Here is a 222,246-nt window from a genome sequence, read left to right as displayed (position 1 = left end):
GCCCCCGCAACCAATATTTTCCATCTTCCATAGACGTCCACTGACAGCCAAGAACGTCTACTCCTCCCGACCCATTTATCGCAATAACGCATGGAAAATCGCCTCAGTAGCGTCCATGGAAGTCTTTTTAAATCCACTGACAGCCACAATTTTTGTTGGTATCTTTCCAAAGAAATACCATTATAAATCAATCGTATAGTGGAATCATGGGATTTGAACCCGCAACCGCTGAAAATGTGGGAAATCACCAAGCCGCAGTGGATGTTATTGGCTGCGGCTGGAGCCTGGCGGAAGATCTGACCGGCGACTGATCTGATGGATTCGAGATAATCCAGTGCATCTTCGGCCCGGCGTTCCGCACCCAGTTGCCGGATCGTTTTACCGCAAAAAGCCGGGAGCAGTGTGTCTCTGCTCAGGGAGATCGTCAGCTTCCTGTCAGGCTGTATGAGAGTAGTTACGGAGAGTACGCGCAGCAAATCATGCAAGACAGCTTGCAGCTTCGGCGGCAATGCGGGTAACGTCACGGAACGCCCTATCTATTTGATAAGCCAACCTTATCCATCATTATAATGGAAAGACCGGCTGTGCGGTTTGTGTCACAATCTATAGCATAAACCGCGCATCCATTATAGGATGGCGGTCATGGATTCGCCCGTCGCCTCGCCCGGTTCCGCCCCGACGTTCACCCTATACCTATGTCACGACCAAACAGTTTCTCAACGCCTTCGGCATGGAGACGTTGCGCGATCTGCCCGACATCGAGGCGCTGGAGGATGCGGGGCTGCTTAGCCGGGATGCGGCTCAGAACGAAGTCGCCGCCTCGGAAGGCGTTGAAAGCGAAACGGACGTGGAGACATTACCTATCGAATGAAGCGGCGGTCAGGCGCATTGTCATCGGCATCGGGCTGACGAGTGTAGTCGAACGCCGTGAGTGATCGTAGCCGGTTGCAATGCACAGCCAGTTGTCGCTGGCGGCGACAGTTTGTTAAAGAGTTATATCGTAGAGCCTTTAGGCGAGAGTCGGAGTTAGGTTAGGCGTGGTATTCGAACGGGTCATCCATATCTCCAGCAGGCTGAGCGCGCCGTGATGAATTTTGTGAACGTCCATTCCGCTATGGACACGCAGGCAGGCGAGCCAGTCGCCTTCGATGAGACTAATGCAGTACGGGGGTTGGAAGAACGTCGCCAACTCGGGGCATTCTACACGCCGCAACGGCTTAGCGGGATGCTATCGGATTGGGCAATCCGGCGCGCTAGTGATCTTGTCCTCGAGCCCAGCTTCGGCGGTTGCGGATTCCTTGCTTCCGCTTTATCGACGCTGGCGCGCAAGGGGGCAGCTGAACCTGCGAAAAGAGTGTTTGGCTGCGATATCGACTCTTTGGCGTTTACCCATCTCTCAAAACTGTTCGACGGCCATCGCGACCTGGATGGATTCGTGCAGGGCGATTTCCTCGACTGTTTTGAAGTTGACGCTTGGCCGAGCAAATTCACGGCGGTGATTGGGAACCCTCCATATATCCCCCATCAACGCATTGGGAAGGAAAGGGTACGAGAGCTCTCCTCGCGCGTGTGGCCAGTAACAGGTGTTGGTGGTCGGAGTAGCCTTTGGGCCTATTTCATTTGGCATAGTCTAAGATTCATCGAAGTTGGCGGACGTATGGCTTGGGTTCTGCCCGGTGCGTTCATGCAGGCCGACTACGCAAAAGCGCTGAGGGATTATTTGCCGCGGCGCTTCGAACGCATCGCTGCATTCGTGGTACGTGATCGACTCTTCATTTCGGAAGGAACTGACGAGGAAACGGTGGTCTTGCTTGCCGATGGTTTCTTGGAGTCCGAGACAGATGGAAGGATGGCTGTCGGGATAGCTGCAGATCTTGAGGAACTCGAGAAGACGATCGCGCGATGGACTGAAGGCCTCTGGACTGGCGACTTAAGCGGCCCCAGCGCGGCTATCCTCAGCCTGACGTCAGCTGAGACAAAGCTGTTTTCGGCGGTGGCTTCTCACGAGAGCGTACTGATGTTTGGCAAGCTCGCCAAAGTCCAGATCGGGGTTGTTACCGGCGCAAACCATTTTTTCGTCTTAAGTCGCTCGGGCTTGGAAGCAGCCGGGATTCCCGAGTCGGTTTGCATCAAAGTGCTTTCGAAATTCAAGGCATCAGCGAGCATCGCTCTTGTTGACGAGGATTTCCAGAACTACGCTGCGGAAGGGGGTAAGACGTTTTTGATTTCCCTTGGGAAAGAAGACCAGTCTGCGCCGATCGAGAGATACCTATCGACCTTTGATACCAAGCGGCGCGAGGACAACAGCACCTTTCGCAAACGCGCTCATTGGTCTGAGACATATGATGGCAGACGTCCAGACGCTTTCTTTCCGGTGATGCATCACGATGGCCCGCGACTTGTGCTCAACGCGACCGATGGGACATCGACGAACACGATCCATCGCGTGTTCTTTCATGCTGCGGCAGCGTCAGCCAAAACGCGCAAGTTGGCCGCTGTCAGCATCTTGACGTCATTCAGTCAGATGTCGGCCGAGATCGTGGGGCGAAGATACGGATCTGGCGTTTTGAAACATGAGCCACGTGACGCCGAGCGGCTGCAGCTACTGATGCCTAAAGTTGGGACAGCCGAGTTGAATTCGGTGTTCAAAGAACTCGACCAATTGCTTCGGCGCGGAAGCCGAGTCGAAGCAGCCATGCGAGCTGACACCTTCATATATGAGGCTGCCGGCCTGACCTGGGCGAAGAAAATTTCCAGTGACCTTATTCAGGCTCTTGCAGTGGTGCGCCAGCGCCGCCGCCCTTGATCTCTATTTTTTCGGCTTTCGCACCCAACGATCACCCCACATTGAGCCCAGCGCCGTCGACTGACCGACGCGTAGGCAATCCGCGAGTATTTTTGCGTAGGCTTCGAAGCAGAGCTGTTGGAAGAGCTGAATCGATTTGCACCATGCGGGATCGTCGCGAAGGTGTTTTTTCCAAAGCGCCTCGAAGAAATTTGCGGAGATAACTTCGCAGAGTAGGGCGATTTCCATTGGTGGATGACACCAACGTGGTTCCTGGACGGGAAAATCCGTTGAGCGATGTCCCCGCGCATGACCGCCGAACTGCAAGTGGTAGGTCGGGCCACTCTGCCCCGCATTCGCCCGATCTACATGCCATCTTCCGATTGGATCACCGGCACGGTCAAACATCTCCAATGCGATATCGAGAGATTCAAATGGCGGATGTTGTTCGTCGATCTGAGCGACTTTAATTTTCGAAATGAGGTTGAGTTGTATGTCGTTACCGTCTTTGTCCTTAGCGCGAGCAAAAGAAATTGGCCGCGCGGGCTTAATTTCTAGAGACCAGGACTTTGACCTCTTCTGCTTGATTATATTCTTGCTTTCATCGGAAAGCGCCGAGCGACCTTCTTGAGTAAGTATACCGGCCAAGTGCAGCTTTTCCGCAATAACACTAAGAGCTTTTCCAGCTTCTTCCGCCCTGAAATCAGTCATTTTCCACCGTCGGCACAGCGCGTTCCATTCGCTGAACGTCGGCTACAAGGTCTTCATCTGTTTCATCTACTTCCAAAGGTGAGTTTAGATGCTTATAGATGTCTTTCTGAATGCAATCCCAGCAGATTCGCCTACGGGTTGCATATCGCGGGGCGCGAGGATCATAAGCAGCAAGCGAATGCCGAAGTTCCGCCGGACGACCGCATGAAGCACAGGCGAATACCGGATATTCGTCGACACTATCGTTCCAGGGGGACGCATTCGGCCTGATCGCCTTTCCTAGTGCATCGCTCAGTTTCGTTGCACGTTCAGCGGAGGTAAGGCCCGACGACCGATCCTCAAAGATCCTCTCGCTGAAGTCCTCGAGCCGTCCTGACCACCATCTGCGCCATCCATCTCCCAGAAGTCCAGTGTATGCGACGCCTTCGGCTTCCAGCACGGGCGCTATCAAATGAAAGTCTTCCGGATGAATACCGAGCATAGCACATGCCCAATGGTCGTCGATCAGAATGGCGGGCCTTTCGATCATGTTCCGAAGTAACTGGCGAACGATAAGATGCGGGGCCGCCGCGCTCTCGAATGAACGACGGAGTTCCTGACTGTCGAGCTGCTGGGTATCGAGGTCGTTTGAGCCGAGGATCGTCGAGATGTCGAACTTGCCGTCCATCTTTCGAAGGGTCTCGTATGCACGGGCAAGAGCGTTCAGTTCTTTTCTGACGCGATCCCGGTTTTCATTGACCTCTTCTTTCGAGTACACCTTATCGAATAGATCGTGGGCTGTCTTATCGGGATCGTATGCCGCCTTGAGCTTGGTTTCGTTGGAGACCAGCACGAGACTGAAATCGCCGGCGGGATTCGTGATAGCCACATCCCGGAGAAGCTGAGCTAGTCCGCTGCCTTTGTAGGTATGCCCAGCCTCAATACCCGCATCGACTTCGTCAAGCCTATAGTCAAGGGCAACCACATCCGGGTTACGTTCGCGGATAGCTAGGGCCTGGGCGGTCAAAGGACATACCTTTAGGAATTCGAATTCCAGTTCACCCGCCGTGCTCATGACCCCAGCGTAAGCCTCGTCTGCGTCGTCGACAAAAACGCCCTTATACATTGATTGCTGAAGTCCTATTTTGAGAGAATGCGAAATTCGATTTTGAAATTGTACCCTTGGCTTGGCGTGGCGACCGTGACGGATCCACCGTAACTCTCGGCGATATCTGATACGATTTTGAGCCCTAAGCCCGTGCCGGGTCCCGCGATTCCGTCCTCTTCCATGCTGGCGCTGGTCGTAAAGAACGGATCAAATATGCGATCCTTGATTCCTGGTTCCAACCCTGTGCCGTTGTCTTCGAATGCGAGCACTATGTCTTGGTCGATTTTCCGCGCAGATATCCTGATTTTCTTAGGATGGGCCTTGGCGCGTTTCATCGATTTTACGGCGTTAGTCAAGAAGTTAAGCAGTACAGCGTCGAACTCGGCCGAGTGCATCGCGGTAGTGCGGAGAGAGGGCGGCGAAATGTCGAGAAGGAATTCGACACCCTGCTTGGTCATGTAGTTCTTGAATTGTGCCACGAAACGTTGGACGGCCCCCCCTACCGATAGCTCATGCAATTCTCGGCTCTCGGTCTGCGAAAGCAATCCGGCGATGTATCCCCCGATATCGAAGACGCGACTTACTGCCTTCTGCAGCTCTGAGTGCTGATCCAAAAGCTTGGACTTCAAAACAGGATCTTTAGCCTCGGCAACGAGATCGTTCAGTAGGTGCAGGTTTGACACCAGCGCACCCTGTGAACCTTTGATCTCGTGACCAAAGACGCCAATCGAGATTCCGAGCGATGCTAGTATCCGTAGCATCTCCTCATATTCAATAGAGGCCGCTCGCTGTTGCTCAACGACCCGCTCGTATTCGACGATGAGCTGTTCAGCCTCGGCAAAGCTTTCCTTAACGTCTTCATCGACGTTTTTGTCTGGCTGCCCGGTAATAAGGCGCTCTCGGAAATCTCTAAGGACTTCTGAAGGCTTTTTCTGCTCGGGTACGAAGTTGCGCTCGCTCGCCTTCGTTTTTCGCTTGCGGACCGAGGCGATCCTCAGAGCGGCCCACTCCACCGCCCAGCGAGTAAATTCTCGTAGTTCGATAAATGCTTCGTTTTCAATCAAACCTTCTCGGCTGCTCGTCTCTTCGAAGAGCGATTCTGCCAAAGGTGGTATGCTAACCTGACCAAAAAAGTTTGAATTGTTGGCTGGGACAAGAATATTTCTGCGTGAGGTGTCGCCCGCTAGCTGGAGCCAGTCGTCGGCCGGATCGCCATACGGCTGCACGCGAAAACCATTTCTGTAAATTCTAATTCCACCAAATTCACGGCCCATCCGAGTCGCTTGCGGCGCGGACATCCCGGATAAGCTCGCGGAATTATAAATGAAATAGCGTGCTTCCAGCTTTACCGGACCCGTCAAGAGAAGTTTTTCGTCATACTCAGCCGTCTCGTCTAGCTGCAGTTTTTCCGATGTAACTCGCAGTGTCGCGAGTCCAGTCTCGTCAATTCTAGCCTGAATTGTCGCGAGTGCTTGGGAGAGAAAGGACTTCTCGATCGAAAACAGCTCTCGTTGGGCTTCCTGAGTAACGTCATTTATCTCCACCTTGAAACCGGGATCTGCTCTGTAGTTACCAATCAGGAGAGCGTGGGTATCGTCGGTTCCAACGGGGAAAGGAGGCTGGAGCAGCACTACTGCCCGCCATACCTTTTCGATATCCGCGGCTGACCACCGCTCGCGTAGGTCGTCGATTTGTAGTCGCGTGCCTTGATCTTCAGTGGGCTTTGCAAAGCGCTCTATCGAACTGAACACGTCCTGAAGCGAGGCACCCGCAATGAAGTCGCGGTCCCAGTCGAACTGAACCCGATAGCCAAACTCTTCACCCGCTGGCTTGGACACGAAAGTGAGGCGCTTTCCTAAGCGCTGCACAGAGAAGCGTCCAATACCCTTTTTACCAGCGCGAGCACGACCGAACACTGGGGAGGTGGGCTGGGTGTCTTTCGCGTTCGTTGATATCCGCATCCACGAGGACCGAATGACTTCCTCGGTCATCCCCACGCCATCGTCTTCGATGACGAGACTGCCGCCTATTTTATCCTGATTGCTGAATGTAAGCGTGACCTTGGTTGCGTCTGCATCGTAGGCGTTCTTGATGAGTTCGGAGAGCGCGGTTTCCTGCTTGCTGACAAGCTGCTCGCCGAGCCTTTGGATATGGGCCGCATCGACAGAGAATCGCACTCTGTCGGGATCGTCATCAACAAACTCCCGGCTGGCCGCTTCTATAAGCCGCCAATTCGGGATTTTCTTACTGATCTCAGCTTCGACGATCTTTCTCGGGTCAATATTGATCCCGTGATCCAGATCGCCGTCGTATTCTGTAGGGTGCTCAGCATGCGAGACTTGAAAGCTCAGGACGCCTTCCCGGTTTGTATCGACGTAGACGCCGTGGACGACAGTAAGCATGCCCGTGGATATTCCAGCGAAGACGCTAGCTGCGGTGATCAGCTCGACCAGTTCGTCTGCATTCCAAGCTTTTCGTATGTACCAAGTACCGCCCAAGCGAAAAGGGTAGCCAATGATCTCGTCTTCGGTCATTTTATTCACGTGAGCGTCGATCCTTGTTAGACCGTGTGCTTGAAGGCAGAGGTAGGAGGCCACGTTGATTAAGTGCGTTGAACCGGGCGTCCTATAGCAAGCTGTCATTTCGAAATTGCGATGCAGCTATTACTCCCCTCTGCGTTGCAAGCACGTTAAGGCTGTTGCCTCGGTATTTCAACCTTGGGCATCCACCAAACGCCAGCCTGAGTAGAGAAATACTGAAGTGGCTAAACTGTATCGCCTCGCCAAGTTCAAGAGTGATGTGCAAAATCGCCCTTTTGGCCGAGGAGGTAGATGCTCGGAAAAGGTTTAATTCGAGGCGGCAACAACTTAATGCTATGGTTGTTTAAGCTCCTCCAAAACGCGCGTATCATGCAGCAACGCAGCAGGACGTTGAGGTTGCGCGATAATCAGGGTGACAAGTACTACTCCCAGCATGGCTAAACCAGCCGCATAGAATATTGTGAGCCGTCGTTCGGAATTCGTTTTCCAGCAGAGGATTTTTACATCACCGCTCATTTGTGAGATCGTTGTGCCGAGGCCTATTCCCGGAATTCGGTCGGCGAACTCTTTTTCGATCGTGCTGGCGTGTTTAACCGCTCCTCGGAGGAAGATGTGGTACCAATATCGATCCATAAAAAAGAAGGCTAGCCAAGCGAAGCCGGCTGCGAGGACAAGCCCCACGCCCGCTGAAATCCTGACACCAAAAACATCCGCCTGAAGGCCCTGCTGATAGGTGAAACCCACCGAAGCGATCAGCGCGCCCACTACCGTTATCGCGAAATTCCTTATGCGCATTTCGAGATCATTAAAATGCTGCTGGACGTCGACGGTCTTCTTCCAGGTTTCAAGGGCAAATTGGGTTGCGGTTTTGTCATCAACGATTGCACTTGGCTTGAGATCGAAGGACTCGAAGTCGCAGTGAATAAAGATTTCAGCGAAGGAATCGTTCAGTACCGCGCTTGGCTCGAAGTCGTGGCCCTTTTCAACGATAGCCTTTTCACGCTGCACATCTTCCTCGGTCCAATGGGATACTTGCCTTAAAAGGTCGTATTCAGGGCGGCGCTGACTCTCGCCGTATTTCGCGTGAATGTCGAAGACACCGACATCGCGCGCCATCGCAACATCTTTGAAAAGGCTGTCTCCGACGTAGGCGCAACGATCGATCGTTGCGCCTACCGCTTTGATGATATCTAGCAACACGCGGGGATTTGGCTTGAGTTCACCCGGCGGAGTGTGGCGTGATTCAGTCACTTGCAATTCATAGAATTCCTCTGGAAGTCTTCGCATGCTGTCGACCGACACGCCGCTTGGCATATCGTGGTCCTCAGGACTGAACATTACATCTATTACACCGTCCAAGCCAAAACGCTTCAGACGGTACGCGCTATAAAACGCCATCGACTCGGTGTAAGCGACGATCTTGGTACCTTGGTCTTTGATCCGCCACAGGGATCTGAAAACGCTCGGGTAGAGTTTGAGGTTGAGATCCCGACCTTGCCGCGATAGTTCGATCGACTCTCGAAACTCTGCTCGGATGTCCCCGCGTTGACGCAAATCGGTAAGTGCTTCGATTTCCTCGAGAAGGAATGTGTATTCCGAGGTGCGACGTGTCCGATGCACGTTTCGAATGTCAGCCTGGATCTCGGCCTCAGCGCGGTTGGTCTTTTTTAGTATCTCACTATAGATCGGCGCAAAGGATGCGTACCAAACCGCGAACCAATCAAAAAGAGTGTTGTCCAGATCAAGGATGAGGGTATCGACGACTTTGCGCGGCACGAGATGCCTTTCAAAATTTATGGTGGCGCGGTTAGGAGCCAGAGCTAAGCACATTTGAGTGCGCCGGGTCGCAGCGCAACACCTCAGGACAATAACGTTGTCTGTCTGCTGATCATAGACCTACGTCGAACGAGCCGCTACGGAAGTAGGCCACTGCCATGCGCGGCAGTAAATGTAGGTCAAAGCGGCGAAGAACTGGCTGCAAACGATTTCTTCTACGCCCGGGGTTACGTTGGAGGTCGGGCTCCGTTTGACACGCATGCTCAGAATCCCGATTTGCCACGATGCTTGCAGCGCGGCCGATCCGCATCCGATCCCGTTTGGATGTTCATCTAGGCTAAGCTCCTGCCTTATCTGACGAATCCTGGAAGTGTGATCACGGGCCGTGTGTTCGAATCCCTTCAAGAGCATCGAATATCGGAGACTTAAGATTTGGCTTATTTGTAGGGCGAATGTTAAAGCTGCCGGGAAATATCCGCCATTTATAGGTGGTGTTGGAGTTTCTTATCTCCCGTCCCTTTGTCCTCCGTCCGCGGACGGAGGACAAAGGGAAATTGTCGGCGGGATTACCCGTTTCTGCGGCACGTCATTGACAGACCAGCAAGCGATATGATGAGGTGTCCTTTGTCCGAGGACGGAGGACATGGGAGTTTCAATGATGAAGAGCCAGGATGTGGTCGTCTTGCTCAAGCTGGCAAGCTTGGAGGACGGCGAGCAAGAGAACGGTCAGCAACCTGTACGCCAGGGAGTCGCTATGGGCGAGGATCCCTATTCCGTGCGGGGCCTCGAAACAGCCCTCGGTATCAGCAAGACCGAAGTCAGCGCCTCGATCAAACGAAGCCTCAACTCCGGCATTGCGGTGAAGGATAGAAAGACGGGCCGGCCGAAGGCGAACCGGCGTCAGGTTCTCGAATTCATCGTTCATGGACTAAAGTATGTCTTTCCGGCGAAGCCGGGTGCCATGCAGCGTGGGCTGGCGACGGCATTTGCTGCGCCTGTTCTCCGAGAATCCTTGCACAGCGCCGGCAGCCTTATCAGCGTCTGGCCCTATGCGCGTGGTCGGGAGATGGGCCAATCGATCGAGCCGCTCTTCAAAACCGTGCCGGAAGCTGCGGAAAAGGACGAGCGTCTCTATGCCTACCTCGCACTCGTAGATGCCATCCGTCTCGGCAATTCGCGCGAGGCCAATCTGGCTACTAGCCTGCTGACCGAGAGGCTGGCATGACCATTCAAGGTCAGTTGAAGGAAATGTTGAAAGCTGTCGCCTTGGCTCTCGGTGGCGAGCTTCGAGCACGCCTCGTCTTTGTCGGCGGCTGCACGACCGCGCTCTACATCACTGACCCGATCACCCTGGAAGGCGTCAGGGCGACCGACGACATCGACCTCATCGTCGATCTCGCTGGATTCGCGGAATGGGCGGACTTGATGGCTCGGCTGCGTGAGCGTGGCTTCACTGAGGCGGCTGACGACAATGTCATCTGCCGTATGAAGCTTGGTGAGCTGAAGGTCGACTTCATGCCGGACGACGAGGCGATTCTCGGCTTCAGCAATCGCTGGTACGCCAGGGGCATCGAGACGGCCGTCCTGGCGGTACTGGAGGAGGGGCTGGAGATCCGGCACCTTACGTCTCCTCTTTTCGTTGCGACCAAGCTTGAAGCGTATCTTGGACGTGGTGGGGACGACCTCATCGGTAGCCGTGATGCCGAGGACATTCTCCTGCTCGTCGATGGACGGGAGGAACTCATGGAGGAGATCGCCGCGGCCGAGCCCGACATCCGGGCCTATATTGCCGAGCAGATAACCGCGGTGCTGGAAGATCCAAACTTCGATCATTTCCTCGAAGGAAATGTTCGCGGCCCGACAGGCCGCACCGACATCGTCTACGATCGCCTGATCGCGATAAGCCGATTGGAAGGCCGTTGACATGGCCTTTGCGATCCAATGGCATTGTCAGCAGGGAACGAGAACAGCCGATAATCGTGATCATGCCGGCGTTGGTATTCGTGGTGATTCAATCCTGGCAATCGTTCTCGACGGGTCGACCTCGGGGCCGGCGAGCGGGCTGTTCGCGCAAGAGATCGCGCAACGGCTGGTCGATTGGTTTGTGACGACAACCGCCGACACCACAGCCGCGACCATTACGGAACAGCTTCGTCTGACGCATGCGGCCCTCGCTGGGGACTTTCGAAGAGACTCAGCAAGCTATGTCCTGTTTTGCGCAGACACAGCACGACGGGCCATCGCATTGCACGCCGGTGATTGCCTTCTCGGCCATCGCGACGGCAAAGGGCAGATATCGTGGCTTATACAGCCACATACGCTTGCAAACGCGCTATCCGCCGTTCCGCATGCCATTCTCGCCAAGTTAGACGCAAGACATGTCCTCACCCGTAGCTTCCGATCGAAGAACTTCGTTGCTCCTGATCTGACATTGGTCGACCTGCAGGATCAGGTACTGTTTATCGGGACAGATGGCTTCTGGGCAATGGACCCGGACGTGCAGAATGCTTTTGCCGAAGGGCGGTTTCCGGCCAACGAGGCCAAGCATGATGATCGCGGCCTTCTTTCGATCTCGCGAACCGCGACAGGGGCTGTGACGGAAATCTCCGGCACCCACGCGACGGCGAGCATCTACGTCAGAAGGGCATGATCCCGCGCTCGATGAGCACAGTCCGGGCGATTTGATGGTGAGCCGCGCAGCAAGACATTGACACAAATCCTCGGATCGTCGGATATATTGTCCGAGGATTTGTATCGCCATTCATAGCTTGGAAACACTCTTATAGGCGTGATGACCGTTGGCGGTTTTGGCTTGTTTCAGATCCTTCATCCGAGCATTTGCAACCCATGCTTCTGGACAATCGACAGAAGCTTCAGCGCAGGTCCGCTCGGTCGCTTGGCGCCGGTTTCCCATTTCTGAACTGTAGACTCGCTGGTATTCAGATAACGTGCGAACACCGGCTGGCTGACATGATTATTCTCGCGGAGCGCCTTGATCTCGCCAGGTGTCAGTTCCTGTGGAACCGCGAGGCAATCCGCATCAAAGGTCCGCATGGTTTCCTTGTTGACGGTCCCGGCTTCATACATGCCTGTGACCGCGCTGTGGATCGCTTCAAAGGCATCGCTCTTGAACTTGCGCTTAGTCGTCATGGTCTATCTCCAGCAGGGCGCCGATCCCGATTTCCGCTTCAAGATCGGCCTGCGTCTTACGCCGGTAAAGTTCGGCAAGCTTCCGGAAGGCCAGAAGCTCGTCGTCATCGATATTGGCCCGGTCCTTCTTGGCGAACAGATAAGCGAACACCCAGAACTCGCCGGCTTTTGCCAGAACGATCGAACGATGCATGTTGTCGTTAAGCCGCTTCTTGAAGACGCCGCCGCCGAGATCATCAGCTTGTCCGACGGCCACCTGCTGGATCGCCTTCGACAGGGCTTTGTCGGAAATCCGTGCCTTCTTCGCCGCCTTGGCGAACCATGCCGTTTTAAACACGCGTTCTGTCATCAGATTATATAGCACTTGGTGCTATACTTTGCAAGTTTAGGGGGAAGATCGTCATGCCGCCTCCCAAACCTGATTGAGAATGCGCGCAGCAAGGGCGGCCTTGTCCTGCGGCAGGAAGCGGCCGTAGTGGTTGGCGACCATCTCGGGCGTATCCTGGATCGCATAGCTTGCCTGCTCGTAGGAGCCGGTCTGTTTCAGAATATGGGTGGCAAGCACATCCCGGACATTGTGCGGTCCGTGGGGAAGCAACCCCTTGATGGCTCCGCGGCCGGTATAGGGATTGTAGATGCCATAGCGCTGGATGATGAGCCGCCACGCTTCGTAAAAGGTCGTCTGGTTGTAGGCCGCGTCCTTGCTGATCACCTTGACCGTCTTGACGAACAGCGTGCCCGGATCCTCGGCGCCGGCGAGAAGCATGCGCCGGTGTCGATCGATATAGGCGTTCAGGTATTTATAGAGGTCCTGCAGGTCGGGCAGGATCAGCCGGAACGGCTTGGACCCGAAGAACGACGAATTGGCGTTCTTGAATGCGTTGGAAGGGATCAGCACTTCCCAGCCATGATCGCGTTCGCTCCAGCGGATTTCGCCACGTTTCATATCTTCCAGCCGACGTTCGGATGTCGGGAAATGCCCGCGCGGGCAGACGAGTAATTGCCGCAGGTTCTTCTGACGGAGGCCCAGATGGAGACCGAGGCGCAGCATCAGGAAGGAGCGAACCGCTTCCGCCGCCGCACGAGGGTAGCGATCTTCATCCGGCATGTGTTTGACGATCTCGTCGGTGATCTTGCGGTATTCGGCAAGCGGGCTCTCGGCTTCGAGCACGCACATGATCGGCTCAAAGGGGGTCGCGGTGCACCCGCATGACACGCTGAATCTCCTTTGAGCGGTGCGCGGCATGTTTGAGCATGTGTCGCAGGCAACATGCCAATCCTTCTGCGCGGCCTATATTTTTGCCGCGGATACCAGGCCAGGGATCGGCATTATATTCCGCGCAAGTTCCGGATGCTGCCAGAGCCAGCCGGTTTCCGCGCGCGACAGATTTGGAGAGAACGCTCAGCATGTCCTCTTCCCATCGGGTATAGAAAAGCCCCGAAAACCGAAAGGTCTCGGGGCTTTTGGCGCTCTCCAGGGCCCTAAAGTATCCAATGCGTCAGAGCGATATCCAGCACCGCTAGCCATTCGGGGCGAAGGCCCTGCCAGACCCCTTCAGCCGGCAGTCTTCACCGCCATCGCCGTCACCTCGACGCGCATGCCTTCGATGGCGAGGGCGCTGATGCCGACGGCGCAGCGGACCGGGTAGGGTTTCTTGAAGAAGCGGCAATAGACTTCGTTGAAGCCGGGGCGGTCGGCCATGTCGGTCAGGTAGATCGTGAGATGCAGCACATCCTCGAGGCGGCTTCCGGCCTTTTCGAGGGAGGCCTTGAGGCTGGCGAGCGTGCATTCGCTTTGCGCGGTGATGTCGCCGAGCTCGATCGAGCCGTCCGGGCGCAGGGGGATCTGCGTCGTCACGAGCAGGTTTCCGATGCCGGATACATCCGAGGAGATGGATTCCTCGTCGCTGTCGGGGATGAAGAAGGGGGCTGTGGTCTGGGTCATCTTGGTGTCTCCTTGAGGGTGGGGAAGGGGCAGCGCCGGGGCGATAAGGCCTGAAGCAGGGCGGGCTCGGCGGTTCCGGCCATCATCTCGGCGACGACGGTGCCCGTCGCCGGGCCGAGGCTGAGGCCGAGCATGTTGTGGCCGGCGGCGATGAAGGTGCGTTCCCGGCCGGGCACCTTGCCGATGAAGGGGGCGCCGTCGGGAGTCATCGGGCGCGGGCCGACCCATTCGTCCTCGCTCGCCTCCCAGTCGATGCCCTGGAAATAGGGGGCCGCGGCGGCCTTGATCGCCGTGATGCGGCGGGGGTTGAAACGGTCGTAAGTGCCGTCGAATTCCATCGTCCCGGCGAACCGCAGACGACCTTCGCCGAGCGGCGTGGCGCCGGCATGGGCGTCGCCAAGGGCAATCGCCCTTTGCGGCACGGCGGCGGGCCGGACGGTGAAGCTGTAGCCCTTGCCGGGCACGAGGGGGAGATCAAGGCCGATCCGCCGCGCGAGGTCGCGCGACCAGGCGCCGGCGGCAAGCAGGCATTTGTCCGCTTTCACCTCGCGCGCTCCGGCAATCACCCGCACGGTGCGCCCATCCTCCACGATATCGGTGACGGCCGCGTCCTCGAGGATTTCCACGCCCTTGGCACGCACGGCGGCGATGAGCTCGTCCACCGTGACGGAAGGATTGGTGAAGGCTTCGCCCTGCTGCACGAAGCCCGCGCGGGCGGCGCCCGCCAGAGCCGGCTCGAAAGTCTTGAGCTCGCCGTCTTCCATCAATGGGCCCGGCGGCGGGCCGAGGCCGCGGCCGGCGAGGTCCGCAAGAAGGGCCCGGTCGGCGAGCGCCGCTTCCTTCGAGGCGAAGACCCTGAGGATGCCGATCGGCGCGATGCGGGTCCCGACGCCTTTTTCCTTGAGGTCCCGGTAGAGCGTCTCTGTCCGGCGGTTCAGGAAATCGAGCCGAGCGAGGTTCTCGCGGAACGCCCGTTCGGAGCATTGCCGTGCAAAGCCGTACAGGAAGCCGGCATTCTCCAGCAATGAGGACGGTTTGACGAAGAACGGGCTGGTGCGGGAGAACAGCGTGCGCAGCGTATGGCCGAGCACGCCGGGACCGGCGAGCGGCGTGCACTCCGTCCAGACGATGAGCCCGCCATTGCCGCGCGCCGCGCCGGATCCCGGCCGCTTGCGCTCCACGATGACGACGCTTGCGCCGCGCTCGGCCAGATAATAAGCGCTGAAGAGGCCGATGAGGCCACCGCCGACAATGGCGATCCGTTGACCGTCGAGAATATCTGCCATTCAGATGCTCTTTCCAAGGAAAGCGGCGGTGCGCGGGTCGGACGGGGTGTCCAGCACGGTGCGCGGTGCGCCTTGCTCGATGATGCGGCCGCCCGCCAGCACGACGACGCGGTCGGCGACGTCCCGGGCGAAGGCCATTTCGTGGGTGACGACGATCATCGTCATACCGGTATCGGCAAGCTCGCGCATGACGCCGAGGACCTCGCCGACAAGCTGCGGGTCGAGCGCGGATGTCGGCTCGTCGAAGAGCATCAGCTTCGGCTTCATGGCAAGGGCCCGGGCAATCGCCACGCGCTGCTGCTGGCCGCCGGAAAGCTGGCGCGGATAGCTCGGACCGCGCCCCTTGAGGCCGACCCGCTCCAGAAGGGCCTCCGCCTCCGCCGCGGCCGTGGCGGCATTCACGCCGAGAACCCGGCGCGGACCGAGCATGATGTTTTCCGCCGCCGTCAGGTGCGGGAAGAGGTTGAAGCTCTGGAAGACCATGCCGGTCTGCTGGCGGCCCGCGCTGATCGCGGCTTCCTTCAGCTCGTGCAGCCGGCCGTTGCGCTCCTCGTAGCCGACGAGCTTGCCGTCGACATGGATGCGCCCGGCGTCGATGCGTTCGAGATGGTTGATGCAGCGCAGGAAGGTCGACTTGCCCGAGCCGGACGGGCCGAGCAGGCAGACGACCTCGCCCTTTTCCACCGTGAGCGAGATGTCGTGCAGCACTTCGAGGCTGCCATAGGTCTTGTGGACATGTTCGGCGCGCAGGAGGCTCATTGGTGCGCTCCCCCGCCCATCCGGCGGCCGGCCCGGCCGAAGAGGGCACGAAGCAGGGGCGCGATGCCGGCGCGCGCGGGGCGGCGCGCGCCGCGGTCGAAGAACCGTTCGAGATAGCCCTGGGCCACGGTGGCGATGGTGGTCATGACGAGATACCAGATGCTCGCGACGATGAGCAGCTCGATAGTCAGGAAGTTCATGGCGTAGATCTGCTGGACGGAGGTGAGCAGCTCCTGCGCCGAGATGACGGAGACCAGCGAGGTGTTCTTGAGCATGCCGATCAGTTCGTTGCCGGTCGGCGGGATGATGGTGCGCACGGCCTGCGGCAGGATGACGTAGCGCATCGACTGGCCATGGGTGAGGCCGATGGCGGCCGCGGCTTCCGACTGGCCGCGGTCGATGGAGATGATGCCGGCCCGCACGATTTCCGACATATAGGCGGCCTCGTTCAGCCCCAGCGCGATGACGGCGGCGATCAGCGGCGTGATGACCACGTTGGTCTCCACCTTGATGCCGATGTCGGTCCAGGGAATGCCGAGGAAGATATCCGGGAAAATGAGGCCGATGTTGAACCAGAAGATGATCTGGATGAGGGCCGGCGTGCCTCGAAACAGCCAGATATAGGCGCCCGCGACGGATTTCAGCACGGGATTGGGCGAGATGGTCATCGTGGCGAGGATGATCCCGCCGACGATGCCGATCGCCTGCGCGGCGAAGGTGAGGACGATGGTCAGCCAGAGGCCGTTCAGCACCGCCTCGGCGGTGAGATATTCCGCCACCGCCGGCCATTGGATATGCGGGGATTCGACGAAGGCGCGGGCCAGGAGGGCGACGAGGACGAGGCAGACGATCGCGCTCGCCCAGCGTCCCGGATAGCGGGCCGGAACGGCCTCCACCGACAGAAGTGGGATGGAAGGAAGCGGCGTGCCGCTTCCTTCTTCCTGCCCATGCCCTGCCGCGCCGGGGCTCATTGCGCGTCCTGCTTGCCGCCGGCATTGACGGTGATGGCGGCCAGCGCCTCGCCGCCCACGCCATACTTGTCCAGGATGGCCTTGTAGGCGCCGTCGGCGATCATGTCGGAGAGTACCAGCGCGACGGCGTCGGTCAGCGGCTTGTTGCGCTTGGCGACGACCATGCCGTAGAGCGCCTTGGTCGGGGCGAAGTCCGGCAGGACGTTCCGGTAATGGGTCTTGCCCTGCTCGGTCGAGGCTTCGTAGGCGGCCGAGATCGAGTCCATCGCGTGGGCGTCGACGCGCTTGCTGCGCAGGGCGAGCAGCCCGGCATTGTCGTCGGGGAACGGGTTGACCGTCGTGCCGGCCGTGCCCTTGGCGGTGCATTCCTTCGCCAGTTCGCTGGCGATGCGCGAGGCGTCGGTGCCCTTGGCCGCGCTCAGCCGCTTGCCGCACAGGTCGAGATTGGTCCGGTAGTCGGCCGTGTCCGTATTGGCGACGACGACGGAAACGCCGGTCGTCATGTAGTCGACGAAGTCCGCCTGCTTCTGGCGCTCGGGGAAGTCGCCGACCGATGCGGCGATCATCTCGAAGCGGCCGCTGTTGAGCGCCGGAATGAGGCCGTCCCAGTTCATGTTGACGAATTCGACCTTGAGGCCGATGCGGATCGCGATCTCGCTCGCAAGGTCGACGTCCACGCCGGTCGGCGTCTTGCCGTCGTCGGCGAAGAATTCCATCGGCGGGTAGGGCAGGTTGGTCCCGACCCGCAGGACGCCCCGTTCCTTTATCTCTGCCGGCACCTGCGCGGCGGCTTCGGCATTGACGCTGGCGGCGGCCGCGATGGTGGCCGGCGCAAGGCCGATGACGAGGGCCGTGGCGCTGGCCGCCAGGGTCATGCGGATCGTTCGTTTCATCATGCTCTCCTCCCGATGATTGAACTTCTCACGGCTCGGCGGGCCCGGCGAGACTGTGCCGCTCGCTCCAGGACTTGCCGATATTGACGATGGTGGACCGCAGGTGCCCGCGCAGCGCTGCCGCGCTCGCCGCGGGATCGCGCCGGGTGATGGCGGCGGCGATATCGCTGTGCTGCGACAGGGTGCCGGCCCGATCCGGCCGGCGGCGCGAGGAGATGAACCGCGCCCGCCAGAGCCGGGCGTTGTATTGCCGGTGCGTCTCCATCAGCGGCGCATTGCGGCTCGCCTCGACGATGGTGCGATGAAAGGCCATGTCGGTGCGGAAGAAGTCGAGCGGCTCCATCGTGTCGCTTCCGGCGAGCATGGTCTCGTTGAGGTCGTTGATGCGCGCGATCTCCGCATTCGTCGCGTGGATGCAGGCAAGTTCGCCGCACAGGCCCTCCAGCGCGCCAAGCACGGTCAGGTGCTGCTCCAGCTCATCGAGCGAGGGATCGGCGACGCGCACGCGGCGCGTGGCGGTGAACTCCACCAGCCCCTCGATCTCGAGCAGCCGCAGGGCCTCGCGCATGGGCGTGCGGCTGATCCCGAGCGCGTCGGAAAGCTCCCGCTCGGGGATTGCGGCGCCGGCGCCGATCTTTTCAAGGAGGATCAGCTCGCGCAGCCTGTCGGCGGCCTCCTTGGCGAGGCTGTCGCGCTTCGGCAAGGGTGCGATCTCATCGGACCAATCGTTCTGCTGTTCGATCTGGCTATTCATCGGCCGGCCTCCTGCGGTTTGTCCGGGGAGAGTTATGCCGCACCGTGGCGGTGCGGCAAAATCCGGCGCCGGTGAATATCCGTATGCGCGTCATTCGGCGACCTCGAAATGCGCGCGGTGCTCGTCGCTGATCTCGATGCCGAGGCCCGGGCGGGTCTCGTCGAGATCGAGGAAGCCGTCCTTCGCCGCGGGGTCGCCCTTGAAGATATAGTAGAAGAGCTCGTTTCCGACCTCGACGTCATGGACCGGGAAATGTTCGGCGATCGGGCAGTTCGCGTTGGCCATGGTCAGGTGATAGTTGTGCATCTGCCCGGCATGCGGCACGACGGGCACCTGATGGGCTTCCGCGAGCGCGTTGATCTTCTGCGCCGCCGTTATGCCGCCGACGCGGTTCGTATCGTACTGCACGACGGAAACCGCCTTCATGTCGAGAAGCTGACGGAAGCCGAAGAGCGTGAACTCGTGCTCGCCGCCCGAAATGGGGATCGGTCCCCGGTTGAGCTCGGCATAGCCGTGAAGGTCGTCGGCGATGATCGGCTCCTCCAGCCAGCGCGGCTCCAGCCGTTCGAGCTTGGGCAGCATGCGGCGCGTATAGTCGAGGTTCCAGCCCATGTAGCATTCCAGCATCAGGTCGCGGTTCCAGCCGATCACCTCGCGAACCGCTTCGGCCCGCTTCAGGTTCTCGCGCATGCCGGCCATGCCGTCCTTCGGGCCGAAGCCGAAGCGGGATTTGACGGCGCTGTAGCCAGCATCCACGGCGGCCTGCGCCTCGCGCTGCATCGCCTCGATGCCGTCGGCATAGAGCTTGGAATAATAGACCGGGATCTTTTCCTTGGTGCGCCCGCCGAGCAGCTTGAAGACCGGCTTTCCAGTCAGCTTGCCCATGAGGTCCCAGATCGCGATGTCGACGGCGCTGATCGCCGTCATGCCGACGCCCTTGCGGCCCCAGGCAAGCGAGCGGCGATACATCTTCTCCCACAGATAGGCGTAGTCGAACGGATCCTCGCCGATGATGAGCGGCGCATAGTAGCCGTCGATCGCCTTCTTGACCAAGTCTGGCACCAGGGCCGCATTGCCGATGCCGATCTCGCCCGTATCGGCCTCCACCTCGCAGGTCAGCCATTGATGGAAGCGAAAGCTCCCCATGGCATCGCCGCGCTCGTAGAGGACGTCGCTGGCATTGGTGCAGAAATGCGGCTGCGGCGGCACGACCGGCCCCTTCCAGCTCCAAACTCTTGTTCTGACGCGTACGATCCTGGTCACGGCCTGCTCGTGCTTTTATTGAATTCAGAATTTGGTATACCAAATTATTTGAGAGATCAAGAGGGGCTTGGATCGGTCGAATGCCAGCGCACACTGAGCCCCGAATTTCAGGGCCGCATCAGAACATCACGGCGGGGATCAGGGTCTCGAACCGTGCCGGCTTGTGGTGCCAGTGGAGTCAGGCCATCGAAGCCCGCGAGCGAGCAGGCCTGAACCTGCCAGGGAATTTCCCCGCTCTGTGATGCGCGGCGGCATGATCGCCACTACGAGCGAGCATCGATATGTCTGGCGGCATTTTCCTGCATCAGGGGACTCGGACATGTCCGACAGAAGCCGAGCGACGGAATGAGGTAGCGGGCGCAGCAGACACGGCGCTTGCGGATGGTTCGCGCGTCGTCGAGATAGAGGATGGGGCGGTATAGCGGGTTGCGCGTCCCATCCTCCAGATGGCTGGCCTCCATGAGGGCCCTGGCGTCGCGGATGCCGGCGAAACCTTCCGGGGCAACGGCCTCCAATCGTCGCGCAACGCCTTCGAAGAGGTTGCCGGCATTGCTCCAAAGGACATGGCGGGAAAGCCCGCTGGCCTGGCTGATCGCATCCACGACGAAGGGCAGATGCGCCCGGGTCAGGAACGAGAAACGGTCGGTGCCGGAGGAGGGGGCGACAGCCTTGCCGTAGGACGAAACGCGAAGGGCCGTGATCGCGCCTTCGGCATCCATGTCCAGCGCCGTCGCCTCCAGGGGAAGCGGCAGCCGCCAGTCGATGAGGATCGCCGCGGCGAGAACGGGCGTCACGACCTGCAGGAAATAATGCTTCGACCATTGCGTGGCGACGGCGCGGCGTTCCTGCCCCTGCCCATAGCGCCGGCCGTATCTGCCGAGCATTTCCGCAAGACAGTCCCTTTCCAGAAGGGCGGACAAGGGCAGGCTGTCATCGGCGAGCGGGAGGAGCACCGTCTGCACGCCGAAGGCGGACATCTTCGCGAGGAAGGCCTTCAAGGCATCCGGCTGCTGCATCGGCTACCGCTTTCTCAGGCAAGCTTTCCGGCGATGGTTTCCATCATCCGGGCAAGGGCCGCGACGGAACCGAAGGGCCAGTTCGCAGCGCCCGCCGTGATGACCTTGCCGGCGGTGACGACCGGCAGCATCGGCCAGAGCGCGGATTCCGCCAGTTCCTCTGGAACGCTGTCGGAAAGCAGGACCAGCATCGTCTCCCCGTCGAGCGCGGCGAGGCCCTCCAGGTCGATCGCGGTGAAGCCGAAGGGCTGCGGCGGCAGGGAAAGGCCTGGCGGAAAGCCGATCCTGTCGAGAAGCTGCGCGATGGCGGCGTTGGACGAGAAGACGCGAAGGCGAGGGGTGCCCGGTAGGGGCTGCGCGACGACGAGCTTCCGGCCGGCATTGCCGGCGCGCACCTTGTCCTTCAACGCGGCCACGCGTTCATCGAACCCGGAAAGAAGCGCCGCCGCGGCATCCTCGCGGCCGAGCGCCTTGCCGGCCTGGCGCACGCCGGCATAGACAGCCGCCAGCATGTCGCCGTCCGCCGGCTGGTCGTCGAGGAGTTCCGTCGGTGCAAGTGCGGCGAGCTTTTCCCGCAGGGCCTGATGCCGGAAGCGGGAGGAGAGGATGAGATCGGGCGAAAGCTTGCGGATCGCCTCCAGGCTCGGCTGCTGGCGCCGGCCGACATCCACCGCATCCGCCAGCCCCTCGTTCTCCACGGCGACCCAGTTGCGATAGGCGTCGAGCTCCGCGACGCCGACGGGACGCAGCCCGAGCGAAAGCGCGATCTCCGTCGCCGTCCATTCGAGCGTGACGACCCTTGACGCCTTGGCCGCACTGGCCAGACGCGGCGCGGCGAGCAGCGCCGCCACGCCGGCGAGGAAGGCCCTGCGGCTCGTGCCGATCACCATTTGACGCTTACCGTGCCCACGACGGTCAGTCCCTGTCCATAGTAGCATTGCGTGGTCGTGGCGCATCCCGCGACATATTTCTTGTCGCCGAGATTATAGCCGTTGAGCTGGAAAGCGAAGCGGTCGTGCTCGTAGCGGGCGAAGGCGTCGACCAGTGCGTAGCCCGGCACGAAGAAGCTGTTGGCGGTGTCGCCCGCCGTCTTGCCGATGTGGCGCACGCCGCCGCCGACGGTGAGCTTGCCGTCCCAGCTGTCGGGCGTCGGGACCTCGTAGCTGAGGAACAGCGATTGCTGCTGCTTCGGCACCGTGAAGGGCATCTTGCCGACCTGCGAGGCCGTCTGGCTGCGGGTGATCTCCGGGTCCTGCACGCTGGCAGCGGCGATGACGTTCAGCCCGTCCCACAGATTGGCCGTGGCTTCGAGCTCGACGCCGCGCGCGCGAACCTCGTCCGTCTGGTAATAGACCCCGCTGACGCGCTGAACGACGTTCTGCTGGGTCGCCTCGAAGCCGGAGAGCGTGACGGAGAAGTCCTCGTCCGGCGACATGTACTTGACGCCGACTTCCTTCAGTTCGCCGGTCGTCGGCTTGAGTTGCGGAGCCGTCAGCGTCAGTACGGGAAGGAATGACCTTGAGTAGAGCGCATAAGGCACGAAACCGTTGTCAAAGACATAGGCCGCGCCGACGCGACCGGTGAAGGCGCTGGGGTCTTGCGAATAGGACGTCGTTATACCGCTCGACAGTTTGGTGTTGTCGGAATCGATGCTGACATAGTCCTGCCGGCCGCTGACCGTCAGGCGGAAATTGCCCAGTTCCATCTGATCCTGGACATAGATGCCGGCCTGGCGCTGGACCTGGTCGAGATGGTCGGTGATCGCCGCGGGCGCGACGCCGAGGCCGTAGACAGGGTTGAATATATCCAGCGTCGGCCCTACGAGCGAGCCGGTATCGTTGGCGAGCTTCTGCCATTGCAGGTCGAGACCGCCGAGAACGGTGTGCTGCACCGGCCCGGTGTCGAAGCGGTATTCCAGGCTGGTGTCGAGCGCCAGCGCATTGAGCGTCGGCTGGGCATTGTAGACCGTCCGGGTGATCGTCTGCTGCGAGCCGAGGACCCAGCCGCTGGTGAAGAGGTTCTGGTAGTTGGTGTCCAGATAGGAATAGCGGAAGTTCTGCCGCAGGGTCAGGTCTTCGTTCAGTGCATGCTCGAAACGGTAGCCGATATAGGCCGTTTCCTTGTCATAGATGGCGAGCGAGGGATCGCCGTCGGAGAAATTCCGCGGGATGGTGAGGCCGAGGCTGTTGGGAAGCACGCTGCCGACGGCGGGGATGATCGCGCCCGTCTGGCCCGCGTCGTCCTTCATATAGGCGCCGTAGACCGTCAGGCTCGTGTCCTCGTCCGGCGACCACCGGATCGTCGGGCTGATGGCGAAGCGGTCGTTCTTGCCGAAATCGACCTGCGTATCGCTGTCGCGATAGATGCCCTCGACCCGGTAGCTCATGCCCGTGCCTTCGCCGAGCGGCCCGGTCGTGTCGAAGCCGACCTCCTTCAGGTTGAAGCTGCCGAGGCGGCCGTAGACCTCCGTGCCGGGCGTCTCGGACGGATCCTTGCTGACCATGTTGATGACGCCGCCGACATTCGTCTGGCCGAACAGGGCCGAACTCGGGCCGCGCAGCACATCCACGCGATTGAGGAAATAGGGATCGACCCGGAAGCCTGCATAGCCGCCCGGCTGGTTGGCGATCTGCGGAATGCGCAGTCCGTCGAGATAGAGGTCGGCCGGAAAGCCGCGGACGGTGAAATATTCCGAGCGCGTATCGTTGCCGTAGCGCTGCCCGTTGACGTTGGCGCTGTAGACGAGGCTGTCGGAAACCGTCTGCACGGCACGGTCCGTCATCGCGCCCCGCGTGATGACGGATATGGACTGCGGCGTTTCCTTGACCGGTGTCGCGGTCTTGGTGGCCGATGCGCTGTCACGTGCCACATAGCCGCGCTGTTCCAGGCGCGCGCCCTTCTTTGCATTCCCGCCCTCGACGGTGACGGCCTGCAGCTGCGTCACGCCGGCGCTGTCCTGCGCGAGCGCGCCCGAGCCGGAAAGCGTCAGCAGCGCGACGCCCGAAACCAGGGCGGCATATCTTGCCCTGCCACGATGCGGGGTGAGGATATCGCGGGGGAAGGAGACGGAATTCATCATTGGGCAGACCTGTCGTTTCATGAAGGCATGCGGCGGGAGCGGTGCAAGCCGGTGCCGGTTTTCCAGCATTCCCACCGATTTTCACGATTTAACTAGACTTTTTTACTCAATATTGTCAGGTCAATTTTGGGCGCGAACGGGCCACGTTCCGGCCCGTTCGCATCCTCTTCCCATTTCCGCCGAAAACGGGCCAATCCATGTTTTTGAAAAACCGTCTCGTTCAGACTATGGCTCCCGCCGTGGAAGGCGGCAGCGCCCCTTCCGCGGGGGAAACGAAGCGTCCCGCACAACATGGAGATGGCATGAGGCGGCCGCAAGCAATCGATCTTCAGAACGTCCCGCGTCCCGTGGCCGCGATGGCGCGCGTCTATCAGGGCAGCGTCGATTCCGGCTGGCACAGCCATCGCCGCGGGCAGCTCCTGCTGATCACGGACGGCTTCATGACGGCCCGCATCCCTTCCGCCTCCTTCATCATCCCGAGCGGCTACGGCCTGCTGATCGCGCCCAACGTGCCCCATGCCGTCACCGCGCATGGGCGCGTCGCTATGCAGTCGCTCTATATCGAGGCGAACGACACGCCGCACGTCGATTGGGAGCCCATCCGGGTCATTCCGATGTCGGCGTTGCTCTCCGCCACCATTTCGGCCCTCCTCGCCGAGCCCGTCCTCTATGACGTGGAGGGGCGCGGCGGCCATCTCGTCGCGCTGATCCTCGAGGAGATCGCCAGCGCCGAGGAAAGTCCCTTCGCCCTGCCCATGCCGACCGACAAGCGGCTCCAGAAACTGTGCAACGACCTTTCCGACACGCCCTCCATCGACCTCGACATCGACCATTGGGCCGACAGGCTCGGCATGAGCCGCCGCACCATGACCCGGCGTTTCCGCACGGAGACGGGCATGAGCTTTTCCGAATGGCGCCGCCGCGTGCGCATGGCCCATGTCATGCGCCGGCGGGCGGAGGGCGCGCGGCTCGACGAGGCTGCCGTCGATGTCGGCTACCGCAGTCTTTCGGCGCTGCGCAAGGCGATGCGCGAGGTTCTTTCATGAGCATGGCTCCTGTTGCCGAGGCGCGGGGCGTCAGCATGGTTTTCGAGGGGGCCCATGCGCTTCGCGACGTCAGCGTCCCGGTGCGTCCCGGCCGCATCACCGCCATCTGCGGCGCGAACGGTTCCGGCAAGAGCACGCTGCTGAAGTGCCTCGCCGGCCTGGAAACGCCGACGAGCGGCGTCGTGACGCTGGCCGGCCGGCCCCTCGCCGATCTTTCCCGCCGCGATATCGCACGACAGCTTGCCGTGCTCAGCCAGAATCCCGAAACCCCGGCCGGGCTCAATGTCGAGGAACTGGTCGAACAGGGCCGCTATCCGCACCGCCCCTGGCTCGGGCGCCTGACCGCGCGGGACCGCGGGGCCATCGAGGCCGCCATCCAGCGGGTCGATCTCGGCGCGATGCGGGAGCGCCAGATCGCCACGCTTTCCGGCGGGGAACGCCAGCGCGCCTGGGTGGCCATGGCGCTCGCGCAGGAGCCGAAACTGCTTTTCCTCGACGAGCCGACGAGCTTTCTCGACATTCGCCACCAGGCCGAATTGCTGACATTGCTGCGCCGCCTCAACAGGCGGGAGGGCCTGACGATCGTGGCCGTTCTCCACGACCTCAACCAGGTCATGGACCTGGCCGACGACGTCGTGCTGATGCGCAAGGGCGAGGTGCTGTCCATCGGCACGCCGGCCAAAACCCTGACGCCGGCGCTCCTCTCGGAGGCCTTCGGCTGCAAGGTCGACGTGGTGCCCCATCCGCGCGACGGCCGGCCCTTCTGCCTGGTCGACTGGATCGACGACAGCCGGGACGCGCGATGACGGATGCAAGGCTGCCCATATCCAGGGCTATGTCTGTGGCCATCTCCGGCAATGGCCTGTGGCTCGCCGGCCTCTTCCTGCTGCTCGTCCTGGCGCTGCTGGACCTCCGGCTCGGCAGCAGCCTCGTCAGTTGGCCCGATGTCCTGGCTTTCCCGCATCGCCCGGCGACCCTGCCGCAAGCCATATTGGAAACGGTCCGCTTCCCGCGTGTCGCCGCCGCGATGCTGATCGGCGCGGCGCTGGCGGTCGCCGGCGCGGTGATGCAGACCACGCTGCGCAACCCGCTTGCCGCTCCCGATATCCTCTCCGTCACCAGCGGCGCGCATCTCGCCCTCGTCGTCGCTACGCTGCTCCTGCCCTTTCAGATGCCGTCGCTTGCGGCCACCGTCGTCGGCGGTACGCTCGGCGCGGCCGCCTGCCTGACGCTGGGTGGCGGATTTCGCGCCCCGCCGGTCCGCCTGGCGCTGGCCGGCGTCGCGATCTCTCTCAGTTTTTCCGCGCTCGCTTCGGCGATCGTGCTGATGGCCGACGATCGCGCCTCCGGACTGGTCCTCTGGTCGTCCGGCATCCTCGATCAGACGGGCTGGGGGAAGGTCCTGACCGCCGGCCCGGCGATCCTGGCGGCGCTGGCCCTCCTGCTGGGAACGACCCGCGCGCTCGATCTGCTCGCGCTCGGGGACGATGCCGCAAGAAGCCTCGGCATGACCCGGGTAACGACCCTGCTCGGCCTTGCGGCAAGCGTCGTCCTGTCGGGCGCGGCGGTCGCGCTTGCCGGCCCCGTCGGCTTCGTCGGGCTTGCCATACCCAATCTCCTGCGCGCACTGGGCCTGACGCGCCATCGCCGCCTCCTGCCTCTGTCGGCGCTATGGGGAGCCAACGCGGTCCTGCTTGCGGACGTGACGGTCCAGCTTCTCTCCACCAGCGGAACGATCCTGCCGACGGGAACGGTCATCGCCTGTTTCGGCGCGCCCGCCATGCTGGTCGTCCTGCGGGTCGCCCGCACGGGCGCGGAGCGACGGCACCGCGATCCCGGCCTGTCGACGCGGCTCGGCGGTCTTTATCTTGCCGGCGGCATCGCCATCGCGCTTCCCGCGATCCTGCTCGCCGGTCTCGCCTTCGGCGATGGCCTCTCGCTTTCCCCCGGCGAGGTGCTCGCGAATCTCGATCTCAGGGCGCCCCGCCTCCTGATCGCGCTCGGGGCGGGCGCGTTTCTCGCCGCCGCCGGCGTCCTGCTCCAGGCCGTGACCCGCAACCCGCTCTGCGGCCCGGAAACGCTCGGCCTGACGCAGGGCGCGGCGCTCTTCAGCCTGCTCGCCCTGCTTGCCGGACTTGCGCCCGGCTCGCTGCCTTTCCAGATGGTGACGGCCGGCGGCGCCTTCGCCGCGCTTCTCCTGGTCCTGCCCTTCGGCCTGCGCCGCTCGCCCGAAAAGCTGGTGCTCGCCGGGGTGGCGACGGCGGCGAGCCTCGGCGCGGCCGGAACGCTTGTCGTGGTCGAGGCGCGGCTGCAGACGGCCGAGGCACTGTCATGGCTTGCCGGCTCCACCCATGGCCGCGGCTACGAGGATGCCCTCATGCTGATGCCCTGGCTTGCCCTCCTGCTTTTCGCCGCCGTCGCGGCCGCGCGCCATCTCGACACGCTCGCCCTCGGCGACGAGACGGCCCGAGCCCTCGGCCTCGCCTCGAAAAGAATGCGCATGGTGACGATCGCCTGCGCGGGCCTCTGCGTTTCCGTCGCCGTCTCGTCCATGGGCGCCGTCGGCTTCATCGGCCTGCTCGCCCCGCACGCCGCCCGCCTGCTCACCGGCCCGAGGCACGCCCGCCTCCTGCCCGTCGCGATGATCCTCGGTGCGCTCCTGCTGGCAATGGCCGACATCGTCGGACGCAGCCTGATCGCCCCCGACGAACTCCCCGCCGGCCTCGTCACCGCCCTCATCGGTGCCCCGCTCTTCACGCTCCTCCTGCGGCCGCGGCCAAACGGGCGGGCATCGATTGGGTGAGCTTTGCGGGCCGGGGAAGATCCTTGGATGCGCCGCGTTCGGGCGGCTCATTCCGCCAAGACTGCGGATATCAAAGGCCTCAGATGTTCTTCGAAGGATCGAGGTCGAAGGGTAGGAAAGTATGGTCGGGCAGCTATGCGCTTGGCGTGACCTGATAGCGGCCAGTCCGCAGCAAACGGGCACGATTAGCGCTGCAAGCAGCGTCCCGATCCGGTTCCAGCCTCCCTGTCCCTACTTCCCCCGAGCGGCATCGCCGGCAAAGCCGTGGCGCCAGTAGGCGACGGCGAGGTGTTCTTCGCGTTTGAGGTTGCGGTCTTGGCGCAGGTGCCGGCGGATCGTGCGGAAATCCTCGAACTCGCAGCCGGCCCAGGCGAAGACCGTCCGGCCGTCGTCGGGCCATTCGATTTCGGCGAGCGTATCGGAGAGGCGGGTGGGTATCGCCCCGTTTTCGTGCTTTAGCGTGCGGTAGAGCCAGCGCAGGTCGAGCCGCGCCTCGGTCGGCAGCGGCTGGCGTTCGGCCTCGTCGGCGATCTGCACGCGCACGACGGCCGTGGTCGTCGCGGGCAGTTCGGTGAGGATGCGGGCGATTGCCGGCAGCGCGGTCTCGTCGCCGAGCAGCAGGACCCAGTCCGCCTGCGGCGCCGTGCCGCCGCCGGGGCCTGTCATGCCGACGCGGTCTCCGGGCTGCGCGCTGCCGGCGAATCGGGCGCCCGGCGTCTGCGCGCCGTCGTGCAGGACGAAATCGATGTCGACCTCGCCGGCCCGGACATCGACGCGCCGCAGCGTATAGATGCGAATGTCGGGCCGGTCTTCGCCGGCCGGCCAGAGCGGGCGGCCGTCCTCGCCCATCACCGGCCAGGATGGGGCCGTGTCGCCCGGCTTGGGGATCAGCAGCCGCACGTGATAGCCGCCATGCGCGAAGCGCTGCAGGTCGTTGCCCGCAAGCGTCAGCCGGCGCATGTGCGGCGTGAGGTTCACGGCATTCTTTACCCGCATCTCGCGGAAATAGGGCAGGGGCGCGCCGGCCATGCCGTCGCCCTCCCAGACGATCGACGGCTGCGCGTCGGCCAGCTTGAGAAGGTGCTCGGCCATCGCCAGCTTGACATAGGCGAGCGCGACCTCGTCCGCGCCGGCGGCGCAGATCTTCAGGCAATGGCCGCAATCCTCGACATCGGCCACGCCGAAACCCGTCTCGATCCGGCGGCAGCGCCCGCGCCCCGATACCTCGCCGAACTCGCTGAAGCGCTTGCAGAGCCGGCGCATCATCACGTCGGGCGAGGGCAGGACGATTTCGGCGGTCGCCTTGAAGACACGTGGCATGTCAGCCATGGCGCTCGGTTCCCCTTGCCAGAAGATAGATCAGATAAGGCCCGCCCAGCAGCGCTGCGAACAGGCCGATGGGCAATTGATAGGGGAAAGCCGCCATGCGCGCCAGCCAGTCGGACAGCGCCATCAGCGCGGCGCCGATCAGCAGCGCGCCGGCAAGTTGCTGCCATGCCTTGCCGAGGCCGAGCAGGCGCGCCAGATGCGGCGCGATCAGGCCGATGAAGCTGAGGGGACCGACGAAGAGCGCTGCCAGCGCTGTCAGCAGCGCGGCGCAGGCGACCAGCATGAAGCGCGCCCGGCCGACTGCCAGCCCGAGGGCCTGCGCGGCGGCGGGCCCGAGCGGAAAGAGGTCGAGCCAGCGCGCGGCGAGGAAGAGCGGCGGCGCGAGGATGCAGAGGCCGGCAAGGCCCGTCAGCGCTTCCATGGCTCCGACCCGGCCGGTCGAGCCGCTCAGCCATTGCAGCAGCATGTAGGACTGCTGGTTGCCGAGCGCGATGATCGCCGTCAGCACGGCGCTGCACAGCGCATTGGCGGCGATGCCGGCGAACAGCAGTCGTTCCGGCCCGAGGCCGCCCCGCGCGCCGAGCGCGAGGATCGAGAGCAGCACGGCCATGGCACCCAGCGCCGAGCCGCCCATCTGCCAGCCGAGGCCCGCCGTGGCGCTGAGCAGCAGCACGGCGGCAAGGCCGGCCCCGGCCCCCATGCCGACGCCGAGGATTTCAGGACCCGCGAGCGGATTGCCGGTGATGCGCTGGATGACGACGCCGGCAACGCCCAGCATCGCCCCGGCGCTCGCCGCCGCGACGAGGCGGGGGATGCGCAGATCGGCAAGATCGGCCAGAAGCTGGCCCGTGGCCGGCACCCAGCCATCCGGCCCGCGCCCGAGAATGGCGGCCACGGCGAAGACGAGGCAGGCGAGCGCCGCCAGCACGGCGAGCAGCAGGAGCGGGCGCGCAGCCCGCCGGACCTGCGCGGCTCCGCCCGCAAGGCTCGGCCATTCGAACAGCTTCAGGCGCGGCAGCAGCCAGATGAGCAGCGGCCCGCCGATGAGCGCCGTCGCCGCGCCGGTCGGCACGCGCTCGCCGCCCGATCCCGCCAGGACCTGCACAAGCCCGTCGGTGAGCCAGAGCAGGATGGCGCCGATGAGCGGGGCCAGCACCAGGCGCTGCTTCAGGCTGCGCGCGCCCGACAGCGTCGCCAGCGCAGGGGCCGCGAGCCCGATGAAGCCGATGACGCCGACCTCAGCGGCCACCGTCGTCGCCATCCACACGGCGACGCCGATCACCAGGAAGCGGCTGGCATTGACGGCGGCGCCGAGGCTGCGCGCCGCCGCGTCGTCGAGGCCGAGCAGCGCCAGCGGCCGCAGCAGCAGCGCCGAGGCGGCAAGACCCGCAAGCAGGGCGAAGCCCAGCGTCAGTGCCGGGCCCCAGCTTTGCTGTGTCAGCGAGCCGCCGCCCCAGATGAAGAGCGAGAACAGATATTCGCCATTGGCGAGGATCAGCGCCGCGCTTGCCGCATTGGCGGTGAGCGCCGTCATCATGCCGGCCAGCACGACGGAAACGGGCTCCAGCCCGCGCCGCCAGGTCAGCGCCAGCACCAGCGCCACCGTCGCCAACCCGCCGGCAAAGGCGACGAGGCCGACCGAGAAGGCCATCAGGGCCGGCGCATGGATCGTCGCGGCGGCCATGGCGAGCTGCGCGCCCGCCGAGACCCCGAGCGTGGAGGGCTCCGCCAGCGGATTGCGCAGCACGCGTTGCAGCAGGAGGCCCGAAAGGCCGAGCGTCGCGCCGGCGAGCAGGGCCGTCGCGGCGCGCGGGGCGGTACCATAGATCAGGATGATCTCCTGCAGGCGCCGCTCGACCCCGCTGCCCTGCGGCCAGCCGGCGATCAGCTCGTGGCAGAACAGGAGGGCCGCGGCGAGCGCCGCCAGGCTCCAGAACAGGGCCGGGGAGGGGCGTATGCTAACCGGCATCGGCTTGGCTCCCGAAGACGCGGTCAAGTTCGCGGGCGAAGCGCAGGGCCGACGGCAAGGCCCCGAAATGGTTGATCGGCGCCAGTTCTTTGGCCCGACTTTGCGCAACGGCGGGCAGAGCATTCCACAGCGCGTTCCCGGCCAATGTCCGCTGCACCTCCGGCGGCGTCGGCCCGATCACGGCTATGGAGGCCTCGGGAATGCGCGCCAGCGCCTCCAGCCCGACCGGCGCGGCGGCGCTGTAGCTGGTGGCGTCGGTCCAGGCGTTCCTTAACCCGAGCCGGGCGATCACGTCGCCGAACATCGAATCCGCGCCAAAGGCGCGGAAATGCCGGGAGTCGCCGAGGCTGATCACGAAGATGGGGTGCCGCGCCAGTTGCCCGAGGCGCTGGCCGATGGCTTCGATCTCGGCGCGTGCGGCGGCCATGTAGGCCCGCGCTTCCGCCTCGCGGCCGAGCAGCTTGCCGATGGCCGCCGTCGATTGCTCCGCCAGCGCGTAAGGCGGCGTGCCGCTCTGATAGACCGGCAGGTTGACGACGGGCGAGATGCGCTCCAGCAGCGGCCGCTGGTACTCGTAGAAGTCCGAGATGAGGATCGTGCCCGGCGCGATCATCCGTAATAATTCGATATTGGGCGAGCCGCGCAGGCCGAGATCGGCCACCTCCGGCGGCGGGACCGGCTCCACCGCGATCGCGCGGAACTGCCTGAGTTCCGTCGCGGCGGCCGGGACGATGCCGAGCGCGAGGCAGGTTTCCAGGTGCCCCCAGTCGATGGCGGCGACCGTCCTTTCCGATGCGCGCGCCCCCGATGCGCGCGCCATGAGCGGGGCCAAGGCGGCGAGGGTCCAGGCGGCGAGCAGGGTGCGGCGGGTGAGCATGCGCGTCGTCACGGCACGTAGCTGACCGGCAGGCCGGCGGTCGGGAGGATGCCCATTTCCAGCCCGTAGATGCGCTTCAGCACGGCGGCGTCGAGGATGCCGGCGGGTGCGTCCTCCGCCACCACCTCGCCCTGGCGCAATGCCACGATGCGGTCGCAAAAGCGCGCCGCCATGTTGATGTCGTGGATGACGATCACCACGCCGACGTCGCCTTCCCGGCTGAGCTTGCGCACCAGCGTCAGCATCTCGACCTGGTGGGCGATGTCGAGTGCCGAGGTCGGCTCGTCGAGCAGCAGGCAGCGGGCGTCCTGCGCCACCATCATGGCGAGCCAGGCGCGCTGGCGCTCGCCGCCGGAAAGGCTATCCACCATGCGGTCGGACATGCCGGAAAGGTCGGTCTGTTCGAGCGCGGCCTCGACCTTGGCCGCGTCCTCGGCGCTGAAGCGGCCGAGCGCGCCGTGCCAGGGGAAGCGCCCGAGCCCGACGAGCTCGCGCACCGTCATGCCCTCGGCCGGCGGCGTGAACTGCGGCATATAGGCGACTTGCCGCGCGAATTCGCGGTCGCTCATCCCCGCGATGGGGCGCCCGAGCAGCTCGGCCACACCGCCGGAAGGGCGAAGCTGCCGCGCCATCATCTTGACGAGCGTGCTCTTGCCCGATCCGTTCGGCCCGACCAGCGCCAGCACCTGCCGCGGCGGGACGGCAAGGTCGACCGGGCGGACGATGACGCGCCCGCCGGCCCGGAAGGTGAGCCCGCTCAGCCGGTAGAGCGGCGCGGTTTCTGTAGTAGACGCAGAGATGGGGGTGGTTCCGCCGCCCCCATTCTGCTGATCCTTATGGGCTCCTGTTCTTGTCACCAGCTCGTATACGCCTTGAGTTTGAACGACCGGCCTTCGCCATAGCTGCAAGCCTGGCCGTAGATGTTGATCTGGCAGGCCGAGACATAAGACTTGTCGAACAGGTTTGTCACGTTGAGGTCGACGCCCCAATTGCCCTTCTTGTAGCCGATCTTGGCGTCGACCAGGGTGACGGCAGGGACCTTGAGGGTATTCTCGTTGTTGCCCCACGAACTTCCGATATGGCGCACGCCGCCGCCGATGGTGAGGCCGTCATACCAGCTATCGCCGCGGAAGGTGTAGTCCGCCGAGATGGACGCCATGATTTCCGGCGTGATAAAGGGCGTGTGGCCGGTCCAGTCCTGGCCGTCGCGCAGGTCGTCCTTGGTTATGTCGACATCCATGGCGGTGAACGCCGCGGTGACCTTGAGGTCCTCGGTGACATTCACCTTAGCCTCGACCTCGATGCCGCGCGATCTGATCTCGCCGGTTTGCGTCTGGGTGTAGGCGGTCACGTAGGAGGCCACGTTCTGCCGGGTAAGATCGAACAGCGCCACCGTGAACAGGCCGTCGATGAAGCTGGGCTCGTACTTCAAGCCAACCTCGTATTGAACGCCTTCCTCTGGCTTGAAGAGTTCGCCGGTATACGCATCCGTGCCGATCGTCGGATTGAAGAACGTCGCCACGCTGGCATAGGGCGTCAGGCCGTTGGCGAATTCATATGCCACGCCGACGCGTCCCGACCAGTTTCCGTCGCTGCGCGAGAGATCGACGACCGGCGAACCCCACGTTGCGGTATAGTAGTCCGGGCGGCTGTCGCGATCGAGCCAGCTCCAGTCGTAGCGCCCGTTCAGGGTGACGAGCCACCCGTCGCCGAAGCGGATCTGGTCCTGCGCGTAGAGGCCGAACTGCTGCGCGGTATATTCCTGATTCACGCCCAGGATACGCGCCGCGAGCGGCCCGCCATAGACTGGATGCCACGGATCGATCGGGTTGGCGGCGGGATCGAAAAGGTTGTTATATTGCTTTTGGTCGATGTTGTAGGAGCGGTAGTCTAGGCCGCCGAGAAGCGTGTGCTCAAACGCGCCGGTGTTGACCGTGCCTTCGATCTGGTTGTCGATCAGGAAGCTCTTGGCCTTGGTGTCGTGCGCGAAATTGATGCGCGACAGCTCGTTGGCGCTGGCCCAGCCGTTCGGATAGACGTTGACCTCGTTGATGTCAGCGGCCATGTATCGTGCATTGGAGCGGACGGTCCACTGGCTGTCGAATGTATGTTCGAACTCGTAACCGATCGACCCCTGCTTGCGGTCATAGGCGTCGATCGCCTTCTCGGTCGCATTAAAGTCGGTCGGAATGCGTCCGTAGTTCACGCCCCCGACGACCCGGTCGACCACCGTGCCCTCATAGGGAAGGAAGCTGCCGCCGCCATGGCGCTCGTCGATGTGCGAGTAGTTCGCCAGCAGTGTTAGGCTCGTCTGCTCGTCCGCCTTCCATGTGATGCTTGGCGAGATAAAGCCGCGCCAGCCGGACTGGAAATCGCTGTAGCCGTGGCCTCCGGCGACGCGGCCGTTGATGCGGTAGCTGACGGTGTCATCGGCGACATCGCCGATGTCGAAGCCCAGATAGGCGTTGCCTGCGTCGTTGACACCGGTTTCGACATAGCGCTTGCGCTCGAACGTCGGACGCTTGCTGACATAGTTGACGATGCCGCCGGGATTGGCGCCGCCATAGAGAACGGAAGCTGGGCCCTTGAGGACTTCCACGCGCTCCAAGCCGAATGAATCGATATAGAAGCCGCCGAATGCGTAGCTGTAGAGCTGCAAGCCGTCCATATAGGCGCCGTCCGCCGTCGCCTGGAAACCGCGAATGAACATCCAATTGGTGTCCGAGTCGGAGCCGAACGGCTGAGTGAACACGCCGGGCACGTAGCGCAATGCCTCGTCAGCTTTCTGCACGCCCTGGTCATCCATCTCCTCGCGGCCCACCACCGAGACGGATTGCGGGATGTCCTTGATCTCGGTCGCGGTCTTGGAGCCGGTGCGCGACGTCTTGGCGACCACGCCCTTGACCTTGCCGACGCCGCTTTTGTCTTCCGCGCCGCCCGTCTGGCCGCCCTCGACCACGATGGGCGACAGCTCGGTCTCGGCCGCCTGCTGGGCGAAAGCCGGCTGGAACATCGCCAGGGCAAGGCCTGAGGCCGTGCCGGCCAGCAGAAGATGATGTGCTTTCAAACGCAGCATTCGTCGATCCCCGATCCGTGGCGGCCCCTCGCCGCCGTCAATACTTGACCTCCTATATCAAGTTCAGAATGTCGCCTTGCATGATCCTGCCGGCAATTGTCTCATCTTGGCTTCGCGGCGTGGCGGAGCGGGCATGATGCAGATTTGCAACACTTGCCCGTCACCCACGCGGACGCGGCGCGCTGCGCCGCCATTCCGAGGGCGTGACGCCGACCACCTTCTTGAAGGAGCGCGTCAGGTGAGCCTGGTCGGCAAAGCCGGTCATCGCCGAAATGTCGGTCAGGGTCAGGTCGTCCCGCAGCAAGAGGTCCTTGACCTTGCCGACGCGCGTCTCCATCTGCCAGCGCAGCGGCGGCACGCCGGTCGATGCCTTGAACGCATGGCTGAAATGGCTCTCGGAAAGGCCGAGCAGGCTGGCGAGGCCGTGCAGGCGGATCGGCTCGAAGCAGTGCCGCTCGATATAATCGAGGCTCTGGTCGAGCTGGATGCGCGACAGGGTCGGCCTTGCCTTCGGGGTGCGGCTGCCCACCGTAAACAGAATGGCGATGAGCGCGTCGATCAGGCCGGCGCCGCAACGGTCGTTCAGCGGCTGCCGGCTCTCGCATTCCTCGGCCAGCATGCCGGCAAGCGCCGCCAGCCGCGCGTCGTGGAAATTCAGGCGCGCCTCGGCGAGCTTCTCGTGCGCGATCATGCCGCCGAACTTGCGCATCAGCGCCGTCCCCGGCAGATGGAGATCGAGGTGGCGAAGGCCGGTCACGCCCAGGGCCCTGCTTTCGACCGGCATCTGCGTGGGAATATAGGACATGGAAAACGGCCGTTCATGGCAGCCGACGGCGCCGATGCCGGGCGCCGACAATTCCAGCCGGCCACCCTCGTTGATGTCGAGCAGCACGAACAGCCGCGGATAGGGCGCGACATAGGCCCCGCGGGCCGAGGGATGGCATTCGACATCCCATACGTCGGCGACAATCCCGTCCCAGGCACGCCAAACAGGCCCGCCCTTGACGACGAAGCCGTGGATGTCGCTTTGCATGCAGGGCGGCGAAACAGTCTCGTTCATGTTCGATCTGGCGCGCTGGGCGGAAGCTGGCCGATGCTTTCTGAAAATGCGCGGATTGGTGTTGGCGACCGTGGGACAGCTCGTGTTGGCGATTGAGCTATAAAATATGAATTAATTAGTCAAGAAATTTTGGCGGAAGCGACCGGCCTTTGCGAATGCCGCAAAACGGAACGGGCCGCTTGCCCGGCAACCGCCCTTGTAATTAGTTTGCATGTCATCTATTTAGTTTGCATACAAACTAAATGAGCTGGCACAATGACGTCGAATCCAATGCTTCCCCTTTCCAGCAACCGCCTCGGCACGCTCGTCAGCCTGGTCTCCCGCCAGTGGCGCAAGGCCGTCGATGCGCGGCTTCAGGCGTTCGGCCTGTCGGAGGCGACATGGCTGCCGCTGTTGCGGCTGGCGCAGGCCGGCAAGCCCATGCGGCAGAAGGATCTGGCGGCCGTGCTGATGCTCGATACGTCCTCGGTCGTTCGCATCCTCGCCAATCTGGATGCGGCCGGCCTGATCGAGCAGCATCCCGACGGGGAGGACCGCCGGGCCAAGGCGATCACCGTCACCGAGGCGGGCAGGGCGCTGGTGCAGCAGGTGGAAAGCGTGTCGCAAGGCATCGAGGACGAGGTCCTTGCCGAGATCGCGCAAGGCGACCTGGCGATCTCCCGCCGTGTCTTGGAGCAGGTTTGCGGACGACTGCTGGCCATGAACGAAAGCGACAGAAAATCATGACGATCCTTTCCGGCCGGCCGGAGGCCATGGTGCCCGCCGCGCCCGTCCGCACGCCCCTGTGGCTGCTGGCGCTGATCACGCTCAGCGGAACGCTGGCCATGCACATCTTCGTGCCGGCGCTTCCATTGGCCGCCAAGGCGCTCGGCGCGACGACCCATGCCACGCAGCTGACGCTCAGCACCTATATTGCCGGCCTTGCCGTCGGGCAGCTCGTCTATGGGCCGGTGTCCGACCGCTATGGCCGGCGGCCGGTGCTGATCGCCGGCATGCTGGTTTATACGGCGGCGAGCCTTGCGGCCTTCTTCGCGCCGACCATCGGGGTGCTGATCGTCGCGCGCCTGTTCCAGGCGCTCGGCGGCTGTTCGGGCCTCGTGCTCGGCCGGGCGCTCGTGCGCGATGGCGCATCCGGCGCCGAGGCTGCCCGCAAGCTCTCGCTGATGAACCTGATGACGATGGCCGGCCCCGGGCTTTCGCCGCTGATCGGAAGCGCGCTCGCCGAGACGGCGGGCTGGCGGTCGATCTTCGTCGCGCTCACCCTGCTGGGCCTTGCCAATCTCGCGCTCATCCATGCCCTGCTTCGCGATCGCCCGGCGGCCGATGGCAAGGACGTGCGGCAGGTCATGCGCAATTATCTGGCGCTGCTGCGCTCGCGGGCCTTTCTCGGCTATACGATCGGCGGCGGCTGCGCCACCACCGCGCTTTATGCCTATATCGGCGCGGCGCCCTTCATCTTCGTCAACCAGCTTCACCGGCCGACCTACGAGGTCGGCGTCTATCTGGCGATCAATGTGCTCGGCATATGGTTCGGAAGCCTCGCGGCGAGCCGCGCCGTCTCGCGCATGCCGACCGCGCGCCTGATGATCCTTGGCAACCTGGTAAGCTGCATCGCCGCGACCCTGTTCCTCGCCGCAGCCCTTTCCGGCTGGCTGAACGTGGCGCTCGCCGTCGTGCCCATGCTGGTCTTCAGCTTCGGCGCGGGGCTGGCCTCCCCGGCGGCATTGACGGAGGCGCTCGGCGTCAATCCGCAGGCCGCCGGCTCCGCGTCGGGCCTCTACGGCGCGGCGCAGATGGCGATCGGCGCGGCCTGCACGGCCCTTGGCGGCCTCGGCGGCAATCCGATGCTCGCCGCCGGCTCGGTCCTCTTCGGCGCGGGCATCCTCGCCCAGCTCGCCTTCTGGCTCGCCAACCGGGCACGTGCCTGACGGCGGGCCGCTCGCCGGACACCGGCCGCCACGGAGAGCGTACCGGCCGGATATCCGGGATGCTCCGCCCGCTCAGTAGATGTCGAAATCGAAATACTTCGCGACGATGGTCTTGTAGGTGCCGTTCGCGACGATGGCGTCCATCGCGGCGTCGAATTTCTGCTTCAGCGCCTTGTCCTCCTTGCGCAGGCCGACGCCGATCTCGGTCTGGCCCTCGGCAAGGTCGCCGACGAGCTTGCAGCAGCCGTTGCCGTTGGTTTTCATCCAGGCGGCGAGATAGAATTTGTCGGCGACGATCCCGTCCAGCCGGCCGTTCACGAGGTCCATGTCGGCCTCGTCCTGCGACGGGTAGAGCTTCACCGTGGCGCCATGCTTGCCGAACAGCGCTTCGGCCTGCTCGGCCTGCGGCGTGGAGGACTGGGCGCCGATCGTCTTGCCCTCGAAGCTTTCCGGCCTGATGTCCTCTATCCCGCTGTCGGCCTTGGTCATGACGGAGAGCTTGGAGCTGTAGTATTTCCTGGAGAAGTCGATTTCCTTCAGCCGCTCCTCCGTGATCGACATGGAGGCGACGATGGCGTCGAATTTCCTCGCCTTCAGCCCGGGGATGATGCCGTCCCAGTCCTGCGCGACGATGGTGCATGTCGCCTTCATCTCGGCGCAGAGCGCATTGGCGATGTCGACGTCGAGGCCCTGGAGCTTGCCGGCGGCATCGACGAAGTTGAAGGGCGGATAGGCGCCTTCCGTCGCGATATGGATCTCCTTCCAGTCGGAATCCTGCGCGGCGGCCGGCCCGGCGGCCTGAAGGCCGATGGCCAGCGCGGCGGAAACGAGGGCGGCAGTGAGTGTCTTCATTTTCATTCCCCTTTTTTCACTGTGGATTCCTGGCGAGGCGCGCCTCGTTCCTGCCCGCGCCGCCGCTAGCGGCCGTTCGCCGCGCGGCTGCCGGCGATGGCGGCGTCGAGCCATCCCGCGTCCATTTGCGGCACCGCGGAGAGGAGCTGGCGCGTATAGGGATGATCGGGGGCGGACATGACCGAGGCCTTCGGCCCCTGCTGCACGATCCGGCCCCGGTGCATCACCACGACATGGTCCGCGATGGCGTTCACGGTGGCGATGTCGTGGGTGATGAAGAGGTAGGACTTGTTCATCTCCTTCTGGAGCTTGAGGATCAGCTTGAGGATCTGCTCCTGCACGAGCTGGTCGAGCGCCGAGGTGATCTCGTCACAGATGAACACGTCGGGATCGGCCGCGATCGCCCGGGCGATGGAGACGCGCTGCTTCTGCCCGCCCGAAAGCTCGGAGGGAAAGCTGACGATATGGCGGTCGGACAATTCGACCATGTCGAGCAGCTCGGCGACGCGAAGGTCCCGGGCGCGCCCGCGCAGGCCGAGGTGGAACGCCAGCGGCCGGCCGACGAGGTCGAGCACGGTCTGCCGCGGATTGAGCGAGGTATCGGCCGACTGGTAGATCATCTGGATGCGGCGCAACTGGTCGCGGCTGCGCTGCTTGAGGGAGGGCGCAAGCGCGGTTCCGTTCAGGCTCACGCTGCCCGCGGTCTGCGGGAGCAGGCCCGCGATGACGCGGGCGAGCGTTGATTTCCCCGAGCCCGATTCCCCGACCACGGCGACGGTCCGGCCGGCCGGCAGCGTGACGGAGATGTCGTCGAGCACCTTGAACGTGCCGTAATGGGCCTCGATGCCGGAGATCTCCAGCATCGGCGCGGCGGGCGGCTCGGCCTGCTTCTCCATGGTGCGCACGGCCCAGAGCGAGCGCGTATAGGGCTGCTTCGGCGCCGAGAGCATGGTTTGCGTATCCGCCTCTTCCACCAGCTCGCCATGGCGAAGCACCATGATCCGGTGCGCCATCTGCGCCACCACGGCAAGGTCGTGGGTGATGTAGAGGGCGGCCGTGTGGTGCTCCTCGACGATCCGGCGGATCGAGGCGAGGACCTCCACCTGCGTCGTCACGTCGAGCGCCGTCGTCGGCTCGTCGAAGACGATGAGGTCCGGCCGACAGGTCATCGCCATGGCGGTCATCGCGCGCTGCAGCTGGCCGCCGGAAACCTGGTGCGGGAAGCGCGCGCCGATGCTGTCCGGGTCCGGAAGCTGCATCTGCGCATAGAGGTCCTTCGCATTGCCGATGGCGGCGGCGCGCGAGGTCAGCCCCTCCCGCATCGCGCATTCGATCGTCTGGTCGATCAGCCTGTGCGCCGGGTTGAAGGAGGCGGCCGCGCTTTGCGCGACATAGGCGATCCGGTTGCCGCGAAGCTGCCGGCGGTATTCCTCGCTCTCCTTGAGGAGGTCGCGCCCGTCGAAGACGACGCTGCCGGCAGAAAAGCGGCAGCCGGCCCGCGCGAAGCCGAGGGCGGAGAGCCCGAGCGTCGATTTCCCGGCGCCCGATTCCCCGATGATGCCGAGCACCTCGCCGCGCTTGAGGGTGAGGCTGATGTCGCGGACGATCGGCTGCCATGCCCCGTCGCGCTCGGCCTCTATGGTGAGGTTGCGGATATCCAGCAGGGTCTCGCCGCTGCGGCGGCCGTCGGCGGCGGGGCTATTGGTCATTGCGCAGTCCGCTTGCGATGTCGAGGAACCAGTCGACGACGAAATTGATGCTGATCGTCAGGAGGGCGATGGCCGCGGCCGGCAGGAGCGGCGTGATGTCGCCGTAGCTGATGAAGGTCGCGCTTTCCCGGACCATCGTGCCCCAGTCGGCCGAGGGCGGCTGGATGCCGAGGCCGAGGAAGGAAAGCGCCGAGATGGTGAGAAAGACGAAGCAGAAGCGAAGCCCGAATTCGGCGATCAGCATGGGAAGGATGTTCGGCAGGATCTCGCGGACGATGACCCAGGCCGTCCCTTCGCCGCGAAGGCTGGCGACCTCGATGAACTCCATGGCCGCGACGTTGCGGGCCGAGGAGCGCGCGAGGCGGAAGATCTGCGTGGCGTTCAGGACGGCGATGATCAGCATGATGCTCGGGATGGACGAGCCGAACAGCGCCAGCAGGATGAGCGCGAAGATGAGCTGCGGAATGGCCATCAGCGTATCGGCAAGGCCCGACAGGAGATGATCGAGCCAGGCCGGCGATATGGCGGACAGGATGCCGAGCGTCCCGCCGAGCAGGAAGGCGATGGCGGTGGTGACGAAGGCGATGCCGACGGAGTTGCGCGCGCCGTAGATGAGGCGGCTCAGCACGTCGCGGCCGAGCTGGTCGGTGCCGAGCGGAAACGCCAGGCTCCAGGCCGAAAACGGCTCGTTCGACACGACGTCCGCCTCGCCATAGGGCGCAAGCAGCGGCGCGAAGATCGCAAGGACGGCATAGAGCAGGATGACGGCAAGGCCGAGCCAGGTGGTCCAGGATGCCTTTCTCAGCCCGGCGCGCAGCCATTCCATGCGGGAGCGCCGGTAACGGACGATGCGGACGGGCGGGGACGTTTGGCTTGTCTGCATCGGGTCCCTCATCGCGGATGCGCCAGCCGGGGATTGGTCGCGATCGCGATGATGTCGGCCAGGAGGTTGAGCAGGATGTAGGAGGCCGCGAAGATCAGGGCGCAGCCCTGCACCACGGGGATGTCGCGCGTGCGCACGGCATCGACCATCGCCTGGCCGATGCCGGGATAGACGAAGACGACCTCGACCACGACGACGCCGACGATGAGATAGGCGAGGTTGAACGCCACGACCGCCGCGATCGGCGCCCAGGCGTTGGGCAGCGCGTGCCGCAGGACGATGCGCCACGGCGGAACGCCCTTGAGCTTCGCCATCTCGATATAGGGATGGGCGAGCAGGCCGATGATGGCGGCCCGCGTCATGCGCATCATGTGGGCGATGATGCCGAAGCTGAGCGTGAAGACCGGCAGCGCGATGCGCTGGAATATCTCGACCGCGCCCATGTCGGGCGTGATGCGGGCGAGCGAATAGAAGACGGGGATCTTGACGGCCAGAAGCAGCATCAGGACATAGGCGACGAAGAATTCCGGAAAGGAGATGCTGGCGAGCGTCGCCGCGTTGAGCGCCTTGTCCAGCCAGCTGTTGCGCCGGATGGCCGCGACGATGCCGAGCGTCAGCGCGATGGGCACGGCGAAGAGCGCGGTGGTGCCGGCGAGGAACAGGGTGTTTTCCAGGCGCGGGCCGATGATGCCCGTCACGGTGCGCGGCGTTCCGCTTCCCGAGGAGAACGACAGGCCGAGATCGCCGGTGACCGCCCCGCCGATCCACGTCGCGTAGCGCTGGATGGCCGGCTGGTCGAGCCCCAGCGCCTTCTGGAAATTCGCGACCGTTTCCGGTGTCGCCGCGCGCCCGAGCGTCGTCTTCGCGAAATCGCCGGGCAGGACGGCGATGGCGGCGAAAATGATGAGCGACACGACGAACAGGGTCACGAAACCCGAACCCAGGCGGGCGAGGATCGTTCTGAATAGCGGTTTTGACAGGATGCCTGGATGCAATGGACGACCTTCCGGTGAAGCTGCGCGTCACCGCCTCCGAAGGGGCGGCGACCGACGATGGTCAGGGCATGCCGGACGGCCTCAGGCCAGCCACCACCTTTCGGCCATCCGGAAGTTGTCGCATTGCAGCATGTTGCCGATCGGCCCGTGGCCGATCTTCTTCGACATGGCGTCGATGAACAGCGCATAGGCGATGACGAGCGCGCCGCCGTCGTCGTGCAGCAATTGCTGCATCTCGGCATAGATCGCCTGGCGCTTGGCCGTGTCCGGCTCGGCCCGTCCGAGCACCAGAAGCTCGTCGAAGCGCGCGTTCTTCCAGGCCGTGTCGTTCCACGGCGCGTTGCTGGCATAGGTGGTCGTGAAGAGGGAATCGCAGGTCGGCTTGCCCAGCCAGTCCACGCCGACGAAGGGCTTGTGCTGCCAGACATTGTCCCAGTAGCCGTCGTCGGCCTCGCGGATGACATTGATCTCGATGCCGGCCTTGGCCGCGTGCTCCTTGAAGAGGAGGGCGGCGTCGATGGCATTGGGAAACGCCGTCTCGGCGACGGAGAGGTCGAGCGCGAGGCTGGTCAGGCCGGCCTTCGCCAGATGCTCCTTGGCCTTCTCGATATCGTAGCTGTGCACCGGCTCCGGATTGACGGCGAAGGCGATCTGCGGGGCGACGGGATTGTCGTTCGCCACCTTGGCATTGCCGAGGAAGGCCTTGTTGACGATGTCCTCGCGGTCGATCGCGTATTTGATCGCCATCCGCACGTCGGGATTGTCGAAGGGGGCGACCGAGGTGTTCATGCTGAAGCTGAAGTGCCTGAGGCCGCTGACCTTCGAGATCTCGATCTCCGCGTTGCGCTCCAGAAGCTTCAGCGTCTTGATGTCGGCGTCGACCATGTAGTCGATCTCGCCCGTCAGGAGGGCATTGGTGCGCGCCGCGACATCGATGATGTTGACGAATTCGACGGTGTCGAAATAGGGCTGGCCGGGCTTGTGGTAGTTCGGGTTGCGTTTCATCCGGACGCTGACGCCCGGCTGGGAATCCTCGATGATGTAGGGCCCCGTCGCGACGCCGCGCGCCCAGTCCAGCCCGCCGCCGTCCTTGGCCGGCAGCACGACGAGGTGGCAGTCGGAGACGAGATAGGGGAAATCCGCATTCCCGCCGGTGAGGGTGAAGACGATCGTGTCGTCGCCGCCGTCCTTGATGTCGGCGATCCCCTCGACGAGCGCCTTCGCCGCCGAGCTCGACGACGGCCCCATGTGATGGCGGAAGGACTCGATCACGTCGTTCGCCGTGACCGGCTTGCCGTCGTGGAACTGCAGGTTCTGCCGCAGCTTGAAGGTCCAGACCTTGAGGTCGTCGGATGCCGAGAAGCTCTCCGCGAGGTCGGGTGTCGCCGTTCCGTCGGCGGCAAGCTCGGTCAGCGCGTTGCAAAGCGTGCCGCCGAAGACGACCTGCGTGAAGGAGCTCTGCCAGGTGGCCGGATCGAGCGAGTCCGTCTGCGCGCCGTCGTTGATGGCAAAGCGCACCGATCCGCCCTGCTTCGGCGCGGCATGGGCGGCGCGCATGCCGACCGGCAGCAACGATGCGCCGAGGACCAGGGCGCCGACCCCGCCGATGAATTGACGGCGCGTGGCCGGCGGAAAGCCGGCCTGCTGCGGAAAGTCTTTCTTGTCCTGCATCTCGTTCCCCTTTTTCTGACGATAAGCCTGATGCGGCAATGCGGCGGACGACCTCGATGCGAGGCATCGGGCGCCGGTATTTTTCGGCCGGGGCCGGGGGAGCTTCCGATGCCGCCAATCTCCGCACTCCCTTGCGAAGGAAACGCCGGCTGACCGCTCCATCCGGGGCCACTATTATTGCACTAGATTGATTGGTCAATAAGATTTTGATCGATCAATCAATTTTTTGATTCAAAAAACCATTTGACGACAGTCGGTTAGGTCATTAAGAAAAAATACATGGCGAAAAAAATAAAAGAGATATCAAGTCAAAGTTCGGTGCGGCGCCAGCAGCTTCTGGATGCGGCGCTCAGTGTCGTGGCGCGCCGGGGGCTCTCGGGCATCACGGTCAACGACATCGCCGACGAGGCCGGATGCAGCTACGGGGTGATCGCGTTTCACTTCAAGACGAAGGAGCGCCTTCTCCTTGCCGTGCTGGACCTGCTGGCCAGCAACTACGAGAAGATCTGGCTCGACGCGATGGCCTCCGCGGCGGCCTCGCCGGCCGAAAGGCTGCGTCTCCTCATCGACGTGGATTTCGATCCGCGCGTCGCCAAGACCAAGCATCTTGCCGTCTGGATGGCGTTCTGGGCGGAGGCGCCCCGCGTTCCCGCCTACAAGAAGCGGTGCAGCGAGCTGAAATACCGCTCGCTCGACACGATGGTGACCCTGGTCACCGAGCTTGCCGCCGAGCGCGCGGTCACGGTCGATGCGATGGCGATCGCCCGGGGGCTCTATGCCATTACGGACGGCTGCTGGATCTTCAGCCACGTGACCGGCGAGAACAGCCCGCAGATGCGCGAGCGCTCGCGCCAGGTCTGCCTCACCTTCCTTTCAGCATTCTTCCCGTCCGACTTCGCCGAGGCCGGGCAGGCCGTTCCGGCCTAGGCGCGCCGCGCCGGGGCACGACGACAAGCAAAGACGAAGCCAGCGGCCGCGCACCACCATGCCGGCCCGAACTATCGAATAGGAAAACATCATGTATGCCGAGACCGGATCGCAGTGGAACGTCGCCGAACTCGAAGATGCGGCGCATCGTCATCTGATCAGTCCCGCCGAGGAGATGTCGAAGCTGGGCACCTCCGGCGGTCGGCCGCTCTTCACCTCGGCCGACGGCATCTATATCCGCGACAGCCATGGCCGCACGCTGATCGACGGCCCCGGCGGCATGTGGTGCACGCAGGTCGGCTACAACAGCCAGCCGATCGCCGATGCGATCGCCGCCCAGGCCCTGCGCATCTGCTACAATTCCCCCTGGTATTCGATCAACGGCCCGGCATCGGAGCTCGCGCGGCGGATCGCCGCCTTCGCGCCGGGCGATCTCGACCATGTGTTCTTCACCACCGGCGGCTCGTCGGCGGTGGATTCGGCCCTGCGCTTCATGCAGTTCTACAACAACGTGCTCGGCCGCCCGGACAAGAAGGCCATCATCTGCCGCATCGACGGCTATCACGGCAGCACGCACCTGACGGCGGCCTGCTCCGGCCGGGCCGGCAACCGGCCGAACTTCGACCTCGCGCTCGACAACGTCTCCTTCATCTCCGCGCCCAACGTCTTCCGCCGTCCGCGCGGCATGAGCGAGGAGGCCTTCCTCGACATGCTGGTGGCAGAATTCGAGGAGCGGGTCGAGACGCTCGGCCCGGAAAATGTCGGCGCGTTCCTGGCCGAACCGCTGCTGGCGTCCGGCGGCATCCTCATCCCGCCGAAGGGCTACCACCGCCGCATCCTCGAGATCTGCCGCCGGCACGACATCCTCTACATCTCGGACGAGGTGGTGACGGGCTTCGGCCGGTGCGGCCACTGGTTCGCCTCCGAGGAGGTGTTCGACATCGTGCCCGATATCATCACCTTCGCGAAGGGCGTCACGTCGGGCTATGTCCCGCTCGGCGGCTTCGTCATCTCCGACGCCGTGCTCGCCCGCGTCAGCGGCGAGAACGCCAGGGGCAGCTTCTACACCAACGGCTACACCTATAGCGGCCATCCGGTGAGCTGCGCGGCGGCGCTGGCCAATATCGACATCATCGAGGAGAAGGGCCTTCTCGCCCATGTCCGCGAGATCGCGCCCTATTTCCAGGAAGAGATCCGCAAGCTCGGCGAGCTTCCCCTGATCGGCGATGCCCGCGGTACGGGCCTCGTCGCCTGCGTCGAATGCGTCACGGATCCCGATGCGGAGGAGGCGACGGACTTCGACAAGGAGGTGGCGCTGCGCGTCGACCGCTACTGCTACGAAGGCGGCCTCATCGTCCGGCCCATCGGCAGCATGTGCGTCCTGTCGCCGGCGCTGATCATCACGCGAGAGCAGATCGACGACATGATGGCCATCCTGCGCGGCAGCATCGTCCGCGTGCAGGACGAGCTCAAGGCGGAAGGGCGCTGGTAGGGCGCCCGCCGCATGCAGTCGCGCCGGGTGCCCGCCCGGCGCCCTCGTTCCTTCTCGGGGATATTCCGATGGCCGCAACCCACGCCTCGCCCGCCGCCGCAGCCGCTACCGCCAGCAAGGATCCGCTGCTCCAGCCGCTGCGCATCAAGGGGCTCACCCTGCGCAACCGCATCATGAGCACCAGCCACGCGTCCTTCCTCGACGACGGCGGAATGCCGATGGAGCGCTACCAGCGCTACCATGAGGAAAAGGCCAAGGGCGGGCTTGCGCTGACCAGCTTCGGCGGCTCCTCGATGGTGGACGTGGATTCGAGCTGGGGCAATGGCGGCCAGCTCAACCTCGCGACGGACGCGGTGATCCCCCACCTCCAGGCGTTCTCGCAGCGCATCCACGCGCATGGCGCGGCGCTGATGTGCCAGATCTCGCATCTCGGCCGCCGGGCGGATGCCACCACCCTCAACTGGCTGCCGGCGCTCGCCCCCTCCCGCTCGCGCGAGACGCAGCACCGGGCATTCTCGCGCGAGATGGACGAGCACGACATCCGGCGGATCGTCAAGGCCTATGGTGCGGCCGCCGAGCGATGCCGCGAGGGCGGCCTCGACGGCGTCGAGACGCTGACCGGCGGCCACCTCATCGGCCAGTTCTTTTCCCCGCGCACCAATTTCCGCTCCGACCGCTTCGGCGGCTCGGTGGAAAACCGGGTGCGCTTCGGCCTCATGGTCCACGAAGAGATTCGGCGCCGGCTCGGCGACGAGATGATCGTCAGCATGCGCTTCGTCATCGACGAGGCGAGCGAGGACGGCCTTGGCTTCGAGGACTGTCTGGAGATCGCGGCGATCTTCGAGCGCGAGGGGCTGGTGGACGTCTTCAACTGCATCTTCGGCCGGATGGATACCGTCATCGCGCTCGCCGAGCATAACATGCCGGGCATGTCCCAGCCGCTGGCGCCGTTCCTGTCGCGGGTCGGCGCCTTCCGCCGGCATACGAAGCTGCCGGTTTTCCACGCCGCCCGCATCACGGATATCGCCACCGCGCGCCACGCGATCCGCGACGGCCTGCTCGACATGGTGGCGATGACCCGCGCGCACATGGCCGATCCCCAGATCGTCAACAAGATCATGCGCGGCGAGGAGGACCGGATACGGCCCTGCGTCGGCGCGTCCTATTGCATGCACAAGAAGGTGAACTGCATCCACAATCCCGCCTCCGGGCGGGAGACCACGATGCCGCAGATCATCGCTCCCGCCGCGCGAAAGCGCCGGGTTGTGGTCGTCGGCGGCGGGCCGGCGGGGCTGGAGGCGGCGCGCGTCTCGGCCGAGCGCGGCCACGAGGTCCTGCTGTTCGAGGCCGGAAGCCAGCCGGGCGGGCAATTGCTCCTCGCCTGCCGCGCCCGCCAGCGCCGCGACCTCATCGGCATCATCGACTGGCGGACCGCCGAACTCGCCCGGCTCGGCGTGGAGATGCGCTGCGACACCTATGCGACCGCGGAGGACGTGCTCGCCGAAAACCCCGATGTCGTCATCGTCGCGACGGGCGGCCTGCCGGATGTCGACTGGCTCGACGGCGCGGAGCATTGCCAGACCGTCTGGGACGTCCTCAGCGCGACGACCGAGCGCTCGGGCGACATCATCGTCTATGACGGCACCGGCCGGCACGAGGGCATTTCCACGACGCTGCACCTGAAGGAACAGGGCTGCAACGTGCATCTCGTGACCATCGACGACAGCCTGGCGCAGGAGGTCGAATATTCGACGCGCGCCGTCTATCGCAAGCAGTTCCACGAGAGCGGCATCACCGCGACGATGGATCATCACCTCGTCAGGGTGAGCCGCAACGGCGCCAATGCGCTGACCGCCACCTTCCGCCACGAACTGACGGGCGATCTTCTCGACATGACCGCCTCGCAGGTGGTCGTCGAGCGGGGCACCATGCCGCTCGACGAGGTGTTCCACGACCTCAAGGATCGATCGGTCAACGAAGGCGTGACGGACCTCGAAGCGTTGCTCGCCGGCACGCCGCAGCCCCGGCAGGGCGGCGCCGGCACCTTCGAGCTGCACCGGATCGGTGACGCCGTCGCCAGCCGGAACGTCCATGCCTCGATCTACGACGCGATGCGTCTGTGCATGGTGCTGTGATGGGCGGGCCGCAAGCCGTGCCGTTCGACGTCGCGGTCATCGGCGGCGGCATCACCGGGGCGAGCGCCGTAAACCATCTCGCCGCCGCGGGCTTCTCCACGGTCCTGCTCGAACGCGCGGATTTCGCCGGGGGAACGTCGAGCCGTTCCAGCCGGCTCCAGCATTGCGGGCTGACCTATTTCTCGCCGGGACGGTCGATCTGGAATTTCCTGCGAAACCCCCGAATGGCCATCGAGCATATGGAGCTGGCGCGGCGCGCGATGCGCGACCGCTCCGGCTTCGTCAGGGCGACGCCCGCGCGGGCGAGGGCGATCGGCTTCTACATGCCGCTCTACCGGCGCGAGGGCATTCCGCTCTGGAAGGCCCGTCTCGGCTTCGCCCTGCTGCGCGCGCTCGATCCCGGCGGGGTGCCGCTCGATTTCAAGCCGATGTCGGCGCGGGAGATCGCGGCGATGCCGGCCCTGTCGCATCTGCGCGACCGGAAGGACCTTTCCGGCGTCATCCGTTTCACCGAATACCAGTTCGACTGGCCCGAGCGCATCTGCGTCGATACCGTGCTGAATGCCCGCGACCTCGGCGCCGTCACCCGCAACTATACCGAGGTCACGTCCGTTCGCCGCCAGCCGGACGGCCGCTGGCGGCTGGAGCTTCTGGACAGGCGGACGCAGGCCCGCGAGACGCTGGAGGCGCGCGCCGTCGTCAACGCCGCCGGGGCCTGGGTCGATGGCATCGCCGCGGCCTCTGGCCTGCCGGTGCCGAAAATCAACCAGGGCCTCAAGGGAACGAATGTCGTCGTCCGCCTGCCGCCGGAATTCCGCGGCATCGCCATCGAGACGGCATTGCCGAACGGCGATCCCTTCTATGTCATTCCCTGGCGGGACCTCCATTATTTCGGCCCGCGCGACGAGCCACACGAGCCAGAAGCTTCCGGCTTCAGGGCCGACGAGGCGACCATCCGGGGGCTCCTCGGCGATTTCAACTCGATCTTCCCGGATATCGCGCTGAGCCGCAAGGACGTGCTCTACAGCTGGGCCGGGGTGCGCCCGCGCACGGCCCGCGCCGGCCACCCGGACGGCTGCGAGGCGGTGCTGCTGCACGACATGGCGCAGCACGGCGCGCCCGGTTATTTCGTCTATACCGGCGGGCTCATCATGACGCACCGCCATGCCGGCGCGAGCATCGCGAAGGCGCTCTCCGGCCGGATGGCGCCGAGCGGCCCCGCGCGGGCGATCTCCCATGCCGCCCGGCAGTTCCCGCAGGCGGCCGGCGACGGCATCTCCACAGACGGAGAGGCGATCCCGCTGGATCATCTGCGGTTTTCCGCCGCGCACGAACAGGTCGTCAATCTCGACGACCTGATGTTCCGCCGCTTTCCCATCGGCTGGTCGGAGGGCATGGGGCTCGACGTTGCCGAGGCGGTGGCCGAGGGCGTCAGCGACATCATGGGCTGGTCGCCCGCAGAGGTCGGCGCGCAGGTCCGGCGCTACCGCGCGCAGGTCGCGCATGATTTCGGAGTGGGGGAGCCATGCGCCTAGTCGACGGTCACGACGTTCATCGCCTTCTCGATTATCCGTCGCTCGTCGCGGCGCTTCGCAAGGCCCATCGCGGCGCCATGCCCGATGCCGGCGAGCTCTATATGGGCGAGCCCGGCGCGCCGGACGGCGGCCGCGGGCTTATCCTGCTGCCGGCCTGGAGCCGCGGGGAGATGCTAGGGGCCAAGCTCGTCAGCATCTTCCCCGGCAATCCGCAGGCGACGCCGCCGCATCCCGCCAACCAGGGCCTCTATGTCGCCTTCGACGGCGTGACCGGCGCGCCGGCCCTGGTCGCCGACGGAACCGCGCTGACGCTGCGCAAGACCGCCGCCGATTCCGCCCTCGGGGTGGACCTCCTCGCAAGGCCGGACGCCGCCACGCTGCTTGTCTTCGGCGCGGGCGCGCTCGCTCCCCATGTCGTCGAAGCCATTGTCAGCGTGCGCCCGGCGATCCGGCACGTCTGGATCTGGAACCGCACCGTTGACAAGGCCCGGCAGGTCGCGGCCGGCATGCACATGGGCGGCGTGCGGATAGAGGCCGTGGACGATCCCGATGCCGTCCTGCCGCTGGCCGACATCGTCTCGAGCGCCACCATGGCGACGACGCCGCTCGTCAAGGGCGCGCTCCTGAAGGAGGGATGCCATGTCGACCTCATCGGCGGCTGGCGGCCCGACATGCGCGAATCCGATGACGACGTCATTCGCCGCGCCGCGCTCTTTGCCGATACGCGCGGTCTCTGCCGCGATTGCGGCGACTTCCTCCAGCCGGTCGAAAAGGGCCTGATGACCTGGGCGAGCATCCGGGCGGACCTGTTCGACCTGTGCCGCGGCTCGGGCGAGGGGAGGCGGTCCGCCGGCGAGATCACGCTGTTCAAGAATGCGGGCGGCGCCCATCTCGACCTCTTCACCGCGCAGGAACTCCTGCGTAGGGTGCGGTCGGAACCCGAATATTGATGCCACACGAAGGACCAAGGCCATGATCGACAGGACGGATTTCTACATCGACGGCAAATGGGTCGCGCCCGAGGCGGCAAGGCCACTGCCGGTGATCAACCCCGCGACGGAGGAAGCCTATGCCACGATCTCGGCCGGCTCCGCCGCTGATATCGACAAGGCGGTCGCGGCGGCCCGCAGGGCCTTCGAGACCTGGAGCCGCACGACGCGGGAGGAGCGCCTTTCCGCGATCGAGAGGATCGTCTCGATCTACCGGGCACGCAGCGAGGAAATGGCCGAGACAATCTCGAAGGAGATGGGCGCCCCGATCCGGCTGGCGCGTGATGCGCAGGCGGCGGCCGGCCTCTTCCACATGGAGGCGTTCGTCAGGACGCTGCGGTCCTTCGCCTTCGAACATCCGCTCGACGAGGCGAACCCGCAGGAAAGGATCGTCTACGAGCCCATCGGCGTCTGCGGGCTGATCACGCCCTGGAACTGGCCGATGAACCAGATCGCCCTGAAGGTGATCCCGGCGATCGCCGCCGGCTGCACCGTCGTCCTGAAGCCGTCGGAGATCGCCCCGATGTCGGCGATGCTGTTCGCGCAGATCGTCGACGAGGCGGGGCTGCCGCCCGGCGTCTTCAACCTCGTGAACGGCGAGGGCCATGTCGTCGGCGAGGCGCTTTCCGCTCATCCCGGCGTGGACATGATGTCGTTCACCGGCTCGACGCGCGCCGGCATGGCCGTGTCGCGGGCAGCGGCGGCGAACATCAAGCGGGTCTCGCTGGAGCTCGGCGGCAAGTCCCCCAACCTCGTCTTCGCCGATGCCGACCTCGAGGACGCCATCGGCCGCGGCCTTGCCCATTGCTTCCAGAACACCGGCCAGTCCTGCAACGCGCCGACGCGCATGCTCGTGGAGCGCCCGGTCTATGACGAGGCGGTGAAGCTCGCGGCCGGGATCGCCGAAGGCTATGCCGTCGACGATCCCGCGAAGGACGGCAGCCATATCGGCCCGCTCGTCTCCGAGGCGCAGTTCCACAAGGTGCAGACGCTGATCGAGGCCGGCATCGCCGAGGGCGCGAGGCTCGTGGCCGGCGGCCCCGGCCGGCCGGAGGGGTTGGAGCGCGGCTATTTCGTCCGCCCGACGGTCTTCGCCGATGTCCATAACGGGATGACGATCGCCCAGGAGGAGATCTTCGGGCCGGTGCTGGTCATGATCCCCTTCGACAGCGAGGACGAGGCCATCGGCATCGCCAACGACACGCCCTATGGCCTGTCCGGCTACGTCCAGACGGGCGACCCGGAGAAGGCCCGGCGCGTCGCCCGCCGCATCCGCGCCGGCATGGTGCAGATCAACGGCAGGAGCCGCCCCGCCGGAAGCCCCTTCGGCGGCTTCAAGCAGTCCGGCAATGGCCGGGAAGGCGGCAAATGGGGACTGGAGGACTTCCTGGAGGTCAAGGCGATCAGCGGCTAGGGGCCGCCCCGACCGGCGTTTCACCGCCGGTCGATCATCGACAGCCCCCGCACCGTTTCGCACGGTGCGGGGGAAGCGAAATTCGGCAGGGAAGGCGTTAAGGCCTTTCGCCCCTTGCCATGCGCGCCTCGATCTCCTCGATGATCGGCGGCAGGTCGGCGACCGTGTCGATGATGTAGTGGGGGCGGTGGCGGCCGAGGGCGGCGCTCGCCTTTTCGCGCAGCGCCTTGCGCTCCGCTTCCGGGAGGGCGGCGAGTTCGTCCGCGGTGACGCCGGCCTCGTTGCCGGAGAGCGCGAGGCCCACCGTCCAGGTGCCGGCTTCCCGGCCCTCGTCGATGCCGACGCCGGTATCGTCCACCTTCACGACGGCAGAGGCCGGCCAGACGTCGAGGTCGAGGAAGCACCTGTACATGTTCATCGGCGTCGGGCGGCCATGCGGCAGGTCGCCGGCGCAGACGAGGTTGTCGGGGGCGTAGCCCTGCTTTTCGGCGAGCGGCAGCACGCGGGCCATGATCGAGCGCGTATAGCCGGTGGTGGAGCCGATCTTCAGGCCCCGCCCGCGCAGCGCCGCGACGGTCTCGACCGTGCCGGGCACGAGGTCGCAATAGTCGCTGACGACCTCCTCGTTGAGCGGCACGAAGACGTCGTAGACGGCCTGGATGTCCTCGGTCGCCGGTGCGCGGCCGTGCTCTTCCGTCCAGGCGGCGCGGATGCGCGGCTGGGCGAGCATCGCCTCGATATGGTCCCATTTCGGCCGGCCCATCGGCTCGCGGGCCTCCGCGATGGAAACCTCGACGCCGAAGCGGCGGAAGGCCTCCACGAAAACGCCCATCGGCGCGAAGGACCCGAAGTCGATGACCGTGCCGGCCCAATCGAAGACGACAGCCTTGAGATGGCTCATGATGTTCTCCTAAGCATAGATATCGGAAATGACCTCCTCGCCGAGCGCAAAGCCCGTCGAGGCGCCGGTGCCGCCCGTGACCATGACGAGGCGGATATTGTCGGCGGGCCTGTCGACGAGGACGGTGCGGTCGCTGGCCGAGGCATAGGTGCCGACCCAGCGCGCCGTGACGCGCCGGCCCGGCATGTCGAAGATCTCGTCGAAGCCCTTGAGGATCAGGTCGTCGATGCGCTCCTCGGCGAAGGGCTGCGGGGCGTTACCGTAGACATGGCTGTCGCCGACGACCAGCGAGCCGTCCGAGGACTGCACGGCGATGACATGGATGCCGGCGGCGCGCATCTCGGCGCAGTCGGCATCGAGCCGGGCGGCGAGCGCTCGGCCTTCCGGCAGGTCGGCGAAGCCCTCGTAGCGGCCGAAGCTGAGGTCCGACATGACGGCGGCGCCGAAGCGGACGGGCGTCGCCGGGGCGATGCGCAGCATCTGCAAGGTGCAGACCTTCAGGCCGTAGGGCGCGATGCGCCCGGGAAAGAGCGTCGAGAAGTCGTCGCCCGGGCAGACGGCGACCGCCCCGGCATTCAGCATGCCGCGGCTCGTCTCGATGCGCTCGCCGTCGATGCCGGTGACGGCGGTGCTCCAGTGGAAGGAAACGCCGTGCTTCTCTTCCAGCCAGGCGGCGAGCTTCGGGATGGCGTCCTTCGATTCCACCCGCAATTCGTGCGGGCTGTAGAGGGCGCTGCGCATGCCATTTTCGCGAAGCGCCGGCACGTAGCCGAGCGCGTCGCCCGGCGTCAGGCGGCGGCAATCGGCGCCCATCGGGGTTTCGAGGAAGGCGTCGAGCACGTCCGCGGCTTCCCTGCGATAGGCCGGCATGACGAGGCCGCGATGCACCACCTCGATGCCGGCCTGCCCGACGATCTCCGCCCAGACATCGCGGGCGCGGCGGGCCCTTGCCCAATGCTCGCCGGTCTTCTGGCCGGAAACGGTGACGAAGCCGAAATTGCGGATCGAGGCGCCGACGGCCCTTGCGTTGCGCTCGACGACGGTGACCCTCTTGCCCTTGCGGGCCGCGGCGAGCGCCGTGCCGAGCCCGACGATGCCGGCGCCGACGACGACGAGATCGAATCCCTGATTGCTGCGCATGGTGGTTTCCCGGTTCAGCGCGTGCGCCAGGTCTGGAGGCGGCGCACCACGGCATCCGCGCCCCAGCCGTGCAGCACCCGGACGACGACATTGGTGTAGAAGATCATCATGCCCATGGCGGCGGCCGGCGCGATGTCGCCGGCATCGTCCATGTTGAGCACGGCGATGGAGGAGAGAGTGGTGGTGGAGGAATAGATGAAGACCACCGCCGAGACCGTCGTCATGGCATTGACGAAGAGGTAGATCCACACCTCCGCCATGGCGGGGAAGCAGACCGGTATGCTGACGCGGCCGAGCGTGCGCCAGAAGGGCTGCTTCAGCGACATGGAGACCGCCTCGAACTCGCCGTCGAGCTGCTTCAGCGCCGTCGCCGCCGTCAGGTGCGGCACGGTATAGAGATGGCTGATCGTGCAGACGACGAGGATCGCCATCGTGCCGTAGATGAAGTTCAGCGGATTGGAAGGGTTGTTGAAGAAGAAGATATAGGCAAGGCCGAGCACCATGCCGGGCACCGCCATGGGGATCATGGCGAGCATCTGCATGATGAGGCGCGGCGTCTCGAAATTGCGCGTCTTCTCGACCAGGTAGGCGCCGAGGAAGACGATGCCCGCGCCGATGGTCGCGACCAGCACGGCGAGCTGCAGCGAATTGGCATAGGAGCGCCAGCCGCCGCCGTCCATGCGGTTGAAGTCGTAGTGCTGCAGGCCGGGCGTCAGGTCGTAGGGCCAGAACCTGGCGAGCGCGGCGAGCTGGCACATGCCGATGATCGAGAGCAGGAACAGCGAGACAACCGCGCAGAAGGCGAAGAAGACGCGGTCGCGGCGCTTGTCCTCCTTCGGCGTATAGGGCATGGCGCGCGCCGTCATCTGCGCCACCTGGCGGCGGCTGACCATGCGGTCGACGACGAAGGCGACGATGGCGGGCAGGAGCAGGACGAGCGAGACGACCGCGCCCATCTGGAAGTTCTGCTGGCCGATCACCTGCTTGTAGATGTCGAGCGCCAGCATCGGGAAATCGCCGCCGATCACCTTCGGCACGCCGAAATCGGTGACGACGAGCGTGAAGACCACGAAGAAGGCGGAGATCAGGCCGTAGCGCGCGCCGGGCAGCGTGACGGTGCGGAAGATGCGCAACGGCGAGGCGCGCAGCACCTCTGCCGCCTCGTAGAGCCGCTGGTCGCTGGCCGAGAGCGCGACGGTCATGATGACGAGCGCATGCGGCAGGGTAAAGAAGACCGATGCGAGCACGATGCCGAGCGGCCCGTAGATCGGCACGCCGAGGAGGATCGGCGTCAGCACGCCCTGCTTGCCGAAGAGATAGACGAGGCCGATGGCCGGCAGCAGCGAGGGTACGAGCACCGGAATGGAGGCGATGAGGCGGAAGACGCCCTTGCCGCGCATATGGGTGCGCATCAGCCCGTAGGCGAAGGCGAAGGAGAGCGGCGTGACGATGCCGGCGACGAGCATGGCGACGATCAGCGAGTTGAAGATCGACTGGCGAAGGCTCGCCGTGCGGAAGTAGAAGGCGAAGTTGTCGAGCCCGTAGGCCATGGCCGGCTTCATCTGCACGGCGCCGAAATCGGCCTTCGCCACCTCTACGGCCTTGCCGAACGTCGGCTTGCCGCCGATGACGATGAGGCCGCCGGCGGGCGAGGTGTCGCTGAGGCGCACGGCCTCGATGTCGCGGCGCTCGCGCTTGGGAATGATGGCGGCGGGTTCGATGCGGCTGCGCTCGCCCGGCATAAGGTCGGGGTTCTGCACGAAGCCGGATTTCAGCGCCCAGTCGGCCAGCGTGCCCTGCGGCGTCCAGACGCCGTCCTTGCGGAACTCGACGCTCACCTGCTGCAGCGGGAAATGGAAGGTCTGCAGGGCCTTCATGCCGACCAGCGACAGCGGCAGCACCAGCGCGACGACGAGATAGAGCATGACGAGGCCGAGGAGGCCCCGCTGGATCAGCTCGTCGCCGGCGAGCTTCGGCCGGATGCGGGTGCGGCGATAGGCGGGGGGAATGACGATGCCGCGGGCGGCTGCGATATCCGGCATAGGTTTCTCTCTGTTCTGGCGCAGTTCCGGACGGAAAACCGCTTCGCACTTTTCCTGGGGCTGCTAGACCGCCTGCGCATAGACGCGGATGCGCTCGCGCGGGATCGCGACGGGCATTTCCTCGCCGGGGCGGAGCTTCAGGTTGCGGATGTCGTGCATGGCGACGTCGGCGCGCAGGCTGTTCTCGCCGAGGTCGCCGCCGCCGAAGCGGGCGCGGAAGAAGGAGCCGAGGAACTCGCCCTCCTCGATGCGGGCGCGAAAACTGTTCGGCCGGCCGTCGGCGGTGCTGACGACGACATCCTCCGGGCGCACGGCCGCAAGGACGGAACGCTCGTGCTGGCCGGACGTGTCGGCGTCGAATTCGATGCGGCCGATGCGCACGCGGTTGTCGGCGACGATCTCGGCGGGGATGAAGTTCATCTCGCCGACGAAATCGGCGACGAAGGCGCTGGCCGGGTTCTGGTAGATCTCCTCGGGCGTGCCGACCTGCTCGATCTGGCCGCCGCTCATGACGACGATGCGGTCGGCCATGGTCAGCGCCTCGTGCTGGTCGTGCGTGACCATGATGGTGGTGACGCCGAGATTGCGCTGGAGGTCCTTCATCTCGCGGCGCAGGTGGTTGCGCACCTTGGCGTCGAGCGCGGAAAGCGGCTCGTCGAGGAGCAGGAGCTTCGGCTCGGTCGCCAGCGCCCGGGCGAGCGCCACGCGCTGCTGCTGGCCGCCGGAAAGCTTCGTCGGATGCTTCCTGCCCTGGTCGGGCAGGCCGACGGTGTCGAGCAGCGCGGCGACGCGCCTGTCCATCTCGGCGCGCTTCAGGCCGCGCCCGACGAGGCCATAGGCGACGTTCTGGTTGACCGTGAGGTTGGGGAACAGCGCATAGGACTGGAAGACGATGCCGAAATCGCGCTGCGAGGGCGGCAGGGCCGAGACGTCGCGGCCGTTCATGAAGATCTGCCCCTCGCTCTGGATGTCGAGGCCGGCAATGGCGCGCAAAAGCGTGGTCTTGCCGCAGCCGGACGGGCCGAGGAAGCAGATGAACTCGCCCGGCCAGATATCGAGCGAGACGTCCCGCAGCGCGGAGAAATCGCCGAAGGATTTCGTGACGTGGTCGATCCGCACATGCGGCTGGTGTTTCAGGTTGTCGGTCTGCATGAGTTGCCTCTGCCTGTGGAAATGGAAATGCGGGGAAAGACCCCCTCTGCCTGCCGGCATCTCCCCCACAAGGGGGGGAGAAGGATAGAGGCTTGCTCACTGCTCGAAATCGAATGCAAACGGAGCGGCGAGGTAAGCCCCTCCCCCTTGTGGGGAAGGGTTGGGGAGGGGTTTCGCGATCAGCCCTTCGGCTCGTTCTTGCTGCCGTAGCGCTTTTCCCATTCGGTCAGGATGCGCTCGCGGTTGGAGGCCGACCATTGGAAGTCGTTCTTGATCATCTTCTTGTCGACGTCGGCCGGGAAGTTCTCGACCGGCTGGGCGATGCCCGGAACGGCGAGGATCGCGTAGTTCTGGTTGTAGAGCTTCATCGCGTCCTCGGAGATCGAGAAGTCGAGGAGCTTCCTGGCCGCGTCCAGCTTGTCCGTGTCGGCGATGATGGCGGCGGCTTCCGCATCCCAGCCGATGCCTTCTTCCGGAACCACCACCTCGACCGGTGCGCCGCGGGTCTTTTCCTGCGCGCCGCGGAAGTCGAAGGAGATGCCGATGGTCACTTCACCGCGGGCGGCGTCCTTGCAGGGCTTGGAGCCGGAATGCATGTAGCTGGAGATGTTGGCGTCGAGCGAGTCCATGTAGGACCAGCCCTTCTCCTCGCCCATCATCTGCAGCCAGGCGGCGACATCGAGGAAGCCGGTGCCGGAGGAGGCCGGGTTCGGCATGGCGATCATGCCCTTGTATTCCGGCTTGGTGAGGTCGGCCCAGCTCTTCGGCATGGCGGCGCCGGCCTTTTCGAGCTCGACGGTGTTCACGCAGAGCGCCGCAGACCAGGCATCGAGGCCGACCCAGGCCGGCGGATTGGCGTCGTCCCGGAAGCGCGGGTCCAGCTTGTCGGCGCCGGCCGGGGCATAGGTCTCCAGCATGCCTTCCTGCTTGAGCAGCAGCAGCGAGGTGGCGGCAAGGCCCCAGACCACGTCGGCCTGCGGGTTTTCCTTCTCGGCGAGCAGCTTGGCGGTGACGACGCCGGTGGAATCGCGGATCCAGTCGATCTTGATGTCCGGGTTCGCCTTCTCGAAGGCGACCTTGTAGGCCTCGAGCTGCTCGGCCTCGAAGGCGGTGTAGACGGTCAGCCTCGTCTCGGCGAAAGCCGAGCCGGCGGCAAGCGCGGCCAGCGAAAGCGTGGCGGCGAAAAGGTGGTTCTTCATCTGGAGCCCTCTCGAACGTGGGGATTGAGTTCGAGCGAACAGCTAGTCCTGTTATATGACAGGCATATGAAACACGCTAAATCATAGATTTTGTCTATGATCGATTGATCCGTCCCCGGGAACCGGGCCGCCGGCCAGCCCGTAATGGGCGCGGGCGATGCCGAAAAAGGCCTCGACGGCGGCATGTTCGCGGCATTCCGGCAGGCAGACGAGATAGTGGCCGATGGAAAGTTCCGGATCGGCAAGCGGCACGACGTCGATATTGCTGTCCGCCTGCACCTCGCCCTCGATGGCGCAGCCGAGCCCGATGCCGGCGGCCGCCGACGCATAGGCGACGTCGAGCGTGGCGACCTCCAGCACGCAGTTGAGCGTGACGCCCGCCTGCCGCGCGGCAAGGTCGAGCGTCGAGCGCGTGCCGGACATCCGGTTCCACAGGACGAGCTTTTCGGGGGCGAGCTGTTGCAGCGTCAGCGCGCTGCCCTGCAGCGCCGGGTGTCCCTTGGGCCCGTAGATGACGATGCGGCTGCGCAGGATCTCCTCGCAGAACAGCCGCTCGTCGGCGAGCGGCATGGAGACGGCGGCAAGGTCGAGATCGCCGTTCAGCACGTCGCCGAGCAGGGAGAGCGAGGGCCCCCCTTGCGTGTTGATATGGATTGCCGGATAGCGCCGCACGAAGGCGGTGAGCGCCGGCATGATCAGGCGATGGGCGGAAAAGCCGACGCCGAGCGTGCCGCGCTCCATGCGCGCTTCGGAATAGAGCGCCTCGTTGACGTCGGCGAGGCATTTCAGCGTGACGCGGATCTTCGCGATCAGCTCCTGCGCCCCGGCCGCGACCTTCACCGTATGCCCCTTGCGCTGGAAGATGCGCCGCTTGCAGAGCTGCTCGAAGGCCTGCACCTGCGAGGAGACGGTCGGCTGGCTGATGCCCAGTTCCTCGGCCGCGGCGGAAAACTTCCCCGTGCGCGACAGCGCCTCCACGGCCTTCATCTGGGCAAGGGTGACACTCATGCTGCTGCTCCTGCGAATGCGTCGATCACAATCGCATCGCTCTAGCACCGCTCTGTGACGATTGACTGATGCCGGTTCAGCCCTTGCCGCCCGGCGATGGCGTCTCCTTGGAAAGCATGTCCCGCGAGATCGGCGCGATCGCCATGGAATCCTCGCCGCGGTGGAAGGCGATGGCGAGGCGGAAGGAATGGGCGATGCGCAGCGCCCGGTCGAGGAAGAGATCGGCGACCTCCGGCGGGCAGAGCCGCTCGACCGTCGCCCGGAAGAGCGTGAGCCAGCGGCGGAAATGCGTCTCCTGAAGCTCCGGCATGGCAAGGTGCGGCGGCAGCGGCCGGCCCTCGTAGCGGTCGGTGCGCAGGAGCGTCGCCGACCAGAAATCGCACATCCTGGCAAGGTGCGCCGGCCAGTCATCCGGCGCGATGTGGCCGTTGAAGATCGGGCCGAGCAGGTCGTCCCTGCGGATCTCGTCGTAGAAGCCGTGGACGACGGCATGGACCATCGCCTCGTCCAGCACCTCCGGCAGCGGCTTGCCGTCGATGACGACGGTGCGCTGCGGCGCGGGCCGGCCCCTCATCGGATCGCCCTGTAGCTGTGCCAGGTGCCGTGGCCGAGCAGCGGGAAGATGACGATGAGGCCGAGGAAGCCCGTGGCGATGCCGAGCGCGGTGAGGACGAGCACGATGGCGCCCCAGGCGAGCATGACCGGCAGGTTGCGGAAGACCAGCGAGATGCTGGTGCCCATGGCCGTGAAGGCATCCGTCTTCTCGGCGAGCAGCATGGGGATGGCGAAGGTGCTGATGGCGAAGGAGAAAGCGGCGAAGAGCCCGCCCACCGCCGTGCCGACGACGAGCATGCCGAGCCCCTCGGGCGTCGAGAACAGCATGGCGACGACACCGTCGAGGCCGGGGAAGGGGCGAAGCCCCACGAAGAGCGCGTAGATGATGACGGCGGCGCGCATCCAGACCACCATCAGCAGGCAGAGGATCGCGCCGGTATACCAGACCTGTCCGCCTGAAGTGGCCTTGACGAAGATCATGCGCGACAGGCTGGGCGCGATGCCGTCCTCCAGGTCCCGGCTCTTGCGGTAGAGGCCGATCGCCACCAGCGGGCCGACCACCATGAAGCCGGCGAGCGCCGGGAAGAGGATATAGTCCAGCTCCCAGCGGAAGAGGCACCAGACCACCGCGACGGAGAGGAGGAAGACGGCAAGCCCGTAGAGGAGGCTCGGCAGCGGTGTGCGCCAGAGGTCGCGCCAGCCGGCGGAAAGCCAGCCGAGGGCGGCGCTGGCGGGAAGGCGGCGGCGGCGCTGCTCGGCGAGCGGTAGGGCGGCGTTGCCGGTCTTTTCGGTCGTTCCCATGGGGTCTCCTCCGTTCAGCAGGCCGGGCCGGCGGCGCGGTAAGCGCCGTCCCGGCCTTGCGTCTTCAGGTGCTCCACGCAGTCGGGCTGCGAGGAGAGGGCGACATGGACGAGATGCGCATTGGCGCCGATGAAGACCAGCACGCCCGCTCCGACGATCAGGAGGGAGACGAGCCGCCAGTTGCGGCGCGGCCTGTCCGTAAGCGTGTTCATCGGGCAACCTCCCCGAGCGTGCCGACATAGAGCGCCAGGATCTTGATGTCGACCGGCGAGAGCCGGCCTTCCCAATGCGGCATGTGGCCCTGCCGCCCGGAATAGACCGTGGTGAAGACGGCCTGCGCGTCGCTGCCGTAGATCCATGTCGCGTCGGTAAGGTTCGGCGCACCGACATCCGTGCTGCCATGGCCGTCCTCGCCGTGGCAGGCGACGCAATTGTCGGCGAAGACCTGCCTGCCGTCCTCGACCAGCGCCTTGTCGCTTGCCCCCATCGGCAGGTCCGAGAGCGAGCGCACATAGGCGGCGACCGCGCGCACCTGCCTGTCGTCGAGCACGCCGTCGCGGCCGAAGGCCATCATCTGCGAGACGCGCGTGTCCTCGTTGGTGGAGTTGATGCCGATGCGGATCGTCTCGGCGATGGTGTCCGGCTCGCCACCCCAGAGCCAGGCCCTGGCGGCAAGGTTGGGGAAGCCGGGCCCGCCGGTGCCGCGCGTGCCGTGGCAGGCGGCGCAATTGTCGATGAAGAGCGTGCGGCCCGTCTCGCGCACATGGTTCATCAGGTCGGGATCGGCGGCGATGTCCTCAAGGCTCGCCTCGGCGATGCGGCCGGTCCAGACCGCGCGGGTCGCGGCGGCGTCCTCGACCTGCTTCGTCACGACGGCGCGCTGGTCGATGCCGAGCAGGCCCTTCGTATAGGTGACGCCGAGCGGCCAGGCCGGCATCAGGATCCAGTAGCCGATGGCGAACAGCGTGGTGACCGTCAGGAAGAAGATGACGACGCGCGGGATCGGCGTCTCCAGCTCCTCGATGCCGTTCCATTCATGCCCGGTGGTCGCCCGCCCGGTGGCGGGATCGTGTCTTTCCGTTGCCATCGTCTAGTCCCCCGGCCGGTCGTCTTTGTCGAGAATGCTCTTCTTCGCGCGGTTGAAGCGCTTTCGGTTGCCCGGCCAGAGGGCGTAGATCAGCACGCCCACGGCCATCGCGATGAGGTAGAACAGGCCCCAGCTCTTGGCGAAGGCGACGATGGTGCCGTGATCCGCGTCCATGTCATTCCTCCTTCACTGCTGCTTCCTGGTGGGCGGCCCCGGTGAGCTGGCCGACGATCTGGAGATAGGCGACGAGCGCGTCCATCTCCGTCAGCAGGCCCGGATTGCCGTCGAAGGCGCGCACGTTCGTCTTCTCGCCGTAGCGCTCGCTGACGCCGGCGGCCTCGTTGCCGTCCGGGTTCGCCTGGCCGCGAGCGTCCGCCACCGCATGTTCGATCATCTCGTCCGTATAGGGAACGCCGACCGTGCGCTGGGCGGAAAGGTGCTCGCCGAGATCGTCGATCCTCAGCGCGTTGGCCTTCAGCCAGCCGTAGCGCGGCATCACCGATTCCGGCACCACGTCGCGCGGGTTCATCAGGTGGGCGACGTGCCAGGCGTCGGAATACTTACCGCCGAGGCGGGCAAGGTCCGGCCCGGTGCGCTTCGAGCCCCAGAGCATCGGGTGGTCGTATTTCGATTCCACGGCGAGCGAATAGGGGCCGTAGCGCTCCACCTCGTCGCGCAGCGTGCGGATCATCTGCGAATGACAGGCGTAACAGCCCTCGCGGATGTAGATGTTGCGGCCGGCCAGCTCCAGCGGCGTGTAGAGCCGCATGTCCGGCGCGTCCTCCACCGTCTCGTGGATGGTGAAGAGCGGGGCGATCTCGACGAGGCCGCCGATGGAGGCGACGCCGACGATGGCGAGCACGAAGCCGATGGCGTTGCGCTCGATCTTGCGGTGGAAGAATTCCTTCATGGTCATTCTCCCGCCGGTGCGAGGACGGGAACGTCGCCGCCCGCCCCGGTCTTCAGCGCATGGCGCGCCATGCGGATCGTCATGCCGACATTGATGCAGCAGACCACCGCGCCGGCAAGGAAGAGCAGACCGCCGAAGGCGCGGGCGATATAGTAGGGATGCATGGCGACCAGGCTGTCGATGAAGGAATAGGCGAGCGTGCCGCTGTCATTGTAGGTGCGCCACATCAGGCCCTGGATGATGCCCGAATTCCACATGGCGAAGACGTAGACGACGGTGCCGGCCAGCGCGAGCCAGAAGTGGACCTCGATCAGCCTCGGCGAATACATGCGCTCCGTCTTCCACATCCACGGCACGAGGGCGTAGAGCGAGCCGAAGGTGATCATCGCCACCCAGCCGAGCGCGCCGGCATGGACATGGCCGACGGTCCAGTCGGTATAGTGCGACAGCGAGTTGACGGCGCGGATCGCCATGAACGAGCCCTCGAAGGTCGAGAGGCCGTAGAAGACGGCGGCGACCATCATGAAGCGCAGCGTCGCGTCGTCGCGCACCTTGTGCCAGGCGCCGTTGAGCGTGGCGAGCGCGTTGCCGGCAGACGCCCAGGAAGGCACCAGCAGCACGATGGAGAAGGTCATGCCGAGCGTCTGCACCCATTGCGGCAGGGCGGTGTAATGCAGGTGGTGGGCGCCCGCCCACATATACATGAAGGTGATGCCCCAGAAGCTGATGATGGAGAGCCGGTAGGAGAAGATCGGCCGCTCCGCGCGCTTGGGCAGGTAGTAGTACATCATGCCGAGGAAGCCGGAGGTCAGGAAGAAGGCGACGGCATTGTGGCCGTACCACCATTGCGTCATGGCGTCCTGCACGCCGGAAAACAGCGAATAGCTTTTCGCATGGCCGAAGGAGACGGGCACGGCGAGGTTGTTGACGATGTGCAGCACCGCGACGACCAGGATGAAGGCCATATAGTACCAGTTCGCCACGTAGATATGCGGCTCCTTGCGGCGCTGGAGCGTGCGGATGTAGATCAGGAAATAGACGACCCAGACGATCACCAGCCAGATGTCGGCATACCATTCCGGCTCGGCATATTCCTTCGACTGGGTGAGGCCCATCAGGTAGCCGGTCGCGGCGACAAGACAGAAGAGGTTGTAGCCGATCAGCACGAACCACGGGCTGAATTGGTCGGGCAGCCGCGCGCGACAGGTGCGCTGGAGGACATGGAAGGAGGTGGCGATCAGCGCATTGCCGCCGAAGCCGAAGATGACGCCGGACGTGTGCACCGGCCGCAGCCGCCCGAAACTCGCCCAGGCCGAATCCACGAAGGTTAGCTCCGGCCATGCCAAGAGCGCGGCCACCCAGACGCCGACGAACATGCCGGCGACCGCCCAGGCGAGCGACAGGATGATGCCGACCCGCGTCGGGTCGTCGTAATATTCCGAAAGCCGGCTTTCCGGCGGCTCGGGCGCGAAGAGGACGGACAGGACCGCAAAGCCGAAGGCGAGACTGAAGGCGAGCACGATATAGCCGTGCACGGCGAGCGGATCGCCCTGGCCGGCCACCGCCATGGCAAGCCCCACCAGCGCCAGCGCGCCGAGCACGAAGAGCGCGGCATGGCGCTCCGAAACCGTCAATCCGGATAGCATTGCGTTCCCCTTTCCTTCACGCCGCCGCGAGATCGATGCCGAGCAGCGGGCCGAGCGAGGCCCTGTCGCGTACGATATCCGCAAGCGTGTATTTGTCGAGCACGGACAGGAAGGCGCCGAGCGCTTCGTGCAGCATGCCCTTCAGCCGGCAGGCGGGCGAGATGGCGCAGGCGCGCCCCCCGGCCTGCATGCATTCGGCCAGCGAGAATTCCTCTTCCGTCGCCCTGACCAGCGCCCCGATGCCGATCTCGCGCGGCGCCCGCGCAAGGCGGATGCCGCCGGCCCGGCCGCGCGTCGTCTCGACGAGGCCGAGATCGCGCAGCGTCTGCGCGACTTTCAGGAGATGGTTGCGCGAAAGCCCGTAGGCCTCGGCGACGTCGTTCACCGTGCACGCCCCGTCCCGCCGCGTGGCGACGTAGATCAGCATGCGCAGGGCATAGTCCGTATGAAGCGTCATCCGCATCCGTGATATCCGGCCACCGGTGGATAAAAGGTATTGTGGATACCACTTTTAGCGTAAGGATTCCCGCGATGGAAGCGCAATAGCGTCGCAGGGGAAAGCGCGCGCCCCTTCGGTATCGGGACGCGCGCCGGATCAGGATTTCCGCCCCGGAATTACTTCCAGCTCTGGTAGTCCGCGGCCGTGCATCCGAAGGGGGCGAGGCCGTCGCCGAAGCGGGCCTTGAGCTGGTCGCAGCCCCATCGGTTGAGCGCTTCCGGCATCATGTCGTTGATGTCCATGCCCGGCGAATTGTACTGCGAGGGCGCGCTGGTCACGTACCAGAGCCAGTAGCCGAAAATGCCGCCGACGATGAGCAGCACGACAAGGAGCGCAAGCCCCAGCCGCCGCGCGAGCGACAGGCCCTTCCTTGCCGGCGCGGGGGCGAGGGCGGCTGCCGCTGTCCCGTGGCCGGCCGCGGCCGCCGATGCGTAAAGCGGCTCCAGCGCCTCTCTGCGCTCCTCGGGCGTCATCTCGATCCGTTCCAGCCGGTCGTCGATGAGGACGGGCAGCGACGTGGCGCCGTGCCACACGGCAAGGGCGACCGGATGGCTGCCGGCATCGCCGACGATGATCGGCTCGTGCCCGCTCTCGAAATGGGTATGGGCGACCCGCTTGGTCTTCCGCTCGCTCAGCCGGTCCGCATAGGTGACAGCAAGGCGGCCGCGCTTGGTCTCCATGCCGGTGATCTCGACGGGGATGACGGTGAGGGGTGCCGGGTGCCGCAACTGGGCGCGGGCGCGGACGATGCGAAGGGCGAAGAAGATCATCGCAAGGCCGCCGCCGCCGAGAAGGAGGGTGAAGACCGCCAGCGTGATGATCCGGTTCCAGAGCATGTCCAGCCCGAGCGTGATCGTGGCGAGCTCGGGGTGATCGGCCGAAACGACGAGGCCCGTCTCGTAGTCGCCGCTGTGGAGGTCGACGAACATGACCTCGACATTCTTGTCGTAGCGCTGGCCGTTCTGCTCGTAGGAAAGGTCCACCTCGCAGGTGGTGAAGAAGGCTTTCCGCGTCCTGCAGCTCCCGTCGATATCGCCTTCGACGATGAGCGGATTCTGGCTGATCGTGTAGTCGCGCAGGATGCCGGGCCCTTCCATCACCATCATGAAGACGGCGATCGCCAGCAGGACCGGCGTGGAAAAGTAATAGGCGAGCGGGATGGAGATCGCCCCGCGCTGCAGGGCGAGGGGACGGGCGGGAAGCTTGATGGTGGGAAAGGTCATGGTCTGCCTGAAAATGAATTGGCCTGAAGGTATCGACGTATCGGAAACGGCACAGGGCACCGGTTCATTCGGATTGAAATGCTTTGGCAACGGCATCATCGAAAATGCGGCCCACGCCATTGCGATCCGAGGCCTTGCAAAGCAAGTTCGGGGCAAATGCAGGAGATTTTCATGAGTCGGCAATGGGTTCGCACATTTTCCCTGGTTGGTTTTCTTCTCGGCGCGGTGGCCCCGGCCCATGCGGTGGAGCTGGCGAAGGTCGCCGGCCACACGGTCGAGATCAGGGAAAAGGACTTCGAGAAGGTGCTCGTCGTCGACGGCCGCGAGCTGCACACGAACCAGATCGTCTTCCTCGATGACGTCTATGCCTTCGGCGATACCGTCGCGCTCGTCGGCACCAGTTCGGGCGGCGGCAATGCCTGCGACGGCGCGCCGTTCGTCCTGTCCTTTCCCGGCCGCGGCGCGCCGCGGATAGACGGGCCCATCGACAGTTGCGTCTCCGTATCCTGGGCCGTCGAGGGCGCGGGCCTCGTCTTTTCGACGGTGAGCGTCCCCGGCCGCGAAACGGAGCGCTGGCAATGGACCGCCGAGCGCGGCATCGCGCCGCTCGCTCCCGTCGCCTTCCAGGCGGATGCGGCGAGCGGCTGGGCCAATCTGCGCGAGCGCACCTTCACCCATCCCTCGGAAGCCTTCGGCAACGGCGAGATTGCCGCAAGCCTCAAGATGGTGCTCGGCTCGGATTTCGAGCATTTCCAGACGCTGATGACCGGGGTGGGAAGCGGCGAATTCAAGGGCGACGACTTCGTCGGCACGGCCTGCCGGCCGCATGCCTGCCTCGACGAGGCGGGGTTGATCTTCCTCTCCTCCGGCGAGCACCGCGTCTACGCGGCCTGGAAGCCGGACGGCGGAAAGATCGCGGTCTTTCCCGCGCCCGTGAAGGACTGGCCGGAAAAGGCCAGGGCGGAATTGCGCGAATGGGCCAGGCAATGGCCGTGACGCCTCTATGGGCGAGGAGTAGACCCTCGCCGGCATCTGGGCGGCAATCGGCAACTATTCGTTTTCGTTTGATATAGCGCAACGATCATTCCGCGCGAACATTCCAAAGCTCCGGCAATGGTTTGCTGGAACGCCCTGGAATGAAATTCATCCGTCTCGTCCTTCTGCTCTGCATCGGCCTGTGCCTCGCCGTTCCCGCCCATGCGGCCTCGGTGCTGCAGCAGTACCTGCCCGCCGCGACGGCCTCCGACCTGGTTCCCGGTGCGGAAGGCTTCGGGCCGATCCGCGAGGATCTGGCGGTGGCGCCGGTGCTCAAGGGCGGCGAGACGGTGGCCTGGGTCTTCATGACCTCGGATTTCGTCGGCACCACCGGCTATTCCGGCAAGCCGATCCACACGCTCGTCGCCGTCGGCAAGGATGCGAAGATCGTCGGCGTGCAGCTCGTCAAGCATTCCGAGCCCATCGTCCTCATCGGCATTCCCGAGGCCAAGGTGAAGGCGCTGGTCGCGAGCTATGCCGGCCTCGACCTCGTCGCCGAGGCGAAATCCGGCGGAACGGCGCATGAGGTGGACATCATCTCCGGCGCGACCGTGACGGTGATGGTGATCGACGATTCCATCGTCCGCTCGGGGCTGAAGGTCGCCCGCGCGCTCGGCCTCGGCGGCCTTGCCCCGGAAACCGAGGGCGCCGGCCCCCGTTTCGAGATCGATCCCGACGCCGCCGCGCCGGCCGACTGGATCGAGGCGGAAGGGGACGGCACGCTGCGCCGGCTGTCGCTCGACGTGGCGCAGGTCAACGCCGCCTTCGCCGAACATCCGGACGTGCGCGCCCGCGACCGGGCGCTGACCGAGGCGCCGCAGACCACCTTCATCGACATGCAGGCGGCGCTGGTCTCCGTGCCGGCCATCGGCAAGGCGCTGCTCGGCCCGGCCGGGGAAGCCAATCTGAAAGGCTGGCTGAAGGAGGGCGAGAACGCCATCGCGGTCGTGGGTCGCGGCCTCTATTCCTTCAAGGGCTCGGGCTATGTGCGCGGCGGCATCTTCGACCGCATCGTGCTGATCCAGGACGACGTCTCGGTGCGCTTCCGCGACCGCGACCATCGCCGCCTCGGCGCCATCGCGCTTTCCGGCGCGCCGGAATTTTCCGAGATGGACCTGTTCCGCATCCCGGCCGGCGTCGGCTTCGATCCCGCAAGGCCCTTCCGCATCCAGCTTCTGGCGCAGCGCGAGGTCGGGCCGATCGAGAAGGTCTTCCACACCTTCGATCTCGGCTACCAGTTGCCGCAGAAATACCTGCGCGCCGTCGCGCCGCCCGCAAAGGAGGTCGCCGCCGTCACCCCGCAGGAGGAAGGCTCGGCACAGGCCGACCTCTGGAAGCGCATCTGGCGCGATTCCAGGCTGAAGATCGTCGCGCTTTCCGGCATGCTGGCGGTGCTGACCGGCGTGTTCTTCTTCCAGACCTATGCGGTCAGGAACGCCCGCGGCTTCTATATCTTCCGCATCGTCTTTCTGACCGTGACACTGGTCTTCCTCGGCTGGTACGCCAATGCACAGCTCTCGGTGGTCAACCTGATGGCGCTGTTCGGCAGCCTCGTCAGCGGCTTCAGCTGGCAGGCCTTTCTGCTCGATCCGCTGACCTTCATCTTGTGGTTCGCCGTCGCCGCCGCGCTGCTCTTCTGGGGGCGGGGGGCCTATTGCGGCTGGCTCTGCCCCTTCGGCGCGCTGCAGGAACTGACCAACCAGATCGCGCGCAAGCTCCGCATCCCGCAATGGACCCTGCCATGGGGCCTGCACGAGCGGCTCTGGCCGGTGAAATACATGATCTTCCTCGGCCTTTTCGGCGTCTCGCTGATGAGCGTCGAGCAGGCCGAGCACCTCGCCGAGATCGAGCCGTTCAAGACCGCGATCATCCTGAAGTTCATCCGCGCCTGGCCGTTCGTCGCCTATGCCGTCGCGCTTCTCGTCGCTGGGCTCTTCGTCGAGCGGTTCTACTGCCGCTATCTCTGCCCGCTCGGCGCGGCGCTGGCCATCCCCGCGCGCATGCGCATGTTCGACTGGCTGAAGCGCTACCACGAATGCGGAAATCCCTGCCAGACCTGCGCCATCCAGTGTCCGGTGCAGGCGATCCACAAGACCGGCGAGATCAACCCGAACGAGTGCATCAACTGCCTGCACTGCCAGGTCCTCTACCAGTCCGAAACCGTGTGCCCCGTCGTGATCAAGAAGATGAAGTCGCGCGCGAAGCTCGCGGCAAGTCCCGGCGGCGCGCCGATCCACCAACCCGCAGCCAAGGTTTAACCGAAGAAGGAAACCCACCATGGAAACGAAGGAAAACAAGGGACTGAGCCGCCGCGCGCTGTTCAGCGCGACCGCGGGCTCGGCGGTCCTCGCCGGCACGATGGGGCCGGCCGCGCTCGGCCTCGGCGCCGCAAGCCTTGCGACCCCGGCCCGTGCCGCCGCCGGGGCCGACGGCTCCGTCGCGCCCGGCAAGCTCGACGATTATTACGGCTTCTGGTCCTCTGGCCAGTCGGGCGAGATGCGCATCCTCGGCATTCCCTCGATGCGCGAACTGATGCGCGTTCCGGTGTTCAACCGCTGCTCGGCCACCGGCTGGGGCCAGACGAACGAATCCATCCGCATCCACCAGCGCACGATGTCGGAGAAGACGAAGAAGCAGCTTGCCGCCAACGGCAAGAAGATCCACGACAACGGCGACCTGCACCACGTCCACATGTCCTTCACCGAGGGCAAGTATGACGGCCGCTACCTCTTCATGAACGACAAGGCCAATACCCGCGTCGCCCGCGTGCGCTGCGACGTGATGAAGACCGACGCGATCCTGGAAATCCCCAACGCCAAGGGCATCCATGGCCTGCGCCCGCAGAAATGGCCGCGCTCCAACTACGTCTTCTGCAACGGCGAGGACGAGGCGCCTCTGGTCAACGACGGCTCGACCATGAAGGACGTCTCGACCTATGTGAACATCTTCACCGCGGTCGATGCCGACAAGTGGGAGGTCGCCTGGCAGGTGCAGGTCTCCGGCAACCTCGACAACTGCGACGCCGACTACGAGGGCAAGTGGGCCTTCTCGACCAGCTACAATTCCGAAATGGGCACGACGCTGGAAGAGATGACCAAGTCCGAGATGGACCACGTCGTCGTCTTCAACCTCGCCGAGATCGAGAAGGCCGTCGCCGCCGGCAAGTTCGAGGAGATCAACGGCGTCAAGGTGCTGGACGGCCGCAAGGAGGCGAAATCCCTCTTCACCCGCTACATCCCCATCGCCAACAACCCGCACGGCTGCAACATGGCGCCGGACAAGAAGCACCTGTGCATCAACGGCAAGCTCTCGCCGACCGTGACCGTGCTCGACGTCACGAAGTTCGACGCGATCTTCTATGACAATGCCGAGCCGCGCAGCGCCGTGGTGGCCGAGCCGGAACTCGGCCTCGGCCCGCTCCACACCGCCTTCGACGGCCGCGGCAACGCCTATACCTCGCTCTTCCTCGACAGCCAGGTGGTCAAGTGGAACATCGAGGAGGCCATCCGTGCCTATGCCGGCGAGAAGATCGACCCGATCAAGGACAAGCTCGACGTCCAGTACCAGCCCGGTCACCTGAAGACCGTGATGGGCGAGACGCTGGACGCCACCAACGACTGGCTGGTGTGCCTGTGCAAGTTCTCCAAGGACCGCTTCCTCAATGTCGGTCCGCTGAAGCCGGAGAACGACCAGCTCATCGACATTTCCGGCGACAAGATGAAGCTGGTGCACGACGGCCCGAACTTCGCAGAGCCGCATGACGCCATCGCGGTCTCCCCCTCGATCCTGCCGAACATCAAGTCGGTCTGGGACCGCCAGGATCCGCTGTGGTCGGAAACGCGCAAGCAGGCCGAGGCCGACGGCGTCAATATCGACGAATGGACCGACGCCGTCATCCGCGACGGCAACAAGGTGCGCGTCTACATGACCTCCGTCGCGCCGAGCTACAGCCAGGAAAGCTTCACGGTGAAGGAAGGCGACGAGGTCACGGTCATCGTCACCAATCTCGACGAGATCGACGACCTGACGCACGGCTTCACCATGGGCAACCATGGCGTGGCCATGGAAGTCGGGCCGCAGCAGACGAGCTCCGTCACCTTCGTCGCCGCCAATCCGGGCGTCTACTGGTACTATTGCCAGTGGTTCTGCCATGCCCTGCACATGGAAATGCGCGGCCGCATGTTCGTGGAACCGAAGGACGCCTGAGAAATGCGGCTGCCCGTCCTCCTGATCGGCCTTCTGCTCGCCTCGCCGCTCGCCGCGGCGGAGCGCGCCGTCGCGCCGGGCGCGGGCAGCCTCGCGGCGGCCATTGCCGGGGCGGCGCCCGGCGATGTGCTGCGGCTTTCCGACGGGGCCTATCCAGGCCCCGTCACCGTCGATAGACCCCTCATCATTACCGGCCCGCGCGGGGCGGTGGTGGACGGGCTCGGCGAGGGCAGCGTCATGACGATCGCCGCGCCCGACGTGACGCTGACGGGCTTCACCGTCACCGGCTCGGGCCGGGTGAACCAGGACCTCGACGCCGGCGTGAAGATCCTCAAGGGCGCCGACCGCGCCCGCATCGAAAAGCTGCTGGTCACCGGCAACATGCACGGCATCGACGTGCATGGCGGCCGCAACGCGACCGTCGCCGGCAACGAGATCGTCGGCACGGACAGCCCGCGCATGAACGAGCGCGGCAACGGCATCTATGTCTGGAACAGCCCCGGCACGCTCCTGGAGAACAACGCCATTCGCTACGGGCGCGACGGCATCTTCTCCAATGCCAGCGCCGACAGCATCTACCGCGGCAACGTGATGCGCGACCTGCGTTTCGCCGTGCATTTCATGTACACCCGCAACACCGAGGTTTCCGGCAACGTCTCCATCGGCAACCATCTCGGCTTCGCCATCATGTTCTCCGACAGGGCGAAGATCCTCAACAATCTCAGCCTCGGCGACCGCGAGCACGGGCTGATGCTGAACTATGCCAACAATGCCGACGTCACGGGCAACCTGGTGCGCGGCGGCACGAGGAAGTGCCTCTTCATCTACAACGCCCACAAGAACCTCATCTGGAACAACCGCTTCGAGGGCTGCGGCATCGGCATCCATTTCACCGCCGGCTCGGAGAAGAACGTGCTCACCGGCAACGCCTTCGTCGGCAACCGCGAGCAGGTGAGATATGTCGGCACGCGCAACATGGAATGGAGCCATGAGGGCAGGGGCAATTTCTGGTCCGACCACCCGGCCTTCGACCTCAACGGTGACGGCATCGCCGACAGTTTCTATCGGCCCAACGACCTGATGGACCAGATCCTCTGGTCGCAGCCGGCGGCAAGCCTCCTCATCGGCTCGCCCGCCGTGCAGCTCGTGCGCTGGAGCCAGCGGGACTTTCCCGCGACGCTGCCCGGCGGCGTGCGCGACAGCGCGCCGCTGATGCGGCCCCTCACCATATCCGTCCCGCCCGACATTCTCGGCTACGAGGCCGAGGCCGCCGGCCGCTGGGCCGAAGGAAATGACGATGACACCGACCCTGACAATCTCCCGGCTCACTAAGCGCTTCGGCGACGTCGAGGCGCTGAAGGCTGTTTCGCTGACGCTGGAGGCGGGCAGGCGCGCGGCCCTGCTCGGCCATAACGGCGCGGGCAAGTCGACGATGATGAAGATCATCCTCGGCCTCATTCCCTATGACGGCGGCGAGGTCTCGGTCTGCGGCTCCTCGCCCGGCTCGTCCTCCGCCCGCGCCGCGGTCGCCTACCTGCCCGAGAACGTCGCCTTCCATCCGGCGCTGACGGGCGAGGAGCAGCTTCGCTATTATCTCTCGCTGCGCGGCGAAAGCCCGCGACAGGCGATGGAGCTCCTGTCGCGCGTCGGCCTCGCCCATGCCGCGCGGCGGCGCATCGGCACCTATTCCAAGGGCATGCGCCAGCGCGTCGGCCTCGCCCAGACGCTGATCGGCAAGCCGCGCCTGCTCGTCCTCGACGAGCCGACCTCCGGCCTCGACCCCGTCTCGCGCCGCGACTTCTACGACCTGCTCGACGGCCTTTCCGCCGAGGGCACGGCGATCCTGCTCTCCTCGCATGTGCTGACCGAGGTGGAGGCGCGCGCCGACCGCATCCTCATCCTTTCCGGCGGGGCGCTGGTGGCGGAAGGCACGCTTGCCGACCTGCGCGCCCGTGCCGCGTTGCCCGTCGCCCTGCTGGTGCGGCCCGCGCCCGGCCGCGCGCCGGCGCTTGTCTCGGCCTTTCCCGAGGCATCCGCCGGCGGCGACGGCCTGCTGCGCCTTTCCTGCGCGCAGGCGGAGAAGCTGCCGCTGCTCGCCCGCATATCGGCGCTCGGCGGCGAGGTCGCCGATCTCGACGTGATCCCGCCGAGCCTCGAGGACATCTACAGCCATTTCAGCCGGAGGGACGGGCAATGAACCGCATCCTCGCCACGGCGGTCTCGGAATTCCGCATCGCCTTCCGCAATCGCTGGGTCTCCATCGCAACGGGCATGATGGTGCTGTTCGCGCTGGTGCTCGCCGCCGCCGGCGCCGCGCCGACCGGCGATGTCGGCGTCGACCGGCTGTCGGTGACGGTCGCCTCGCTCACCTCGCTCGCCGTCTATCTGGTACCGCTGCTGGCGCTCCTCATGAGCTTCGACGCGGTGGCGGGCGAGGTGGAGCGCGGCACGCTGCCGCTGCTTCTCACCTATCCGGTCTCGCGCCTTGAGATCCTGCTCGGCAAGCTCCTGGCGCATCTGGCGATCCTCGCGCTCGCGGTCACGCTCGGCTATGGCGCGGCGGCGCTGGTCGCCGTCTGGTCGGATCCCGGCGCGGTGGCGGGTCTCGCCTCGCTCTGGCGGCTGGTCTGGACGTCCGTCGCGCTCGGCGCGACCTTCCTCGGCGCGGGCTATGCGCTCTCGGCCCTGGCGCGCCGGCCCTCGGGGGCGGCAGGCCTTGCCATCGCGCTCTGGCTGGCGGCCGTGGTGCTCTACGACCTTGCCCTTCTGGCGCTGATCGTCACGGACAGCGGCGGGGCCTTCACCACCCATGCGCTGCCCGTCGCGCTGCTCGCCAATCCCGCCGACGCCTTCCGCGTCTTCAATCTCTCGGCGGCCGAGGCGGTCGCCGCGGCCGGCGGCATCGGCGGGGCGGCGCGGGCGATCCCGCTCTGGCAGTCGGCCGCCTCGCTCCTCGTCTGGCCGCTCGCGGCCATCGCCCTTGCGGCCGCAGCCTTCCGAAAGGTGACGCCATGAAGAACCGTCTCCGCCCCGCCGTGCTCCTGGCGGCGCTCCTCCTTCTTTCCGCCTGCAAGGAGGACGTCGCCCAGGCCATCGTGCCGCAGGAAATGACGCCCGAGACGCTCGGCCATTACTGCCAGATGAACCTTCTGGAGCATCCCGGCCCCAAGGCGCAGGTCTTCCTCGAAGGCAATGCCGCCCCGCTCTTCTTCAGCCAGGTGCGCGACGCCATCGCCTATGCCCGCGGTCCCGAGCAGGTCGCGCCCATCGTCGCGGTCTATGTCAACGACATGGGCGCGGCGGGGGCGACCTGGGACGAGCCCGGCAAGGGCAACTGGATCGCCGCCGACAAGGCCTTCTATGTCGTCGGCTCGGCCCGGCGGGGCGGCATGGGCGCGCCGGAGACCGTGCCCTTTTCCAGCCGGGAGCGCGCCGCCGCCTTCGCGATCGCGGAGGGCGGCCGGGTGCTCGCCCTTGCCGACGTCACCGACGCCATGGTCCTGACGCCGGTGGAGACCGGCGGCCGGCCCGATACCGACGACGCCGACTATCGCGACCGCTTGAACGCCCTTACCCCGTCCACCGGAGGCTGAACCCATGCTGATGACCCGCCGCCGCCTCATTGCCATTTCCGCGGCCTTCGCCGCCCTGCCGGCCGCCGCCCGCGCCGATGGAGGAACCGCGCGCCTGTGGACCGGGCAGGCGCTGGGCGCGCGCGCCTCGATCCGCCTCGACCACCCGGACGGCGAGGCCATCGCCGCCCGCGTCATGGCCGAGATCGGCCGGCTGGAGGATATCCTCAGCCTCTACCGGCCGGAGAGCGCCCTGTCGCGGCTGAACCGCGAGGGGCATCTTGCCGCCCCGCCCTTCGAGCTTCTGGAATGCCTGTCGTTGGCCGGCGCGGTGCACCAGGCGAGCGGCGGGCGGTTCGATCCGACGGTGCAGCCGCTCTGGGCGCTCTGGGCCGAAGCGGCCGCGAAGGGCGGGCGGCCCGATGCGAAAAGCCTCGAAGGCGTGCTGCGGAAGACCGGCTGGGAGAGGGTGGAGCTCGATGCGGCGGCGATCACGATGCGGCCCGGCACGGCGCTGACGCTGAACGGCATCGGCCAGGGCTATGTCGCCGACCGGGTGGCCGTGCTGCTGGAGGCCGAGGGCCTCACCGACATCCTGATCGACACCGGCGAGTTCCGCGCCCTCGGTGGCCGGCCTCACGGCGGGGAATGGCCGCTGCGGCTTGAAACGGGCGAGCGCGTGGCGCTACGCCAGCGCGCGCTGGCGACCTCCGCCCCGCTCGGCACGACCTTCGACCAGGCCGGCCGGGACGGCCATATCCTCGATCCCGAAACGGGCATGCCCGCGCCGGCGCAATGGCGGTCGGTCTCGATCTCCGCCCCCTCGGCGGCGATTGCCGACGCCCTCGCGACGGCCGCCTGCCTGATGCTCGACAGGGAAGCGGTCCTTGCCATGATCGGCCGCTTCGACGGCGCGCGGCTGGAAGCCGGGGTGACGGTCTAAGGGAGCGGTTCCCCGAGCGGAGCGACGGTTCAACGCGGGTGCGTTACACCTGCCTCACGTTACGTAAGATACACGCTGCGTTGCATCGGGTATATTGGTTTTCCCTGGTATTGATTGGTATTATCCGCACCGATAAGTAATACTTACGATATAAATTCGAACGGAATTTGTTCTTCGTCAATTTTTGGCGAAGTATCGGCCTCCGATTTACAGTGTTTGTTTACTGTCCCCTGCGAAAAATCGCTACAGACCGAAGGCTGGAGTCCTGATTCGGGACTTGCGTCATTCGCCAACCCAACTGCAGAGGATTTGCCGATGTCGGCGCAGGATGCCAAGACCCAGCAACTGAACGAGCGTCTCCAGTTCGTCGAGTTCGACGCCGGCCAGCGCGCGGCGCTGAAAAGGGCGCTGCCCACCATTTCCGCCTCGCTCGACGGCGCGCTGGACATCTTCTACGGCAAGGCCCGCGCCACGCCCGAGACCGCCCGTTTCTTTTCCAACGAGGCGCATATCCAGAGCGCCAAGGGCCGGCAGGTCAAGCATTGGGAAGTGATCGGCTCGGCGAAGTTCGACGCGCACTATGTCGATGCCGTCACCACGATCGGCAGGACCCATGCCCGCCTCGGCCTGGAGCCGCGCTGGTATATCGGCGGTTATGCGCTGATCCTGGAGGCCATCGTCGAGAGCGTCGTCCGCAAGCATCTCGAAGGTTTCCTCTACCGCAGGAAGGCCGATGCGCTGAGCGAGGAGATCACCGCCATCGTCAAGGCCGCGCTGGTCGACATGGACTATGCGATCTCGGTCTATCTCGACGCCCTCCAGGAGGAGCGCGAGAAATCCGAGGCCGCGCGCCAAGCGCTGAACGCCGAGCAGGAAGAGGCGCTCGGCGCGATCGACACCTCGCTCAACCGCCTTGCCGGCGGCGACCTCACCGCCGCCATCGCCACGCCGCTCGCCCCGCAGTTCGAGCGCCTGCGCTCCAATTTCAACGCGGCGATCGAGAAGTTGGACGACACGCTCGGCGCCATCGTGACGGCGGCGGACGACGCGGCCGGCAATTCCGGCGAGCTGGTCCACGCCACCGACGACATGGCCAAGCGCACCGAGCAGCAGGCGGCCTCGCTGGAAGAGACCGCCGCCGCCGTCGAGGAGATCACCACCATTTCCCGCGAGGCAGCGCAGCGCGCCGAGGAGGCCCGCCGCGTCGTCGGCAGCGCGACGGAGGAGGCCAGGCGCTCCGGCGCCATCGTCGAGCAGGCGGTCACCGCCATGAGCGCCATCCAGGAATCCTCCGGCAAGATCACCCAGATCATCGGCGTCATCGACCAGATCTCCTTCCAGACCAACCTGCTTGCCCTCAATGCCGGCGTCGAGGCGGCGCGGGCGGGCGAGGCGGGCAAGGGCTTCGCGGTCGTCGCGCAGGAGGTGCGCGAGCTCGCGCAGAAATCCGCCGAGGCCGCCAAGGAGATCAAGGCGCTGATCGACAAGTCCTTCGAGGACGTGCAGCTCGGCGTGTCGCTGGTCAACCGGACGGGCGAGGCGCTGCATCACATCGGCGAGCAGGTCGTCAATATCAACGGCCATATCGACGCCATCGCCAGCTCCGCCCGCGAACAGTCGGCGGGCATCGCCGAGATCAACACGGCCGTCGGCAGCATGGACCAGATGACCCAGCAGAACGCCGCGATGGTCGAGGAGACCAACGCCGCCACGCACAATCTCATGCAGATCAGCACGACGCTGAAAGGGCTGGTGGACAGCTTCACGGTCTCGGCCGAGCGCAGCCAGCGGGCGGCAAGGGCGGCGCAGCGGCGATACGGCTGACAGAGGCCGGGCGGGCGCTGCTCAGAAACGCAGCGTCAGGCCCAGCACGGGGCCGCTGAGGCGCGTGTCGAAGACATGGCCGCCACGGTCGTAATCGACATCGAGCACCTTGTAGCCGGCGGAGACGGAAAGGTGGTCGGTGAAGGTATAATTGATCGTGGCGAGAGCCGACCAGGTGATGTCGGACCCCGCGCCGAAGCCGCCGACATCCGCCTGCGCCTGAACCGACAGCTTGTCCGTCAGGGGAAGGAAGGCGCGCAGGCCGATCACCGGATCGACCCAGCCGAAGCTTTCGCGGTAGCTATACGGTCCTGGCGTACTGATCGTCACGTCGTTCGAGATGTGCCAGAAGCGCGCGCCGGCAAGGGCATCCAGCGTGAAGTCGGGCGTGTCGACGACGCGGTAGCCCCCTTGCAGCGTGGCCATGAACTGCTTGCTGTCGACGCTTCCGCTGATGATGACGCCGGGTGGTATCGGCGGCGGCAGCGCGCCGAAGGCATGGCTGTCCGTGGTGTCGACATACATCATGTCGCCTGACAGGACGAAGCGGTCGTAGCGCGCCCAGACATTCACGAAGCCGCCGAAGTTGAGGTCGTCCATGACGTCGGAGAAGGATTTCTCCACGCCGATGGTCGGCGCGCGCCGGAACGGCGAGATGTCGCCCTTGAGGCCCGCGGCCCACATGTAGGGCGTGATCTGCAGGGCCCAGCCGGGGCCCGCATCCGTGACGGCGGCGGGCTCTTCGGACGGTCCGGCGAAGGCATCGGCGGCTGAGGCCGTCTGCGCGGTGCAGGCGGCGGCGAGGGTGAGCAGGGCGGCGTATCGGATCACGAGACTGTCCTTCAGGCTGAAAGCGTGTTCTTGTGAATGCGCCCATCCTTCATGATGAGCTTCATCGTGCGTTCCGGATCGGCGATCAGGGCGATATCCTGCAGCGGATTGCCGTCGACGACGAGAATGTCCGCATAGGCGCCGGCCTCGATGCGCCCGAGCTTGCCCGGATAGGGATTGCGCGCGCCGGAAAGGCCGGCAAGCTCCGCATTGCCGCTGGTCAGGAGACGCAGGACATCCGCGGGCTCGTACCATCGGGCGAACTTCGCGAGCTGCTTGCCCTGCGTCGCCGTGCCCCTGGGGCTGAACAGGATATCCGTGCCGAGCGCCATGCGCACCTTGTGCTTGCGCCCCAGCTCGACCGCCCGGCCGGTGCCCTCGGCGATGGCCTGCTGCTGCATGCGCTGTTCCGGCGACGGATAGGTGTTGGAATCCTCGTCGGCGAGGAAGGGCTGGATGCTCCACCACGCCCCCGCATCCGCCATCCGCCGCACGGTCTCCTCGTCGGCGAGCTGGCCGTGCTCGATGGATTTCACGCCGCAGGCAAGGGCGCGCTGCACGCCGGCCGACGTATAGGTGTGGACGCAGACATAGGTGCCCCAGTCGGCGGCGGCGGAGACCGCGGCCTTCATCTCCGCCTCGGAATATTGCAGCGCGTCGATCGGGTCATAGGCCGAGGCGACACCGCCGCCGCCCATGATCTTGATCTGGCTGGCGCCCAGCATGAGCTGCTCGCGCACCCGGCGCAGCACCTCGGCCTCGCCATCCGCGATGGCCGATATGCCGGCCCGTTCGGCGACGCTGAGGTCGCCCTGCGCCGTGCGGGGCAGGTCGGTGCGCATGCGGAAGTCGCCGTGCCCCGAGGTCTGCGAGATCATGGCGCCGGACGGATAGATGCGCGGCCCCGCGACATGTCCCTCGTCGATGGCGCGCTTCAGCGCGAAAGAAGGGCCGCCGACATCGCGCACCGTCGTGAAGCCGCGCAGCACGGTGCGCTCGGCTTCCTCGGCGGCGAGCAGGTGGACATAGGGGATATCGGCGGTCATCGCCGTGAGCTGGGAAATGCCGGCGAGGATCGAATGCCAGTGGGCATCGATCATGCCGGGCATCAGCGTGCGCCCGCCGCAATCGATGGCATCGGCATCGGCGACCGTCTCCCCGGCCGCCACCAGCGCCTTGATGAGCCGGCCCTCGACCAGCACGTCCCGGCCCTCGGCAAGCGTGGCGTTCTCCCCGTCGAAAATCCGGACATTCGTGAGCCGCACGGTCCTTGCGGGCGCCTGCGCGAAGGCGGCGCCGCCAAGGGCGGGGGCGGCGAGGCTCGCCGCGATGGCCTTGAGGACCGAGCGGCGGGAAAGGCCCGCATCGATGCGGGAGAACAGATCCCGGGCGAGGGGGCTGTGGCACGCGCAATCCCCGTCATGCGTGAGATGCCGGTATCTCTGGCCAAGACGAAACGACAAGGCGCCCCTCCCTCTGCTCGAAGACCGACTTATGCCCAGCGGCGGAAACTTAATCAACCGGTGGCGGCGAAATGTCCCTGCCGGCAATCGACCGTTCCCGGCACGGGATCGGAAAATCCCGACACACTTGTCACTCCCGGCAGTCGGTCCTTCCGGCCTAGTCTCGGCTTTGCAACGACAAAAGCACGGGAGAGGAAAATGGCAATGCCGGTGACAGTCGAGAGGCCGCTTCCAGGATGCGCGCACGGTCCGGCGGACTGGCTCTGCCTTGCCGCATCGCCCGTCTTCGCCCTCATGGCATGGACAAGCGCCGGCGACCCGATGGCCTTCTGCGCCTCGGGCCCGCTGCCGATGGACGGCATGACCGCGATGTACCTGCTGATGGCTCTTTTCCATCTGCCGCCCTGGCTGAGGCTCGTTTCCCGCCGGGCGTGGCGCTTCCCGCCCGACACATCAACCGAAGGAGAATGACAATGCAGCACCCCATCGTTTCGCGCGAGGACTGGCTTGCGGCCCGCAAGGCGCTCTTCGAGAAGGAGCGCGCCATGACCCACCAGCTCGACGCCCTGCGCGCCGAGCGCCGGCAATTGCCCTGGGTCAGGGTCGAGAAACCCTATATCTTCGATGGTCCCGACGGCGACGTCACGCTCGGCGACCTCTTCGGCGGTCGCAGCCAGCTTGCCGTCTACCACTTCATGCTGACGCCCGGCTCGGACCACATCTGCCCCGGCTGTTCCTTCACGATGGATCATGCGGATGCGGCGCGCCGGCACTTCGAACAGGCGGACCTCGCCTTCGCCGCGGTCTCGCGCGCGCCGGTCCGGCGGATCGAGGCGGTCAGGAAGCGGATGGGCTGGACTTTCCCCTGGGTCTCCTCGGACGACCGCGACTTCAACTACGATTTCGGCGTGTCGTTCAGGCCGGAGGACCGCGCCGCCGGCCGCGCGCTCTACAATTACGGCCTGACGACGATCCGCAACGCGCCGGACATGTTCGGCCTCAGCGTCTTCGCGAAGGATGAGGAGGGCGGCATCTACCACACCTACTCGACCTATCATCGCGGCACGGAACTGCTGATCGGCGCGCTCAACTGGCTCGACCTCGTCCCCAGGGGCCGCAACGAGAACGGCACGATGAGCTGGGTGAAGCTGCACGACGAATATTGAGGCAGGGGCTCACGAAAACAGGCCCCCGGCGCGGCGCGCGCGGGGGCCTGCCGGCGGGGACAGGGAGAGGGTCACGCCGCCTTGGTCTTGCGGGCGCCACGCGCCCATTCGGGGATCCAGTCGCGATGGGCGTCGAGAAGGTCGTCGACCAGCGACCAGATCTGCTCGAGGTCGAGCTCGGCGGCCGTGTGCGGGTCCATCATCGCGGCGTGATAGAGATGCTCGCGGTTCTCCGTCATCAGCGCCGCGACGGTCAGCTCCTGCACGTTGATATTGGTGCGCATCAGCGCCGTGAGCTGCGGCGGCAGGGCGCCGACATGGGTCGGCTGGATGCCGGACGCATCGACGAGGCAGGGCACCTCGGCGGCGCAATTGTCCGGCAGCGAGGTGATGCAGCCGTTGTTGCGCAGGTTGCCGTAGATGACCGATGGCTCGCCCGTCCAGACCGAGTTCATGATCGAGGAGGCGTATTCGTGGCTCGCCTTCACCTCGATCGTCTCGGCCTCGCGATAGGCCGCCGCCTGGCTCTTCCAGCGCTCGACCTGCTCGATGCAGCGCTTGGGATATTCGTCGAGCGGGATGCCGAATTTCTCGATGAGGTCGGCGCGCCCCTCCTTGATGAAATAGGGCGTGTATTCGGCGAAATGCTCCGAGCTTTCGGTGACGAAATAGCCGAGCCGCGTCAGCATCTCGTAGCGCACCTTGTTCGGGCAGCGCGGGTTCCAGTGGCTCGGCTTGGGGAAGCGGCCCTCGCGGTAGCCGGCCAGAAGATCCGGGTAGAGGTCGCGGTAGCTGCCGTCCGGCTGGCGGTGCTCGAAGGAGAGGTAGAAGGCCATGTGGTTGATGCCGGCGGCGCGGTAGCGGATCTCCTCGACGGGGATGTCGAGGTCGCGCGCCAGCTCGAAGGCGGTGCCCTGCACGGAATGGCAAAGCCCGACCTGCCGGATCGCCGGGAACTTCTCGGCGATCGCCCAGGTGTTGATCGCCATCGGGTTGACATATTGCAACAGGATCGCCTCAGGGCAGACCTCCAGCATGTCGGCGCAGATCGACCAGAGATGCGGTACGGTCCTCAGCCCCCGCATGATGCCGCCGACGCCGAGCGTGTCGGCGATGGTCTGGCGCAGGCCGTATTTCTTCGGCACCTCGAAATCCGTGACCGTGCAGGGCTCGTAGCCGCCGATCTGGAAGGCGACGACGACGAAATCCGCGCCCTCCAGCGCCTTGCGCTGGCTGGAATGGGTCTCGACCTTCGCACCGGCGCCGAGCGTGCGCGCCAGCTTGCCGGCGACGATCTCGCTTTCGGCGAGCCGTTCCGGGTTGATGTCCATCAGCGCGATCGTCGCGCCGGAGAGCGCCGGGCGCTGCAGCACGTCGCCGATGATGTTCTTCATGAAGACGGTGGAGCCGGCGCCGATGAAGGTGATCTTGGGATGTCTCATGGGATTGCCTTTGTATCCTGGGTTAGGCGGCCACATCGAAGGCGGCCCGCACGAGCCGTTCGGTGTAGGGAGTTCTGGGGCGGGTGAGCACGTCTTCGACGGGGCCTTCCTCGACGATCCGCCCGTGCTGCATGACGACGACGCGGTGGCAGAGCGCCCGCACCACCTTCAGGTCGTGCGAGATGAAGAGGTAGCTGAGGCCCCGCTCGTCCTGCAGCTTGCGCAGGAGATCGATGATCTGCGCCTGGACGGACAGGTCGAGCGCCGAGGTCGGCTCGTCGAGAAGGATGAATTCCGGCTCCAGCGCGACGGCGCGGGCAATGGCGATGCGCTGGCGCTGGCCGCCGGAGAATTCATGCGGGAAACGCGACAGGATGTCGGTCGGCAGCCCCGCGGCGGACAGCGCCTCGCGCACCCGGTCGATCCGCTCGCGGCGGGTCTCGCCGAGGCCGTTGACGACCAGCCCCTCCTCGATGATCTGCCCGACGGACATGCGCGGGTTGAGCGAGGAGAACGGGTCCTGGAAGACGATCTGCATGCGCGAGCGCAGCGGACGCATCTCTGCCCTGCTGCGGTTCTGGATCGGCTCGCCGTCGAAGCTGATCTCGCCGGCATCGGCGTCGATCAGCCGGATCAGCGCCTGGCCGAAGGTGGTCTTGCCCGAGCCGCTCTCGCCGACGAGGCCGAGTGTCTCGTGGCGGCGCAGCGAGATCGACAGGTCGTTGACGGCAAGGAGCTGGCTGTATTCCGGCTTGAAGAAGCCGCCCTTGCGCAGGGTGAAGCCGACGCGCACATCCTTGCCCGCGAGGATAACCGGGGAATCGGCCGGCAGCGGATTGGCCGCCCCGCGCGGCTCGGAGGCGAGCAGCCGGCGCGTATAGGGATGCACCGGATCGGCGAACAGCGCTTCCGTCGTGTTGTGCTCCTTCACCTCGCCCTGGCTCATCACATAGACATAGTCGGAGAACTGGCGCACGACGGTGAGGTCGTGGGTGATGAGGATCACCGCCATGCCCATTTCCTGCTGGAGCGCGCGGATGAGGTTGAGGATCTGCGCCTGCACGGTGACGTCGAGCGCGGTGGTCGGCTCGTCGGCGATCAGCACGTCCGGCTTGTTGGCGAGCGCCATGGCGATCATCACGCGCTGGCGCTGGCCGCCGGAAAGCTGGTGGGGATACTGGTTGAGCCGCGCCTCCGGATCGGGGATGCGGACATGGCGCAAGAGCTCCAGCGCCTCGGCCATCGCCGCCCTGCGGCCGATGCGCCGGTGCACGCGGATCGCCTCGACGATCTGGCTGCCGACCGTATAGACCGGGTTGAGCGAGCTCATCGGCTCCTGGAAGATCATCGAGATACGGTCGCCGCGCAGCTTGCGGCGGCGGCGCTCGGCAAAGGCGAGCACGTTCTCGCCGTCATAGTCGATGCGCGACTGCGGGCTCGTCTTCGCCCGCTTTGAGAGGAGGCCCATGATCGTGCGCGCGGTCACGGACTTGCCCGAGCCGCTCTCGCCGACGATGGCGACCGTCTCGCCGCGATAGAGCTGGAAGGAGACGTCCCGCACGGCGCGGACCGTGCCGCCCTCCACCTTGAAATCGACCGCGACGTTGCGCGCGTCGATGATCGGCCGGTCGCTGCGCCCTTCGAGGTCGCGCCGCTCTGCGGGGGCCGTGACGATGCTGTCGGTTGGCGTCATGTCCGGTCTCCTCAATAGGGATCGATGGCGTCGCGCAGCCCGTCGCCGAGCGCGTTGAAGGCGAAGACGGTGACCAGCACGAAGCCCACCGGCGCGAGCAGCCAGGGATAGGAGCCGATCACCGAGTAATTGGCCGTGTCCTGCAGCATCAGGCCCCAAGAGATCAGCGGCGGCTTGACGGCGAAGCCGAGGAACCCGAGGAAGGATTCCAGCAGCACGACGCTCGGGATCGCCAGCGTGACGGCGACGATGACATGGCTCATCACATTGGGCAGGATGTGCTGGAAGAGGATGCGCCGGTCCGTCGCGCCGATGGCCATGGCGGCGCGCACATAGTCGATGCGGGCGAGCGCCAGCGTCTTGCCGCGCACCTCGCGCGACATCTGCGCCCAGCCGAGCGCCGACATGACGATGATGACGAAGGCGAGGAAGACTTTGGTCGGCGCCGTTACCGGTATCAGCGAGGTGAGGGCCAGGTAGAGCGGCAGTTGCGGGAAGGCGAGCACCAGCTCGACGAAGCGCTGCGTCCAGGTGTCGAAGCGCCCGCCGAAATAGCCGGACATCATGCCGACCGTGGTGCCGACCACCGTCACGACGAAGACGACGATGAGCGCGATCATCAGCGAGATGCGCGAGCCGTGCAGCGCCCGCGAGAGCACGTCCCGGCCGAACTTGTCGGTGCCGAGCAGATGGACCGGCGAACCGTCGACCGCGCCGAAGAAATGGCGCTCGGCGGGAATGAGGCCGAAGAGGCGATAGGGCGCGCCCTTGACGAAGAAGCCGAGATATTGCGGGTTGTCGTAGTCCGGCCCGACGACGGGCTGGAAGGTCACGGGGTCGAGCTCCGCCGTCTCGCGCACCGGATAGGCGCGCGGCGTGAAGGCGAAATTGCCGTCCTTGTCGGTGAAGCGGATCGCCTGCGGCGGCGTGAAGGCGACGTCCGTCGCCTTGGGATCGGCGGGCGAGAGGAATTCGGCAAAGAGCACGATGATGGCGAGCAGGCAGACGAGGGCAAGCCCCAGCATGCCGGTGACGGAGCGCTTCAGCCGCCGCCAGACGAGCGCGGAATAGCTTTCGCCATGCTGGTTGCGGGCGGCCGCGGCGTCGGCCTTCGGCGCGGATCGGGTCTCGGCGGTCATGCGGGTCCTCCCGAAAGGCGCACGCGCGGATCGAGCATGGCCAGAAGCAGGTCGGCGATGATGTTGCCGACGATGAGCGTGACGGAGAGCACGAGCATGAAGGTGGCGGTGACATAGACGTCGCCGACCTGCATGGACCCGACGATGGCCGGGCCGACGGTCGGCAGCGCGAAGATGATCGCCGTCTCGATCTCGCCGGTCAGCATGTAGGGCAGCACGACGCCTTGGTACATGACGAGCGGATGCAGCGCGTTGGGCACGGCATGGCGCATGACGACCGCGCGCTCGCTGAGCCCCTTGGCCCGCGCCGTCTCGACATATTGCGCGTTCAGCGTGTCGAGCAGGTTCCCGCGCATGACGCGCATGTTGTAGGCAAGGCCCCCGAAGGTGGCGATGGCGACGACCGGCCAGACATGCTTCACGAGGTCGACGAACTTGCCCCAGGACCACGGTGCCCCGCCGTAGCGGGCGGAATGGAAGCTGTTGATCTCGCTGACGTTGAAATGGAAGACCAGCACATAGACGATGATCAGCGCCATCAGGAAGCGCGGCACCGTCATGCCGAGGAAGGAAATGCCCGACAGCAGCGTGTCGACCCAGGAATACTGCTTCGTGGCGGCGAGGATGCCGAAGAGGATGCCGATGCACGAGGCGAGGATGTGGCAGACCAGCGCAAGGGCCAGCGTGCGCGGCAGGCGCTCGCCCACCACCTCGGAAACCGGCTTGTTGTAGTAGAGGCTGTGGCCGAAATCGCCGCGGGTGACGATGCCGGTGATCCAGTTGACATATTGGACGGGCAGCGGCCGGTCGAGGCCGTGTTCCTTGCGGTAGGCCTCGGCCTGGGCGTTCGCCTCGTCGAAGGAGGCGCCGCCCTGGTTGATGAGCTGTGAGCGGATATAGTCCGCATAGTCGCCCGGCGGGGCCTGGATGATGGCGAAGGTCACCACGCTGAGCACGAAGAGCAGCGGTATGGCCGCGGCGATCCGCATCATCAGGAAGCGAAGGATGTGCATCGTCGTTTCCCTTGTTTCGCCGCCGGCCGGCCCGCGCGGGGTTCCGGCGCCGGCGGCGCGCGAGAGGGGCGCCCGGCCATGGGGCCGGCCGGGCGCGGATGGGGCTGCTTACTCGACCGGGCCGCCTTCGCCCGGCTTGCCCGGCAACTGCTCGGGATAGAGCTCGTAGTCGCCCTGCTTGTCGGCGGCGACGAAGAGCCGCTCGCGCATGATCGAATCCTCCGCCCAGTTGAACATGAAGATCGGCGTGCCCTGCGGGATGTTCGAGAAGCGCTTGTTGACGATGAGCGCGCCCGGATATTCGGTGAGCCCGATCGAATCCAGGTTGGTGGTCGCCACCTTCTGGTACTGCTTCATGAGCTCCGCCCGCTCGGCGCTGTCGTTGCTGGCGATGAACTTGTTGACGATGTCGACGAGCTCCTGCTCGAAGGGCATGAGATCGAGCGTGCCGTCCGTGCCGGCGCGGTGGTGCCAGCTCGTGCGCGGGCCCGTGGCGGCGAGCTGCGGCGTGTTCTGCACGACCGAGGTGAGGTCCTGCTCGTTGCGGCGGATCGACCAGTCGAAGCGCCCGCCATAATGCGCCGCGTCGCGCTTGGGGCCGTCCAGCGTGTTGAGCACGACCTTCAGGCCGAGCCGTTCCATCTGGCCGACGATGCCCTCGCCGAGATTGCGGTCGGTGCCGTATTCGCCGGTGATCAGCAGGACGACCTGCACGTCGCCGCCGCCGGCCGTACCGGCCGGGAAGTTCACGAAGCCGTTGCCGTCCGTGTCGGTGAGCCCGGCCTTCTCCAGGAGCGCCTTGGCCGCGTCGAGGTCGTAGGGATAGTACATGGTGGACTGGCGGTCGTAGAAGCTGGTGCCGGAGGAGAGGCCGCCCGGATAGATCGCCGTGAACGGCCCCTTGACCAGCGCCTCGCCGAGCTTCTGCCGGTCGATCGCCATGGTGACGGCCTTGCGGAAATCGAGGTTGCGGTTGAGCTCGCGCACTGCCTCGCCGCGCTCGTCCGGCTCGCCCCAGCCATTGGCCGAGAAGTTGAGATGCAGGTTGTAGCCGATGACGCGCGGGCCGAAGGCGAGGCGGGCGGGCGCGGTGTCCTGCGCGGCGCGCTTCAGCGCCTCCACGAAGTTCTCGGGCTGCTCGAGGTTGGAGATGTCGCCCGAGCCGGCGATCGCCTGCACGTCGCGGTCCGCCCAGGTGGAGAGCTTGTAATGCGCCTCGTCGAGATAGGGGAGCTGGCGGCCCTCTTCGTCGACCTTCCAGTAATAGGGATTGCGGCGCAGGACGACGATGTCGTCGGAGCGGTAGGCCACCGGCACCCAGGCGCCCATGACCGGGAAGTTCAGGTATTCCGGCGGGAAGGCGTTCTTGTACTGGTCATAGGTCGTGCCCGCATATTTCGGATGCTTGGTCTTGAGGATATGCGAGGGGCCGGGGCAGAAGGTGCCATAGGCCATGGCGAAGAGATACTGGCGCGGGAAGGCTTCCTTGAAGGTCCATTCGATCGTGTAGGGATCGAGCGCCTTCAGCGTCGTGCCCGCGCCGAAGGTCTCGGGCGTCGCGCCGTTCAGCGGCGTGACGTTCTGGTCGAGGACGTTGTCCTCCCAGTAGAACATCACGTCCTCGGCGTCGAAGGGGTCGCCGTCGGACCACCTGGCGCCCTCGATCAGCTTCATCGTCAGCTTGTGGCCGTCCTCGGACCATTCCCAGCTTTTCGCAAGGTTCGGCAGCGGCTCCATGTCCTCGGCTTCCACCTGGAAGAGCGGCGCGGTGCGCGTCAGGCACTCGAACATGCCGATGTCGATGCCGCCCCAGCCCTGCGACTGGCCGGCGCTGTAGTTCCAGCCCTCCGGCCGCCCGCCGATGACGTGGCGGATCGTGTCGCCGTAGACGCCGGTGCCGTCGGGCATGTTGCCGGTCTTGTAGACCAGCGGCTCCTTCGGAAGGCGCTCGCCCACCGGCGGCAGCTTGCCGGCCTTGACGAACTTCTCCGTCATCCAGTCCGGCTCCTGGTAGGCGGAGAGCGCCTTGTATTCCAGGATCGAGGCCCGGGGGACATAGGTGATCTTGCCCTGGGCCGGAAAGGCCGGCTGCTCCGGCACGACCTCGGGATCGGCGGCGCCCGCCGGCATGGCGAGCGCCGAGACGCCCAGCATGAGCACGGCGCTCCGCAAGGAACGGATGAATGTCATTGTCGCTGTTCTCCCTCTTGTTCCCGGCCGCCCCTCCACGGGCAGCCGGCTCCTCCTGAATTCCTGGTGCCGGCGGCTCCTCAGCCGGCCGCGCGCAGCTTCATCGCGTCGCGCTCGGCGCGCACCTCGTCGACGGAGCGGACCGCGCGGCTCGCCGCGCCCTTCCATTCGCGCGTCTTCACGGTGCTACGGGCAAGGCGCTCCTTCGCGCCGGCGACGGCATGGGCATATTGCGGCAGCCAGGCGGCCTGCGCGACCACCATCTCGTCCACCATCTGCCAGACCTCCTCCGGCGTGCAGATCGCGCCGACCAGCGGGTCGTGCAGCACGGCGAGCTTGAGCAGGTCGAGATCGCCGGAGATCGCCGCATGCACTGACATGCGCTGCACGTTGATCGAGGAGATGCAGGTCGCCGCGCAGGCCTCCGGCAGCGTGATGCCCGCCACCATGTTGATGCCGAAGCGGTCGACGAAGCCGGGCGATTCGATGATCGCGTCGGCCGGCAGGTTGGTGATGACGCCGTTGTTCTTGACGTTGAAATGCCCGCGATAGACGCGGCCCGTCTCCAGCGCCTCCAGGATGTGGCTCGCATGCTCGTTGGAGCGGCGGGCCGGGTCGATCGGCTTGCCGGCGGCCTTCAGCAGCTCGGGATAGTCGGTCTCGAACCAGTTGCGGGTCTCGGTGGAGTAGCGCAGGTACCCGCCGGTCTCGCCGTGGATCCAGTCCGACATGTCGATCCAGCGCTTCGTCTCCTCCGGCCGCTTGCGGTACCAGGGCAGGTATTCGGAAAGATGCCCGTTGCTCTCGGTGGAATAGACGCCGAAGCGCTTGAGAACGTCGATGCGCAGCTTCTCCTGCTGCGAGAAGACCGGATGGGCCTCGAAGGCGGCGACGAGCTCGTCCTTGCCGATCTTGCGGCCCTTCAGGCGCAGGTCGACGAACCATGTCTGGTGGTTGATGCCCGAGCAGATATAGTCGAGCTCGCCGTCGCCCGCGCCGAGGATTTCGGCGATCTGCTCGCCGCCGTGCTGGACGCCGTGGCACAGGCCCACCGCATCCACCTTGCCGTATTCGATGGCCGCCCAGGTGTTCATGGCCATGGGATTGGCATAGTTGAGGAATTTCGCGCCCGGCTCGGCGACCTCGCGAATGTCCTTGCAGAAGTCGAGGATGACCGGGATGTTGCGCTGGCCGTAAAGGATGCCGCCGGCGCAGATCGTATCGCCGACGCACTGGTCGACGCCGTATTTCAGCGGAATGCGGATGTCGTCGGCATAGGCTTCCAGCCCTCCGACGCGCACGCAGCTGATGATGTAGCGCGCGCCCTCCAGCGCCTGGCGGCGGTCCGTCGTGGCGGTGATGCGCGTCGGCAGGCCGTTCGCCTCGACGATCCTTTCCAGGATCGTGCGGATCATCGTCAGGTTATGCTCGCTGAGGTCGGTGAGGGCGACCTCGATATCGGCGAATTCCGGCACGGACAGGATGTCCGTGAAGAGCTTCTTGGTGAAGCCGACGCTGCCCGCGCCGATGATGGCGATCTTGAACCTGCTCATGCTGTCCTCGTCAGAATGGTCTGCAATGGGTAAAATCGAGCGACTTCGCCGTTTATCCTTGGAACAGGCCGGTTGTGCGGCCGTTCGCGAATTCCCCTTGAAATCACGAAAAACTTCCTCTCAACTCGACATTATGCGGATCGCCGGATCAGATCATAGAGAGGGATTGTGCTTTCATGGGTAATTCTGTGCTGCAAAACCTGATTGCCGGCGGGCCGGTGATGAAGACGGTGTCGCTGCCGCGCGGCCGCCACCGTCTGCATACGATGCCGACCAGCACGGGCTACGAGGTGCGCAACGACACGAGCTACGACTGGGACGGCCGCAAGCGCGGCCAGACGCCGTTCACCGTCGTCCAGCACACGCTGAGCGGCGCGGGGAACCTGCGCTACGAGAACCGGACCTACCGCGTGCGCCCCGACGACACGCTGCTGCTGCTGGTCCCCCACAACCATCGCTACTGGCTGGAGGAGGGCGACCACTGGGAGTTCTTCTGGATCTCGATGAACGGCGAGGAGGCCCTGCGCATCCATCGTGCCATCCTGTCGATGACGGGGCCCGTCCTCAAGCTCCAGCCGGAGACGGTGGAGCATCTGGCCGATTGCAGCCTGCGTCTCGTGTCCGGCGGCGGCGAGACGCCGGGCCAGGCCTCGGCCATCGCCTACGAGGCGGCGATGGCGCTCTATGACGACGTCTTCGGCTCGCATCCGACGGTGGGCGAGGAATATCGCGCCATGCAGCAGGTCATCAGCCATATCGACGCCAATCTCGACAAGCCGCTGCCGGTGGAGGAGCTGGCGCGCGTTTCCGGCCTCAGCCGCTCGCATTTCTCCCGCGTCTTCGCGGCGCACGAGGGCATGCCGCCGGCCGAATTCGTGCTGCACAAGCGGCTGCAGCGCGCCACCAAGCTGCTCGCAAGGACCGCCAACCTTTCCGTCAAGGAGGTCTCCAGCATGGCCGGCTTCGAGGACCCCAACTATTTCGCCAAGGTCTTCCGCCGTCATTTCGGCGCGAGCCCGACGGAATTCCGCACCACCGGCATGTACGCAAGCCCGCCGCCCGGCGACCGGCCGTGAACCCTCTCCCGGCCGGCGCCGGGAGGCGGCGTTTTTACTGTTGTAAAAATGAAAATACATCTGTATCAATTTCCACGCGGGCTTTGGGTTTTGGGAGCGAGCCCACGCAAAGCCCTCGTTCCATCACTCAGGCGGGAGGGATTTTCGCCTGCTCCAAGGGAGGTCATCATGAAGAAACTCGTCACGTTGCTGGCATGCGCCGCCGCGTTCGCGCTGCCGGTCGTCGCCTCGGCTGAGGATGCCGCCGGCACCACCAAGAAGGACAGCTACCGCTTCGTCGTCGTGCCGAAGGTCGTCCATCCCTGGTTCGACAAGGTAAACGACGGCGCGCAGGCCGCCGCCGCCGCGATCAAGGCGCAGACCGGCTCCAGCGTCGAGGTCATCTATTCGGCGCCGCAGTCCGCCGACGTCGTCCAGCAGAACCAGATCATCGACAGCGCGCTGGCGACCCAGCCGGACGGCCTGGCGCTCGACCTGCTCGATCCTTCGGGCAACCGCGCCTCGCTCGAGGAAGCGCAGAACCAGAAGATCCCGCTGGTGATCTTCGATTCCGTGCCGCCGGAAGGCATGGCGATCCCCTATATCGGCTCGGACTTCTGCGAGCAGGCCAAGATCGCGGCCCGCCGCCTCGTCGAGGTTCTCGGCGGCGAGGGCGAGGTCGCCATCATGCAGGGCGTTCCGACCGCGCCGAACCATTCGATCCGCGCCGAGTGCCACCGCCAGGTCTTCGCCGAGCATCCGGGCATCAAGGTCGTCGCCGAAGGCATCGACAATGACAGCATCGAGACGGCGCAGCAGCAGGCGGCCGCCATCATGCAGGCGAACCCCAACCTCAAGGGCTGGGTCGCGTCCGACGCCGCCGGCCCGATCGGCATCGGCCAGGCCATCGTCGAAGCCGGCAAGCAGGGCAAGGTCACGCTCGTCGGTCTCGACAACCTCCCGGAAATGCTCGACATGATCCGCGAGGGCGTCGCCGACAGCTCCTCGGCCTCGCAGCCGGAGCTTCAGGGCTACTGGTCGGTCATGCTGCTGTGGGCGCAGGCGACGGGCGCCAAGGTGCCGGGCTACCTCGACACCGGCAACGCCTTCCTCACCAAGGAAAACGTGGGCGGCTGATCCGGCGCGACCGGATTGCCGTAAGGCGCGGGGATCTTTCCCGCGCCTCTTCATCTCATCGTGACGCGAGGTGCCCCATGGCCTATCTCGAAACCCACGGCCTTGGCCGGGACTTTCCCGGCGTGACCGCTCTCGACAAGGTCGACCTGTCGATCGAACTCGGCCGCACGCATATTCTCGCCGGCGAGAACGGTGCCGGCAAATCCACCCTCGTCAAGATCCTCACCGGCACCGACCGGGCTTCGCGCGGCAAGGTGCTGATCGACGGCCGCGACCCGGCGGAGGACCCGGGCCTCTACAAGAACGTCGCCTATGTCCCGCAGGAGCTCAACCTCTTCCCGCAGATGAGCGTCGCCGAGAACCTCTTCATGCCGTTCAGCCGAACGGGGCATGGCGGCCTCCTCGTCGATCGCGGCGCCCTCGTCGAGGAGGCGCGGACCTATCTCGAGCGCTTCGGCATCGAGGCCGATCCGCGCGAGCTGGTTGCCAATATCTCGGTTTCCGACCAGCAATTGCTCCAGATCGCCCGCGCCTGCACCAATGCCAGCATGAAGGTCCTCATCCTCGACGAGCCGACGTCGTCGCTGACGCGCGTCGAGGTGGACCGCGTCTTCAAGGTCATCCGCGGCCTTCTCGACCGCGACCACGCCATCGTCTTCATCAGCCACAAGATGGACGAGGTCTTCGCCATCGGCGATGACTACACGGTGCTGCGCAACGGCGAGAAGGTCGAGAGCGGCCGGATCGCGGATATCACCGAGGCCGACCTGATCCGCGCCATGTCCGGCCGCGATGTCGCCTTCGAAGAGCATTTCCGCCCGAAAGGCCCCGTCACCGACACCATCATGGAGGTGCGCGGCCTTTCCGGCCCCCGCTTCCAGGATGTCGGCTTCGAGCTGCGCCGCGGCGAGATCCTCGGCTTCGCCGGCCTCGTCGGCGCCGGCCGTTCGGAGGTCATGCAGACGATCTTCGGCTTCCTGAAGGCCAAGGCCGGCACGGTTAAGGTCGATGGCAAGCCGTGGACGCTCAACGACACCGCCGCCTCGGTCGACGGCGGCATGCTGTACCTTTCCGAGGAGCGCAAGCACCACGGCATCTTCCCGCTCCTGTCGCTGCGCGAGAATATCGGCATCTCCATCCTCTCGTTGACGAAAGGGGCCTTCGGCATCAGCAGCGGGCGCGAGCGCGAGGCGGTGCAGAAGATCATCGACGACTACGGCATCCGCACCTCGGGCATGGGCAAGCGCATCTCGCAGCTTTCCGGCGGCAACCAGCAGAAGGCCATCATCGGCCGGGCGATGGCGACGCGACCGCGCGTGCTGATCTTCGACGAGCCCACCAAGGGCATCGACATCCGCACCAAGACCGAGATCTACCGGATCATGAAGGGCCTTGCCGAGGAAGGCGTCGGCGTCATCCTCGTCTCCTCGGAGCTCGACGAACTGAAGAAATGCGCGAGCCGCATCGTCACGATGCACCACGGCCGCATCACCGGCGCGTTCGATACCGCCGAAACCAGCAATGAAACACTCGTAGGCGCCATCTTCGGCACGGAGGCGAAAGCCGATGCAAAGTAAATCCCTCGCGCTCCTGACGCGCAGCCCCCTTGCCGGCGTTTTCGTCGCGCTCGCCGTCATCTTCGTGCTGTCGGCGCTGATCTCCCCCTATTTCCTCACGCCCTACAACCTCTCGGTCATCGCGCGCGGGCTTGCCTTCGTCGGCCTCATCACCATCGCGCAGTCCATGCTGATGGTGCTCGGCGAGCTCGACCTCTCGCTCGGCGTCATCGGGGGCCTGTGCGGCGTCATCTCCGGCATCCTGATGGTCCGGCTCGGCCTGGAGCCCTATTCGGCCATGCTGCTCGCCATCCTGCTCGGCGCCGGCCTCGGCCTCCTCAACGGCCTGCTGGTGACGGTGCTCAGGCTCCATTCGCTGGTGCTGACCATCGGCACGGCCGGCATCTTCGGCGGCGCCAACCTCGTGCTGACGCGCGGCGTCGCCATCACCGGCATCCCGCGCGAGGTGCAGTATCTCGGCCGTGGCGATGTCCTCGGCATGCCGGTGCCCTTCGTCATCATGCTGGTCGCGCTCGCCGTCGCCACCTTCGTCATGCTGAAGACGCCCTTCGGCCGCTACATGTACGCCATCGGCAACAACCAGGCCGGCGCCCGCATGCTGGGCATCAAGGTCGACAAGATCCGCCTTCTCGTCTTCGTCGCCGCCGGCGCCATCGCTGCGCTCGCGGGCGTCCTGATGGTCGCCCGCCTCGGCACTGCCCAGCCGTCGATCGGCGAGACCTGGGTGCTGGCGCCCATCGCCGCCTCGGTCATCGGCGGCGTCGCCACGACGGGCGGCATGGGCAGCCCCATCGGCGCGATCTTCGGTGCCGGCATCATCGCCATCATCGAGAACATCATCGTGCTCTTCGGCGTCTCGCCCTACTGGCAGGGCATCGTCTCGGGCGCCATCGTCGTGCTCGCCATCTCCTTCGACGCCGTATCCCGCCGTTATCTGCGCCGCGACGCCTGACGGCCGGCCGCATCGATCTGACGAAAGACAAGAGAATGAACCAGGAAGTCAAAACCAAGAAGCTGATCAACGCGCCGGAGAACATCATCTCGGAGATGATCGAGGGCATGGTGGGCGCCCATCCCGACATGCTGCGCGTGGAAGGGGAGACGGGGCGGGCGGTCGTCGCCGTGGACGGCCCGCGCGACGGCAAGGTCGGCATCGTCGTCGGCGGCGGCTCGGGCCACGAGCCGGCCTTTGCCGGCTATGTGGGGCGCGGCCTTGCCGATGCGGCGGCCGTCGGCAACGTCTTCGCCTCGCCCTCGCCGGCGCATATCGCCGAGGCGGCCCGCGCCGCCGATGGTGGCGTCGGCGTGCTGATGCTCTACGGCAACTATACCGGCGACGTGCTGAACTTCACCATGGCGGCCGAGGAGCTGGAGCAGGCGGGCATTGCCGTGCGCCACGTCGCCGTCGCCGATGATGTCGCCTCCGCGCCCATCGAGCGCAAGTCCGAGCGCCGCGGCATTGCCGGCGACTTCTTCGTCTTCAAGGTCGCGGGCGCTGCCGCCGATCTCGGCGAGCCGCTTGCGCGGGTCGAGGCGCTTGCCCTTGCCGCGAACGAGGCGACCCGCTCCATAGGCGTCGCGCTCAGCCCCTGCTCGCTGCCGCAGACCGGCAAGCCGAACTTCACCATCGGCGACGAGGACATGGAAATCGGTATGGGCCTGCACGGCGAGCCCGGCATTCGCCGCCAGAAGCTCGCCCCCGCCGACGCAGTGACCGACGAACTGATGGACGCCGTGCTCGGCGAGCTCGACCTCAAGGCGGGCTCCCGCGTCGCCGTCCTCGTCAACGGCCTCGGCGCCACCTCGCAGATCGAGCTCTACGTCATCTTCCGCCGCGTCAAACAGCGGCTGGATGCGCTCGGCATCGATATCCACGCCTCCTGGGTCGGCGAATATGCGACCTCGCTTGAAATGGCCGGCGCATCGGTGACGCTGATGAAGCTCGACGACACGCTGCAGGCCCTGCTGGACCACCCCTGCCGCACGCCGGCCCTCGTCGTCGGCGCCTTCGAGAAGAGCGACGTTTCCGCCCGCAGCCGCAAGGCCGTCAAGGCCGCCGAAAGCACGGCGGCCGCGCCGGAAAAGCCGCGCGAGCTCCTCACCGAGGGCGACGTGACGCCGGCGATCTTCAGGGCGATGATGCACGCGGTCGGCGAAGAGATCATCGCGGAGAAGAACTGGCTTTCCGAACTCGACGGCGTGATCGGCGACGGCGACCACGGCGTGACGATGGAAATCGGCTGGAAGGCCGTCCAGCACGCGCTGGAGGACACGCAGGAGGATGAGACGATCGAGGGGATCTGCAAGCGCATGGCGAAGGCGTTCCTCGATGCCGTCGGCGCCTCCTCGGGCCCGCTCTATGCCACGGCGTTCCTGCGCGCCGGCACGGCCGTCAGCCACAGGCTCAACCTCGACGGCGCCGGCATGGCCGAATGGCTGGGCGCCGCCTGCCAGGGCATCCGCGACCGCGGCCGGGCCGAGCCGGGCGACAAGACGATGATCGACGCCTGGGTGCCGGCGGTCGAAGCGGCGCAGGAGAGCGCCAAGGGCGGCGGCTCGGCCATCGACGTGCTGCTTGCCGCCCGCGACGGCGGCGAGGCGGGCATGAAGGCGACGGCGGCGCTGGAATCGCGCCGTGGCCGCTCGGCCAAGCTCGGCGCGCGCTCCGTCGGCCATATCGATCCCGGCGCGGCCTCGACCTATGTCACGCTGCGCGCGATGGCTGCCGCCTTGCGGAAGGCGCTTGCCTGACCGGCCTCAGCGCGGGCCCTGCAAAAGGGCCCGCGCCACGCCTTCATTGGTGACCAGCCGGTTGACATAGCCGGCGCGCAGGATCGCCCGGATGATCGGGATCTTGCGGATGCCGCCGGAGACGAGCACCGAAATCGGCTTGAGCTTCAGCTTGTCCGGCGGCAGCGCGATGATCGAATCGTTGAGGAAATGGTCGATCGTCTGGCCGCGCGCGTCGAGGAACCACCCCATGAACTCGCCGACCGCGCCGCGCTTCAGCACCGTGTCGAGATTGTCCTTCACCACGCGGATCTGCGTCAGCGACGTCTCCTGCGCGAGCGCCCCGCAGGAGACGATGCCGATATCGGCGATCTCCGTGCGCGCCAGCACGTCCGTCAGCTCGTCGTTGAGGAGCAGCGCGTTGCGGCTTTCCGGATTGGCGCAGTAGATCGGCGCCGTCAGGTAGTGACATTCCACGCCGAGCGCCCGGGCGAAGGCCGTGGCGACCTCGAACGTGTTGGTGGCCGAGCCGCTGGTGACGCCGCCGGTGAGGCCAACCACCCAGCTTTGCGAGCGCGGCCGCGCCCGCAGGCTGCGCACGGCAAAGCTCAGGGTACGGCCCGAGCCGATCCCCACCCCCATGTCGCGCCCCTCGATCAGGTCGCTGGCAAGCGACCCTGCCGCCTCGCCGATCACGCGCTTCTGCTCGATATAGTCGTCGAGATCCGGCACCACCACGGCGTCGACCAGCCCGTAGCGGGCGGAGACCTTCTCGGCGAGCTCGATGCAGTCGGTGAGCGGCAGGCTGACCTTGACCTGCACGCTGCCGGAATCGCGCACCTGGCCGATGATCTTGTTGACCTTCAGCCGGGTGATGTTCATGCGCTGGGCGATTTCCTGCTGGGTCTGCCCGCCGATGAAATAGAGCCACGCGACGCGCGCGCGCTCCAGCTCCTCATCGAAATGTCCCCATTCTTCGCTCATGCAACATGTTCTCCCGGCGTGCGCGTCCTCGATACGTCAATTCGCCTGTCGGGAGCAACTGCTGCCGTCCGCCGCCGTTCAGTATCCGGCGAGCAGCTCGATCCTGGAGCCGTCGACGAAGCGTTCGAGCCGGAATTCGCGCGGGTCCACGACCGGATTGCGGCCCAGCACGAGATCGGCCATCAGCCGGCCCGCGCCGGGGCCGATGCCGAAGCCGTGGCCGGAAAAGCCGGTCGCGATGAAGAAGCCGGGGATTTTCGCCACGCCCGAAATCACCGGGATGGCATCCGGCGTGGCGTCGATATAGCCGGCCCAGCGCTGCGCCACCTTTGCCGAGGCCAGCGCCGGGAAGGCCTTCTGCGCCGAGGCCATGGCCATGTCGGCCAGCTTGCGGCTCGGCTTGGGATCGAGCACGCGGCAATATTCGAACGGGCTCGGCTCGTCGAGGCTCCAGCGGCGCGGCATGCGCGCCTCGTCGAGGAAGCGCCAGCCGGCGCGCAGCATCAGCGCGCGCCACTCGGCCTTCAGCGCCGGCACGAAATCGAGCGCATAGCGGAAGGAGGCCGGCACGATGTCGACGACGTTGCCGATGCCCGAGGCGATGGTGTAGCCGCCGTCCTGCCGCTTGCGGATGGCGAAATCGCCCGCCCACATCGCCTGGCCGGGGCCGCCGTCATGCGGTTCGGTGCGAAGGACCGAGTTCTTCACCTTCAGTTGCGGCAGGTGGATGCCGGCATCGAGGCTGCGGGTGAACATTTCCGACCACGCCCCGCCCGCCAGCACCGCCGCGCGGCAGCGGATCGTGCCGCGCTCGGTCACGACCGCCGAGATCGCCCCGCCGGAGGTCTCGATCCCGCGCACGGCGCATTCCGTCAGGATATGCGCGCCGCATTCGCGGGCGCGCTCGGCAATGGCGGGTGCCGCCTTCTGCGGCTCGGCCCGTCCGTCGTCGGCGCAGTAGAGCGCGGCGGGCGGGCGAAGGCGCGATTGCGGGAACATGGCCGAGAATTCCGCGCCCGAGAGCATCCGGCAATCGACGCCGAGCCCGTCGAGATGCTTCAGCCAGGTCTCGTAGCCGGCGCCTTCCCGCTCGTCTTCCGCGTTGAAGAGGATGCCGGCCTGCGTGAAGCCGGTGTCGCGCCCGGTCCGCGCGTTCAGCCCGCGCCAGATGCGCTGGGCTTCCAGCACCAGCGGGATTTCCCGCGGGTCGCGCTTGGCGACCCGCACCCAGCCCCAGTTGCGGCTGGACTGCTCGTGGCCGATGCCGCCCTTCTCGCAGAGTGCGATACGCTGGCCGGCCTCGGCCAGCTCCAGCGCCGTCGAGACGCCGATGATGCCGCCGCCGATGACGACGACATCGACCTCCGCCGGCAGCTCGGCATCGCCATGGACGGGTACGACAAAGGGACCGGGCATCGGAAACGTTCCTCGATTGGGTTCATGGCGGACATCCGCCGCGCTGGAGGCAGGCCGGGCGGCTTACCCGCCGGTGCCTTCCTCGATCCTCGGGAGAAACCATGCGAGCAGCCCCGCCAGCGGCAGGAAGGAGCAGAGATGGTAGACCGTCTCCACGCCGTAGCTGTCGGCAAGGATGCCGAGAAGGGCGGCGGCGATGCCGCCGAGGCCGAAGTTGAGGCCGTAGAACAGCCCGCCGATCAGGCCGATGCGGTTCGGCAGAAGCTCGATGGCATAGATCAGGATCGAGGCGAAGGCGCTTGCCATGATCAGGTTGATCATGACCGTCAACACGCCGGTCCAGAAGAGATCGGCATAGGGCAGGATCAGCGTCAGGGGAAGCGGGCCGAGAACCGAGATCCAGATGATCCGGTAGCGGCCGATCCGGTCGCCGACGATGCCGCCGATCAGCGCGCCCGCCGCCGAGGCCAGGAGGAAGATGAACAGCATCATCTGCGCCGAGGGAATGGAGAGGCCGAACTTCTCCATGAGATAGAAGGTGTAGAACGAGCGGAAGCTCTCGCCATAGGCATTCTTGGTGAACATCAGCAGCGTCAGCACCACCAGCCCCGCGCCGATCGTCGCGGGGGCATGACGCACGGTGCCGGTCGCGGTCTTGGCCTTGGCCCGCATTGCCGAGAATTCGGCGCTGATCTGGCGCTGCTTGCTGCCGATCCAGACGAGGAGCCCCATCGCCATCAGCGCCAGCACGGCGAACCAGGCAAGGCTCGGCTGGCCCCAGGGAACGATGATCAGCGCGGCGAAGACCGGTCCGAGCGCGCCGCCGGCCTGCCCGCCGACCTGGAAGAGCCCCTGCGCCAGCCCCTGCCGCCCGCCGGCGGCATAGCGCGCCATGCGCGTCGCCTCGGGGTGGAAGATCGACGAGCCGATGCCGATCAGGGCCACCGAGACGAGGATCACCGCATAGCTGTGGGCGAAGGCGAGGCTGACCAGTCCCGACAGCGTGAACATCATGCCGACGACCGGGGAATAGGGCGCGGGATGCTTGTCCGTCACCATGCCGATGGCCGGCTGCAGCAGCGACCCAGCGATCTGGAAGGTCATGGTGATCATGCCGATCTGCACGAAGTCGAGCGCATAGGCATCCTTCAGGATCGGATAGGCCGCCGGGATCAGCGATTGCATCAGGTCGTTGAGAAGATGGCTGAAACCCAGGACGACGAGGACCGCAAGATAGGTCTTCGGCTGCGTGGTGGTGCGGATGGCGACTGTCATATCGGGTTCCATGAGCAGCCGGATGCGGCGATGGGTCTGCGGCTGCAGCCACATCCCCGCATGGCCGTTCTCGAATGAGAGCATTTCCGGCAAGAGCGCGAAGCGGTTTGCGTTCGAAAATGCGGAGAAGCAAAGAGCTGGAGCGTTTTCGCGATTCGGGGAAAAGCGGAAATGCTCCAGGTCTTCTCAGAGCGTGCTGACGTTCTCGGCCTTGGACTTTCCGGTCTTGCGGTCCTGGCCGATGTCATAGCTGACCTTCGTGCCTTCCTGCAGAAGCCCGCCCGGCTGCACGGCCGATACGTGGACGAACACGTCCGGCCCGCCATTGTCTGGAACGATGAAGCCGAAGCCCTTGTCCTGGTTGAAAAACTTAACAGTTCCGGTTGCCATGATATCCTCGTGTGCGAAAAGCCGTCTTTCGGCCGCCGGAGCTTATGCATCGACGCTGCGTGCGGCAACAGCTTATTCGCGCCATATCGGCGGCAATAAGGGTCAGGCGTCGGTTTCCAGCTCTTCCGTGAGGCGCGCGAGCATCGCGTCGCAACGTTCGAGCTGCCCGGCCGCGATAAATTCGTCCGGCTTGTGGCCCTGCTCCATCGAGCCGGGGCCGCAGATCGCCGTGGAGAGGCCGAGCGTCTGGTCGAAGAGGCCGCCCTCGGTGCCGAACGCCACCTTCAGCGTGGTCTCGTCGCCGAGCAGGCGGGCGAGGAGGCGGGCGGCGGGCGCGTCGGGCCGGGTCGCAAGGCCCGGATAGCCGGAAACCTCCTCGATCTCGATGCAGGCCATGGGGAAGCGGCCGCGATAGGGCGCCGCGATGGCCTTCGCATCGGCGGCGATGCCGGCGAGGATGTCGGCGGGATCGTCCCCGGCGATGTTACGGATCTCGAAATCGATCTCGCAGCGGCCCGGCACGATGTTGAGCGCGGTGCCGCCGCGCATCATGCCGGCATGGATGGTGGAATAGGGGATGTCGTAGTCGGCATCGCGCGCGCCGTGCGCCGCCAGCGCCTCCTGCCGCGCCTCAAGGGCCTGGATGAAGGCCGCGCCGAGATGGAGGGCGTTGAGGGCCTTCGGGGCGAGGGCGGAATGGCCCTCCTGGCCGTGGCAGCAGGCCCGCAGCGCCCGCTTGCCCTTGTGGCCGGTGGCGATGCGCATCTCCGTCGGCTCGCCGACGATGCACAGCGCCGGCCGCTCCGTCCGCGCCGCCAGCGGCTCGATCATGCCGCGCACGCCGATGCAACCGATCTCCTCGTCATAGGAAAGGGCAAGATGCAGGGGCCGCTTCAGCGGCCGGGCGGCGGCGAGCAGCGCCGCGCGCAGGCTCGCCGCGACGAAGCCCTTCATGTCCGCCGTGCCGCGCCCGTAGAAACGGCCGCCGCGCTCGGTGAGCGTGAAGGGATCGCTGCTCCAGGCCTGCCCCTCGACCGGCACGACATCCGTATGGCCCGACAGGACCACGCCGCCGGCCCCTTCCGGCCCGATGGTCGCGAAGAGATTGGCGCGGCTGCCGTCCGGGTGGGAAAATCGCTCGATGCGCGCGCCGGCAGGGCGCAGCAGACTTTCCACATAGCCGAGCAACGCGAGGTTGGACGTGCGCGAGACGGTGGGCTCGGCGATGAGGCGGGCGAGGATTTCGGGCGTGGAGGGGATCATGGGGGTGCGGTCGTTTGGTTCGGGGGACGTTGGTGCTTCGGGCGTATTGGAGGGTATCACCTTTGCCTTGGGATGGCGCTTGCCCCTCATCCGGCCTGCCGGCCACCTTCTCCTTGGCTGCGGGGAGAAGGGGATATGCCGGACCGGTTTCCCCAACCAATAACCGTGCGTGTGACACGTCCCCTCTCCCCGCTTGCGGGGAGAGGGCTAGGGTGAGGGGCAGCCCCGGGCGCGGCGCAGATTAAATCACCCCTCACAAATCCCCCGGCACGCCATAGCTCGGCGCACCGGACGGATCGAGCGCGCGGGTGACATAGGCATCCATCTCGCCGCGCCAGCGCTCCCAGAGCGCGGCGCATTCCTCGATCGGATCGCCCTCGGTCCAGTCGACGCGCAGATCCGCGACGTTCCAGGAGACCTTGTCGACCATGACGAGGCCCATGGAATGGACCGGCCCTTCCTCGCCGCCCGCCGCGAGCGCCGCGCGCATGGCGGCGATCAGCCGGTCGCCGAGATGCCTGCCGGCGGCAGCCTCGAAAGCCTCGACCATCTTCTGCGGGATTGCGGTGCCGGTCAGCATGTTGCCGGCGGCGACGACATTCTGGCCGCATGCCGTCGCATGGGTGCCGAGGGTCTTCGCGCCGGAATAGGCGGCGGTGCGGCCTTCGGCATCGACGAGGGCGAGCTGGCGGTATTCGATATGCGGGGCTTCAGTGACGAGCCGTTCCAGCGCCGCTTCCGCCGAAAGCCCGCCCGCCATCAGGTCCAGTCCCTTCGGGCCGAGGCGCGGGTCGGTGACGTTCTGCGTTGAGACCGCGCCGATACCGGCGCGCGCATGGGCGCAGCGCGCCGCCACGCTCGGCGAGGAGGAGGAGACGGCGACGCCGAACATGCCGGTATCGGGGCAGCGGGCGGAGACGGAAAAGGTCATGCCGGCCTCCTTCAGGCTTCGTCGGGAATGACGGCGGTCGCCTCGATCTCGACCAGCCATTCCGGCCGGGCGAGCGCCGAGACGACGAGGCCGGTGGAGACCGGGAAGACGCCCTGGAGATACTTGCCCATCTCGGTATAGACGGCCTCGCGGTAGCGGATGTCTATGAGGTAGACGACGACGCGGCAGATATGGCTGAGGTCGGAGCCGGCCTCCTCCAGCAGCATCTTGATGTTCTCCATCGCCTTGCGGGCCTGTGCGCCGGCATCGCCGACATGCAGGCTCTCGCGCGTGTCGAGGTCCTGCGCGATCTGCCCGCGCACGAACACCGTCGTCCCGCGCGCCACCACGGCCTGGCAGAGATCGTTGTTCAGCTTTTGCTCGGGATAGGTCTCCTTCGTGTTGAAGGGGCGGATGCGGGTGTGCACGGGCATGTCTGTCTCCTTGGGGCGATGGGAAAGCGCCGCGGTTTCCCGCGGCGCGAAGGCGGAACTACTGGAGGAGCTGCGTCCAGACGCGGGTCACCAGATCCTGCGCGGCGGCCGAGCAGGTGCGCGAGAAGGTGATCGGCACGTCCGGATAGAGCTCCGGCGCCGTCTCCTTCGTGTTGACGACCTTGTCCTGGATGACCTTCATCGGTGAGGAATGGGAGTAGAAGTTCATCTGCTCCGTGGCGTTCTCCGCCGTCGACATGAACTCGATGAACTTCACCGCATTGTCGCGGTTCGGCGCATCCTTCGGGATGACATAGCTGTCCATCCAGCCGACGAGGCCTTCCTTGGTCATGGCGAGCTTGACCGGCGAGCCGGTCTTGCGGGCGCGCAGCGAATCGCCGTCCCACCAGAAATGCGCCGAGACCTCGCCGGAGGCGAGGCGGCTTGCGATATTGTCGGAGGAATAGACCGCGACAGACGGCTTCTGCGCCATCAGGAGGTCCAGCACCTTCTTCATCTCCGCCTGGTCCTCCGAGCAGAAGGGCACGCCGAGATAGAGCTGGGCCGCGCCGATCACCTCGTCGGGATAGGAGAGGAGGGCGATCTTGCCCTTGAGCTCGCCTTCCGGCTCGAAGAAATACTTGAAGCTGTCGGTCGGGCCCTTGTACTGGTCGGTGTTCACCACGAAGCCGGCGGTGCCGTAGGCGAGGGGGATGGAATACTCCTGCTTCTCGTCCCACCACTGGTTGCGCCACTTCTCCTCGATGTTCTCGTAGGCCTTCAGCGTGTTGGCCGCGAAATTCTCGATGAGGCCCTGGTCGATCATCACGCGCAGGAAGTGCTGCGACGGGGTGGCGATGTCGTAGCCGGAGGAGCCGGCCTGAAGCTTGGTCAGCAGGTCCTCGTTGGAGGTGAAGCTGTCGACATTCACCTTGACGTCGTTCTCCTTGGAGAACCTGTCGATGAGGTCCGGCGAGATGGATTCCGCCCAGGCATAGATGTTCAGCTCGCCGGCGGCATGCGCGCTGGTGGCGAGGCAGAGGGCAAGGGCGGTGGCTGCAAGGTATTTCTTCATGACTGTTCCTCTCTTTGTTTATGGTTCTGCATTTTCACGCGCACCGCGCGCGGCAACGAGAAGCGCGGCGGTGGCAAGGACGAGCGAGGCCAGGATCAGCAGCGTCGCGATGGCGTTCAGCTCCGGCGAGGTGCCGGCGCGGATCAGCGAGAAGATGTAGACGGGCAGCGTCGTCGAACCGCCGGTGGAGAGCAGGTTCGAGGTGATGAAGTCGTCCATCGAGATGAGGAAGGCGAGCATCGCGCCGGAAAAGACGCCGGGGAAGATCAGCGGCAGCGTCACCCGGCGGAAGGTCGTCCAGCGGTCGGCATAGAGGTCGGCGCTCGCCTCCTCGAAGTCCAGCGACATGCCCTGCAGGCGGGCGCGGATCGGCAGGAAGGCGAAGGGCGTGCAGAAGGCGGAATGGGCGATGTTGAGCCGCAGCATGCCGTTCTGGATGTCGAGCAGCGAGAAGAGCAGCAGCGTCGCGACGGCGAGCACGATCTCCGGCAGCAACAGCGGCAGGTTGACGACGGTCTCCGAGAGCTTGCGGAAGCGCAGGTTCCTGCCGCGAATGATGGCGAGCGCGGCGGAAAGCGCGATCAGCGTGGAGACGACGGTGGCGACGGCGGCGACCGTCAGCGAGACCTTCAGCGCGTTCATCAGCGCGGCATTGTTGAGCGCCGAGCCGTACCATTTCAGCGAAAAGCCCGTCCACACGCCGGCAACGCGGTTGGCGTTGAAGGAATAGACGACGATGACCGCGAGCGGCGCGTAGAGATAGAGGAAGAAGACGACGGTGAGGGGGGTGAGGCCCGGATAGCGCTTGACGTCGTGGCGGATGCTCATGGCGCCAACTCCCGCCGGGCGGCGCGCAGCGCGGTGACGATCAGGAAGACCATGACGAGCGCCATCAGCGTCATGGCGATGGCCGCGCCGAAGGGCCAGTTGCGGCCGCCGCCGAACTGGAGCTGGATCAGCGAGCCCATCATCATCTGCTTGCCGCCGCCCATCAGCGTCGGCTCCAGCACCGCGCCGAGCGCCGGCACGAAGACGAGGATGGCCCCGGCGGTGAGGCCCGGCGCCGTCAGCGGCAGGATCACCCGGCGCAGCGTCACCCAGCGGTCGCCGTAAAGGTCGTGCGAGGCCTCGATCAGCGTGCCGTCGAGCTTCTCGATGGAGGCGAAGACCGGCAGCACCATCAGCGGCATCGCGGTATAGACCATGGCCGTCAGCGTCGCGCCGTCGTTGAACATGAAGCTCATGCCGGCGGGAAGGCCGAGCGTTTCGAGCAGCTTCGGCAAGGTGCCGTCCTTGCCGAGGATGATCATCCAGGCATAGACGCGCAGGATCATCGAGACCCAGAAGGGCAGCGTCACCAGATAGACGAGCGCCGCCTTCAGGCCCGGCGGCTGGCGCGAGATGAAATAGGCGACCGGCACGGCGAAGAGGAGGCAGATCAGCGTCGTCGCGCCGGCAAGCAGGAAGGTGCGGCCGATGATGAGGAGATATTGCGGGGTGAATTCCAGCTCCCCGGTCCAGCCCTCGTTGAAGAGGATCTGGCTGTAGCCGGAAAGGTTGAAGTCCCAGGTGAAGCCGCCATAGGCGCCGCGCGTCGCGACCGACACGGCGGCGATGATGAAGATCGGCAGGATCAGCGCGAAGCCCATCAGCAGCCGCGAGGGCAGCAGGCCCCAGAAGGAAAGGTCGTGCCAGAAACGGGCGCGGGGCGCGCGCACCGCCTCGGCGGGGATATGGAGGGCGCTGTCGGTCATGCCGCCAGCACCCGCGCCGAGCCCGCGACGAAGCCGACGGGAACCGTCGCGCCGAGCGGGATCGTGTCGCCCTCGCGGGACGCGTTGCGGCGCGAGGCGCGCAGCTCCGTGCCGGAGACGTCGAGTGTGTAATGGGTGTAGCCGCCCATGTAGTTCTTGTTGGTGATGCGGCCCTCGAAGGTGATGCCTTCGACCTGGTTGCCGAGATTGATCTTTTCCGGGCGCACCGAGAGCGTCGCGCGGCCCTTCACCGTCGGGCCGGTCGCCGGCACGGTGATGGCAAGGCCGAAGGGCGTGCGGACGGTCGCCTCGCCGCCGGCGGCCTCCAGCACCTCCACGTCGAGGAAATTCGTCTCGCCGACGAAATCGGCGACGAAGCGGTTGACCGGCTCCTCGTAAATCTCCGCGGGCGTGCCGATCTGCTGCACCTCGCCGCCGCCGAGCACGGCGATGCGGTCCGACATGTCGAGCGCCTCTTCCTGGTCGTGCGTGACGAAGACAAAGGTGATGCCGGTGTCGCGCTGGAGCGTGCGCAGCTCGTCGCGCATCGCCTGGCGCAGCTTCAGGTCGAGGGCGGAGAGCGGCTCGTCGAGCAGCAGCACTTCCGGCTCGGGCGCCAGCGCCCGGGCAAGGGCGATGCGCTGGCGCTGGCCGCCGGAGAGCTGGGCGGGCTTGCGCCTGGCCATCGCGCCCATATGCACCCGCTCCAGCATCTCGCCGACGCGGGCCCTGATGCGCGCCTGCTCCCAGCCGAGGTTTTCGAGGCCGTAGGCGACGTTCTGCTCCAGCGTCATGTGCGGGAAGAGCGCGTAGCTCTGGAAGACCGTGTTGACGCGTCTTTTGTGCGGCGGGATGGCGACGACCTCGCTGCCGCCCAGCAGGATCGAGCCCGTGTCCGGACTCTCGAAGCCGGCGAGCATGCGCAGAAGCGTGGTCTTGCCGCAGCCGGAGGGCCCGAGCATCGTGAAGAACTCGTTACTGCCGATATGGAAGCTGACCGATTTCAGCGCCTGATAGGCCCCGAAGCTCTTGGAGACCGACTGCACTTCGATGGCCTTCTCGTCTCCGGTAGAATGGGGCTCAGTCATGCTTTGGTCCTCACGCCGGTTCGAGCTGGGTGACTTCGCGGCGGAAGGGCAGGGCATCGCCGATATCGGGCGTGTCCAGTTCCCGCGCATAGCGATGGCCGGCATAGGTCGCCCAGGCGATGGGGGCGGGGGCGCTGGCGTCGCCGATGATCTTGACCGATCTGATGCCGGCATCCGCCCAGTCCGCCTGCCGGGCGAGAAGGTCGTTGTAGAGCGCGTCCTCGGCAAGGCGCGAGGCGACCATGACGACGGCGTCGCAGCCGATGGCGGCCTTGCGGCCGGTATAGGTGCAATTGGTCTCGACCTCGCCGGCCCGGATGGCGGTGACGCCGCGGTTGAGGCGGATGTCGACGCCGAGATCGTCGAGGCGCACATGGATCGCGCCCTGCTCCAGCGTATTGCGCGTCCAGTCGGAGACATAGGCCGAGGGCGTGACGAGGATGACATTCGCGCCGGCCTTGGCCATCACCTCGGCCATCACGCCGCCCATGTAATAGTGGTCGTCGTCATAGACGACGACGGTCTTGCCGGTAAGGTTTTCCGGATGGACCTTCGCCATGACGTCGTCGGGCGTCCAGACGGTCATGGCCGGATCGACCGGCATCGGCACGACGTGCTGGCGGGCGACGCCGTCGCGCCGCCAGTGCGCGCCGGTGGCGATGGCGACATGCTCGAAGCCGAAGCCCAGCACGTCCTCGGCCGTCAGGCGGCTGTCGAAATAGGTCTCGACATTGGTGCGCTGGGAAATCTGGTACTGGCGATAGTCGACGACGCGGCCCCAGGCGGAAAGGCCGGGCAGCAGCCGCTCGCGGGCGACACGGCCGCCGAGCGTCGTGGTGGCCTCGGCGAGCGTCACGTCATAGCCGCGCAGCGAGAGGGCGCGCGTGGCTTCGAGGCCGGCGGGGCCGGCGCCGACGACGAGCACCGTCTGGCTCTCGCCCTTTTCGTTCATGCGCTCGGGGTGCCAGCCCTTGCGCCATTCCTCCATGAAGGTGGGGTTCTGCGTGCAGCGGCTGATCGACATGGTCATGTCGCCGGTGATGCACATGTTGCAGCCGATGCATTCGCGGATGTCCTCGATGCGGCCCTCCTCGATCTTCCTCGGCAGGAAGGGATCGGCGATGGAGGGACGGGCGCAGCCGATGAAATCGAGCACGCCCTGGCGGATCATCCGCGCCATCACGTCCGGCGAGGTGAAGCGGCCGACGCCGACGACGGGTTTCGAGGAGAGTTCCCGGATACCCTTGACCAGCAGCTCCTGCGCGCCTTCCTCCTTGAAGCGCGAGGGGCCGGAACAGTCCTCCCAGGCGCCGTGCGCGAGGTCCCAGAGATCGGGCAGGTCGGCGTTCATCTCGACGAATTCGCGCACCTCGGTATTGGAGAAGCCGAGCTCGCCGATCGTCTCGTCAAGGCTGACGCGCATGGTGATCGCGGTCGTGTCGCCGACGGCATCGCGGATATCGGCGACGACCTCGCGGGCGAAGCGCGAGCGGTTTTCGAGGCTTCCGCCATATTCGTCGGTCCGCTGGTTGGTGGCGCGCGACAGGAAGTGCTGGAAGATGCCGAAGCCGTGCGCGCCGTAAAGACAGATGAGGTCGAAGCCGGCGACCCTGGAGCGCTTCGCCGCGTTGACGAACCAGCGCCGCAGGTCCCGGATGTCGGACCTGTCCAGCGCGCGGGCCTGCACCGGATCGTTGGTGAAGGTGCGGATCGGCAGGGCGGAGGGGGCGAGCGGTACCTCCTTGGTGTAGAAGTTCGGGCCGTTAATGCCGGAATAGGCGAGCTGGATGCCGGCGAGCGCGCCATGTACCTTCATGGCGTCGGACATGCGGCGAAGGCCGGGAATGTCCTTGTCCTCCCAGAGCCTGAGCTCGATGAAGGGCGTGATCTCCGAGGTGTGGTGCATCTCGGTCTGCTCGGTGAAGATGACGCCCCAGCCGCCTTCCGACTTGATGCCGCGCATCGCCGCGGCCGCCGAGGGGTCGCGATAGCCGCCGCCATTGCAATGCGGCACCTGGTAGAACCGGTTCTTCGCGACATGCGGGCCGATCGCGAGGGGTTCGAACAGGATATCGTATTTGGCGTCACGCATGGCGGTCCCCGGGTTTTGTGAGGCTATTGGATTGGGCGAAGTGCCTCCGGTAAATGATGCGTTCCGGAAGCATGGATTAGGTTCAGGCTAATCGAGATGCGCGGTGTGAAGGCCGCGCCTTTTCAATTTTCGCGCGAATAAACGGTGTCTTGCAAAATATCTTTTGATTTCAGTCAATTATGAAGACGGCGGCGCCGGCTTCGGCTTGCGGGAAAAAGCGCAAGCCGGAGCCGGCGCGGCCGATGATCGAAATACGGGCCGGCGCGTGCCGCCGGCCCAGGCAGATGCCTAGTATTTCACCCACACGGTTTTGAGCGCGCAATACTTGTCGAAGCTGTGGATGGAGAGGTCGCGGCCGAAACCGGACTGCTTGACCCCGCCGAAGGGCGTCATGGCGGAGAGCGCATCGACCGTGTTGACGGAGACCGTGCCGGCATTCAGCCGGTCGGAAACCGAGAGCGCGCGCGAAAGGTCCTTCGTCCAGACGGAGGCGGCAAGGCCGTATTCGCTGTCATTGGCGATGCGCAGCGCCTCCTCGTCGCTGTCGAAGGGCGTGATGGCGAGGACGGGGCCGAAGATCTCCTCCCGCGCGATGCGGGCGTCCGGCGCGACCTCGTTGAAGATGGTCGGCTGGATGTAGCAGTCCGAGCCGTCGCGCGTCTCGCGCGTGCCGCCATGGGCAAGGCGCGCCTCCCTGCGGCCGATGTCGATATAGGAGGCGACGCGGTCGGCATGGCTCTTCTCGACCAGCGGGCCCATGCGCGTGGCAAGGTCGAGCGGGTCGCCGAGCGGCCATGCGGCCGTCGCGGCGATCAGCTTCTGCGTGAATTCCTCCTGCACGGAGCGGTGCACGAGGAGGCGGGAATTGGCTGAGCACACCTCGCCGGAATTGAACAGGATGCCGAAGGCCGCCATCTCGGCCGCCCTGTCGAGGTCGGCATCGGCGAAGACGAGGTTCGGTGACTTGCCGCCCGTCTCCAGCCAGACCTGCTTCATGTTGCTTGTCCCCGCATAGGTCATGAAGAGTTTGCCGACCTTGGTCGAGCCGGTGAAGACGAGGGCGTCGACATCCGGGTGGAGGCCGAGCGCGCGGCCGGCATCCTCGCCGAAGCCGGGCACGACGTTGAGCACGCCGTCCGGCAGGCCCGCCTCGGAGGCAAGCTCGGCCAGCATGAGGGCGGAGAGCGGCGATTGCTCGGCCGGTTTCAGCACGACGGAATTGCCGGTGGCGAGCGCCGGCGCGAGCTTCCACGTCGCCATGTCGAGCGGGAAGTTCCACGGCACGACGGCGCCGATGACGCCGAGCGGCACGCGGCGGATCATGGCAAGGTCGCCGCGCCCGGTGGGGGCGATCTCGTCATAGAGCTTGTCGATGGCCTCGGCGTGCCATTCGAAGAAGTGGGCGGAGCCGGGCGCGTCGATGGTCGAGCTGTCGCCGATCGGCTTGCCCATGTCGAGCGTGTCGAGGAGGGCAAGCTCCGGCACGTTCTCGCGGATGAGGGCGGCAAGGCGCAGCAGCACCGCCTTGCGCTCGGCCGGCGACTTGCCGGACCAGCGGCCGTCTTCGAAGGCGCGGCGGGCGGCGGCGACGGCGGCGTCGATATCCTCGGCGGTGCCGCGTGCGACGGCGGTCAGCACCTGCGCATTGGCGGGGTTGACGGTCTCGAACCGGCCGCCCTTCGCGGCATCGCGGAAGCGTCCGTCGATATAGAGGCCGTTGCGGAATTTCAGGCTCGCCGCGCGGGCGCGCCAGTCGATGGTCGTCGTCATGAACTGCCTTTCTTTGCGGGTGGGGTTGCGGCGGAAACCGGCAGGTCCATGCCCATGCCGCGGATCGTCTCGCCGCAGAAGTCGATGAAGCGCCGCACGGTGAGGGCCGGATTGGCATCGGCCATCGAGAGAATGCCCATGCGCATGGGGCGCAGGTTCCCGGTCAGCGGCACGAAGGCGAGGCGGCTGCCGTCCGGCGCATAGGTGGAGACCGGGCGGATATTGGCGATGGAATAGCCGAAGCGATTGGCGACCATGGCGCGCATGACGGACATGTCGCGCGTGCGCTCCGCCACATGGGGCGTCAGGCCGGCGTCGCGGAAGAGCGAGAGGAAATAGGCCGAGGAATGCGGCAGGTCGAGCAGGATCATCGGATGCGGCGCAAGGTCCTCCACCGTCACCTCGCGGCGGCCGGCGAGCGGATGGTCCTCGTCGAGCACCGCATAGGGCGGCAGCACGGCGAGCTCGTGGAAGGTCATGTCGGCGGGAATGTCGAGATCGTAGCTGAGCGCGATGTCGAAGCGCGCCATGCGCAGCCCTTCGAGGATGCGCGCCTGGTCGCGCTCGTACTGAAAGAAATCGACATCCGGATAGGTGTCGGAGAAGGCGCGGCGCAGCGGCGGGATGACGGCCTGCGCGAAGGTGACGAGACAGGCGACATGCAGCGGCCCGCGCACCTGGCCGGTCAGCTCGTTGGAAAGCGCGTTGAGCTTTGCCGCTTCCGAGAGGATCTGCCGCGCCTGCGCGACGAAGCCGTGGCCGGCCTGCGTCAGCGAAAGGCCGTGCGCGTGGCGGCGCACGAAGAGGTTGATGCCGAATTCCTTCTCGAGCTGCGAGATCGCCGCCGAGACGGACGGCGCCGAAACGTTCACCCGTTCGGCCGCCTCCGTGACGGAGCCGAATTCCCCGACCGCGACGAGATACTCCAGTTGCCGGAGCGTGAAGCGCAAGGCCATGTCTGTTCCCCTGTTGAGGCCCCAATTAAGGAACAGATTCGCCCGCGCGGAAAGGGTGCGTTCCGTCAGGCTGTGGACGGCGCGCTCGCGCCTTGGGGCGGGGGGACGGTTCATGGCATGCTCGCTTCCTCCTCGCTGGCGGCCGGTGCCTGGCCTTTCAGGAGGCCACGGCGGCGACGCCGGTGTCCTTTCCGCTGCGGTGCTCGGCGATGTAGCCGGCGAGATAATCCGCGTCGTGCCAGCAGCCCCAGATGAAGGAGGAGGCGCGGCGCGACAGCCACGGCAGGCCGACGAAGAAGAGGCCGGGCACCTTCGAGACGCCGCGCTCGTGGACGGGGCGGCCCTTCTCGTCGAGCGCGTCGAGCTTCAGCCAGCCGTAGTCCACCGCATAGCCCGTCGCCCAGACGATGGAGGTGATGCCGGCCTCCTTGAGGTCCAGCGCGAGGATCGGATCGGTCACGCAGGCCGGGTCCGGTTCCCTGTGGCGCGCCTCGGGGTCCTCGGGCAGGTCGAGGCCATGCTCCGCCGCATAGGCATCGGCGCGGTCGAGCAGGGAGAGATGGTTGGCATCGCCCCGCGCGATGTTCTCCGCGAGGTCGGGCGCGACATGCAGCACGCCGTCCCTGTAGGATTCGGCGCGGCCGAGCAGCGTCATGCCGCGATTGCCGAGGCGGCGGAAGTCGACCGTCTGCCCGCCATAGGCGCCGCTGACGGCGATGGTGACATGCTCGGTGTTCGGCGCCGGCACCTTGAGGTCCCAGATGCCCAGCACCCCGAGCCACCAGCAGAAATCCTTGCCGCGATAGCGGCGCGGCGGCCTGTCGTGCGGGCCGATGGAAAGGTAGACGCGCCGGCCGGCGCGCAAGAGCTCGTCGGCGATCTGCGTGCCGGAGGATCCGGCGCCGATCACCAGCACCGCGCCCTCGGGCAACTGGCCGGGATTGCGATAGGCGTTGGAATGGATCTGCGTCAGGCCCTTCTCTTGCGGCACCAGCGCCGGCATGACGGGGCGCTGGAAGGCGCCGGTGGCCGAGACGACGTTCCGCGCCTCGATCACGCCGTCGGAGGTCTCGACGCGGAAGGTCTCGCCCTCCTTGCCGACCGACCGGACCTCCACGCCGCAACGGATCGGCGCCTTGATCTTTTCCGCATAGGTCACGAAATAATCCGCCACCTGCTCCTTGGGGGCGAAGGCCTCGCCGTCGAGACCGGGGAAGGTCATGCCGGGAAAGCGGTCGTGCCAGGCGGGGCCGTTGGCGACGAGGCTGTCCCAGCGGGCGGTGCGCCAGTTCTCGGCGATGCGGGCCTTTTCCAGGACGAGATGGGAAATGCCGCGCCTGCCGAGATGCTCGCTCATCGCGACGCCCGCCTGGCCGGCGCCGATGACGAGCGTGTCCACTTTTTCCACTGCCATGCCGCTTTCCTTTCCTTCCCGGAGCGCCACCTCTGTGACCGGTCCTGCCGATGTGTAAGGGAAGGGAAAAAAAGCGGACATGAGTGTTTAATTCAGCGATGCTTAGGCGGTCGCTAAGCCATGGAATCGCCGTCGTCTGTCGGATGACGGCCATGGAAGATGGCATGGCAATACAAACGAGGCGAGGGCGGGATGGACATGCCTGACGGGGAGATGCCGGCGGACGAGGGGCGCTACGACTTCATCGTGGTCGGCGCCGGCTCGGCCGGATGCGTGCTGGCGAACCGGCTCTCCGCCGACCCCGGGAACCGCGTCCTGCTGCTGGAGGCCGGCGGGTCGGACCGCTACCACTGGGTCCATGTGCCGATCGGCTATCTCTACTGCATGGGCAATCCGCGCACCGACTGGATGATGAAGACGGCGGCGGAGGCCGGGCTCAACGGCCGCGCGCTCGACTATCCGCGCGGCAAGGTGCTGGGCGGCTGCTCCTCGATCAACGGCATGATCTACATGCGCGGGCAGGCGGCCGACTACGACGGCTGGCGGCAGGCGGGCAATGCCGGCTGGGGCTGGGACGACGTGCTGCCCTATTTCCTGAAGTCGGAGGACAATTATCGCGGCTCGTCCGCCATCCACGGCGCCGGCGGCGAGTGGCGCGTCGAGCGCCAGCGCCTTTCCTGGCCGATCCTTGACGCCTTCCGCGACGCCGCCGAGGAGCTTGGTATCCCCAAGACCGACGACTTCAACGGCGGGGACAACGAGGGCTCGGGGTATTTCGAGGTCAACCAGCGCGGCGGCGTGCGGTGGAACACGACCAAGGCGTTCCTGCGCCCGGCGATGAAGCGCCCGAACCTGCGTGTCCTCACCGGGGCGGAGACGGAACGCCTGGAATTCGACGGCAAACGGGCGAGCGGCGTGCGCTTCCGGCTGAACGGCCGGCCCGCCGTCGCGCGCGCCTCCCGCGCGGTCATACTGTCGGCGGGCGCGATCAACTCGCCAAAACTCCTCGAACTGTCGGGCATCGGCCGGCCGGACGTGCTCTCGGCCCTCGGCATTCCGGTGCGCCATGCGCTCGCCGGTGTCGGCGAGAACCTGCAGGACCATCTCCAGATCCGCACGGTGTTCCGCATCGAAGGCGCAAGGACGCTGAACCAGCTCTACCACAACCTCCTGAGCCGAGCCGGCATGGGCCTGCAATATGCATTGCGCCGCTCCGGCCCGCTCTCCATGGCGCCGAGCCAGCTCGGTATTTTCGCCAGGAGCGATCCGGCGGTCGCCACGGCCGATCTCGAATATCACGTCCAGCCGCTCAGCACCGACCGGCTCGGCGAGCCGCTGCACCGCTATCCGGCCGTGACGGTCTCCGTCTGCAATCTCCGGCCGGAAAGCCGCGGCACGGTGCATGTGACGGCGGACGATGCGGCGCTCGCCCCGGAGATCCGGCCGAACTATCTGTCGACGCCGGGCGATCGGCTGCTGGCGGCCAGATCCATCCGCCATGCCCGCAGCCTCATGGAGACGCGGGCGATCGCCCGCTTCCGGCCGCAGGAAATGCTGCCGGGCACGGAATACCAGAGCGACGAGGACCTCATCCGGCGCGCCGGCGATATCGCGACGACCATCTTCCACCCCGTCGGCACCTGCCGGATGGGCGGCGATCCGATGGCGGTGGTGGATGCCAGGCTGCGGGTGCACGGTTTCGAGGGGCTGCGCGTCGTCGATGCTTCCGTCATGCCGACCATCGTTTCGGGCAACACCAACTCGCCGGTGATCATGATCGCGGAAAAGGCGGCGGATGCCATTTTGGAGCGCGCGTGATCGGCAAGGTTGGGCTAGATTCGGATTCGCCCTGAAGCCATCGAAGGACGCCGCACCGTGAGCAAGCCGAACTACCGCGACATCGCCCGCCATGCCGGCGTGGGGACGGCGACGGTCGAGCGGGTGCTGAACGGGCGCGGCGGCGTGCGGCCGGATCTCGTCGCCAGGGTGGTGATCGCCGCGCGCGCCCTCAAATATCCGCGCACGCTGCCCGATACCCATCGCGGCCTGCTGCGCATCGAGGTGCTGATGGTGCGGCCGGAGACGACGTTCTACCGGCGGCTTTCCCGGGCCTTCGAGCGCATCGCCGCGACGCTCGATCCGCTGGTGGTCGTCCAGCGCAGCTTTACCGAGGAGATGAAGCCGGAGGCGATCGCAAGGCGCATCCTCTCCACCGAGACGCCGCGCGCGGCCCTCATCCTCGCCGTCCCCAACAGCCCGCTGATCAGCGCGGCGGTGGAGGCGGTGGTCGCCCGGGGCATTCCGGTCGTCCATGTCGTCACGCGCGCCTCGGGCCATATGGGCGAGTTCGTCGGCATCGACAATCAAGCAGCGGGCCGCACGGCCGCCTTCTTCATCGCGCGCATGGCGCGGGCGCAAGGGCCGGTCGTCGCCCTCTGTCATCCCATCTACCAGGTGCATCGCGATCGCATCCGCGGCTTTTCCGATTATTTCCTCAAGCATCCCGGCCCCATCGCCTTCGAATGGCTCGGCTTCACCCGCGACGAGGAGCATTTCAGCGCGGAAACGCTGGCGATGGTGCTCGAAAGGCACCCCGATCTCGTCGGCCTCTACAATGCGGGCGGGGCGAATGCGGCGCTGATCAGCGTGCTGCAGCGCCACCCGCGCGGGCGCGACATCCTCTTCGTCGGCCATGAGCTGACGGACTATACCCGTGCGGCGCTCGGCGAGGGCATCATGGACGTGGTGCTGGACCAGGCGCCCGAGGCGCAGGCCCAGCGCGCCCTCGATCTCGTCCTGCGCCGGATCGGCCTGACCGACATCGAGCCGGACCGCAATCCCATCCGCTTCATCACCATCACGGCCGAGGGGCTTTGATCTGATTTGATCAAGGAAGCCTTCGGCGCGCCGCCCTGTTCCTGATATTTTTCAAGTCAGGAGGAGGGCCGGCGGTGCTCTCCCGTCATCCGGCAATTGTGCGGGCGAAAGCCCGAAGGAGAGCGCAATGGACGATCTGAAATACGGCAAGCGCAACAAGCGCGGCGACTGGGCGCCGAACGATCCGGTAGAGACCGCGCCGCTGTTCGCCTTCCCGCCGAAGCTCATGGCGATCCTCAAGTGGTTGCCGCACTATTTCTTCCCCTGGAACGCCATCTTCGCGCTCTCGGCGGTGGCCTACTGGGCCTGGGTGATCCCCCCGGTGGAGACGATGAAGACGCTCGCCATCGGCTGGGCGCTCTGGCTCTATGCGGTGAACGCGGTCTGCGTCTTCCTGTTCTACGGCGCCTTCGAGCTTCACCTCTACGTGCTGAAGCGGCAGGAGAACCGCTTCAAGTACAATGGCAGGTTTCCCTCCGACCAGAAGAACAACGTCTTCTGGTTCGACCGCCAGAACGTCGACAACATGCTGCGCACGTTCCTGTCGGGCGTGACGGTCTGGACGGCCATCGAGGTCGCCATGCTCTGGGCCCATGCCAACGGCTATGCGCCCTGGCTGACCTTCGCGGAGAACCCCTGGACGCTGGCGCTGGTCGCGCTCGTCGTGCCGATCATCCACGAATTCCACTTCTTCTGCATCCACCGGCTCATCCACGTGCCCTTCCTCTACAAGTGGGTGCATTCGGTCCACCACAATTCGGTGAACCCGTCGCCGTGGTCGTCGCTGTCCATGCATCCGGTCGAGCATTTCCTCTATCTCGGCACGGCCTTCTATCACCTGATCCTGCCGTCCAACCCGGTGCTGATGCTCTACCAGCTCCACTATGCCGGCTTCGGCGCCATTCCCGGCCATGTCGGCTTCGACAAGGTGGAGGTCGGCGAGGACAGGCTGGTCGATAGCCACGCCTATGCGCATTACCTGCACCACAAATATTTCGAGGTGAACTACGGCGACGCCCTGATCCCGCTCGATAAGTGGTTCGGCACCTGGCACGACGGCTCGCCGGAAGGCGAGGCCCGCATGCAGGAGCGCTACCGCAGGCGCAAGGAAAAGCTCGCCGCCCGCAAGGCCCGCGCCGAAGTCCAGGGGGCCGCCGAATGACCTGGGTATCTGCTTGCAGGATCGACGATATCGAGCAGGAGGGCGCCGTGCGCTTCGACCATGGCGGGCGCACCTATGCGATCTACCGCGGCCCGGACGACAGCGTCTATTGCACGGCGGGCCTGTGCACCCATGAGGCGATCCATCTTGCCGACGGGCTCGTCATGGATTTCGAGGTGGAATGTCCCAAGCATTCCGGCGCCTTCGACTATCGCACCGGCGAGGCCCTCCGCCTTCCCGCCTGCGAGAACCTGAAGACCTATCCCGCCGAGGTGATCGACGGCGAGGTGCGCGTGGCGCTTTCCTGAAGGCCACGCATCATCGATCGGGCCCTTCGGGCCTCCGGTGTGCGAGCGGGTGAACCGGCACCCATTGGGAGGAATGACATGAAATCTCTATGCCTGGCGGCCGTTCTGGCCGCCTTGATGGGAAGCGCTGCTTCGGCCGAGACGATCGGCGTCTCGATGCAGAGCTTCGACAACAACTTCCAGACGCTGCTGCGCGAGGGCATCGGCGCCCGCGCCGCCGAGGTGAACGGCGTCAACGTGCAGGTCGAGGACGCGCAGACCGACATCTCCAAGCAGCTCAACCAGGTGAACAACTTCATCGCCGCCGGTGTCGATGCGATCATCATGACGCTGACGGACACCTCCGCCGCTCCCGGCGTCAGCGAGGCGGCGTCCAAGGCCGGCATTCCGCTCGTGTTCCTCAATCTTGAGCCGGAAAACCTCGCCAGTCTTCCCGAAAAGCAGGCCTATGTCGGCTCGAAGGAGACGGATGCCGGGCGGCTTGCCGGGGAGGCGGCCTGTTCGCTGCTGAAGGAGAAGGGCAAGGCGTCGGATGCGCAGGTCTATATCCTCATGGGCGACCTTGCCCATCAGGCATCGCGCGACCGCACCTCCTCCTTCAAGGACGCCCTGGCGGGCGGCGACTGCAAGGCCGTGACGATCGCCGACGAGCAGTCCGCCGCCTGGACGCGCACCAATGCGATGGACCTGACGACGAACTGGATCACCGCCGGCCAGCCCATCGACGTGGTCTTCGCCAACAACGACGAAATGGCCATCGGCGCCATCCAGGCGCTGAAGGCGGCGGGCGTCTCCATGGACGACGTGATCGTCATCGGCATCGACGCCACGCAGGACGGCCTTGCCGCCATGGCGGCGGGCGATCTCGACGCGACCGTGTTCCAGAACGCCAAAGGCCAGTCCGGCAGCGCGCTGGACGCCGCCGTGGCGCTCGCCCGCGGCGAGGCCGTCGACAGGCAGGTCTGGGTGCCCTTCGAGCTCGTCACGCCGAAGAACATGGCGGACTATTCCTCGCGGAACTGATCCTCCCCGCCGGTGCGTTTCCGAACGCGCCGGCAACATTTTCCATGGAGAGCCTCATGAACGGGATCGTCATCATCGGCGCGGGCGAAGCGGGCACCCGCGCGGCCTTCGCGCTCCGCGAGGCCGGGTTTTCCGGTCCGGTCACGCTGGCCGGCACGGAGCCGCATCTTCCCTATGAGCGCCCGCCGCTCTCCAAGCCGCTGGACGGTGCCGTCCAGATGAAACCGATCTGCTCGGCCGAGGCTCTCGAAGCCGCCGGCATCGACTATCTTCCCGGCATGCCGGTAGTGCAGATCGACACCGCCCGTCGCCACCTTCTCCTCGGCGACGGGCGGACGCTTGCCTATGACAGGCTGCTCCTTGCGACCGGCGCGCGCCCCCGCCGGCTCGCCTGCCCGGGCGCCGAACGGGCGCTCGACTTCCGCACCTTCGCGGATGCGGCGGCGATCTTCTCCCGCGTTGAAGCGGCGGCAAGCGTCGCGATCGTCGGCGGCGGGCTGATCGGCATGGAGCTTGCGGCGGTGCTGCGCGGCAAGGGCATTGCCGTCAGCGTCGTCGAGGCGGCGGCCAGGCCCCTCGGCCGCGCCGTGCCCACGCGCTTTGCCGCGCGGCTGCATGCGCGCCATGCCGAAGAGGGCGTGCGGTTCCATCTCGGGCAGGGGATCGCCGAAATCACGCCCGATGCGGTCTTGCTGGCCGATGGGACGAGGGTTCCGGCCGATATCGTCGTCTCGGCCATCGGCGTCGTGCCGGATACCGGCCTTGCCGAGGCGGCGGGCCTTGCGACCGGCAACGGCATCCTGACGGATGCCTTCCTGCGCACCAGCGATCCGCATGTCTTCGCGGCGGGCGACTGCGCGGCCGTATTCGTGGCCGGCGGCGGCTATGTCCGCTTCGAAAGCTGGCGCAACGCGCGCAGCCAGGCCGAAACCGCCGCGCGCAACATGGCGGGCGCGAGCGAAGCCTTCGCCGCAATTCCCTGGTTCTGGTCCGACCAGTACGATCTCGGCTTGCAGGTCGCGGGCCTGCCCCAGCCGGGGCATGACTGCATCCTGAGGCCGGCCGGGGAGGGCGAGCTGGAATTCTATCTCGATGGCGGGCGTCTCGTGGCCGCCGCCGGCCTCGGTCCGGGCAACAGCCTTGCGAAGGACATCAAGCTCGCCGAGATGCTGATCACCGCCGGCATCAGCCCGGATCCCGCCGCGCTTTCGGACCCCGCCGTGAACCTCAAGGCCCTCCTCAAGAGCGCGCGGGCGGCGTGATGCAGAAGCTGCTGTTCTTCCAGTCGCTCTGGGCCATGGAGCGCCGGCATACGGACGGGCACGAGCGCAGCCTTGCGGAAAATATCGCGATGATCGCGGAGGCGGGCTTCGACGGCGTCAGTGCGCATTACACGAAGCGCGCGGACGTCAGGACGCTGGACGAGGCGCTGCGGGGAACGGGTCTCGGGATCGAGGGCGTCTGCTTCCCGCGCACCGTCGAGGACCTGCGCCTGCCGCTGGAACTGGCCACCGACTATCCGGTGAGTCACATCAACCTCCAGCCCGATATCCGCCTGCGCCGGGTGGAGGATTGCCTGCCGCTGCTCGACGGCTGGATGGCGCTTGCCGAGCGGGCCGGCATTCCGGTCTTCATCGAGACGCACCGCGACCGCATGACGACGGACCTGTTCTTCACGCTCGATCTTCTCGACCGCCGCCCCGATCTGCCGCTTCTCGCCGATCTCTCGCATTTCCTCGTCGGCCGGGAATTCGCCTTTCCGGTCGAGGAGGAGAACCACGCCCTCATCCGGCGCATCCTGGAAAATGCCAAAGCCTTCCACGGCCGCGTCGCCTCGCGCGAGCAGGTGCAGGTCGAGATCTCCTTCCCGCATCACCGCCCCTGGCTCGACCTCTTCCTGAACTGGTGGGACGACGGCTTCCGCCACTGGCGCGCAAACGCGGCCGAGGATGCCGAACTGGTCTTCACCTGCGAGCTCGGCCCCAAGCCCTATGCCATCACCGGAAGGGACGGCAACGACACGACGGACCGCTGGGCGGAGGCCTTGATGCTGCGGGAGGAAGTGCGCGCGCTCTGGAAGTGAGGGGAGGCGGCGAGGCCGCCGCCGCTCACGCCTGCTCGGAGGCCCGTTCCAGCGCCTTCAGCATGGTGCGCTCGGCAAGGTTCAGATAGGTCTCCATCTGCGCCGCCGCCTCGTGCGGCCGGTTCTCTTCGAGAAGGGTCACGATGGCGTCGTTCATGTCGACGAAGGGCGCGTGCAGGTGCTCCGGGTCGTTGAGCAGCCCGAAGCAGAGGCGCAGCTCCGCCGAGATGCGTTCGTAGAACTCGTTGAGCCGCACGCTGTCGGAAAGGTCGATGATGGCGGTGTGGAAGATCATGTTGGCGCTGCCGACGCCGAGCCAGTCGCCCTTCTGGCGTTCCTGCTGCGCCCGGCCGACGGCCTCGCGCATCACGCGGATCGCCGGATGCTGGTGCCATGCCTGGCGCAGCGCGCCGCATTCCAGCATGCGCCGCACGCGGTAGATGTCGATGATCGAGGCCATGGAGGGCACGGCGACGAAGACACCGCGATTGGCCTCGTGCCGCAGCAGACCGTCCTTGGTGAGCAGGCGGAACGCCTCGCGCAGCGAATTGCGCGAGACGTCGAAACGCTCGCTGAAGGCCGCCTCCGAAAGGCGCTGGCCGGGCGAGAGCTCGCCCGAGATCAGCAGCGTGCGAATGCGCCGCGCCAGCCGGTCCGCCAGCGGCAGGCCATCACCATCCTCGCTCATGCCATCCTCCCCCGCCCGGGCTTTCAACCGCTGGAGCGTGCCCTAATTCCAAGGTCGCCTTAGCACGAATGCAGGACGGGCGGTGCGAAATTCGTCGCCAATCGCACGCTATCTGATTGGTAAAAAGGTATAAATAAGGAACGATATGGAATTATTGTTCAACAATATTGACATTTTTGTGTAGCAAGGCATGATTATTCCACGCAGCGGCCGCAATGCCGGGCGCTTCCAGGGAGAGTTCCATGCAGCAGAATGATCTTGCCAGCGCCCCCGCCGGTGCCGTGGCGCAAAACAGGGTGACTCAGCGCCGCGCCCTGCTCTCGGCCATGTTCTTGATGTCCATGTCGGCCGTCGGGCCGGGCTTCATCACGCAGACGGCCAATTTCACGGTGAAGCTGGGCGCGGCCTTCGCCTTCGCCATCCTCATCTCGATCATCATCGACTTCGTGGTGCAGGCGAACATCTGGCGCATCGTCACGGTGACGCGCATGCGTGCCCCGGCCATCGCCAATGCGGCCATTCCCGGCTCCGGCTACCTGCTCGCGGTCCTCGTCGTCATCGGCGGCCTGTTCTTCAACATCGGCAATATCGGCGGCGCCGGCCTCGGCTTCAACGCGATGATCGACCTCGATCCGAAGATCGGCGGCGCCATCGGGGCGCTCGCGGCGATCTTCATCTTCCTGTCGCGCCGCGCGGGCATCGCCATGGACCGCGTCGTCTTCGTCGCCGCCTTCGTCAAGCTCGCCCTCATCGTCTATGCGGCCATCTCCTCCGGTCCGCCGGTCGCCGAGGCCTTCCACCAGACTTTCCTGCCCGACACGATCGATTTCGCCACCATCACGACCATCGTCGGCGGCACGGTCGGCGGCTACATCACCTATGCCGGCGCGCACCGCCTGCTCGACAAGGGCACGGTCGGCGTCGAGAATATCGGCGCGGTCAACCGCGCGGCCTTCAGCGGCATCGCCATCACCGGCGTGCTGCGCTACATCCTCTTCCTCGCCATCCTCGGCGTCGTCGCCAGCGGCGTGGTGATCGACCTTTCGGGCCAGGCGGCAAACCCCGCCGGCCAGGCCTTCCATGCCGCCGCCGGCAATATCGGCTTCCGCCTGTTCGGCGCGGTCTTCCTCGCCTCGGCCATGACCAGCATCATCGGTGCGGCCTATACGTCCGTCTCCTTCCTCACGGCCTTCAAGCCGGACATGACGGAGCGCCAGCGCAACCTCGCGACCGTCGGCTTCATCGCCTTCTCGCTGCTCTGCTATATCCTCATCACCACGCCGCCGGCCGCCATGCTGGTCTTCGTCGGCGGCCTCAACGGCCTCGTGCTGCCGATCGGCCTGTCGATCTTCATGTATGCCGCCTGGGCCCGTCCCGACCTGATGGGCGGCTACCGTTACCCGCGCTGGCTGCTCGTCCTCGGCGTCCTCGTCTGCGCGCTCACATGGTATATGGGCTACAAGTCGGCTGGCTCGATCTTCAGCCTGCTCTTTGCATAAAGGGAGAGAGAAATGGTAGCGATCGATCTCAACAGCGACCTCGGTGAAAGCTATGGCGCCTGGCGCATGGGCGACGACGCGGCGATGCTCGCCGTCGTCTCCTCCGCCAACATCGCCTGCGGCTTCCATGCCGGCGACCCGGCGGGCATCTACCGCACGGTCAAGGCCGCAGCCGCGAACGGCGTAGTCATCGGCGCCCACGTCTCCTACCCCGACCGCGTCGGCTTCGGCCGCCGCGACCTCGACGCCACGCCCGAGGAGCTTATCGCCGACGTGATCTACCAGATCGGCGCGATCAAGGGCGTCGCCGCCGCCGCCGGCACCACCGTGCGCTACGTCAAGCCGCACGGCGCGCTCTACAACCGCATCGCCCATGACGCGAAGCAGGGCCAGGCGGTGATCGACGGCATCAAGGCCGTCGATCCCTCGCTGATCCTGATGGGCCTCGCCAATGCGCCGATCCTCGATCTGGCGCGCCGCTCGGGCCTTGCCGTCGTCGCCGAAGCCTTCGCCGACCGCGCCTATACGCCGAAGGGCGAGCTCGTCTCCCGCCGCGAGGCGGGCGCCGTGCTGCACGACGAGAAGACGATCGCCGACCGCATGGTGCAGCTTGCCCGCGAGGGCACGCTGGAGGCCATCGACGGCAGCACGATCCGCGTCGAGGCGCAGTCGATCTGCGTGCATGGCGACAGCCCCGGCGCGGTCGCCATCGCGCAGGAGATCCGCCGCCGCTTCGAGGCGGAGGGCATTGCCATCCGTTCCTTCGCCGACAGGGCGTGAGGGCGCGGCCATGACGATCCCGACCGACTATCTCGACCATGTCGACGCGTCGAGCGCCCGCAGGGCGCGCTCGACCTACCGTGGCGGCTTCGTCGCGCCGACCTCGGGCATCGCGCCCGGCTTCACCCAGGCCAACATGATCGTGCTGCCGCGCGACTGGGCCTTCGATTTCCTGCTCTATGCGCAGCGCAATCCGAAGCCCTGCCCGGTGCTGGACGTCTCCGATCCCGGCTCGCCGACGACGCTGCTGGCGCCCGGCGCGGACCTGCGCACGGACCTGCCGCTCTACCGCATCTGGCGGGACGGCAAGCTCGTCGAGGAGACCCCGGACGCGACGGCGGCCTGGGCCGAGCGCGACGATCTCGTCGCCTTCCTGATCGGCTGTTCCTTCACCTTCGAGACGCCGATGGTGGAGGCGGGCATCGAGATCCGCCACATGACGGACAAGTCGAACGTGCCGATGTACCTGACCGACAGGGCCTGCCGGCCCGCCGGCCGGCTCAGGGGCAACATGGTCGTCTCCATGCGCCCGATCCCGGCTGCGCGCGTCGCCGATGCCGCGACTATTTCCGGCCGTTTCCCGGCCGTGCACGGCGCGCCCGTGCATATCGGCGCGCCGGAAGAGCTCGGCATCGCCGACCTCGCGAAGCCTGAATTCGGCGATGCTGTGCGCATCGAGCCGGGTGAAGTGCCGGTGTTCTGGGCGTGCGGCGTCACCCCGCAGGCGGCCGTGATGGCCTCTGGCGTGCCCTTCGCCATCACCCATGCGCCGGGCTACATGTTCATCACCGATATCCCCGATTCCGCCTACCACGCGTGAGGGCATGATGCGCTTTCTTCCCGTCAGCCTGACCACCATCCTCGTCGAGCTCGCCGATCTCGACGAGACGCTTGCGCTCTTCGCCTCCCTGCAGGCCGATCCCGTCGGCGGCATCGAGGAAATGGTGCCGGCGGCGCGCACCCTGATGATCCGTTTCCGCCCGGAAAAGGTCACGGCGGCCGAGCTTGCGGCACAGATCGCCACCCGCGACCTCTCGGCGAAGATCGCGCCCTCCGAGCATCTGGTGGAAATCCCGGTGCGCTATGACGGCGAGGACCTCGCCGACGTCGCGGAGCTGACAGGCCTCACAGTGGAAGAGGTCGTCTGCCGCCATACCGAGAGCGAATTCACCGTCGCCTTCTGCGGCTTCGCGCCGGGCTTCGGCTATCTCGTCGGCGGCGATCCGGCGCTGCACGTGCCGCGCCGCAAGAGCCCGCGCACCCGCATTCCCGCCGGCTCCGTGGCGCTTGCCGGCGCCTTCAGCGGCGTCTACCCGCAGGCAAGCCCCGGCGGCTGGCAGATCATCGGCACGACGCCCGTCAGGATGTGGGACATCGACCGCGATCCCGGCGCGCTGTTCCAGCCGGGCTACCGCGTCCGCTTCTTCGACATGGAGCAGCCGGGCAGGACCGTCAGCATCCCGCAAGCCGCGCCCCGCAAGGAACGCGCCGTCGCGCCGCAAGCGCCGCAGTTCAAGGTGCTTGCCGCGCCGATGCCGGCCGTCTTCCAGGACCTCGGCCGCTTCGGCCAGACGGGGCAGGGCGTTTCCGCCTCCGGCGCGCTCGACCGCGCCGCCCTCAATGCCGCCAACCGCATCGTCGGCAACCCGGCCAACACGCCGGTCCTCGAACTCACCCTCGGCGGCTTCTCCTTCGCGTGCAATGCCCGAACGGTGATCGGCCTTGCCGGCGCCGCCTCGGCGGTGACGGTCCGCGATGCCGCCGACCGCGGCCGGGATTTTTCGACCTACGAGCCCGTCTCGCTGGAGCCCGGCGACGTCGTGACCATCGGCCAGCCGAAGAAGGGCATGCGCGCCTATCTCGCCGTGCGCGGCGGCTTCGATGTCGCGCCGGTGCTGGGCAGTGCGGCAACCGACACGCTCGCCGTCGTCGGCCCCGAGCCGGTGACGGCCGGGACCGTGCTCGCGCTCAGGGGCGGGGAGGGGCTTGCGAGCGTTTCCCTCGACGAGGCTCCGGCCTTCGACCTGCCGTCGGCGGGCGATGTCGTGACGCTCGACGTGGTGCTCGGGCCCCGCACGGACTGGTTCACGCAAAAGGGCATCGAGACCCTGACAAGCCAGCTCTGGCAGGTCACGCCGCAATCGAGCCGCGTCGGCATCCGCCTTGCCGGCGAGGTGCCGCTGGAGCGCAGGGACAGCGCCGAACTGCCGAGCGAGGGCACGGCGACGGGGGCGATCCAGGTGCCGCACAGCGGCCAGCCGGTGCTGTTCCTCGCCGACCATCCGCTGACCGGCGGCTATCCCGTCATCGGCGCTGTCGCCGAATACCATCTGGACCTTGCCGGCCAGATCCCCATCAATGCCAAGATCCGTTTCCGCCCGATCGGCCCCTTCGCCGAAATCGCCGCGACCCGATAGGAGAGTGCCATGAAGAAAGTGCTGATCGCCAATCGCGGCGAGATCGCCGTGCGCATCCTGCGCGCCTGCCGCGACCACGGCCTCCAGTCGGTCGCCGTCTATGCGGACCCGGATGCCGACGCGCTCTTCGTGCGCCTCGCCGATGAGGCCTACGGCCTCGATGGCGTGCGCCCGGCCGAGACCTATCTCGACATCGACAAGCTGATCGCCATCGCCAGGCGCTCCGGCGCGGATGCCGTCCATCCCGGCTACGGCTTCCTCTCCGAGCGGGCGGAATTTGCCAAAGCCGTGCAGGATGCCGGCCTCATCTGGATCGGGCCCGATCCGCATGTCATCGAGGCGCTCGGCGACAAGGTCGAGGCGCGGCGCATCGCCACCAGCGTCGGCGCGCCGCTCGTCGCGGGCAGCGACGGCCCCGTCTCGTCGGCGGCCGAAGTGATCGCCTTTGCCGAGCAGCATGGCCTGCCGGTCGCCATCAAGGCGGCGCATGGCGGCGGCGGGCGCGGCATCAAGGTGGCCTGGAAGATGGAGGAGGTCGCCGACCTCTACGAATCCGCCGTGCGCGAGGCGACCGCCGCCTTCGGCCGCGGTGAATGCTTCCTCGAACGCTTCCTCGACCGGCCGCGCCATATCGAGGCGCAGGTGATCGCCGACAGGCACGGCAACGTGCTGGTGCTCGGCACCCGTGACTGCTCGGCGCAGCGCCGCAACCAGAAGCTCATCGAGGAGGCGCCCGCGCCCTTCCTGACACCGGAGCAGCGCGCGCGCATCCATGCCGCCGCCAGGGCGATCTGCGCCGCCGCCGGCTATTCCGGTGCCGGCACGGTGGAATTCCTGCTCGGCGCCGACGGCACCATCTCGTTCCTGGAGGTGAACACGCGCCTCCAGGTCGAGCATCCGGTCACCGAGGAGACGACGGGCATCGACCTCGTCATCGAGCAGTTCCGCATCGCCGAGGGCAAGCCGCTGGCCGTCACCGAGACGCCGGAGCCGCGCGGCCATTCCATCGAGTTCCGCATCAATGCCGAGGATCCCGGCCGCGGCTTCCTGCCGACGCCGGGCGCGATCACCGCCTTCGATCCGCCGTCCGGTCCGGGCGTCCGCCTCGACAGCGGCGTCGTCACCGGCTCGACGATCCCCGGCGTCTTCGATTCGCTGATGGCCAAGCTCATCGTCACCGGCGCGACGCGCGAGGAAGCGCTGCGCCGCGCCCGCCGGGCGCTCCGTGAATTCCGCATCGAGGGTGTTGCCACCGTGCTCCCCTTCCACCGCGCGGCCATCGACACCGAAGACTTCATCGGCACGGACGGTTTCAAGGTCCACACCCGCTGGATCGAGACCGACTTCGCCGCCATGCCCGAGGCCGCGATGCGGCCGGAGCCGGCCGCCGATCCGTCGCTGGTCCGCACCCATCTCGAAATCGACGGCAGGCGCGTCTCGCTGGCGCTGCCGAGCCTGCTTCTGGCCGGCCTCGGCGCGGCGGGGCAGGGCGCTGCCGCAACCGGCGCGGCCGGCGGCAAGCCGGCGGAAGACGGCATCGCCGCGCCGGTCTCCGGCACGTTGCAGGCCTTCAAGGTGGCCGATGGCGCGACGGTCGCCGAGGGCGATCTGGTCGCGGTGATGGAGGCGATGAAGATGGAGACGCAGGTCCTCGCCCCCAAGGCCGGCCGCCTGCGCCTGCGCGTCAGGGACGGCGACTATCTCCAGGCCGGCGACGTGCTGGCGGCCTTCGAGGGCTGATCCCGGCCTTTCATCTATCCCAAATGGGACATTGACCCGAAAGGGCCGCGTTTGCCTTAATCCCCCCGACATTTCGCGACGGGGGAACCATGGTACGCACGCTTGCAAGCACGCCGAAGGCCGACGGCTTTCGCGCGCCGGGGGAATTCGAGCCGAAGGCCGGCTGCTGGCTGATCTGGCCGGAGCGGCCGGACACCTGGCGGCTCGGCGCGAAGCCCGCCCAGAAGCTCTTCGCTAACGTCGCCGCGGCGATCGCCGAGAGCGAGCCGGTCACCATCGCCGTCTCCGCCCGCCAGTGGCTCAACGCCCGCGCCATGCTGCCGGAAAGCGTGCGGCTCATCGAAATGACGACGGACGATTCCTGGCTGCGCGACAGCGGCCCGAACTTCGTCGTCAACGACCATGGCGAGGTGCGCGGCGTCGACTGGACCTTCAACGCCTATGGCGGCAATGACGGCGGCCTCTATTCGCCCTGGAACCTCGACGATCTCGCCGCCCGCAAGGTGCTGGAGACCGAGGGCATGGCCCGCTACCGCTCGCCGCTGATCGCCGAGGGCGGCGGCCTGCAATGCGACGGCGAGGGCACGCTGATCACCACGGAACAGTGCCTCCTCAACCGCAACCGCAACGGCCATCTCGGCAAGGCGGCGGTGGAGCAGCAGCTTTGCGACTATCTCGGGCTGGAGCATGTCATCTGGCTGCCGCGCGGCTTCTGCTTCGACGAGACGGACGGCCATATCGACGACGTCTGCTGCTTCGTGCGGCCCGGCGTGGTGGCGCTGAGCTGGACCGAGGACCGCGACGATCCGCAATACGAGATCGTGCGCGAGGTGGAGGAGGTACTGCGCTCGGCCCGCGATGCGCGCGGCCGTTCGCTCGAACTGCACCGCATCCACCATCCCCGCCCCATCGAGATGACGGCGGAAGAGGCGGCGGGCGTCGATCAGGTCGACAGCACCTGGGCGCGCCCGGCCGGCAACCGCATCGCCGCCACCTATATCAACTACTATCCCGGCAATTCCGTCGTCGTCGTGCCGCAGTTCGACGACGAGAAGCTGGACCGTGCCGCGAAAGCCAAGCTCGCCGAGCTCTTCCCCGATCACCGCATCGTCGGCATCGACAATTCCCGTGAAATCCTGCTCGGCGGCGGCAATGTCGCCTGCATCACCCTGCCGGTCTATGCCGGCCAGACGAAAGCCTGACGGAGAAAAGCCATGCGCAGAACGCTCGTCTCGATCCTCGCCCTTCTCGCCTCTTCGGGCGGCGCCTGGGCGCAGGAGGAAAAGGTCGTCAACGTCTACAACTGGTCGGATTATATCGCGCCCGACACGGCGGAGAAATTCGAGAAGGAGACCGGCATCCGCGTCGTCTACGACGTCTATGACGGCAACGAGGTGCTGGAAACCAAGATGCTGACGGGCGGCTCCGGCTACGACGTCGTCTATCCCTCGGCCTATCCCTTCCTCAAGAACCAGGTGAAGGCCGGCGCCTTCCAGCCGCTCGACAAGGCGAAGCTTTCCAATATCGGCAGGCTCGATCCGCAGGCGCTCTCGCTGATCAGGGGCGCGGACCCGGACAATGCCTATGCCGTGCCTTACATGGCCGTCACCGACGGCGTCGGCTACAATATCGAGGCGGTCAAGCAGCGCATGGGCGATGCGCCGGTCGATTCGCTCGCCATGGTCTTCGACCCCGCCGTCGCGGAGAAATTCGCCGATTGCGGCGTGGCGATGATCGATGCGCCGGCCGAGATCATCCCCATGGCGATGAACTATCTCGGCATCGACCCGCATTCGACCAGCCCGGACGACATCGCCAAGGTCGAGGACCTGCTGCTGAAGGTGCGCCCGCACATCCGCTATTTCCATTCCTCGCGCTATATCAACGATCTCGCCAATGGCGACATCTGCGTCGTGCTCGGCTGGTCGGGCGATATCCTGCAGGCCAAGGCCCGGGCGGCCGAGAGCGAGAAGAAGCTGGAGATCGCCTATTCCATCCCCAAGGAGGGCACGCTGATCAACTTCGACACCATGGCCGTGCCGAAGGATGCGCCGCATCCGGAGAACGCGCTCGCCTGGATCGACTTCAACATGCGCCCGGACATCGCCGCGGCCAATTCCAGCTATGTCTCCTATGCCAACCCGATCCCGGAATCGCTGCCGCTGATGGACCAGGCGGTGGCGAAGGACCCCGGCGTCTTCCCGCCGGATGACGTCAAGGCCAAGCTCTTCGTGGTGGAATCGAGCGATGCGAAGCTGCTGCGTCTGCAGAACCGCATGTGGACGCGCATCGTCTCCGGGCAATAGGCTTGGTGAGGGTTTCCCGCCGATTGAGGAAAACGGCGCGGCGTTTCCGTTCTCCCCGTTTACGGGGAGAAGGTGGCGGCAGCCGGATGAGGGGCCGTCCCGTTCTCCCGCACGGCGGCCATCAGCTCGACCTGGGAATGGAGGCCGAGCTTGCGGTAGACGGTCTTGATGTGGTTGCGCACGGTGCCCGGGGCGATGGCGAGGTCGCGCGAGATCGTCTTGGCGCAGCCGCCGTCGATGAGGAGGAGGGCGATCTGGCGCTCGCGCGGGCTGAGGCCGGCAAGCGACAGCCGGCTTTCGCCGGGCGGGCGCCATTGCCGCCAGAGCCGTTCGAGCACGAGGCGGGTGGCGTCGGCCGTCGCCTCGGCGACCGCGAGGTCCTCGGTGCCGAAGGGGCGGGCGCCGCGGCGGCGCAGATAGGTCACGAAGCCGGCGGCGTTGCGGTCGAAGTTGAAGACGCCGGTGATCTCGTCGAAGCTGCCGGAGGGCTCGTAGAAGTCGCGGTAATAGGCGCTGGTGTGGAAATCGCCCTTGTCGAGCGCGGAGAGCGGCAGCAGAAAATCCTGCCGCGTGCCGGCGAAGAGGCGGAAGAACGGGTCCTGCCGGTACTTGCGGGTATCGTAGTTGCGGTTCCAGTGGTCGGGATCGCGCTCGTAGATGGTGATCGAGGCGCTGTCGCGCAGGTAGAGACCGATATAGACTTGGTCGGAGGCGACGAGATGGCGCGCGCCGGCCGTGAAATGGGCCGAGATCTCCTCGGGCAAGGTGGCGCTGACCGCAGCGGTGATGCCGCTGCTCCAGTGCCGGAGCTGCTCGAAGGTGAGGTCGGGTCGCATGGGGACAGGATAGACGGGGCGGCCGGGAATTCAAGCCGGACGGCCCGGAAGATTGGCAACAGGGAGCGTTAGAGAATGCGCAATGTCACGGTGGCCGCCACGCAGATGGCCTGCATCTGGGACGAGAAGGCCAATATCGAGCGGGCCGAAGGGCTCGTCCGGCAGGCGAAGGAGAAGGGGGCGGACCTGGTGCTGATCCAGGAACTCTTCGCCGCGCCCTATTTCTGCCAGGACCAGATCCACGAATTCTTCGCGCTCGCCCATCCCTTCGAGGGCAATCCGCTGATCGCGCATTTTGCAAGGCTCGCCGCCGAGCTCGGCGTCGTGCTGCCGCTCAGCTATTTCGAGCGCGCCGGCCAGTCCTATTTCAACAGCCTCGCGGTGATCGACGCGGACGGCCGGGTGCTCGGAAACTACCGCAAGAGCCACCTGCCGGACGGGCCGGGCTATATGGAGAAGTTCTATTTCTCGCCCGGTGACACCGGTTTCAAGGTATGGGACACGCGGGCGGGCCGCATCGGCGTCGGCATCTGCTGGGACCAGTGGTTCCCGGAGGCGGCGCGCTCCATGGCGCTGCAGGGCGCTGAAATCCTGCTCTATCCGACCGCCATCGGCTCCGAGCCGCACGATGCGAGCCTCGATTCCAGCGCGCACTGGCAGCGGGTGATGCAGGGCCATGCCGGGGCGAACCTCATGCCGCTCGTCGCCTCCAACCGCATCGGCAGGGAAGAGGGACGCAACGGCACGAGCATCACCTTCTACGGCTCGTCCTTCATCGCCGACCCCACCGGCGCCAAGGTGGCCGAGGCCGACCGGACGACGGAGACGGTGCTGACCGCCACCTTCGACCTCGACGCCGTCGCCCACCAGCGCCGCTCCTGGGGCGTCTTCCGCGACCGCCGCCCCGAACTCTACGGCCACCTCGCGACGCTCGACGGCCGCAGGGAGGCGTAAGATAGAGGCACGGCATCGAGAAGCGCCGCGCCTCAAACGGTCGAGAAGTCCGAAACCCTCTCCTCCGTCATGCTCGGGCCTGTCCCGAGCATCTGCAACGTCTCTATTTTCAATGCATTGGCAGATCCTCGGCACAAGCCGAGGATGACGGCGGTGGGTAAGGCGAGGTTCGCCAAAAGCCGGGCACGGTGCCCATGAGCGCCGTGCCGGTCTCCATCACATGGCGTGGATGTAGCCGAGCGAGACGGCGGCCATCCAGATGGCCATGGCGATCATCATCAGGTTCTCCGCCAGCGAGATGAAGCCGAGCGGCACGTTGCTCGACCCGCCGACGCAGGCGCATTTCAATTCGCGCCGGTCGATATAGACCGCCTTGAAGACCGAGGCCGCGCCGATGGTGCCGATGAAGAGCGCGACGGGAACCGAAAGCCAGGTGAGCGCGCCCGCCACCATCAGCACCCCGGCGAGCCCTTCGGCATAGGGATAGATATAGCTGTAGGGCACCCAGCGCTTCGCGAGCAGGTCGTAGTTGAGGAACATGGTCGCGAAGCTCTCGACATTCTGGAGCTTCAGCATGGCGAGCGCGACCATCGAGAAGGCGATGAACCATTCCGCCGCGCGCAGCGTGAAGGGCGAGCCGCTGACCGCGAAGCTTACGGCCATCGCCGTCAGCGCCGTCAGGGTGAAGAGCACGGCGACCGGGCGATAGGTGGTCGCCTTCGGGTCGGCGACGGGCTTGCCGAGATGGCGGCGCAGGTCGTCGTAGCCGCCGACGCGCTCCCCGTCGATGAAGACCTGCGGGGTGGTCGCGACATCGTGCTCGGCCTTGAAGGCGTCGGTTTCCGCGCGGCTCGTCAGGTGGCGGTCGTCGACTTCGTAGCCCGAGCGGCGCAAGAGGTCCTTCGCCTTGAGGCCGTAGGGGCAGGTGTGGCTGGGCATCACCATGCGGTAGAGGATGGCCTTGCGGCCGGCATTTCGTACCTTGTCCAACATCTCACGTCTCCTGTCTTGTGAAACCGTTGGCAGGACTATAGGTTCCGTACCATGGTACGGAGTCAACACCCTGAAGAGCTGACGATCGGAAAACTCGCCGCCGCCGCCCATGTCGGCGTCGAGACCGTGCGCTTCTACCAGCGGCGCGGCCTGCTTCCGACACCGAGGCGCATCGACGGCATCCGCCGCTACGGCGAGGCGGACCTCTCGCGCCTGCGCTTCATCCGGCAGGCGCAGACGGCGGGCTTCACGCTGGAGGAGATCCGCCAGCTTCTCGCCCTCGATGCCGGCGAGGACCGCGCCACGGCCCGCGAGATGGCGACCAGGCGCCTTGCCGAGCTCGACGCGCGCATGGAGGATCTGCAGCGCGCCAGGGCCTCGCTGCAGAAGCTCGTTTCCGAATGCGCCGTCGGCCGGACCGGCCCCTGTCCCATCCTGAAATCCTTCGAGGCGTGAGATGGTCGGGGCTCGGAACGCGCCTTAACCTTCTGTTCGCCTAGTCTCGCAACAGCCGCTTAGGAGTCTCCCGCTAAGGTGCCGGCATGTTGCGGTGCCCTGGCGCCGCGTTTCGTGCGCTGGCCGCTCCGTCATTCGCGGGCCGCCAACGGTCTCCCGAAAGGAGCGCGTTCGGAATGGATGCGAAAACCATATTCACGATGGCGTCGATCATGGTGCTGGCCAACGGGGCCATCCTGACCGCCATGGGGCGCGAACTGCCCGCTAGCCTCAGGCCCGCGGCGCGGCAATGGTGTCTCGGCACGCTGCTGGTGGCGCTCGGATGCATCGTCTTCGCCCTCGGCGGCCCGCTGCCGCGGCCCCTGATGCTGACGGTGGCCAATGCCGGCTTCGCCTTCGGGCTGACGGCCTATTGCGTGGCGATCCGCCGGTTCCTGCGGCTGCCGGTCGGCGCGTGGCTGTTCCTGCCCGCGCTGGCGGCCTCGCTGGTCGTCGCGTGGTTCTCGGCGGTCATGCCGAACTTCCATGTCCGCATGGCGGTGGTTTCCGTCGTCTGGGTCGGGCTGATGGCGATGTGCGTCCGGGACCTGATGGACAGGGGCCGCGGCGATGCCTCGCTCGCCCGTTCCATCCTCACCGCCATGTTCGCCGGCGTCGGCGTCTATGCGGCGGCGCGCTGCATGCTCTACCTCGTCGCCGACGTTTCCGAAGGTTTTGCCGTGGAGAGCGGCGGCAACTGGCTGAACGTGCTGTCGGCCCTGCTGATGACTACGCTGCCGGTCATGGGCACCACGGCCTTCCTGCTGATGTGCTCGGACCGGCTGCAGCGCGGCCTGGAACGGGCCGCCGACACCGACTACCTGACGGGACTGCCGAACCGGCGCAGCCTTGCCCGCGCCGGCGCCGAGGCGTTTCTGGCGGCAAGGCAGGCCGGCAGCGGTTTTTCCCTCGCGGTGTTCGACGTCGACAAGTTCAAGGCGATCAACGACACCTACGGGCACGATGCCGGCGACCGCGTGCTCGTCCATGTCGCGAACCGGCTGCGGGCCGGGCTGCGCCCCGCCGACCTGATCGCCCGCACGGGCGGCGAGGAATTCGTCGTCCTGTTCCGCGACCTGGCGGAGGCCGACGGGCTCGCCATCGTCGAGCGGATGCGCGTGGCGGTGGAGAATGGCGGCTTTTCGGCGGATGGCGGGGGGATCGCCCTGACGGTCTCGGCGGGTCTCGCCTCGCGCGAGGCCGATGACGAGACCTATGACGACGTGCTGCGCCGGGCCGATACGGCGCTCTATCGCGCCAAGGCGAACGGCCGAAACCGCGTCGAGGCGGCGTGGCCGGATGGAACAGCGGATGCCCGCCGGGTGCGGACCGCCCCGCCGGCCCTCGCCGCCGAGGACGCTGCCTCTCTTGCGGCGAGCCCGGAGGCCGGGTCCGCCCCGGTTCAGATCTCCAGATAGGACGAGATGATCGCCGCGATGTCGGATTGCGGATCGCTCGTCGTGGCGTCTGCCGTCGGCTCCGTGCTTTCCGTGGACGTTCCGCCCGTGCCCGACGTGCCGCCGGTCGCCGGCGTCGCGGCGGGGCCGCGCGGCAGGGCGGCGACCTGCGCCGGCGTCATGGCGGCAAGCTGGGCGGGCGTGAAGGCATTGGCCTGCTCGCTGCTGAGGCCGGCGAGCGCGGCCGTGCTGAGACCGAGCACCGCGTTCGTGCCGAGGGCGACGATGTGGTCCGGCGAGAAGGTGGCAAGATCGTCCGCGCCGAGCCCGGCCGTCTGCGTCGCCGTCATCGCGCCCGCCTGCTCGACCGTCAGCGCCGCCACCTGGGCCGTGCTCATGGCGTTCACCTGGCCATAGGTCAGGGCGGCGATCTGGCCGGTGCCGAGGGCCGCGATGCTTTCCGTCGACAGCCCGCCGATCACCGCCGGGGAGAGGCCCTTGATGGCCGAGGGGCTCATCGCCGCCAGCTCCTCGGTCGAGATGGTCTGCATGTGCGCCGGCGTCAGGCCGGCGGTGCCGGGCGAGCTGAGGGCGGCGATCTGCGCCATCGAGAAGGCTTCGAGCTGGTCGGGCGAGAGCGCGGCGACCTGGGCGCTGCTGAGGCCGGAGATCGCGCCGGTGCCGAGCGCGGCGATCTCGGCCTCCGAAAGCGTCGCCAGGTAGCTCGGCGGCAGGCCCTTGATGGCGCTGGAGCCGATGGCGGCGAGCTTGCTCGTCGAGAAGGTGTCGAGCGCCTCGCTCGAAAGCCCGCCGAGCGCGGCGGCCGTCAGGGCGGCGATCTGGCTGGCCGAGAGGGATTCGGCCTGTTCGAAGGTGAGGCTCGCGGCCTGCATGCCGGTAAGGCCCGCAATGCCGCTCGGGCTGAGCGCGGCGATCTGGCCGGGTGTCAGCGCCGCGATATCCGCGACGGCGAGGGCGCCGACCTGCTTGGAGGTGAGCGCGTTGATCTGCGCGGTGGAGAGCGCGGCGATCTGGCTCGGGCTGAGGGCGCTTATCTGGCCCGTCGTCATGCCGCCGATGCCGGCGGGGCTCAGCGCCTCGATCTGCTCCGGCGAGAAGCCGGCGAGGATGGAGGCGGAAAGGCCGGCCATGGCCGCCGAGCTGATCGCCCCGATTTCCGCGGTGGTGAAGAGGGCGATGTCGGCGGCGTCGAAGGCGGCGATCTGGCGCGAGGTGAAGGCGCCGATCTGCGTCGCCGTCAGCGCCTCGACCTGATCGGCGCTGAGCGCGGCGATCTGCTCGCTCGTCATGCCGGAAATGCCGGCCGTGCCGAGGGCCGCGATCTGCGCCGTCGTCAGCGAGGCGATCATGCCGGTCGAAAGGCCGAGGATACCCCGCGAGCTGATCGCCGCCATGTCCGCGGCCGAGAACTGCGCGAGGTCGTCGGCGCTGAAGGCCGCGATCTGCTGCGAGCTGAGGGCGCCGACCTGTGTGTTGGTGAGCGCTTCGGCCTGCGCCGTGCTGAAGGCTGCGATCTGCGCCGTCGAGAGGGCCGCGATGCCGGCCGTGCTGAGCGCGGCGATCTGCTCGGGCGAGAGCGTGGCGATATTGGCCGTGGTCAGGGCCGCCACCTGCGTCGAGCCCATCGCCGCCATCTGCAGGCTCGTCAGCGCCTCGAACTGGCTCGCGCTGAGCGTGCCGATCTGTGGGCCGGTAAGGCCCGCCGCGTTCAGCGCGGCGACCTGCGCGGGGGTGAGCGCGGCGATCGCCGCCGTCGGCAGGCCCGCCACCGCGCGCGAGGTGATCGCGCCGATCTCGGCGGGCGTGAAGGTCTCGAGATTCGTGGGGCTGAAGGCGCCGATCTGCGCCGAGCTCAGCGCGGCGATCTGCGTTGCCGTCAGCGCCTCGGCCTGCAGCGGCGAGAGGATGCCGATCTGCGCCGTGGTCAGGCCGGCGATGCCGTCGGCATTGAGCGCGGCGATCTGGGCCGGCGTCAGCGCGGCGATGCCGTCAGCGCGAAGCGCCGCGACCTGTCGCGAGCCGAGCGCGCCGAGCTGCGCCGTGGTCATGGCCTCGATCTGCGTGCCGGAAAGCGCCGCGACCTGGTCGCTCGAAAGCCCGGAAAGGCCGGCGGTGCTCAGCGCCGCGATCTGGCCGGTCGACAGCGAGGCGAGCATGGCGGTCGAAAGGCCCGCGACCGCCCCCGAACCGATGGCCGCGATATCGGCGGAGGAGAAGGTGTCGAGCTTGGCCATGTCCAGCGCGGCGATCTGGCGCGAGGAGAAGGCGGCGATCTGCGTCGGCGTCAGCGCCTCGGCCTGCGCGGTGGAGAAGGCTGCGATCTGCTCGGGCGTCAGGCCGGCTATGGCCGCCGCGCTGAGGGCGGCGATCTGCGCGGTCGAGAGCGTCGCGATATAGGCGGGGCCGAGATTGGCGATCTGCCGCGCATTGAGCGCGCGGACCTGGTCGGCCGAAAGCGCGTCGAGCTGGTCGCTGGAAAGGGCGGCGATCTGCTTCGTCCCGAGCCCGCCGATGGCGGCGGTGCTGAGGGCGGCGACCTGCCCCGTCGAGAGGGCGGCGATCACTTCCGTCGAAAGGCCGCCGATGGCAGCCGAGCCGATGGCGGCGATCTCGCGCGTCGAGAAGGTCGCGATGCCATCGGACGAGAAGGCGGCGAGCTGCGTGGAGCTGAGCGCGCCGATCTGGCTCGTCGTCAGGGCCTCGGCCTGCGCGAGGCTGAGGGCGGCGATCTGCCTGGTGGTGAGGCCGGCGATGCCGGTGGAGCTGAGGGCGGCGATCTGCGCCGTCGAAAGGGCGGCGAGCGCCTCCGTCGAAAGGCCCGGCAGGGCGCCGGACGAGATGGCAGCCATTTCCTGGGTGGAGAAGGTGGCGATGTCCTCCGGGCTGAGGGCGGCGAGCTGCGTCGAGCTCAATGCCGCGATCTGCGTGCGGGTCAGCGCCTCGGCCTGCGCGGTCGTGAGGGCGGCGAGCTGCTGCGTGGTCATCGCGCCCATGGCGGCCGCGCTGAAGGCGGCGATCTGCGCGGTGGAGAGCGAGGCGATGGTCGCCGCCGAAATGCCCTTGATGGCGCTGGCGGTGATCATCGAGATGTCCTTCGTGGAGAAGGTCGCGATTTCCGCCGTGCCGAATTGGCCGATCTGGTCGGGGTTCAGCGCGCCGACCTGCGCGCTGGTCAGCGCCTCGGCCTGGCCGGTGCTGAGCACGGCAAGCTGCTGCGAGGTGAAGCCCGCGATGCTGCCGGCATTGAGGGCGGCGATCTGCGCGGTCGTGAGGGCGGCGATCTGCGCCGTGCCGAAGGCGGGGATCTGCGAGGAGGTCAGCGCGGCCATCTGCCGGGTGCCGAGCGCGCCGATCTGCGAAAGGCTGAGCGCCGCGATCTGGCTCGAGGTGAGGCCGGAAACGCCGGAGGCGCTGAGGGCGGCGAGCTGGGCGTTCGACAGGGCGTCGAGGTCGGCCGGATTGAGCGCGCCGACCTGGCCGGAGGAAAGGGCGGCGACCTGCGCGGTGGTCAGCGCGGCGATCTGGCCGGAGCCGAGCGCGCTTATCTGGCCGGAGCGCAGCCCGGAAACGGCCGCCGGGGTGAGGCTGGCGAGCTGTTCCGGGGTGAGCGCCTTCACATCCGTGTCGAGCGCGCCGGCCTGCGCGGCGGTCAGCGCCTTGATATGGGCGGCGGAAAGCTGGCTGACCTGCAGCGAGCTCAGCGCTTCGATCTGGTCGCTCGTCAGGCCGGTGAAGGCGCTGGTGCTGAGCGCGGCGATCTGCGCCGAGGTCAGCGAGGCGAAGGTGTCGGGCGCGATGCCGGAGACCGCGCCGCGGCTGAGCGCGGCGATCTGGGCGGTCGAGAGCGCGCGGATGTCCTGCGGCTCGAGCGCGGCGATCTGCGCGGAGGTGAAGCCGCCGATCTGCGTCGTCGAGAAGGCCGCGATCTGCGCGCTCGTCAGCGCCTCCATCTGCGAGGCGGTCAGGCCGGAGAGCGTGGTGCGGCTGAGGGCGGCGATCTGGGCGGTGGTGAGCCCGGCGATGGCCGCCGGGCTGAGGCCCGCGATGGCCTTGCTGGAGATCGCCGCGAGGTCTTCCGTCGAGAAGGTGGCGAGATCCGCCCCGCTGAGGGCGGAAAGCTGCGTGGAGGTCAGCGACTTGACCTGCTGCGAGGAAAGCGCCTCGATCTGCGCCGTGCTCAGCATCTCGATCTGGTCGGCCGAAAGCCCGCCGATCGCGCTCGTGCCGATGGCGGTGATCTGCCCGGTCGCAAGGGCCTTCAGGAAGGCTTCGCCGAGGCTGGCGATCTGCGCCGCCGTCAGGCCGCCGATCTGGCCGGTCGTGAGCGCGGCGATCTGGGCGGTCGAGAGTTCGGCGAGCGCGGCGCTGCCAAGGCCGGTGACGGACTTGGTGTTGATCGCCGCCATGTCCTCGGTGGAGAAGGTCGCGATGCCCTCCGCGCCGAGCGCCGTGATCTGCTTGGCGCTCATCCCGCGGATCTGGCCGGGCGTGAGCGCCTCGACCTGGCCGGTGCTCAGCGCACCGATCTGGAGGGTGGAAAGGCTGGCGACGACGCTCGGGCTGAGGGCGGCGACCTGCTCGGGCGACAGGGCGGCGATGGCCGAGGTCGGCAGGCCGGCAATGGCCTTGCTGTTGATCGCCGCGATCTGGGCGGGCGTCATGTCGGCCAACACGGCCGGATCGATGGCCGCGATCTGCGCGGCGTTCAGCGCCGTCATCTGCGCCGGGGAAAGCGCCGCGATCTGCTCCGTCTTCATCGCGCCGATCTGCGCCGTGGAAAGGCCGGTGAGCGCAAGGGTGCCGAAGGCGCCGATCTGTTCGAGCGAAAGGGCGGCAAGGACGCCGCTGCCGATGCCGGAAACCGCCTTGTTGCTGAGGGCGGCGATATCGGCCGTCGAGAAGGTCGAGAGCGCATCGGCGGTCAGCACGGCAAGCTGCGCGGCGGTCAGCGCCTTCACCTGCGTCGGGGTGAGGGCTTCGATCTGGCTGTTGTCGAGGGCGGCGATCTGGGCCGTCTTGAGGGCGGCGACCTGGGTCGCGGTCAGCGCCGCGATCTGGCCGGTGGTGAGGGCGGCCAGAGCATCCGGGCCGAGGCCGACGAGCGCGTTGTTGCGGATCGCGGCGATGTCGCTGCTGGAGAAGGTCGAGAGCGTTTCCGGCTTGAAGGCGGCGATCTGGGCCGCGGTCATCACCTTGATCTGGGCGGGCGTGAAGGCCTCGACCTGGCTTGCGTCCAGCGCGGCGATCTGCGCCGGGGTGAGGGCGGCGACCGCCTTCACGCTGAGCGCGGCGATCTGCGCCGGCGTCATGCCCGAAATGGCATCGGGGCTGAGGCCGGCGACGGCGGCCGGCGAAAGGGCCGCGATGTCGGCCGTCGAGAAGGTGGCGATGCCGGCCTTGTCGAGGGCGGCCGCCTGGGTGGCGGTGAAGCCCTTCACCTGCGTCGGGGTGAAGGCCTCGACCTGCGCCTCGCTCATGGCGCCGATCTGCGTGGCCGTGAGGCCCCGCACCGCCGCGCTGCCGAAGGCGGCGACCTGGCGGGTGGAGAGCGCCGCGATGCTGTCGGTCGTGAAGGCGGAGACCTGCAGGGCGGTGAGCGCCGCGATCTGCGCGGTGGAGAGCGCGCCGACCTGCTCGGTGCTGAGGGCGGCGATGGCCGCCGTGCTGAGCCCGGAGAGCGATTTCGCCGAAATGGCGGCAAGGCTGTCTGTTGACATGCGCGCGAGGTCTTCCGCGCTGAAGGCGGCGATCTGCGCCGCGCCCATGGCGGCGAGTTGCCTGGACGTGAGCGCGGCGGTCTGGTCGGGCGTGAAGGCGGCGACCTGCGCGACCGAAAGGCTCTGGATGGCCTGCACGCTCAGCGCGGCGACCTGCTCTTCGGAGAGTCCCGCGATGGCGCCGGTGCTGAGCCCCGAAAGCGCCTTGGCGGCGATGGCCGCGATGTCCTCGGCCGAGAAGGTGGCAAGGCCGTCCGTGGAGATGGCGCCGAGCTGCTGGGCCGACAGCGCCTTGACCTGCACGGGCGTCAGGGCCTCGATCTGTGCGACGTCGAGCGCGCCGATCTGCGCGGTCGAGAAGCCGGTGACGGCGCTGCTGCTCAGCGCGGCGATCTGCTCGGTGGAGAAGGCCTTGACGGCCTCCGCGCTCAGCGCCGCGATCTGGGCGGGCTTGAGCAGCGCGACCTGCGCCGTCGTCATCGCGGCGATCTGCTCGGGCGTGAGCGCTCCGGCCTGTTCCGTGGTGAGGCCGGCGACGGCGAGCGGCGCGAGCGCGGCGACCTGCCCGCTGGAAAGCGCCGCCAGCGCGGCGGTGCTGAGGCCCTGCACCGCCTTGTAGCTGATCGCCGCCATGTCCTCGGTGGAGAAGGTCGCAAGGTCCTCCGGGGTGAGGGCTGCAAGCTGCGCGGCGCTCAGCGCCTGGACCTGCGAGGGCGTCAGGGCCTCGGCCTGGTCGGCCGAAAGCGCGCCGATCTGCGATGTGGTCAGGACCGACACCTGGCCCGCCGTCAGGCTCTCGATGGAGGAATGGGTGAGCGCGCCGATCTGATCGAGCGACAGGCCGATGATGGCGCTCTGCGAGATGGCGCTGATCTGGCCGCTGCTGAGAATGCCGATATCGTCGATTTCCAGCGCTGCGATCTGCTTGGAGGAGAAGGCGCCGATCTGGCTCGTAGACAGCGAGGCCACGTCCTCCGTCGACCATTGCTGGATCGTCTCCGTCGAAAGCTGCCTGATCTGGCTGAGGCTGAGCGAGGAAACGATCGACGTCATGGCAAAATCCTGGGCAAAATCCTGGAAGGACGAAACGGAAAAACACACGCAAATGCACGATCCGGCAGCCTGCTCGATACAACCGTGAGCTTGCCTGAACCTGTAGGTGTGTCCTCGCCGGCCGGACGTGCCCGCCCGGCCCTTCGCGCCTCGTTTTCCCGGTGGGCTCTCAGGTGGGGAACTGGCGGTAGCATTCCTCCGCGATCTGCTGCAGGACATCGCGGGAAATGTCGCCCGTCACGGCATAGCCGAGGTCCCCGTCGATCCAGTAGAAGGTCTCGATGCCGCTTGCTGACGCAAAGCGGAAACTCGTCGTGCGGTTGTCCCCATTGCGCCCGACGAGGACGGTCACCCGCCGCCCGGCCTCGTTCTCGTACATGAACATGGCCCCCGGCCTGTCGGCGACGGGAAGGAGGCGCCCGCCGACCAGCCGGAAGCCGATGGTCTGCAGGCTCGGCACCTTGAGATCCGGTATGGCGAGCCGCTTGCCGAGCCATGCGGCGAGATGCGCCTCCTCATCGGCGAAGACTTCCACGGGATGGCGCACCTCGCTCGCATAGATGAGATAGGCGTTGCGCGCCTCCTGCGGCAGCGCGTCCATCGCCGCGACCCGCTGCGGCGGCCCCTCGAAAAGGGGCGGCACGAAATGGCCGGCAAGCCCGCCGAGCGCGAAAAGGCCGGCGGCGGCGGTCGCCATGGCGAAGCGGCGGGAGCCTGCCCTTACAGGCGCCGGGGGCGAGACCAGATGGACATCGGACGGGAGGGAAACGGCATGGCCGGCAAAGGCATCGCGCAGGCCCTCGTTCTGCGCCTGCCAGTCGGCGACGAGCCGCGCGGCCTCCGGGTCCTCCGCCAGATGATCCTCGACGCGCCGGCGCTCCGCCTCGTCGAGCAGCCCGTCGACATAGGCATGCAGGTCGGGTTCGCCGATGGGTTGGCGCTCGCTCATCGTGGGCTCCGCAAATGAATGACGTTTTCCTCCTGCAGCCTTTGCCGCAGCATCTGCCGGGCGCGCGAAAGGCGCGACATGACGGTGCCGACAGGAATCTCCAGGATCCCGGCGACCTCCTGGTAGGAATGGCCTTCGACGGCGACGAGCATCAGCACCGCCCGCGCCTCCTTCGGCAGGATCTCCAGCGCCTGCACCAGGCGGTTGCGCTCCAGCGGATCGGAGGGCGCGGCGTTCTCGGCGACGGCCTCCGCCTCCTCGATGCCGACGGAAGGCCGCCGCGCGACGGCGCGTTGCGCGTTGAGATGCAGGTTGGTCATGATCCGGTAGGCCCAGGCGCGAATGTTCGCGCCGCGCCATTGCGCGCGGTGGACGAGCGCCTTCTCGACGCAGTCCTGCAACAAATCCTCGCTCTCCGCGTCGGAGCGCGTCAGGCTGCGCGAATAGCGCCGCAACTGCGGCAGGAGGGCGAGGATCTGCGCCTCGAAGGCAGGGGGCGGGGAGGCGTCGCCTTCCCGTCCGCCGTTTTCCGGCATGGCGTGGGGATCACGGCCTTGCGACATTCCAGACGCCGTTCATGCCGTCGCCGGTCGCATCGCCTTCCTTGGTGTCCTTGACCCAGTAGTAGAGCGGCATGCCGTCCTTCGCCCATTGCTTCGACCCGTCCTTGCGGGTGACGAGCGAATATGCGCCTTCCGCCTTGGCGTTGGAAGCGGCCTTGGCCGGCGGCCAGTTGGCGGCGCATTTGTCGTAGCAGGCGGACTTGCCGTGCTTGTCCTTCTTGAAGGTGTAGAGGGTCATGCCCTTTTCGCCGGCAAGCACCTCGCCCTTGTCGGTCTTCACGGTCTTGAACGGCTCTGCCGCAAAGGCGGTGCCGGCAAGGAGGGCGGCAGCCAGCGGGACGAGAACAAAGAGCTTCATGGTCTTCTCCATCGTTATGACGCGCTTCCGGAGCCGTCCATGCCAAGACACCGGACTCCGCCGGTTTATTCCGTCCCGCGATGGAAAAATGTGAGGAGCTGCCGCTCAGTGCCCGGTGATGCCGTCGGCGATGGCCGCGAGCTTCGACGTGTGCCGGAGGCCAGCGAATTCCCGCGCATCCGCCATGCGGTAGAGCTGGTACATGGAATGGACGCCGAGCCAGCGGAAGGGCTCCGGCTCCCATGGGCGCACGGTGCGGTTGACCCAGGGAAGGCCGGTCAGCTCCGTTTCGCGCCGGAGCACGAGATCGGCCAGGGTCCGCCCCGCGAGGTTGGAGGAGGAGACGCCGAGGCCGACATAGCCGCCGGCCCAGCCGATGCCCGTTTCCCGGTCGAAGCCCGCCGTCGTGCACCAGTCGCGCGGCACGCCGAGCACGCCGCACCAGGCATGTTCGATCCTGAGGGACTTCGTCTGCGGCAGGAGGCGGGTGAGGATGGCATGCAGGGCGTCGATGGTCGCCTGCTGCGTCTGCCCGTCGATATCGGTCTTCGATCCGAAGCGGTAGGGAACGCCGCGCCCGCCCATGGTGATGCGGCCCTCGCGGGTGCGCTGGGCATAGCAATAGGCATGCGCCGCATCGCCGAGCAGTTCATGACCCTCCCAGCCGATCTCCCGCCACAGCGCCTCGGGCAGCGGCTCGGTGACGATCTGCGCGCTGTTGAGCGGTAGCCATGTGCGCTCATGGCCCGGCAGGCCGGCGGTGAACCCTTCCGTGGCGCGGATGACGACCGGCGCGCGGACGGTGCCGCGCTCCGTCTCGACGCGGCCCTTCGTGAAGCCGGTGACGGCGGTGCCCTCGAAGATGCGGACGCCGAGGCTCTCGACGACGCTGGCAAGGCCGCGCACCAGCTTGGCCGGCTGGACTCGCGCCATGTCGCGGATGACGAAGGCGCCCTGCACGCCGGCGATGCGGATGCGCCGCGCCGCGTCCTCCGCCGACAGCATCTCCATGCGGTCGGCCGGCATCTCCCAGTCGAGATAGAACTGGTATTCCTCGCGGGCGCGCTCCAGTTGCGGCCTGTTGGTGGCGATGGTGATGTTGTCGACGCGCAGGATATCGGCATCGATGCCCTCGGCCTCGGCGACGCGGATCACCTCGTCCACCGTGCCGGCCATGGCCCGCTGCATGTCGACCACCGCGCCGCGCGTCGCGGTCTTGAGATACTTTTCCCGCGACCAGCCGAAGCCGCCGGAAAGCCAGCCGCCGTTCCGCCCCGAGCCGCCGAAACCGGCAAATTCGCGCTCGACGACGACGATGTCGAGCGAGGGATCGGCCTTCTTCAGGTAATAGGCCGTCCACAGGCCCGTATAGCCGGCGCCGATGATGCAGACATCGGCCTCGCGGTCGCCGGGAAGGGCGGGGCGCTTTTGCGGCACGCCGCCGATATCGGCGTACCAGAAGGAGATGTTGCCGTTCGTCGTCACGTCCATATGCGCCGCCTTCGCTTCCGCCGTTCCTGCCGTGAAGGCATATTGGCCGGCGGGAAGGTTGGCAATCGTCCCCGACTGGCGGCGAAGCCCGAAACCTTCTCTTCCGTCATGCTCGGGCCTGTCCCGAGCATCTGCGACGTCTCGATCTTGCAATGCGTTGGCAGATCCTCGGCACGAGGCCGAGGATGATGCCGGTGGGTGAGGGGAGGTTTGCGGCTTCTCCCCTTACTGCTGGTCGAGAACCTTCGTCAGGCTGAGGGCGGCGATGGTGCAGATCGCGCCGGAGATCAGGTAGCCGCCGATGAAGATGATGCCGAAGCTGGAGGCAAGGCCCAGCGCCACGAGCGGCGCGAAGGCGGCGCCGATCAGCCAGGCGAGGTCCGAGGTCAGCGCCGCGCCGGTATAGCGATAATACTGCGTGAAGCGCGAGGAGACGGCGCCGGAGGACTGGCCGAAGGTGAGGCCGAGGATGAAGAAGCCGATCAGGATATAGGCATCCTGGCCCTTGCCGCCGGCATCGAGCAGGAACGGCGCGGAGAAGGAGAAGATCGCGATCAGGATCGCGCCTGCCATCAGCTGGTTGCGCCGGCCGATCCGGTCGGCGATGACGCCGGAAAGGATGATGCCGACCGCGCCGAAGGCCGCGCCCGCCACCTGCACCCAGAGGAATTCCGCCGCCGACTGGCCGCCCTTGAGCGTGACCCAGCTGAGCGGGAAGATCGTCACGAGATGGAACATCGCAAAGCTGGCGAGCGGCACGAAGGCGCCGAGCACCACGTCGATGGCGTGCTTGCTCAGCATCTCGAAGATCGGCCGGGCCTGCAGCTCCTGCGCCTCCATGGCCGCGCCGAATTCCTTGCTGGCGACGATGCGCAGCCGCGCGAAGAGCGCCACCACGTTGATCGCGAAGGCGACGAAGAAGGGATAGCGCCAGCCCCAGGCGAGGAAATCCGCCTCCGAGAGATTGCTGACGAAATAGCCGAAGAGGATGCTGGCCAGCGCAAAGCCGATGGGCGCGCCGAGCTGCGGGATCATCGCGTACCAGCCGCGATGGTTGGCCGGGGCGCTGAGGTTGAGCAGCGAGGCGAGGCCGTCCCAGGCGCCGCCGAGCGCGAAACCCTGCCCGAGCCGGAAGAGCGCGAGGAGGGCCACCGCCCAGTAGCCGAGCGTATCGTATCCCGGCAGGAAGGCGATGGAGGCCGTCGAGCCGCCGAGGATCACCAGCGCCACCGTGAGCTTCGTGCCGCGCCCGTAGTTGCGGTCGATCCACATGAAGACGAAGGAGCCGACCGGGCGGGCGAGGAAGGCCAGCGGAAACAGCGCGAAGGCCATCAGCGTCGCCGCCACCGCATTGGGCGCGAAGGGGAAGATGAGCTTCGGGAAGACGAGGACGGAGCCGAGGCCGTAGACGAAGAAGTCGAAGAATTCCGACGTGCGGCCGATCACCACGCCGATGGCGACGCTGCCCGGCGAGAGCGGCTTGTCGTCCTGGTGCATGCGGCGGGCATCCCGCTCCAGGCCGGACGATGTGGGATTGATGGCCGAACTCATGAACGCCTCCGTGCGGATCAGGGTCATGTCACTAGAATGTTGATCAATCGGCGCCCAAGATCAAGGACCGGCGCGCAATGCGTCTTACGGCGCGGAAATTGACAACAGGCATTTCTATTGCGCTAGTACAAACGCGCATCGACAGAAAGCCCCTGATTGACTACCGTGCTGCGACAGAATGCTGCGCTGCGACGATGGACCTCATTTCCAACCCCGACCGCGCCCGATTATTGCCGACTAGACAGAACGCAAGTTGAGGCCGAAATGCCGAAGCAATTCAGTTTAGCCCGACACTCGATCATTCTAGCCCCCATGCTGGCCATCCTTTCGGGATGCAATATGGTCGTGATGTCTCCCTCCGGCGATATCGCCACGCAGCAGCGGGACCTCATCGTCATCTCGACGATCCTGATGCTGCTGATCATCGTCCCGGTGATCTGCCTGACGCTGTTCTTCGCCTGGCGCTACCGCCAGTCCAACACGGCGGCAAAGTACGATCCCGAATGGCACCATTCCACCGGCCTCGAGGTCATCATCTGGTCGGCCCCGCTCGCCATCATCATCGCGCTCGGGGCGATCACCTGGGTCAGCACCCACAAGCTCGATCCCTACCGCCCGCTCGACCGGATCGACGCCGCCCGGCCGGTTTCCGAAGAGACGAAGCCGATCACCGTCGAGGTGGTGGCGCTCGACTGGAAGTGGCTGTTCTTCTATCCGGACTACGGCATCGCCACGGTCAACGAGATGGCCGCGCCCGTCGACGTGCCGATCAATTTCAAGCTCACCGCCTCCTCGGTGATGAACTCCTTCTACGTTCCCGCGCTCGCCGGCATGATCTATACGATGCCGGGAATGGAGACGAAGCTGCACGCCGTCATCAACAAGGCCGGCGAATACGAGGGCTTCTCGTCCAACTACAGCGGCGACGGCTTCTCCCACATGCGCTTCAAGTTCCACGGGGTGGACCAGGCCGGCTTCGACGCCTGGGTCGCGCAGGTCAAGCAGAACGGCACGGCGCTCAACCGCGACGCCTATCTCAAGCTCGAAAAGCCGAGCTCCAGGGAGCCGGTGCGCTACTACGCCTCCGTCGACGACGGCCTCTATGAGGCCGTGCTCAACATGTGCGTGCGCGAAGGACAGATGTGCATGAAGGACATGATGCATATCGACATGATGGGCGGCGCGGGCAAGGAGAGCCAGGAGAACAGGGCGAAACTCCAGCACGACAACCGCCACGCCGCCGGGGAGGGGACCGCCGCGACCTTCCCCGAGACCGGCAATCCCGCGCGCAGCGAGGAGCCGGCCGAGGGCGTCGAGGAGCGGCAGGACGAGCCCGCCGCGATGGACCACGACGCGCACCAGTCGCACTAGACCTCATGGCGCCCGCCCCGGTGGCGGGCACCCAGGGCCCGGACAAGGGCCGCATCTGAAACGATATTGGACGATCCCATGTTCGGTGACACCAGCCTCACGCATTTCCTCTTCGGACGGCTTACCCTGGAGGCGATCCCCTACCACGAGCCCATTCTCGTCGTGACCTTCGCCGTGGTGGCGCTGGGCGGCATCGCGCTCCTCGCGCTCATCACCAAGTTCAGGCTCTGGGGCTATCTCTGGAACGAGTGGTTCACGTCGGTCGATCACAAGAAGATCGGCATCATGTACATCATCCTCGCCATCGTCATGCTGCTGCGCGGCTTTTCCGACGCGATCATGATGCGCATCCAGCAGGCGATCGCCTTCAACGGCAGCGAGGGCTACCTGCCGCCGCATCACTACGACCAGGTCTTCACCGCCCATGGCGTGATCATGATCTTCTTCGTGGCGATGCCCTTCGTCACCGGCTTCATGAACTATGTCGTGCCGCTGCAGATCGGCGCGCGCGACGTCTCCTTCCCCTTCCTCAACAACTTCTCCTTCTGGATGACGACGGCCGGCGCGATCATCATCATGATGTCGCTGTTCGTCGGCGAGTTCGCGCGCACCGGCTGGCTCGCCTATCCGCCGCTGTCGGGCGCGGCCTACAGTCCCGGCGTCGGGGTCGATTATTACATCTGGGGCCTGCAGGTGGCGGGCGTCGGCACGACGCTGTCGGGCATCAACCTCATCGCGACCATCGTGAAGATGCGCGCGCCGGGCATGACCTTCATGAAGATGCCGGTCTTCACCTGGACCTCGCTCTGCACCAACATCCTGATCGTCGCGACCTTCCCGATCCTCACCGCCACGCTCGCGCTGCTCTCGCTCGACCGCTATGTCGGCACGAACTTCTTCACGAACGACCTCGGCGGCAACCCGATGATGTATATCAACCTCATCTGGATCTGGGGCCATCCGGAGGTCTACATCCTCGTCCTGCCGGCCTTCGGCATCTTCTCCGAGGTGGTGGCGACCTTCTGCGGCAAGCGCCTCTTCGGCTATGCCTCGATGGTCTATGCGACCTGCGTGATCATGATCCTCTCCTACATCGTGTGGCTGCACCACTTCTTCACGATGGGCTCGGGCGCCTCGGTCAACGCCTTCTTCGGCATCACGACCATGATCATCTCGATCCCGACGGGGGCGAAGATGTTCAACTGGCTCTTCACCATGTATCGCGGGCGCATCCGCTACGAGGTGCCGATGCTGTGGACGGTCGGCTTCATGGTGACCTTCGTCATCGGCGGCATGACGGGCGTGATGCTGGCCATCCCGCCGGCCGACTTCGTGCTGCACAATTCGCTGTTCCTCATCGCCCATTTCCACAATGTCATCATCGGCGGCGTGCTGTTCGGGCTGATGGCGGGCGTCGTCTACTGGTTCCCCAAGGCCTTCGGCTACAAGCTCGATCCCTTCTGGGGCAAGATGAGCTTCTGGTTCTGGCAGATCGGCTTCTTCTTCGCCTTCATGCCGCTCTACGTGCTCGGCCTGATGGGCGTCACCCGCCGCGTCAGCCAGTTCGAGGATCCCTCGCTGCAGATCTGGTTCGTCATCGCCGCCTTCGGCGCCTTCCTGATCGCGCTCGGCATCGCCTCCTTCATCGTCCAGCTCGTCGTCAGCTACCTGAGGCGCGACCAGTTGCGCTGTGACAGCGGCGATCCGTGGGACGCCCGCACGCTCGAATGGTCGACCTCCTCGCCGCCGCCGGACTACAACTTCGCCTTCACGCCCGTCGTGCACGACCACGACAGCTGGTACGACATGAAGAGCCGCGGCTATGTGCGCCCGCTGGAAGGCTTCAGGCCGATCCACATGCCGAAGAACACCGGCACGGGCGTCATCCTCGCCGGCATCAGCACGGTGCTCGCCTTCGCGCTGATCTGGTACATCTGGTGGCTGGCGGCGCTCTCCTTCATCGCGATCGTCGCGGTGTCGATCGCCCATACCTTCAACTACGACCGCGACTTCTTCATCCCCGCCGAGACGGTGACGGCGACCGAGGACGCGCGCACGAAACTGCTGCAAGAACGGACCTGAGCCCATGAGCGCGACCCAAGTCCACGACACCGGCGAAAAGCCGACCTTCTATCTGACGGAAGAGCACCACCCGGAAAACAGCACCATGCTGGGCTTCTGGCTCTACCTGATGAGCGACTGCCTGATCTTCGCCGTGCTGTTCGCCACGCACGGCGTGCTCGGCCGCAACTATGCCGCCGGCCCGTCGCCGGCCGACCTCTTCGACCTGACGCTCGTCGCGATCAACACGGCGATGCTGCTCTTCTCCTCCATCACCTACGGCTTCGCGATGCTCCAGATGGAGCGCAACGCCAAGATGGAGACCCTGGTCTGGCTCGCCATCACCGGCGTCTTCGGCGCGGCCTTCCTCGGGCTGGAGCTCTACGAGTTCTATCACCTGATCCTCGAAGGGGCGGGGCCGACGCGCTCGGCCTTCCTGTCGTCCTTCTTCACGCTGGTCGGCACGCACGGCCTCCACGTCACGTTCGGCATGATCTGGCTGATCACGTTGATGGTGCAGGTGAAGAGGCGCGGCCTCACCCATGAGAACCGCCGCCGGCTGATGTGCCTTTCCATGTTCTGGCACTTCCTCGACGTCATCTGGATCGGCGTCTTCTCCTTCGTCTATCTTCTCGGAGTCCTCGGATGAGCGCGCACCCCACCCACGAAAGCGCGGCCGAAGCCCATCACGCGCACAGCCACGGGCACGAGGCCGGCCACGGCTCCTTCAAGGGCTACATGATCGGCTTCCTCCTGTCGGTCGTCCTGACCGCTATTCCCTTCTGGCTGGTCATGGCGGGCGTCCTGGAAAGCAAGCTGCTGACGGCCGTCCTCGTCATGGGCATCGGCGTCGTGCAGATCTTCGTGCACATGGTCTACTTCCTGCACATGAACCCGCGCTCGGAAGGCGGCTGGACGCTGATGGCGCTGATCTTCACGCTCATCATCGTCGGCATCGCGCTGGCCGGTTCGCTCTGGGTCATGCACCACCTCAACGCCAACATGATGCCGATGACCCACGACATGATGAAGAACATGCCGTGACGGCAGGCGGCCGGTGATGACCAGCGCGCATCCGCAGGGGAACGGGGAGGCCGGGCCATCCTCCCGCGCCCGGATGGCCCTTGCCGCCTTTCTGGTCCTGCTCGTCGCCGTCTTCCTCGCGCTCGGCACCTGGCAGGTGCAGCGGCTCTTCTGGAAGCTCGATCTCATCGCCCGCGTCGAAAGCCGCGTCCATGCCGATCCGGTTCCCGCGCCGGGACGGGCGGAATGGCCCTCGGTCGATAGGGAGAAGGACGAATACCGCCGCGTCACGGCCACCGGCCTCTTCCGGCACGACAGGACGGTGCTGGTGCAGGCCGTGACGGAACGCGGCGCCGGCTTCTGGGTGGTGACGCCGCTCGTCCTTGCCGACGGCTCGGCGATCCTGATCAACCGCGGCTTCGTGCCGGCGGAGAGGAGCACGCCCGAGGCGCGGCTGGCGGGCGAGATCGCCGCCGGGCCGGTCGCGGTCACGGGGCTTTTGCGCATCACGGAGCCGGGCGGGGCGTTCCTGCGCTCCAACGATCCGGCCGCGGACCGCTGGTTCTCCCGCGACGTTGCCGCCATCGCGGCGGCAAAGGGCCTTGCCGATGTCGCGCCGTATTTCGTCGATGCGGATGCGACGCCCAATCCGGGCGGGCTGCCCATCGGCGGCCTCACCGTCGTCGCCTTCCGCAACAGCCATCTCGTCTATGCATTGACCTGGTACGCGCTCGCCGCCATGAGCGCGGCGGCGGCCTGGCGGGTCTGGCGCCGGCCTATGGCTTGACGGGGCACAAAACAAAAAAAGCCCCGCACGAAGCGGGGCAGCGAGCGCCACGGTTGGCTCCCAGTGACGCGGGGAAGCTCGCGGGTTGCGCGAGTGCTCTCCCACTAGGAGTTTGCCTGCGCGCAGGGAAGGTCTGATTCCGCGAATCCGGTACGCTTGTGCAAAAAAATGCGCAAGCGGCCGCTTCACCTCCCTGCGTAAGCCTTCCCGTCACTTCGCCTTGTCGGCCTTCTTCTCTGCGGCCGGGAAGCGCAGCGCGATGCGCGTGCCCTTCTTCTTCACGGCGGGGCTTTCCGCCTGGATCTTGCCGCCCATCGCCTCGGTGAAGCCGCGGGCGATGGAAAGGCCGAGGCCGGTGCCGGGCGCCCGCCCGTCCGGCTTGCCGCGCCGGTAGAACTTCTCGAAGACGCGGTCGAGCTCCGAAGGGGGGATGCCCTTGCCGAGATCGGTGACGGAGATCAGCACGTCCCCGCCGTCACGCCGCGCATAGACGTTGACCGGCTCCTCGCCGCCATATTTCACCGCATTGTCGAGCAGGTTGAAGAGCACCTGGCCCAGCAGAACGCCGTCGCCCTCGATAGGCGGCAGGTCCGGCGCGATGCCCGTTTCGATGGCCTTGCCGGGGAAATACTTGCGGGCCCGCTCGACGGCCGTCTGGACGACGTCGGCGACGTCGAGCCGGTCGCTTTTCGGCTTCAGCATGCCGGATTCGATGCGCGTCATGTCGAGAAGGTTCGAGACGAAGCCGCTCAGGCGGCCGCCTTCCTCCTCGATCAGGCGGAGATCGCCGTCGCGCTCTTCGCGGGGCATCGTCTCGCCGCGCTGGCGCAGGTTCGTCGCGGTGTCGACGATCGTCGCGAGCGGCGTGCGCAGGTCGTGCGAGATGGACGCGAGCAGCGTCTCCCGGTAGCGCTCGCCCTCCAGCCTGGCGGCCTGCTCCACGCTTTCCTCCGCAAGGCGGGCGCGGTCGAGGGCGATGGCGGTCTGGTCGAGGATCGCCGAAAGCGCTCGCTCGGCATTGAGGTCGAGCCGTTCCTCGGTCTGCTCGATGCCGCAGACGCCGACCAGCCCGTGCGGGCCCATCAGCGGGCGGAATTCGAAGCGGCTGTCCGGCAGCGTGCCGGTGCCGGCCCCGGCGGTCTCCTGCTTGTCGCGCGTCCAGCGCGCGGCGGTGAAGTCCGTGGTTTCGAGGTCGGTATCCGGCGGCCAGACGGCGGCGACCCGGAGGTCCCCCTTGTCGGGCAGGAGGAGCACGATGTTGCGCCGAAGGCTCGCCTGGAGCTGCGAGACCGCGACCCAGATCGCGTCGTCCGCCGTCGCGGTGGTGGAGAGCCTGCGCGAGAAGTCGTAGAGCGATTGCAGCGCCGTGGCGCGCACCCGCGCCACCTCCGCCTGTTCCTTGATGCGCGAGGCGAAACCGCCGGCGATGATCGCGACGCAGAGGAAGACGACCAGCGCGAAGACTTCGTGCGGCGCGGTGATCGTGAAGGTGTGCAGCGGATCGATGAAGAGGAAGTTATAGGCGAGCGCCGAGAGGATCGCCGCGATGAAGGCCGAGACATAGCCGCCGAGCACCGCCGCGCCGAGAACGGCGAGCAGGAAGAGCAGCGAGATGTTCGGCAGCTCGGCGAAGACATAGACCAGCTTGCCCGCGACGGCGATGGCCGCGGTGAGGCCGACGGCGATGAGGGCCGGCTGGCGATAGGCGGCCAGCGCCGGCAGCGCCAGGCGCTGCGGGGCCGGCGGCTTCTCGTCCTTTTCGGGCGTCACGAAATGCACGCCGATGCCGGCGGCCTTGCGCGACAGCGTGTCGGGAAGCGAGCGCGAGAGGAAACGGGTCCAGCCGCGGTTGCGCTTGGCGCCGATCACGATCTGCGTCGCATGCTCGCGGCGGGCGAGTTTCAGGATCTCCTCGACGAAATCGGTGCCGACCACCCGGCGCGTCTGCGCGCCGAGCTCTTCGGCGAGGCGGAACAGCGCTTCCATGCGCTGCAGCCGTTCCGTCGTCTCCTCCTCGCGGTCGGCCCGCTCGATGGAGACGACCAGCCACGGCGCGTTGAGCCCGGAGGCAAGGCGGCTCGCGACGCGCACCACCTTCTCGGAAAGCGAGTCCGGGCCGATGCAGACGAGCAGCCGCTCGCCGGTCGCCCAGGGCCCCTCTATGGCGTGCTGCCTGAGATAGTCGACCATCTGGTCGTCCACCCGGTCGGCCGTGCGGCGAAGGGCAAGCTCGCGCAGCGCCGTGAGGTTGCCGAGGCGGAAGAAGCGCTCGGCGGCGCGGCCCGTATCTTCCGGCAGGTAGACCTTGCCTTCCCTGAAGCGCTCGATCAGCTCGGTCGGCGGCAGGTCGACCAGCACGATCTCGTCGGCCTTCTTCAGCACGGTATCGGGAACGCGCTCGCGCACCGTGACGCCGGTGATCTGCGCGACGAGGTCGGCGAGGCTTTCGAGATGCTGGATGTTGAGCGAGGTCCAGACATCGATGCCGGCCGCGATCAGCTCCTCGACGTCCTGGTGGCGCTTGGGATGCCGGCTGCCCTCGGGGTTGGAATGGGCGAGCTCGTCGACGAGGACGATGCGCGGATGGCGCGCGAGCGCCCCGTCGACGTCGAATGCCTGACCGTCCTGCGCGCCCGCAAGGCGCGGCAGCACCTCCAGCCCGTCGAGAAGGGCCGCCGTCTCGCTGCGCCCATGGGTCTCGGCGAGGCCGACGACGATGTCCACGCCTTCCGCCTTCAGGCGTCCTGCCCGCGTCAGCATGGCATAGGTCTTGCCGACGCCCGGCGCCGCGCCGAGGAAAACGGTCAGTTTGCCCCGGCGGTCCCTGTCCGCCGTGGCCGGCGATGCGTCGGGGTCGGGTCTGCGACTGTCGTCGCGGTCGATGTCCGTCATTCTCACTCTCGTGTTCGGCGCGGGAAAGGCGCCGGGTTGAGCTGTAGCACGTTCATCCGCGGCTCGCCGATGAATCCGAAAGGCGCCTTCTACACGCTTTTCGATGGGGCTTGCCATATCCGTTTCGCCGGATTGTGCGGGCGGCGCATCGCCCGATGCGAACTGCGCTGTTGACGCGCGCCGCGCGGGGCCCTCTTCTGGCCGCATATCGAATTGCGTGGGGGAATGCATGACCGACCAGAAACGAGTAGCGCTCATCGCCGGGGGAGCCGGCGGCATGGGAGCGGCCATCGCCGCGCGGCTTTCCGCCGACGGCTTCGCGGTTGCCATCGCCGATCTCGAATCGGAGCGCCTGGCGGCGACGGTGGAAACGCTGGGGGCCGGCGGCGGCGAGGCGCTCGCCGTGCCGCTCGACATCCGCAAGGTCGCCGGATGCGCCGCCGCGGTCGAGGCCGTCATGGCCTGGCGCGGCCGGCTCGACGTGCTGGTCAATTCCGCCGGCGTCTGGCGCGAGGGCGAGGCCGTGACGATGACGGAGGCGGACTGGGACCTCGTTCTCGACGTCAACCTCAAGGGGGCGTTCTTCCTCATCCAGGCCGCGATCCCGCATCTTGCGACCGGCGCCTCCATCGTCAACATCGCCTCCGATGCCGGGCTGGTCGGCAACAACGGCGCGTCGATCTACTGCGCCTCCAAGGGCGGCCTCGTGCTGCTCACCAAGGCGCTCGCGCTGGAGCTCGCCCCGCGCCGGATCCGCGTCAACGCCGTCTGCCCCGGCGATGTGGCGACGCCCATGATCGAGTTCCAGGCCGAACGCTATGGCGGGGGCGATCCGGACGGCTACAAGGCGAAGCTCCTGTCGAACTATCCCCAGCAGGCCGCGGCCCGCTTCATCCGGCCGGAGGAGATCGCCCGCATGGTCGCCTTCCTCTGCGAGAAGGACGCCGCCCCCGTCACCGGCGCGGCGCTCTCGATCGATTTCGGCGTGACCGCCGGCTACTGAGGAGAAGGACATGCAGCGCCAGACGGCAATCATCACCGGGGCGGGCGCCGAGGACGGCATCGGCCTTGCCTGCGCCCGCAGCCTTGCGGAAGAGGGCTTCCACGTCCATCTCGTCGCGATCGGCGAGCGGGTCCTCGCCCGGGCGGAGGAACTGCGCCGGGCGGGCTTTCCGGCGACGGGCCACCTCTGCGACCTGACCTTGCGGGCGGCGGTGGAAAGGCTGCGGCAGGAAACCGGCCCCGCTTCGGTGCTCGTCAACAATGCCGGCATGGGCAACCTCGCCCAGCCCGCCCTGCAGCGCGAATTCGTGCAGCTCGAGGAAGAGGACTGGGACCGCGGCATCACCGTCAGCCTCAAGACGGCCTTCCTCGCGACCCGCATCTACCTGCCGGACATGCTGGCGGACGGCTACGGCCGCGTGGTGAACGTCGCCTCCGTGACCGGTCCCTATGTCGCCAATCGCGGCGAGACGGCCTATTCCGCCGCCAAGGCCGGCATGGTCGGCATGACCCATGCGCTGGCGCTGGAGGCGGGCCCGCAGGGTGTCACCATCAATGCCGTCGCGCCGGGCTGGATCGACACCGGCGCCTCGACGGAAGAGGAGCGCCGCGCCGCCAAGGCAACGCCGCTCGGCCGGGCGGGACGGCCCGAGGAGGTCGCGGCCGCCGTCGCCTTCCTCGCCTCGCCGAAGGCGAGCTACATCAACGGCGCGGTCCTCGTCGTCGACGGCGGCAATATCCTGCAGGAGGCCAAGAGCTAGGCTGCATGCTTCATCGCCCGGGCGAGGACCTCGTAGACCCGCGGGTCCTGCATGTGGGCGACATTGAAGCGCATGAAGCCGGCGGCGCTCTGCGAGATGCTGAAGACGTTGCCGGGGGCGAGGACCACGCCGTCGGCGACGGCGGCCTGGGCGACGAGCGCCGAATCCAGCCCGTCCGGCAGGCGGCACCAGAGGTTGAAGCCGCCGCGCGGCAGGAGCCAGGGCTCGATGCCGAGCCGTTGCAGCCGCTCCACCGTCTCGCGCCGCACCCGCACCAGCCGGCGGCGCAGCTCCTCCATGTGCTTGCGGTAGCCGCCGCCCGACAGCATGTGGGCGATGATCTCCGCGGAGATCGGGTTGGGCCCGCCGAAATTGGTGGCGATCTGGAGGTCGACCAGCCCCTCGATCCAGTCCGGCCGCGCCGCGATATAGCCGCAGCGCGCCGAGGCGGAGAGCGTCTTGGAATAGCTGCCGATGCGGATGACGCGGGAAAGCCCGTCGAGCGCGGCAAGCCGGGTCGAGGGCTCCGGCTCGAAATCGGCGACGATCTCGTCCTCGACGATGGCCATGTCGATCGCCCCGGCGGCGTTGAGGAGCCGGTGGGCGACCTGCGGCGAGAGCGTGGCGCCCGTCGGATTGTGGATGGCGGAATTGGTGATGTAGAGCCGCGGCCGCGCGGCGGCAAGCAGCGCCTCGAAGGCGGCGACATCGGGGCCCGAGGTCGAATAGGGCACGCCGACGACACTCACCTGATGGGCCTTCAGCAAAGCCTGGAAATTGAAATAGCAGGGATCGTCGACCAGCACGGTGTCGCCCGGCCGCAACAGGAAGCGGCAGACGAGGTCGAGCGCCTGCGTGCCCGTATTGGTCAGCATCAGGTGGTCCGGCCCCGCCTCGATGCCGTCTTCGGTGAGGCGGCCGAGCAGCAGGCGGCGCAGCGCCGGCGAGCCGCGCGTGCTGCCGTAATAGGCGAGGAAGTCGCTGTCGCTGCGCGCAAGGCTGCGGATGGCGCGGCGCAGCGCCGCGTCCGGCATCCAGTCGGAAGGCAGCCAGCCGCAGCCCGGCTTGAGCACGGCCTCGCCCGCATCGAGCGCCTGCCGGGAGACCCAGAAGGGATCCAGCGCCCGCGCCTTCGGGGTTTCCGCCGAAAGCTTCAGCGGCGGCTGGGCGCTGCTCGCGACATAGAAGCCGGAACCCCGCTGCGCCCGGATCAGGCCTTCCGCCGCGAGGCGGTCATAGGCCTCGACGACCGTCGAGGGCGAGACGCCCATCGTCGCGGCGAAGCGCCGGATCGAGGGAAGCCGGTCGCCCGGGGCGAGGGCGCGGCCGGCGATGCGGCCGCGGATCGCCGTCATGACGTCGAGGGTCCGGCTTCCGGTGGAAAGTTCGGTCATTGTATGGCTCTCCATACCAATACAGTTTGCCATAATTGTACGGTTTTGTTCCTGCCGCCGCCAGTCCCCCCGATGTATCGAGAGGGCGAATGCGAGGTATCATGAAAACAGCGACGGACGGTTGGGGCAGCGGGCTGCTCGGGGTCATCATCTTCAGCGGATCGCTGCCGGCGACGCGCATCGCGGTATCCGGCTTTTCGCCGATCTTCCTGACATCGGCGCGGGCGGTCATCGCCGCGCTGCTCGGCGGCGCGCTGCTCTTTACGCTGCGCCAGCCGAAGCCGTCGCGGGACGATCTCTTCTCGCTTGCCATCATCGCGCTCGGCGTCGTCGTCGGCTTCCCGCTCTTGACGGCGATCGCGCTGCAATACATCACCTCGGCGCATTCCATGGTCTTCATCGGCCTCCTGCCGCTCTCCACCGCCGTTTTCGGCGTGCTGCGCGGCGGGGAGCGGCCGAAGCCGCTCTTCTGGCTGTTTTCCGTTCTCGGCAGCGCGACGGTGGTGGGCTTCGCGCTCAATTCCGGCGCGGAGGTATCGCTTGTCGGCGACCTGCTGATGGTCGCCGCCATCGTCGTCTGCGGCCTCGGCTATGCGGAGGGCGCGGCGCTGTCGCGCCGGCTGGGCGGCTGGCAGGTCATCTCCTGGGCGCTGGTGCTGTCGCTGCCGGCGATGGCGGTGATCGGGCTCTTCCGGCTTCCCGAAAGCTGGGCCGGCATCGCCGGCGATGCCTGGGCGGGGCTCGCCTATGTCTCGGTGTTCAGCATGCTGATCGGCTTCATCTTCTGGTATCGCGGCCTTGCCCTCGGCGGCATCGCGGCGGTCGGCCAGCTGCAGCTTCTGCAACCCTTCTTCGGCCTGCTGCTCGCCGCCGGCCTGCTGCACGAGAAGGTGAGCCCGCTGATGGTCTTCACGACGCTCACCATCGTGCTCTGCGTGGCCGGCGCGCGGAAGTTCGCCCGCTAGCATGGGCACTGCCTTCCCCGCGGCCGGAGCCGCGGGGAAGGCGCCATCGGCTTCAGCCACAACGGGCGGCGAAGGTGGCGGGGCCGATCTCCCTGCCGTTCACGATGAAGACCGAGCCGCCGGGCTGGTCGATCGAGCCGCTGAGGCCGCCGCTCCATGACGGATCGGATTTGCAATCGCGCGGCGTGTTCCTGACGGTGACGCTGCCGGAAAGGTCTTCCGTCGGCCCCATGAAGTAGAGGCCGGCCGTCCTGGCGTTGTCGATCACCACATTCTCGAAGGTGATGTCGGAGACCGGGCCGCCCATGAAGCCCCACTCGTCGCCATAGAGGAACATGCCGTAGGTGCCGGCATTGGTGATCGTCACGTTCTTCAGGTCGATGCCGGAGACCGGGTTGAAGAAGATGCCGGCATTGGTGGTGCCGTCGATCTTCAGGCCGTCCACGCTGACATTCGTCGTCTGCGCCTCGTCCGGCAGCGTGGAGGCGGTGACGAGCATCAGGCCGTTGATGCCGCCCTTCAGCGACATGTCGGTGATCCTGACATTCGACGTGCCCTGCAGCACGACGAGGTCCATGTCGCGGTCCTGCTCCGTGTTGTCGATCGTCACGCTGTTCATGGTCACGTCGTCGGCCGCGACGAGGAGGATGCCCTCGCGGCGCGAGCGGGTGATCGTCACATTGTCGATCGTGATGTTGCTGGCAAGGTCGGTGATCACCGGCGGCCAGTCGCTGTCGTCGATCGCGCTGCCGGCGAAGATGCCGTAGGTGACGTTGTCGATCGCCGTGTCGCGGACCGTGAGGTTCTTCGTGCCATGGGCGCTGATCGCGGCAAAGGGCGCGCGGTTCGGGTCGCCGACGGCGAATTCGCAGGTCGTGTTGTTGGTGCAGATGTAAAGGTCGTGGATGGCGCTGTTCTCGATCACCGCGCCGTCGACGCGCGTCAGGCGGATGCCGTCCTGCGCGGTTGCCGAAACGTCGACCCGGTCGATGGTGAGGCCGGCCGTGTCGGTGCTGCCGATGCCGGCAAGCCCGCCGGTGACCGAAAGCGAGGAGAGCATGCTGTTCGAGGCCATCGTCACGACGTCCTGCGCCGGATCGTAGCCCGTCAGCGTCGTCGCCGCCCCGCTGTTGGTGAAGATGCCGCCGCTCCTGCTCGAAGCGCCGCGCAGCGCCAGTGTTCCCCCGCCGCCGAGCAGGGCCTGGCCCTCGCCGAGCATCAGCGAGCCGTCGAGGCCGAGATTGCCGTCCGCCAGCACCAGCGCACCGGTTCCGGCGCCGGCGAGGAGGGCGTTGATGGCCGCGGCATCGCCGCTCGCGCCGGAAATGTTCAGCACGGTATCGACGGTCTGCCCGTTGAAGACGAAGACGGCGTCTTCCAGCGCGCCGCTCGCGGCGACCTCGGTGCGGATGCCCGCATTGCGCCGCACGGCCTGCGTCATGGGGTCGAACGGATCGACCGCTTCGCCCGCCGGTGCGCCGAACGGAATGCGAAGCCGCGCCATCACGCCGCCGGTCAGCTTGTCCTCGTTGTCGTAGGCGGCGCTTGCGCCGAAGGCGAGCGTCGAGCCGGAAGGAAGGCCGGCGACATTGGCGATGGTGAGTTCCGCGCGCAGCTTGGCGCCGAACATGTCGCTGACATTGCGGCCGTCGTACCAGTAGCTTCCGGCGAAGAGCTTCAGCTCGGCGTTTCCGTCCGGCGAGATGCCGGGGACCCTGACGCCGACTTCGGCATCCGCGCCCGTGCGGCCTTCCTCGCGCCCGGCGCGGAATTTCAGCGCGCCGTTGCTGATGACGCCGCGGCCCGCCCCGTCGGCCGCCTTGCTGCCGTGCTGCGGCAGGTAGATGTTGGCGCGGGTCTCGAAGACCGGGCCGAGCGCCTCGGCCCCGAAGGAGAGCTGGTGGAAATCGTTGCCGTAGCTGGAGCTGAGATAGTCGTAATAGCCGTAGACGCCGAACGTCCACTGGCCCGGCGTCCCGAAGCGGTAGCCCGCGCCGAGCGAGCCCTGCCGGATGCCGCCTTCGACGAAGGCCCCGCTGAGGTCGAGGAAGAAGGCCTGGCCGTCGTCGAGGCGGAACGGCAGCATGATGCCGAGATTGCCCGCCGCCTCGCCCCCGAGCCAGCGGCCTTCGAATTCGGTGAAGCCACGAATATCGGTGGCATGGGCATGCGCGACCCCCACGGCCACCGCTGCTAGCGGCCCGGCTAACCCTTTAACAATGTTCATAAATATCTCCAGTTCGACAATCCGCAGCGCGGATGCGATCGGCGATATTATTCATGACTTAAAGAGTCAACTTTAAAAATATCGAGGTCCGGACGGCATTGGCCGTCGCGCGGTCCGCCGGTGCCGGAAAGGATTTGGGAGGAGGGTTGCGAAAGGTTGAAAAACCAATCGTTAACCATGTCGCAAAAAGGACAACCGCCCTTCCTGCCGGAAAGGGCGGTCGTTCAGAAGCGACAAAATGGCGCAGTTGCGACATCGGCCCGAAGGGGCTCAGTTCGTCCTTGCGGGCTGCTCTTCGGGCGAAACCGCCACGCCGGCCGCCTGCTCGCAGACCTCCACATGGCGCTCCAGCGCCTGGTTGGAGAGAACGGCGCTGATGGTGGTGATGTCGCGTCCCCGATATTTGGGCATTTGCTGGACTGCCTTCAGCCTTTCCAGAAGTGCGAAACGGGTCATGACATCCTCCCTTGGAGTAGAAGTTGAATGGGGTGTCGGCCCCGATGGGCCGGTGGCGAGGTCGCTGTCCTTCGATGGTGCGGGATCGGTGCCCGGCATCCGCCGGATGCGCGGGCGCGAGGGGCGGCCGTCAGGCCGCCTTCTTCGTCGGGTCGAACGGGATCTCGATGTCGACGGCGAGCGTCGAGACCTGCGCGCCGCGTTCCATCTTGATGGAGACCTTCTCGTCGTCGACCTGCATGTGCTTGGAAATCGCCTTCAGGATTTCGTCGCGCAGCTTGTTGACGAGGTCCGAGTCGCCGGTGGAGGCCCGCTCATGGGCGAGCAGGACCTGCAGGCGCTCGCGCGCCGCGGGGGCCGACTGGCCGCGGGAGAAGAAACGGAACGGGTTCATGCCGCTTTCCTTCCGAAGATCTTGCCGAGGAAGCTGCGCTTGTCGCCGGGAATGGTGACGGGCAGGGTCTCGCCTCTCAGGCGGCGTGTCGCCTCGAAATAGGCGAGCGCCGGGGCGCTGCGGCCGTCGGCGAGCGTCACGGGCGCGCCGACGTTCGAGGCGCGCAGCACGTCCATGCTTTCCGGGATGATGCCGAGCAGCGGGATGGAGAGGATTTCCAGCACGTCGTCGACCTTCAGCATGTCGCCGCGCTCGGCGCGCAAGGCGTCGTAGCGGGTGAGCAGCAGGTGCTTCTCGATGCGCTCGCCGTTCTCCGCCTTCAGCGTCTTGGAATCGAGAAGGCCGATGATGCGGTCCGAGTCGCGGACGGAAGAGACTTCCGGATTGGTGACGACGATGGCGACGTCGGCATGGCGCATGGCGAGCGTCGCGCCGCGCTCGATGCCGGCGGGGCTGTCGCAGATCACCCAGTCGAAGGCGTTCTTCAGGGCCGCGATGACCTTCTCGACGCCCTCCGGCGTCAGGTTGTCCTTGTCGCGGGTCTGCGAGGCCGGCAGCAGGTAGAGCGATTCCAGGCGCTTGTCGCGGATCAGCGCCTGCGTCAGCTTGGCCTCGCCCTGGATGACGTTGACGAGGTCGTATACGACGCGGCGCTCGGCGCCCATGACGAGGTCGAGATTGCGCAGGCCGACGTCGAAGTCCACGACGACGACCTTCTCGCCGTTCTGCGCCAGCGCGGCGCCGAGGGCGGCCGACGACGTCGTCTTGCCGACGCCGCCCTTGCCCGATGTGACAACGATTACCTTGCCCATATGTGTCTCCAGTCCATTGGATTTCGTCAGCCGAGTGTCGCGGCCTTGATTGTTTCGCCTTCCAGCCAGACCTGCCCGGGCTTGCCGCGCAGGTCCGCCTCCATGTCGTCCGCCGTCTTGTAGAACCCGTCGATGGCGATCAGCTCCGCCTCCAGCTTGCGGCAGAAGATGCGCGCCGAGGCATTGCCGGTGGACCCCGCCAGCGCCCGGCCGCGCAGGGGGCCGTAGACGTGGATGGAGCCGCCCGCGACGATCTCCGCCCCGGAGGCCACCGAGCCGATGATGGTGACGTCCCCCTCCGGGAAGAAGATCGACTGGCCCGAGCGCACCGGCCGCGAGACGACCAGCGACGGCGTCGTCTGGACCGGCGTCGCGGCGACGGGCGCAGCATTCCTGACCGGCTCTGCCGCTTCCACCGGCTCTGCCGCTTCCACCGGCTCCGCCGGCCCGCTCTCCGGCGCCTCGATGTCGGCCGCCGGGCGTCCATCGGTCATGGCCGGCGGCATGTCGGGGCCGAGGAGGGACGAGCGCGCGCCCTCGATGCCCATGACGCGCACGTTGCGCGCATTGAGCTGGTCGACCAGCTCGCGCAGCTCCGCCCGGTCGATATCCAGTCCCTCGACGTCCAGCACCACCGGCCGGCGAAGGAAGAAGCCGGCCGAACGGGCGGCGAGGTCGTCGAGCCGCCGCAGCCAGTCCGCAAAGGGCAGCTCCGGGGTCAGCGCAAGCGCAAGGAAGGACCGCCCCTTGAGGCGGATCGGCCGGGGTTGAGTTAACACGTCAGTCATCTTGGTTAATTTTCGGTAGCTCCGGTGTAGCGGTGAAATGGTTAACAAAGGGTTAATTTGCAGGTCAGGCTGGCGCGAGGCATGCCTTCCCGGCGGCGCGGGCGGGAATATCGCGGGCGAAGGAAACGTGGAGGTAGACGTGCCATATTCTTCGCGCCCGGTGCGGGTGGAAAAGGGGCTTGGCAGGGGAGGCGAGGTGGGTTGATTCGGTGGGAGATTCGGACTGGTTGGCGGCTGGCGCATGGCATTTCATCCGTTCTCCCCACAGGCGACGGGCTATCATATGAGAGGAAGGCGTCTCTCCATCTCCCTTCTCCCCAGCGGGGAGAAGGTGCCGGCAGGCGGATGAGGGGGATGCCGAAGGCAAGAAGGAAAAGTCTTTCCGTCCCGCGCCCCCTCATCCGACCCTTCGGGCCACCTTCTCCCCGATGGGAGAAGGGAAGAGGGGGCAACGTCGCATTCCATAGGAGATGGCCATGCGGGTGGAAGCGTGCCGCCCGCCCATGTGGAAACGGGGGAAAACGGCGCGGCCCGTTTCCCTTCGGGAAGAGCCGCAGGCAGGCCGAATAAGCCACTTCCCGCACGAAAACGCAGCGCTCCCGTTGCCCGCCGAGCCTTGACCTTTCTCGGGCCCGCATCCTATCTCGTCTCCAGACAGTGGCGGAACACGGGATAAAGCACGATGGCAGCCCATATCAGCGGCGCGGGACTGAAGCGGCAGGCGGTGTTCTGGCTCATCGCGCTCGTTTGCTTCGTCCTCTTCCTGCTCGTCTTCTCCGATATCCTGCTGCCCTTCATCGCCGGCATGGCGCTCGCCTATTTCCTCGATCCGGTGGCGGATCGGCTGGAGCGCATCGGCCTGTCCCGCATGATGGCGACGGTGGTGATCCTCATCACCTTCGTCGTGCTCTTCGCGCTGTCGCTGATGATCGTCATCCCGCTGCTGGCGACCCAGGCCGCCGATTTCCTCGAAAAGCTGCCGGGCTACGTCACGCAACTCCAGGAACTGGTGGCGAGCTTCAATCCCGACCTCTTGCCCAAATGGATCAGCAGCCAGATGGGCACGATCAAGCAGAGCTTCTCCTCCATCCTCGCCGAGGGCGCCGGTTTCCTCGGCACGGTGTTCAAGCAGCTCTGGAATTCCGGCATGGCGCTGGTCAACATCGTCTCGCTGCTGGTGGTCACCCCCGTCGTCGCCTTCTATCTCCTGCTCGACTGGGACCGCATGATCGCCAAGGTGGATAGCTGGGTGCCGCGCGACTATGTCGACAATGTCCGCCAGATCGCTTCGGAGATGGATGCGGCGATCGCCGGCTTCGTGCGCGGGCAGGGCTCCATCTGCATCATCCTCGGCCTCTATTACGGCATCGGCCTTTCCTTCGCCGGCCTCAATTTCGGCCTGCTGATCGGCCTTTTCGCCGGCCTCATCAGCTTCATACCCTATGTCGGCTCGCTGGTCGGGCTGGTGCTCGCCATCGGCGTCGCCGTCGTGCAGTTCTGGCCGGATTACTGGATGGTCGTGCTCGTCGCCGTCATCTTCTTCTCCGGCCAGTTCATCGAGGGCAACATCCTCCAGCCGAAGCTCGTCGGCTCGCGCGTCGGACTGCATCCGGTCTGGCTGATGTTCGCGCTCGTCGCCTTCGGCGCGCTCTTCGGCTTCGTCGGGCTGATGATCGCGGTGCCGGCGGCCGCCGCCGTGGGCGTGCTTGTCCGCTTCGGCCTCAGGCGCTACCTTGACAGCGACCTCTATTACGGCAGCAGCAAGCCCATCTTTCTCGAAGAGAGCACGCCGGAAGACGAATAGGCGGCAAGAGTTCAGAGTACCGAGTAATGTCCATGACGTCGCGCAAGACAGCCGAACAGTTGCCGCTGGCCTTCGGGCACGATCCCGCCACGGGCCGCGACGACCTGCTCGTCGCCGAGCCCGTCGATGCGGCCGTCGCGATGATCGACGCCTGGCCGCACTGGCCGGCGCCCGTCGTCATCATCGCCGGGCCGATCGGCTCGGGCAAGTCGCACCTCGCCGCGATCTGGCGCGAGAAGGCCGGCGCGGCGCTGATCGAGCCGGAGCCGGGCAGGGGGGCGGAAGCGGCGGCCGAGCGCGGGCCCGTGCTCATCGAGGATGCCGACCGCAAGGGCTTCGACGACCGCACGCTCTTCCACGTCATCAACAATGTGCGCCAGCACGGCCACACGCTGCTCATCACCAGCCGGCTCTGGCCGATGTCCTGGCCGGTCGACCTGCCGGACCTGCGCTCGCGCCTCAAGGCGGCGACGGTGGTGGAGATCGGCGAGCCGGACGACGAACTGCTCTCACAGGTCATCGTGAAACTCTTCGCCGACCGCCAGCTCTTCGTCGACGAGAAGCTGGTGGCCTATATCGTGGCGCGCATGGAGCGCTCGCTGGAGGCCGCGCAGACGCTGGTGGAACGGCTCGACCGCCTCGCGCTCGCCCGCGGCAGCCGTATCACGCGGACGCTGGCGCAGGAGGTGCTGGGTGAAATGGTGGGCAGCGGGGATTTCGAGGAATAGGTCGGGGCAGGAGTGTGCGAAGGCCTGCGAAGACTGGGCCCCTCATCCGGCCTGCCGGCCACCCGCAGGCGGGGAGAAGGGGATATGCCGCACTGGTTTCCCAAACTTTCAACGCTGCGTGGGGCACGTCCCCTCTCCCCGCTTGCGGGGAGAGGGCTAGGGTGAGGGGCAAAGCTCCACACACGATTGTCCCCCGAATTCCACCGCCCCCGATTGACTGTCACAGTTCTGTCGTCAAACTGCGCTAAGCGCTTCGTGGAAAAGCATAAATCGTTTCCCGTTCGAAGCTGCGTCGAACAGGTGGCCAACCGGGCGGAACATCCAATGGATACAGCGACTTCCGATCTTTCTCAGGAAAAGCCCGCCGAGGGCGCGCGCCCCGATGGCGCTTCCGTCGATATCGAAGCGCTGATGGCGAGCCCCGAGCGTTTCATCAACCGCGAATTCTCCTGGCTCCAGTTCAACCGCCGCGTCCTGGAAGAAACGCTGAACACCGCCCATCCGCTCCTGGAGCGCGTGCGGTTCCTCTCCATCTCGGCCGCCAACCTCGACGAGTTCTTCATGGTGCGCGTCGCTGGCCTCGAAGGGCAGGTGCGCCAGGGCGTCGGCATCCGCAGCCCGGACGGCAAGACCTCGGCCGAGCAGCTCGACGATATCCTGAAAGAGATCGACAACCTCCAGATGGAGCAGCAGGCCTCGCTCGCCGTGCTCCAGCAGTATCTCGCCAAGGAAGACATCCTCATCGTCCGCCCGACGGCGCTTTCCAGCGACGACAGGGTCTGGCTGCAACAGGAATTCATCCAGTCGATCTTCCCGGTGTTGACGCCGCTTTCCATCGATCCGGCGCACCCGTTCCCCTTCATCCCCAACCTTGGCTTCTCCATCGGCCTCCAGCTCGAAAGCACGATGGGCAAGGAGCCGATGACGGCGCTCCTGCGCCTGCCCGTCGCGCTCGACCGCTTCATCCGCCTGCCGGATTCCGGCGGCGCGATCCGCTACATCACGCTGGAGGATGCCGTCGGCCTCTTCATCGGCAAGCTCTTCCCGGGCTATATCGTGCGCGGCTCGGGCACGTTCCGCATCATCCGCGACAGCGATATCGAAGTGGAGGAAGAGGCGGAAGACCTCGTGCGCTTCTTCGAGACGGCGCTGAAGCGCCGCCGCCGCGGCTCGGTGATCCGCATCGAGACCGACTCGGAAATGCCGGAATCGCTGCGCCGCTTCGTCGTCGGCGAGCTGAACGTGCCGGACAACCGCGTTGCCGTCCTGCCGGGCCTCCTCGCCCTCAACACGCTGTCGGAGATCGCCAAGGCGCCGCGCGACGACCTGAGGTTCGAGCCCTACAATGCCCGATTTCCCGAACGCGTCCGAGAGCACGCCGGAGACTGCCTCGCCGCCATCCGCGAAAAGGACATGGTCGTCCACCACCCCTACGAAAGCTTCGACGTGGTGGTCCAGTTCCTTCTCCAGGCTGCGCGCGATCCTGACGTCCTGGCGATAAAGCAGACGCTCTACCGCACCTCCAACGACAGCCCCATCGTGCGCGCGCTGATCGACGCCGCCGAGGCCGGTAAGTCCGTGACGGCGCTCGTCGAACTCAAGGCCCGCTTCGACGAGGAGGCCAACATCCGCTGGGCGCGCGATCTGGAGCGCGCCGGCGTGCAGGTCGTCTTCGGCTTCATCGAACTGAAGACCCACGCCAAGATGTCGATGGTCGTACGCCGCGAGGAGGGCAGGCTTCGCACCTACTGCCACCTCGGCACGGGCAACTACCACCCGGTCACGGCGAAGATCTACACGGACCTGTCCTTCTTCACCTGCAACCCGACCATTGCCAGCGACATGGCGAACATCTTCAACTTCATCACCGGCTACGGCGAGCCGGAGGCCGGCATGAAGCTCGCCTTCTCGCCCTATACGCTACGCCCGCGCATCCTGCGTCACATCGACGAGGAGATCGCGCATGCGAAGAACGGCGCGCCGGCGGCGATCTGGATGAAGATGAACTCGCTGGTCGATCCCGAGATCATCGACGCGCTCTATCGCGCCAGCCAGGCGGGTGTGGAGGTGGACCTCGTCGTGCGCGGCATCTGCTGCCTGCGCCCGCAGGTTCCGGGGCTTTCCGACAATATCCGCGTCAAGTCCATCGTCGGCCGCTTCCTGGAGCATTCCCGCATCTTCTGCTTCGGCAACGGCCACGGGCTTCCATCGGACAAGGCGCTGGTCTATATAGGCTCGGCGGACATGATGCCGCGCAACCTGGACCGGCGGGTCGAGACACTCGTGCCTCTGATCAACCGGACGGTGCATGAGCAGGTCCTCTCGCAGATCATGCTGGGCAATCTGATCGATAACCAGCAGAGCTACGAGATCCTTGCGGACGGAACGTCCCGGCGCATGGAAGTGCAGCCCGGCGCCGAGCCGTTCAACGCTCAGCACTACTTCATGACCAACCCCAGCCTGTCCGGCCGGGGCGAAGCCCTGAAGTCCTCCGCACCGAAGGCGATCGCGGGCTGGCAAGGCCGGCGCAAGAAGTAACTGGATATGCATGGTCGAATCTGAAGCCCAGGGGCGTTTGCCTGGAATTGCCCCGGTGTCGGTCGTGGATATCGGTTCCAACTCGATTCGCCTGGTGGTCTACGAGGGCATGAGCCGTTCGCCGGCCATTCTCTTCAACGAGAAGGTCATGTGCGGCCTCGGCCGGGGCCTCGCCAGGACCGGCCGCATGGACCAGGCGAGCGTCGACCGGGCGCTGGCAGCTCTGCACCGTTTCAAGGCTCTTTCGAGGCAGGCCCGCGCCTCCACCATGTTCGCGCTGGCGACCGCCGCCGCGCGCGAGGCGGAGAACGGCCCTGATTTCATCCACCAGGCCGAGATGATCCTCGGCCAGAAAGTGCGCGTTCTGACGGGCGAGGAGGAGGCCTATTTCTCCGCCCTCGGCATCGTCAGCGGCTTCCATGACACCGACGGCATCGTCGGCGACCTCGGCGGCGGCTCGCTGGAGCTGATCGATGTCGCCGGCGGCATGATCGGCAAGGGCGTCACCCTGCCGCTCGGCGGCATCCGCCTGTCGGAAGCCTCCGGCGGCTCGCCCGCCCAGGCCCGCATCGTCGCGCGCAAGTATCTTCGCACCGCCAATCTCCTCAAGAACGGCGCGGGCCGCGCCTTCTATGCCGTCGGCGGCACATGGCGCGCCATCGGCACGCTGAACATGGAAGTGCGCAACTATCCGCTGCACATGATCCAGGGTTACGAGCTCGGCTTTTCCGATGCCATGGATTTCCTGACGGATATCGTCACGGCCAAGGATCCCAAGGACGCGGCCTATGCCACGATCTCCAAGAACCGCCGCAACCTCCTGCCCTTCGGCGCCGTCGCCATGCAGGAGGCGATCGCCATCATGAAGCCCTCGCGGGTCTTCTTCTCCGCGCAGGGCGTGCGCGAGGGCTATCTCTATTCGCTGCTGCCCGAGCGCGAGAAGGCGCGCGATCCGCTGCTCGCCGCCGCGGGCGAGCTTGCCATCCTGCGCGCGCGCTCGCCCGAGCATGCCCGCGAGCTTGCCGAATGGACCGGCCGCATGATGCCGCTCTTCGGCATCACCGAGACGGACGAGGAGCGGCGCTACCGCGAGGCCGCCTGCCTCTTGGCGGATATAAGCTGGCGCGCCCATCCCGATTATCGCGGCTTGCAGGCGCTGAACCTCATCGCGCACGGCACCTTCATCGGCATCACCCATCCCGGCCGCGCCTTCATCGCGCTCACCAACTACTACCGCTTCGAAGGGCTGAACGACGATGCGGTGAGCAGCTCGCTCGCGGCCGTCGCGACGCCGCGCCTGCGCGAGCTTGCCAAGCTCGTCGGCGGCCTGCTGCGCGTCGTCTACCTCTTCTCGGCCTCCATGCCCGGCGTCGTGCCGCGCCTTGCCTTCCGTAAGGCGGCGCAGGCGGATATCGACCTCGAACTCGTCGTGCCGCCGGACTATGCCGAGCTTGCCGGCGAACGGCTCGACGGCCGCCTGCAGCAGCTCGCCCGCCTGACCGGCAGGAAGCTCGCCTTCAAGTACCTGTGATATCCATGCGGATCGTCCCCTTCCTCGCTGGTTTCCTTTTCGCTGCAAGCGCCATGGCGCAGGACTGGCAGGCGGTCGAGCGGGTGGAGCCCTATACGGTCGAGGGCGCGACGGGCCTTGAGATCTACCGCTCCATCGGCGAGCGCGGCCCGAAGCTCGGCGTCGCCCGCGTCATCGCCCATACCGGCTTCAAGCTCACCTGGACGCGCAAATACGAACGCAAGGGCAATGCCTGCGTGATCACCGTCAACCGGCCGAAGCTCATCATCACCTATACGCTGCCCAAGCTGAAAACCAAACTCGCCGAGCCGATGAAAACCCGCTGGGACACCTTCCTCGCCGGCGTCACCGCCCATGAGAAGGTGCATGGCGATTTCATCCGGGACATGGTGAGGGAGATCGAGGCGATGAGCGTCGGCATGACGGTCGAGAACGACCCGGATTGCCAGAAGATCCGCCCGCAATTGCAGACCCGCCTCGGCGAACTCTCCAATGCCCAGCGCGCCCGCAGCCGCGATTTCGACCAGGCCGAGATGAGCGAGGGCGGGAACGTGCACCAGTTGATCCTGCGGCTGGTCGATCCGCGGTAGCGGAAAATCGCCTTCCCGATCGTCACTTGCAGAAGACGGCGGCGCCTCCTGCCCCTTCTCCCCGCCTGCGGGGAGAAGGTCGCGGCAGCGGGATGAGGGGCAGTCGCGCAAGACGTTTTTCCGTCGAGCGGATGAGAGGGTGCAGCCCCTCATCCGCCTGCCGGTACCTTCTCCCCGCGGGCGGGGAGAAGGAGGATGCGGCCCGCTCTCCGGTTATTCGGCCTTCAGGAACTCACCCACCTCCAGCAGCACGAACTCGTTGTCGTCCGCCTTGTCCAGCGCGCGGCCGGCGGAGAAGGGCAGGTTGTTGTCGTTGCCGACGATGATATGCGTCTCGTCCACGCGGTCGACATTCTCGATGGTGACGAAGGGCATGTCGTAGAAGCCATCGCCGCCGCCCTGGCGCTTCCTGTTGTCGGGGTCGGTGATCTTGAGGAGGTCGATATAGCCGATCTTGCGCACGGCCTTGCCGGCATTCTCGTCGGTCATGGCGATCTTGTAGATGCGCTTGACCTTCGAGGCGGGGGCGAAGCAATCCGGCTTCGGGTCCTTCGGATCGGCGCAGGCCTTGTCGGCGGTGCCGACGCCGTTGTCGCGCTCGATCACGAGGGCGGTCGTCGCGTCCAGCATGTTGAAGTCGCCGATCGCCTCGCCCCCTTCCGAGAGCGGATAGAGCCAGCTCCGGCCCGTCCATGCCTTGGAGGCGACGTCGAGCTCGATGATGCGCAGCGCCGGGCGGCCGTCGGCCTGTTCGACGCTCTCGCCGTCGAGCCAGATCGGGCCTTCGAGCAGGCCATAGAGCTTCGCGCCGTCCTTCGACAGGGCAAGGCCCTCATAGCCGCCGGAGCGCTTGAGGTTGAAGTCCGGCATTTTCTTGGAGGGGTCGGCCTGCACGGCAAGCGTCGGGTTGTCCGGCGAGGTCACCGGCTTGCCGTCGACTTCGGTGGCGATGACATCCGTCAGCTTGCCGTCGAGGTCGAATTTCAGGATATAGGGGCCGAATTCCTCGCCGATCCAGAAACCGTCCGTCACCGGCTGGATGGATTCGACGTCGAAGTCGCCGCCCGTGAGGTAGCGCGTCGCCGCGCCTTCCATGACGATCGGGAAGGGCGCCTTCCTGTCGGGATCGGAAAGGAAGACGGTCTTGATCGGCTCCATCGTGCCCTTGTCCCAGTCGAAGCGCACATGATGGATCATCAGCATGGCGTCGGTCGAATTCAGCTTGTTGCCGAAGCCGTTGTCCGAGAGCGTCCAGAACGTGCCGTCCTCCATGGCCTTTATGCCGGAGAAGCCCTGCATCGGCTGGCCGTCGAAGGGCAGCGAAAGGCCGGTCTCGCGCACGCCGTCCTTGCCCATGATGCTGCCGAGGGCCTCGGTGCGCTTGCGGTCGGGCGTGGTGAACTTGCCGGAGGTCTTCAGGTAGTCGGCGGCATCGGCCGGCGCGGCGAGGATCGTGTTGGCCGGAAGGATCGCGTGAGCCTTCAGCGTGGCCGGAAATTCCTTCTCCGCGGCGAAGGTTGCGGTGGACGTCAGCAGCGCAAGCGCGGCGGTGGCGAAAAGGTGCCTGGTCATGAAAATCCCCATGGGTTTGCAAACGGGTCGGCAAGGCGACGCCGCTTGATAGGCGTCGCGCATGACCGCGGCTTGACAGTTGGGTATCGCTTTCGTGACGGGGTTGTGGATCAGTTCCGGTGTCCGGCGGCAAGCGCCGCGAAGCGCCCGGGCGTCATGCCGAGCGCCTTCTTGAAGTGCCGGTTGAGATGTGCCTGGTCGGAAAAGCCGCTGGCGAAGGCCGCTTCCGCGATGGTCTCGCCGGCCGTGATCAGCGCTTTCGCCCGCTCCAGCCGCCGCATGACGAGATAGCGGTGCGGGCTGGTGCCGAGGAGCTGGCGGAACTGGCGGGAAAGCGCGAAACGGTCGAGCCCCGTCACCGCTTCCAGCTCCGCGGAGCCGACCTGCCGGGAAAGGTTCCCGCGCAGGAAATCGCAGGCCCGCTGCACTTCCGGCCGCGCCAGCCGTCCCGCCCGCGCCTGCGGCGCCCCGGCATGGTCGAGGAGGGCGCTCGCGATCTCCCCGACGATCTCGTCCAGCTTCAGCGGCTCGATCGCCTTGTCCATGCTGCCGATGGCGTCGAGCAGCAGGCCCGCAAGGCGCGGATCGTCGACGACGGGCGCGGCGACGAAGGGCAGCGTCCGCCCGCGCCCGGCCGTCGCCGGCAGGAAGCGCTCCGGCGGGATGTAGATCATGCGGTAGGTGAGGCCTTCCTCGGTGCCAGCGCCGCCGTCGTGCAGCTCGTCGGGATGCAGCACGATCACGTTGCCGGGCGGGCTGAAACGCGCCTCGCCGCGATAGCGGAAGGTCTGGATGCCGGCCATGGTGACGCCGAGCGCATAGGTATCGTGCCGATGCGGCTCGAACCCCTTGCCGCGGAAGCGCGCCTCGATGCGCTCGATGCCGGCAAGCTCCGGCGCGACGACGATGCGGTCCTTCTCCTCGCACGAACGTTCAAGCGGACCTTCGAGCGCGCCTGCTATCGCATTGGCCGCGGAATGGTCCGCGGCCTTTTCCCGGGAGAATACCTGCATGTTCGATACCAAGTTCGCCGTGGTGCTGCGCGAGGATCTGGAGGTGTGGCAGAAGCTCAACGTCACCGCCTTCCTGTCCGGCGGCATCATCGGCCGGAAGCCGGAGCTGATCGGCGAAGCCTACCGCGATGCGCACGGCAATGTCTATAACGCGCTGAGCATCCAGCCCGTCATCGTTCTGGCGGCAGACGGCGCGACCCTCGCGAAGATCCACGCCCGCGCGCTGGAGCGCGAGGTGCCGGCCTCCGTCTATATCGAGGAAATGTTCGCCACCGGCCACGACGCCGCCAACCGCGCCGTCTTCGAAAAGTTCGGCCCGGACGACGCAAAAATCGTCGGCATTGCCCTCCACGCCGACAGGAAGACCGTCGACCGGATCACGAAGGGGGCGAAGCTGCACGCCTAGGCTGGATAAGGAAGTGCACTCGGCGCACTATATCGTTGATTTAGTGCGCCGAGTGCACTATTTTATCGCTGGAGTTGGATGTGCCGACACTCTTCATGTTCGGAAACCTGAAGATCCGCATGTTCGCCGACGACCATAAACCGCCGCATTTCCACATCCTGACGCCGGAACATGAAGCGCTGGTGCGGATTGCCGATCTTGCGGTTCTGGCAGGCTCGATCGACCGCCGGTCCTATGATCTGGCATGCTGCTGGGCCTTGGAAAACAGAGAGTTGCTGGAACGTGAGTGGCACCGCCTCAATGAACGATGACATCATTTCCGTCGGCCGGCCTTTGCCGCGTATCGTGAAAGCCGAGGCGCTTGATGGCCGGCGCGTGCGCGTTGTCTGGCGTGACGGGGCGAGCAAGGTGGTCGATCTCGGCCCGATGCTGGAAAGCCGGCGCATCTTCATCCCGCTTCGGCAGGACGATGCGCTCTTCCGCGTGCTCGCCGTCAGCGAGGAGGGGGATGCGTTGGTCTGGCCGGGGGACGACCTCGAATGCTCGGCGGTCTGGATCGAGGCGCTGCCATCCGACGATTTCGAGAATGCGGATTTCAGGGCGGCGATGGACCAGCTCGGCATGTCGCTGGATGGCATGGCGGCCGCGCTCGAAGTCTCGCGCCGCCTCGTTGCCTCCTACCGCAAGGACAAGCCGATCCCGCGGCATATCGGTCTTGCGACTCGCTACCTTGTCGAGCACGCGCGGCGCAGGGTTTAAAGCTCCACCGCCTCGATCTTGCGGTCGACGAAGCGCAAGGCCACCTTGCCGCCGATGAGGTTGAGGGCGGTGTCGCCGAAGAGGTCGCGGCGCCAGCCGTGGAGGGCGGCGACGTCGGCGGCTTCGCCATCGACGGCGATCTTTTCGAGGTCGTCGGAATTGGCGATGATCTTGGCGGCGACGCCCTGCTTTTCCGCGACGATCTTCAGGAGCACCTTCAGCATCTCGCTGGCGGCGGCCGCGCCCTCCGGCACGTGGTTCTGGCGCGGCAGGCGCGGCAGGTCGGCCTTGGGGATGGCGAGCGCCTCGCCGATGGCCTCGAGCAGGGCGGCGCCCGATTGCGAGCGCTCCCAGCCCTTGGGAATGGTGCGAAGACGCGCCAGCGCCTCGGCGTCGGCGGGCTGCTGTTGGGCGATCTCGTAGATCGTGTCGTCCTTGAGGATGCGCGAGCGCGGCACGTTGCGCCCGCGCGCCTCGCGCTCGCGCCAGGCGGCGACCTTCTGCAGGACGGCCAGCTCCATCGGCTTCTTGACGCGCATCTTGAGGCGCCGCCAGGCGTCGTCCGGATGCAGGTCGTAGGTATCGCGCGATTCCAGCACCGCCATTTCCTCGGTCAGCCACAGCGAGCGGCCGGCGCTTTCCAGCTTCTCCTTGAGCGCCAGATAGACGTCGCGCAGATGCGTGACGTCGGCGAGCGCATATTCGAGCTGCTTTTCGGTGAGCGGGCGGCGGCTCCAGTCGGTGAAGCGCGAGGACTTGTCGATATGCACGCCCTTGATCTTCTGCACGAGCTGGTCGTAGGAGACGCTGTCGCCGAAGCCGCAGACCATGGCGGCGACCTGCGTGTCGAAGATCGGATGCGGGATCAGCCCGCCGCGGTTGAAGATGATCTCGATGTCCTGCCGCGCGGCGTGGAAGACCTTGAGCACGGCGGGATTGGCCATCAGCTCGAAGAACGGCTGGAGGTCGAGGCCCTTGGCGAGCGGATCGACGATCACCTCGGTCTCGGGGCCGGCGAGCTGGATGAGGCAGAGCTCCGGCCAGAACGTCGTCTCCCGCAGGAACTCCGTGTCGATCGTCAGATACTCGGAACGGGCGAGCGTCTCACAGGCGTCGCGAAGGGCTGCGGTTGTCTCGATGATCTGCATAGGCGGCTCTGGCGGGCTTTTCTTGAAATTTTTGATCGGGCAGCTTTAGACGTTCCACCCTTTTGCCACAATCAAAAACTTGCGCCGGCGGCGGCGCGGCAAGAGCGGTTACGCGCGAAAGGCCCGGATGCAGGCACATCCGGGCCCTTTCGAAGGTCAGCATACGCGGGACTTACTTGCAGACCTTGAACTTCTTGATGATGACGTTGCCGTAGTAGTCGTAGGACTTCACCTTCTTGACGAAGCAATGCGGCTTGTGGCCGTAGCCGTAGTAGCCGGCCTGCGAGGGAGCGGCGAAGGAAACGGCGGCGATGGCTGCGATGGCGGCGGAAACGATGATCTTGCGCATGGGTCTCTCATGATCGGTGGGATGAGCCTCTCTCATCCGGTGATCCGAATATCCCATGGCGCGCCGCCGTCCGCTGTTCCCCCGGGAACAGAAAGGCCGCCCGCGGGGCGGACGGCCTTTCGTTCCGGTCGGGGCAGGGAAGCGTCAGGCGACCGTGGTCTTGACGTCGAGATTGCCGCGGGTGGCGTGGCTGTAGGGGCAGACGACGTGGGCCTTCTTTATGAGGTCCTCCAGCACGGCCTTGTCGACGCCGGGGGCGGAGACTTCGAGCGCCGCCTCGATGCCGAAGCCGCCGCCGTCCTCGCGCGGGCCGATGCCGACCGTCGCGGTGACCCTGGCGTCGTCCGGGATCTTCACCTTTTCCTTGCCGGCGACGAATTTCAGCGCGCCGAGGAAGCAGGCCGAATAGCCGACCGCGAAGAGCTTTTCCGGGTTCGCGCCGGACGCGCCGTCGCCGCCGAGTTCCTTCGGCACGGTCAGCGTCACGTCGACGGTGCCGTCTTCCGTTGCGCCATGGCCGGCGCGGCCGCCGGTTGCGGAAGCCTTGGTCCTGTAGAGAATGGGCATGGTTGTCTCCTTCCTGTCGTCGTTGATGGTGGATGCTTGATAGCGCACAATTAGATTGTGCGCAATATAATTTTGCAAATTGCAATTTCGGCCGTTTATGCGAGAATGGCAGCATGAGCGACAAACATGACGAAGCTGAGACGAACGACATTGCGCCGGGCATGCTGGCCCTCGACCAGCAGCTCTGTTTCGCCGTCTATTCCGCGGCCCATGCGCTCAACCGCACCTACAAGCCGCTGCTCGATCCCTATGGCCTCACCTATCCGCAATATATCGCGCTGATGACGCTGTGGGAGGAGGATGGCCGCACGGTCAAGGCGCTCGGCGAGAAGCTGGGGCTCGATTCCGGCACGCTCTCGCCGCTGCTCAAGCGTCTGGAGGCGGCGGGCTACATCAACCGCGCCCGCGACAAGGCCGACGAGCGGCAGGTTCTCGTCACCCTCACCGACAAGGGCCGAGCCATGCAGCGCGACGCCGTCGCCATCCGCATGGCGATCGGCAAGGCGACGGGCTGTTCCATCGAGGCGCTGCAATCGCTTACGGTCGAGTTGCAGGCGCTGGCCGGGCGGCTCGAAGGCGCGGACAGGCGCGACGACGCGGCATAGGGCAGGTTTTCGCCTCTTCACCCTGCAAGGCCTTCGGGCTAAGGTCCGCGCGGCGCCGGAAGCGCCAAGGGGGCAGGGGTGAACGGGCAGGGGTCCTGGCAGAAGGCGAGTGTCGCGGCGGGCCTTTGGTGCGTCGCGGTCGGTGTCGTCATGTTGACGCTGTGGCTGGCCGAGCCGGCGGCGCTCGCCGCGCGCTATCCCGCTCTGTTCGGCATGAAGTTCAATGCGGCGCTCGCCTTCGCCGCCATGGGGGCCGCCGTGCTTCTGGCCGGCCGCGGTTTCCGGCGCCTTCCGGCCGCGCTCTTCCTCATGGTCTTCGTCTACGGCGCGCTCGCGCTCGCCCAGCACCTCTTCGGCATCGACACGGGCATCGACACGCTGCTCGACTGGCCCTTCGTCGATATCGGCACCAGCCGGCCCGGTCGCATCGCGCCCAATACCGCGCTGTGCTTCATGCTGGCGAGCCTTGCCTTCCTGCAGCGCGCGCTGCAGGGCAGGAGCGGGGCGCTGCAGGTGGCGCTCGGCATGGCCTGCGTCATCATCGCGGCGGCCGCGCTGATCGGCTATGCCATCGCGCTCGATTTCGCCCATGACTGGGTGCGCTATACGCGCATGTCCTTCCAGAGCGCGAGCTGCTTCGTCGCGCTCGGCCTCGTGCTGGTCTTCGTGGGTACGCAGACGGCCGGCTACCACCGGATCGCGCTGGCCGGGGCGCTCGGCCTCGGCACCTATCTCCTGCTGCTCGCCATGACCTATTACGAGCTGGCGCGCTACGAGAAGGCCTTCGGCATCACCTTCTCCAGCAGCGACAGCACCGCCCGCTCGACGCTGTCCTCGCTCGTGCTGATTTCCGGCGCGCTCTACAGCGCGCTGATCGCCCATCTCTACATCTCCTCGCGCCGGGCGCGCCGCATGGCCGGCGAGCTTGCCGAAAGCCGCGCCCGCCTTGCCGCCATCATCGACAATGCGGTGGACGGCATCGTCACCATCGACGAGCGCGGCATCGTCCTTTCCGTCAACGCCGCCTGCACGCGCATCTTCGGCTATGCGCCGGAGGAGATGGTCGGGCGGAACGTGAAGATGCTGATGCCCGAGCCCTATCACGGCGAGCACGACGGCTATCTTTCCGGCTACCGCCGCACCGGCGAGGCGAAGGTCATCGGCATCGGCCGCGAGGTGGAGGGCCGGCGCCGCGACGGCACGGTCTTCCCGCTCGACCTTGCCGTCGCGCGGGTGGAGCTGAACGGTGCGACCATCTACAGCGGCATCGTGCGCGACATTTCCGAGCGCAAGGCGAACGAGCAGGCGCTGATCGAGGCGAATGCCGAGCTGGAGGAATTCGCCTACCGCACCTCGCACGACCTGCGCTCGCCGATCGCCTCCTCGCTCGGCCTGCTCGGCATTTCGCGCGAGATGATGGCGGAGGGCGACATGGCCGGGCTCGGCGAGATGCTCCAGCGCATGGAAGGCAATTTCCGCCGCCTCGACCACCTGATCCAGAACATCATCACCGTCACGCGCACCCGCCTCCTGGAAGAGGAGGACCGGCCGGTGGGCCTGCGCGCGCTCGTTAGCGAGGCGGTCGATGCCCTGTCGCATCTCGACGACGTCCGGCGCATCCGCATCGAAAATCATGTGCCGCCAGAATTGACAATCGTCAGCAAGCCGTCGAAATTCCAGGTCGTCGTCGGCAACATGCTGTCCAACGCGGTCAAGTACCACGATCCGAAGGAAGCCGAGCCGGCGATCGATATCCGCGCCTTCCGCTATGCCGGCAGGCTGCGGCTGTCGGTGGAGGACAACGGCCTGGGCGTTCCGCCCGCCAGCCGCCATTTGTTGTTCCAGATGTTCAAACGGCTGCACCCGAACCGCTCCTTCGGCAGCGGGCTCGGCCTCTACATTTTGAAGAAGACCGCGGAATCCCTCGGCGGGACCGCACTTTACGAAGCAAGGGATAAGGGCAGCCGCTTCATCGTGGAACTGCCCGATGGGGAATAGAATGAAGATCACCTCCATTCTCGTCGTCGACGATGACGAGAACGACCAGTTCATCTGCGAATACACGATCCGCAAGTTCGATCCGTCGATCCGCGTCACCAAGGCCTTCGACGGCACGGAGGCGCTGGACGCGCTGCGCGTTGAAACGCCCGACGCCATCATCCTCGACATCAACATGCCCGTGATGAACGGCTTCGAGTTCCTCGACCGCTATGCCGAGGAGTTCGAGGTCCACGCCCCCGTCGTCGCCATGCTCACCAGCTCCCATCTCGGCAAGGACCGCGAGCGCGCTCTGCAGTACAGCTTCGTGAAGAGCTATTTCGAAAAGCCCCTGGCGGCCGACCATCTGCGGGTCATGACGGATTTGCTGGAGGGGTGAGGGATGTGCCTTGCTCCGGAGGCCGGAGCAAGGATTGGCCCTTCACCCTAACCCTCTCCCCGCAAGCGGGGAGAGGGGACGTGCCCCACGAACCGTTATTGTTTCGGCGCGGCATACCCCCTTCGCCCCGCAGCCAAGGAGAAGGTGCCGGCAGGCGGATGAGGGGGCGAAACGGCAATCGCATACAATTTCCGCATCCCCCGCCGCTTTCCCTCTCCCTTTCCGCAAAACCTTCGCCATAGTGGCCGCATGTCCACGATTCGCCCGCTGATTCCCCTTCTCGTGACCGCAGGCATCCTGATCGGGGGCAACGGGCTGCAGGGCACGTTCATCGCGCTGCGGGCGTCCGACGAGGGCTTTTCCACCTCCGTCATCGGCTTCGTCGGCGCGGGCTATTCCATCGGCTTCGCCATCGGCTGCATCTATGTGACGCGCGTCCTGCGCGCCATCGGCCATATCCGCACCTTCTCGGCCATGGCGGCCATCGCCTCGGCCTCGGCCATCGCCATGGTGCTGGTCATCGATCCGGTCTTCTGGTTCCTGATGCGCCTCGTCGCCGGCGTCTGCTTCGCCAGCCTTTTCGCCACGGTCGAAAGCTGGCTGAACGCCGCCGTCACCAATGCCAACCGGGCGCGCACGCTCTCCGTCTACCGCCTCGTCGATCTCGGCTCGGTCACGGCGGCGCAATATGTCATCCCCGGCGTCGGCGTCGGCGGCTTCGAGATTTTCGCCATCATCGCCATGGCACTCTCGCTCTCGCTGGTGCCGATCTCGCTCGCCGACCGCTCCAGCCCCACCGTGCCGGAGGCGATCCGCTTCGATGTGAAGAAGCTGTGGAACATCTCGCCGCTCGCCACCGTCGGCTGCATCGTCGTCGGCCTCACCAATGCGGCCTTCCGCAATCTCGGGCCGATCTACGCCCACGATATCGGCCTGTCGGTGACGGCGATCGCCAGCTTCATGAGCGCCGGCATCGTCGGCGGCGTCGTGCTGCAATATCCGCTCGGCATCTATTCCGATCGGCTCGACCGGCGCCTCGTCATCGTCTTCGCCACGCTCGGCTCGACATTCGCCGCGCTGTATCTTGCCCTCTTCGCCGGCGGCGACGAATGGAAGAATCTCGTCGGCATCTTCGTCTTCGGCGCCTTCGCCATGCCGCTCTATTCGCTGTGCTCGGCCCATGCCAACGACCATGCGGGCGAGGGCGAGCATGCGCTGGTCTCGGCCGGCATGCTGTTCTTCTGGTCCTGCGGGGCGATCATCGGGCCGCTCTTCGCCTCCGTCCTCCTGCAGTTCCTCGGGCCGCAGGCGCTCTTCCTCTATACCGCCGTCGTGCTCGTCGCCTTCATGGCCTATACGGCGCTGCGCATGACCGCGCGTCCCGCCGTGCCGGCCGGGGAGCGGCGCAGCCGCTTCCGCACCCTGCTGCGCACCTCCTTCTTCTTCAACAAGCTCGCCGCGCCCGAGAAGGACCGCAACGGTAGGCCCTAGACCCCAACAACGGCCTGCGGCAATCTGGTCGCGGCGGGCTTATTGATGAGCGCCGTCCTCAGGTTTAGAAACGGGTCACATACCCGGAGGGACCGCCATGCTGACACGCCGCACGCTGTTGAAGAGCACTCTTGCCGCCGGGGCCTATGCCGGCGGGCTCGGCCTTGCCGGGTATTTCGGCGGCATTGCCAGCGCGAAGGCCGCCATGCCGCTCGTCGCCCGCCGCACCGAGGCGCTGATCACCGACAAGGGCCCGACGAAGGGCGCCATGACCTATGGCGAGACGGAGATCCCGCCGGTGCTGCGCATGCGCCGCGGCGAACTCTTCAACCTGCGCCTCGACAACCAGTTGGACGAGCCGACGACGATCCACTGGCACGGCCTTCGCATCGACAACCGGATGGACGGCGTGCCCTTCCTCACGCAGCCCTATGTCTATGGCGGCGACGGCTTCGACTATGCCTTCACCCCGCCCGATGCCGGCACCTTCTGGTATCACCCCCATTGCAACACGCTGGAGCAGATGGGCCGCGGCCTCGCCGGCCTCGTCGTCGTGGAGGACCCGGCCGATCCGGTCTTCGACGCCGAGATCGTGCTGAACCTTCGCGACTGGCGGCTCGGCGGCGACGGGCAGTTCATCGCCCAGTTCCGCCCGCGCGATGCCGCCCGCACCGGCACCTTCGGCACCGTACGCACCGCCAACTGGCGCCGGGAGCCGCAATATGATGCGCCGGCCGGCGGCCTCGTGCGCCTGCGCCTTGCCGCCACCGACGTCACCCGCATCCTCGCCCTCGCCGTCGAGGGGGCTAAGGCCGAGGTCATTGCCGCCGACGGCAATCCCGTGGCCGAGCGCTTCGCGCCCGATCACCTGCTGGTCGGCCCCGGCCAGCGCCTCGATCTCGTGCTGCGCATGCCGGACGGCGAAGGCGCGGTCGCGGCCCTCAAGGACCTGCGCGGCACGAAGCCGGCCACGCTCGCCACATTCCGCGCCACCGGCGCCTCGCTGAAGCGGGATATTCGGGACCTGCCGGCGCTGGCCGCCAATCCCATGGCCGAGCCCGATCTGTCCGCCGCCACGCAGCTTCCCTTCATCCTCAGCGCCTCGGCGGAGGAGCGGCCGAAGGACGGCATCTGCGGCTCGCTCGGCTACAATTTCTGGGCCATCAACAAGGTGCCGTGGGCGGACGACACGGGCGACCCGACCGCCCCGCTCGCCGAGATGAAGACGGGCCGGACCTATGTCTTCAACGTCGAGAACCCGACGCCGCAGGTCCACCCGCTGCACCTGCACGGTCTCGCCTTCCGGCCGATGAACTCCAACAAGCAGGCCGTCCGCCCGCATTTCACCGATACCTACCTCATCCTGCCGGACGAGAAGGTGCAGCTCGCCCTCGTCGCCGACAATCCCGGCGACTGGGTGTTCCATTGCCACATCATCGAGCACCAGAAGACCGGCATGACGAGCTACGTCCGGGTGGCGTGAGGCAAGATCGCATCTTGTCATGGGAAATATAAAGCCTATATTGTTTCCCATGAAAGGAGATCGCCCCATGCAGCGCAAACCCCTCTTGCAAGCCAATGCCGAAGGCACCGTGCTCACCAAGGCGACCGTGCGCGCGGCGGACGGGCTGGGGCTGACGGCACGCATCCTCTCGGCGGTCATCGGCGTTTCGGAGGCGACGGTCTCGCGGCTGAAGCGGCAGGACGTGCTCTTGGAGCGCGGCACCAAGCCCTTCGAGCTTGCCGTGCTGCTCGTGCGCCTCTTCCGCTCGCTCGATGCCATCACCGGCGGCGACGAGCGCGTCGCCCGCGCCTGGATGACGGCGGACAACACCGTGCTCGGCGCCCGCCCCGTCGACCGCATCGTCTCCATTGCCGGCCTTGTCGATGTCCTTGCCTATCTGGACGCCCGCCGCGCTCTCGTCTGAGGCGCGGCCTTTCAAGGGCGGCGTCTGGCGGTTCGTCGAGGCGCAGCACCGCGTCTCGACCCTGAAGCTCGTCGATACGATGGACGAGCAGGCGCTTCTCGAAGACCTTCTGGAGGAGAGCAAGCCGGTCCTGCCGCCCGAATGCGCCGGGCTCGACTATCTGCTGGCCACGCCCTTCCGCTACGGCGCCGTCTATCCGCACGGCTCGCGCTTCCGCCGGGCGGGGCGCACGCTTGGCGTCTACTACGCGGCGCTGACGGTGGAGACGGCGCTTGCCGAAATGGCCTTCTACCGCCTGCTGTTCTTTGCCGAATCGCCGGCAACGCCGCTGCCGGGCAACGCCGCCGACTACACCGCCTTCCGCGCCGCCGTCGCGACGGAAAGCGCCATCGACCTCACCCTGCCGCCGCTCGACCGCGACGCCGCGCACTGGACGCACCCGACCGACTACGCCGCCTGCCAGTCGCTGGCCGACGGCGCGCGGCAGGGCGGCATCGCCGCCATCCTCTACCGCTCGGTGCGCGATCCCGCCGCCGGCACCAACATGGCCCTCCTGACGGCCGCCGGCTTCGCCGAGCCGCGGCCGGTGGAGCGCCAGACCTGGCGCATCCGCCTCTCCCCCCTCGGCGTGCAGGCCCTCTGCGACCACCCGCCAAGGCGCATCGGCTTTTCCCGCGAGGATTTTCGCGGGGATCCGCGTATCGGGTGAAGCGGGCATCGCCGCTTTGATGCGAGACGTGCCGCCCGGCTTTCCTGCGAAAGGCGCGGCTTGGCTTGCCGGCGGGACGCGACGTTCAAGTTGCAGGCAGACTTGCCCATCCCGGACGCCCACTCCGTCGTCATAGTCGGGCCGTCATACCTCCGCCGTCGTCATGGTCGTGCTTGATCCGACCATCCACGCCCCGGGTGTCGCATAGATCCTCGGGTCAAGCCCGAGGATGACGGAGGAGAGGGGCGGACTTTACCGGCAATCCAAGTTGCCTTTCGGTCCTCCATTCCGGATGGAACCCGCCCCACCCCCTCACTGCCGAGCTATCATATGAGGGCATCTCCTCATTCCCCTTCTCCGCCGCGGGGAGAAGGTGCCGGCAGGCGGATGAGGGGGATGCCGAAGGCAAAAAAAGAAAAGCCTTTCTTCCTTCGCTGCCTCCCCCTCATCCGACCCTTCGGGCCACCTTCTCCCCGAAGGGGAGAAGGGAAGAGGAGCAACGTCGAGTTCCATGGGCGGCAGCCTGCCCCTGCCGGCCCCGCTCACGTCAGAAGCGCCGTCTCCGCAAAGAAGCCCTCCGGCCCGTCTATCTCGATCAGCTTGCGCCTCTCGATCAGCCAGAACCGGTTCGCCACCGCCCGCACGAAGGCGCGGTCGTGCGAGACGAAGAGGCAGCTTGTCTCCTGCGCCGTTAGTTCCCGCTCCAGCGCCTCCTGCCCCTCGATGTCGAGATGGTTGGTCGGCTCGTCGAGCAGGTAGAAGTTCGGATTGGCGAGCAGCAGCACCAGCATGCCGAGCCGCGCCTTCTGCCCGCCCGAGAGCTGCCCGACCGGCCGCCCCTGCATCTCGATGGAAAAGCCCGCGCCGGCAAGCAGGCTGCGCGCCCGCTGGTCGCCGACGTCGAAGCGGTGGATGATCGTGCCATGCGGCGTTTCCCCATCCGAAAGGTCGGACAGCGCCTGGTCGCCATAGCCGAGCACCAGCGAGGGCGTCGGCCTGATGCCGGGCTCGCTCGCCCCCTCGATCGCCTGCCGCAGCCGCCGCACCAGCCGCGTCTTGCCGGTGCCGTTGAGGCCGAGCAGCACGATACGGTCGCCTTGGCATATGAATTTTTGGCTCGTGCGGAAGAGAAGCGTGCCGTCCGGCGTCTCCACCGCCGAATCTTCCAGCGTCACCAGCACCTTGGCATGCGTGCCGCGATTGGCGAGGCGGATCGCGCCGGCCGAACGCTCCAGATGCGCCGGCTTCGCCGCCTCCTCGATCCGCTCGGCCCGGGCCTTGAGCTGCCTAGTCTTGACCACCAGAAGGTCGCTGCCGGAATTGATGCCGATATTGTTGAGCTTGGCCGCCTGCTGGCGAAGCTGCTGGGCGGTCTTCATCTCCTTCTCGAAGCGCCGCTCCTCCGCCGCATCCGCCTCGTCCAGTGCCGCCCGGGCGCGGGAATAGGGCAGCGCGAAGAGCTGCGAGCGCTCGGGGCGCAGGAAGAGCGTGCGGTTCGTCACGGCATCGAGGAAGGCGCGGTCGTGGCTGGAGAGGATGACCGGCATGTCGCGCGGCAGCGTGGCGAGCCAGTTCTCCAGCCTGGAGATCTTTTCCAGGTCGAGATGGTTGGTCGGCTCGTCGAGCAGCAGCACGTCCGGCTCGCCGACGCGCACGCGGGCGACGAGCGCGATGCGCTGCCATCCGCCGCTCAGCGCCGCCAGCGACCGCTCGCGCAGCGCCTCGGGCACTTCCAGCTCCTCCAGCGTCACGTCGGCGCGCCAGCTTTCGCTCTCCTGCTGCTCGGGCGAGAGCGCGCCCAGCACCGCCTCGCGGAAGGTGAGCCTTTCGAGGCCGGCGGGAAGGTTCTGCTCCATATGGCCGATGGTGAGGCCGCGCGCGCGGGTGATCTCGCCCGTCGTCGGCTCGAAGGCGCCGGTGATGCATTTCAGCAGCGTGGACTTGCCGCGCCCGTTGGCGGCGACGAGCCCGATGCGGTCGCCGGCGGCGATGGAGAGGTTGAGATTGGCAAAAAGCTCGGTGGACAGCGTGACGCCGAGCGCACGGATATTGATGAGCGACATGGAAATTCTCTGGTCTTCATGGCCCTCGCGGCGCGGCGTCAGCCGTCAGGCACGCGAAAGGGCGGGGAGGTTGATGCGGGCGCAAGGCCGCATCGCCGGATAGGGCAGACCAGATAGAAAGTGTGTTCGTTCCGATCAGCCCTGCAAACGCATTTGCAGGGCAAGATCAGGGCCATGGGTGCGATGTGGCAGGAAGCCGGACTTCACGGCACAGCCCTCTCTTGTGTGTTGCGAACGGGGTATGGGTAGCACCGGCCGCAGCCATTGGCAACGCCGCCGCCCCTCATCCCGCTGCCGCGACCTTCTCCCCGCAGGCGGGGAGAAGGGGAATGCCGCACCGGTTTCCTGCAAACCGGACGGATGAGAGAAGAGCGCGGCAGCCCCACATGTCCCTTCTCCCCGCCTGCGGGGAGAAGGTGCCGGCAGGCGGATGAAGGGCTACCCCGGCCGCGCTTACGACCACTCGCCGCACCACCTTGCAAGGGGGTGATAATGCCACTCCGGTTTCCCAAGAATCGCGCCGATGAAGCTGGAACGAGGCGGAGCCTCAACTCCCTTCTCCCCGCTTGCGGGGAGAAGGTGCCGGCAGGCGGATGAGGGGCTATCGCGGCCGTTACCTCCGCAGGCTCCCCAGAATACCCCGCACCAGCGCCCGCCCAAGCGAGGAGGCCACCGTGCGGGCGACGGATTTCATCGCCGCTTCCGCCACCGTTTCGCGCTGGTAGCCCGTGCGGGGCTTGGCCTGCTTGGGGGCGGAAGAGGCGGCCGGTTCCTCGTCGCCGAAGCCGGGAAGGGTCCAGCGGCTGCCGCCGGAGGTGGGCTGGCCGGCCTGCTGGTCGGCCTGCGCCTGCGCCGCGGCGGAATCGGCCGCCTTCTTGGCGCGAGCCATCAGGATCTCGTAGGCCGATTCGCGGTCGAAATCCTCGTCGTAGAGGCCGGCGACGGGGCTCACATCCATGATCTTCCTGCGCTCGGCATCGCTGATCGGCCCGAGGCGCGAGGCCGGCGGGCGGATGAGGGTGCGCTCCACCATGGAGGGCGCGCCCTTGCCTTCGAGCGTGGAGACCAGCGCCTCGCCGGTGCCGAGCTGGGTGATGACGGTGGCGCAGTCGAAATCCGGATTGGGGCGGAACGTGTCGGCGGCGGTCTTCACCGCCTTCTGCTCGCGCGGCGTATAGGCGCGCAGCGCATGCTGCACGCGGTTGCCGAGCTGAGCGAGCACGGTCTCCGGCACGTCGAGCGGGTTCTGCGTGACGAAATAGACGCCGACGCCCTTCGAGCGGATGAGGCGCACCACCTGCTCGACGCGCTCGATCAGCACCTTGGGCGCATCGTTGAAGAGCAGGTGCGCCTCGTCGAAGAAGAAGACGAGCTTGGGCTTTTCCGGATCGCCCACTTCCGGCAGCACCTCGAAGAGCTCGGAGAGCATCCAGAGCAGGAACGTGCCGTAGAGCCGTGGGTTCATCATCAATTTGTCGGCGGCCAGCACCGAGATCGCGCCGCGCCCGTCATTGGTCGTGCGCATGATGTCGGAGATCTTCAGCGCCGGCTCGCCGAAGAACTGCACCGCGCCCTGCTGCTCGAGGATCAGCAGCTCGCGCTGGATGGAGCCGACGGAGGCCTTGGAGATGAAGCCGAACTGGTTGGAAAGCGCCGAGGCGTTCTCGCCCATATAGTTGAGCAGCGCCTGAAGATCCTTGAGGTCGAGCAGCGGCAGGCCGCCCTGGTCGGCGATCTTGAAGGCGATGTTGATGACGCCTTCCTGCGCATCCGTCGCGTTCATCAGGCGCGAGAGCAGGAGCGGGCCCATCTCGGAAATGGTGGTGCGCACCCGGTGGCCCTTCTCGCCGAAGAGGTCCCAGAAGATCACCGGGAATTCCTGGAAGTCGTAGGGTTCGAGCCCGATCTGCTGGGCGCGCTTTTCCAGGAAGTCCTTGGCTTCGCCCATCGCGCCGATGCCGGAAAGGTCGCCCTTCACGTCGGCGCAGAAGACGGGCACGCCCGCATTGGAAAAGCCCTCGGCGAGGATCTGCAGCGTCACGGTCTTGCCGGTGCCGGTCGCGCCGGTGACGAGGCCGTGGCGATTGCCGAACTTCAGCTCCAGATATTCGGGCTTGTCGTTCGTGTCGTCCGGCTTGCGGCTGGTGCCGATATAGAGTTTTCCGTCTTGAAGAATGGAATCCGCCACGTTGAAACTCCCTGGGCTGCCGGTTCTGCGATTCGCGGCAAGGCGTCGCCGCGGCGATGTTTTCATTGAATCGTCGTGCTCAGTTTATAAGGATAGTCCGGCAGGCAAACAACACGCTTTCAAGGCCTTGCAATAGTGGGGCCATGGTGGGAAAGCGCGCCGGGCTCGCTTGAGTTTGCCGGCGAATTCATTTACCTTGACGTTAACGTCAATTCCTTCGGAGGATTTTCCATGAACGATCTCGTCTCCCGCGTTGCCGATGCCGTCGGCATCGATGCCGCCCTTGCCGAAAAGGCCATCGGCATGATGCTCGGTTTCCTGCAGCGCGAGGCGGCCGACGGCCCGGTCGCGAAGATGATCGAGGCCATTCCCGGCGCCTCCGACCTCGTCGCCAAGTATAATGGCGAAGGCGAGGGCAAGGGCCTGCTCGGCGGCCTGATGAGCGCCATCGGCGGCGGCGGCGTCATGGGCCTCGGCCAGCAGCTCATGAGCCAGGGCCTCGGCATGGGCGAGATCACCGGCCTTGCAAAGGAAACCATCGCGGTCGCCCGCGAACATGCCGGCGATGACTTGGTCGACGAAGTGGTTGCCTCGGTTCCGGGGCTCAGCCAGTTCGTCTGATCGGGGCAATACCCCTCCCCAACCCCTCCCCACAAGGGGGAGGGGCTTACCGTGCAGCGTCCTTGGCATTCCATTTTGAACGATGAGCAAGCCTCCATCTTTCTCCCCCCTTGTGGGGGAGATGCCCGGCAGGGCAGAGGGGGCGGCCCCGCGCAGCAGGGGCGTTACACGGGAAGACCCCTCCGTAAATCCCTCCCCACAAGGGGGAGGGATTTACCGTGCAGCACCCTTTGCATTCCATTTTTGAACGATGAGCAGGCCTCCACCTTTCTCCCCCTTGCGGGGGAGATGCTGGCAGGCAGAGGGGGCCTTTCTACCGCCGCCGCGCGAAAACCAGCGCCGCAGTAAAAACGGCAAGGCCGATGCCGACCGAGAGCGGCCCGGCCTTCGGCCCGCCGGCCTCCATGATCGCGCCGGTGACGCTGGAGCCCGCGCCGCTGCCCGCCGCATAGGCGAGCGCGAAGGCCGCGCTGCCGGCCACCAGCATCGCGCCGTTGTAGCGCTCGCCGAGCATGGTGAGCGCGCAGGTATAGAGCGAGAAGGTCGCCGTGCCCATCAGCGCGAAGACGGCGAGGATCGCGATTTCCGATTCCATCGACGGCAGGATGAGATAGCTCGCGGCGGCGGCGGTCACGGCGCTCAGCGCCACCCGCTCGCGCGGCAGCTTGTCGAGCATCAGGCCGATGAAGGGCTGGGCGATGGCGGTCGGCAGGGCGAGCACCGTCACGCTGACGGCGGCGAAGGCCTGGCTGTAGCCCATTTTCACGAAATAGACCGGCATGGCGGAGATCGCCGCGATATCGGCGAAGCCGAAGACGAAGACCATGCCGACGAGCACCGGCGCCGCCCGGAAGAAGCGGAAGACGGCACCCGTCGAGGAGGGCTCGGGCACCGTCCGCGTCGAGAACATCAGCATGCCGGTCGCAAAGGCGACGATGGCGAGATAGACCGCCGTCAGCGCGAAGCCGAGCCCGCCCTCGCTGCCGAGCAGCGGAATGGCCAGCGGCCCCGCGGCAAAGCCGGCGCACATGCCCGCCCCGTAGATGCCGGAGATCCGGCCGCGCAGCCGGTCCGGGCAGGCGGCGCTCAGCCAGGCCTCGCCCAGCATGAAGATGAGGCTGGCGAAGAAGCCGAGCAGGAAGCGCGCGCCGAGCCAGACGGCGAAGGACGTGGAGGCCGCGAAGGTGGCAAGGCAGAGCGAACAGCCGACGAGGCTGGCGATGATCAGGCGGTCGGCCCGCCAGCGCGCGGTGAGGCTGCCGATGAGCAGCGTCGAGGCGGCAAGCCCGCCGGCGAAGGCGAGCGCATTGACGCCGATCAGCGCCGGCGAATAGCCGCGCGATTCCAGCGTCAGCGAGATCAGCGGATAGGTGAGCCCCTGCGCCACGGAAAAGGCGGTGACGCCGAGAATGACGGCGGCAATGGCCGGCCAGTCCGGCGCAAAGACGGTCGAGGTCTGCATGAAGGGCTCCCAGCCGCTCGCGGCGCGGCGCATCACCCATATCCGGCCGGCGGCTCTTTGGGAAGCCGGCCGCATCCGGCGACAATCCGCCAGCGTTTCAATTCCCCTTCTCCCGTCGGGGAGAAGGTCGCCCGAAGGGCCGGATGAGGGGGCTTTTCCCACCATTCGGCCTGCCTGTCGTGCCGTTCTACTTCCGGCGCCCCCTCATCCGCCTGCTGGCACCTTCTCCCCGAGGGGAGAAGGGGAGTTGGGGCAACGGCGTGCCCCAAACCCAAACCTTACGCAGCCTTGTCCCAGACCGGGGCGAGGCCGTCCGGGCTGACGATGCGGCTATCTGGGCGGGCGACCTTGTGGATACGCGTCATCTCACCGTCGAGGATACGAGATCACCGGCAACATGCCGGTGTCCAGCGGCGCGATCCTGCACCAGCTCTACCTCGATGGCCTCGGCCGCTTTCATGTCGAGCCCGATATCGTCGCCGGTACGCTGATGCCGGTGCTGGAGGATTTCAATCCCGGCGATATCGAGATCGCCCATGCCGTCTTCGCCGGCCACGAGCATCTGGCCGCGCGCATCCGCGCCTTCATCGATTTCCTCGCGGGGACGATCTGAGGCTCAGGCCTTCACGGCGATGAGGAAGAGCCGCGGGAAGCGCAGCAACCGCCGCCCGTCCGCCATCGGCGCATAGGCCTTGTCGATGCGCGCCTCGTAGTCCGCCAGGAAGCCGCCGCGTTCCTCCGCCGGGATGCGGTCGAGATAGGGGCGCAGCCCCGTGCCCTTCACCCATTCGACGATGGCCGCCGCATCGGCCATCGGGTGGTTGTAGACGGTGTGCCAGACATCGACGCGCGCCGCCTTCGGGCCGAGGGCGTCGAAATAGGCGGCGGGGGCGGGGAGGGGCTTGCGGCGCGGCGTGCCCTCGGCAAAGGCGCTTTTCCATGGGCCGGCCAGCGCGCTTTCCTCCATCAGGAGATGCGAGGGCTCGGAAAGGTTGTCCGGCATCTGCACGGCCAGCACGCCGCCGGGGCGAAGGCCGTCCATCAGCCGCGCCATGAGCGCCACATGGTCGGGCAGCCACTGGAAGACGGCATTGGCGAAGAGCAGGGCGGCCGCCTCGTGCGGGCGCCATCTGGCAAGGTCGCATTCGACAAAATCGACGCCCGGCAGGCGTTCGCGCGCCGCCTTCAGCATGTCCGCCGCATTGTCGACGCCGCGCACGCCCCGGCCGGGAAAACGCTTGACCAGAAGCTCCGTCGAATTGCCCGGCCCGCAGCCGAGGTCGTAGACCGTGCCGGCGACGAGATCGGCCGGCACTTGGGCAAGGAGATCGGCGGCCGGGCGCGTGCGCTCGTCCTCGAATTTCAGGTATTGCGCGGCGGACCAGGCCATTCACAGGCTCTCCAGCGAGGGCAGGATGAGGGCCGGGCCGAGGTCGAAATACTCGTCCGGCATGTCGGAACGGTTGATCCAGACGGTGCGGAAGCCGAATTTCGTCGCCCCGGCGATATCCCAGCGGTTGGAGGACTGGAAGGAGACGGCGTTCGGATAGAGCCGGTAATTCGTCGTCACCAGGTCGTAGACGGCGGGCGCGGTCTTGTAGGTCTTCAGCGCGTCCACCGAGAAGATGTCGTCGATGACGGTATCGAGCGCCGCGTTCTTCACCGCCGAGGCGAGCATGGCGGGTGAGCCGTTGGACAGGATGGCGATATGCGCGCCGCGCTGCTTCAGCGCCTTCAGCACGGCCGGCACTTCCGGGTAGCAGTCGAGCTTCCAGTAGGCGTCGAGCAGCTTCTGCCGCAGCGCGGGATCGACGCCGCCGACGTGTTGGAACGTATAGTCGAGCGCCTGCTCGGTGAGCTGCCAGAAATCCGCATAGGCACCCATCAGCGCGCGCGTCCAGGAATATTCGAGCTGCTTGGCGCGCCAGATCTCGGAAAAGATCTGGTAGTTCGGCCCGACATCCCCCGCATGACGCCGCACCGCCGCATGCACGTCGAACAGCGTGCCATAGGCGTCGAACACATAGGCGGCATGGGACATGGCGGCGATTCTCCTGCGCTTTCACCGGCGATTGGCGGCTATCGGGCGGTGAATGTCAATTGTTGCTTGCCGTGCAAGCGAATGCGCCGAGGGAGCGGCACGTTAAGTCCCTCCCCCTTGTGGGGAGGGATTTAGGGAGGGGTCTTGCCGTAACGCCCCGGCTTCGCGGGGCCACCCCCTCTGCCTGCCGGCATCTCCCCCACAAGGGGGGAGAAAGTCAAAGGTTTACTCACCGTGCAGGGTAACGCGACAGCGGAGCGGCACGGTAAGCTCCTCCCCCTTGTGGGGAGGGGTTGTTCCCTCAGAACCGCGTGATCACGCTGATCCCCAGATCCGTCGCCCGGTCCATCGCCATCAGCGCCGGCACGGCCTCCTCCAGCCCGATATGCCGGCCGATCAGCTTCTGCGGCGCGAGCTTGCCGCTCTCGATCATCGAAAGCATGGCGTCGTAGCGCCAGGCCTGCATGCCGTGGCTGCCGTAGATTTCCAGCTCGTGGCCGATGACCTGCGCCATCGGAATCTGCGGCGTCGCATGGTCGGCCAGCATCAGCCCGACCTGTACATGCCGCCCGCGCCGGCGCAGGTTCTTTATGGAGTTGAAGCAGGTGACGGGCGAGCCCAGCGCGTCGATGGAGGCATGCGCCCCGCCGCCGGTGATCTCCCGCACGGCTTCCGCGACATCGGCCACCGCGCGGGCATCGATCGCCGCGACCGCGCCCATCTTCCTCGCGAAGTCCAGCTTCTCGGGGGAAATGTCGATGGCGATGAGGTTCGCCCCGAGCGCGGCGGCGATCATGATGGCGGAAAGGCCGACGCCGCCGCAGCCATGCACCGCCACCCATTCCCCGCCCGTCACCCGCGCCTGGTCGACCACCGCGCGGAAGGAGGTGGCGAAGCGGCAGCCGAGGCTGGCGGCCGTGGCATAATCGATGGCGTCCGGCAGGTGCACGAGGTTCTGGTCGGCATGGTCGATGGCGACATATTCGGCGAAGGACCCCCAATGGGTGAAGCCCGGCTGGAACTGCTCCTCGCAGACCTGTTGATTGCCCGAGCGGCACTCGCCGCAATGGCCGCAGCCGGAGACGAAGGGCACGGTCACCCGCTCGCCCTCGCGGAAGCGGGTAACGGCCTTGCCGACCGCCGCCACCGTGCCGGCGAGCTCGTGCCCCGGCACATGCGGCAGTTTGATATCGGGATCGTGCCCCATCCAGCCGTGCCAGTCGCTGCGGCACAGCCCCGTCGCCTCGACCTTGATCACCACGCCGCCGGGCGTCGGCGCCGGATCCGGCAGGACGCGGATATCCGGTTTCGCTTCAAAGGCTTCGTAGTACATCGCGCGCATGGCCGTCTCCCTTTGCCTCTTCTATCGCATGCACCCGGAAACCCCTCAACCGGGCCATCCATGACAAGACCTGATGCACCCATTCAACATCTTGAATGGACATGCGGCGCGCTCTGGCGGAAGGCAGGGGCGACTTGACCGCTCATCCCGGTCGGGCCTTGATGGGCCAGGGCATTTCCGCTTTTCTCGCGAACCGCGAAACCGCTCCGGCTCTTTGGTTCTTCGCATTGGCGGACGCGGAACCGCTCCGCCCTTTTGCCGGAAATGCTCTGGAAGGAGTTTGAAACATGCCAGTCGATACCTCACCGCGCTCCGCCACCTGGACCTTCGTGGACGGCGAATGGATTTCCGGCAATCCGCCGCTCATCGGTCCCACCTCGCATGCCATGTGGCTCGGCTCGACCGTCTTCGATGGCGCGCGCTGGTTCGACGGCATCGCGCCGGACCTCGACCTGCATTGCCGGCGCATCAACCGCTCCGCCGAGGCGCTCGGCCTTGCGGCGACCGTCTCCCCGGAAGAGATCGAGGCGCTCGCCCTGGAAGGCGTCAAGAGGTTCGACGGCAGGACGGCGATCTACATCAAGCCGATGTACTGGGCCGAGCACGGCTCGCCGATCAGCGTCGTCGCGCCGGATGCGGGCTCCACCCGCTTCGCGCTCTGCCTGTTCGAGGCGTCGATGGGCGATCCGAATGCCCGCTCCTCGCTCACCGTCTCGCCCTTCCGCCGTCCGACGGTGGAATGCATGCCGACGGATGCCAAGGCCGGCTGCCTCTACCCGAACAATGCCCGCATGCTGGTGGAGGCCAAGAAGCGCGGCTTCGACAATGCGCTGGTGCGCGACATGCTGGGCAATGTCGCCGAGACCGCCTCGTCCAACATCTTCATGGTGCGCGACGGCGTCGTCTTCACCCCCGCCGCCAACCACACCTTCCTTGCCGGCATTACGCGCAGCCGCGTCATCGGCCTTTTGCGGGACGCAGGCTTCGACGTGGTCGAGACCACGCTCACCCCGGCCGACTTTTCAGCTGCCGACGAGATCTTCACCTCCGGCAACTACTCCAAGGTCGTCCCCGTCACCCGCTTCGAGGACCGCGACCTTCCCCACGGCCCCATCACCGCCAAGGCCCGCGACCTCTACTTCGACTGGGCGCATTCGAACGGCGATGCGTGAATGAAGCGGGCCGGCCTTAGGGCCGGCTTTGGACCCTCGGCTCAAGGCCGAGGGTGACGCAGGGGAGGAGAGGCGACACTCCCCAATAGAGGGGTGCGGCACAGGCAGCGCTGCTGTCAACCGACCTCCTTTTCTTCTGTCGTCATCCTCTGGCTCGACCCGAGGATCCACGATCCGCGGCGTCCCGGTGGATGGTCGGCTCAAGCCCGACCATAATGGAGGAGATGTGGTGCCCTGGAGGATGTTTGCCTCGAAGGCAGCGGGAGGAGTGAAGGAAAGTGCAGCTCCCCGATACTACCTATTCCTGCCCCGCTGCATCCTGCGTCGTATTATCCCCCGTCTCGGCCCGTTTTCTGGCCGCCGCCTCGCGCTCGCTTTCCCGCACCACATGCAGGAATTCCGCGGCGATCGGCGGGGAGACTTCAACCGTCTTCTTCTGCTTGTCGTAGATGCAGACATAGGTGATCTGGCTCTTCGATTCCGGCGAAAGCCCCTCGATCGCCGCGATGCCGAAGGATTGCGTGCCGGTCGGCTCGACGAAGACGTTCGGCGTTCCCAGCACCTCCGGCAGGCTGGCAAGGCAGCTTTTCTCCACATCCGCGCGGAATTCCTCCCAGGCGTCGGAGGAAGAGGCGTGCGCGCCGGCGGCGGCAAGCGAGAGGGCGAGGGCGGAAAGGGGGATGATGCGCATGGAGGGCTCCGGGTTGGCGGGAAGGGACGAAACGCCGGGAATCGGAAAGGGGTTCCGCCCGCGTTGATCCGGCAGGCGGAACGGGAAGGATTTTGCCGCATGTCAGGAAAATTTGGAAGGCGGGCGGTTGCCTCTTCCGGTTGCCGCTCCTATGTTCCGCTCACGGATTTCCTTCACAAAATTCCGTCGCCAGAGCAATTCCAGCAACGGCCGGGAAACCGGCCCGCCTTCGGAATTGCGGCAAACAAAGAGGAGACACCATCATGGCTTTCGAACTTCCGCCGCTTCCCTACGATTACGACGCACTCGCCCCCTTCATGTCGCGCGAGACGCTCGAATATCACCACGACAAGCACCACAAGGCCTATGTCGACAACGGCAACAAGCTGGCGGAGGAAGCAGGCCTTGCGAACCTCTCCCTCGAAGAGATCGTCAAGAAGTCCTACGGCACCAACCAGGGCCTCTTCAACAATGCCGGCCAGCACTACAACCACCTCCATTTCTGGAACTGGATGAAGAAGGGCGGCGGCGGCAAGAGCCTGCCGGGCGCGCTCCAGAAGGCCATCGACAGCGATCTGGGCGGCTATGACAAGTTCAAGGCCGATTTCGTCGCCGCCGGCACCACGCAGTTCGGCTCCGGCTGGGCATGGCTCTCCGTCAAGGACGGCAAGCTCGCCATCTCCAAGACCCCGAACGGCGAGAACCCGCTGGTCCACGGCGCGGAACCGATCCTCGGCGTCGACGTATGGGAACACTCCTACTACATCGACTACCGCAACGCCCGCCCGAAATACCTCGAAGCCTTCGTCGATAGCCTGATCAACTGGGACTACGTCCTGGAGCGCTACGAAGCCGCAACGAAGTAAGCCTTCGGCTTGCCGATTACGCAAACCCCGGTCGGAAACGGCCGGGTTTTTTTTTGGCGGGCCTTCTCTCCGTCTGCCGAAAAGGAACAGGTTTTTCAACTTCGTCCGATGTGTGATATTGTGCTGGCATGTACACAAACCAGTACGGATGGCCACCATGAGCAGCACGACGATGACGATCCGCGTCAGCACCGACATCAAGGAAAAGCTCGACAGGCTGGCGGCGGACACGCGCCGCAGCCGCTCCTTCCTCGCCGCCGAGGCGGTCTCGGCCTATGTCGCCAGGGAACTGGCGATCGTAGAGGGCATCAGCGAAGGCCTTGAGGACGTTCGCAAGGGGCGGACGGTTTCGCATGAGGAAGCCATGTCCGAACTTGCCTCCGCGATCGATACGGCTGAGCGCGGCCGGTCGTGAAGCGTCCCGTCCGATGGTCCCGCGCGGCCCTCGATGACCTGAAGCAGCAGGTCCGCCACATCGCGAAGGACGATCCCGCAGCGGCACGCTCGGTTGTCGCGCGGATCGATGCGGCGGCGGTCCTTTTGGGCGAACGCGCCGTCGGCCGGCCGGGCCGGGTCGGCGGCACCTACGAGAAATCGGTGAGCGGCCTTCCCTATGTTCTCGCCTATTGCATGGAGATGGCCGAGGGGCGGGAGACCCTGTTCATCCTGCGCGTCATCCATACCGCGCGGCAATGGCCGCGCGAGGAATGGCCGGAATAGGGCAATTCCAGCAAAGTGGATCGCGGGCTCTGCGTCCGGAATGCGTGAAACGCTTAGGAACCCGCCGCCGCCCGGTTCTCCGCCCAGCCGGAAATCCAGATCTGCCGCAGCCCGTCGCCTTCGCCGCGAAAGTGCCCGCCCGTCGCTTCGCAGGCCTCCACCCGGTCCGCGCGGAAATTGCGGATGGCCTGGCGCAGCTCGCACCAGGCGACGATGTTCGCCGTTTCCGAATAGTAGATGAGCGCGATGGGGCGGATGGTGCGCTCGGTGGCGCGGGCATATTCGTCGCGGTAGTCGATGAGCAGCTTCTCCTCGTCGCGGATCGCCCGGCGCACCGTGGCAAGGTCGATGCCCTCGGGCTGGCGCGGCGCGGTGCCCCAGGCGTGCAGCGCGCGGGCGGAAAGCGTCTGGCGCAGCGGCGGCGGCACGGCGCCGGCGATCTTCTCGCCCACCCTTCTGGCGGCCGCCTTCAGTTCCGCGTCCCCCGTGCGCTCCAGAAGGGCGAGCGCCAGCACCACGGCCTCCGTCTCCTCGATGGTGAACATCAGCGGCGGCAGGTCGAAGCCGGGACGCAGGATATAGCCGATGCCGCGCTCGCCCTCGACCGGCACGCGCATCGCCTGCAGCGCGGCGATGTCGCGGTAGATCGAGCGCACCGTCACCTCCAGCCGTTCGGCGATCTCGGCGGCGGTCACCGGCTGGCGGGCGAGCCGCAGGATCTGGATGATCTCGAAGAGCCGGGATGCCTTGCGCATGGTTTTCTCCGTCACAACTGACACATCCCTGTCAGTTGGCCTTCGCTATATCACGCCTCAAGCGCTTGAAACGAAAGGCAGCATAGGGCTGCGGCGCGGCAAAAGGCAACGGCCAACTGACATGACCTACAGCGAAAACCTCTGGCTCTTCTTCCTGCTCGTCTCCGGCATCATCATCGTGCCGGGCATGGACATGGTCTTCGTGCTGGCAAGCGCGCTTTCCGGCGGCCGCAGGGCGGGGCTCTCGGCGACCTTCGGCATCATGGCGGGCGGTCTGGTGCACATGCTCTATGCCGCCCTCGGCGTCGGCATGCTGCTGCATTTCGCGCCGAAGCTCTTCAATGTCCTGCTGGTGCTCGGCGCGGCCTATGTCGCCTTCATCGGCTGGCAGCTCTTCCGCAGCTCCATCGTGATCGGCGAAGTCGACGGCCTCGAGCGGCGCGGCCTTGTCACGCGTTTCCGCCAGGGCGCGCTGACGAGCCTCATGAACCCCAAGGCCTATCTCTTCATGCTCGCCGTCTTCCCGCAGTTCCTGCGCCCGGAATTCGGCCCGCTCTGGCGCCAGACGCTCGTCATGCTGCTGATGATCTGGGCGACGCAGCTTGCCGTCTATGGCGGCCTCGTATTCGCCGCCGCGAAGAGCCGCGCCGCGCTCGTCGGCAGCCCCGCCGCCACCCGCCTCATCGGCCGCGCGGCGGGCGTGCTGCTCGTCGCGATCGCCGTGGTCACGGTATGGCGGGGCTGGGGGACGGTTTGAGGTCTTCGGCCGGTGTTGCTGCGGACCTTGCCGCGAACAGGCGCTTCAGCGCGACATGCAGGAGAAGGACGACCAATATGGAGGTATAGCCGTCGATCAGGTAGTGCCAGCCGAAGAGCGTCGAGCTCACGAGGATGACGAAGACATAGGCAAAGCCGAGAAGGCCGGCGGTGCGGCTGAATTCCCGCAGGAAAAGGGCATTCATCATCGTGACGCCGACATGAACGCTCGGAAAGGCGGAAATGCCCGTCCCGAGCCCTGCGACGTCCTGAAGATGGTTCTGCCACAGATAGGCCTGGATGGCCGCCACGACGCCATTGTCGAGCATCCGCAACTGCGCCGCGAAGCGCGCGGCATCGCCGGTGACGTGCCCGTAGAAGGCGGGACCGGCGGAAAGAAAGAGACATGCGAGGAGATTGCCGAGTACCGCCCAGACGAGGGCGAAGCCGAGGCAATAGCGCAGGCGGACAGCGCCCTTCGTGCGCAGCACGATGAAGAAGAGCGGGGCGAAGGCAAAGGCGGGCCAGCCGACGGAATAGTTCCATTCGAGGATGGAGAGGATATGCGGATTGCCGAAGAGCGCCATCAGCCACGGCCCGGGATCGACGCCGCCGAAGAGCAGCGCATCCAGGTCGGCCTGCACGCGGTCATAGGGAAAGCCGTTCCTCAGGGCCGGCATCAGCGTCTTGAACGTCGTGAACGAGCCCATGAAGAGGATGAAGGAGCCGAAGACGGCGGCGGCGCCGGCCAGATGGCCGAGCAGCGCGGGCGTCGGCAGCGTCATCCAGGCGAGCGGCGCCTTCGGGTTGCGGAACACGCCGGCAACGAGCTTGCCGAGGAGGAGAATGGCCGGAAGCCCGAGGAAATAAATCGGCCCGAACTGCGCGGCATATTGCCGGTAGGCCGCTGCCGTGAAATCGGCATGCCAGGTGAGGATGCCGATGACCAGCGCCATATGCGCGAGAACGAAGGCGTGGAAGGGCAGCATCTGCCGCAGGTCGGCGGACAGGGTCTTGAGGAATGCGTTCCGCATGCTGGTGGCCCTCGGACCGGCACTATGTCGATGCCCGAGTTGTGCTTATAAAAGATCAAGAAACGTTGAAGATGCGGCCGCCCGTGGCGTTCCGCGCATCGCCGGCATCAAAAAGATTTTACTGTCGTGGATTTTCTAAAATGCAATCATGGCCGCGCATCGCAAATCGGCGGCGCGGCCCGGCCGGCCGCCAGCAACGGGGAGAACTCGATGAAGTTCAGGACTTTGGCGGCCGCGGCCGCGCTTGCAGTCATCGGCGCGGGCGCCGTCGTGGCGGCGGACGAGCCGCAGGTCGTGCGCCAGCAGATGATGAAGAAGGTGGGCGGGGCCATGGGCGCGCTTTCCGGCATCGCCAAGGGCGAGAAGCCCTATGACGCGGAGGTCGTCAAGGCATCGCTGACCACGATGAGCGAGGTGGCGAAGGCCTTCCCGGAGCAGTTCCCCGTAGGCTCCGAGACGGGCCACGACACGGAGGCCAAGGCGACGATCTGGGAACAGATGGACGACTTCAAGGCCCATGCCGCCAAGCTCGGCGCGGCCGCCGACACGGCCCTTGCGAGCCTTCCTGCGGACCAGGCGGGCGTCGTCGCGGCGCTTGGCGCGATCGGCCCCAATTGCGGCGGCTGTCATGAGGTCTACCGCGTCAAGAAGTGACCGCGGTGGACCGGATCATCCCGAAGGAATGAACACCGTTCCGGTGCCGGCCGCCGGGGTGGAACCTTTGTGTTTATGCGCCGCGACCTCTTCGTAGGAAGGGGCGGGCGCAGGCGGGGAGGGCCCATGGCACTCAAAAGACTTCTTGGCGGCGTGGTGCTGCTCGGCGCGATCGGCGCGGGCGCATTCGTCTTCCTGACGGCGCCCGAGCGGCTTCCGGCCGAGACCTGGGCCGCCGCCGGCGAGCCGGACCTTGCCAATGGGGAACGCATCTTCCATGCGGGCGGCTGTGTGAGCTGTCACGCGGCGCCGGGCGCGCCGGACGACCAGAAGCTGGTGCTGGCCGGCGGGCTCGCGCTGAAGAGCCCCTTCGGCACCTTCCATGCGCCGAACATCTCGCCGGACGAGACGGCGGGCATCGGCGCCTGGACGCTGGCGGAATTCGGCGACGCCATGAAGCGCGGCACCGGCCGCGACGGCGAGCACCTCTATCCCTCCTTCCCCTACGCCTCCTATGCGCGCATGACGGTCAAGGACATCGGCGATCTCTACGCCTATCTGAAGACCCTGCCGAAGAGCGGCAATGTCGCGCCGGGGCACGAGCTGCCGTTCCCCTTCAACATCCGCCTCGCGCTCGGCGGCTGGAAGTTTCTCTACCTCAACGAGGCACCGCGCGTGGCGCTCGCCGATGCCGACGAGACCGTCAGGCACGGCCAGTATCTCGTCGAGGGGCCGGGCCATTGCGGCGAATGCCACACGCCGCGCGACATGCTGGGCGGCCTGAAGACCGACCAGTGGCTCGCCGGCGGGCCGAACCCGGAAGGCGAAGGCCGCGTCCCCGACATCACCCCCGTCGAGGGCCGCTTCGGCAGCTGGAGCGCAGGCGATATCGTCAACTATCTCGAAACCGGCTTCACGCCGGAATTCGACAGCGTCGGCGGCGCCATGGTCTCCGTGCAGAAGAACATGGCGCTGCTGCCGAAGGAAGACCGCGAGGCGATCGCCGCCTACCTGAAGGCGATCCCGGCGCGGTGAGGTTTGGGGGCAGGGTCGGGCGGTTTGGGACGAGGCCTGACGGGGTCTGACGGTTTGGCGGAGCTTGAACGCTCGGTCGGCGGAACGCTCAGGGGGCCGGAACGTTCGGCGGGCCTAAGCGTCCGGTAGGCCCGACGCCCCGTGAGCCTGAATGCTCGAGGCCTTACGCGAGCCGCATCCTCTCTGCCGCCCTGACGGGACACTCACCTCTCCTTTGTCATCCTCGGACTTGACCCGAGGATCCATGAGTCACGGCACGACCTGAGCTCGGGGCGTGGGTCCTCGGGTCAAGCCCGAGGATGACGATGGAGGGTGGGGTGGGCAGCCTCCTGCCGCCGTGCAGGGCATGGCCGCCACCAAGCCGGAATGCCCCAAGCCGGGTGAGATGCCTTCAGGCTGGCGAAATGCCGCCAAGCCGCGACAATGCCGAAAAGTCGGGTGCTGCGGCCATCAGGCGGGGTACTGCGGCCATCGGGTCGGGCATTTCCGTGGCACGGTCAGCCGCTTCTGCGTGGGCCGGTATGCGTTCTGCGCCAGCCCTCAACCCTCCTCAGCCCTTCGCCGCCCCATGCTCATCCCCGTACATCGCCAGATAATCCCGCAGCTCCGCGGAGCCGAGGCCGATGGCCTCGAGGATTTCGCGGGCGAAGGTGGCGGGTGCCGCGCCGGAGGCGGTGATGACGCCGCGGTCGTTCACGGCCTGCGGCTGGTCGCGGTAGTGCGCCGCGCCGCGATAGTCCGGAACGAGCTTGCCGATCTGGCCGGGATAGTTGCCGGTATGCGCCCGCGTATCGAAGAGGCCGAGGCGGGCGAATTCCAGCGTGGCGTCGCAGATCGCCGCCACCGGCTTGCCGGCCTCGACGAAACGCCCGACCGGAGCCGAGAGGTCGGGCGCCGCGCCGGATTGCCATATCGTGCCGCCGCAGACCACCAGCGCGTCGAAATCGGCGGGCAGGACCGCCTCCGCCTTGCCTGCGGATTTGATGGTAACGCCGCCGAGCGAGGTGACGTCAGCCCCGCCGGGCGTCAGCACCACGGTCTCCGCCCCGCAGTCGCCGCGCGCCGTCGCCATCAGCAGGGCGCATTCCCAGTCCGCGTAGCCTTCCGTCAGCACGATTGCCAGTCGCTTCGCCATGCCGGCCTCCGTCGGTTCAGCCCAATGCCTGGACGTAGCGCATGCCCGTCACCGGGCCGGCGCGGAAGTTCATCTGCTCGTAGAAGCGGTGCGCGCCGAAATTGCCGGTCGCCGCGCTCACCGAGAGGTAGCCGCAGCCGGAGATGCGGGCATGCTCGCGGGCGCGGGAAACGAGATGGCGGCCGATGCCGTGGCCGCGATTGTCCTCGCGCACGAAGATCTGGTGCAGCTCCATGCCGCGCACGCCTTCCATGGCGCGGTACATCGGCACCATCAGCGCGTAGCCGATCAGCCGGCCGCCGGCTTCCGCGACGAGGGCGGTGATCCAGGGATGGGTGCCGAATAGGTCGCGGTCGAGGTCGACGGCGGTGATCTTCGCGGTGTCGCCGTGGCATTCGGCGTGCAGCGCGATCATGTCGAGGATCTGCTGCAGGTCGCCTTGGCGCGCGGCGCGGATGGTCAGCATCGGCGGGCGTTCGACGGCGTGGGGATCGAGCTTGATGACGGTATTCAGCATTTCGGGCTCCTTGGTTTTCGTGCCATCAGGTGCCCTAAAACAACAAAGCCGCCTGATGGCGGCTTGTTGACATGATCGAACAGCCGCTCCTTATCGGAACAGCCAAAAATACGTTGCGGCGATGTGCGTGCTCTTGATCATGGTCGCGATATTCTCCCTTTCGCGCCGTTTGTCAACTGGCTTTCTCATGGGAAAGAGAAAGGATGAAAGCGAAGGCCGGTCAGGCCTTCGCTTCCTCCGTGCCGGCCGCGGATTGCCCTTCCGCGGGGCCGGCCTGCCGGGTGTCGTCGATGCCCAGCCGCTCCTTGATGGCGCGGCGGATCTCCTCTTCGATCGCCTCGCGCTGCTCGGGCGGCAGCGCGGCGAGGCTCTCCTCGGTGAGGCCCATCGATTCGAGCAGCTCCTTGCGCAGGCGCTCGACCGGGTTCATCTTCGAAAGCTCCATGAAATCGGACAGGAGCCCGTCGCTTTCCCGCTCGGCCTTCTCCTGCTTGTTGACCCACAGCGCATTGGCAAGGCCGGAAGGCATGGCGGCGGAGGTCTCCACCGTCGGGATGTTGCGCTTCCACGCGCCGCCGCTATCGCCCATGCCATTGGAAAGGCTGTCGCCAGCGGCGGCGGCGGGCCGCTGCCGGCCGAGCGCATAGGCGGAAAGCATGCTGCCGTCGATCTTCATGAAAGGCTCCCTCGAATCCTGAGGGAACCATTAGCGGTTGCGGCTTTTGCGAGACTTGTCTCAGGTCTCGCTCTCGATGCGCCCGGCGCCGAGGGTGACGACGTGGTCGCGCGGGGCGATCACGCTCTTGCGGTGCGTCACGGCAAGGATGGTCACGTCGCCGGCAAGGCTGCGGATGTGCTGCATGATCTCTGCCTCCGTCGCCTCGTCCAGCGCCGAGCTCGCCTCGTCGAGGAAGAGGAACTGCGGATCGGCATAGAGCGCGCGGGCGATGGCGATGCGCTGGCGCTCGCCGCCGGAGAGCTTCATACCCCGCTCGCCGACCATGGTCTCGAAACCGTCGGGCAGGGTCTCGACGAAGGCGAGGATCGCCGCCTTCTCCGCCGCGCGCCGCAGCCGCTCCGGGTCCATCGGCCGGCCGAGCGCGATGTTGACGGCGAGCGTGTCGTTGAGCAGCGTCGGCTCCTGCGGCACGATGCCGACGGCGGCGTACCAGTCGCGCTGGGAGACGGCTTCGAGGTCCATGCCGTCGACGGCGATGCGGCCCGAGGCGGGGCTGAGCGATTTGAGGGCGAGGCGCAGCAGCGTCGACTTGCCCGAGCCGGTCTCGCCGACGAGATAGGTGATGCGCCCGCGCGTCGCCGAAAAGCTGATATCCGCGATGCCCCGGCCGTTTTCATGGGCATAGGAGACCTTCTCGAAGGCGAGGCGGCCGTCTCGCGGCAAGAAGCCGCCGGGCGTTGCGGCATCCTCTTCCTCCGGCGCGGCCCAGATGCGGGCGAGCGGCAGCAGCGAGGCCCGCGCGCGCACCACGTCGTCCAGCGCATGGCCGATCATCTCGAAGGGCATGTTGAGCTGGAGCAGCAGCGTGTTGAAGAGGACGAGATCGCCGACGCTGAGCTCGCCCGCCCGGTAGCGCGGCAGGAGCAGGAGGAAGGTGACGACGAATTGCAGCGCCAGCCCCGCGCCGAGCACCGCGCTGTAGCCGATGCGGCGGCGGCAGAAGGCGGCCCAGTTGTCGCGCTCCTCGCGGGCCTTGCCGGCAAAGCGCGCCTGCATCCAGCCGTGGCTGCCGAAATGGCGCAGCGTCTCCATCGCCGCCATGGCGTTGCCGACGAACTTGGCGTTCTCCTGCCCGGCCTCGATGGCCGCGTCGAGGAAGCGGCGCGTGCGGCGGTTGGCAAGGGCGGTGAGGGCGACGAAGCCGGTGCCATAGACGAGCACGATCAGCACGACCTCGATATTGATGGTCGCGCCCAGCATGGCGAGCGCGAGCACGATCTGCGTCGCTCCCGGAATGAAGACGATGAGGCCGAGCTGCACGAGCGTCATCAGCGCGCCCTGTCCGCGCCGCCGCGCGCCTTCGATCTCGGCCGGGTTGTGCTCGACGAAGAAGCTGGCGGTCTTCCTCAGCAGCCGGTCGAACAGGCTGGTGCTGGCGATGAAGCTGAGGTTCTCCGCGCTCATGTAGGAGAGATACTGCACCATGTGCTGCAGCGCCGCCGCGATGCCGATGAGCAGGGCATAGACGACGAGGCCGGCGGCCAGTCCCTCGGCGAAACGGTCGGCGGCCATGGCATCGATGAGGCGCGAGAAGAGATAGGGCGCGGCGACGGCGGAAACGGCCGAGAGGAAGACGATGACCGCGACCAGCGCCAGGAGGCCGCGCGAGGAACGCCCGTAATTGGCAAGGATGATCTTCACCGGCGCGGCGATCAGCCGCCAGTCGTCTTTCATGGCGAATCTCCCGGGGAGGATGGGCAGGGCGGCATAATGGTAAGACCGGCGTCGGGTGGCAACCCAGTACCGGGCTTTCCGTGGTCACGGCAAGGTCGATGCGCTTGCCGCGGCCATTCCTCCGCCCTGCCGGGGATATCCTCACTGGGTAGGCTGTAGCCCATGGAGTACGACGTTGCCGCTCTTTCCTTCTCCCCCTCGGGGAGAAGGTGGCCCGTAGGGTCGGATGAGGGGGTAGGGCGGTGTAAAGCCTTGCATGCTCGCGCTGGAGAGGCCCCTCATCCCCCTGCCGGGACCTTCTCCCCGCAGGCGGGGAGAAGGGGAGGATGCGAGGCTTTCCTCAATCTTGTGCGGGGAAACATATGCCCCAAGTCCCTTCGCCCCGCTTGCGGGGAGAAGGTGCCGGCAGGCGGATGAGGGGCGCGTGGCAGCGCCGAACTCCCTGCCGGGCAGCCCCTTGTGGGGGATGCTCGGCAGGGTAGACGGGGATGAACCCTACACCCCCCTACGGCAGCGTATAGGCGATCACGTAATCCCCAGGCTTTGTGCCCACCGAGCCGTGGCCGCCGGCGACGATCAGCACATATTGCTTGTCGCCGACCGTGTAGGTCATGGGCGTCGCCTGTCCGCCGGCGGGAAGGCGGGCTTCCCAGAGCTGGCGGCCGGTGGTCACGTCATAGGCGCGCAGATAATCGTCCACCGCCGCACCGAGGAAGGCGACGCCGCCCTTGGTCATCATCGGGCCGCCGATGCCGGGCACGCCCACCTTGAAGGGCAGCGGCAGCGGCGTCATGTCCATGACCGTGCCGTTCTTGTGCTTCCAGGCGATCTCGCCGGTGGCAAGGTTGGCGCCCGCCACATAGCCCCATGGCGGCGCCTGGCAGGGAATGCCGAGCGGCCCGAGGAACGGACCCATATAGACGCCGTAGGGCGCGCCGTCGTTGCGGTTGAGGCCCTGCTCGGAGCCCTTCTCGTCCTGCCCCTTCGGCGGCACCTGGTCGCGCGGCACGAGGCGGGAGGTGAAGGCGAGGTAGGTCGGCATGCCGAACATCACCTGCCGCTCGGGATCGACCGCGACCGAGCCCCAGTTGAACGTGCCGAAATTGCCGGGATAGACGATGGTGCCCTGCAGCGAGGGCGGCGTGTAGCGGCCCTCGTATTTCATCGACAGGAAGTCGATGCGGCACATCATCTGGTCGAACATGGTGATGCCCCACATGTTCTTCTCGGTCAGCGGATCGGGCATGAAGGTGAGGTCGGAGACCGGCTGGGTCGGCGCGGAGAAATCCTCCGGGATCGCGCCGGTCGGCGCGGGCACTTCCTTGACCGGGATGATCGGCTCGCCGGTGCGCCGGTCGAGCACGTAGATGTCGCCCTGCTTGGTCGCGCCGACGAGGGCCGGAACGCTCGTGCCGTCCCGGGTGATGTCGATCAGCGCCGGCTGGGCGGGCACGTCCATGTCCCACAGGTCGTGATGCACCGTCTGGCGCACCCAGCGCAGCGCGCCGGTCTTGATGTCGAGCGCGACGATGGAGGAGGAGAACTTCTCCACATTCTCGCTGCGCCCCATGCCGAGCTGGTCCGGTACCTGGTTGCCGAGCGGGACATAGACGAGGCCGAGCGCTTCGTCATAGCTGAACACCGACCAGGAATTCGGCGAGTTGACGGTGTAGACCTGCCCCTCGGGCAGCGGTGTCGTCACGTCCGGATTGCCGGAATCCCAGTTCCAGACCAGCGCGCCGGAATTGACGTCGAAGGCGCGGATGACGCCCGACTGTTCCTTGGTGGAATAGTTGTCGTTCACCGCCCCGCCGATGATGATCTTGCCGTCGGTGATGACGGGCGGCGAGGTGGAGTAATAGTAGCCGGCCGGATTGTAGGGCATGCCCTTTTCGAGGTGCAGCACGCCGTTCTCGGCAAAGCCGGTGCAGACGTCTCCGGTCTCAGCGTCCAGCGCGATCAGCCGGGCGTCGGAGGTCGGCAGGTAGACGCGCGTGGCGCAGGCCGTGCCGGCGGTGGCGGCCGGATCGGCATAATATGTCACGCCGCGGCAGGTCTGGTGCTGGCGGTCCGGGTTCATGCCGGAATTGGAATCGTATTTCCACTTCTCCTTGCCGCTTGCCGCGTCGAGCGCGATCGCCCAGTTGTGTGGCGTGCACATGTAGAGCGTGTCGCCGACCTTCAGAGGCGTCACCTGGTAGGTGGTCTCGCCGACGTCGTCGGGCAGCTTCACGTCGCCGGTCTGGTACTGCCAGGCGACCTTCAGCGTGGAGACGTTATCGGTATTGATCTGGTCGAGCGGCGAATAGCGCTGGCCGTATTGCGTGCGGCCGTACTGGTGCCATTCGCCGGCCGGCACGTTGCCGCCGAGCGCGGGCGTCGCATTGGCGATCTCCTTCGGCAGGCTGCCGGCAAGGTCGTGCGGGTCCTGCGTCATCGAATAGCCGGCGACCGCGATGGCGACGAGGACGGCGACGGCAAGCGGCATCGCCGAGGCGGGGTAGGGCGTGCCGGTGGGGCTCGCAAAACCGAGCGGCCGGCGGATGGCCGGCAGCATCAGCCACAGGCCGAGCAGCACGATGACGCCGCCGCGCGGGCCGAGCTGCCACCAGTCGAAGCCGACTTCGAAGATCGCCCAGCCGAGCGAGCCGAGGACGATGAGGGCATAGAGCCAGAGCGCCGCCGCCGAGCGGCGGAAGAGGAGGGCGGCGGTGACGAGGAAGGCAAGGCCGGTGACGAGATAGTAGGGGCTGCCGCCGAGCGACAGCAGCCACCCGCCTCCGCCCGTCAGCACCAGTCCTATGATGGTGAAGAGGACAGCGGTCAGCGTGAGCAACATGATGATCTCCGTTTGCGATGCCGGCCGGGGAGATGCCGACATGACGTCCGGCTCAAGGAGGGACGCCGTTGAAACTAGGGCACAAGCGTGACGCTTCAATGCAACGGAGGGTAACGCGGGAATTATACTTGTGAAGTATTTTCTTGGAGAGTGGACGCGCTCGCATCTGCATCGCCCCTCACCCTCACCCTGACCCTCTCCCCGCAAGCGGGGAGAGGGGACGTGCTCCACGCATGGTCGTTGGTTGGGGAAACCGGCACGGCATATCCCCTTCGCCCCGCTTGCGGGGAGAAGGTGCCGGCAGGCGGATGAGGGGCATGCCGAAGGCAAAAAAACAAGTTTTGCACGTGCCCCCACATCCACCCTTCGGGCCACCTTCTCCTGAGGGGAGAAAGGAAGAGCGGCCACGTCATACTCTCATATTGGGATAGCCCACGCAGGCAGGCAGAACGACCACCCCGCGCCGAATGCCCGTCGCGGGAGCCTCATTCATGGGGCAACAGGGCGAGCCCAGCGTTCCTTCGCCCCGCAGCCAAGGAGAAGGTGGCCGGCAGGCCGGATGAGGGGCAGGCACGAGATGCAGCGGCCCGATCTTCCGCCTCTCACGTCCCGCAGTAGGTCGCGGCAATTTCCTCGCCCGGCTTCGGCGGCTGGGCATAGGCGGCAAAGGCCGGCTGGTCCTCGTAGGGGCGGGTGAGCACGTCGTTCAACGCCTCGAACAGCGAGAAATCGCCATGGTCGACCGCCGCCGTGAGCGCTTCCTCGACCTTGTGGTTGCGCGGGATGAAGGCGGGATTGACCCGGCGCATCGCCGCCGCGCGGTGCTGCGGGGAGGTGGCATCGCGCGCCAGCCGTGCGCGCCATGCGGCAAGCCAGGGCGTGAGCGCTCCGGGGTCTTCCATGAGGCCCGCAAGGCCCCCTCTGCCTGCCGGCATCTCCCCCACAAGGGGGGAGAAGGAGGAGGCTTGCTCATCCTTCAAGATGGAACGCTGAGGACGCGGCTCGTTAAGCCCCTCCCCCTTGTGGGGAGGGGGTGGGGAGGGGTCTTCCTCCCCCGCCGCATCCGCCAGCCGGCGGAAGGCCAGCGTATAATCGGCCTTCTGCTCGTAAAGAAGGATGAGCAGGTCGCGGATCAGCGCCTGGTCGCCCTCTTCCTCATGGTCGCCGAGCCCGACCTTGGCGCGGATGACGCCCTTCCAATGCGCCTGGAAGCGCTCCATGAAGCGCCCGACGGCCGCGTTCGCCGCCTCCACCGCCTTGTCCTGGTCGCCGTCGAGAATGGCGAGCATCGCCTCGGCGAGCCGGGCGATGTTCCACTGGCCGATCATCGGCTGGTTGCCGAAGGCATAGCGCCCGCCATGGTCGATGGAGGAATAGACGGTGCGCGGGTCGTAGCGGTCCATGAAGGCGCAGGGGCCGAAATCGATGGTCTCGCCCGAGATCGTCATGTTGTCCGTGTTCATCACGCCATGGATGAAGCCGACGCCGAGCCACTTGGCGATCAGCGAAGCCTGCCGCTCGGCCACCGCGTCGAGCAGCGCGAGATAGGGCTTTTCCGCGCCCTTCAGCTCCGGATAGTGCCGGTCGATGACATGGTCCGCCAGCACGCGCACGTTCTCCGTATCGCCGCGCGCGGCGAAGAACTGGAAGGTGCCGACGCGGACATGGCTGGAGGCGACGCGGGTGAAGACCGCGCCCGGCAGCACCCGGTCGCGATAGACCGGCTGGCCGGTGGCGACGGCCGCGAGCGCCCGCGTCGTCGGGATGCCGAGCGCATGCATCGCCTCGCTGATAATATATTCGCGCAGCACCGGCCCCAGCGCCGCCCGTCCGTCGCCGCGCCGCGAATAGGGCGTCTGGCCGGCGCCCTTGAGCTGGATGTCGCGGCGCCTGCCGGCGCGGTCGATCACCTCGCCGAGCAGGATCGCCCGCCCGTCGCCGAGCTGCGGCACGAACTGGCCGAACTGGTGGCCGGCATAGGCCATGGCGAGCGGCAGCGAGCCTGGCAGGGGTGTATTGCCGGAGAAATAGGCCGCACCGTGCCGCTCCAGCGCATCGGCGTCGAGCCCGAGCTCTTCGGCAAGCGCCCGGTTGAAGCGGATCAGCCGTGGCGCTTCCACCGGCGTCGGATCGACCGGCGCGAAGAAGGCGTCCGGCAGCCGCGCATAGCTGTTGTCGAAGGGAATGGGGCGGGTCTTGTCCGCCGCTGCCGTCGTTGCACCGCTCATGATCGTCCATCCCTTGCTGCCTTCCCTATCAGATAGGGTCTTGCGCGCCGGAACGAAAGGTTTTCGTGAAGAGGGGAAAAATTACCGTCTGCTGAATAAGCGGTCGCATCGAGACGTTTTTCTCTTCAGCATGGGGTGTGGGGACGCGGAGCGGCCATCGCGGCCGACCCGCTCGTTTCGGAGGGGTGTCGTGCAGCGCAATGTCCATCGCCTGGTCGCGGCGCTCGCCGCCTGTCTTCTCGTCCTTGCGGCGCCCGCGGCGCTGGCCGCCGAGCGCTATGCGCTCCTCATCGGCAATGCCGGATACGAGGATGCCGAACACCTGCAGAACCCGCTGAACGACATCGACCTCGTCGGCGAGGCGCTGGAGCGGGTCGATTTCGACGTGACGCGCGCCACCGACGTCGACAATCTCGGCATGCTCTCGGCGCTCAACAATTTCACCCGGATCGCGGAAAAGGCGGAGAACCCGGTGCTCTTCGTCTATTTCTCCGGCTATGCGGTGCAGATCGACGGCGATAACTACCTCCTGCCGACCGACGCCTCCGGCCGCACGCTGACGGGCCTTCGCAACCGCTCGCTCGCCGTTTCCGAGGTCACGGCCGCCCTGCGCAGGATCGGCACCGGCCTCAAGGTCGTGCTCTTCGATGCCGCGCATGGCAACCCGTTCCTGACGCTGCGCGACATTCCCGACGGGCTGGCCGAGCCGGGCAACGCGGAGGGCGTCCACTATGCCTATGCCGCCGCCCCCGGCACGACCTACGACTACGAGGGCGCGCCGATCAGCCCCTTCGCCTCGGCCTTCGCGGATGCGATCAGCATTCCCGGCATCACGCTGGACGAGGCCTTCGGCAAGGTGGGCGAGATCGTCAGGGAGCGCAGCGCGGGCCGGCAGACGGTCTGGCAGAGCAGTGCGGACTATGGGAAGTTCGCCCTGAGCCCCAAGGACGGCAAGGCCGATGCGGCGGAGATCGCCTTCTACGAATTCGCCGCGCTTTCCGATAACCGCGAGGCCTATGACCGCTATCTCAGCCGCTACCCGGAGGGCATCTTCTCGGCCGTCGCGCGGCGCAAGATCGACCTTCTCGGCCGGAAATTCGAGGAAACGCACGAGGACCTCGGCAGCCTGCCCTATCTGACCTTCTCCAACGACCGGGACGATCCCTGCGGGCGGCTCTCCTTCGACAGGAGCGACCGGCGCCTCTCCGACCGCTACAAGGACGGCCAGCTCGTGCTCGCCGACTTCACCTTCTGGCCCCCGCCGGAAGGCTGCGAGGACGTTTCCTATTTCACCACCACCTATTCGCCCGAGCGGCTGCGCAACGTCGTTACCGCCGCGGGCATTCCCGAGCGGCGCATCCATGTGGCGCGGCGGGACGATCTCAGCCCGAGCGAGGAACGGGCGATCTATGCCTATTTCGACGAGGATCGCCGCGGCTACGCCCAGTCGCTGATGTTCCGCGCGATCAGCGACGAGCGCCGCCATAGCCTCGCCGTCGCGCTGAAGACGCCGGACGACAATGCCCGCGAATATGTCGATGAGATCGCCTGCGGCGAGGGCTGCCTGCACGTCCGCGGCCTCGTGCGCTTCCGCGACAATTCGGTGCGCGCGCAGGAGGATTACGAATTCGACTTCGTCGACGTGCGCCGCCTCGGCTATTACGACCGCTATCGCGAGGCGCTGCGCGATTTCCCGATGGCGGAGGAAGCGGTCGGCCATGCGGCGCAGACGGCCGATTATGCCGGGGCCGCATCCGCCGATGCCGGCAGCGGCTACGGCGCGGCTGCCGATCCCTACCGCGCGGCCCGCTCGGTGGGCGGCTGGGACGTCGTCGCGGATTTCGCGGACGACGGCCGCTTCCTCAACTGCCGCGCCACGCGCCGCGAGGGGGGCGAGCGCCACGCCGCCTTCCGCTGGTACGGCGACGGCCACCTGACCTTCGGCTTCCGCGACCCGGCCTACGACCATGCCGACGCCTATGCGAAGGATGCGAGATACTGGATCGACGACGGCGAGGGCCACGCCATCGCCGGCAAGGCCTACGATCGTCAGGAAATCGCCTATGACCTCGGCAGCGACCGCTCGGTTGTCGAGGCGCTGAAACGTGGCAAGCACCTGCGCATCGGCGACCTCCGCACCAGCCTCAAGGGCTCGACGGCGATGCTGGCGGACCTGCAGGAATGCGTGGGGGCGTTCCGGTAGACACGCCCTGAGCGGGCCGCGCGTCCCTCATCCGCCTGGCACCTTCTCCCCGCAAGCGGGGAGAAGGGAACCAGAGGCATGGCTTTCCTGAAGACGCGGCGCTGGAAAGGAAGGGAAAGCCTCTCCTCCTGCCCCTTCTCCCCGCTTGCGGGGAGAAGGTCGCGGCAGCGGGATGAGGGGCCATGCTCGGGAGCGCCCGCGATGCTGGCGGATTTTGCAGGAATGCCGGGGAAGTTCTGTGGGGCAGGGCAAAGGGTATGCCGAAGGCGCTTTCCGCCCCTACATCTTCCCCGCCACCTTGATCGCGAAGGCATATTCGAAGGCGATCTCCTCCAGCCGCTGGAAGCGGCCCGAAGCACCGCCGTGGCCGGCGCCCATATTGGTCTTGAGGAGGATGGGCTCGCTGCCCGTCGTCTTCTCGCGCAGGCGCGCCACCCATTTGGTGGGCTCCCAATAGGTCACGCGCGGATCGGTGAGGCCGGAAAGGGCGAGGATGGCGGGGTAGGGCTTTTGCCCGACATTGTCATAGGGCGAGTAGCTCGCCATCAGCTGGTAGAAGTCCTTGCTCTCGATCGGGTTGCCCCATTCGGGCCATTCCGGCGGGGTGAGCGGCAGCGTGTCGTCGAGCATCGTGTTGAGCACGTCGACGAAGGGCACGGCGGCGATGATCCCGCCGAACTTCTCCGTCGCCATGTTGGCGATGGCGCCCATCAGCATGCCGCCGGCCGAGCCCCCTTCGGCGACGATGTTCGCGTAGGACGTGAACCTCTCCTGATTCAGATAGTCCGCCGCGGCGATGAAGTCCTTGAACGTATTGGTCTTCTTGTCCATCTTGCCGTCTTCGTACCAGGCGAAGCCCTTGTCCTTGCCGCCGCGGATATGGGCGATGGCATAGACGAAGCCGCGGTCGACCAGCGACAGGCAGTTGGTGTTGAAGGACGCCGGGATGGTGATGCCGTAGGCGCCGTAGCCGTAGAGGAGGCACGGGGCGGAACCGTCGAGAGGCGTGTCCTTGCGGTAGAGCAGCGTGACGGGCACCTTTTCGCCGTCCCATGCGGGGGCGAAGACGCGGCGGGTGATATAGTCGTCCGGGTTGTGGCCCGAGGGGACCTCCTGCGTCTTCAGCAGCGTGCGCTCGCGCGTCACCATATTGTAATCGAAGAGCTGCGAGGGCGTCGTCATCGAGGAATAGGAGAAGCGGATGACGTCGGTGTCGTATTCCGCCGCGCCCGAAAGGCCGAGCGAATAGGCCTCCTCGGCGAAGGCGATGGCATGTTCCGCGCCGCTTTCCCGCTCGCGCACCACGATGCGCGGCAGGCCCTCGTGGCGCTCCAGCCAGACGAGGTGGCGGGCAAAGGCCATGTGGCTGAGGATCAGCGTGCCGGGACGATGCGGCACGACCTCCGTCCATTTCTCGCGGCCGGGCGCCGTCACCGGCGTCTGCATGATCTTGAAGTCCTTCGCGCCGTCGGCATTGGTGAGGATGTAGAAGACGTCGCCGCCCTCCGTCATCGAATATTCGAGGCCGGTCTGGCGCGGGGCGACGACGACAGGGTTGGCCGTCAGGTCCTTGGTCGAGAGGAGGCGATATTCGCTCGTCTCGTGGTCGTGGATGTCGATATAGATGAAGTCGTCGAGCAGTGACCCGCCGACCGACATGAAGAAGCCCGCGTCCTTCTCCTCATAGACCAGACGGTCGTTTTCCTGCCGCTCGCCGAGGATGTGGTGATAGATCTTCGAGGGGCGGTGGTTCTCGTCGAGCGCGGTGTAGAAGAAGCTCTTCGCATCCGGCGCCCAGACGCCGCCGCCGCCCGAATTGACGATCTCGTCGGCATGGTCCTTGCCGGTCGCAAGGTCGCGCACCTTCAGCGTGAAATATTCCGAGCCCTTGTCGTCATAGCCCCAGATGCCGACGGAATGGTCGGTGGAATGGTCGATGCCGGAAAGGCGGAAATAGTCCTTGCCCTCGGCCTCCCTGTCGCCGTCGAGCAGCACGGTGCGTGTCCCCCCCTCGCGCGGCTCGCGGAAATAGCGCGGCTGCTCGCCGCCGGTGACGAAGGACGTGCCGTAGGCGAAGGGGCCGTCCTTCACCGGCACGGAGCTGTCGTCCTCCTTGATGCGCCCGCGCATCTCGGCAAACAGCGTCTTCTGCAATGCCTCGGTATCGGCCATGGCGGCGGCCATATAGGCGTTTTCCGCCTCCAGATGGGCGCGGATCTCCGGCTGGAGGATGGACGGGTCCTTGAACATCGCCTGCCAGTTCTCGTCGCGGAACCAGGCATAGTCGTCGGTGCGGGTGATGCCGTGGCGGGTGTCGGAAACGGGCTTCCTGGCGGCGAGGGGGGCGGCGGGCAGGTTTTTGAAGACGGACAAGGGTTCACTCCGCAAATCGGTAGAGCAATTCGAGCAAAAGTGCGAAGCGGTTTTGCGTCCGGAATTGCGTAGAAACGAAAAGTCAGAGCGTTTTCGCGATTCGGAGAAAAGCGGAAATGCTCCAGGTAGGGATGAAACAGATAGAGAGCCCCGCCCGCCGCATCAAGCGGCAAGGTCCCGCCGCATGCGTCCGAAGGAGTGGGCGCGTACACGTGGAAGCGGCCCGCGGCTTGCGCGCGCGGGCATGGGAAAGGCACAAGGAAGCCGGCGGCAGGCCGCCCCGGCATGCCGCACAAGGCGCGGGAGGCGGGCCCTCAGAGGGGCTTCGCCTCCGCGCAGAAGATGGAGCTCAGCGCGCCGACCAGCTGGACGGCTCTTTCGTCTATCAGTCTGTAGAATATCTGCTTGCCTTCCCGGCGCGATTCCACCAGTCCCGCCTCGCGCAGCACGTTGAGCTGCTGGGAAAGGGTGGGTTGGTGGACGCAGAGTTCCTCTTCCAGTTCGCTGACGGAGGATTCTCTTTCGCAGAGTGTACAGACCAGCATAAGTCGGGCCGGGTGGGCCAGTGATTTCAAGAGGCTGGCAACTCTTGCCGCACGAATGGCCCGGGCCCGCGAGGCAGGCATTGCCTCCCGGAACGGGATGATGACCACAGGTTACTCCATACATTAGTAGTCTATTTTATATTATACCATATGTTAACCAAGAACCAACCCTGTCAGCCCGGCAGATTGGGCTTGGCGCGGCGTTTTGCGGGGCGCAGCTCGTCGGCGATGGTCATGCCGATGATGGAAAGGGGCAGGGCCAGCATCGCGCCGGCAGCTCCCCACATCCAGGTCCAGAAGATGATGGCGGTGAAGATGATGAAGGCGTTGACCTCCAGCCGCTTTCCCATCACAGCCGGCATGATGAGGTTCTCCATGGTCAGGTGCACCAGGAAGAAGGCGAGCGCCGGCAGGAGGCCCATGGTCAGCGTCTCGTGCGTCAGGAGGCCCGCGATGGCGAGCGAGATCGTCATCAGCGTGACGCCGAGGAACGGCACGAAGCTGGAGATGAAGGCGAAGAGCCCCCACAGTGCCGGCATGGCGAGCCCGCCGCCCCAGGTGATCAGCGCCGTGACGACGCCGAGCGCCGCATAGACCAGCGAGGCCGTCGCGAAATAGTAGCCGAGCGCGCTGTCGATGGCGTTCATGATGCGGATGGTGGTCAGCCGCTGGCTGCGGCGCGGAAAGGACATGATGAGCATCTGCCGCAGCTTCAGCCGCGCCGAGAGGAAGAGCACCAGCGCGGCGAAGAAGATCATGCCCTGCAGGAGGGCGGGCGTCAGGCTGCCCGACACGATGCTGAGCACGCTGCCGGTGTTTTCCAGCACCTTTTCCATCGACATCTGCCCGCTCTCGAACATCTGCGGGCTGATGTTCAGCCAGCCGAGGCGGGAAAAGAGCGGGGTGATGCGATCGTAGGCGCCGCGCACGAGGTCCGGCGCATTGGCGGCGAGCTGGGCGATCGGATCGGCGAGTATGCCGGCCACGAAGAAGACGCCGAGCCCGAACAGCCCCGCCAGCAGCAGCGCGGTCGGCAGCGGCGGAATGCCGAGGTCGTTCAGCTTTTCCGCCGCCACGCCGAAGATGAGGCCGGTCACGACGGCAAGGCAGAGCGGGGTGAGGATCGGCGCCATGAGATAGACGACGCCCATCGCCATGATGAAGAAGATGCCGATGGCCGCCCAGGCGGCGGCGATGTCGAGCCCGTAGCGGCGCGGCTTGCCGACCGCGGCGAGCGTTTCCTGCTCGATACTGCCCTGCAAGAGCCGGCGTTCGGCCGGTTTTCCGGTTATGTCATGCATGACGCACCCCCGATTTCGCGCTACAAACGCCGGTCGCGACAATAAGTTCCAGCGATGTCTCATGAAACCTTGGGTAGGTTGCAGCCTGTCGTCAAATCGACATATTGCGCGTTAACCCCGAATTAAGACGTCAGGCATGACGCCAAGAAGAGGAGGCAGAGTGTTGAAACCGCATGCAATCGGGCTCCATATCGCCCTTTGCACCCTTGCGTTCGCGCCGCTTTTCGCCGAGCCAGCCCTGGCGATAGACACCCGCGTGCGCAACCAGTTGCAGAAGCTGACCCCGGACGAACGGCTGGAGCAGCGTTGCGATATCGAGGCGATGGACGAGATCAGCGGCAGGGCCGGCTTCCGCCCGGACAAGGTGATCGCCTACGCCTTCGGCGACCCCAAGCTCGACGGCACGACCTTCAAGACGAAGGGCGCCGTCTTCCGCAGCAGGGGCGAATGGTATCGCCTGTCCTACAAGTGCGAGGCGAGCTCCGACCGGCTCGACATCCACGCCTTCAAGTACAAGATCGGCGACCAGGTGCCCCACGAGGACTGGGCCGAGCATTATCTCTACGATTGAGATCGCCGGTAACTTTTGAGTGATCGGCCTCTCCCTGCGGGCGGCGAGGCTGTCGTATATGGCATGCCCCTCATCCGCCTGCCGGCACCTTCTCCCCGTAGGCGGGGAGAAGGGAGATGCGGTAACGGCCCCTTTTCATATGCGAAAGCTGTGCCCGCAGGCATGGTGACTTGCCACATGCATGGTCATTGGCTGGGGAAACCGGTGCGGCATATCCTCTTCGCCACCGCAATTCCTCTCCGTCGTCATGGTCGGGGCAAACCCGAGGATGACGTCAGTGGGTGGGGCGGATGGGGCGGAAACGACGCCGGCGCATCCTTCATGCGCCGGTGGTCATGGTGGGTGCCTGCAATTCAGGCCGAAAGCCTCAGACCGATCCCCCATGGATCGACCAGCGAGACCGCGCCGCCCGAGCGGGTGGTGGGGATCGCCAGAGCGTCGAGCTTTTTCGTCGCCGCTTCGAGCTTTGCCGGGTCGTTGAAGCGGATCGTATAGTCCGAAAGGCCGGTCATGCCGCTCTCGCGCTTCGGCTGGCCGCGCGAATTCCAGACATTCGCCGCGACATGGTGGTGGTACCTGCCGGTGGCGAAGAAGCTCGCGCCCGGATAGCGCGCCATGACGTCGAGGCCGAGCACGTCGCGGAAGAAGCCATCGGCCTGCGGGATATCGGAGACCTGCAAATGGATATGGCCGATGACGGTGCCGTTTTCCTGGCCCGTCCAGCCGTCCTTCGGCGCCTCGTCGTAGAGCGCCTGCAGGTCGAGCCGGTGCGTTGCCATCTTCACCGTGCCGTCCGGCACATAGGTCCATTCGGCGCGGTCGCGGTCGCGATAGATCTCGATGCCGTTGCCTTCCGGGTCGTCGAGATAGATCGCCTCGCTGACGAGGTGATCGGACGCGCCGGTCAACGCCACGCCGTTATGGGCGGCATGGGCGAGCCAGCGGCCGAGCTCCCGGCGGTCCGGCACGAGGAAGGCGGTGTGGAAGAGGCCGGGCGCATTGCGCGGAGCGCGGGCGGCGTTGCTGCCCGTCGTCAGCGTGAGCAGCGGCCGCTCGCCGACACCGAGCGTTTCGCCCGAGGCCGATCCGTCGAGCACCGAAAGGCCCATGACCTTCTGGTAGAAGGAAGAGACCATCGGCAGGTCGATCACCGTCAGGTGCGAATGGTCGACGAAGGCCGGCATGTCGACGGCGTGATTGGCATTGTCTGTCATGGATGCGGTCTCCGCGCGAAGGGGCCCGGCCTTGCCGGCGGCGATGCCCGCGGCGGCGGCGCCGAGGAATGTCCGTCTGTCGAGGTCCGTCATGATATGATCCCTGTCTCGGTTTCCCTCGGAAACCGTTCTGTCGGGAGGAATATGGCGGAGCCGCAGCGTTCACGAAAGATGGCGTTTCGGCGATTTACTGTCAACATGGCGTTGACGAAGCGCGGCCGGGACTTGATTCCGATCAATGCCGTTTGACAATGGCAATGCCAGTTTCACGCCCATCGAAAAAAGGAGACCCGCATCGTGAAGGACCTGGCGCATTACAAGGACATTCTTCTCACCCGCAAACGCGAGCTTTACGGCCGCCTGAACAAGATCGAGAAGGATCTCGACACGCTCAAGAGCGGCGACAGCGGCGACCGCGCCATCGAGCGCGAGAACGACGAGGTGCTGGAAGAATTCGGCACGACGGGTCTCAAGGAGCTTGAGGCCATCGAGGCCGCCCTCGACCGCATCGCGGCCGGGACCTTCGGCATCTGCGCCAAATGCGGCGAGCCGATCTCGCCCGCGCGCCTTGCCGCCGTGCCGCATGCGGCCCTGTGCGAGGAATGCATCGCGCGGCAGTGAGGGCGGGCTCCATGTCGCGCGGCAAACTTTCGTGATGGCCGCGCGGCGCGGGAAATCTTGCCTGCGAGGCGAAAACGCGAGACCATGGGGGAAGGCTATTACAGGCAGGACACCCATGGAAATCAAGGGCATCAAATGGGACTATGACCGCTACGAGGTGATCGCCGACGGCATCGTGCATGGCGTCGGGGTGGTCTTCGCGCTGGTCGGCGTCACCGCCCTCATCTTCTACGCCACGGTCTGGGCGACGAGCGGACAGCTGGCCGCGGCCTGGGTCTACGGCATCGGCCTCGTCCTCGCGCTGGCGACGTCCTTCGCCTACAATCTGTGGCCGGTCTCGACGGTGAAGTGGCACCTGCGCCGCTTCGACCATTCGGCGATCTTCGTGCTGATCGCCGCCACCTATACGCCCTTCCTGCAGCGCGGCATCGAGGATCCGTTCCTCGCCGGCATGCTCGTCTTCATCTGGGTGATGGCGGGGGCGGGCGTGGCGCTGAAGTTCCTCTTTCCCGGCCGCTACGACAGGCTGGCGATCCTCATCTATCTCGGCATGGGCTGGAGCGGCGTCTTCGCCGCCGGCCCGCTGCTGACGCATCTTTCCGTCGCCACCCTGACGCTGATCGTCGTCGGCGGCCTGCTCTATTCGGTCGGCGTCATCTTCCATGTCTGGGAGCGCCTGCGCTTCCAGAACGCCATCTGGCACGCCTTCGTCGTCGCGGCCGCGGCCGTCCACTATTCGGCCGTCGTCACCAGCGTCGTTTCCGGCATCTGATCCTGTTTACTGCACGGCCGGCGCAGCGCCCTGCGCGCTGGAGCAGCCTTCCGCCGGACGCAGGGTTTTCACAAGTTTGCTGACGATGGGGGAATATTCCGGCTTCGATGCCTTTGGAAACTCCAGAACAAAGGACGAGACGGCATCGTCGCAGAGCCGGATCACGCGATGATAGAAGATCGTGTTGCCGCGCGTGCCCGACAGGCTGGCCCAACCGTTTGTCTCTCGGTCATAGCTGATGTCCCAGCCTTCTCTCCGGTAGGTCTCCCGCCGCCCTGCGACCTCGTCCTTGAAATCCCCCTCCGCGAGATAGTGCCCCCAGATGGCAAGGGTCGCCGCACCGCGCGCATAGGTGCGCCCGTCGCCGTTGCCGGCCTCCTGCACCATCGCGAAGCCCGGCGGGATCTCGACGGCGAAGCCGAAGCGTGGATTGGCATAGGGCTCCCAGCCGGCGGCGAGGGCTGCGGCGGGGAGAAGGAGAAGGAAGAGGAAAAGGAAGCGTTGCACGGCGGGCTACTCGTCGACGATGTCCTGCGGGGAACGGATGAGAGCGGGTGTTTCTTCGACCTGCCGTTGAACGAGGCTGGACAGCTTTCCCGCTCCTCCTGTATGGCATGGGCAAAGGCAGGGGGGAACCATGGACATCACGATACGCGACGCCGCGGAGGCCGATCTCCCCGGCATCATGGACATCTACAACGATGCCGTCGCCAACACGACTGCGATCTGGAACGAGGCCGTCGTCGATCTTGAAAACCGCAGGGCATGGTTCACGGCCCGCCGCGAGCGCGGCTTTCCGGTCCTCGTCGCGGTCCGCGGCAGGCAGGTGCTCGGCTATGCCTCCTACGGAGACTGGCGCGCCTTCGATGGCTATCGCCATACCGTGGAGCACTCCGTCTACGTGCAGAAGGACGCGCGCGGCACCGGAACGGGCAAGCGTCTTCTCAAGGCGCTGATCGACCGGGCGAGCTTCAACGGCATCCATGTCATGATCGCCGGCATCGAGGCGGAGAACACCGCCTCGATCAGGCTGCACGAAAAGCTCGGCTTCCGCGTCGTCGGCCGCTTCAGCGAGGTCGGCATCAAGTTCGGCCGCTGGCTGGACCTGACCTGCATGGAACTGAAGGTTCCTGCACGATAATTCAGTCCTCGTCGAAGCTGAGCGCCACGCCGTTCATGCAATAGCGCAGGCCCGTCGGCGGCGGGCCGTCCGGGAAGACGTGGCCGAGATGGGCGTCGCAGTCCGCACAGCGGATTTCCGTGCGCGTCATGCCGTAGGAATAGTCGGAATGATCGGTGACCGCGCCTGGCTCGATCGGCTGGTAGAAGCTCGGCCAGCCGGTGCCGGAATTGTACTTCGCCTCGGACCGGTAGAGCGGCCTGTTGCAGCAGATGCAGCGATAGGTGCCCTTCTTGGAAAGGTCGAAGTCGGGGCTGGAGAAGGCGCGTTCCGTGCCGTGCTCGCGCGTGATGCGGAACTGCTCCGGCGTCAGAACCTGCCGCCACTCTTCCTTGGTCTTGTGAAC

The 222,246-nt window shown here is 66.3% G+C and carries 193 protein-coding genes and 3 pseudogenes (1 of these 196 running past the window's edge); 87 read left to right on the top strand and 109 right to left on the bottom strand.

Annotation, left to right across the window (positions count from 1 at the left end):
- The coding region (locus tag ACZ1A1_RS17365; RefSeq protein ID WP_463620884.1) for a hypothetical protein at nucleotides 1-524 on the bottom strand (524 nt) is incomplete at its 3' end.
- Between the two features lie 206 nt (nucleotides 525-730).
- Between ACZ1A1_RS17365 and ACZ1A1_RS17360 the strand changes: the two genes are divergently transcribed.
- Both ACZ1A1_RS17360 and ACZ1A1_RS17355 read left to right on the top strand, forming a co-directional pair.
- On the top strand, nucleotides 731-871 hold the full coding sequence (locus ACZ1A1_RS17360) for a hypothetical protein (protein ID WP_463620883.1): 141 nt from the start codon (nucleotides 731-733) through the stop codon (nucleotides 869-871).
- Between the two features lie 216 nt (nucleotides 872-1,087).
- Nucleotides 1,088-2,806 (top strand): Eco57I restriction-modification methylase domain-containing protein, encoded by a 1,719-nt coding sequence (locus ACZ1A1_RS17355; protein WP_463620895.1) that lies wholly within the window; start codon nucleotides 1,088-1,090, stop codon nucleotides 2,804-2,806.
- 3 nt (nucleotides 2,807-2,809) lie between these two features.
- On the opposite strand, the gene ACZ1A1_RS17350 is transcribed toward ACZ1A1_RS17355, so the two are convergent.
- From ACZ1A1_RS17350 to ACZ1A1_RS17335, 4 genes are all read right to left on the bottom strand, one after another.
- Nucleotides 2,810-3,496 carry a hypothetical protein gene (locus tag ACZ1A1_RS17350; protein ID WP_463620882.1) on the bottom strand — a complete coding sequence of 229 codons (687 nt, stop codon included), beginning with the start codon at nucleotides 3,494-3,496 and terminating at the stop codon, nucleotides 2,810-2,812.
- Nucleotides 3,489-4,601 carry a hypothetical protein gene (locus tag ACZ1A1_RS17345; RefSeq protein WP_463620881.1) on the bottom strand — a complete coding sequence of 371 codons (1,113 nt, stop codon included), beginning with the start codon at nucleotides 4,599-4,601 and terminating at the stop codon, nucleotides 3,489-3,491. The genes ACZ1A1_RS17350 and ACZ1A1_RS17345 overlap by 8 nt, the downstream gene beginning before the upstream one ends.
- 14 nt (nucleotides 4,602-4,615) lie before the next feature.
- Nucleotides 4,616-7,117: an ATP-binding protein gene (locus tag ACZ1A1_RS17340; RefSeq protein ID WP_463620880.1), complete on the bottom strand. Its 2,502-nt coding sequence runs from the start codon at nucleotides 7,115-7,117 to the stop codon at nucleotides 4,616-4,618.
- Nucleotides 7,118-7,456: 339 nt separating this feature from the next.
- Entirely contained in the window at nucleotides 7,457-8,899 is a 1,443-nt protein-coding gene (locus ACZ1A1_RS17335) for an HAD family hydrolase (protein WP_463620879.1), read from the bottom strand.
- Between the two features lie 658 nt (nucleotides 8,900-9,557).
- Here ACZ1A1_RS17335 and ACZ1A1_RS17330 point away from each other — a divergent pair.
- The 3 genes from ACZ1A1_RS17330 to ACZ1A1_RS17320 are packed head-to-tail and all read left to right on the top strand — an operon-like array spanning nucleotide 9,558 to nucleotide 11,549.
- The gene (locus ACZ1A1_RS17330) at nucleotides 9,558-10,124 is read left to right on the top strand and encodes a hypothetical protein (RefSeq protein ID WP_463620894.1); all 567 of its coding nucleotides are present in this window, start codon (nucleotides 9,558-9,560) and stop codon (nucleotides 10,122-10,124) included.
- A complete protein-coding gene (locus ACZ1A1_RS17325; RefSeq protein WP_463620878.1) occupies nucleotides 10,121-10,822 on the top strand; it encodes a hypothetical protein in 702 nt (233 codons plus the stop codon). The genes ACZ1A1_RS17330 and ACZ1A1_RS17325 overlap by 4 nt, the downstream gene beginning before the upstream one ends.
- Before the next feature lies 1 nt (nucleotide 10,823).
- Nucleotides 10,824-11,549 carry a protein phosphatase 2C domain-containing protein gene (locus ACZ1A1_RS17320; RefSeq protein WP_463620876.1) on the top strand — a complete coding sequence of 242 codons (726 nt, stop codon included), beginning with the start codon at nucleotides 10,824-10,826 and terminating at the stop codon, nucleotides 11,547-11,549.
- 176 nt (nucleotides 11,550-11,725) lie between these two features.
- On the opposite strand, the gene ACZ1A1_RS17315 is transcribed toward ACZ1A1_RS17320, so the two are convergent.
- The 13 genes and pseudogenes from ACZ1A1_RS17315 to ACZ1A1_RS17255 all read right to left on the bottom strand — a co-directional run bounded on the left by ACZ1A1_RS17315 (nucleotide 11,726) and on the right by ACZ1A1_RS17255 (nucleotide 24,015).
- Nucleotides 11,726-12,049, bottom strand: a complete 324-nt coding sequence (locus tag ACZ1A1_RS17315) for a helix-turn-helix domain-containing protein (RefSeq protein ID WP_463620875.1) — start codon at nucleotides 12,047-12,049, stop codon at nucleotides 11,726-11,728.
- The gene (locus tag ACZ1A1_RS17310) at nucleotides 12,039-12,398 is read right to left on the bottom strand and encodes a type II toxin-antitoxin system RelE/ParE family toxin (RefSeq protein ID WP_463620874.1); all 360 of its coding nucleotides are present in this window, start codon (nucleotides 12,396-12,398) and stop codon (nucleotides 12,039-12,041) included. The genes ACZ1A1_RS17315 and ACZ1A1_RS17310 overlap by 11 nt, the downstream gene beginning before the upstream one ends.
- A 51-nt stretch (nucleotides 12,399-12,449) precedes the next feature.
- A pseudogene (locus tag ACZ1A1_RS17305) lies at nucleotides 12,450-13,482 on the bottom strand (hypothetical protein); the annotation flags it as partial.
- A 122-nt stretch (nucleotides 13,483-13,604) separates the two neighbouring features.
- Nucleotides 13,605-13,994, bottom strand: a complete 390-nt coding sequence (locus tag ACZ1A1_RS17300) for a RidA family protein (protein ID WP_463620873.1) — start codon at nucleotides 13,992-13,994, stop codon at nucleotides 13,605-13,607.
- Nucleotides 13,991-15,280, bottom strand: a complete 1,290-nt coding sequence (locus ACZ1A1_RS17295; protein ID WP_463620872.1) for an NAD(P)/FAD-dependent oxidoreductase — start codon at nucleotides 15,278-15,280, stop codon at nucleotides 13,991-13,993. The genes ACZ1A1_RS17300 and ACZ1A1_RS17295 overlap by 4 nt, the downstream gene beginning before the upstream one ends.
- On the bottom strand, nucleotides 15,281-16,039 hold the full coding sequence (locus ACZ1A1_RS17290) for an amino acid ABC transporter ATP-binding protein (protein WP_463620870.1): 759 nt from the start codon (nucleotides 16,037-16,039) through the stop codon (nucleotides 15,281-15,283).
- Nucleotides 16,036-17,010, bottom strand: coding sequence for an amino acid ABC transporter permease (locus ACZ1A1_RS17285; RefSeq protein ID WP_463620869.1), 975 nt, complete (start codon nucleotides 17,008-17,010; stop codon nucleotides 16,036-16,038). Before ACZ1A1_RS17285 ends, ACZ1A1_RS17290 begins: the two co-directional genes overlap by 4 nt.
- Complete coding sequence (locus ACZ1A1_RS17280; protein ID WP_463620868.1) at nucleotides 17,007-17,906, bottom strand: ABC transporter substrate-binding protein; 900 nt, start codon at nucleotides 17,904-17,906, stop codon at nucleotides 17,007-17,009. The genes ACZ1A1_RS17285 and ACZ1A1_RS17280 overlap by 4 nt, the downstream gene beginning before the upstream one ends.
- Nucleotides 17,907-17,931: 25 nt before the next feature.
- Complete coding sequence (locus ACZ1A1_RS17275; RefSeq protein WP_415214338.1) at nucleotides 17,932-18,657, bottom strand: GntR family transcriptional regulator; 726 nt, start codon at nucleotides 18,655-18,657, stop codon at nucleotides 17,932-17,934.
- Between the two features lie 90 nt (nucleotides 18,658-18,747).
- Nucleotides 18,748-19,920 (bottom strand): L-rhamnonate dehydratase, encoded by a 1,173-nt coding sequence (locus ACZ1A1_RS17270; RefSeq protein ID WP_463620867.1) that lies wholly within the window; start codon nucleotides 19,918-19,920, stop codon nucleotides 18,748-18,750.
- 263 nt (nucleotides 19,921-20,183) lie between these two features.
- Complete coding sequence (gene fhuF, locus ACZ1A1_RS17265) at nucleotides 20,184-20,936, bottom strand: siderophore-iron reductase FhuF (RefSeq protein WP_463620865.1); 753 nt, start codon at nucleotides 20,934-20,936, stop codon at nucleotides 20,184-20,186.
- A gap of 14 nt (nucleotides 20,937-20,950) precedes the next feature.
- On the bottom strand, nucleotides 20,951-21,826 hold the full coding sequence (locus ACZ1A1_RS17260; protein ID WP_463620864.1) for an ABC transporter substrate-binding protein: 876 nt from the start codon (nucleotides 21,824-21,826) through the stop codon (nucleotides 20,951-20,953).
- Nucleotides 21,820-24,015: a TonB-dependent siderophore receptor gene (locus ACZ1A1_RS17255; protein ID WP_463620863.1), complete on the bottom strand. Its 2,196-nt coding sequence runs from the start codon at nucleotides 24,013-24,015 to the stop codon at nucleotides 21,820-21,822. Before ACZ1A1_RS17255 ends, ACZ1A1_RS17260 begins: the two co-directional genes overlap by 7 nt.
- Before the next feature lie 302 nt (nucleotides 24,016-24,317).
- On the opposite strand from ACZ1A1_RS17255, the gene ACZ1A1_RS17250 reads away from it, so the two are divergent.
- From ACZ1A1_RS17250 to ACZ1A1_RS17240, 3 genes are read left to right on the top strand one after another with little or no spacing between them, the layout of a single operon-like run.
- Nucleotides 24,318-25,061, top strand: coding sequence for an AraC family transcriptional regulator (locus ACZ1A1_RS17250; RefSeq protein WP_463620862.1), 744 nt, complete (start codon nucleotides 24,318-24,320; stop codon nucleotides 25,059-25,061).
- Nucleotides 25,058-25,867, top strand: coding sequence for an ABC transporter ATP-binding protein (locus tag ACZ1A1_RS17245; protein WP_463620861.1), 810 nt, complete (start codon nucleotides 25,058-25,060; stop codon nucleotides 25,865-25,867). Before ACZ1A1_RS17250 ends, ACZ1A1_RS17245 begins: the two co-directional genes overlap by 4 nt.
- A gap of 29 nt (nucleotides 25,868-25,896) precedes the next feature.
- Entirely contained in the window at nucleotides 25,897-27,864 is a 1,968-nt protein-coding gene (locus ACZ1A1_RS17240; protein ID WP_463620859.1) for an iron ABC transporter permease, read from the top strand.
- 231 nt (nucleotides 27,865-28,095) lie between these two features.
- Here the strand turns inward: ACZ1A1_RS17240 and ACZ1A1_RS17235 are convergent, their stop codons facing one another.
- From ACZ1A1_RS17235 to ACZ1A1_RS17210, 6 genes and pseudogenes are all read right to left on the bottom strand, one after another.
- Complete coding sequence (locus ACZ1A1_RS17235; RefSeq protein WP_463620858.1) at nucleotides 28,096-29,193, bottom strand: SIP domain-containing protein; 1,098 nt, start codon at nucleotides 29,191-29,193, stop codon at nucleotides 28,096-28,098.
- Nucleotides 29,186-31,162 carry a Fe(3+)-hydroxamate ABC transporter permease FhuB gene (fhuB, locus tag ACZ1A1_RS17230; RefSeq protein WP_313193953.1) on the bottom strand — a complete coding sequence of 659 codons (1,977 nt, stop codon included), beginning with the start codon at nucleotides 31,160-31,162 and terminating at the stop codon, nucleotides 29,186-29,188. The genes ACZ1A1_RS17235 and fhuB overlap by 8 nt, the downstream gene beginning before the upstream one ends.
- Nucleotides 31,152-32,039: an ABC transporter substrate-binding protein gene (locus ACZ1A1_RS17225; RefSeq protein WP_463620857.1), complete on the bottom strand. Its 888-nt coding sequence runs from the start codon at nucleotides 32,037-32,039 to the stop codon at nucleotides 31,152-31,154. The genes fhuB and ACZ1A1_RS17225 overlap by 11 nt, the downstream gene beginning before the upstream one ends.
- A gap of 8 nt (nucleotides 32,040-32,047) precedes the next feature.
- Nucleotides 32,048-32,770: pseudogene (locus ACZ1A1_RS17220) on the bottom strand (ABC transporter ATP-binding protein); the annotation flags it as partial.
- 122 nt (nucleotides 32,771-32,892) lie between these two features.
- The gene (locus tag ACZ1A1_RS17215; protein WP_463620855.1) at nucleotides 32,893-35,115 is read right to left on the bottom strand and encodes a TonB-dependent siderophore receptor; all 2,223 of its coding nucleotides are present in this window, start codon (nucleotides 35,113-35,115) and stop codon (nucleotides 32,893-32,895) included.
- Between the two features lie 160 nt (nucleotides 35,116-35,275).
- Nucleotides 35,276-36,175, bottom strand: a complete 900-nt coding sequence (locus tag ACZ1A1_RS17210; RefSeq protein ID WP_463620854.1) for a helix-turn-helix domain-containing protein — start codon at nucleotides 36,173-36,175, stop codon at nucleotides 35,276-35,278.
- A gap of 255 nt (nucleotides 36,176-36,430) precedes the next feature.
- Here ACZ1A1_RS17210 and ACZ1A1_RS17205 point away from each other — a divergent pair, with 255 nt between their 5' ends.
- Nucleotides 36,431-36,901: a MarR family winged helix-turn-helix transcriptional regulator gene (locus ACZ1A1_RS17205; RefSeq protein ID WP_463620852.1), complete on the top strand. Its 471-nt coding sequence runs from the start codon at nucleotides 36,431-36,433 to the stop codon at nucleotides 36,899-36,901.
- A complete protein-coding gene (locus tag ACZ1A1_RS17200; RefSeq protein WP_463620850.1) occupies nucleotides 36,898-38,103 on the top strand; it encodes a multidrug effflux MFS transporter in 1,206 nt (401 codons plus the stop codon). The genes ACZ1A1_RS17205 and ACZ1A1_RS17200 overlap by 4 nt, the downstream gene beginning before the upstream one ends.
- A 72-nt stretch (nucleotides 38,104-38,175) precedes the next feature.
- Here the strand turns inward: ACZ1A1_RS17200 and ACZ1A1_RS17195 are convergent, their stop codons facing one another.
- The 5 genes from ACZ1A1_RS17195 to ACZ1A1_RS17175 all read right to left on the bottom strand — a co-directional run bounded on the left by ACZ1A1_RS17195 (nucleotide 38,176) and on the right by ACZ1A1_RS17175 (nucleotide 44,213).
- Entirely contained in the window at nucleotides 38,176-38,961 is a 786-nt protein-coding gene (locus ACZ1A1_RS17195; protein ID WP_463620849.1) for a transporter substrate-binding domain-containing protein, read from the bottom strand.
- 59 nt (nucleotides 38,962-39,020) lie between these two features.
- Entirely contained in the window at nucleotides 39,021-40,664 is a 1,644-nt protein-coding gene (locus ACZ1A1_RS17190) for an ABC transporter ATP-binding protein (RefSeq protein ID WP_463620847.1), read from the bottom strand.
- Nucleotides 40,654-41,547, bottom strand: coding sequence for an ABC transporter permease (locus tag ACZ1A1_RS17185; protein ID WP_415214355.1), 894 nt, complete (start codon nucleotides 41,545-41,547; stop codon nucleotides 40,654-40,656). Before ACZ1A1_RS17185 ends, ACZ1A1_RS17190 begins: the two co-directional genes overlap by 11 nt.
- Before the next feature lie 8 nt (nucleotides 41,548-41,555).
- Complete coding sequence (locus ACZ1A1_RS17180; protein ID WP_463620893.1) at nucleotides 41,556-42,527, bottom strand: ABC transporter permease; 972 nt, start codon at nucleotides 42,525-42,527, stop codon at nucleotides 41,556-41,558.
- 96 nt (nucleotides 42,528-42,623) lie between these two features.
- Nucleotides 42,624-44,213 carry an ABC transporter substrate-binding protein gene (locus tag ACZ1A1_RS17175; protein WP_463620845.1) on the bottom strand — a complete coding sequence of 530 codons (1,590 nt, stop codon included), beginning with the start codon at nucleotides 44,211-44,213 and terminating at the stop codon, nucleotides 42,624-42,626.
- 318 nt (nucleotides 44,214-44,531) lie between these two features.
- On the opposite strand from ACZ1A1_RS17175, the gene ACZ1A1_RS17170 reads away from it, so the two are divergent.
- From ACZ1A1_RS17170 to ACZ1A1_RS17145, 6 genes are all read left to right on the top strand, one after another.
- Nucleotides 44,532-45,140, top strand: a complete 609-nt coding sequence (locus tag ACZ1A1_RS17170; protein ID WP_463620843.1) for a TetR family transcriptional regulator C-terminal domain-containing protein — start codon at nucleotides 44,532-44,534, stop codon at nucleotides 45,138-45,140.
- Between the two features lie 91 nt (nucleotides 45,141-45,231).
- Nucleotides 45,232-46,632, top strand: coding sequence for an aminotransferase (locus tag ACZ1A1_RS17165; RefSeq protein ID WP_119255495.1), 1,401 nt, complete (start codon nucleotides 45,232-45,234; stop codon nucleotides 46,630-46,632).
- A gap of 68 nt (nucleotides 46,633-46,700) precedes the next feature.
- A complete protein-coding gene (locus ACZ1A1_RS17160) occupies nucleotides 46,701-48,767 on the top strand; it encodes an oxidoreductase (RefSeq protein ID WP_463620842.1) in 2,067 nt (688 codons plus the stop codon).
- Nucleotides 48,767-50,302, top strand: coding sequence for an FAD-dependent oxidoreductase (locus ACZ1A1_RS17155; protein WP_463620840.1), 1,536 nt, complete (start codon nucleotides 48,767-48,769; stop codon nucleotides 50,300-50,302). The genes ACZ1A1_RS17160 and ACZ1A1_RS17155 overlap by 1 nt, the downstream gene beginning before the upstream one ends.
- The gene (locus ACZ1A1_RS17150) at nucleotides 50,293-51,252 is read left to right on the top strand and encodes an ornithine cyclodeaminase family protein (protein WP_463620839.1); all 960 of its coding nucleotides are present in this window, start codon (nucleotides 50,293-50,295) and stop codon (nucleotides 51,250-51,252) included. Before ACZ1A1_RS17155 ends, ACZ1A1_RS17150 begins: the two co-directional genes overlap by 10 nt.
- 22 nt (nucleotides 51,253-51,274) lie before the next feature.
- Entirely contained in the window at nucleotides 51,275-52,705 is a 1,431-nt protein-coding gene (locus ACZ1A1_RS17145) for an aldehyde dehydrogenase family protein (protein WP_463620838.1), read from the top strand.
- 97 nt (nucleotides 52,706-52,802) lie between these two features.
- Here ACZ1A1_RS17145 and phnX read toward each other — a convergent pair whose 3' ends face one another.
- From phnX to ACZ1A1_RS17070, 15 genes are all read right to left on the bottom strand, one after another.
- The gene (phnX, locus tag ACZ1A1_RS17140) at nucleotides 52,803-53,606 is read right to left on the bottom strand and encodes a phosphonoacetaldehyde hydrolase (RefSeq protein ID WP_463620836.1); all 804 of its coding nucleotides are present in this window, start codon (nucleotides 53,604-53,606) and stop codon (nucleotides 52,803-52,805) included.
- 9 nt (nucleotides 53,607-53,615) lie between these two features.
- On the bottom strand, nucleotides 53,616-54,746 hold the full coding sequence (locus tag ACZ1A1_RS17135) for a TIGR03364 family FAD-dependent oxidoreductase (RefSeq protein WP_463620834.1): 1,131 nt from the start codon (nucleotides 54,744-54,746) through the stop codon (nucleotides 53,616-53,618).
- 14 nt (nucleotides 54,747-54,760) lie between these two features.
- A complete protein-coding gene (locus ACZ1A1_RS17130) occupies nucleotides 54,761-56,788 on the bottom strand; it encodes a putative 2-aminoethylphosphonate ABC transporter permease subunit (protein ID WP_463620833.1) in 2,028 nt (675 codons plus the stop codon).
- Nucleotides 56,789-56,851: 63 nt separating this feature from the next.
- Complete coding sequence (locus ACZ1A1_RS17125) at nucleotides 56,852-57,940, bottom strand: putative 2-aminoethylphosphonate ABC transporter ATP-binding protein (protein WP_463620832.1); 1,089 nt, start codon at nucleotides 57,938-57,940, stop codon at nucleotides 56,852-56,854.
- 179 nt (nucleotides 57,941-58,119) lie between these two features.
- Entirely contained in the window at nucleotides 58,120-59,139 is a 1,020-nt protein-coding gene (locus tag ACZ1A1_RS17120) for a putative 2-aminoethylphosphonate ABC transporter substrate-binding protein (protein WP_463620831.1), read from the bottom strand.
- Between the two features lie 81 nt (nucleotides 59,140-59,220).
- Nucleotides 59,221-60,147, bottom strand: a complete 927-nt coding sequence (locus ACZ1A1_RS17115; protein ID WP_313193969.1) for a LysR family transcriptional regulator — start codon at nucleotides 60,145-60,147, stop codon at nucleotides 59,221-59,223.
- Nucleotides 60,148-60,223: 76 nt separating this feature from the next.
- Nucleotides 60,224-60,721: a group III truncated hemoglobin gene (locus ACZ1A1_RS17110; RefSeq protein WP_463620830.1), complete on the bottom strand. Its 498-nt coding sequence runs from the start codon at nucleotides 60,719-60,721 to the stop codon at nucleotides 60,224-60,226.
- Complete coding sequence (locus ACZ1A1_RS17105) at nucleotides 60,718-61,503, bottom strand: DUF2189 domain-containing protein (RefSeq protein ID WP_463620829.1); 786 nt, start codon at nucleotides 61,501-61,503, stop codon at nucleotides 60,718-60,720. The genes ACZ1A1_RS17110 and ACZ1A1_RS17105 overlap by 4 nt, the downstream gene beginning before the upstream one ends.
- Nucleotides 61,504-61,517: 14 nt before the next feature.
- Complete coding sequence (locus tag ACZ1A1_RS17100) at nucleotides 61,518-61,715, bottom strand: hypothetical protein (protein ID WP_463620828.1); 198 nt, start codon at nucleotides 61,713-61,715, stop codon at nucleotides 61,518-61,520.
- A complete protein-coding gene (gene ccoP / locus ACZ1A1_RS17095) occupies nucleotides 61,712-62,590 on the bottom strand; it encodes a cytochrome-c oxidase, cbb3-type subunit III (RefSeq protein WP_463620827.1) in 879 nt (292 codons plus the stop codon). The genes ACZ1A1_RS17100 and ccoP overlap by 4 nt, the downstream gene beginning before the upstream one ends.
- 3 nt (nucleotides 62,591-62,593) lie before the next feature.
- Nucleotides 62,594-62,764: a cbb3-type cytochrome c oxidase subunit 3 gene (locus tag ACZ1A1_RS17090; RefSeq protein WP_119258083.1), complete on the bottom strand. Its 171-nt coding sequence runs from the start codon at nucleotides 62,762-62,764 to the stop codon at nucleotides 62,594-62,596.
- A 1-nt stretch (nucleotide 62,765) separates the two neighbouring features.
- On the bottom strand, nucleotides 62,766-63,500 hold the full coding sequence (ccoO, locus tag ACZ1A1_RS17085; RefSeq protein WP_463620826.1) for a cytochrome-c oxidase, cbb3-type subunit II: 735 nt from the start codon (nucleotides 63,498-63,500) through the stop codon (nucleotides 62,766-62,768).
- A gap of 2 nt (nucleotides 63,501-63,502) precedes the next feature.
- On the bottom strand, nucleotides 63,503-65,146 hold the full coding sequence (gene ccoN / locus ACZ1A1_RS17080) for a cytochrome-c oxidase, cbb3-type subunit I (protein ID WP_463620825.1): 1,644 nt from the start codon (nucleotides 65,144-65,146) through the stop codon (nucleotides 63,503-63,505).
- Nucleotides 65,147-65,162: 16 nt separating this feature from the next.
- On the bottom strand, nucleotides 65,163-65,609 hold the full coding sequence (locus tag ACZ1A1_RS17075) for an Rrf2 family transcriptional regulator (protein WP_463620824.1): 447 nt from the start codon (nucleotides 65,607-65,609) through the stop codon (nucleotides 65,163-65,165).
- 152 nt (nucleotides 65,610-65,761) lie between these two features.
- Nucleotides 65,762-66,868: a hypothetical protein gene (locus ACZ1A1_RS17070; RefSeq protein WP_463620823.1), complete on the bottom strand. Its 1,107-nt coding sequence runs from the start codon at nucleotides 66,866-66,868 to the stop codon at nucleotides 65,762-65,764.
- Between ACZ1A1_RS17070 and ACZ1A1_RS17065 the strand changes: the two genes are divergently transcribed.
- The 10 genes from ACZ1A1_RS17065 to ACZ1A1_RS17020 all read left to right on the top strand — a co-directional run bounded on the left by ACZ1A1_RS17065 (nucleotide 66,867) and on the right by ACZ1A1_RS17020 (nucleotide 78,448).
- Entirely contained in the window at nucleotides 66,867-67,043 is a 177-nt protein-coding gene (locus tag ACZ1A1_RS17065) for a hypothetical protein (protein ID WP_463620822.1), read from the top strand. The genes ACZ1A1_RS17070 and ACZ1A1_RS17065 overlap by 2 nt on opposite strands.
- Nucleotides 67,040-67,864, top strand: a complete 825-nt coding sequence (locus tag ACZ1A1_RS17060) for a hypothetical protein (RefSeq protein ID WP_463620821.1) — start codon at nucleotides 67,040-67,042, stop codon at nucleotides 67,862-67,864. Before ACZ1A1_RS17065 ends, ACZ1A1_RS17060 begins: the two co-directional genes overlap by 4 nt.
- A gap of 140 nt (nucleotides 67,865-68,004) precedes the next feature.
- The gene (locus tag ACZ1A1_RS17055) at nucleotides 68,005-70,161 is read left to right on the top strand and encodes a 4Fe-4S binding protein (RefSeq protein WP_463620820.1); all 2,157 of its coding nucleotides are present in this window, start codon (nucleotides 68,005-68,007) and stop codon (nucleotides 70,159-70,161) included.
- Nucleotides 70,162-70,180: 19 nt separating this feature from the next.
- Complete coding sequence (gene nosZ, locus ACZ1A1_RS17050; protein ID WP_313193981.1) at nucleotides 70,181-72,109, top strand: TAT-dependent nitrous-oxide reductase; 1,929 nt, start codon at nucleotides 70,181-70,183, stop codon at nucleotides 72,107-72,109.
- Between the two features lie 3 nt (nucleotides 72,110-72,112).
- Nucleotides 72,113-73,441: a nitrous oxide reductase family maturation protein NosD gene (locus ACZ1A1_RS17045; RefSeq protein WP_463620819.1), complete on the top strand. Its 1,329-nt coding sequence runs from the start codon at nucleotides 72,113-72,115 to the stop codon at nucleotides 73,439-73,441.
- Nucleotides 73,407-74,306 carry an ABC transporter ATP-binding protein gene (locus ACZ1A1_RS17040; protein ID WP_463620818.1) on the top strand — a complete coding sequence of 300 codons (900 nt, stop codon included), beginning with the start codon at nucleotides 73,407-73,409 and terminating at the stop codon, nucleotides 74,304-74,306. Before ACZ1A1_RS17045 ends, ACZ1A1_RS17040 begins: the two co-directional genes overlap by 35 nt.
- On the top strand, nucleotides 74,303-75,124 hold the full coding sequence (locus tag ACZ1A1_RS17035; RefSeq protein WP_463620817.1) for an ABC transporter permease: 822 nt from the start codon (nucleotides 74,303-74,305) through the stop codon (nucleotides 75,122-75,124). The genes ACZ1A1_RS17040 and ACZ1A1_RS17035 overlap by 4 nt, the downstream gene beginning before the upstream one ends.
- Nucleotides 75,121-75,702 (top strand): nitrous oxide reductase accessory protein NosL, encoded by a 582-nt coding sequence (locus ACZ1A1_RS17030; RefSeq protein WP_463620816.1) that lies wholly within the window; start codon nucleotides 75,121-75,123, stop codon nucleotides 75,700-75,702. Before ACZ1A1_RS17035 ends, ACZ1A1_RS17030 begins: the two co-directional genes overlap by 4 nt.
- 4 nt (nucleotides 75,703-75,706) lie before the next feature.
- Nucleotides 75,707-76,624, top strand: a complete 918-nt coding sequence (locus ACZ1A1_RS17025; protein WP_463620815.1) for an FAD:protein FMN transferase — start codon at nucleotides 75,707-75,709, stop codon at nucleotides 76,622-76,624.
- Nucleotides 76,625-76,939: 315 nt separating this feature from the next.
- Nucleotides 76,940-78,448, top strand: a complete 1,509-nt coding sequence (locus ACZ1A1_RS17020) for a methyl-accepting chemotaxis protein (RefSeq protein WP_463620814.1) — start codon at nucleotides 76,940-76,942, stop codon at nucleotides 78,446-78,448.
- 21 nt (nucleotides 78,449-78,469) lie between these two features.
- Here the strand turns inward: ACZ1A1_RS17020 and ACZ1A1_RS17015 are convergent, their stop codons facing one another.
- On the bottom strand, nucleotides 78,470-79,279 hold the full coding sequence (locus tag ACZ1A1_RS17015; protein ID WP_463620813.1) for a porin family protein: 810 nt from the start codon (nucleotides 79,277-79,279) through the stop codon (nucleotides 78,470-78,472).
- A gap of 11 nt (nucleotides 79,280-79,290) precedes the next feature.
- Nucleotides 79,291-80,742, bottom strand: coding sequence for a metal-dependent hydrolase family protein (locus ACZ1A1_RS17010; protein ID WP_463620812.1), 1,452 nt, complete (start codon nucleotides 80,740-80,742; stop codon nucleotides 79,291-79,293).
- 204 nt (nucleotides 80,743-80,946) lie between these two features.
- Between ACZ1A1_RS17010 and ACZ1A1_RS17005 the strand changes: the two genes are divergently transcribed.
- Entirely contained in the window at nucleotides 80,947-81,213 is a 267-nt protein-coding gene (locus tag ACZ1A1_RS17005) for a hypothetical protein (protein ID WP_463620811.1), read from the top strand.
- 2 nt (nucleotides 81,214-81,215) lie between these two features.
- A complete protein-coding gene (locus ACZ1A1_RS17000) occupies nucleotides 81,216-81,908 on the top strand; it encodes a DUF899 domain-containing protein (protein ID WP_463620810.1) in 693 nt (230 codons plus the stop codon).
- A 71-nt stretch (nucleotides 81,909-81,979) separates the two neighbouring features.
- On the opposite strand, the gene melA (ACZ1A1_RS16995) is transcribed toward ACZ1A1_RS17000, so the two are convergent.
- From melA (ACZ1A1_RS16995) to melA (ACZ1A1_RS16970), 6 genes are all read right to left on the bottom strand, one after another.
- Nucleotides 81,980-83,350 (bottom strand): alpha-galactosidase, encoded by a 1,371-nt coding sequence (gene melA, locus ACZ1A1_RS16995; protein WP_463620809.1) that lies wholly within the window; start codon nucleotides 83,348-83,350, stop codon nucleotides 81,980-81,982.
- Nucleotides 83,351-83,372: 22 nt separating this feature from the next.
- On the bottom strand, nucleotides 83,373-85,043 hold the full coding sequence (locus ACZ1A1_RS16990; protein WP_313193993.1) for an ABC transporter ATP-binding protein: 1,671 nt from the start codon (nucleotides 85,041-85,043) through the stop codon (nucleotides 83,373-83,375).
- Between the two features lie 11 nt (nucleotides 85,044-85,054).
- Nucleotides 85,055-86,182, bottom strand: a complete 1,128-nt coding sequence (locus tag ACZ1A1_RS16985) for an ABC transporter permease (protein WP_415212683.1) — start codon at nucleotides 86,180-86,182, stop codon at nucleotides 85,055-85,057.
- Entirely contained in the window at nucleotides 86,179-87,189 is a 1,011-nt protein-coding gene (locus ACZ1A1_RS16980; protein WP_313194126.1) for an ABC transporter permease, read from the bottom strand. The genes ACZ1A1_RS16985 and ACZ1A1_RS16980 overlap by 4 nt, the downstream gene beginning before the upstream one ends.
- Nucleotides 87,190-87,303: 114 nt before the next feature.
- The gene (locus tag ACZ1A1_RS16975; protein ID WP_463620808.1) at nucleotides 87,304-89,385 is read right to left on the bottom strand and encodes an ABC transporter substrate-binding protein; all 2,082 of its coding nucleotides are present in this window, start codon (nucleotides 89,383-89,385) and stop codon (nucleotides 87,304-87,306) included.
- A gap of 80 nt (nucleotides 89,386-89,465) precedes the next feature.
- Nucleotides 89,466-90,938, bottom strand: a complete 1,473-nt coding sequence (melA, locus tag ACZ1A1_RS16970) for an alpha-glucosidase/alpha-galactosidase (RefSeq protein WP_313193996.1) — start codon at nucleotides 90,936-90,938, stop codon at nucleotides 89,466-89,468.
- A gap of 176 nt (nucleotides 90,939-91,114) precedes the next feature.
- Between melA (ACZ1A1_RS16970) and ACZ1A1_RS16965 the strand changes: the two genes are divergently transcribed.
- The 5 genes from ACZ1A1_RS16965 (at nucleotide 91,115) to dhaL (ending at nucleotide 97,458) form a co-directional block, all read left to right on the top strand.
- On the top strand, nucleotides 91,115-92,014 hold the full coding sequence (locus ACZ1A1_RS16965) for an AraC family ligand binding domain-containing protein (protein ID WP_463620807.1): 900 nt from the start codon (nucleotides 91,115-91,117) through the stop codon (nucleotides 92,012-92,014).
- Between the two features lie 168 nt (nucleotides 92,015-92,182).
- Complete coding sequence (locus tag ACZ1A1_RS16960) at nucleotides 92,183-93,130, top strand: substrate-binding domain-containing protein (RefSeq protein WP_119258099.1); 948 nt, start codon at nucleotides 92,183-92,185, stop codon at nucleotides 93,128-93,130.
- Nucleotides 93,131-93,207: 77 nt separating this feature from the next.
- Nucleotides 93,208-94,707: a sugar ABC transporter ATP-binding protein gene (locus tag ACZ1A1_RS16955; protein WP_463620806.1), complete on the top strand. Its 1,500-nt coding sequence runs from the start codon at nucleotides 93,208-93,210 to the stop codon at nucleotides 94,705-94,707.
- Nucleotides 94,697-95,659 carry an ABC transporter permease gene (locus ACZ1A1_RS16950; RefSeq protein WP_463620805.1) on the top strand — a complete coding sequence of 321 codons (963 nt, stop codon included), beginning with the start codon at nucleotides 94,697-94,699 and terminating at the stop codon, nucleotides 95,657-95,659. The genes ACZ1A1_RS16955 and ACZ1A1_RS16950 overlap by 11 nt, the downstream gene beginning before the upstream one ends.
- Nucleotides 95,660-95,694: 35 nt before the next feature.
- The gene (gene dhaL, locus ACZ1A1_RS16945; protein ID WP_463620804.1) at nucleotides 95,695-97,458 is read left to right on the top strand and encodes a dihydroxyacetone kinase subunit DhaL; all 1,764 of its coding nucleotides are present in this window, start codon (nucleotides 95,695-95,697) and stop codon (nucleotides 97,456-97,458) included.
- Between the two features lie 6 nt (nucleotides 97,459-97,464).
- On the opposite strand, the gene ACZ1A1_RS16940 is transcribed toward dhaL, so the two are convergent.
- The 15 genes from ACZ1A1_RS16940 to ACZ1A1_RS16870 form a co-directional block, all read right to left on the bottom strand.
- Nucleotides 97,465-98,421, bottom strand: a complete 957-nt coding sequence (locus tag ACZ1A1_RS16940) for a sugar-binding transcriptional regulator (protein WP_119258103.1) — start codon at nucleotides 98,419-98,421, stop codon at nucleotides 97,465-97,467.
- A 78-nt stretch (nucleotides 98,422-98,499) separates the two neighbouring features.
- On the bottom strand, nucleotides 98,500-99,837 hold the full coding sequence (locus tag ACZ1A1_RS16935; protein WP_463620803.1) for an NAD(P)/FAD-dependent oxidoreductase: 1,338 nt from the start codon (nucleotides 99,835-99,837) through the stop codon (nucleotides 98,500-98,502).
- 63 nt (nucleotides 99,838-99,900) lie between these two features.
- Nucleotides 99,901-101,112: an MFS transporter gene (locus ACZ1A1_RS16930; RefSeq protein WP_463620802.1), complete on the bottom strand. Its 1,212-nt coding sequence runs from the start codon at nucleotides 101,110-101,112 to the stop codon at nucleotides 99,901-99,903.
- Nucleotides 101,113-101,298: 186 nt separating this feature from the next.
- On the bottom strand, nucleotides 101,299-101,502 hold the full coding sequence (locus ACZ1A1_RS16925; RefSeq protein WP_119258105.1) for a cold-shock protein: 204 nt from the start codon (nucleotides 101,500-101,502) through the stop codon (nucleotides 101,299-101,301).
- Between the two features lie 102 nt (nucleotides 101,503-101,604).
- Nucleotides 101,605-102,765 carry an acetylornithine deacetylase gene (gene argE, locus ACZ1A1_RS16920; RefSeq protein WP_463620801.1) on the bottom strand — a complete coding sequence of 387 codons (1,161 nt, stop codon included), beginning with the start codon at nucleotides 102,763-102,765 and terminating at the stop codon, nucleotides 101,605-101,607.
- A gap of 253 nt (nucleotides 102,766-103,018) precedes the next feature.
- Nucleotides 103,019-103,696 carry a DUF1028 domain-containing protein gene (locus ACZ1A1_RS16915; protein ID WP_463620800.1) on the bottom strand — a complete coding sequence of 226 codons (678 nt, stop codon included), beginning with the start codon at nucleotides 103,694-103,696 and terminating at the stop codon, nucleotides 103,019-103,021.
- Between the two features lie 11 nt (nucleotides 103,697-103,707).
- Nucleotides 103,708-104,130 (bottom strand): RidA family protein, encoded by a 423-nt coding sequence (locus tag ACZ1A1_RS16910; RefSeq protein WP_313194008.1) that lies wholly within the window; start codon nucleotides 104,128-104,130, stop codon nucleotides 103,708-103,710.
- A 58-nt stretch (nucleotides 104,131-104,188) separates the two neighbouring features.
- On the bottom strand, nucleotides 104,189-105,205 hold the full coding sequence (locus ACZ1A1_RS16905) for an extracellular solute-binding protein (RefSeq protein WP_415214197.1): 1,017 nt from the start codon (nucleotides 105,203-105,205) through the stop codon (nucleotides 104,189-104,191).
- Between the two features lie 18 nt (nucleotides 105,206-105,223).
- The gene (locus ACZ1A1_RS16900) at nucleotides 105,224-106,033 is read right to left on the bottom strand and encodes an ABC transporter permease (RefSeq protein ID WP_463620799.1); all 810 of its coding nucleotides are present in this window, start codon (nucleotides 106,031-106,033) and stop codon (nucleotides 105,224-105,226) included.
- Nucleotides 106,030-106,959, bottom strand: a complete 930-nt coding sequence (locus ACZ1A1_RS16895) for an ABC transporter permease (RefSeq protein WP_463620798.1) — start codon at nucleotides 106,957-106,959, stop codon at nucleotides 106,030-106,032. The genes ACZ1A1_RS16900 and ACZ1A1_RS16895 overlap by 4 nt, the downstream gene beginning before the upstream one ends.
- Nucleotides 106,956-108,047 (bottom strand): ABC transporter ATP-binding protein, encoded by a 1,092-nt coding sequence (locus ACZ1A1_RS16890; protein WP_463620797.1) that lies wholly within the window; start codon nucleotides 108,045-108,047, stop codon nucleotides 106,956-106,958. Before ACZ1A1_RS16890 ends, ACZ1A1_RS16895 begins: the two co-directional genes overlap by 4 nt.
- 10 nt (nucleotides 108,048-108,057) lie before the next feature.
- Nucleotides 108,058-110,139 carry an oxidoreductase gene (locus ACZ1A1_RS16885; RefSeq protein WP_463620796.1) on the bottom strand — a complete coding sequence of 694 codons (2,082 nt, stop codon included), beginning with the start codon at nucleotides 110,137-110,139 and terminating at the stop codon, nucleotides 108,058-108,060.
- 288 nt (nucleotides 110,140-110,427) lie between these two features.
- Complete coding sequence (locus tag ACZ1A1_RS16880) at nucleotides 110,428-111,909, bottom strand: aldehyde dehydrogenase (protein WP_463620795.1); 1,482 nt, start codon at nucleotides 111,907-111,909, stop codon at nucleotides 110,428-110,430.
- Nucleotides 111,906-112,865 carry a LysR substrate-binding domain-containing protein gene (locus ACZ1A1_RS16875; RefSeq protein ID WP_463620794.1) on the bottom strand — a complete coding sequence of 320 codons (960 nt, stop codon included), beginning with the start codon at nucleotides 112,863-112,865 and terminating at the stop codon, nucleotides 111,906-111,908. The genes ACZ1A1_RS16880 and ACZ1A1_RS16875 overlap by 4 nt, the downstream gene beginning before the upstream one ends.
- Before the next feature lie 157 nt (nucleotides 112,866-113,022).
- Nucleotides 113,023-114,279 carry a flavin-containing monooxygenase gene (locus ACZ1A1_RS16870; protein WP_463620793.1) on the bottom strand — a complete coding sequence of 419 codons (1,257 nt, stop codon included), beginning with the start codon at nucleotides 114,277-114,279 and terminating at the stop codon, nucleotides 113,023-113,025.
- A 192-nt stretch (nucleotides 114,280-114,471) separates the two neighbouring features.
- Between ACZ1A1_RS16870 and ACZ1A1_RS16865 the strand changes: the two genes are divergently transcribed.
- The 7 genes from ACZ1A1_RS16865 to ACZ1A1_RS16835 all read left to right on the top strand — a co-directional run bounded on the left by ACZ1A1_RS16865 (nucleotide 114,472) and on the right by ACZ1A1_RS16835 (nucleotide 121,732).
- On the top strand, nucleotides 114,472-116,097 hold the full coding sequence (locus ACZ1A1_RS16865) for a GMC family oxidoreductase (RefSeq protein WP_463620792.1): 1,626 nt from the start codon (nucleotides 114,472-114,474) through the stop codon (nucleotides 116,095-116,097).
- A gap of 57 nt (nucleotides 116,098-116,154) precedes the next feature.
- The gene (locus ACZ1A1_RS16860; RefSeq protein ID WP_463620790.1) at nucleotides 116,155-117,156 is read left to right on the top strand and encodes a LacI family DNA-binding transcriptional regulator; all 1,002 of its coding nucleotides are present in this window, start codon (nucleotides 116,155-116,157) and stop codon (nucleotides 117,154-117,156) included.
- A gap of 127 nt (nucleotides 117,157-117,283) precedes the next feature.
- A complete protein-coding gene (locus tag ACZ1A1_RS16855) occupies nucleotides 117,284-118,318 on the top strand; it encodes a sterol desaturase family protein (RefSeq protein WP_463620789.1) in 1,035 nt (344 codons plus the stop codon).
- Nucleotides 118,315-118,626, top strand: coding sequence for a MocE family 2Fe-2S type ferredoxin (locus tag ACZ1A1_RS16850; RefSeq protein ID WP_234189889.1), 312 nt, complete (start codon nucleotides 118,315-118,317; stop codon nucleotides 118,624-118,626). The genes ACZ1A1_RS16855 and ACZ1A1_RS16850 overlap by 4 nt, the downstream gene beginning before the upstream one ends.
- 78 nt (nucleotides 118,627-118,704) lie before the next feature.
- Nucleotides 118,705-119,649 (top strand): substrate-binding domain-containing protein, encoded by a 945-nt coding sequence (locus tag ACZ1A1_RS16845; protein ID WP_463620788.1) that lies wholly within the window; start codon nucleotides 118,705-118,707, stop codon nucleotides 119,647-119,649.
- Between the two features lie 56 nt (nucleotides 119,650-119,705).
- Nucleotides 119,706-120,911 (top strand): NAD(P)/FAD-dependent oxidoreductase, encoded by a 1,206-nt coding sequence (locus ACZ1A1_RS16840; protein ID WP_463620787.1) that lies wholly within the window; start codon nucleotides 119,706-119,708, stop codon nucleotides 120,909-120,911.
- A complete protein-coding gene (locus ACZ1A1_RS16835) occupies nucleotides 120,908-121,732 on the top strand; it encodes a sugar phosphate isomerase/epimerase family protein (RefSeq protein ID WP_463620786.1) in 825 nt (274 codons plus the stop codon). Before ACZ1A1_RS16840 ends, ACZ1A1_RS16835 begins: the two co-directional genes overlap by 4 nt.
- Before the next feature lie 25 nt (nucleotides 121,733-121,757).
- On the opposite strand, the gene ACZ1A1_RS16830 is transcribed toward ACZ1A1_RS16835, so the two are convergent.
- A complete protein-coding gene (locus ACZ1A1_RS16830; RefSeq protein ID WP_313194024.1) occupies nucleotides 121,758-122,420 on the bottom strand; it encodes a GntR family transcriptional regulator in 663 nt (220 codons plus the stop codon).
- Nucleotides 122,421-122,662: 242 nt separating this feature from the next.
- On the opposite strand from ACZ1A1_RS16830, the gene ACZ1A1_RS16825 reads away from it, so the two are divergent.
- The 7 genes from ACZ1A1_RS16825 (at nucleotide 122,663) to ACZ1A1_RS16795 (ending at nucleotide 131,162) form a co-directional block, all read left to right on the top strand.
- A complete protein-coding gene (locus ACZ1A1_RS16825; protein ID WP_463620785.1) occupies nucleotides 122,663-123,919 on the top strand; it encodes an NRAMP family divalent metal transporter in 1,257 nt (418 codons plus the stop codon).
- 12 nt (nucleotides 123,920-123,931) lie between these two features.
- Nucleotides 123,932-124,699, top strand: a complete 768-nt coding sequence (locus tag ACZ1A1_RS16820) for a LamB/YcsF family protein (protein ID WP_463620784.1) — start codon at nucleotides 123,932-123,934, stop codon at nucleotides 124,697-124,699.
- Nucleotides 124,700-124,709: 10 nt separating this feature from the next.
- Nucleotides 124,710-125,519 carry a putative hydro-lyase gene (locus ACZ1A1_RS16815; RefSeq protein ID WP_463620783.1) on the top strand — a complete coding sequence of 270 codons (810 nt, stop codon included), beginning with the start codon at nucleotides 124,710-124,712 and terminating at the stop codon, nucleotides 125,517-125,519.
- Between the two features lie 7 nt (nucleotides 125,520-125,526).
- The gene (locus ACZ1A1_RS16810; protein ID WP_463620892.1) at nucleotides 125,527-127,116 is read left to right on the top strand and encodes a 5-oxoprolinase subunit B/C family protein; all 1,590 of its coding nucleotides are present in this window, start codon (nucleotides 125,527-125,529) and stop codon (nucleotides 127,114-127,116) included.
- A gap of 9 nt (nucleotides 127,117-127,125) precedes the next feature.
- Entirely contained in the window at nucleotides 127,126-128,856 is a 1,731-nt protein-coding gene (locus ACZ1A1_RS16805) for an acetyl/propionyl/methylcrotonyl-CoA carboxylase subunit alpha (protein ID WP_463620782.1), read from the top strand.
- A gap of 89 nt (nucleotides 128,857-128,945) precedes the next feature.
- The gene (gene aguA, locus ACZ1A1_RS16800; RefSeq protein WP_463620781.1) at nucleotides 128,946-130,058 is read left to right on the top strand and encodes an agmatine deiminase; all 1,113 of its coding nucleotides are present in this window, start codon (nucleotides 128,946-128,948) and stop codon (nucleotides 130,056-130,058) included.
- 12 nt (nucleotides 130,059-130,070) lie between these two features.
- Nucleotides 130,071-131,162 (top strand): polyamine ABC transporter substrate-binding protein, encoded by a 1,092-nt coding sequence (locus ACZ1A1_RS16795; protein ID WP_463620780.1) that lies wholly within the window; start codon nucleotides 130,071-130,073, stop codon nucleotides 131,160-131,162.
- A 59-nt stretch (nucleotides 131,163-131,221) separates the two neighbouring features.
- On the opposite strand, the gene ACZ1A1_RS16790 is transcribed toward ACZ1A1_RS16795, so the two are convergent.
- Entirely contained in the window at nucleotides 131,222-131,998 is a 777-nt protein-coding gene (locus ACZ1A1_RS16790) for a response regulator transcription factor (protein WP_203315746.1), read from the bottom strand.
- A 75-nt stretch (nucleotides 131,999-132,073) separates the two neighbouring features.
- On the opposite strand from ACZ1A1_RS16790, the gene aguB reads away from it, so the two are divergent.
- Entirely contained in the window at nucleotides 132,074-132,952 is an 879-nt protein-coding gene (gene aguB, locus ACZ1A1_RS16785) for an N-carbamoylputrescine amidase (RefSeq protein ID WP_463620779.1), read from the top strand.
- Between the two features lie 216 nt (nucleotides 132,953-133,168).
- On the opposite strand, the gene ACZ1A1_RS16780 is transcribed toward aguB, so the two are convergent.
- Complete coding sequence (locus tag ACZ1A1_RS16780; protein ID WP_463620778.1) at nucleotides 133,169-133,945, bottom strand: MauE/DoxX family redox-associated membrane protein; 777 nt, start codon at nucleotides 133,943-133,945, stop codon at nucleotides 133,169-133,171.
- Nucleotides 133,946-133,996: 51 nt separating this feature from the next.
- Between ACZ1A1_RS16780 and ACZ1A1_RS16775 the strand changes: the two genes are divergently transcribed.
- Both ACZ1A1_RS16775 and ACZ1A1_RS16770 read left to right on the top strand, forming a co-directional pair.
- Nucleotides 133,997-134,401, top strand: coding sequence for a MerR family transcriptional regulator (locus tag ACZ1A1_RS16775; protein ID WP_463620777.1), 405 nt, complete (start codon nucleotides 133,997-133,999; stop codon nucleotides 134,399-134,401).
- A 176-nt stretch (nucleotides 134,402-134,577) separates the two neighbouring features.
- Nucleotides 134,578-135,858 carry a GGDEF domain-containing protein gene (locus ACZ1A1_RS16770; protein WP_463620776.1) on the top strand — a complete coding sequence of 427 codons (1,281 nt, stop codon included), beginning with the start codon at nucleotides 134,578-134,580 and terminating at the stop codon, nucleotides 135,856-135,858.
- On the opposite strand, the gene ACZ1A1_RS16765 is transcribed toward ACZ1A1_RS16770, so the two are convergent.
- The 6 genes from ACZ1A1_RS16765 to ACZ1A1_RS16740 all read right to left on the bottom strand — a co-directional run bounded on the left by ACZ1A1_RS16765 (nucleotide 135,843) and on the right by ACZ1A1_RS16740 (nucleotide 147,540).
- The gene (locus ACZ1A1_RS16765) at nucleotides 135,843-142,628 is read right to left on the bottom strand and encodes a beta strand repeat-containing protein (protein WP_463620775.1); all 6,786 of its coding nucleotides are present in this window, start codon (nucleotides 142,626-142,628) and stop codon (nucleotides 135,843-135,845) included. The genes ACZ1A1_RS16770 and ACZ1A1_RS16765 overlap by 16 nt on opposite strands.
- Nucleotides 142,629-142,797: 169 nt before the next feature.
- Nucleotides 142,798-143,577: an anti-sigma factor family protein gene (locus tag ACZ1A1_RS16760; RefSeq protein ID WP_463620774.1), complete on the bottom strand. Its 780-nt coding sequence runs from the start codon at nucleotides 143,575-143,577 to the stop codon at nucleotides 142,798-142,800.
- Nucleotides 143,574-144,140, bottom strand: a complete 567-nt coding sequence (locus tag ACZ1A1_RS16755) for an RNA polymerase sigma factor (RefSeq protein WP_313194037.1) — start codon at nucleotides 144,138-144,140, stop codon at nucleotides 143,574-143,576. The genes ACZ1A1_RS16760 and ACZ1A1_RS16755 overlap by 4 nt, the downstream gene beginning before the upstream one ends.
- Complete coding sequence (locus ACZ1A1_RS16750) at nucleotides 144,124-144,498, bottom strand: COG4315 family predicted lipoprotein (protein WP_313194038.1); 375 nt, start codon at nucleotides 144,496-144,498, stop codon at nucleotides 144,124-144,126. The genes ACZ1A1_RS16755 and ACZ1A1_RS16750 overlap by 17 nt, the downstream gene beginning before the upstream one ends.
- A 105-nt stretch (nucleotides 144,499-144,603) precedes the next feature.
- Complete coding sequence (locus tag ACZ1A1_RS16745; RefSeq protein WP_463620773.1) at nucleotides 144,604-145,989, bottom strand: NAD(P)/FAD-dependent oxidoreductase; 1,386 nt, start codon at nucleotides 145,987-145,989, stop codon at nucleotides 144,604-144,606.
- Between the two features lie 225 nt (nucleotides 145,990-146,214).
- The gene (locus ACZ1A1_RS16740; RefSeq protein WP_463620772.1) at nucleotides 146,215-147,540 is read right to left on the bottom strand and encodes an MFS transporter; all 1,326 of its coding nucleotides are present in this window, start codon (nucleotides 147,538-147,540) and stop codon (nucleotides 146,215-146,217) included.
- Nucleotides 147,541-147,852: 312 nt separating this feature from the next.
- Here ACZ1A1_RS16740 and cyoA point away from each other — a divergent pair, with 312 nt between their 5' ends.
- From cyoA to ACZ1A1_RS16715, 5 genes are all read left to right on the top strand, one after another.
- The gene (gene cyoA / locus ACZ1A1_RS16735; RefSeq protein ID WP_463620771.1) at nucleotides 147,853-148,911 is read left to right on the top strand and encodes a ubiquinol oxidase subunit II; all 1,059 of its coding nucleotides are present in this window, start codon (nucleotides 147,853-147,855) and stop codon (nucleotides 148,909-148,911) included.
- Nucleotides 148,912-148,989: 78 nt separating this feature from the next.
- Nucleotides 148,990-150,993, top strand: a complete 2,004-nt coding sequence (gene cyoB / locus ACZ1A1_RS16730; RefSeq protein WP_463620770.1) for a cytochrome o ubiquinol oxidase subunit I — start codon at nucleotides 148,990-148,992, stop codon at nucleotides 150,991-150,993.
- 4 nt (nucleotides 150,994-150,997) lie between these two features.
- Entirely contained in the window at nucleotides 150,998-151,621 is a 624-nt protein-coding gene (gene cyoC, locus ACZ1A1_RS16725; RefSeq protein ID WP_234187785.1) for a cytochrome o ubiquinol oxidase subunit III, read from the top strand.
- On the top strand, nucleotides 151,618-152,016 hold the full coding sequence (gene cyoD, locus ACZ1A1_RS16720) for a cytochrome o ubiquinol oxidase subunit IV (RefSeq protein ID WP_203315767.1): 399 nt from the start codon (nucleotides 151,618-151,620) through the stop codon (nucleotides 152,014-152,016). The genes cyoC and cyoD overlap by 4 nt, the downstream gene beginning before the upstream one ends.
- A 16-nt stretch (nucleotides 152,017-152,032) precedes the next feature.
- Nucleotides 152,033-152,782 carry an SURF1 family protein gene (locus tag ACZ1A1_RS16715; RefSeq protein WP_463620769.1) on the top strand — a complete coding sequence of 250 codons (750 nt, stop codon included), beginning with the start codon at nucleotides 152,033-152,035 and terminating at the stop codon, nucleotides 152,780-152,782.
- A gap of 210 nt (nucleotides 152,783-152,992) precedes the next feature.
- On the opposite strand, the gene ACZ1A1_RS16710 is transcribed toward ACZ1A1_RS16715, so the two are convergent.
- Nucleotides 152,993-155,674, bottom strand: coding sequence for an ATP-binding protein (locus ACZ1A1_RS16710; RefSeq protein ID WP_463620768.1), 2,682 nt, complete (start codon nucleotides 155,672-155,674; stop codon nucleotides 152,993-152,995).
- A gap of 229 nt (nucleotides 155,675-155,903) precedes the next feature.
- On the opposite strand from ACZ1A1_RS16710, the gene ACZ1A1_RS16705 reads away from it, so the two are divergent.
- Together ACZ1A1_RS16705 and ACZ1A1_RS16700 are read left to right on the top strand one after the other, a co-directional pair.
- Nucleotides 155,904-156,677: an SDR family NAD(P)-dependent oxidoreductase gene (locus tag ACZ1A1_RS16705; protein ID WP_463620766.1), complete on the top strand. Its 774-nt coding sequence runs from the start codon at nucleotides 155,904-155,906 to the stop codon at nucleotides 156,675-156,677.
- A gap of 10 nt (nucleotides 156,678-156,687) precedes the next feature.
- Complete coding sequence (locus ACZ1A1_RS16700) at nucleotides 156,688-157,437, top strand: SDR family NAD(P)-dependent oxidoreductase (RefSeq protein WP_463620765.1); 750 nt, start codon at nucleotides 156,688-156,690, stop codon at nucleotides 157,435-157,437.
- Here ACZ1A1_RS16700 and ACZ1A1_RS16695 read toward each other — a convergent pair.
- Nucleotides 157,434-158,831, bottom strand: a complete 1,398-nt coding sequence (locus ACZ1A1_RS16695) for an aminotransferase-like domain-containing protein (protein ID WP_463620764.1) — start codon at nucleotides 158,829-158,831, stop codon at nucleotides 157,434-157,436. The two genes, ACZ1A1_RS16700 and ACZ1A1_RS16695, sit on opposite strands and share 4 nt — an antisense overlap.
- 101 nt (nucleotides 158,832-158,932) lie before the next feature.
- Between ACZ1A1_RS16695 and ACZ1A1_RS16690 the strand changes: the two genes are divergently transcribed.
- Nucleotides 158,933-159,796: a DMT family transporter gene (locus ACZ1A1_RS16690; protein WP_463620763.1), complete on the top strand. Its 864-nt coding sequence runs from the start codon at nucleotides 158,933-158,935 to the stop codon at nucleotides 159,794-159,796.
- A 52-nt stretch (nucleotides 159,797-159,848) separates the two neighbouring features.
- Here the strand turns inward: ACZ1A1_RS16690 and ACZ1A1_RS16685 are convergent, their stop codons facing one another.
- From ACZ1A1_RS16685 to minC, 5 genes are all read right to left on the bottom strand, one after another.
- Nucleotides 159,849-161,978: a right-handed parallel beta-helix repeat-containing protein gene (locus tag ACZ1A1_RS16685; RefSeq protein WP_463620762.1), complete on the bottom strand. Its 2,130-nt coding sequence runs from the start codon at nucleotides 161,976-161,978 to the stop codon at nucleotides 159,849-159,851.
- Between the two features lie 315 nt (nucleotides 161,979-162,293).
- A complete protein-coding gene (locus tag ACZ1A1_RS16680; protein WP_415212982.1) occupies nucleotides 162,294-162,479 on the bottom strand; it encodes a hypothetical protein in 186 nt (61 codons plus the stop codon).
- Nucleotides 162,480-162,609: 130 nt separating this feature from the next.
- Entirely contained in the window at nucleotides 162,610-162,873 is a 264-nt protein-coding gene (minE, locus tag ACZ1A1_RS16675) for a cell division topological specificity factor MinE (protein WP_119258150.1), read from the bottom strand.
- Nucleotides 162,870-163,685: a septum site-determining protein MinD gene (gene minD, locus ACZ1A1_RS16670; protein WP_313194051.1), complete on the bottom strand. Its 816-nt coding sequence runs from the start codon at nucleotides 163,683-163,685 to the stop codon at nucleotides 162,870-162,872. The genes minE and minD overlap by 4 nt, the downstream gene beginning before the upstream one ends.
- 26 nt (nucleotides 163,686-163,711) lie before the next feature.
- A complete protein-coding gene (gene minC / locus ACZ1A1_RS16665) occupies nucleotides 163,712-164,473 on the bottom strand; it encodes a septum site-determining protein MinC (protein ID WP_463620761.1) in 762 nt (253 codons plus the stop codon).
- Between the two features lie 682 nt (nucleotides 164,474-165,155).
- Between minC and ACZ1A1_RS16660 the strand changes: the two genes are divergently transcribed.
- From ACZ1A1_RS16660 to ACZ1A1_RS16640, 5 genes are all read left to right on the top strand, one after another.
- The gene (locus ACZ1A1_RS16660; RefSeq protein WP_463620760.1) at nucleotides 165,156-166,277 is read left to right on the top strand and encodes an AI-2E family transporter; all 1,122 of its coding nucleotides are present in this window, start codon (nucleotides 165,156-165,158) and stop codon (nucleotides 166,275-166,277) included.
- 32 nt (nucleotides 166,278-166,309) lie between these two features.
- Nucleotides 166,310-167,005: a DnaA regulatory inactivator HdaA gene (gene hdaA, locus ACZ1A1_RS16655; protein WP_313194053.1), complete on the top strand. Its 696-nt coding sequence runs from the start codon at nucleotides 166,310-166,312 to the stop codon at nucleotides 167,003-167,005.
- 324 nt (nucleotides 167,006-167,329) lie between these two features.
- Complete coding sequence (locus tag ACZ1A1_RS16650; RefSeq protein ID WP_463620759.1) at nucleotides 167,330-169,543, top strand: RNA degradosome polyphosphate kinase; 2,214 nt, start codon at nucleotides 167,330-167,332, stop codon at nucleotides 169,541-169,543.
- A 10-nt stretch (nucleotides 169,544-169,553) separates the two neighbouring features.
- Complete coding sequence (locus ACZ1A1_RS16645; protein WP_463620758.1) at nucleotides 169,554-171,074, top strand: Ppx/GppA family phosphatase; 1,521 nt, start codon at nucleotides 169,554-169,556, stop codon at nucleotides 171,072-171,074.
- Nucleotides 171,075-171,079: 5 nt separating this feature from the next.
- A complete protein-coding gene (locus ACZ1A1_RS16640; protein WP_463620757.1) occupies nucleotides 171,080-171,664 on the top strand; it encodes a DUF922 domain-containing Zn-dependent protease in 585 nt (194 codons plus the stop codon).
- 213 nt (nucleotides 171,665-171,877) lie between these two features.
- Here ACZ1A1_RS16640 and ACZ1A1_RS16635 read toward each other — a convergent pair whose 3' ends face one another.
- Together ACZ1A1_RS16635 and ACZ1A1_RS16630 are read right to left on the bottom strand one after the other, a co-directional pair.
- Nucleotides 171,878-173,236 carry an esterase-like activity of phytase family protein gene (locus ACZ1A1_RS16635; RefSeq protein ID WP_463620756.1) on the bottom strand — a complete coding sequence of 453 codons (1,359 nt, stop codon included), beginning with the start codon at nucleotides 173,234-173,236 and terminating at the stop codon, nucleotides 171,878-171,880.
- Between the two features lie 110 nt (nucleotides 173,237-173,346).
- Nucleotides 173,347-174,249 (bottom strand): AraC family transcriptional regulator, encoded by a 903-nt coding sequence (locus ACZ1A1_RS16630; protein ID WP_463620755.1) that lies wholly within the window; start codon nucleotides 174,247-174,249, stop codon nucleotides 173,347-173,349.
- Here ACZ1A1_RS16630 and ACZ1A1_RS16625 point away from each other — a divergent pair.
- The 3 genes from ACZ1A1_RS16625 to ACZ1A1_RS16615 all read left to right on the top strand — a co-directional run bounded on the left by ACZ1A1_RS16625 (nucleotide 174,248) and on the right by ACZ1A1_RS16615 (nucleotide 175,414).
- Entirely contained in the window at nucleotides 174,248-174,655 is a 408-nt protein-coding gene (locus ACZ1A1_RS16625; RefSeq protein ID WP_463620754.1) for a DUF2000 family protein, read from the top strand. The genes ACZ1A1_RS16630 and ACZ1A1_RS16625 overlap by 2 nt on opposite strands.
- 80 nt (nucleotides 174,656-174,735) lie before the next feature.
- Nucleotides 174,736-174,966 carry a DUF4160 domain-containing protein gene (locus ACZ1A1_RS16620; RefSeq protein ID WP_463620753.1) on the top strand — a complete coding sequence of 77 codons (231 nt, stop codon included), beginning with the start codon at nucleotides 174,736-174,738 and terminating at the stop codon, nucleotides 174,964-174,966.
- Entirely contained in the window at nucleotides 174,956-175,414 is a 459-nt protein-coding gene (locus ACZ1A1_RS16615) for a DUF2442 domain-containing protein (RefSeq protein ID WP_463620752.1), read from the top strand. The genes ACZ1A1_RS16620 and ACZ1A1_RS16615 overlap by 11 nt, the downstream gene beginning before the upstream one ends.
- Here ACZ1A1_RS16615 and rnd read toward each other — a convergent pair.
- The 3 genes from rnd to ACZ1A1_RS16600 all read right to left on the bottom strand — a co-directional run bounded on the left by rnd (nucleotide 175,411) and on the right by ACZ1A1_RS16600 (nucleotide 177,478).
- Entirely contained in the window at nucleotides 175,411-176,556 is a 1,146-nt protein-coding gene (gene rnd / locus ACZ1A1_RS16610) for a ribonuclease D (RefSeq protein ID WP_415212999.1), read from the bottom strand. The genes ACZ1A1_RS16615 and rnd overlap by 4 nt on opposite strands.
- 178 nt (nucleotides 176,557-176,734) lie before the next feature.
- The gene (locus tag ACZ1A1_RS16605) at nucleotides 176,735-176,911 is read right to left on the bottom strand and encodes a hypothetical protein (protein ID WP_463620751.1); all 177 of its coding nucleotides are present in this window, start codon (nucleotides 176,909-176,911) and stop codon (nucleotides 176,735-176,737) included.
- 144 nt (nucleotides 176,912-177,055) lie between these two features.
- Nucleotides 177,056-177,478: an organic hydroperoxide resistance protein gene (locus ACZ1A1_RS16600; protein ID WP_313194061.1), complete on the bottom strand. Its 423-nt coding sequence runs from the start codon at nucleotides 177,476-177,478 to the stop codon at nucleotides 177,056-177,058.
- Between the two features lie 113 nt (nucleotides 177,479-177,591).
- Here ACZ1A1_RS16600 and ACZ1A1_RS16595 point away from each other — a divergent pair, with 113 nt between their 5' ends.
- From ACZ1A1_RS16595 to ACZ1A1_RS16565, 7 genes are all read left to right on the top strand, one after another.
- A complete protein-coding gene (locus ACZ1A1_RS16595) occupies nucleotides 177,592-178,083 on the top strand; it encodes a MarR family winged helix-turn-helix transcriptional regulator (protein ID WP_463620750.1) in 492 nt (163 codons plus the stop codon).
- Nucleotides 178,084-178,161: 78 nt separating this feature from the next.
- A complete protein-coding gene (locus tag ACZ1A1_RS16590; RefSeq protein ID WP_463620749.1) occupies nucleotides 178,162-180,081 on the top strand; it encodes a sensor histidine kinase in 1,920 nt (639 codons plus the stop codon).
- Between the two features lies 1 nt (nucleotide 180,082).
- Nucleotides 180,083-180,460, top strand: a complete 378-nt coding sequence (locus tag ACZ1A1_RS16585; RefSeq protein WP_162911478.1) for a response regulator — start codon at nucleotides 180,083-180,085, stop codon at nucleotides 180,458-180,460.
- A 249-nt stretch (nucleotides 180,461-180,709) separates the two neighbouring features.
- On the top strand, nucleotides 180,710-181,951 hold the full coding sequence (locus tag ACZ1A1_RS16580; RefSeq protein WP_415212994.1) for an MFS transporter: 1,242 nt from the start codon (nucleotides 180,710-180,712) through the stop codon (nucleotides 181,949-181,951).
- A gap of 97 nt (nucleotides 181,952-182,048) precedes the next feature.
- Nucleotides 182,049-183,434: a multicopper oxidase family protein gene (locus ACZ1A1_RS16575; RefSeq protein WP_463620748.1), complete on the top strand. Its 1,386-nt coding sequence runs from the start codon at nucleotides 182,049-182,051 to the stop codon at nucleotides 183,432-183,434.
- 67 nt (nucleotides 183,435-183,501) lie between these two features.
- Nucleotides 183,502-183,879: an MbcA/ParS/Xre antitoxin family protein gene (locus tag ACZ1A1_RS16570; protein WP_119258167.1), complete on the top strand. Its 378-nt coding sequence runs from the start codon at nucleotides 183,502-183,504 to the stop codon at nucleotides 183,877-183,879.
- Entirely contained in the window at nucleotides 183,839-184,588 is a 750-nt protein-coding gene (locus ACZ1A1_RS16565) for an RES family NAD+ phosphorylase (protein ID WP_463620747.1), read from the top strand. Before ACZ1A1_RS16570 ends, ACZ1A1_RS16565 begins: the two co-directional genes overlap by 41 nt.
- A 542-nt stretch (nucleotides 184,589-185,130) precedes the next feature.
- Here ACZ1A1_RS16565 and ACZ1A1_RS16560 read toward each other — a convergent pair.
- Both ACZ1A1_RS16560 and ACZ1A1_RS16555 read right to left on the bottom strand, forming a co-directional pair.
- Nucleotides 185,131-186,651 carry an ABC-F family ATP-binding cassette domain-containing protein gene (locus tag ACZ1A1_RS16560; RefSeq protein WP_463620746.1) on the bottom strand — a complete coding sequence of 507 codons (1,521 nt, stop codon included), beginning with the start codon at nucleotides 186,649-186,651 and terminating at the stop codon, nucleotides 185,131-185,133.
- Between the two features lie 613 nt (nucleotides 186,652-187,264).
- Nucleotides 187,265-188,827, bottom strand: a complete 1,563-nt coding sequence (locus ACZ1A1_RS16555) for a helicase HerA-like C-terminal domain-containing protein (protein ID WP_463620891.1) — start codon at nucleotides 188,825-188,827, stop codon at nucleotides 187,265-187,267.
- A gap of 243 nt (nucleotides 188,828-189,070) precedes the next feature.
- On the opposite strand from ACZ1A1_RS16555, the gene ACZ1A1_RS16550 reads away from it, so the two are divergent.
- Nucleotides 189,071-189,460, top strand: a complete 390-nt coding sequence (locus ACZ1A1_RS16550; RefSeq protein WP_463620745.1) for a hypothetical protein — start codon at nucleotides 189,071-189,073, stop codon at nucleotides 189,458-189,460.
- Nucleotides 189,461-189,773: 313 nt separating this feature from the next.
- Here ACZ1A1_RS16550 and ACZ1A1_RS16545 read toward each other — a convergent pair whose 3' ends face one another.
- Nucleotides 189,774-190,922, bottom strand: coding sequence for an MFS transporter (locus ACZ1A1_RS16545; RefSeq protein ID WP_463620744.1), 1,149 nt, complete (start codon nucleotides 190,920-190,922; stop codon nucleotides 189,774-189,776).
- Between the two features lie 385 nt (nucleotides 190,923-191,307).
- Between ACZ1A1_RS16545 and ACZ1A1_RS16540 the strand changes: the two are divergent.
- Nucleotides 191,308-191,535 (top strand): annotated as a pseudogene (locus ACZ1A1_RS16540) (type 2 periplasmic-binding domain-containing protein); the annotation flags it as partial.
- A gap of 3 nt (nucleotides 191,536-191,538) precedes the next feature.
- On the opposite strand, the gene tam reads toward ACZ1A1_RS16540, so the two are convergent.
- From tam to ACZ1A1_RS16525, 3 genes are all read right to left on the bottom strand, one after another.
- Entirely contained in the window at nucleotides 191,539-192,312 is a 774-nt protein-coding gene (tam, locus tag ACZ1A1_RS16535) for a trans-aconitate 2-methyltransferase (protein ID WP_463620743.1), read from the bottom strand.
- Nucleotides 192,313-192,963: a haloacid dehalogenase type II gene (locus ACZ1A1_RS16530; RefSeq protein WP_463620742.1), complete on the bottom strand. Its 651-nt coding sequence runs from the start codon at nucleotides 192,961-192,963 to the stop codon at nucleotides 192,313-192,315.
- Between the two features lie 301 nt (nucleotides 192,964-193,264).
- The gene (locus ACZ1A1_RS16525) at nucleotides 193,265-194,305 is read right to left on the bottom strand and encodes a zinc-dependent alcohol dehydrogenase family protein (protein ID WP_463620741.1); all 1,041 of its coding nucleotides are present in this window, start codon (nucleotides 194,303-194,305) and stop codon (nucleotides 193,265-193,267) included.
- A gap of 287 nt (nucleotides 194,306-194,592) precedes the next feature.
- Here ACZ1A1_RS16525 and ACZ1A1_RS16520 point away from each other — a divergent pair, with 287 nt between their 5' ends.
- Nucleotides 194,593-195,477, top strand: a complete 885-nt coding sequence (locus ACZ1A1_RS16520) for a branched-chain amino acid aminotransferase (RefSeq protein ID WP_463620740.1) — start codon at nucleotides 194,593-194,595, stop codon at nucleotides 195,475-195,477.
- 298 nt (nucleotides 195,478-195,775) lie between these two features.
- Here the strand turns inward: ACZ1A1_RS16520 and ACZ1A1_RS16515 are convergent, their stop codons facing one another.
- On the bottom strand, nucleotides 195,776-196,168 hold the full coding sequence (locus ACZ1A1_RS16515) for a hypothetical protein (RefSeq protein WP_415216183.1): 393 nt from the start codon (nucleotides 196,166-196,168) through the stop codon (nucleotides 195,776-195,778).
- A gap of 263 nt (nucleotides 196,169-196,431) precedes the next feature.
- Here ACZ1A1_RS16515 and ACZ1A1_RS16510 point away from each other — a divergent pair, with 263 nt between their 5' ends.
- From ACZ1A1_RS16510 to ACZ1A1_RS16500, 3 genes are all read left to right on the top strand, one after another.
- Complete coding sequence (locus ACZ1A1_RS16510; protein WP_313194074.1) at nucleotides 196,432-197,034, top strand: superoxide dismutase; 603 nt, start codon at nucleotides 196,432-196,434, stop codon at nucleotides 197,032-197,034.
- A gap of 157 nt (nucleotides 197,035-197,191) precedes the next feature.
- Nucleotides 197,192-197,449: a CopG family ribbon-helix-helix protein gene (locus tag ACZ1A1_RS16505; RefSeq protein WP_463620739.1), complete on the top strand. Its 258-nt coding sequence runs from the start codon at nucleotides 197,192-197,194 to the stop codon at nucleotides 197,447-197,449.
- Nucleotides 197,446-197,754 carry a type II toxin-antitoxin system RelE/ParE family toxin gene (locus ACZ1A1_RS16500; RefSeq protein WP_463620738.1) on the top strand — a complete coding sequence of 103 codons (309 nt, stop codon included), beginning with the start codon at nucleotides 197,446-197,448 and terminating at the stop codon, nucleotides 197,752-197,754. The genes ACZ1A1_RS16505 and ACZ1A1_RS16500 overlap by 4 nt, the downstream gene beginning before the upstream one ends.
- A 53-nt stretch (nucleotides 197,755-197,807) precedes the next feature.
- Here the strand turns inward: ACZ1A1_RS16500 and ACZ1A1_RS16495 are convergent, their stop codons facing one another.
- A complete protein-coding gene (locus tag ACZ1A1_RS16495) occupies nucleotides 197,808-198,509 on the bottom strand; it encodes a helix-turn-helix transcriptional regulator (RefSeq protein ID WP_463620737.1) in 702 nt (233 codons plus the stop codon).
- 121 nt (nucleotides 198,510-198,630) lie between these two features.
- Between ACZ1A1_RS16495 and ACZ1A1_RS16490 the strand changes: the two genes are divergently transcribed.
- Nucleotides 198,631-199,266, top strand: a complete 636-nt coding sequence (locus ACZ1A1_RS16490) for a LysE family translocator (protein ID WP_463620736.1) — start codon at nucleotides 198,631-198,633, stop codon at nucleotides 199,264-199,266.
- On the opposite strand, the gene ACZ1A1_RS16485 is transcribed toward ACZ1A1_RS16490, so the two are convergent.
- Nucleotides 199,235-200,299, bottom strand: a complete 1,065-nt coding sequence (locus ACZ1A1_RS16485) for a phosphatase PAP2 family protein (protein WP_463620735.1) — start codon at nucleotides 200,297-200,299, stop codon at nucleotides 199,235-199,237. The genes ACZ1A1_RS16490 and ACZ1A1_RS16485 overlap by 32 nt on opposite strands.
- A 210-nt stretch (nucleotides 200,300-200,509) precedes the next feature.
- On the opposite strand from ACZ1A1_RS16485, the gene ACZ1A1_RS16480 reads away from it, so the two are divergent.
- Both ACZ1A1_RS16480 and ACZ1A1_RS16475 read left to right on the top strand, forming a co-directional pair.
- Nucleotides 200,510-200,953, top strand: coding sequence for a c-type cytochrome (locus ACZ1A1_RS16480; protein ID WP_463620733.1), 444 nt, complete (start codon nucleotides 200,510-200,512; stop codon nucleotides 200,951-200,953).
- A 126-nt stretch (nucleotides 200,954-201,079) separates the two neighbouring features.
- A complete protein-coding gene (locus ACZ1A1_RS16475) occupies nucleotides 201,080-201,988 on the top strand; it encodes a cytochrome c (protein WP_463620732.1) in 909 nt (302 codons plus the stop codon).
- A gap of 550 nt (nucleotides 201,989-202,538) precedes the next feature.
- Here the strand turns inward: ACZ1A1_RS16475 and ACZ1A1_RS16470 are convergent.
- From ACZ1A1_RS16470 to ACZ1A1_RS16445, 6 genes are all read right to left on the bottom strand, one after another.
- Nucleotides 202,539-203,123: a DJ-1/PfpI family protein gene (locus ACZ1A1_RS16470; protein ID WP_463620730.1), complete on the bottom strand. Its 585-nt coding sequence runs from the start codon at nucleotides 203,121-203,123 to the stop codon at nucleotides 202,539-202,541.
- A 16-nt stretch (nucleotides 203,124-203,139) separates the two neighbouring features.
- A complete protein-coding gene (locus tag ACZ1A1_RS16465) occupies nucleotides 203,140-203,640 on the bottom strand; it encodes a GNAT family N-acetyltransferase (RefSeq protein ID WP_119258188.1) in 501 nt (166 codons plus the stop codon).
- Between the two features lie 220 nt (nucleotides 203,641-203,860).
- A complete protein-coding gene (locus ACZ1A1_RS16460) occupies nucleotides 203,861-204,316 on the bottom strand; it encodes a hypothetical protein (RefSeq protein ID WP_463620729.1) in 456 nt (151 codons plus the stop codon).
- Nucleotides 204,317-204,376: 60 nt separating this feature from the next.
- On the bottom strand, nucleotides 204,377-206,053 hold the full coding sequence (locus ACZ1A1_RS16455; protein WP_463620728.1) for an ABC transporter ATP-binding protein: 1,677 nt from the start codon (nucleotides 206,051-206,053) through the stop codon (nucleotides 204,377-204,379).
- 505 nt (nucleotides 206,054-206,558) lie between these two features.
- Nucleotides 206,559-208,892, bottom strand: a complete 2,334-nt coding sequence (locus ACZ1A1_RS16450) for a glucose/quinate/shikimate family membrane-bound PQQ-dependent dehydrogenase (RefSeq protein ID WP_463620727.1) — start codon at nucleotides 208,890-208,892, stop codon at nucleotides 206,559-206,561.
- Nucleotides 208,893-209,494: 602 nt separating this feature from the next.
- On the bottom strand, nucleotides 209,495-211,120 hold the full coding sequence (locus ACZ1A1_RS16445; protein ID WP_463620726.1) for a protein adenylyltransferase SelO: 1,626 nt from the start codon (nucleotides 211,118-211,120) through the stop codon (nucleotides 209,495-209,497).
- Between the two features lie 190 nt (nucleotides 211,121-211,310).
- Here ACZ1A1_RS16445 and ACZ1A1_RS16440 point away from each other — a divergent pair, with 190 nt between their 5' ends.
- On the top strand, nucleotides 211,311-213,323 hold the full coding sequence (locus tag ACZ1A1_RS16440; protein WP_463620725.1) for a caspase family protein: 2,013 nt from the start codon (nucleotides 211,311-211,313) through the stop codon (nucleotides 213,321-213,323).
- 279 nt (nucleotides 213,324-213,602) lie between these two features.
- Here ACZ1A1_RS16440 and ACZ1A1_RS16435 read toward each other — a convergent pair whose 3' ends face one another.
- From ACZ1A1_RS16435 to ACZ1A1_RS16425, 3 genes are all read right to left on the bottom strand, one after another.
- Nucleotides 213,603-215,696, bottom strand: a complete 2,094-nt coding sequence (locus ACZ1A1_RS16435; protein ID WP_463620724.1) for a S9 family peptidase — start codon at nucleotides 215,694-215,696, stop codon at nucleotides 213,603-213,605.
- 314 nt (nucleotides 215,697-216,010) lie between these two features.
- Complete coding sequence (locus tag ACZ1A1_RS16430; protein ID WP_313194132.1) at nucleotides 216,011-216,322, bottom strand: metalloregulator ArsR/SmtB family transcription factor; 312 nt, start codon at nucleotides 216,320-216,322, stop codon at nucleotides 216,011-216,013.
- 92 nt (nucleotides 216,323-216,414) lie between these two features.
- The gene (locus ACZ1A1_RS16425) at nucleotides 216,415-217,542 is read right to left on the bottom strand and encodes an AI-2E family transporter (protein WP_463620723.1); all 1,128 of its coding nucleotides are present in this window, start codon (nucleotides 217,540-217,542) and stop codon (nucleotides 216,415-216,417) included.
- Nucleotides 217,543-217,705: 163 nt separating this feature from the next.
- On the opposite strand from ACZ1A1_RS16425, the gene ACZ1A1_RS16420 reads away from it, so the two are divergent.
- On the top strand, nucleotides 217,706-218,113 hold the full coding sequence (locus ACZ1A1_RS16420; RefSeq protein ID WP_415216174.1) for a DUF930 domain-containing protein: 408 nt from the start codon (nucleotides 217,706-217,708) through the stop codon (nucleotides 218,111-218,113).
- 353 nt (nucleotides 218,114-218,466) lie between these two features.
- On the opposite strand, the gene ACZ1A1_RS16415 is transcribed toward ACZ1A1_RS16420, so the two are convergent.
- The gene (locus ACZ1A1_RS16415; protein WP_463620890.1) at nucleotides 218,467-219,327 is read right to left on the bottom strand and encodes a VOC family protein; all 861 of its coding nucleotides are present in this window, start codon (nucleotides 219,325-219,327) and stop codon (nucleotides 218,467-218,469) included.
- A gap of 297 nt (nucleotides 219,328-219,624) precedes the next feature.
- Between ACZ1A1_RS16415 and ACZ1A1_RS16410 the strand changes: the two genes are divergently transcribed.
- Nucleotides 219,625-219,948, top strand: coding sequence for a TraR/DksA family transcriptional regulator (locus tag ACZ1A1_RS16410; protein ID WP_313194102.1), 324 nt, complete (start codon nucleotides 219,625-219,627; stop codon nucleotides 219,946-219,948).
- Nucleotides 219,949-220,063: 115 nt separating this feature from the next.
- The gene (gene trhA / locus ACZ1A1_RS16405) at nucleotides 220,064-220,720 is read left to right on the top strand and encodes a PAQR family membrane homeostasis protein TrhA (protein ID WP_313194103.1); all 657 of its coding nucleotides are present in this window, start codon (nucleotides 220,064-220,066) and stop codon (nucleotides 220,718-220,720) included.
- 6 nt (nucleotides 220,721-220,726) lie between these two features.
- Here trhA and ACZ1A1_RS16400 read toward each other — a convergent pair whose 3' ends face one another.
- Complete coding sequence (locus tag ACZ1A1_RS16400) at nucleotides 220,727-221,227, bottom strand: hypothetical protein (RefSeq protein ID WP_463620722.1); 501 nt, start codon at nucleotides 221,225-221,227, stop codon at nucleotides 220,727-220,729.
- 130 nt (nucleotides 221,228-221,357) lie between these two features.
- Here ACZ1A1_RS16400 and ACZ1A1_RS16395 point away from each other — a divergent pair, with 130 nt between their 5' ends.
- Nucleotides 221,358-221,861: a GNAT family N-acetyltransferase gene (locus ACZ1A1_RS16395; protein ID WP_463620721.1), complete on the top strand. Its 504-nt coding sequence runs from the start codon at nucleotides 221,358-221,360 to the stop codon at nucleotides 221,859-221,861.
- A 1-nt stretch (nucleotide 221,862) separates the two neighbouring features.
- On the opposite strand, the gene msrB is transcribed toward ACZ1A1_RS16395, so the two are convergent.
- On the bottom strand, nucleotides 221,863-222,246 hold the 3' portion of the coding sequence (msrB, locus tag ACZ1A1_RS16390) for a peptide-methionine (R)-S-oxide reductase MsrB (RefSeq protein WP_313194106.1). The gene runs 24 nt beyond the window's last position; the window shows 384 of its 408 coding nt (coding positions 25-408); its start codon lies off the right edge, out of view — the gene reads right to left on this strand; its stop codon occupies nucleotides 221,863-221,865.

This window comes from Shinella sp. R2-11 (assembly GCF_055330205.1).
The sequence above is the reverse complement of the archived record's forward strand: the minus strand, read 5'-3'. Positions and strand labels throughout refer to the sequence as shown.

Excerpts from the sequence above, each read along its gene's own strand:
- ACZ1A1_RS16940 (WP_119258103.1), bottom strand. The coding sequence starts at position 98,421 with ATGAGCGAAGAATGGGGACATTTCGATGAGGAGCTGGAGCGCGCGCGC.
- argE (WP_463620801.1), bottom strand. The coding sequence starts at position 102,765 with ATGATCCCCTCCACGCCCGAAATCCTCGCCCGCCTCATCGCCGAGCCC.
- melA (WP_463620809.1), bottom strand. The coding sequence starts at position 83,350 with ATGAGACATCCCAAGATCACCTTCATCGGCGCCGGCTCCACCGTCTTC.
- ACZ1A1_RS17155 (WP_463620840.1), top strand. The coding sequence starts at position 48,767 with ATGGGCGGGCCGCAAGCCGTGCCGTTCGACGTCGCGGTCATCGGCGGC.
- ACZ1A1_RS16925 (WP_119258105.1), bottom strand. The coding sequence starts at position 101,502 with ATGGCAACCGGAACTGTTAAGTTTTTCAACCAGGACAAGGGCTTCGGC.
- ACZ1A1_RS16705 (WP_463620766.1), top strand. The coding sequence starts at position 155,904 with ATGACCGACCAGAAACGAGTAGCGCTCATCGCCGGGGGAGCCGGCGGC.
- minD (WP_313194051.1), bottom strand. The coding sequence starts at position 163,685 with ATGGGCAAGGTAATCGTTGTCACATCGGGCAAGGGCGGCGTCGGCAAG.
- ACZ1A1_RS16600 (WP_313194061.1), bottom strand. The coding sequence starts at position 177,478 with ATGCCCATTCTCTACAGGACCAAGGCTTCCGCAACCGGCGGCCGCGCC.
- ccoP (WP_463620827.1), bottom strand. The coding sequence starts at position 62,590 with ATGGCAACGGAAAGACACGATCCCGCCACCGGGCGGGCGACCACCGGG.
- ACZ1A1_RS17260 (WP_463620864.1), bottom strand. The coding sequence starts at position 21,826 with ATGGTGATCGGCACGAGCCGCAGGGCCTTCCTCGCCGGCGTGGCGGCG.
- ACZ1A1_RS17205 (WP_463620852.1), top strand. The coding sequence starts at position 36,431 with ATGACGTCGAATCCAATGCTTCCCCTTTCCAGCAACCGCCTCGGCACG.
- ACZ1A1_RS16830 (WP_313194024.1), bottom strand. The coding sequence starts at position 122,420 with ATGAGCGAGGATGGTGATGGCCTGCCGCTGGCGGACCGGCTGGCGCGG.
- ccoN (WP_463620825.1), bottom strand. The coding sequence starts at position 65,146 with ATGCTATCCGGATTGACGGTTTCGGAGCGCCATGCCGCGCTCTTCGTG.
- ACZ1A1_RS17100 (WP_463620828.1), bottom strand. The coding sequence starts at position 61,715 with ATGAACACGCTTACGGACAGGCCGCGCCGCAACTGGCGGCTCGTCTCC.
- ACZ1A1_RS16470 (WP_463620730.1), bottom strand. The coding sequence starts at position 203,123 with ATGGCGAAGCGACTGGCAATCGTGCTGACGGAAGGCTACGCGGACTGG.
- ACZ1A1_RS17275 (WP_415214338.1), bottom strand. The coding sequence starts at position 18,657 with ATGAATAGCCAGATCGAACAGCAGAACGATTGGTCCGATGAGATCGCA.
- ACZ1A1_RS17190 (WP_463620847.1), bottom strand. The coding sequence starts at position 40,664 with ATGACCAATAGCCCCGCCGCCGACGGCCGCCGCAGCGGCGAGACCCTG.
- phnX (WP_463620836.1), bottom strand. The coding sequence starts at position 53,606 with ATGAGCCATCTCAAGGCTGTCGTCTTCGATTGGGCCGGCACGGTCATC.
- ACZ1A1_RS16430 (WP_313194132.1), bottom strand. The coding sequence starts at position 216,322 with ATGCCTGCCTCGCGGGCCCGGGCCATTCGTGCGGCAAGAGTTGCCAGC.
- ACZ1A1_RS16780 (WP_463620778.1), bottom strand. The coding sequence starts at position 133,945 with ATGTTGGACAAGGTACGAAATGCCGGCCGCAAGGCCATCCTCTACCGC.
- ACZ1A1_RS17195 (WP_463620849.1), bottom strand. The coding sequence starts at position 38,961 with ATGAAAATGAAGACACTCACTGCCGCCCTCGTTTCCGCCGCGCTGGCC.
- ACZ1A1_RS17135 (WP_463620834.1), bottom strand. The coding sequence starts at position 54,746 with ATGCGCAGCAATCAGGGATTCGATCTCGTCGTCGTCGGCGCCGGCATC.
- cyoC (WP_234187785.1), top strand. The coding sequence starts at position 150,998 with ATGAGCGCGACCCAAGTCCACGACACCGGCGAAAAGCCGACCTTCTAT.
- ACZ1A1_RS16825 (WP_463620785.1), top strand. The coding sequence starts at position 122,663 with ATGCAGCAGAATGATCTTGCCAGCGCCCCCGCCGGTGCCGTGGCGCAA.
- ACZ1A1_RS16770 (WP_463620776.1), top strand. The coding sequence starts at position 134,578 with ATGGATGCGAAAACCATATTCACGATGGCGTCGATCATGGTGCTGGCC.
- ACZ1A1_RS17025 (WP_463620815.1), top strand. The coding sequence starts at position 75,707 with ATGCTGATGACCCGCCGCCGCCTCATTGCCATTTCCGCGGCCTTCGCC.
- ACZ1A1_RS16505 (WP_463620739.1), top strand. The coding sequence starts at position 197,192 with ATGAGCAGCACGACGATGACGATCCGCGTCAGCACCGACATCAAGGAA.
- ACZ1A1_RS16865 (WP_463620792.1), top strand. The coding sequence starts at position 114,472 with ATGGACATGCCTGACGGGGAGATGCCGGCGGACGAGGGGCGCTACGAC.
- ACZ1A1_RS16895 (WP_463620798.1), bottom strand. The coding sequence starts at position 106,959 with ATGACCGACAGCGCCCTCCATATCCCCGCCGAGGCGGTGCGCGCGCCC.
- ACZ1A1_RS17325 (WP_463620878.1), top strand. The coding sequence starts at position 10,121 with ATGACCATTCAAGGTCAGTTGAAGGAAATGTTGAAAGCTGTCGCCTTG.
- ACZ1A1_RS17340 (WP_463620880.1), bottom strand. The coding sequence starts at position 7,117 with ATGACCGAAGACGAGATCATTGGCTACCCTTTTCGCTTGGGCGGTACT.
- ACZ1A1_RS16740 (WP_463620772.1), bottom strand. The coding sequence starts at position 147,540 with ATGAGTTCGGCCATCAATCCCACATCGTCCGGCCTGGAGCGGGATGCC.
- fhuB (WP_313193953.1), bottom strand. The coding sequence starts at position 31,162 with ATGCCGGTTAGCATACGCCCCTCCCCGGCCCTGTTCTGGAGCCTGGCG.
- ACZ1A1_RS16550 (WP_463620745.1), top strand. The coding sequence starts at position 189,071 with ATGAACGATCTCGTCTCCCGCGTTGCCGATGCCGTCGGCATCGATGCC.
- ACZ1A1_RS16575 (WP_463620748.1), top strand. The coding sequence starts at position 182,049 with ATGCTGACACGCCGCACGCTGTTGAAGAGCACTCTTGCCGCCGGGGCC.
- ACZ1A1_RS16905 (WP_415214197.1), bottom strand. The coding sequence starts at position 105,205 with ATGAAGAAATACCTTGCAGCCACCGCCCTTGCCCTCTGCCTCGCCACC.
- ACZ1A1_RS16515 (WP_415216183.1), bottom strand. The coding sequence starts at position 196,168 with ATGCGCATCATCCCCCTTTCCGCCCTCGCCCTCTCGCTTGCCGCCGCC.
- ACZ1A1_RS16445 (WP_463620726.1), bottom strand. The coding sequence starts at position 211,120 with ATGAGCGGTGCAACGACGGCAGCGGCGGACAAGACCCGCCCCATTCCC.
- ACZ1A1_RS16395 (WP_463620721.1), top strand. The coding sequence starts at position 221,358 with ATGGACATCACGATACGCGACGCCGCGGAGGCCGATCTCCCCGGCATC.
- ACZ1A1_RS17045 (WP_463620819.1), top strand. The coding sequence starts at position 72,113 with ATGCGGCTGCCCGTCCTCCTGATCGGCCTTCTGCTCGCCTCGCCGCTC.
- ACZ1A1_RS16840 (WP_463620787.1), top strand. The coding sequence starts at position 119,706 with ATGAACGGGATCGTCATCATCGGCGCGGGCGAAGCGGGCACCCGCGCG.
- ACZ1A1_RS17090 (WP_119258083.1), bottom strand. The coding sequence starts at position 62,764 with ATGGACGCGGATCACGGCACCATCGTCGCCTTCGCCAAGAGCTGGGGC.
- ACZ1A1_RS17055 (WP_463620820.1), top strand. The coding sequence starts at position 68,005 with ATGAAATTCATCCGTCTCGTCCTTCTGCTCTGCATCGGCCTGTGCCTC.
- aguA (WP_463620781.1), top strand. The coding sequence starts at position 128,946 with ATGGTACGCACGCTTGCAAGCACGCCGAAGGCCGACGGCTTTCGCGCG.
- ACZ1A1_RS16795 (WP_463620780.1), top strand. The coding sequence starts at position 130,071 with ATGCGCAGAACGCTCGTCTCGATCCTCGCCCTTCTCGCCTCTTCGGGC.
- trhA (WP_313194103.1), top strand. The coding sequence starts at position 220,064 with ATGGAAATCAAGGGCATCAAATGGGACTATGACCGCTACGAGGTGATC.
- hdaA (WP_313194053.1), top strand. The coding sequence starts at position 166,310 with ATGACGTCGCGCAAGACAGCCGAACAGTTGCCGCTGGCCTTCGGGCAC.
- ACZ1A1_RS16690 (WP_463620763.1), top strand. The coding sequence starts at position 158,933 with ATGAAAACAGCGACGGACGGTTGGGGCAGCGGGCTGCTCGGGGTCATC.
- ACZ1A1_RS16630 (WP_463620755.1), bottom strand. The coding sequence starts at position 174,249 with ATGCAGGTATTCTCCCGGGAAAAGGCCGCGGACCATTCCGCGGCCAAT.
- ACZ1A1_RS17035 (WP_463620817.1), top strand. The coding sequence starts at position 74,303 with ATGAACCGCATCCTCGCCACGGCGGTCTCGGAATTCCGCATCGCCTTC.
- ACZ1A1_RS17235 (WP_463620858.1), bottom strand. The coding sequence starts at position 29,193 with ATGGCTGACATGCCACGTGTCTTCAAGGCGACCGCCGAAATCGTCCTG.
- ACZ1A1_RS16715 (WP_463620769.1), top strand. The coding sequence starts at position 152,033 with ATGACCAGCGCGCATCCGCAGGGGAACGGGGAGGCCGGGCCATCCTCC.
- ACZ1A1_RS17115 (WP_313193969.1), bottom strand. The coding sequence starts at position 60,147 with ATGAGTGTCACCCTTGCCCAGATGAAGGCCGTGGAGGCGCTGTCGCGC.
- ACZ1A1_RS17000 (WP_463620810.1), top strand. The coding sequence starts at position 81,216 with ATGCAGCACCCCATCGTTTCGCGCGAGGACTGGCTTGCGGCCCGCAAG.
- ACZ1A1_RS17320 (WP_463620876.1), top strand. The coding sequence starts at position 10,824 with ATGGCCTTTGCGATCCAATGGCATTGTCAGCAGGGAACGAGAACAGCC.
- ACZ1A1_RS17290 (WP_463620870.1), bottom strand. The coding sequence starts at position 16,039 with ATGAGCCTCCTGCGCGCCGAACATGTCCACAAGACCTATGGCAGCCTC.
- ACZ1A1_RS16820 (WP_463620784.1), top strand. The coding sequence starts at position 123,932 with ATGGTAGCGATCGATCTCAACAGCGACCTCGGTGAAAGCTATGGCGCC.
- dhaL (WP_463620804.1), top strand. The coding sequence starts at position 95,695 with ATGAACCAGGAAGTCAAAACCAAGAAGCTGATCAACGCGCCGGAGAAC.
- fhuF (WP_463620865.1), bottom strand. The coding sequence starts at position 20,936 with ATGCAGCAGCCGGATGCCTTGAAGGCCTTCCTCGCGAAGATGTCCGCC.
- ACZ1A1_RS16915 (WP_463620800.1), bottom strand. The coding sequence starts at position 103,696 with ATGACCTTTTCCGTCTCCGCCCGCTGCCCCGATACCGGCATGTTCGGC.
- ACZ1A1_RS16565 (WP_463620747.1), top strand. The coding sequence starts at position 183,839 with ATGTCCTTGCCTATCTGGACGCCCGCCGCGCTCTCGTCTGAGGCGCGG.
- ACZ1A1_RS16775 (WP_463620777.1), top strand. The coding sequence starts at position 133,997 with ATGGTACGGAGTCAACACCCTGAAGAGCTGACGATCGGAAAACTCGCC.
- ACZ1A1_RS17255 (WP_463620863.1), bottom strand. The coding sequence starts at position 24,015 with ATGATGAATTCCGTCTCCTTCCCCCGCGATATCCTCACCCCGCATCGT.
- ACZ1A1_RS17020 (WP_463620814.1), top strand. The coding sequence starts at position 76,940 with ATGTCGGCGCAGGATGCCAAGACCCAGCAACTGAACGAGCGTCTCCAG.
- ACZ1A1_RS16460 (WP_463620729.1), bottom strand. The coding sequence starts at position 204,316 with ATGAAGATCGACGGCAGCATGCTTTCCGCCTATGCGCTCGGCCGGCAG.
- melA (WP_313193996.1), bottom strand. The coding sequence starts at position 90,938 with ATGAGCAGGTTCAAGATCGCCATCATCGGCGCGGGCAGCGTCGGCTTC.
- ACZ1A1_RS16585 (WP_162911478.1), top strand. The coding sequence starts at position 180,083 with ATGAAGATCACCTCCATTCTCGTCGTCGACGATGACGAGAACGACCAG.
- cyoD (WP_203315767.1), top strand. The coding sequence starts at position 151,618 with ATGAGCGCGCACCCCACCCACGAAAGCGCGGCCGAAGCCCATCACGCG.
- ACZ1A1_RS16815 (WP_463620783.1), top strand. The coding sequence starts at position 124,710 with ATGACGATCCCGACCGACTATCTCGACCATGTCGACGCGTCGAGCGCC.
- ACZ1A1_RS16490 (WP_463620736.1), top strand. The coding sequence starts at position 198,631 with ATGACCTACAGCGAAAACCTCTGGCTCTTCTTCCTGCTCGTCTCCGGC.
- ACZ1A1_RS17110 (WP_463620830.1), bottom strand. The coding sequence starts at position 60,721 with ATGAGGGGCCGGCCCGCGCCGCAGCGCACCGTCGTCATCGACGGCAAG.
- ACZ1A1_RS16605 (WP_463620751.1), bottom strand. The coding sequence starts at position 176,911 with ATGCGCAAGATCATCGTTTCCGCCGCCATCGCAGCCATCGCCGCCGTT.
- ACZ1A1_RS16595 (WP_463620750.1), top strand. The coding sequence starts at position 177,592 with ATGAGCGACAAACATGACGAAGCTGAGACGAACGACATTGCGCCGGGC.
- ACZ1A1_RS16960 (WP_119258099.1), top strand. The coding sequence starts at position 92,183 with ATGAAGAAACTCGTCACGTTGCTGGCATGCGCCGCCGCGTTCGCGCTG.
- ACZ1A1_RS16465 (WP_119258188.1), bottom strand. The coding sequence starts at position 203,640 with ATGCTGAATACCGTCATCAAGCTCGATCCCCACGCCGTCGAACGCCCG.
- ACZ1A1_RS17185 (WP_415214355.1), bottom strand. The coding sequence starts at position 41,547 with ATGCAGACAAGCCAAACGTCCCCGCCCGTCCGCATCGTCCGTTACCGG.
- ACZ1A1_RS17355 (WP_463620895.1), top strand. The coding sequence starts at position 1,088 with ATGAATTTTGTGAACGTCCATTCCGCTATGGACACGCAGGCAGGCGAG.
- ACZ1A1_RS16635 (WP_463620756.1), bottom strand. The coding sequence starts at position 173,236 with ATGACCAGGCACCTTTTCGCCACCGCCGCGCTTGCGCTGCTGACGTCC.
- ACZ1A1_RS17245 (WP_463620861.1), top strand. The coding sequence starts at position 25,058 with ATGAGCATGGCTCCTGTTGCCGAGGCGCGGGGCGTCAGCATGGTTTTC.
- ACZ1A1_RS16855 (WP_463620789.1), top strand. The coding sequence starts at position 117,284 with ATGGACGATCTGAAATACGGCAAGCGCAACAAGCGCGGCGACTGGGCG.
- ACZ1A1_RS16935 (WP_463620803.1), bottom strand. The coding sequence starts at position 99,837 with ATGCCCGGTCCCTTTGTCGTACCCGTCCATGGCGATGCCGAGCTGCCG.
- ACZ1A1_RS16990 (WP_313193993.1), bottom strand. The coding sequence starts at position 85,043 with ATGACGCCAACCGACAGCATCGTCACGGCCCCCGCAGAGCGGCGCGAC.
- ACZ1A1_RS16645 (WP_463620758.1), top strand. The coding sequence starts at position 169,554 with ATGGTCGAATCTGAAGCCCAGGGGCGTTTGCCTGGAATTGCCCCGGTG.
- ACZ1A1_RS16680 (WP_415212982.1), bottom strand. The coding sequence starts at position 162,479 with ATGACCCGTTTCGCACTTCTGGAAAGGCTGAAGGCAGTCCAGCAAATG.
- ACZ1A1_RS17130 (WP_463620833.1), bottom strand. The coding sequence starts at position 56,788 with ATGCCGGATATCGCAGCCGCCCGCGGCATCGTCATTCCCCCCGCCTAT.
- ACZ1A1_RS17215 (WP_463620855.1), bottom strand. The coding sequence starts at position 35,115 with ATGCTGCGTTTGAAAGCACATCATCTTCTGCTGGCCGGCACGGCCTCA.
- minC (WP_463620761.1), bottom strand. The coding sequence starts at position 164,473 with ATGACTGACGTGTTAACTCAACCCCGGCCGATCCGCCTCAAGGGGCGG.
- ACZ1A1_RS16950 (WP_463620805.1), top strand. The coding sequence starts at position 94,697 with ATGCAAAGTAAATCCCTCGCGCTCCTGACGCGCAGCCCCCTTGCCGGC.
- ACZ1A1_RS16765 (WP_463620775.1), bottom strand. The coding sequence starts at position 142,628 with ATGACGTCGATCGTTTCCTCGCTCAGCCTCAGCCAGATCAGGCAGCTT.
- ACZ1A1_RS16525 (WP_463620741.1), bottom strand. The coding sequence starts at position 194,305 with ATGCGCGCGATGTACTACGAAGCCTTTGAAGCGAAACCGGATATCCGC.
- ACZ1A1_RS17060 (WP_463620821.1), top strand. The coding sequence starts at position 67,040 with ATGAGTCGGCAATGGGTTCGCACATTTTCCCTGGTTGGTTTTCTTCTC.
- ACZ1A1_RS16750 (WP_313194038.1), bottom strand. The coding sequence starts at position 144,498 with ATGAAGCTCTTTGTTCTCGTCCCGCTGGCTGCCGCCCTCCTTGCCGGC.
- ACZ1A1_RS17295 (WP_463620872.1), bottom strand. The coding sequence starts at position 15,280 with ATGGCAGATATTCTCGACGGTCAACGGATCGCCATTGTCGGCGGTGGC.
- ACZ1A1_RS16975 (WP_463620808.1), bottom strand. The coding sequence starts at position 89,385 with ATGACATTCATCCGTTCCTTGCGGAGCGCCGTGCTCATGCTGGGCGTC.
- ACZ1A1_RS16510 (WP_313194074.1), top strand. The coding sequence starts at position 196,432 with ATGGCTTTCGAACTTCCGCCGCTTCCCTACGATTACGACGCACTCGCC.
- ACZ1A1_RS17145 (WP_463620838.1), top strand. The coding sequence starts at position 51,275 with ATGATCGACAGGACGGATTTCTACATCGACGGCAAATGGGTCGCGCCC.
- ACZ1A1_RS17160 (WP_463620842.1), top strand. The coding sequence starts at position 46,701 with ATGGCCGCAACCCACGCCTCGCCCGCCGCCGCAGCCGCTACCGCCAGC.
- ACZ1A1_RS16810 (WP_463620892.1), top strand. The coding sequence starts at position 125,527 with ATGCGCTTTCTTCCCGTCAGCCTGACCACCATCCTCGTCGAGCTCGCC.
- ACZ1A1_RS16870 (WP_463620793.1), bottom strand. The coding sequence starts at position 114,279 with ATGGCAGTGGAAAAAGTGGACACGCTCGTCATCGGCGCCGGCCAGGCG.
- ACZ1A1_RS17300 (WP_463620873.1), bottom strand. The coding sequence starts at position 13,994 with ATGACCCAGACCACAGCCCCCTTCTTCATCCCCGACAGCGACGAGGAA.
- ACZ1A1_RS16640 (WP_463620757.1), top strand. The coding sequence starts at position 171,080 with ATGCGGATCGTCCCCTTCCTCGCTGGTTTCCTTTTCGCTGCAAGCGCC.
- ACZ1A1_RS17285 (WP_463620869.1), bottom strand. The coding sequence starts at position 17,010 with ATGAGCCCCGGCGCGGCAGGGCATGGGCAGGAAGAAGGAAGCGGCACG.
- ACZ1A1_RS17070 (WP_463620823.1), bottom strand. The coding sequence starts at position 66,868 with ATGACCTTTCCCACCATCAAGCTTCCCGCCCGTCCCCTCGCCCTGCAG.
- ACZ1A1_RS16530 (WP_463620742.1), bottom strand. The coding sequence starts at position 192,963 with ATGTCCCATGCCGCCTATGTGTTCGACGCCTATGGCACGCTGTTCGAC.
- ACZ1A1_RS16450 (WP_463620727.1), bottom strand. The coding sequence starts at position 208,892 with ATGTTGCTCACGCTGACCGCTGTCCTCTTCACCATCATAGGACTGGTG.
- ACZ1A1_RS17350 (WP_463620882.1), bottom strand. The coding sequence starts at position 3,496 with ATGACTGATTTCAGGGCGGAAGAAGCTGGAAAAGCTCTTAGTGTTATT.
- ACZ1A1_RS17360 (WP_463620883.1), top strand. The coding sequence starts at position 731 with ATGGAGACGTTGCGCGATCTGCCCGACATCGAGGCGCTGGAGGATGCG.
- ACZ1A1_RS17200 (WP_463620850.1), top strand. The coding sequence starts at position 36,898 with ATGACGATCCTTTCCGGCCGGCCGGAGGCCATGGTGCCCGCCGCGCCC.
- ACZ1A1_RS17225 (WP_463620857.1), bottom strand. The coding sequence starts at position 32,039 with ATGCTCACCCGCCGCACCCTGCTCGCCGCCTGGACCCTCGCCGCCTTG.
- ACZ1A1_RS16700 (WP_463620765.1), top strand. The coding sequence starts at position 156,688 with ATGCAGCGCCAGACGGCAATCATCACCGGGGCGGGCGCCGAGGACGGC.
- ACZ1A1_RS16760 (WP_463620774.1), bottom strand. The coding sequence starts at position 143,577 with ATGAGCGAGCGCCAACCCATCGGCGAACCCGACCTGCATGCCTATGTC.
- nosZ (WP_313193981.1), top strand. The coding sequence starts at position 70,181 with ATGGAAACGAAGGAAAACAAGGGACTGAGCCGCCGCGCGCTGTTCAGC.
- ACZ1A1_RS16570 (WP_119258167.1), top strand. The coding sequence starts at position 183,502 with ATGCAGCGCAAACCCCTCTTGCAAGCCAATGCCGAAGGCACCGTGCTC.
- cyoB (WP_463620770.1), top strand. The coding sequence starts at position 148,990 with ATGTTCGGTGACACCAGCCTCACGCATTTCCTCTTCGGACGGCTTACC.
- ACZ1A1_RS17310 (WP_463620874.1), bottom strand. The coding sequence starts at position 12,398 with ATGACAGAACGCGTGTTTAAAACGGCATGGTTCGCCAAGGCGGCGAAG.
- ACZ1A1_RS16875 (WP_463620794.1), bottom strand. The coding sequence starts at position 112,865 with ATGGCCTTGCGCTTCACGCTCCGGCAACTGGAGTATCTCGTCGCGGTC.
- ACZ1A1_RS17105 (WP_463620829.1), bottom strand. The coding sequence starts at position 61,503 with ATGGGAACGACCGAAAAGACCGGCAACGCCGCCCTACCGCTCGCCGAG.
- ACZ1A1_RS17065 (WP_463620822.1), top strand. The coding sequence starts at position 66,867 with ATGGTCTGCCTGAAAATGAATTGGCCTGAAGGTATCGACGTATCGGAA.
- ACZ1A1_RS16890 (WP_463620797.1), bottom strand. The coding sequence starts at position 108,047 with ATGACTGAGCCCCATTCTACCGGAGACGAGAAGGCCATCGAAGTGCAG.
- ccoO (WP_463620826.1), bottom strand. The coding sequence starts at position 63,500 with ATGAAGGAATTCTTCCACCGCAAGATCGAGCGCAACGCCATCGGCTTC.
- ACZ1A1_RS16425 (WP_463620723.1), bottom strand. The coding sequence starts at position 217,542 with ATGCATGACATAACCGGAAAACCGGCCGAACGCCGGCTCTTGCAGGGC.
- ACZ1A1_RS16475 (WP_463620732.1), top strand. The coding sequence starts at position 201,080 with ATGGCACTCAAAAGACTTCTTGGCGGCGTGGTGCTGCTCGGCGCGATC.
- ACZ1A1_RS17345 (WP_463620881.1), bottom strand. The coding sequence starts at position 4,601 with ATGTATAAGGGCGTTTTTGTCGACGACGCAGACGAGGCTTACGCTGGG.
- ACZ1A1_RS17280 (WP_463620868.1), bottom strand. The coding sequence starts at position 17,906 with ATGATGAAACGAACGATCCGCATGACCCTGGCGGCCAGCGCCACGGCC.
- ACZ1A1_RS16805 (WP_463620782.1), top strand. The coding sequence starts at position 127,126 with ATGAAGAAAGTGCTGATCGCCAATCGCGGCGAGATCGCCGTGCGCATC.
- ACZ1A1_RS16745 (WP_463620773.1), bottom strand. The coding sequence starts at position 145,989 with ATGGACGTGACGACGAACGGCAACATCTCCTTCTGGTACGCCGATATC.
- ACZ1A1_RS16480 (WP_463620733.1), top strand. The coding sequence starts at position 200,510 with ATGAAGTTCAGGACTTTGGCGGCCGCGGCCGCGCTTGCAGTCATCGGC.
- aguB (WP_463620779.1), top strand. The coding sequence starts at position 132,074 with ATGCGCAATGTCACGGTGGCCGCCACGCAGATGGCCTGCATCTGGGAC.
- ACZ1A1_RS16495 (WP_463620737.1), bottom strand. The coding sequence starts at position 198,509 with ATGCGCAAGGCATCCCGGCTCTTCGAGATCATCCAGATCCTGCGGCTC.
- ACZ1A1_RS17250 (WP_463620862.1), top strand. The coding sequence starts at position 24,318 with ATGAGGCGGCCGCAAGCAATCGATCTTCAGAACGTCCCGCGTCCCGTG.
- ACZ1A1_RS17030 (WP_463620816.1), top strand. The coding sequence starts at position 75,121 with ATGAAGAACCGTCTCCGCCCCGCCGTGCTCCTGGCGGCGCTCCTCCTT.
- ACZ1A1_RS16710 (WP_463620768.1), bottom strand. The coding sequence starts at position 155,674 with ATGACGGACATCGACCGCGACGACAGTCGCAGACCCGACCCCGACGCA.
- ACZ1A1_RS16415 (WP_463620890.1), bottom strand. The coding sequence starts at position 219,327 with ATGACAGACAATGCCAATCACGCCGTCGACATGCCGGCCTTCGTCGAC.
- ACZ1A1_RS17120 (WP_463620831.1), bottom strand. The coding sequence starts at position 59,139 with ATGAAGAACCACCTTTTCGCCGCCACGCTTTCGCTGGCCGCGCTTGCC.
- ACZ1A1_RS16955 (WP_463620806.1), top strand. The coding sequence starts at position 93,208 with ATGGCCTATCTCGAAACCCACGGCCTTGGCCGGGACTTTCCCGGCGTG.
- ACZ1A1_RS16545 (WP_463620744.1), bottom strand. The coding sequence starts at position 190,922 with ATGCAGACCTCGACCGTCTTTGCGCCGGACTGGCCGGCCATTGCCGCC.
- ACZ1A1_RS17040 (WP_463620818.1), top strand. The coding sequence starts at position 73,407 with ATGACACCGACCCTGACAATCTCCCGGCTCACTAAGCGCTTCGGCGAC.
- ACZ1A1_RS17125 (WP_463620832.1), bottom strand. The coding sequence starts at position 57,940 with ATGCAGACCGACAACCTGAAACACCAGCCGCATGTGCGGATCGACCAC.
- ACZ1A1_RS16560 (WP_463620746.1), bottom strand. The coding sequence starts at position 186,651 with ATGTCGCTCATCAATATCCGTGCGCTCGGCGTCACGCTGTCCACCGAG.
- ACZ1A1_RS16845 (WP_463620788.1), top strand. The coding sequence starts at position 118,705 with ATGAAATCTCTATGCCTGGCGGCCGTTCTGGCCGCCTTGATGGGAAGC.
- minE (WP_119258150.1), bottom strand. The coding sequence starts at position 162,873 with ATGAACCCGTTCCGTTTCTTCTCCCGCGGCCAGTCGGCCCCCGCGGCG.
- ACZ1A1_RS17165 (WP_119255495.1), top strand. The coding sequence starts at position 45,232 with ATGTATGCCGAGACCGGATCGCAGTGGAACGTCGCCGAACTCGAAGAT.
- ACZ1A1_RS16790 (WP_203315746.1), bottom strand. The coding sequence starts at position 131,998 with ATGCGACCCGACCTCACCTTCGAGCAGCTCCGGCACTGGAGCAGCGGC.
- ACZ1A1_RS16755 (WP_313194037.1), bottom strand. The coding sequence starts at position 144,140 with ATGTCGCAAGGCCGTGATCCCCACGCCATGCCGGAAAACGGCGGACGG.
- ACZ1A1_RS16910 (WP_313194008.1), bottom strand. The coding sequence starts at position 104,130 with ATGCCCGTGCACACCCGCATCCGCCCCTTCAACACGAAGGAGACCTAT.
- ACZ1A1_RS17315 (WP_463620875.1), bottom strand. The coding sequence starts at position 12,049 with ATGACGACTAAGCGCAAGTTCAAGAGCGATGCCTTTGAAGCGATCCAC.
- ACZ1A1_RS16885 (WP_463620796.1), bottom strand. The coding sequence starts at position 110,139 with ATGCGTGACGCCAAATACGATATCCTGTTCGAACCCCTCGCGATCGGC.
- ACZ1A1_RS16965 (WP_463620807.1), top strand. The coding sequence starts at position 91,115 with ATGGGTAATTCTGTGCTGCAAAACCTGATTGCCGGCGGGCCGGTGATG.
- ACZ1A1_RS16900 (WP_463620799.1), bottom strand. The coding sequence starts at position 106,033 with ATGAGCATCCGCCACGACGTCAAGCGCTATCCGGGCCTCACCCCCCTC.
- cyoA (WP_463620771.1), top strand. The coding sequence starts at position 147,853 with ATGCTGGCCATCCTTTCGGGATGCAATATGGTCGTGATGTCTCCCTCC.
- ACZ1A1_RS16660 (WP_463620760.1), top strand. The coding sequence starts at position 165,156 with ATGGCAGCCCATATCAGCGGCGCGGGACTGAAGCGGCAGGCGGTGTTC.
- ACZ1A1_RS16985 (WP_415212683.1), bottom strand. The coding sequence starts at position 86,182 with ATGACCGCCGAGACCCGATCCGCGCCGAAGGCCGACGCCGCGGCCGCC.
- ACZ1A1_RS16615 (WP_463620752.1), top strand. The coding sequence starts at position 174,956 with ATGAACGATGACATCATTTCCGTCGGCCGGCCTTTGCCGCGTATCGTG.
- ACZ1A1_RS16880 (WP_463620795.1), bottom strand. The coding sequence starts at position 111,909 with ATGACGACGACCATCGACTGGCGCGCCCGCGCGGCGAGCCTGAAATTC.
- ACZ1A1_RS16695 (WP_463620764.1), bottom strand. The coding sequence starts at position 158,831 with ATGACCGAACTTTCCACCGGAAGCCGGACCCTCGACGTCATGACGGCG.
- ACZ1A1_RS17150 (WP_463620839.1), top strand. The coding sequence starts at position 50,293 with ATGCGCCTAGTCGACGGTCACGACGTTCATCGCCTTCTCGATTATCCG.
- ACZ1A1_RS16580 (WP_415212994.1), top strand. The coding sequence starts at position 180,710 with ATGTCCACGATTCGCCCGCTGATTCCCCTTCTCGTGACCGCAGGCATC.
- ACZ1A1_RS16930 (WP_463620802.1), bottom strand. The coding sequence starts at position 101,112 with ATGACAGTCGCCATCCGCACCACCACGCAGCCGAAGACCTATCTTGCG.
- ACZ1A1_RS17330 (WP_463620894.1), top strand. The coding sequence starts at position 9,558 with ATGAAGAGCCAGGATGTGGTCGTCTTGCTCAAGCTGGCAAGCTTGGAG.
- ACZ1A1_RS17240 (WP_463620859.1), top strand. The coding sequence starts at position 25,897 with ATGTCTGTGGCCATCTCCGGCAATGGCCTGTGGCTCGCCGGCCTCTTC.
- ACZ1A1_RS16485 (WP_463620735.1), bottom strand. The coding sequence starts at position 200,299 with ATGCGGAACGCATTCCTCAAGACCCTGTCCGCCGACCTGCGGCAGATG.
- tam (WP_463620743.1), bottom strand. The coding sequence starts at position 192,312 with ATGGCCTGGTCCGCCGCGCAATACCTGAAATTCGAGGACGAGCGCACG.
- ACZ1A1_RS16625 (WP_463620754.1), top strand. The coding sequence starts at position 174,248 with ATGTTCGATACCAAGTTCGCCGTGGTGCTGCGCGAGGATCTGGAGGTG.
- ACZ1A1_RS16850 (WP_234189889.1), top strand. The coding sequence starts at position 118,315 with ATGACCTGGGTATCTGCTTGCAGGATCGACGATATCGAGCAGGAGGGC.
- ACZ1A1_RS16455 (WP_463620728.1), bottom strand. The coding sequence starts at position 206,053 with ATGAAAGACGACTGGCGGCTGATCGCCGCGCCGGTGAAGATCATCCTT.
- ACZ1A1_RS17075 (WP_463620824.1), bottom strand. The coding sequence starts at position 65,609 with ATGCGGATGACGCTTCATACGGACTATGCCCTGCGCATGCTGATCTAC.
- ACZ1A1_RS17210 (WP_463620854.1), bottom strand. The coding sequence starts at position 36,175 with ATGAACGAGACTGTTTCGCCGCCCTGCATGCAAAGCGACATCCACGGC.
- ACZ1A1_RS17175 (WP_463620845.1), bottom strand. The coding sequence starts at position 44,213 with ATGCAGGACAAGAAAGACTTTCCGCAGCAGGCCGGCTTTCCGCCGGCC.
- ACZ1A1_RS16650 (WP_463620759.1), top strand. The coding sequence starts at position 167,330 with ATGGATACAGCGACTTCCGATCTTTCTCAGGAAAAGCCCGCCGAGGGC.
- ACZ1A1_RS16520 (WP_463620740.1), top strand. The coding sequence starts at position 194,593 with ATGCCAGTCGATACCTCACCGCGCTCCGCCACCTGGACCTTCGTGGAC.
- ACZ1A1_RS17005 (WP_463620811.1), top strand. The coding sequence starts at position 80,947 with ATGCCGGTGACAGTCGAGAGGCCGCTTCCAGGATGCGCGCACGGTCCG.